The organism is Planococcus sp. VCh962 (genome assembly GCF_057748275.1).
This window is the reverse complement of the sequence record NZ_JBYLHS010000001.1, coordinates 344,952-571,998: the sequence shown is the minus strand read 5'-3', so window position 1 is coordinate 571,998 and position 227,047 is coordinate 344,952. Positions and strand designations below refer to the sequence as shown.

General features: G+C 44.0%; 244 protein-coding genes, 1 other RNA gene, 2 pseudogenes, 3 riboswitches and 1 other annotated feature. Of the genes and pseudogenes, 47 read left to right on the top strand and 200 right to left on the bottom strand.

Annotated features, from left to right (window positions below):
- Positions 1-338 precede the first annotated feature (338 nt).
- The 13 genes from AC3AQ9_RS02980 to AC3AQ9_RS02920 all read right to left on the bottom strand — a co-directional run bounded on the left by AC3AQ9_RS02980 (position 339) and on the right by AC3AQ9_RS02920 (position 12,135).
- On the bottom strand, positions 339-1,286 hold the full coding sequence (locus AC3AQ9_RS02980; RefSeq protein ID WP_488305963.1) for an LLM class oxidoreductase: 948 nt from the start codon (positions 1,284-1,286) through the stop codon (positions 339-341).
- Between the two features lie 82 nt (positions 1,287-1,368).
- On the bottom strand, positions 1,369-1,722 hold the full coding sequence (locus AC3AQ9_RS02975) for a hypothetical protein (RefSeq protein WP_488305962.1): 354 nt from the start codon (positions 1,720-1,722) through the stop codon (positions 1,369-1,371).
- A 248-nt stretch (positions 1,723-1,970) separates the two neighbouring features.
- The gene (locus AC3AQ9_RS02970) at positions 1,971-2,972 is read right to left on the bottom strand and encodes an LLM class flavin-dependent oxidoreductase (RefSeq protein WP_488305961.1); all 1,002 of its coding nucleotides are present in this window, start codon (positions 2,970-2,972) and stop codon (positions 1,971-1,973) included.
- Positions 2,973-3,394: 422 nt separating this feature from the next.
- Positions 3,395-4,555 carry an NtaA/DmoA family FMN-dependent monooxygenase gene (locus AC3AQ9_RS02965; RefSeq protein ID WP_488305960.1) on the bottom strand — a complete coding sequence of 387 codons (1,161 nt, stop codon included), beginning with the start codon at positions 4,553-4,555 and terminating at the stop codon, positions 3,395-3,397.
- A gap of 43 nt (positions 4,556-4,598) precedes the next feature.
- Positions 4,599-5,639, bottom strand: coding sequence for an LLM class flavin-dependent oxidoreductase (locus AC3AQ9_RS02960; protein WP_488305959.1), 1,041 nt, complete (start codon positions 5,637-5,639; stop codon positions 4,599-4,601).
- 104 nt (positions 5,640-5,743) lie between these two features.
- A complete protein-coding gene (gene mnmA, locus AC3AQ9_RS02955; RefSeq protein ID WP_488305958.1) occupies positions 5,744-6,856 on the bottom strand; it encodes a tRNA 2-thiouridine(34) synthase MnmA in 1,113 nt (370 codons plus the stop codon).
- A 130-nt stretch (positions 6,857-6,986) separates the two neighbouring features.
- The gene (gene ssuE / locus AC3AQ9_RS02950) at positions 6,987-7,532 is read right to left on the bottom strand and encodes an NADPH-dependent FMN reductase (RefSeq protein WP_488305957.1); all 546 of its coding nucleotides are present in this window, start codon (positions 7,530-7,532) and stop codon (positions 6,987-6,989) included.
- 62 nt (positions 7,533-7,594) lie between these two features.
- Positions 7,595-7,813: a DUF896 domain-containing protein gene (locus tag AC3AQ9_RS02945; RefSeq protein ID WP_488305956.1), complete on the bottom strand. Its 219-nt coding sequence runs from the start codon at positions 7,811-7,813 to the stop codon at positions 7,595-7,597.
- 253 nt (positions 7,814-8,066) lie between these two features.
- The gene (locus tag AC3AQ9_RS02940) at positions 8,067-8,345 is read right to left on the bottom strand and encodes an ArsR/SmtB family transcription factor (RefSeq protein WP_488305955.1); all 279 of its coding nucleotides are present in this window, start codon (positions 8,343-8,345) and stop codon (positions 8,067-8,069) included.
- A gap of 483 nt (positions 8,346-8,828) precedes the next feature.
- The gene (locus tag AC3AQ9_RS02935; protein ID WP_488305954.1) at positions 8,829-9,302 is read right to left on the bottom strand and encodes a GNAT family N-acetyltransferase; all 474 of its coding nucleotides are present in this window, start codon (positions 9,300-9,302) and stop codon (positions 8,829-8,831) included.
- A gap of 53 nt (positions 9,303-9,355) precedes the next feature.
- Positions 9,356-9,763, bottom strand: a complete 408-nt coding sequence (locus AC3AQ9_RS02930; protein WP_488306811.1) for a GNAT family N-acetyltransferase — start codon at positions 9,761-9,763, stop codon at positions 9,356-9,358.
- Positions 9,764-10,004: 241 nt separating this feature from the next.
- Positions 10,005-10,754 (bottom strand): class I SAM-dependent methyltransferase, encoded by a 750-nt coding sequence (locus tag AC3AQ9_RS02925; protein ID WP_488305953.1) that lies wholly within the window; start codon positions 10,752-10,754, stop codon positions 10,005-10,007.
- 649 nt (positions 10,755-11,403) lie between these two features.
- On the bottom strand, positions 11,404-12,135 hold the full coding sequence (locus AC3AQ9_RS02920) for a glucose 1-dehydrogenase (protein ID WP_488305952.1): 732 nt from the start codon (positions 12,133-12,135) through the stop codon (positions 11,404-11,406).
- A gap of 162 nt (positions 12,136-12,297) precedes the next feature.
- Between AC3AQ9_RS02920 and AC3AQ9_RS02915 the strand changes: the two genes are divergently transcribed.
- Entirely contained in the window at positions 12,298-12,888 is a 591-nt protein-coding gene (locus AC3AQ9_RS02915; RefSeq protein ID WP_488305951.1) for a TetR/AcrR family transcriptional regulator, read from the top strand.
- Positions 12,889-13,210: 322 nt separating this feature from the next.
- Here AC3AQ9_RS02915 and AC3AQ9_RS02910 read toward each other — a convergent pair whose 3' ends face one another.
- The 5 genes from AC3AQ9_RS02910 to AC3AQ9_RS02890 form a co-directional block, all read right to left on the bottom strand.
- On the bottom strand, positions 13,211-14,293 hold the full coding sequence (locus AC3AQ9_RS02910; RefSeq protein ID WP_488305950.1) for an iron-containing alcohol dehydrogenase family protein: 1,083 nt from the start codon (positions 14,291-14,293) through the stop codon (positions 13,211-13,213).
- A 15-nt stretch (positions 14,294-14,308) separates the two neighbouring features.
- A complete protein-coding gene (locus AC3AQ9_RS02905; protein ID WP_488305949.1) occupies positions 14,309-15,127 on the bottom strand; it encodes a MetQ/NlpA family ABC transporter substrate-binding protein in 819 nt (272 codons plus the stop codon).
- 19 nt (positions 15,128-15,146) lie between these two features.
- Positions 15,147-15,818, bottom strand: a complete 672-nt coding sequence (locus tag AC3AQ9_RS02900; RefSeq protein ID WP_488305948.1) for a methionine ABC transporter permease — start codon at positions 15,816-15,818, stop codon at positions 15,147-15,149.
- Entirely contained in the window at positions 15,808-16,821 is a 1,014-nt protein-coding gene (locus tag AC3AQ9_RS02895) for a methionine ABC transporter ATP-binding protein (RefSeq protein WP_488305947.1), read from the bottom strand. Before AC3AQ9_RS02895 ends, AC3AQ9_RS02900 begins: the two co-directional genes overlap by 11 nt.
- A 67-nt stretch (positions 16,822-16,888) precedes the next feature.
- Positions 16,889-16,997, bottom strand: a riboswitch (SAM riboswitch).
- 102 nt (positions 16,998-17,099) lie between these two features.
- On the bottom strand, positions 17,100-18,110 hold the full coding sequence (locus AC3AQ9_RS02890; protein ID WP_488305946.1) for a tetratricopeptide repeat protein: 1,011 nt from the start codon (positions 18,108-18,110) through the stop codon (positions 17,100-17,102).
- Positions 18,111-18,755: 645 nt separating this feature from the next.
- Between AC3AQ9_RS02890 and AC3AQ9_RS02885 the strand changes: the two genes are divergently transcribed.
- Positions 18,756-19,490: a Bax inhibitor-1/YccA family protein gene (locus tag AC3AQ9_RS02885; protein WP_488305945.1), complete on the top strand. Its 735-nt coding sequence runs from the start codon at positions 18,756-18,758 to the stop codon at positions 19,488-19,490.
- Between the two features lie 249 nt (positions 19,491-19,739).
- Here the strand turns inward: AC3AQ9_RS02885 and AC3AQ9_RS02880 are convergent, their stop codons facing one another.
- The gene (locus AC3AQ9_RS02880) at positions 19,740-20,702 is read right to left on the bottom strand and encodes a PfkB family carbohydrate kinase (RefSeq protein ID WP_488305944.1); all 963 of its coding nucleotides are present in this window, start codon (positions 20,700-20,702) and stop codon (positions 19,740-19,742) included.
- Positions 20,703-20,941: 239 nt separating this feature from the next.
- Positions 20,942-22,396 carry a glycoside hydrolase family 32 protein gene (locus AC3AQ9_RS02875; RefSeq protein ID WP_488305943.1) on the bottom strand — a complete coding sequence of 485 codons (1,455 nt, stop codon included), beginning with the start codon at positions 22,394-22,396 and terminating at the stop codon, positions 20,942-20,944.
- Between the two features lie 496 nt (positions 22,397-22,892).
- A riboswitch (TPP riboswitch) is annotated at positions 22,893-23,000 on the top strand.
- Positions 23,001-23,098: 98 nt separating this feature from the next.
- Between AC3AQ9_RS02875 and AC3AQ9_RS02870 the strand changes: the two genes are divergently transcribed.
- The 4 genes from AC3AQ9_RS02870 to AC3AQ9_RS02855 are packed head-to-tail and all read left to right on the top strand — an operon-like array spanning position 23,099 to position 26,437.
- Positions 23,099-23,698 (top strand): YkoF family thiamine/hydroxymethylpyrimidine-binding protein, encoded by a 600-nt coding sequence (locus AC3AQ9_RS02870; RefSeq protein ID WP_488305942.1) that lies wholly within the window; start codon positions 23,099-23,101, stop codon positions 23,696-23,698.
- Positions 23,691-24,272 (top strand): ECF transporter S component, encoded by a 582-nt coding sequence (locus AC3AQ9_RS02865; protein ID WP_488305941.1) that lies wholly within the window; start codon positions 23,691-23,693, stop codon positions 24,270-24,272. Before AC3AQ9_RS02870 ends, AC3AQ9_RS02865 begins: the two co-directional genes overlap by 8 nt.
- Positions 24,265-25,695, top strand: coding sequence for an ABC transporter ATP-binding protein (locus AC3AQ9_RS02860; RefSeq protein ID WP_488305940.1), 1,431 nt, complete (start codon positions 24,265-24,267; stop codon positions 25,693-25,695). The genes AC3AQ9_RS02865 and AC3AQ9_RS02860 overlap by 8 nt, the downstream gene beginning before the upstream one ends.
- Entirely contained in the window at positions 25,676-26,437 is a 762-nt protein-coding gene (locus AC3AQ9_RS02855) for an energy-coupling factor transporter transmembrane component T family protein (protein WP_488305939.1), read from the top strand. Before AC3AQ9_RS02860 ends, AC3AQ9_RS02855 begins: the two co-directional genes overlap by 20 nt.
- Positions 26,438-26,699: 262 nt before the next feature.
- Here AC3AQ9_RS02855 and AC3AQ9_RS02850 read toward each other — a convergent pair whose 3' ends face one another.
- From AC3AQ9_RS02850 to AC3AQ9_RS02835, 4 genes are all read right to left on the bottom strand, one after another.
- Positions 26,700-27,521 (bottom strand): GNAT family N-acetyltransferase, encoded by an 822-nt coding sequence (locus tag AC3AQ9_RS02850; protein ID WP_488305938.1) that lies wholly within the window; start codon positions 27,519-27,521, stop codon positions 26,700-26,702.
- A gap of 77 nt (positions 27,522-27,598) precedes the next feature.
- Positions 27,599-28,021: a sporulation protein gene (locus AC3AQ9_RS02845; protein ID WP_488305937.1), complete on the bottom strand. Its 423-nt coding sequence runs from the start codon at positions 28,019-28,021 to the stop codon at positions 27,599-27,601.
- Positions 28,022-28,083: 62 nt separating this feature from the next.
- Positions 28,084-29,271 (bottom strand): AI-2E family transporter, encoded by a 1,188-nt coding sequence (locus AC3AQ9_RS02840; RefSeq protein WP_488305936.1) that lies wholly within the window; start codon positions 29,269-29,271, stop codon positions 28,084-28,086.
- Positions 29,272-29,330: 59 nt separating this feature from the next.
- On the bottom strand, positions 29,331-30,275 hold the full coding sequence (locus AC3AQ9_RS02835; RefSeq protein WP_488305935.1) for an LCP family protein: 945 nt from the start codon (positions 30,273-30,275) through the stop codon (positions 29,331-29,333).
- A gap of 148 nt (positions 30,276-30,423) precedes the next feature.
- Here AC3AQ9_RS02835 and msrA (AC3AQ9_RS02830) point away from each other — a divergent pair, with 148 nt between their 5' ends.
- Positions 30,424-30,960 (top strand): peptide-methionine (S)-S-oxide reductase MsrA, encoded by a 537-nt coding sequence (msrA, locus tag AC3AQ9_RS02830; RefSeq protein ID WP_488305934.1) that lies wholly within the window; start codon positions 30,424-30,426, stop codon positions 30,958-30,960.
- Positions 30,961-31,135: 175 nt separating this feature from the next.
- Here msrA (AC3AQ9_RS02830) and AC3AQ9_RS02825 read toward each other — a convergent pair whose 3' ends face one another.
- The 3 genes from AC3AQ9_RS02825 to AC3AQ9_RS02815 are packed head-to-tail and all read right to left on the bottom strand — an operon-like array spanning position 31,136 to position 34,000.
- The gene (locus AC3AQ9_RS02825) at positions 31,136-31,855 is read right to left on the bottom strand and encodes a YjjG family noncanonical pyrimidine nucleotidase (protein WP_488305933.1); all 720 of its coding nucleotides are present in this window, start codon (positions 31,853-31,855) and stop codon (positions 31,136-31,138) included.
- A 17-nt stretch (positions 31,856-31,872) separates the two neighbouring features.
- Positions 31,873-32,826, bottom strand: a complete 954-nt coding sequence (corA, locus tag AC3AQ9_RS02820; protein WP_488305932.1) for a magnesium/cobalt transporter CorA — start codon at positions 32,824-32,826, stop codon at positions 31,873-31,875.
- A gap of 10 nt (positions 32,827-32,836) precedes the next feature.
- A complete protein-coding gene (locus AC3AQ9_RS02815; protein WP_488305931.1) occupies positions 32,837-34,000 on the bottom strand; it encodes an MFS transporter in 1,164 nt (387 codons plus the stop codon).
- An 88-nt stretch (positions 34,001-34,088) separates the two neighbouring features.
- Here AC3AQ9_RS02815 and AC3AQ9_RS02810 point away from each other — a divergent pair, with 88 nt between their 5' ends.
- Positions 34,089-34,322 (top strand): protein YuzH, encoded by a 234-nt coding sequence (locus AC3AQ9_RS02810; protein WP_224077068.1) that lies wholly within the window; start codon positions 34,089-34,091, stop codon positions 34,320-34,322.
- 167 nt (positions 34,323-34,489) lie between these two features.
- Positions 34,490-36,097: an ABC-F family ATP-binding cassette domain-containing protein gene (locus AC3AQ9_RS02805; protein ID WP_488305930.1), complete on the top strand. Its 1,608-nt coding sequence runs from the start codon at positions 34,490-34,492 to the stop codon at positions 36,095-36,097.
- A gap of 211 nt (positions 36,098-36,308) precedes the next feature.
- Here the strand turns inward: AC3AQ9_RS02805 and AC3AQ9_RS02800 are convergent, their stop codons facing one another.
- From AC3AQ9_RS02800 to AC3AQ9_RS02775, 6 genes are all read right to left on the bottom strand, one after another.
- Positions 36,309-36,785 (bottom strand): YkvA family protein, encoded by a 477-nt coding sequence (locus AC3AQ9_RS02800; RefSeq protein WP_488305929.1) that lies wholly within the window; start codon positions 36,783-36,785, stop codon positions 36,309-36,311.
- 149 nt (positions 36,786-36,934) lie between these two features.
- Positions 36,935-37,081 (bottom strand): hypothetical protein, encoded by a 147-nt coding sequence (locus AC3AQ9_RS02795; protein ID WP_488305928.1) that lies wholly within the window; start codon positions 37,079-37,081, stop codon positions 36,935-36,937.
- A 147-nt stretch (positions 37,082-37,228) separates the two neighbouring features.
- On the bottom strand, positions 37,229-38,878 hold the full coding sequence (locus AC3AQ9_RS02790; RefSeq protein ID WP_488305927.1) for a M4 family metallopeptidase: 1,650 nt from the start codon (positions 38,876-38,878) through the stop codon (positions 37,229-37,231).
- Between the two features lie 366 nt (positions 38,879-39,244).
- On the bottom strand, positions 39,245-40,906 hold the full coding sequence (locus AC3AQ9_RS02785; protein WP_488305926.1) for a M4 family metallopeptidase: 1,662 nt from the start codon (positions 40,904-40,906) through the stop codon (positions 39,245-39,247).
- Positions 40,907-41,180: 274 nt separating this feature from the next.
- Positions 41,181-41,381 carry a cold-shock protein gene (locus tag AC3AQ9_RS02780; protein ID WP_488305925.1) on the bottom strand — a complete coding sequence of 67 codons (201 nt, stop codon included), beginning with the start codon at positions 41,379-41,381 and terminating at the stop codon, positions 41,181-41,183.
- Between the two features lie 183 nt (positions 41,382-41,564).
- The gene (locus AC3AQ9_RS02775; protein ID WP_488305924.1) at positions 41,565-41,861 is read right to left on the bottom strand and encodes a DUF1033 family protein; all 297 of its coding nucleotides are present in this window, start codon (positions 41,859-41,861) and stop codon (positions 41,565-41,567) included.
- 209 nt (positions 41,862-42,070) lie between these two features.
- Between AC3AQ9_RS02775 and AC3AQ9_RS02770 the strand changes: the two genes are divergently transcribed.
- Both AC3AQ9_RS02770 and AC3AQ9_RS02765 read left to right on the top strand, forming a co-directional pair.
- Positions 42,071-42,769, top strand: a complete 699-nt coding sequence (locus AC3AQ9_RS02770; RefSeq protein ID WP_488305923.1) for a 5-bromo-4-chloroindolyl phosphate hydrolysis family protein — start codon at positions 42,071-42,073, stop codon at positions 42,767-42,769.
- Positions 42,741-43,916 (top strand): toxic anion resistance protein, encoded by a 1,176-nt coding sequence (locus AC3AQ9_RS02765; protein ID WP_488305922.1) that lies wholly within the window; start codon positions 42,741-42,743, stop codon positions 43,914-43,916. The genes AC3AQ9_RS02770 and AC3AQ9_RS02765 overlap by 29 nt, the downstream gene beginning before the upstream one ends.
- 442 nt (positions 43,917-44,358) lie before the next feature.
- On the opposite strand, the gene AC3AQ9_RS02760 is transcribed toward AC3AQ9_RS02765, so the two are convergent.
- The 9 genes from AC3AQ9_RS02760 to murG form a co-directional block, all read right to left on the bottom strand.
- The gene (locus AC3AQ9_RS02760; RefSeq protein WP_488305921.1) at positions 44,359-46,212 is read right to left on the bottom strand and encodes a vWA domain-containing protein; all 1,854 of its coding nucleotides are present in this window, start codon (positions 46,210-46,212) and stop codon (positions 44,359-44,361) included.
- 9 nt (positions 46,213-46,221) lie between these two features.
- Positions 46,222-47,079 carry an ATP-binding protein gene (locus tag AC3AQ9_RS02755; protein ID WP_488305920.1) on the bottom strand — a complete coding sequence of 286 codons (858 nt, stop codon included), beginning with the start codon at positions 47,077-47,079 and terminating at the stop codon, positions 46,222-46,224.
- 243 nt (positions 47,080-47,322) lie between these two features.
- Positions 47,323-47,529 carry a DUF6501 family protein gene (locus AC3AQ9_RS02750; RefSeq protein ID WP_488305919.1) on the bottom strand — a complete coding sequence of 69 codons (207 nt, stop codon included), beginning with the start codon at positions 47,527-47,529 and terminating at the stop codon, positions 47,323-47,325.
- A gap of 59 nt (positions 47,530-47,588) precedes the next feature.
- A complete protein-coding gene (locus tag AC3AQ9_RS02745; protein ID WP_488305918.1) occupies positions 47,589-48,179 on the bottom strand; it encodes a DedA family protein in 591 nt (196 codons plus the stop codon).
- A gap of 368 nt (positions 48,180-48,547) precedes the next feature.
- Complete coding sequence (gene odhB, locus AC3AQ9_RS02740; protein ID WP_488305917.1) at positions 48,548-49,822, bottom strand: 2-oxoglutarate dehydrogenase complex dihydrolipoyllysine-residue succinyltransferase; 1,275 nt, start codon at positions 49,820-49,822, stop codon at positions 48,548-48,550.
- Positions 49,823-49,917: 95 nt separating this feature from the next.
- Positions 49,918-52,737 carry a 2-oxoglutarate dehydrogenase E1 component gene (locus AC3AQ9_RS02735; protein ID WP_488305916.1) on the bottom strand — a complete coding sequence of 940 codons (2,820 nt, stop codon included), beginning with the start codon at positions 52,735-52,737 and terminating at the stop codon, positions 49,918-49,920.
- Positions 52,738-52,942: 205 nt separating this feature from the next.
- Positions 52,943-54,634, bottom strand: a complete 1,692-nt coding sequence (locus AC3AQ9_RS02730) for a sensor domain-containing diguanylate cyclase (RefSeq protein ID WP_488305915.1) — start codon at positions 54,632-54,634, stop codon at positions 52,943-52,945.
- 15 nt (positions 54,635-54,649) lie between these two features.
- Positions 54,650-55,606: a diaminopimelate epimerase gene (dapF, locus tag AC3AQ9_RS02725; protein ID WP_488305914.1), complete on the bottom strand. Its 957-nt coding sequence runs from the start codon at positions 55,604-55,606 to the stop codon at positions 54,650-54,652.
- 25 nt (positions 55,607-55,631) lie between these two features.
- Positions 55,632-56,714, bottom strand: a complete 1,083-nt coding sequence (murG, locus tag AC3AQ9_RS02720; protein WP_488305913.1) for an undecaprenyldiphospho-muramoylpentapeptide beta-N-acetylglucosaminyltransferase — start codon at positions 56,712-56,714, stop codon at positions 55,632-55,634.
- Between the two features lie 131 nt (positions 56,715-56,845).
- Here murG and AC3AQ9_RS02715 point away from each other — a divergent pair, with 131 nt between their 5' ends.
- Together AC3AQ9_RS02715 and AC3AQ9_RS02710 are read left to right on the top strand one after the other, a co-directional pair.
- Positions 56,846-58,195, top strand: coding sequence for an MATE family efflux transporter (locus tag AC3AQ9_RS02715; RefSeq protein ID WP_488305912.1), 1,350 nt, complete (start codon positions 56,846-56,848; stop codon positions 58,193-58,195).
- 160 nt (positions 58,196-58,355) lie between these two features.
- Positions 58,356-58,550, top strand: coding sequence for a hypothetical protein (locus tag AC3AQ9_RS02710; protein ID WP_488305911.1), 195 nt, complete (start codon positions 58,356-58,358; stop codon positions 58,548-58,550).
- A gap of 166 nt (positions 58,551-58,716) precedes the next feature.
- On the opposite strand, the gene yoyC is transcribed toward AC3AQ9_RS02710, so the two are convergent.
- The 16 genes from yoyC to AC3AQ9_RS02630 all read right to left on the bottom strand — a co-directional run bounded on the left by yoyC (position 58,717) and on the right by AC3AQ9_RS02630 (position 70,686).
- Positions 58,717-58,956 (bottom strand): protein YoyC, encoded by a 240-nt coding sequence (gene yoyC / locus AC3AQ9_RS02705; RefSeq protein WP_488305910.1) that lies wholly within the window; start codon positions 58,954-58,956, stop codon positions 58,717-58,719.
- Complete coding sequence (locus AC3AQ9_RS02700; protein WP_488305909.1) at positions 58,953-59,834, bottom strand: CobW family GTP-binding protein; 882 nt, start codon at positions 59,832-59,834, stop codon at positions 58,953-58,955. Before AC3AQ9_RS02700 ends, yoyC begins: the two co-directional genes overlap by 4 nt.
- Positions 59,835-59,892: 58 nt before the next feature.
- Complete coding sequence (locus AC3AQ9_RS02695) at positions 59,893-61,422, bottom strand: lmo1851 family serine protease (protein ID WP_488305908.1); 1,530 nt, start codon at positions 61,420-61,422, stop codon at positions 59,893-59,895.
- Between the two features lie 222 nt (positions 61,423-61,644).
- A complete protein-coding gene (deoD, locus tag AC3AQ9_RS02690) occupies positions 61,645-62,349 on the bottom strand; it encodes a purine-nucleoside phosphorylase (protein ID WP_488305907.1) in 705 nt (234 codons plus the stop codon).
- A 69-nt stretch (positions 62,350-62,418) separates the two neighbouring features.
- Positions 62,419-62,634, bottom strand: coding sequence for a YozE family protein (locus AC3AQ9_RS02685; RefSeq protein ID WP_488305906.1), 216 nt, complete (start codon positions 62,632-62,634; stop codon positions 62,419-62,421).
- A gap of 158 nt (positions 62,635-62,792) precedes the next feature.
- Positions 62,793-63,218, bottom strand: coding sequence for a peptide-methionine (R)-S-oxide reductase MsrB (gene msrB / locus AC3AQ9_RS02680; RefSeq protein ID WP_488305905.1), 426 nt, complete (start codon positions 63,216-63,218; stop codon positions 62,793-62,795).
- A complete protein-coding gene (msrA, locus tag AC3AQ9_RS02675; protein ID WP_488305904.1) occupies positions 63,215-63,745 on the bottom strand; it encodes a peptide-methionine (S)-S-oxide reductase MsrA in 531 nt (176 codons plus the stop codon). The genes msrB and msrA (AC3AQ9_RS02675) overlap by 4 nt, the downstream gene beginning before the upstream one ends.
- A gap of 15 nt (positions 63,746-63,760) precedes the next feature.
- Entirely contained in the window at positions 63,761-64,336 is a 576-nt protein-coding gene (locus AC3AQ9_RS02670) for a YpmS family protein (RefSeq protein ID WP_488305903.1), read from the bottom strand.
- 12 nt (positions 64,337-64,348) lie between these two features.
- On the bottom strand, positions 64,349-65,146 hold the full coding sequence (locus AC3AQ9_RS02665; protein ID WP_488305902.1) for a GDSL-type esterase/lipase family protein: 798 nt from the start codon (positions 65,144-65,146) through the stop codon (positions 64,349-64,351).
- A 36-nt stretch (positions 65,147-65,182) separates the two neighbouring features.
- A complete protein-coding gene (locus tag AC3AQ9_RS02660) occupies positions 65,183-66,022 on the bottom strand; it encodes a DegV family protein (protein ID WP_488305901.1) in 840 nt (279 codons plus the stop codon).
- Between the two features lie 78 nt (positions 66,023-66,100).
- Positions 66,101-66,886, bottom strand: a complete 786-nt coding sequence (locus AC3AQ9_RS02655; protein WP_488305900.1) for a lysophospholipid acyltransferase family protein — start codon at positions 66,884-66,886, stop codon at positions 66,101-66,103.
- Positions 66,837-67,334 carry a dihydrofolate reductase gene (locus tag AC3AQ9_RS02650; protein WP_488305899.1) on the bottom strand — a complete coding sequence of 166 codons (498 nt, stop codon included), beginning with the start codon at positions 67,332-67,334 and terminating at the stop codon, positions 66,837-66,839. Before AC3AQ9_RS02650 ends, AC3AQ9_RS02655 begins: the two co-directional genes overlap by 50 nt.
- A gap of 12 nt (positions 67,335-67,346) precedes the next feature.
- Positions 67,347-68,291: a thymidylate synthase gene (locus tag AC3AQ9_RS02645; protein WP_488305898.1), complete on the bottom strand. Its 945-nt coding sequence runs from the start codon at positions 68,289-68,291 to the stop codon at positions 67,347-67,349.
- Between the two features lie 235 nt (positions 68,292-68,526).
- Positions 68,527-69,123 carry a YpjP family protein gene (locus tag AC3AQ9_RS02640; protein ID WP_488305897.1) on the bottom strand — a complete coding sequence of 199 codons (597 nt, stop codon included), beginning with the start codon at positions 69,121-69,123 and terminating at the stop codon, positions 68,527-68,529.
- A 349-nt stretch (positions 69,124-69,472) separates the two neighbouring features.
- Positions 69,473-70,252 (bottom strand): class I SAM-dependent methyltransferase, encoded by a 780-nt coding sequence (locus AC3AQ9_RS02635; protein WP_488305896.1) that lies wholly within the window; start codon positions 70,250-70,252, stop codon positions 69,473-69,475.
- The gene (locus AC3AQ9_RS02630) at positions 70,249-70,686 is read right to left on the bottom strand and encodes a BrxA/BrxB family bacilliredoxin (RefSeq protein ID WP_488305895.1); all 438 of its coding nucleotides are present in this window, start codon (positions 70,684-70,686) and stop codon (positions 70,249-70,251) included. Before AC3AQ9_RS02630 ends, AC3AQ9_RS02635 begins: the two co-directional genes overlap by 4 nt.
- A 265-nt stretch (positions 70,687-70,951) precedes the next feature.
- Between AC3AQ9_RS02630 and AC3AQ9_RS02625 the strand changes: the two genes are divergently transcribed.
- Positions 70,952-71,179, top strand: a complete 228-nt coding sequence (locus tag AC3AQ9_RS02625; protein WP_488305894.1) for a hypothetical protein — start codon at positions 70,952-70,954, stop codon at positions 71,177-71,179.
- 228 nt (positions 71,180-71,407) lie between these two features.
- Here the strand turns inward: AC3AQ9_RS02625 and AC3AQ9_RS02620 are convergent, their stop codons facing one another.
- On the bottom strand, positions 71,408-71,617 hold the full coding sequence (locus AC3AQ9_RS02620; RefSeq protein WP_488305893.1) for a hypothetical protein: 210 nt from the start codon (positions 71,615-71,617) through the stop codon (positions 71,408-71,410).
- A gap of 364 nt (positions 71,618-71,981) precedes the next feature.
- Between AC3AQ9_RS02620 and AC3AQ9_RS02615 the strand changes: the two genes are divergently transcribed.
- Positions 71,982-72,218, top strand: a complete 237-nt coding sequence (locus AC3AQ9_RS02615; RefSeq protein ID WP_488305892.1) for a hypothetical protein — start codon at positions 71,982-71,984, stop codon at positions 72,216-72,218.
- Positions 72,219-72,291: 73 nt separating this feature from the next.
- On the opposite strand, the gene AC3AQ9_RS02610 is transcribed toward AC3AQ9_RS02615, so the two are convergent.
- Together AC3AQ9_RS02610 and AC3AQ9_RS02605 are read right to left on the bottom strand one after the other, a co-directional pair.
- The gene (locus AC3AQ9_RS02610; protein WP_488305891.1) at positions 72,292-72,678 is read right to left on the bottom strand and encodes a VOC family protein; all 387 of its coding nucleotides are present in this window, start codon (positions 72,676-72,678) and stop codon (positions 72,292-72,294) included.
- 48 nt (positions 72,679-72,726) lie between these two features.
- Positions 72,727-72,996: a hypothetical protein gene (locus AC3AQ9_RS02605; RefSeq protein ID WP_488305890.1), complete on the bottom strand. Its 270-nt coding sequence runs from the start codon at positions 72,994-72,996 to the stop codon at positions 72,727-72,729.
- A 241-nt stretch (positions 72,997-73,237) separates the two neighbouring features.
- On the opposite strand from AC3AQ9_RS02605, the gene AC3AQ9_RS02600 reads away from it, so the two are divergent.
- Positions 73,238-73,480 (top strand): hypothetical protein, encoded by a 243-nt coding sequence (locus AC3AQ9_RS02600; RefSeq protein WP_488305889.1) that lies wholly within the window; start codon positions 73,238-73,240, stop codon positions 73,478-73,480.
- Between the two features lie 610 nt (positions 73,481-74,090).
- On the opposite strand, the gene AC3AQ9_RS02595 is transcribed toward AC3AQ9_RS02600, so the two are convergent.
- The 4 genes from AC3AQ9_RS02595 to AC3AQ9_RS02580 all read right to left on the bottom strand — a co-directional run bounded on the left by AC3AQ9_RS02595 (position 74,091) and on the right by AC3AQ9_RS02580 (position 78,336).
- Positions 74,091-74,414 carry a hypothetical protein gene (locus AC3AQ9_RS02595; RefSeq protein WP_488305888.1) on the bottom strand — a complete coding sequence of 108 codons (324 nt, stop codon included), beginning with the start codon at positions 74,412-74,414 and terminating at the stop codon, positions 74,091-74,093.
- Between the two features lie 130 nt (positions 74,415-74,544).
- Complete coding sequence (locus AC3AQ9_RS02590; RefSeq protein WP_488305887.1) at positions 74,545-75,675, bottom strand: conserved virulence factor C family protein; 1,131 nt, start codon at positions 75,673-75,675, stop codon at positions 74,545-74,547.
- A gap of 148 nt (positions 75,676-75,823) precedes the next feature.
- Complete coding sequence (locus AC3AQ9_RS02585) at positions 75,824-77,707, bottom strand: ABC-F family ATP-binding cassette domain-containing protein (protein WP_488305886.1); 1,884 nt, start codon at positions 77,705-77,707, stop codon at positions 75,824-75,826.
- A complete protein-coding gene (locus AC3AQ9_RS02580; protein ID WP_488305885.1) occupies positions 77,704-78,336 on the bottom strand; it encodes an HD domain-containing protein in 633 nt (210 codons plus the stop codon). Before AC3AQ9_RS02580 ends, AC3AQ9_RS02585 begins: the two co-directional genes overlap by 4 nt.
- Before the next feature lie 165 nt (positions 78,337-78,501).
- Between AC3AQ9_RS02580 and AC3AQ9_RS02575 the strand changes: the two genes are divergently transcribed.
- A complete protein-coding gene (locus AC3AQ9_RS02575; RefSeq protein ID WP_301854558.1) occupies positions 78,502-78,708 on the top strand; it encodes a cold-shock protein in 207 nt (68 codons plus the stop codon).
- Between the two features lie 73 nt (positions 78,709-78,781).
- Here AC3AQ9_RS02575 and AC3AQ9_RS02570 read toward each other — a convergent pair whose 3' ends face one another.
- Positions 78,782-80,743, bottom strand: a complete 1,962-nt coding sequence (locus AC3AQ9_RS02570; protein WP_488305884.1) for a hypothetical protein — start codon at positions 80,741-80,743, stop codon at positions 78,782-78,784.
- Between the two features lie 18 nt (positions 80,744-80,761).
- The gene (locus tag AC3AQ9_RS02565; protein WP_488305883.1) at positions 80,762-81,985 is read right to left on the bottom strand and encodes an ATP-grasp domain-containing protein; all 1,224 of its coding nucleotides are present in this window, start codon (positions 81,983-81,985) and stop codon (positions 80,762-80,764) included.
- A gap of 142 nt (positions 81,986-82,127) precedes the next feature.
- On the opposite strand from AC3AQ9_RS02565, the gene AC3AQ9_RS02560 reads away from it, so the two are divergent.
- Positions 82,128-82,697 (top strand): N-acetyltransferase, encoded by a 570-nt coding sequence (locus AC3AQ9_RS02560; protein WP_488305882.1) that lies wholly within the window; start codon positions 82,128-82,130, stop codon positions 82,695-82,697.
- A 44-nt stretch (positions 82,698-82,741) separates the two neighbouring features.
- Here AC3AQ9_RS02560 and AC3AQ9_RS02555 read toward each other — a convergent pair whose 3' ends face one another.
- Positions 82,742-82,939 carry a zinc-finger domain-containing protein gene (locus AC3AQ9_RS02555; RefSeq protein ID WP_488305881.1) on the bottom strand — a complete coding sequence of 66 codons (198 nt, stop codon included), beginning with the start codon at positions 82,937-82,939 and terminating at the stop codon, positions 82,742-82,744.
- A gap of 143 nt (positions 82,940-83,082) precedes the next feature.
- Here AC3AQ9_RS02555 and AC3AQ9_RS02550 point away from each other — a divergent pair, with 143 nt between their 5' ends.
- The 4 genes from AC3AQ9_RS02550 (at position 83,083) to AC3AQ9_RS02535 (ending at position 84,942) form a co-directional block, all read left to right on the top strand.
- Positions 83,083-83,766, top strand: a complete 684-nt coding sequence (locus AC3AQ9_RS02550; RefSeq protein WP_488305880.1) for a queuosine precursor transporter — start codon at positions 83,083-83,085, stop codon at positions 83,764-83,766.
- An 8-nt stretch (positions 83,767-83,774) separates the two neighbouring features.
- Entirely contained in the window at positions 83,775-84,164 is a 390-nt protein-coding gene (locus AC3AQ9_RS02545) for a ribonuclease HI family protein (RefSeq protein ID WP_488305879.1), read from the top strand.
- A 234-nt stretch (positions 84,165-84,398) separates the two neighbouring features.
- Positions 84,399-84,608, top strand: a complete 210-nt coding sequence (locus tag AC3AQ9_RS02540) for a hypothetical protein (RefSeq protein WP_488305878.1) — start codon at positions 84,399-84,401, stop codon at positions 84,606-84,608.
- A 16-nt stretch (positions 84,609-84,624) separates the two neighbouring features.
- A complete protein-coding gene (locus AC3AQ9_RS02535; protein WP_488305877.1) occupies positions 84,625-84,942 on the top strand; it encodes a hypothetical protein in 318 nt (105 codons plus the stop codon).
- A gap of 105 nt (positions 84,943-85,047) precedes the next feature.
- On the opposite strand, the gene AC3AQ9_RS02530 is transcribed toward AC3AQ9_RS02535, so the two are convergent.
- Together AC3AQ9_RS02530 and AC3AQ9_RS02525 are read right to left on the bottom strand one after the other, a co-directional pair.
- Positions 85,048-85,563 carry a YcxB family protein gene (locus tag AC3AQ9_RS02530; protein ID WP_488305876.1) on the bottom strand — a complete coding sequence of 172 codons (516 nt, stop codon included), beginning with the start codon at positions 85,561-85,563 and terminating at the stop codon, positions 85,048-85,050.
- Positions 85,564-85,629: 66 nt separating this feature from the next.
- Entirely contained in the window at positions 85,630-85,752 is a 123-nt protein-coding gene (locus AC3AQ9_RS02525; RefSeq protein WP_488305875.1) for a hypothetical protein, read from the bottom strand.
- Between the two features lie 74 nt (positions 85,753-85,826).
- On the opposite strand from AC3AQ9_RS02525, the gene AC3AQ9_RS02520 reads away from it, so the two are divergent.
- Positions 85,827-86,840 carry a PQQ-dependent sugar dehydrogenase gene (locus AC3AQ9_RS02520; protein ID WP_488305874.1) on the top strand — a complete coding sequence of 338 codons (1,014 nt, stop codon included), beginning with the start codon at positions 85,827-85,829 and terminating at the stop codon, positions 86,838-86,840.
- Between the two features lie 226 nt (positions 86,841-87,066).
- Here the strand turns inward: AC3AQ9_RS02520 and AC3AQ9_RS02515 are convergent, their stop codons facing one another.
- Genes AC3AQ9_RS02515 through AC3AQ9_RS02505 form a run of 3 tightly spaced genes read right to left on the bottom strand, consistent with a single transcriptional unit; the run spans position 87,067 to position 88,823 of the window.
- On the bottom strand, positions 87,067-87,564 hold the full coding sequence (locus tag AC3AQ9_RS02515) for a GNAT family N-acetyltransferase (protein WP_488305873.1): 498 nt from the start codon (positions 87,562-87,564) through the stop codon (positions 87,067-87,069).
- Positions 87,565-87,580: 16 nt separating this feature from the next.
- Positions 87,581-88,591 (bottom strand): S66 family peptidase, encoded by a 1,011-nt coding sequence (locus AC3AQ9_RS02510; protein ID WP_488305872.1) that lies wholly within the window; start codon positions 88,589-88,591, stop codon positions 87,581-87,583.
- 25 nt (positions 88,592-88,616) lie between these two features.
- Positions 88,617-88,823, bottom strand: a complete 207-nt coding sequence (locus tag AC3AQ9_RS02505; protein ID WP_488305871.1) for a hypothetical protein — start codon at positions 88,821-88,823, stop codon at positions 88,617-88,619.
- A 188-nt stretch (positions 88,824-89,011) separates the two neighbouring features.
- Between AC3AQ9_RS02505 and AC3AQ9_RS02500 the strand changes: the two genes are divergently transcribed.
- On the top strand, positions 89,012-89,656 hold the full coding sequence (locus tag AC3AQ9_RS02500; protein ID WP_488305870.1) for an SDR family oxidoreductase: 645 nt from the start codon (positions 89,012-89,014) through the stop codon (positions 89,654-89,656).
- 131 nt (positions 89,657-89,787) lie between these two features.
- On the opposite strand, the gene AC3AQ9_RS02495 is transcribed toward AC3AQ9_RS02500, so the two are convergent.
- From AC3AQ9_RS02495 to AC3AQ9_RS02485, 3 genes are all read right to left on the bottom strand, one after another.
- Entirely contained in the window at positions 89,788-90,045 is a 258-nt protein-coding gene (locus tag AC3AQ9_RS02495) for a hypothetical protein (protein WP_488305869.1), read from the bottom strand.
- 73 nt (positions 90,046-90,118) lie between these two features.
- Entirely contained in the window at positions 90,119-90,619 is a 501-nt protein-coding gene (locus tag AC3AQ9_RS02490; RefSeq protein WP_488306810.1) for a cupin domain-containing protein, read from the bottom strand.
- Positions 90,619-91,338 (bottom strand): nucleotidyltransferase domain-containing protein, encoded by a 720-nt coding sequence (locus AC3AQ9_RS02485; RefSeq protein WP_488305868.1) that lies wholly within the window; start codon positions 91,336-91,338, stop codon positions 90,619-90,621. Before AC3AQ9_RS02485 ends, AC3AQ9_RS02490 begins: the two co-directional genes overlap by 1 nt.
- A gap of 108 nt (positions 91,339-91,446) precedes the next feature.
- Between AC3AQ9_RS02485 and AC3AQ9_RS02480 the strand changes: the two genes are divergently transcribed.
- Positions 91,447-92,244 (top strand): TIGR00266 family protein, encoded by a 798-nt coding sequence (locus AC3AQ9_RS02480; RefSeq protein WP_488305867.1) that lies wholly within the window; start codon positions 91,447-91,449, stop codon positions 92,242-92,244.
- 58 nt (positions 92,245-92,302) lie between these two features.
- Here AC3AQ9_RS02480 and AC3AQ9_RS02475 read toward each other — a convergent pair whose 3' ends face one another.
- Together AC3AQ9_RS02475 and AC3AQ9_RS02470 are read right to left on the bottom strand one after the other, a co-directional pair.
- Positions 92,303-92,512 (bottom strand): hypothetical protein, encoded by a 210-nt coding sequence (locus tag AC3AQ9_RS02475; protein WP_488305866.1) that lies wholly within the window; start codon positions 92,510-92,512, stop codon positions 92,303-92,305.
- A gap of 58 nt (positions 92,513-92,570) precedes the next feature.
- Entirely contained in the window at positions 92,571-94,145 is a 1,575-nt protein-coding gene (locus AC3AQ9_RS02470) for an amidohydrolase (RefSeq protein WP_488305865.1), read from the bottom strand.
- A gap of 181 nt (positions 94,146-94,326) precedes the next feature.
- On the opposite strand from AC3AQ9_RS02470, the gene AC3AQ9_RS02465 reads away from it, so the two are divergent.
- Positions 94,327-95,664, top strand: a complete 1,338-nt coding sequence (locus AC3AQ9_RS02465; RefSeq protein WP_488305864.1) for a hemolysin family protein — start codon at positions 94,327-94,329, stop codon at positions 95,662-95,664.
- A gap of 60 nt (positions 95,665-95,724) precedes the next feature.
- Here the strand turns inward: AC3AQ9_RS02465 and AC3AQ9_RS02460 are convergent, their stop codons facing one another.
- The 11 genes from AC3AQ9_RS02460 to AC3AQ9_RS02410 all read right to left on the bottom strand — a co-directional run bounded on the left by AC3AQ9_RS02460 (position 95,725) and on the right by AC3AQ9_RS02410 (position 111,303).
- Positions 95,725-96,657, bottom strand: coding sequence for a sulfurtransferase (locus tag AC3AQ9_RS02460; protein WP_488305863.1), 933 nt, complete (start codon positions 96,655-96,657; stop codon positions 95,725-95,727).
- 3 nt (positions 96,658-96,660) lie between these two features.
- Complete coding sequence (locus AC3AQ9_RS02455) at positions 96,661-100,242, bottom strand: dynamin family protein (protein ID WP_488305862.1); 3,582 nt, start codon at positions 100,240-100,242, stop codon at positions 96,661-96,663.
- Between the two features lie 136 nt (positions 100,243-100,378).
- Positions 100,379-101,137, bottom strand: coding sequence for an SDR family NAD(P)-dependent oxidoreductase (locus AC3AQ9_RS02450; RefSeq protein ID WP_488305861.1), 759 nt, complete (start codon positions 101,135-101,137; stop codon positions 100,379-100,381).
- A 216-nt stretch (positions 101,138-101,353) separates the two neighbouring features.
- Positions 101,354-102,856 carry a carboxypeptidase M32 gene (locus tag AC3AQ9_RS02445; protein ID WP_488305860.1) on the bottom strand — a complete coding sequence of 501 codons (1,503 nt, stop codon included), beginning with the start codon at positions 102,854-102,856 and terminating at the stop codon, positions 101,354-101,356.
- Between the two features lie 54 nt (positions 102,857-102,910).
- Positions 102,911-104,818 carry an ATP-dependent DNA helicase gene (locus AC3AQ9_RS02440; RefSeq protein ID WP_488305859.1) on the bottom strand — a complete coding sequence of 636 codons (1,908 nt, stop codon included), beginning with the start codon at positions 104,816-104,818 and terminating at the stop codon, positions 102,911-102,913.
- Between the two features lie 50 nt (positions 104,819-104,868).
- The gene (locus AC3AQ9_RS02435) at positions 104,869-106,005 is read right to left on the bottom strand and encodes a THUMP domain-containing class I SAM-dependent RNA methyltransferase (protein ID WP_488305858.1); all 1,137 of its coding nucleotides are present in this window, start codon (positions 106,003-106,005) and stop codon (positions 104,869-104,871) included.
- A gap of 521 nt (positions 106,006-106,526) precedes the next feature.
- An RNA gene (gene rnpB, locus AC3AQ9_RS02430) (RNase P RNA component class B) lies at positions 106,527-106,908 on the bottom strand.
- A 49-nt stretch (positions 106,909-106,957) separates the two neighbouring features.
- Positions 106,958-107,251 (bottom strand): cell division regulator GpsB, encoded by a 294-nt coding sequence (gene gpsB, locus AC3AQ9_RS02425; protein ID WP_488305857.1) that lies wholly within the window; start codon positions 107,249-107,251, stop codon positions 106,958-106,960.
- Positions 107,252-107,415: 164 nt separating this feature from the next.
- Positions 107,416-108,663, bottom strand: coding sequence for a ribonuclease H-like domain-containing protein (locus AC3AQ9_RS02420; protein ID WP_488305856.1), 1,248 nt, complete (start codon positions 108,661-108,663; stop codon positions 107,416-107,418).
- 7 nt (positions 108,664-108,670) lie between these two features.
- Positions 108,671-110,941, bottom strand: a complete 2,271-nt coding sequence (locus AC3AQ9_RS02415; protein WP_488305855.1) for a DEAD/DEAH box helicase — start codon at positions 110,939-110,941, stop codon at positions 108,671-108,673.
- Positions 110,938-111,303: a YppE family protein gene (locus AC3AQ9_RS02410; protein ID WP_488305854.1), complete on the bottom strand. Its 366-nt coding sequence runs from the start codon at positions 111,301-111,303 to the stop codon at positions 110,938-110,940. The genes AC3AQ9_RS02415 and AC3AQ9_RS02410 overlap by 4 nt, the downstream gene beginning before the upstream one ends.
- 290 nt (positions 111,304-111,593) lie before the next feature.
- On the opposite strand from AC3AQ9_RS02410, the gene recU reads away from it, so the two are divergent.
- The gene (recU, locus tag AC3AQ9_RS02405) at positions 111,594-112,190 is read left to right on the top strand and encodes a Holliday junction resolvase RecU (protein WP_488305853.1); all 597 of its coding nucleotides are present in this window, start codon (positions 111,594-111,596) and stop codon (positions 112,188-112,190) included.
- A gap of 32 nt (positions 112,191-112,222) precedes the next feature.
- Positions 112,223-114,997, top strand: a complete 2,775-nt coding sequence (locus AC3AQ9_RS02400) for a PBP1A family penicillin-binding protein (RefSeq protein WP_488305852.1) — start codon at positions 112,223-112,225, stop codon at positions 114,995-114,997.
- Positions 114,998-115,124: 127 nt separating this feature from the next.
- On the opposite strand, the gene AC3AQ9_RS02395 is transcribed toward AC3AQ9_RS02400, so the two are convergent.
- From AC3AQ9_RS02395 to AC3AQ9_RS02320, 16 genes are all read right to left on the bottom strand, one after another.
- Entirely contained in the window at positions 115,125-115,448 is a 324-nt protein-coding gene (locus AC3AQ9_RS02395) for a YpoC family protein (RefSeq protein WP_488305851.1), read from the bottom strand.
- Positions 115,423-116,103, bottom strand: coding sequence for an endonuclease III (nth, locus tag AC3AQ9_RS02390; protein WP_488305850.1), 681 nt, complete (start codon positions 116,101-116,103; stop codon positions 115,423-115,425). Before nth ends, AC3AQ9_RS02395 begins: the two co-directional genes overlap by 26 nt.
- Positions 116,104-116,115: 12 nt before the next feature.
- Positions 116,116-116,817: a DnaD domain-containing protein gene (locus tag AC3AQ9_RS02385; protein ID WP_488305849.1), complete on the bottom strand. Its 702-nt coding sequence runs from the start codon at positions 116,815-116,817 to the stop codon at positions 116,116-116,118.
- A gap of 43 nt (positions 116,818-116,860) precedes the next feature.
- Positions 116,861-118,156: an asparagine--tRNA ligase gene (asnS, locus tag AC3AQ9_RS02380; RefSeq protein WP_488305848.1), complete on the bottom strand. Its 1,296-nt coding sequence runs from the start codon at positions 118,154-118,156 to the stop codon at positions 116,861-116,863.
- A gap of 26 nt (positions 118,157-118,182) precedes the next feature.
- Positions 118,183-119,424: a pyridoxal phosphate-dependent aminotransferase gene (locus AC3AQ9_RS02375; protein WP_488306809.1), complete on the bottom strand. Its 1,242-nt coding sequence runs from the start codon at positions 119,422-119,424 to the stop codon at positions 118,183-118,185.
- On the bottom strand, positions 119,387-119,863 hold the full coding sequence (locus tag AC3AQ9_RS02370; protein WP_488305847.1) for a cell wall elongation regulator TseB-like domain-containing protein: 477 nt from the start codon (positions 119,861-119,863) through the stop codon (positions 119,387-119,389). Before AC3AQ9_RS02370 ends, AC3AQ9_RS02375 begins: the two co-directional genes overlap by 38 nt.
- An 8-nt stretch (positions 119,864-119,871) precedes the next feature.
- Positions 119,872-120,042: a YpmA family protein gene (locus tag AC3AQ9_RS02365; protein ID WP_300989443.1), complete on the bottom strand. Its 171-nt coding sequence runs from the start codon at positions 120,040-120,042 to the stop codon at positions 119,872-119,874.
- 91 nt (positions 120,043-120,133) lie between these two features.
- Positions 120,134-122,896 carry an ATP-dependent DNA helicase DinG gene (gene dinG / locus AC3AQ9_RS02360; protein WP_488305846.1) on the bottom strand — a complete coding sequence of 921 codons (2,763 nt, stop codon included), beginning with the start codon at positions 122,894-122,896 and terminating at the stop codon, positions 120,134-120,136.
- Between the two features lie 209 nt (positions 122,897-123,105).
- On the bottom strand, positions 123,106-123,489 hold the full coding sequence (gene panD, locus AC3AQ9_RS02355; protein WP_488305845.1) for an aspartate 1-decarboxylase: 384 nt from the start codon (positions 123,487-123,489) through the stop codon (positions 123,106-123,108).
- Positions 123,490-123,492: 3 nt separating this feature from the next.
- A complete protein-coding gene (panC, locus tag AC3AQ9_RS02350; RefSeq protein WP_488305844.1) occupies positions 123,493-124,329 on the bottom strand; it encodes a pantoate--beta-alanine ligase in 837 nt (278 codons plus the stop codon).
- A gap of 228 nt (positions 124,330-124,557) precedes the next feature.
- The gene (locus AC3AQ9_RS02345) at positions 124,558-125,541 is read right to left on the bottom strand and encodes a biotin--[acetyl-CoA-carboxylase] ligase (protein ID WP_488305843.1); all 984 of its coding nucleotides are present in this window, start codon (positions 125,539-125,541) and stop codon (positions 124,558-124,560) included.
- A complete protein-coding gene (locus AC3AQ9_RS02340; RefSeq protein WP_488305842.1) occupies positions 125,519-126,652 on the bottom strand; it encodes a CCA tRNA nucleotidyltransferase in 1,134 nt (377 codons plus the stop codon). The genes AC3AQ9_RS02345 and AC3AQ9_RS02340 overlap by 23 nt, the downstream gene beginning before the upstream one ends.
- Positions 126,649-127,791: an N-acetyl-alpha-D-glucosaminyl L-malate synthase BshA gene (gene bshA, locus AC3AQ9_RS02335; protein ID WP_488306808.1), complete on the bottom strand. Its 1,143-nt coding sequence runs from the start codon at positions 127,789-127,791 to the stop codon at positions 126,649-126,651. The genes AC3AQ9_RS02340 and bshA overlap by 4 nt, the downstream gene beginning before the upstream one ends.
- Before the next feature lie 10 nt (positions 127,792-127,801).
- Positions 127,802-128,206 carry a methylglyoxal synthase gene (gene mgsA, locus AC3AQ9_RS02330; protein ID WP_488305841.1) on the bottom strand — a complete coding sequence of 135 codons (405 nt, stop codon included), beginning with the start codon at positions 128,204-128,206 and terminating at the stop codon, positions 127,802-127,804.
- Positions 128,207-128,220: 14 nt separating this feature from the next.
- The gene (gene dapB / locus AC3AQ9_RS02325) at positions 128,221-129,021 is read right to left on the bottom strand and encodes a 4-hydroxy-tetrahydrodipicolinate reductase (RefSeq protein ID WP_488305840.1); all 801 of its coding nucleotides are present in this window, start codon (positions 129,019-129,021) and stop codon (positions 128,221-128,223) included.
- Positions 129,018-129,356, bottom strand: a complete 339-nt coding sequence (locus AC3AQ9_RS02320) for a nucleotide pyrophosphohydrolase (protein ID WP_488305839.1) — start codon at positions 129,354-129,356, stop codon at positions 129,018-129,020. The genes dapB and AC3AQ9_RS02320 overlap by 4 nt, the downstream gene beginning before the upstream one ends.
- A 108-nt stretch (positions 129,357-129,464) precedes the next feature.
- Here AC3AQ9_RS02320 and AC3AQ9_RS02315 point away from each other — a divergent pair, with 108 nt between their 5' ends.
- Positions 129,465-130,331, top strand: coding sequence for a YitT family protein (locus AC3AQ9_RS02315; RefSeq protein WP_488305838.1), 867 nt, complete (start codon positions 129,465-129,467; stop codon positions 130,329-130,331).
- A gap of 677 nt (positions 130,332-131,008) precedes the next feature.
- On the opposite strand, the gene AC3AQ9_RS02310 is transcribed toward AC3AQ9_RS02315, so the two are convergent.
- The 36 genes and pseudogenes from AC3AQ9_RS02310 to AC3AQ9_RS02135 form a co-directional block, all read right to left on the bottom strand.
- Positions 131,009-131,683, bottom strand: a complete 675-nt coding sequence (locus tag AC3AQ9_RS02310; protein WP_488305837.1) for a zinc metallopeptidase — start codon at positions 131,681-131,683, stop codon at positions 131,009-131,011.
- Positions 131,684-131,734: 51 nt separating this feature from the next.
- Complete coding sequence (gene lhaT / locus AC3AQ9_RS02305) at positions 131,735-132,346, bottom strand: lipoprotein heptaprenylglyceryl N-acetyltransferase LhaT (protein ID WP_488305836.1); 612 nt, start codon at positions 132,344-132,346, stop codon at positions 131,735-131,737.
- Between the two features lie 56 nt (positions 132,347-132,402).
- Entirely contained in the window at positions 132,403-133,188 is a 786-nt protein-coding gene (locus tag AC3AQ9_RS02300) for a c-type cytochrome (protein ID WP_488305835.1), read from the bottom strand.
- Between the two features lie 40 nt (positions 133,189-133,228).
- Positions 133,229-133,903, bottom strand: a complete 675-nt coding sequence (qcrB, locus tag AC3AQ9_RS02295; RefSeq protein ID WP_036801924.1) for a menaquinol-cytochrome c reductase cytochrome b subunit — start codon at positions 133,901-133,903, stop codon at positions 133,229-133,231.
- 21 nt (positions 133,904-133,924) lie between these two features.
- Complete coding sequence (locus AC3AQ9_RS02290) at positions 133,925-134,428, bottom strand: QcrA and Rieske domain-containing protein (RefSeq protein WP_488305834.1); 504 nt, start codon at positions 134,426-134,428, stop codon at positions 133,925-133,927.
- A 141-nt stretch (positions 134,429-134,569) separates the two neighbouring features.
- The gene (locus AC3AQ9_RS02285) at positions 134,570-135,022 is read right to left on the bottom strand and encodes a DUF2487 family protein (protein WP_488305833.1); all 453 of its coding nucleotides are present in this window, start codon (positions 135,020-135,022) and stop codon (positions 134,570-134,572) included.
- A 5-nt stretch (positions 135,023-135,027) separates the two neighbouring features.
- Positions 135,028-135,591 carry a ReoY family proteolytic degradation factor gene (locus AC3AQ9_RS02280; protein WP_488305832.1) on the bottom strand — a complete coding sequence of 188 codons (564 nt, stop codon included), beginning with the start codon at positions 135,589-135,591 and terminating at the stop codon, positions 135,028-135,030.
- Between the two features lie 14 nt (positions 135,592-135,605).
- The gene (locus tag AC3AQ9_RS02275; protein ID WP_488306807.1) at positions 135,606-136,859 is read right to left on the bottom strand and encodes a tetratricopeptide repeat protein; all 1,254 of its coding nucleotides are present in this window, start codon (positions 136,857-136,859) and stop codon (positions 135,606-135,608) included.
- An 85-nt stretch (positions 136,860-136,944) separates the two neighbouring features.
- Positions 136,945-138,231: a 3-phosphoshikimate 1-carboxyvinyltransferase gene (gene aroA / locus AC3AQ9_RS02270; RefSeq protein WP_488305831.1), complete on the bottom strand. Its 1,287-nt coding sequence runs from the start codon at positions 138,229-138,231 to the stop codon at positions 136,945-136,947.
- Between the two features lie 15 nt (positions 138,232-138,246).
- Positions 138,247-139,335, bottom strand: coding sequence for a prephenate dehydrogenase (locus AC3AQ9_RS02265; protein ID WP_488305830.1), 1,089 nt, complete (start codon positions 139,333-139,335; stop codon positions 138,247-138,249).
- Positions 139,332-139,715, bottom strand: coding sequence for a chorismate mutase (gene aroH / locus AC3AQ9_RS02260; protein ID WP_488305829.1), 384 nt, complete (start codon positions 139,713-139,715; stop codon positions 139,332-139,334). Before aroH ends, AC3AQ9_RS02265 begins: the two co-directional genes overlap by 4 nt.
- On the bottom strand, positions 139,712-140,791 hold the full coding sequence (gene aroB, locus AC3AQ9_RS02255) for a 3-dehydroquinate synthase (RefSeq protein ID WP_488305828.1): 1,080 nt from the start codon (positions 140,789-140,791) through the stop codon (positions 139,712-139,714). The genes aroH and aroB overlap by 4 nt, the downstream gene beginning before the upstream one ends.
- Before the next feature lie 2 nt (positions 140,792-140,793).
- Positions 140,794-141,966, bottom strand: coding sequence for a chorismate synthase (gene aroC / locus AC3AQ9_RS02250; RefSeq protein ID WP_488305827.1), 1,173 nt, complete (start codon positions 141,964-141,966; stop codon positions 140,794-140,796).
- A 451-nt stretch (positions 141,967-142,417) separates the two neighbouring features.
- A complete protein-coding gene (gene ndk / locus AC3AQ9_RS02245) occupies positions 142,418-142,864 on the bottom strand; it encodes a nucleoside-diphosphate kinase (protein WP_488305826.1) in 447 nt (148 codons plus the stop codon).
- A gap of 85 nt (positions 142,865-142,949) precedes the next feature.
- On the bottom strand, positions 142,950-143,924 hold the full coding sequence (hepT, locus tag AC3AQ9_RS02240) for a heptaprenyl diphosphate synthase component II (protein WP_488305825.1): 975 nt from the start codon (positions 143,922-143,924) through the stop codon (positions 142,950-142,952).
- Positions 143,925-143,942: 18 nt separating this feature from the next.
- Positions 143,943-144,647, bottom strand: a complete 705-nt coding sequence (locus AC3AQ9_RS02235; protein WP_488305824.1) for a demethylmenaquinone methyltransferase — start codon at positions 144,645-144,647, stop codon at positions 143,943-143,945.
- Between the two features lie 5 nt (positions 144,648-144,652).
- Positions 144,653-145,432 (bottom strand): heptaprenyl diphosphate synthase component 1, encoded by a 780-nt coding sequence (locus tag AC3AQ9_RS02230; protein WP_488305823.1) that lies wholly within the window; start codon positions 145,430-145,432, stop codon positions 144,653-144,655.
- Positions 145,433-145,509: 77 nt separating this feature from the next.
- A complete protein-coding gene (gene mtrB / locus AC3AQ9_RS02225) occupies positions 145,510-145,731 on the bottom strand; it encodes a trp RNA-binding attenuation protein MtrB (RefSeq protein WP_488305822.1) in 222 nt (73 codons plus the stop codon).
- A gap of 28 nt (positions 145,732-145,759) precedes the next feature.
- Positions 145,760-146,344, bottom strand: a complete 585-nt coding sequence (gene folE / locus AC3AQ9_RS02220; protein ID WP_488305821.1) for a GTP cyclohydrolase I FolE — start codon at positions 146,342-146,344, stop codon at positions 145,760-145,762.
- Positions 146,345-146,578: 234 nt separating this feature from the next.
- Positions 146,579-146,851, bottom strand: a complete 273-nt coding sequence (gene hbs, locus AC3AQ9_RS02215; RefSeq protein WP_036801889.1) for a non-specific DNA-binding protein Hbs — start codon at positions 146,849-146,851, stop codon at positions 146,579-146,581.
- Between the two features lie 174 nt (positions 146,852-147,025).
- Positions 147,026-147,736: a YphF family lipoprotein gene (locus AC3AQ9_RS02210; RefSeq protein ID WP_488306806.1), complete on the bottom strand. Its 711-nt coding sequence runs from the start codon at positions 147,734-147,736 to the stop codon at positions 147,026-147,028.
- A gap of 10 nt (positions 147,737-147,746) precedes the next feature.
- The gene (locus AC3AQ9_RS02205) at positions 147,747-147,950 is read right to left on the bottom strand and encodes a DUF2768 domain-containing protein (protein ID WP_488305820.1); all 204 of its coding nucleotides are present in this window, start codon (positions 147,948-147,950) and stop codon (positions 147,747-147,749) included.
- 87 nt (positions 147,951-148,037) lie between these two features.
- Positions 148,038-149,057, bottom strand: a complete 1,020-nt coding sequence (locus AC3AQ9_RS02200; RefSeq protein WP_488305819.1) for an NAD(P)H-dependent glycerol-3-phosphate dehydrogenase — start codon at positions 149,055-149,057, stop codon at positions 148,038-148,040.
- A gap of 21 nt (positions 149,058-149,078) precedes the next feature.
- Positions 149,079-150,389, bottom strand: coding sequence for a ribosome biogenesis GTPase Der (gene der, locus AC3AQ9_RS02195; RefSeq protein WP_488305818.1), 1,311 nt, complete (start codon positions 150,387-150,389; stop codon positions 149,079-149,081).
- A gap of 93 nt (positions 150,390-150,482) precedes the next feature.
- Positions 150,483-151,537: pseudogene (gene fni / locus AC3AQ9_RS02190) on the bottom strand (type 2 isopentenyl-diphosphate Delta-isomerase).
- A gap of 1 nt (position 151,538) precedes the next feature.
- The gene (gene rpsA, locus AC3AQ9_RS02185; protein ID WP_488305817.1) at positions 151,539-152,684 is read right to left on the bottom strand and encodes a 30S ribosomal protein S1; all 1,146 of its coding nucleotides are present in this window, start codon (positions 152,682-152,684) and stop codon (positions 151,539-151,541) included.
- Between the two features lie 68 nt (positions 152,685-152,752).
- Positions 152,753-153,343 (bottom strand): lysophospholipid acyltransferase family protein, encoded by a 591-nt coding sequence (locus AC3AQ9_RS02180; protein ID WP_488305816.1) that lies wholly within the window; start codon positions 153,341-153,343, stop codon positions 152,753-152,755.
- 1 nt (position 153,344) lies between these two features.
- Positions 153,345-154,019 (bottom strand): (d)CMP kinase, encoded by a 675-nt coding sequence (gene cmk, locus AC3AQ9_RS02175; protein ID WP_488305815.1) that lies wholly within the window; start codon positions 154,017-154,019, stop codon positions 153,345-153,347.
- Positions 154,020-154,339: 320 nt separating this feature from the next.
- Positions 154,340-155,017, bottom strand: coding sequence for a glutamic-type intramembrane protease PrsW (prsW, locus tag AC3AQ9_RS02170; protein ID WP_488305814.1), 678 nt, complete (start codon positions 155,015-155,017; stop codon positions 154,340-154,342).
- 82 nt (positions 155,018-155,099) lie between these two features.
- A complete protein-coding gene (locus AC3AQ9_RS02165; protein WP_488305813.1) occupies positions 155,100-156,068 on the bottom strand; it encodes an asparaginase in 969 nt (322 codons plus the stop codon).
- Between the two features lie 91 nt (positions 156,069-156,159).
- Positions 156,160-157,128: a YpdA family putative bacillithiol disulfide reductase gene (locus tag AC3AQ9_RS02160; protein ID WP_488305812.1), complete on the bottom strand. Its 969-nt coding sequence runs from the start codon at positions 157,126-157,128 to the stop codon at positions 156,160-156,162.
- A gap of 203 nt (positions 157,129-157,331) precedes the next feature.
- Entirely contained in the window at positions 157,332-158,078 is a 747-nt protein-coding gene (locus tag AC3AQ9_RS02155) for a metallophosphoesterase (protein WP_488305811.1), read from the bottom strand.
- 78 nt (positions 158,079-158,156) lie between these two features.
- Positions 158,157-158,786 carry a CBS domain-containing protein gene (locus tag AC3AQ9_RS02150; RefSeq protein ID WP_488306805.1) on the bottom strand — a complete coding sequence of 210 codons (630 nt, stop codon included), beginning with the start codon at positions 158,784-158,786 and terminating at the stop codon, positions 158,157-158,159.
- 67 nt (positions 158,787-158,853) lie between these two features.
- Positions 158,854-159,597, bottom strand: coding sequence for a LysM peptidoglycan-binding domain-containing protein (locus AC3AQ9_RS02145; protein WP_488305810.1), 744 nt, complete (start codon positions 159,595-159,597; stop codon positions 158,854-158,856).
- Between the two features lie 78 nt (positions 159,598-159,675).
- On the bottom strand, positions 159,676-161,103 hold the full coding sequence (locus AC3AQ9_RS02140) for a RecQ family ATP-dependent DNA helicase (RefSeq protein WP_488305809.1): 1,428 nt from the start codon (positions 161,101-161,103) through the stop codon (positions 159,676-159,678).
- Complete coding sequence (locus AC3AQ9_RS02135; protein WP_488305808.1) at positions 161,100-162,125, bottom strand: YpbB family protein; 1,026 nt, start codon at positions 162,123-162,125, stop codon at positions 161,100-161,102. The genes AC3AQ9_RS02140 and AC3AQ9_RS02135 overlap by 4 nt, the downstream gene beginning before the upstream one ends.
- 106 nt (positions 162,126-162,231) lie before the next feature.
- Here AC3AQ9_RS02135 and AC3AQ9_RS02130 point away from each other — a divergent pair, with 106 nt between their 5' ends.
- Positions 162,232-162,483 (top strand): ferredoxin, encoded by a 252-nt coding sequence (locus AC3AQ9_RS02130; protein WP_488305807.1) that lies wholly within the window; start codon positions 162,232-162,234, stop codon positions 162,481-162,483.
- A 63-nt stretch (positions 162,484-162,546) separates the two neighbouring features.
- Here AC3AQ9_RS02130 and AC3AQ9_RS02125 read toward each other — a convergent pair whose 3' ends face one another.
- From AC3AQ9_RS02125 to AC3AQ9_RS02075, 11 genes are all read right to left on the bottom strand, one after another.
- Positions 162,547-163,125, bottom strand: coding sequence for an ECF transporter S component (locus AC3AQ9_RS02125; RefSeq protein WP_488305806.1), 579 nt, complete (start codon positions 163,123-163,125; stop codon positions 162,547-162,549).
- Positions 163,126-163,269: 144 nt separating this feature from the next.
- Positions 163,270-163,405: riboswitch (FMN riboswitch) on the bottom strand.
- A gap of 82 nt (positions 163,406-163,487) precedes the next feature.
- Positions 163,488-164,699 (bottom strand): hypothetical protein, encoded by a 1,212-nt coding sequence (locus AC3AQ9_RS02120; protein WP_488305805.1) that lies wholly within the window; start codon positions 164,697-164,699, stop codon positions 163,488-163,490.
- On the bottom strand, positions 164,689-165,222 hold the full coding sequence (gene sigX, locus AC3AQ9_RS02115) for an RNA polymerase sigma factor SigX (protein WP_488305804.1): 534 nt from the start codon (positions 165,220-165,222) through the stop codon (positions 164,689-164,691). Before sigX ends, AC3AQ9_RS02120 begins: the two co-directional genes overlap by 11 nt.
- Positions 165,223-165,267: 45 nt before the next feature.
- Positions 165,268-167,049, bottom strand: a complete 1,782-nt coding sequence (locus AC3AQ9_RS02110) for an ATP-binding protein (RefSeq protein ID WP_488305803.1) — start codon at positions 167,047-167,049, stop codon at positions 165,268-165,270.
- Positions 167,042-167,758 carry a response regulator transcription factor gene (locus AC3AQ9_RS02105; protein ID WP_488305802.1) on the bottom strand — a complete coding sequence of 239 codons (717 nt, stop codon included), beginning with the start codon at positions 167,756-167,758 and terminating at the stop codon, positions 167,042-167,044. The genes AC3AQ9_RS02110 and AC3AQ9_RS02105 overlap by 8 nt, the downstream gene beginning before the upstream one ends.
- Before the next feature lie 367 nt (positions 167,759-168,125).
- Positions 168,126-169,310: a c-type cytochrome biogenesis protein CcsB gene (gene ccsB, locus AC3AQ9_RS02100; protein WP_488305801.1), complete on the bottom strand. Its 1,185-nt coding sequence runs from the start codon at positions 169,308-169,310 to the stop codon at positions 168,126-168,128.
- Positions 169,307-170,959, bottom strand: coding sequence for a cytochrome c biogenesis protein ResB (resB, locus tag AC3AQ9_RS02095; RefSeq protein WP_488305800.1), 1,653 nt, complete (start codon positions 170,957-170,959; stop codon positions 169,307-169,309). Before resB ends, ccsB begins: the two co-directional genes overlap by 4 nt.
- Before the next feature lie 14 nt (positions 170,960-170,973).
- Positions 170,974-171,528, bottom strand: a complete 555-nt coding sequence (gene resA, locus AC3AQ9_RS02090; protein ID WP_488306804.1) for a thiol-disulfide oxidoreductase ResA — start codon at positions 171,526-171,528, stop codon at positions 170,974-170,976.
- Positions 171,529-171,612: 84 nt separating this feature from the next.
- Positions 171,613-172,344 (bottom strand): pseudouridine synthase, encoded by a 732-nt coding sequence (locus AC3AQ9_RS02085; RefSeq protein ID WP_488305799.1) that lies wholly within the window; start codon positions 172,342-172,344, stop codon positions 171,613-171,615.
- 195 nt (positions 172,345-172,539) lie between these two features.
- Positions 172,540-173,130: an SMC-Scp complex subunit ScpB gene (gene scpB, locus AC3AQ9_RS02080; RefSeq protein ID WP_488305798.1), complete on the bottom strand. Its 591-nt coding sequence runs from the start codon at positions 173,128-173,130 to the stop codon at positions 172,540-172,542.
- Entirely contained in the window at positions 173,108-173,881 is a 774-nt protein-coding gene (locus AC3AQ9_RS02075) for a segregation/condensation protein A (protein WP_488305797.1), read from the bottom strand. The genes scpB and AC3AQ9_RS02075 overlap by 23 nt, the downstream gene beginning before the upstream one ends.
- Before the next feature lie 208 nt (positions 173,882-174,089).
- Here AC3AQ9_RS02075 and AC3AQ9_RS02070 point away from each other — a divergent pair, with 208 nt between their 5' ends.
- Positions 174,090-174,596 (top strand): DUF309 domain-containing protein, encoded by a 507-nt coding sequence (locus tag AC3AQ9_RS02070; RefSeq protein ID WP_488305796.1) that lies wholly within the window; start codon positions 174,090-174,092, stop codon positions 174,594-174,596.
- Positions 174,597-174,750: 154 nt separating this feature from the next.
- Here AC3AQ9_RS02070 and AC3AQ9_RS02065 read toward each other — a convergent pair whose 3' ends face one another.
- The 7 genes from AC3AQ9_RS02065 to AC3AQ9_RS02035 all read right to left on the bottom strand — a co-directional run bounded on the left by AC3AQ9_RS02065 (position 174,751) and on the right by AC3AQ9_RS02035 (position 181,814).
- On the bottom strand, positions 174,751-175,116 hold the full coding sequence (locus tag AC3AQ9_RS02065; RefSeq protein ID WP_488305795.1) for a GNAT family N-acetyltransferase: 366 nt from the start codon (positions 175,114-175,116) through the stop codon (positions 174,751-174,753).
- Positions 175,117-175,295: 179 nt separating this feature from the next.
- Complete coding sequence (lysA, locus tag AC3AQ9_RS02060; RefSeq protein ID WP_488305794.1) at positions 175,296-176,618, bottom strand: diaminopimelate decarboxylase; 1,323 nt, start codon at positions 176,616-176,618, stop codon at positions 175,296-175,298.
- 415 nt (positions 176,619-177,033) lie between these two features.
- Positions 177,034-178,338, bottom strand: coding sequence for a pyrimidine-nucleoside phosphorylase (locus AC3AQ9_RS02055; RefSeq protein WP_488305793.1), 1,305 nt, complete (start codon positions 178,336-178,338; stop codon positions 177,034-177,036).
- Between the two features lie 117 nt (positions 178,339-178,455).
- Positions 178,456-179,646 (bottom strand): phosphopentomutase, encoded by a 1,191-nt coding sequence (deoB, locus tag AC3AQ9_RS02050; RefSeq protein WP_488305792.1) that lies wholly within the window; start codon positions 179,644-179,646, stop codon positions 178,456-178,458.
- A 72-nt stretch (positions 179,647-179,718) separates the two neighbouring features.
- Positions 179,719-180,621 carry a site-specific tyrosine recombinase XerD gene (xerD, locus tag AC3AQ9_RS02045; RefSeq protein WP_488305791.1) on the bottom strand — a complete coding sequence of 301 codons (903 nt, stop codon included), beginning with the start codon at positions 180,619-180,621 and terminating at the stop codon, positions 179,719-179,721.
- A gap of 76 nt (positions 180,622-180,697) precedes the next feature.
- Positions 180,698-181,159 (bottom strand): ferric iron uptake transcriptional regulator, encoded by a 462-nt coding sequence (gene fur, locus AC3AQ9_RS02040; protein WP_488305790.1) that lies wholly within the window; start codon positions 181,157-181,159, stop codon positions 180,698-180,700.
- A 103-nt stretch (positions 181,160-181,262) separates the two neighbouring features.
- Positions 181,263-181,814, bottom strand: coding sequence for an NUDIX hydrolase (locus AC3AQ9_RS02035; RefSeq protein ID WP_300989507.1), 552 nt, complete (start codon positions 181,812-181,814; stop codon positions 181,263-181,265).
- An 80-nt stretch (positions 181,815-181,894) separates the two neighbouring features.
- On the opposite strand from AC3AQ9_RS02035, the gene AC3AQ9_RS02030 reads away from it, so the two are divergent.
- Positions 181,895-182,797: an aldo/keto reductase gene (locus tag AC3AQ9_RS02030; RefSeq protein ID WP_488305789.1), complete on the top strand. Its 903-nt coding sequence runs from the start codon at positions 181,895-181,897 to the stop codon at positions 182,795-182,797.
- A 56-nt stretch (positions 182,798-182,853) separates the two neighbouring features.
- On the opposite strand, the gene AC3AQ9_RS02025 is transcribed toward AC3AQ9_RS02030, so the two are convergent.
- Positions 182,854-183,447, bottom strand: coding sequence for a class I SAM-dependent methyltransferase (locus tag AC3AQ9_RS02025; protein ID WP_488305788.1), 594 nt, complete (start codon positions 183,445-183,447; stop codon positions 182,854-182,856).
- Positions 183,448-183,619: 172 nt separating this feature from the next.
- Here AC3AQ9_RS02025 and AC3AQ9_RS02020 point away from each other — a divergent pair, with 172 nt between their 5' ends.
- Both AC3AQ9_RS02020 and AC3AQ9_RS02015 read left to right on the top strand, forming a co-directional pair.
- Entirely contained in the window at positions 183,620-183,946 is a 327-nt protein-coding gene (locus AC3AQ9_RS02020) for a four-helix bundle copper-binding protein (protein ID WP_488305787.1), read from the top strand.
- A 212-nt stretch (positions 183,947-184,158) separates the two neighbouring features.
- Positions 184,159-184,707 (top strand): TVP38/TMEM64 family protein, encoded by a 549-nt coding sequence (locus AC3AQ9_RS02015; protein WP_488305786.1) that lies wholly within the window; start codon positions 184,159-184,161, stop codon positions 184,705-184,707.
- Here the strand turns inward: AC3AQ9_RS02015 and trxB are convergent.
- Positions 184,696-185,646 (bottom strand): thioredoxin-disulfide reductase, encoded by a 951-nt coding sequence (gene trxB, locus AC3AQ9_RS02010; protein WP_488305785.1) that lies wholly within the window; start codon positions 185,644-185,646, stop codon positions 184,696-184,698. The genes AC3AQ9_RS02015 and trxB overlap by 12 nt on opposite strands.
- A 272-nt stretch (positions 185,647-185,918) precedes the next feature.
- Between trxB and AC3AQ9_RS02005 the strand changes: the two genes are divergently transcribed.
- From AC3AQ9_RS02005 to AC3AQ9_RS01990, 4 genes are all read left to right on the top strand, one after another.
- A complete protein-coding gene (locus tag AC3AQ9_RS02005; protein ID WP_488306845.1) occupies positions 185,919-186,155 on the top strand; it encodes a YbbN family protein in 237 nt (78 codons plus the stop codon).
- On the top strand, positions 186,073-186,441 hold the full coding sequence (locus AC3AQ9_RS02000) for a YcnL family membrane protein (RefSeq protein ID WP_488306803.1): 369 nt from the start codon (positions 186,073-186,075) through the stop codon (positions 186,439-186,441). The genes AC3AQ9_RS02005 and AC3AQ9_RS02000 overlap by 83 nt, the downstream gene beginning before the upstream one ends.
- A gap of 18 nt (positions 186,442-186,459) precedes the next feature.
- The gene (locus tag AC3AQ9_RS01995) at positions 186,460-186,651 is read left to right on the top strand and encodes a hypothetical protein (RefSeq protein ID WP_488305784.1); all 192 of its coding nucleotides are present in this window, start codon (positions 186,460-186,462) and stop codon (positions 186,649-186,651) included.
- A 631-nt stretch (positions 186,652-187,282) separates the two neighbouring features.
- Positions 187,283-187,765: a DUF6640 family protein gene (locus AC3AQ9_RS01990; RefSeq protein ID WP_488305783.1), complete on the top strand. Its 483-nt coding sequence runs from the start codon at positions 187,283-187,285 to the stop codon at positions 187,763-187,765.
- Between the two features lie 55 nt (positions 187,766-187,820).
- Here AC3AQ9_RS01990 and guaC read toward each other — a convergent pair whose 3' ends face one another.
- Positions 187,821-188,804, bottom strand: a complete 984-nt coding sequence (guaC, locus tag AC3AQ9_RS01985; protein ID WP_488305782.1) for a GMP reductase — start codon at positions 188,802-188,804, stop codon at positions 187,821-187,823.
- 222 nt (positions 188,805-189,026) lie between these two features.
- Here guaC and AC3AQ9_RS01980 point away from each other — a divergent pair, with 222 nt between their 5' ends.
- On the top strand, positions 189,027-189,347 hold the full coding sequence (locus AC3AQ9_RS01980) for a DUF3784 domain-containing protein (protein ID WP_488305781.1): 321 nt from the start codon (positions 189,027-189,029) through the stop codon (positions 189,345-189,347).
- A 127-nt stretch (positions 189,348-189,474) separates the two neighbouring features.
- Here AC3AQ9_RS01980 and AC3AQ9_RS01975 read toward each other — a convergent pair whose 3' ends face one another.
- The 15 genes from AC3AQ9_RS01975 to AC3AQ9_RS01905 form a co-directional block, all read right to left on the bottom strand.
- Positions 189,475-190,413, bottom strand: coding sequence for a sugar-binding transcriptional regulator (locus AC3AQ9_RS01975; RefSeq protein WP_488305780.1), 939 nt, complete (start codon positions 190,411-190,413; stop codon positions 189,475-189,477).
- 161 nt (positions 190,414-190,574) lie between these two features.
- Positions 190,575-191,957: a dihydrolipoyl dehydrogenase gene (gene lpdA, locus AC3AQ9_RS01970; RefSeq protein ID WP_488305779.1), complete on the bottom strand. Its 1,383-nt coding sequence runs from the start codon at positions 191,955-191,957 to the stop codon at positions 190,575-190,577.
- A 13-nt stretch (positions 191,958-191,970) separates the two neighbouring features.
- The gene (locus tag AC3AQ9_RS01965; RefSeq protein ID WP_488305778.1) at positions 191,971-193,347 is read right to left on the bottom strand and encodes a dihydrolipoamide acetyltransferase family protein; all 1,377 of its coding nucleotides are present in this window, start codon (positions 193,345-193,347) and stop codon (positions 191,971-191,973) included.
- A 15-nt stretch (positions 193,348-193,362) separates the two neighbouring features.
- Positions 193,363-194,346 (bottom strand): alpha-ketoacid dehydrogenase subunit beta, encoded by a 984-nt coding sequence (locus AC3AQ9_RS01960; protein ID WP_488305777.1) that lies wholly within the window; start codon positions 194,344-194,346, stop codon positions 193,363-193,365.
- Between the two features lie 24 nt (positions 194,347-194,370).
- Positions 194,371-195,354: a thiamine pyrophosphate-dependent dehydrogenase E1 component subunit alpha gene (locus tag AC3AQ9_RS01955; RefSeq protein WP_488305776.1), complete on the bottom strand. Its 984-nt coding sequence runs from the start codon at positions 195,352-195,354 to the stop codon at positions 194,371-194,373.
- Between the two features lie 144 nt (positions 195,355-195,498).
- Positions 195,499-195,846 carry a bh protein gene (locus AC3AQ9_RS01950; RefSeq protein WP_488305775.1) on the bottom strand — a complete coding sequence of 116 codons (348 nt, stop codon included), beginning with the start codon at positions 195,844-195,846 and terminating at the stop codon, positions 195,499-195,501.
- Between the two features lie 80 nt (positions 195,847-195,926).
- Positions 195,927-197,252, bottom strand: a complete 1,326-nt coding sequence (locus AC3AQ9_RS01945) for an NAD(P)H-dependent oxidoreductase (protein ID WP_488305774.1) — start codon at positions 197,250-197,252, stop codon at positions 195,927-195,929.
- Between the two features lie 18 nt (positions 197,253-197,270).
- Complete coding sequence (locus tag AC3AQ9_RS01940; RefSeq protein WP_488305773.1) at positions 197,271-197,636, bottom strand: PTS glucitol/sorbitol transporter subunit IIA; 366 nt, start codon at positions 197,634-197,636, stop codon at positions 197,271-197,273.
- A gap of 30 nt (positions 197,637-197,666) precedes the next feature.
- A complete protein-coding gene (gene srlE / locus AC3AQ9_RS01935) occupies positions 197,667-198,719 on the bottom strand; it encodes a PTS glucitol/sorbitol transporter subunit IIB (protein ID WP_488305772.1) in 1,053 nt (350 codons plus the stop codon).
- Positions 198,720-198,758: 39 nt separating this feature from the next.
- The gene (gene srlA, locus AC3AQ9_RS01930; RefSeq protein ID WP_488306802.1) at positions 198,759-199,286 is read right to left on the bottom strand and encodes a PTS glucitol/sorbitol transporter subunit IIC; all 528 of its coding nucleotides are present in this window, start codon (positions 199,284-199,286) and stop codon (positions 198,759-198,761) included.
- Positions 199,287-199,319: 33 nt separating this feature from the next.
- Positions 199,320-199,706, bottom strand: a complete 387-nt coding sequence (locus AC3AQ9_RS01925) for a transcriptional regulator GutM (RefSeq protein WP_488305771.1) — start codon at positions 199,704-199,706, stop codon at positions 199,320-199,322.
- Between the two features lie 253 nt (positions 199,707-199,959).
- Complete coding sequence (locus AC3AQ9_RS01920; RefSeq protein ID WP_488305770.1) at positions 199,960-200,958, bottom strand: D-cysteine desulfhydrase family protein; 999 nt, start codon at positions 200,956-200,958, stop codon at positions 199,960-199,962.
- A gap of 59 nt (positions 200,959-201,017) precedes the next feature.
- Positions 201,018-201,476: a hypothetical protein gene (locus AC3AQ9_RS01915; RefSeq protein ID WP_488305769.1), complete on the bottom strand. Its 459-nt coding sequence runs from the start codon at positions 201,474-201,476 to the stop codon at positions 201,018-201,020.
- Between the two features lie 167 nt (positions 201,477-201,643).
- Positions 201,644-201,826, bottom strand: coding sequence for a hypothetical protein (locus AC3AQ9_RS01910; RefSeq protein WP_488305768.1), 183 nt, complete (start codon positions 201,824-201,826; stop codon positions 201,644-201,646).
- Between the two features lie 66 nt (positions 201,827-201,892).
- On the bottom strand, positions 201,893-202,402 hold the full coding sequence (locus tag AC3AQ9_RS01905) for a glycine/sarcosine/betaine reductase selenoprotein B family protein (RefSeq protein ID WP_488305767.1): 510 nt from the start codon (positions 202,400-202,402) through the stop codon (positions 201,893-201,895).
- Between the two features lie 246 nt (positions 202,403-202,648).
- Here AC3AQ9_RS01905 and AC3AQ9_RS01900 point away from each other — a divergent pair, with 246 nt between their 5' ends.
- On the top strand, positions 202,649-203,905 hold the full coding sequence (locus AC3AQ9_RS01900; protein ID WP_488305766.1) for an ABC transporter substrate-binding protein: 1,257 nt from the start codon (positions 202,649-202,651) through the stop codon (positions 203,903-203,905).
- A 78-nt stretch (positions 203,906-203,983) separates the two neighbouring features.
- Here the strand turns inward: AC3AQ9_RS01900 and AC3AQ9_RS01895 are convergent.
- From AC3AQ9_RS01895 to proS, 3 genes and pseudogenes are all read right to left on the bottom strand, one after another.
- Positions 203,984-204,133 (bottom strand): annotated as a pseudogene (locus tag AC3AQ9_RS01895) (amidohydrolase family protein); the annotation flags it as partial.
- Between the two features lie 46 nt (positions 204,134-204,179).
- Positions 204,180-205,013, bottom strand: coding sequence for a DUF4037 domain-containing protein (locus AC3AQ9_RS01890; protein ID WP_488305765.1), 834 nt, complete (start codon positions 205,011-205,013; stop codon positions 204,180-204,182).
- A 28-nt stretch (positions 205,014-205,041) separates the two neighbouring features.
- Positions 205,042-206,472 carry a proline--tRNA ligase gene (proS, locus tag AC3AQ9_RS01885; protein WP_488305764.1) on the bottom strand — a complete coding sequence of 477 codons (1,431 nt, stop codon included), beginning with the start codon at positions 206,470-206,472 and terminating at the stop codon, positions 205,042-205,044.
- 57 nt (positions 206,473-206,529) lie between these two features.
- Positions 206,530-206,720, bottom strand: a binding site (T-box leader).
- Between the two features lie 139 nt (positions 206,721-206,859).
- Between proS and AC3AQ9_RS01880 the strand changes: the two genes are divergently transcribed.
- From AC3AQ9_RS01880 to AC3AQ9_RS01870, 3 genes are read left to right on the top strand one after another with little or no spacing between them, the layout of a single operon-like run.
- A complete protein-coding gene (locus AC3AQ9_RS01880; protein WP_488305763.1) occupies positions 206,860-207,648 on the top strand; it encodes a class I SAM-dependent methyltransferase in 789 nt (262 codons plus the stop codon).
- A gap of 21 nt (positions 207,649-207,669) precedes the next feature.
- A complete protein-coding gene (locus tag AC3AQ9_RS01875) occupies positions 207,670-208,317 on the top strand; it encodes an HAD family hydrolase (protein ID WP_488305762.1) in 648 nt (215 codons plus the stop codon).
- On the top strand, positions 208,314-208,931 hold the full coding sequence (locus AC3AQ9_RS01870; protein ID WP_488305761.1) for an NUDIX hydrolase: 618 nt from the start codon (positions 208,314-208,316) through the stop codon (positions 208,929-208,931). Before AC3AQ9_RS01875 ends, AC3AQ9_RS01870 begins: the two co-directional genes overlap by 4 nt.
- An 88-nt stretch (positions 208,932-209,019) precedes the next feature.
- Here the strand turns inward: AC3AQ9_RS01870 and AC3AQ9_RS01865 are convergent, their stop codons facing one another.
- The 3 genes from AC3AQ9_RS01865 to AC3AQ9_RS01855 form a co-directional block, all read right to left on the bottom strand.
- A complete protein-coding gene (locus tag AC3AQ9_RS01865) occupies positions 209,020-209,565 on the bottom strand; it encodes a GNAT family N-acetyltransferase (protein ID WP_488305760.1) in 546 nt (181 codons plus the stop codon).
- Positions 209,566-209,676: 111 nt separating this feature from the next.
- A complete protein-coding gene (locus AC3AQ9_RS01860; protein ID WP_488305759.1) occupies positions 209,677-209,916 on the bottom strand; it encodes a DUF3886 domain-containing protein in 240 nt (79 codons plus the stop codon).
- 13 nt (positions 209,917-209,929) lie between these two features.
- Entirely contained in the window at positions 209,930-211,117 is a 1,188-nt protein-coding gene (locus AC3AQ9_RS01855) for an acetyl-CoA C-acetyltransferase (RefSeq protein ID WP_488306801.1), read from the bottom strand.
- Between the two features lie 77 nt (positions 211,118-211,194).
- Between AC3AQ9_RS01855 and AC3AQ9_RS01850 the strand changes: the two genes are divergently transcribed.
- A complete protein-coding gene (locus AC3AQ9_RS01850; RefSeq protein ID WP_488305758.1) occupies positions 211,195-212,094 on the top strand; it encodes a hydroxymethylglutaryl-CoA lyase in 900 nt (299 codons plus the stop codon).
- A gap of 15 nt (positions 212,095-212,109) precedes the next feature.
- Positions 212,110-213,057, top strand: coding sequence for an alpha/beta hydrolase (locus AC3AQ9_RS01845; protein ID WP_488305757.1), 948 nt, complete (start codon positions 212,110-212,112; stop codon positions 213,055-213,057).
- A 574-nt stretch (positions 213,058-213,631) separates the two neighbouring features.
- Here AC3AQ9_RS01845 and AC3AQ9_RS01840 read toward each other — a convergent pair.
- From AC3AQ9_RS01840 to yneA, 6 genes are all read right to left on the bottom strand, one after another.
- Positions 213,632-213,910: a hypothetical protein gene (locus tag AC3AQ9_RS01840; RefSeq protein WP_488305756.1), complete on the bottom strand. Its 279-nt coding sequence runs from the start codon at positions 213,908-213,910 to the stop codon at positions 213,632-213,634.
- 177 nt (positions 213,911-214,087) lie between these two features.
- A complete protein-coding gene (locus AC3AQ9_RS01835) occupies positions 214,088-214,321 on the bottom strand; it encodes a YneF family protein (protein ID WP_300989539.1) in 234 nt (77 codons plus the stop codon).
- Between the two features lie 132 nt (positions 214,322-214,453).
- Positions 214,454-216,457, bottom strand: coding sequence for a transketolase (gene tkt / locus AC3AQ9_RS01830; protein ID WP_488305755.1), 2,004 nt, complete (start codon positions 216,455-216,457; stop codon positions 214,454-214,456).
- 87 nt (positions 216,458-216,544) lie between these two features.
- Complete coding sequence (locus AC3AQ9_RS01825; protein ID WP_488305754.1) at positions 216,545-216,778, bottom strand: DUF896 domain-containing protein; 234 nt, start codon at positions 216,776-216,778, stop codon at positions 216,545-216,547.
- 57 nt (positions 216,779-216,835) lie between these two features.
- Entirely contained in the window at positions 216,836-217,489 is a 654-nt protein-coding gene (locus AC3AQ9_RS01820) for a YneB family resolvase-like protein (RefSeq protein ID WP_488305753.1), read from the bottom strand.
- Entirely contained in the window at positions 217,486-217,803 is a 318-nt protein-coding gene (gene yneA, locus AC3AQ9_RS01815; protein WP_488305752.1) for a cell division suppressor protein YneA, read from the bottom strand. Before yneA ends, AC3AQ9_RS01820 begins: the two co-directional genes overlap by 4 nt.
- A 166-nt stretch (positions 217,804-217,969) precedes the next feature.
- Here yneA and lexA point away from each other — a divergent pair, with 166 nt between their 5' ends.
- On the top strand, positions 217,970-218,590 hold the full coding sequence (lexA, locus tag AC3AQ9_RS01810; protein WP_488305751.1) for a transcriptional repressor LexA: 621 nt from the start codon (positions 217,970-217,972) through the stop codon (positions 218,588-218,590).
- A gap of 87 nt (positions 218,591-218,677) precedes the next feature.
- Here the strand turns inward: lexA and AC3AQ9_RS01805 are convergent, their stop codons facing one another.
- The 10 genes from AC3AQ9_RS01805 to AC3AQ9_RS01760 form a co-directional block, all read right to left on the bottom strand.
- On the bottom strand, positions 218,678-219,409 hold the full coding sequence (locus AC3AQ9_RS01805; protein WP_488305750.1) for a class I SAM-dependent DNA methyltransferase: 732 nt from the start codon (positions 219,407-219,409) through the stop codon (positions 218,678-218,680).
- 81 nt (positions 219,410-219,490) lie between these two features.
- Positions 219,491-219,685 (bottom strand): hypothetical protein, encoded by a 195-nt coding sequence (locus AC3AQ9_RS01800; protein ID WP_488305749.1) that lies wholly within the window; start codon positions 219,683-219,685, stop codon positions 219,491-219,493.
- Between the two features lie 47 nt (positions 219,686-219,732).
- On the bottom strand, positions 219,733-220,158 hold the full coding sequence (locus AC3AQ9_RS01795; RefSeq protein ID WP_488305748.1) for a hypothetical protein: 426 nt from the start codon (positions 220,156-220,158) through the stop codon (positions 219,733-219,735).
- A gap of 139 nt (positions 220,159-220,297) precedes the next feature.
- A complete protein-coding gene (locus tag AC3AQ9_RS01790; RefSeq protein WP_488305747.1) occupies positions 220,298-220,498 on the bottom strand; it encodes a hypothetical protein in 201 nt (66 codons plus the stop codon).
- Between the two features lie 167 nt (positions 220,499-220,665).
- Positions 220,666-220,890 carry a hypothetical protein gene (locus AC3AQ9_RS01785; protein ID WP_488305746.1) on the bottom strand — a complete coding sequence of 75 codons (225 nt, stop codon included), beginning with the start codon at positions 220,888-220,890 and terminating at the stop codon, positions 220,666-220,668.
- Between the two features lie 174 nt (positions 220,891-221,064).
- Positions 221,065-221,511 carry a DUF6376 family protein gene (locus AC3AQ9_RS01780; protein WP_488305745.1) on the bottom strand — a complete coding sequence of 149 codons (447 nt, stop codon included), beginning with the start codon at positions 221,509-221,511 and terminating at the stop codon, positions 221,065-221,067.
- A 392-nt stretch (positions 221,512-221,903) separates the two neighbouring features.
- On the bottom strand, positions 221,904-222,269 hold the full coding sequence (locus tag AC3AQ9_RS01775; RefSeq protein ID WP_488305744.1) for a YolD-like family protein: 366 nt from the start codon (positions 222,267-222,269) through the stop codon (positions 221,904-221,906).
- A 426-nt stretch (positions 222,270-222,695) separates the two neighbouring features.
- Positions 222,696-224,030: a type I glutamate--ammonia ligase gene (gene glnA / locus AC3AQ9_RS01770; protein WP_488305743.1), complete on the bottom strand. Its 1,335-nt coding sequence runs from the start codon at positions 224,028-224,030 to the stop codon at positions 222,696-222,698.
- A 40-nt stretch (positions 224,031-224,070) separates the two neighbouring features.
- Positions 224,071-224,454 carry a MerR family transcriptional regulator gene (locus AC3AQ9_RS01765; RefSeq protein WP_488306800.1) on the bottom strand — a complete coding sequence of 128 codons (384 nt, stop codon included), beginning with the start codon at positions 224,452-224,454 and terminating at the stop codon, positions 224,071-224,073.
- Positions 224,455-224,575: 121 nt separating this feature from the next.
- On the bottom strand, positions 224,576-225,808 hold the full coding sequence (locus tag AC3AQ9_RS01760; RefSeq protein ID WP_488305742.1) for a methionine gamma-lyase family protein: 1,233 nt from the start codon (positions 225,806-225,808) through the stop codon (positions 224,576-224,578).
- Between the two features lie 108 nt (positions 225,809-225,916).
- Here AC3AQ9_RS01760 and AC3AQ9_RS01755 point away from each other — a divergent pair, with 108 nt between their 5' ends.
- On the top strand, positions 225,917-226,522 hold the full coding sequence (locus AC3AQ9_RS01755) for a trimeric intracellular cation channel family protein (RefSeq protein ID WP_488305741.1): 606 nt from the start codon (positions 225,917-225,919) through the stop codon (positions 226,520-226,522).
- Positions 226,523-226,571: 49 nt separating this feature from the next.
- Here the strand turns inward: AC3AQ9_RS01755 and AC3AQ9_RS01750 are convergent, their stop codons facing one another.
- Complete coding sequence (locus AC3AQ9_RS01750; RefSeq protein ID WP_488305740.1) at positions 226,572-226,871, bottom strand: rhodanese-like domain-containing protein; 300 nt, start codon at positions 226,869-226,871, stop codon at positions 226,572-226,574.
- Positions 226,872-227,047: the final 176 nt, after the last annotated feature.

The window sequence follows — 227,047 nt, the reverse complement described above, 5'->3', positions numbered from 1 at the left end:
ATTAAAATATTTAATCTAATATCACAATTTAAAAAAGGGGGGACTGTATTCTAAAAGTGGGTTAGTAACGTATAAAGAAAAATTACCGGGCGCTCTTGAAAGATCCAAGTTTATAGCAAGAAAAGCGTCTTCATAAAAAAACGGACTTTACATTTTGCTAGATACAACCAACCAAAGAGATGCGAGTATATCATTTACTGCAACCACAAATGAATGAAGTCCAAATTAAAAAACATGAACCCGGTGGAAGGAATACCGGACTCATGTCCAACAAGTAGCTTAAATTCAGAGTCTCATTTTGGGGGAGCAGCACCTGTTTGGTTTCTAGATGTCCCTTTTTAAAATTTATGTGCAGGAAAATGCGGAAGCACATATTCCCCCAATTCCTCCATCACTTCTTCCGCAGGGCGTGTTCCGTGTTTCAACCCAAATATCACATGATTCACGCCCGCATCCTCATAGGCCCGCAGGTAATCGATTAAAAATCGATACCCCGCCCTAAACCCGCCTTGTATCGGTTTAGGTGCTTCGTTTGGATTCTCGGATAAGTCAATAGCCAAAGCCTGGACAAAGGGTTTGAATTCACCGGCCGCTTGTCGCCATTTATTCACCAGTTCGCGCTGGTCATTGACGCCTTGCGAATAAAACAGCCAACCATCTGTATGCTCGGCTAACCACTCAATCGTTTGGCCGGAATACCCGGTTCCCAGAAGGGGAATGTCGGATAAAGTGGGTTTGGGAACAATATCGCCTTGCTCCAAATTCACTCGCTTCGTCTTTATTTTCGGAAACGGCTCTTTCCACACTTTTTTCATGACTTCTATCGACTCTCTGAATAACGCTGCGCTTTCGGCAGGATCCACTTGGAATGCGGGAAATTCAATGGGCCGGTCACCCGTCGCAACTCCCAATAAGAAACGCTCTTTTGATATTTTGTCCAGGGAAGCCGCTGACTTCGCTACGTGAAGCGGGTGACGCAACGTCGTCACAATACTCGCCGTACCCAGTGCGATTCGATCCGTATGTGCCGAAACATACGCCAGCAATATCCAAGGGTCATAAAAAGCACCTACATCGCCAAAGTTCGCATCGTAAAGGGGTGCATCTCTTACGAATAAGGAAGCGAAACCCAGGTTTTCTGCCTTTTTGGCAAGTAGCATCTGCTCTTCCAGATTAAAAACAGGAAAGCTTCCCGTGTACGACTCTAACGGAAAGGTGAGTCCCAGAGTTAAACGGCGGTCCGAAAATGACCGCGCAAAGCCTTTATGCGATTGGAATTTATCCATATATTTATTCTCCTGCCACATCCTCGTAACATAAATATCTTGTCACGAGGAAATTCGATTTCATTAAATCACTCACTCAAACTCATAACAATTCCTTGGCCAACAACCGATAGACATCCAGGCGTTTTTCTTGGGCATGGGGAATACTGACAATCATCGCTTCATCAAATCCATATTGTTGTTGCTCTTTTTGTAAGAGCATCGCAATTTCTTTCGCAGCCCCCACCAAATGGATTTTACGGTTATCTTGAATGATCATGCGATCCATTTCCGTCAATGGATAATCACTTGCTTCCTCAGGTGTCAAAACCGGTGCCATCTTTCCCTTCGTAAACAGTAAACGCCATATATCTTGAGGCTTTGCTTCGAATTCAGCTTCCTCTTTTGTTTCAGCGGTTGTCACCATATAGGAAACATTGATTTCGTACTTATCCATCTAAGTGCTAAATTCTATCCACTCCATTTGAGATGAATGCTTCCCCAGACACAGGGCAAATGATTTGTCGACTGTTATTAGGATGCTATTTATTTTTTAAAAAAGCTCGGCTATCACAATATCCCGGATAAATGTATACACTCCATTAATACTAAATCCATATGTAAGGTATAAATGTCTCCGAATTCGGGTGAAATCGTTGTCCATCATTTAAGCCAATCTTATTCTCCGGTTCTGTACTATCTGAGTTAAAACCAGAGATCAGCGAGCAGCTCCATCGATCGCTTCCTATCTTCCGGATCGTAGGTGTATGTCACAACAATCAGTTCATCCGCTCCACTGTCCTCAGCAAATTCTTCTAATCTCTTCCGTACGGTTTCCGGTGAACCGACCGCTTTAAGACTAAACATCGATTCCATACGTGCCCTTTCCTGTTCTGTCCCTAATTCTTCGGGATCCACAGGTGGCTGCAATAAGAGTTTTTTTCCAGTTTGCATATTCCATAACATTTGCTGTGTCGTGGTCCAAATTCTCTGCGCTTCCTCATCCGTTGGAGCAACAACCACGTTAATGCCAGCCATCACATAAGGTTCTTCAATTTGTGCCGTCGGTGCTGTCGATTTGAATGCCGAGCGATACAGATCAATCTTCTCTCTGTAATTGTCTGGAGTGAAATGTGAGGCAATAGAATAAGGCAAACCCAGTTGACCAGCAATCGAGGCGCCATTCACACTTGAGCCTAAAACCCATATGGGTACATTCGTGCCTGTCCCTACATTAGAAGTTACAAGTACACTATGCGCCAAGCCTTCATCACTGAACCAGCCTATGAGATCATAAATCGAATCAGCAAAAGATTGGGGGTCACTACCAGAACGAGTAAGCAGCTGAGCCGTCTGAGCATCGGTGCCTGGAGCCCGTCCAAGCCCTAAATCAATTCGATTAGGAAACAATTGGGCAACTGTGCCAAAATTTTCAGCTACCTGTAGCGGAGCATGGTTGGGCAGCATAATACCGCCAGAGCCCACACGAATTCTTTCCGTCACCTGCGCGGCCAGGCCAATCAAATTGGAAGTGGCCATGGATGCCGAAACTATCATATTATGGTGCTCTGAAAACCAGAGACGTTTAAACCCAAGCTTATCTACCAGTTGAGCCGCTTCTAAAGCTTGCTCCAATGCTTCCTTTATCGTTTGGCCTTCTGATACACTGACCAGATCAAGCACGTTTAATGGTATATTTTTTTTCATTTTATGCACCTCTATATTTTTTTGTATTGTCTATTCGCTTCCTACTACACATTATTGTAATTTTTCATTAGCCTCGGCTTCTGTTCTTCCAACGATGATTTACTGTGTTGGCATAATCAACAGGTCTTCCGGTGCCCGTCCTGTTAGGGCTACTCTTCGTCTTAGTTCCCCACTGAATTGTTTGGCATAATTAAAATCACCCCCATTTACAAGTACTCCTGCACCTATAATTTCATTATGATTCAATATCAGCTATGGATTTTCCCAATAGCCTCAGCACGAAATTGTCTACTTCAGTGGTAAATCGTATGGGAATTTCTGTATAAGAAGCTGTTCATTCTTATGGCCTTAATCGTTCCACTAATAAAATGAGCAACGAGATATTCTTTTTCCTCACCCGCATGTATTTTGATATTGGAATATTAGTCTTTAAGGAAAACTGCTTTTAATCCCCTATTTTCACTTTCAAAAAATCCACGTTCTGGATTAGAAATTTCTAAATTTCCTCTTAACGTATTAGACTCATATTCTGTACGGAAAATGCCTCTATCCTGTAAAATTGGAACGACTAAATCAACGAAATCTTCTAAAGCTGTTGGATGCTCTTGTTGAACCAACAACATATCCATGGCCCCCGCTTCATACCATTCCTGAATTTGATTGGCGACTTTCTCGGCCGAACCGAAAAATAAAGGTTTTGGTATTCTATACTGAGGGATTAAACTTTCCAATTCCCGGAACTTTTCTTCGGCTTCTTTTTCAGTCCGACCAACAAGCACTTGCTGTGGAACTGCAACAACAAAGTCCTCAGGAGATCGTCCTTCTGCTGCTACTCGTTTTTTAATTTCTGTCGTCATTTCTTTTGAATAATCAAGTGATTGACCAAGGATAAAGGCCCCATCCGTATACTTCGCAGCATTATCCATAAAGTTGGAAGACGATCCTGCCGTGAAGAGTACCGGTCTGCCTTGGATCGAACGACTAAGATTCAATGGACCATCTACTGAGAAATAATTCCCTCGATAGTTTAAAGGATGCATTTTTTGTGGATTAAAATAGATTCCATTTGCTTTATCACGTATAAACGCATCATCTTCATATGAATCCCATAATCCTAAGACAATCTCCATAAATTCTTTTTGCATCGGGTACTGATCTGCTTTTGTTAGATGCCCTCTGCTATAATTAACCATTCCTCCCGGATTGGAGGTAATCGCATTTAGGGAGGCCCGACCTTTGCTGATTTTGTCGAGGGATAATATCTGTCTCGCAGCAGTAAATGGATCTCCATACGACGCAGCAATTGTTGCTGAAAGGCCAATATTCTTAGTAACCATACTGAGCGCTGACATGATGCTGACGCCTTCAAACATGCTCAAATAATGTGGTATGTTTCCCGGCCCAACATGGCTGACATCGATTAAAAACAACGTATCAAATTTTGCTTTTTCTGCAATTTTTGCTTGTTTTACATAGTAATCGATATTTTCACTCGCATCAGCAGGCATGTCAGGGTGTCGCCAACCCATATAGTTATACCCAACACCTTCAATAATCGCGCCCATTTTTAATTTTTTTCTCATTGATTTACCTTCTTTCTATACTTTCTTAAATTATTGCGATCATCTATTTTGTTTTTATATTTAAAAATTCCTCTGCAAGCAAATCATAGGCCTTTAAACGACCTTCTTGTTCCCCATAAAAATCAACAATCATAATTTCATCCACTAATGTCTCTTTTGCCAAATCTCTTAATTTTTGTGCGACTGTCTTTATGCTGCCAATGATAAAACGTTGTTTATTGTGGTTACATGCAGCTAATTCCGCATTGCTATATTTATGGTTCGCTGCTTCTTCAGGCGATACAACAGAACGATCGCTGGAGCCTGTAACCATTCTTGCCCATAGTAATTCCATTGGGCCTGCTAGATATTTTGCTTCTTCCTCTGTTTCTGCTGTAATAACGGGGATCGATAAAATGCTTTTTGGTTCTTTCAAGTATTTAGACGGCTCGAATTTTTCACGATAAGAACGAAGAACTGGGACGGCTAATTCTGGCGATAAATGCGCCGCAAAAACATAACCAAGTCCTTTTTTTATGGCAAACTCTACTGCTCCAAAACTAGAGCCTAACATAAAGATATCTGGCGTTAACGACGAATCCCCTGTTAATTTAATCGACGAGTAAGGATGTCCTTTAGGGAAATCCCGAGAAAAAAATGAAAGAAGGTCATCTAATTGGTCTGGAAAATTATCCTTCATCATAATTTCCCTCGTGCGATGTAATGCCAATGTAGTCATTCCATCTGTACCAGATGCTCTCCCCAGTCCGAGATCCACTCGACCTGGATGTAAAGCCTCTAATAATGTGAAGTTTTCCGCAACTTTAAGAGAACTGTAATTTGGTAGTAAAATTCCTCCTGAACCAACGCGTATATTTCGAGTATTTCCAGCAGAATGTAAAGCTAATAAATCCGGTGATGTACTGACTATGTGTTCCGAATTATGATGTTCTGTAAACCAATACCTTGTATAGCCGAGTTTATCAGCTAATTTAACCACTTCTGTCGAATTTTCAAGGACCTCAGTAGGCGTAATGCCATGATAAACATAGGCGAAGTCTAAAATAGACAATTTTAAATTATCTTGTACTGATACATTTGCCATAAAATAAATCTCCTTAAGTTAACTTTTTTAAAAAATAATGTACTATAAAATGTTCTTCTTTCGATCAAACCCTGTTAACAAATTGAGGAATCCTAGAATCTTCTTTATCCTACAGATAGTACTTGAACACCATTTTTAAATATTTGATCGATTGTTCCCCCACCCAGGCACACATCTCCATCGTAAAATACAACCGCCTGTCCTGGTGTAACAGCTCGGACCGGCTGATCAAACCGGACATCTACCTTGCCGTTTTCTAAAATGGTCACTGATACATTACAATCTTCTTGGCGATAACGGAATTTAGCTGTACAGTCAACTGTTTCTTTTACTTGGTCTGGATTTATCCAGTTAACGTCTGTGGCAATCAATCCATCTGAGTAAAGATGTTCATTATGAAACCCTTGTCCGACATAAAGCACATTCTCTTCTATGTTTTTGCCGACAACAAACCATGGTTCACCCGATCCGCCAATACCAAGCCCTTGACGCTGACCAATCGTATGATACATCAGACCATCATGACGCCCTTTTATTACACCGTCCAGTGTTCTCATTTCCCCTGGCTGTGCAGGTAAATATTCACTTAAGAATTCCTTGAAATTCCGTTCACCAATAAAGCAAATGCCTGTTGAATCCTTTTTCATGGCAGTTGCCAAACCGTGTGCTCTTGCTATTTCCCTAACTTCCGACTTTTGCATATGGCCGAGAGGGAACATGACTTTCGAGAGCACATCCTCAGTCAGCTGGTTGAGAAAGTACGATTGGTCTTTGTCACCATCTGCCCCGCGGAGCATTTCAACCCGTCCATCGACTTCTTTCACTTGAGCATAATGCCCTGTAGCCAAATAATCTGCGCCAAGGGATTGTGCATAATCGAGAAATGCCTTAAATTTAATCTCTTTATTGCACATCACGTCTGGATTTGGCGTCCTGCCAGCTTTGTACTCATCTAAAAAGTACGTGAACACGTTATCCCGATACTGCTTTTCAAAGTTAACCGAATAATAGGGGATATCAAGCTGGTTTGCCACACGGACAACATCGTCAAAATCTTCCGTCGCTGTACAGACACCAAACTCATCTGTATCATCCCAGTTTTTCATGAAGACGCCCACCACATCGTAACCTTGCTCTTTCAGCAACAAGGCAGCAACTGACGAGTCGACTCCTCCGCTCATCCCGACTACAACTCGGATATCTTTATTGTTTTTCATCGTATTGTTCACATCCCTTATGAGATCTATTATCTTGCCATGACTTCCCACGCGATTTTAACAGCCTCTTCATAATTTTTGCTGTATGAATAACTTGGAATTGATACGTATTACTTATAAATGATTTCAGCTAGTAAGTTTGTTGAAATGACGAATTGTTTACTAGCTCAATAAAGTAATGAAGTTGCCTTTTTGTCCGCCGTAAAATAGCTTCATCGATAATTGGAATTTCGCTCTGTTTTTCAATTTGTTTATCTTGAAAATATAGTCCTTTTAGATTGTGAGCTTTTAATGATGCCAAGACCGGCTTTAATGCATAATCCAGTGCCAGTTGATGTGATGGACTCCCGCCAGTCATTAATGGAAGCACTGGTGTATGTTTTAATACATCTTGTGGCAGTAAGTCAATCAACGCTTTTAATACACCTGAATATGCACCTTTATAGACCGGCGATCCAATAATGACACCTTTCGCATCTTGGAGTAGTGCAGAGATTTGTTGAATCTCAGGACTATCGTATTTTCCTTCAAATAGAACTTCCCCTGATACATCCTTAACTGAAATGTGTCTTATTGAAAGTCCTTCCTGCTCGAGCAATGTCCCCAAGTAGTTAAGAACTTTCTCAGACCTTGAATTCTCAGATGGACTTCCTGAAATAATAACAATGTCACTCATAGTTTTAATCCTCTCTTTTGGTAACTGAATTTCCTTTTTCCCATCTTTTTGCAAAGGGTATTTCATTCTTTTGATTTTAAATTACGAACTTTTTCTGGCGTTACATCATTCCCGAGTGAATCTTGAACCTTCAACCCAGAGAATGTATCAATAACCTGTCCGCGAATTTCTCGTAAATAATCTTCACGGAGCACTTGTTGTTCAACTTGTTCAACATTTGTTAAACCTTCAGTGCGCTGCTTCTTTGCCAATTCATTAATGCGCGGTAAGATAGCAATCACTTTTATCCCTCGTTTCTTAATCTTGATTTACGTATAGTTCAAACAATCTTGCGTTCTAAGTAAGTTCGTCCATATTTCTATAAACATCGAAATATAAATTGAAAAATACCTAGGCAGTAAATCTATTTCGATAGTTCTACAGATATGAAAATAGAGAAAGTAACTTCGCTTTTAAATAAAGAATAGGGTTTAACATTTTTATTTCTACAAACGTCGAAATACCAGATAAACTTAACCAGCTAAAAAATATAGACTAAAAAACTTTCTTTTGAATTAAGGTTGGTGCGTATTTCTCTAATATATCCCGATGAACACTATAGTAACGATAAGTGCCTTCTTTTCTTACAGAGACCAACCCGGCATCAATCAATATTTTCAAATGATGGGTTAAGGTGGAGTTGGAATTGATTTCGAGTTCATCGGACATATCCATACAAGCCATATGTCTTTCAGAAGACAATATTTTTACAATTTGTAAACGAGTAGGCTCACCAAGTGCTTTATAAATTTTTACCAGCATTTCGTCGTTCATGTTCGCTCCTCCTTGCCAAGCTTATTTCGATGTCTATGGAAATAAGCGTATAGTTTCATCACATCTTTGTCAACAAAACAAGTTTACATGATTTTTATCCACTATGCTTTAAATTGTCGTTTCATAATTTATCCTGATTTAGAATAAGAGCTAAAGGCAATTCTTCAACAAGCTTCCTTTCGTTTAAGTACTTTCCTTCATTGTGATAAAGCTAAGAGAACTTCTTCAATTTTTGGATCAAATTTCATCGTCGTTATTTCTTTCCCCCTTCGTAGAAGTATACCCTATTGATCAAATAACAATTATAATTTAAACTACCGGTAGTCAAACGTATTATAGAAGTGACCAGTAGGAAGTGAGACTTTAGTTTTCACAGCATTTAAAAAACCAGTAACCTTAAAAAAGGAACTGGTTTTTAGAAATATAAACTCTTTTATAAAAGCTTCCGATGATCTGATCATATGTAAACTAGTGTTGAAAGCACTAATTTTCTTTAGTCATAATAATAAAATCAGAAATAGGATTACCGAATACAGACTTTTTCTTGAAACCAAGTTTCTCATATAACCGTATAGCTCTTGCATTAAAAGTCGCGACAGTTAATCGGATAGGTAAAACATTATTTTTTTCTTGAACATATGAAATTATAAAATTACCAAACTCTAAACCATTACCTTGACCTACCAAATCTGGTTTCATTCCTAATCCAATATCAATGAACTCGCCTTCATAAACCCCGTCTTTGATTCCACTGGGCACTTGAGCAGATTTTCCAATACAACAAAAACCGATCAACTCTTCGTTTTTATCTACAATCGCAGAATATGAACCATCCAGCCCTTCAATTACTTCTTCCGCTGTAAGTTCGTTATTATAAAAATCATAGGGTTTTTCATATTTCCACTCAAGAATACATTCTGCTAAATTTTTAGTCATACTTTTGGCAGATAAGTCCATATATAAAACTTCCTTTCTTTTTTAAAAAAAGAATACTTAGTTCAGCAGAGCAGTTACATTTTTAAAAATTCAAACCTGCTGCCATTAGTAGCCTGTATAAAAGTTTCAACTTCTTTAAAACCAACTTTTTTATAGACTTTTATCGCTCTTTGATTAAAAGGGGCTACCGATAAGGTAATTTCTTTCGGATGATATTTTGATTTAGCGAATTCTAGTCCATCTTTTAAGAATTCTAAACCGTTTCCATTTCCAGTTAAATTTGGTTTCAAGCCTAATCCTATATCAAGGGTATCCTTCGCAAGTAGATTAAAACTATAAAAACCCACAACCTCCTCATTTTTAATGACTACATAATAAGATTCCTTTCGTTTTTCTGAATCAAGAAATTCCTGCAAATCTTCCTGATCCGCATCCATATCGTAAAAAGAATACTCATCGTTATAATGCCAGTTAGTTGCGATTTCTTCTGCCTGTTCTTACGTCATTGCTTGAAACGTGTAATCTATTATTCTTCCCCTCTTCACTCGAATTCTTTAATAATCTGAAATTTACTTATACAAAGTTTACCATAAATACCATTTAGGAATTTTTCACGAGTAAAAAGAAAAATTAAATAAAAACCATTCGTAAAAGTACACTTATATTGAAAAGAAACCATCTTAGAATAGATGGTTTCGCTTGTTTTATATTTTTAGGAAGACATTATTTTTTCGCCACAATCAAAAATCGTTTCGAATTTGTACAAATTCCTTTTTCGGTCCGATTGTTTTCAATAAAAGTATTTAAATGAGAGAAATCCTCTTGTTCTTCCCCAAAGTTCGGAATGATCGGCGTGTGCTGCAGCAAGAAGATTAAATCTTCGGGTCTTTGATAATATTCCATAATGTTGTATTCATAAGTTTGTACACTAGAAAACCCGTATTTTTTTAGTTCATGCACGTATCTTTCTTTAGAAGTGCCATCAACTTCCTCAAAGGATTGTCCTCGTTCAAATGTAGTTTTGATATTCAGTTTATCAGCTTCACTCACTTGCTGGGTTAAGAACGTGCCTCCTGCTTTTAATACGTTGGCCACTTCGCCTGCATTGAATGGCGCATGACGACTCGCTACAATGTCAAAGAACCCTTCAGGAAATGTTAATTTTTCTGAAGACATATGAAAAAATTTCACATTCGGTATACTAGATTTTTCTATGTTTTCTTTTGCTGTTTTAATCATTCCATGCGATAAATCAATGCCAACCGTCAAAAGCATCGAAGAAGCGATCGTTAAGACATTTTCTCCCCCACCTGTCCCAATATCCAAAAGAACATCCGTTTTTTGAGATCTTTTTTTCACTTCATCATAAAAATCCCATTCCGGAACATCACTTAAGACTTGTAATTGGCTGAAGTCCCATCCGTTTAAATTTCCAACATTCTCATAAAATTTTCTGTATTCGGTCTCATTCATTAATAGCTCCACCTTTCAAATGTAAAAATGCTCATCGATTTCGTTCCAAGTCTAGCTTCTCTGCTGAAATAGGCGCACTACCCCCTTTACAGCTGGTACGCGTTTTTTCCAGCCCGAGAACTAATTACTTCGAACATTTGGATAAAACATTCCATTCACCTCATTTGAAAAATAAAGTAAGTATATTCTAAATATAGTAAATTGTATATCTCATTTCTGCTCGCTTATAATAAGCGTTCGTAAAAGTACGCTTTTACGAACCAAAGGGAGAGAAGAGCTGTTTTTCAGCATCCTCTCTCCCTCTTTTTTATTCAAGCTTCTTCTGATAAGTCATCATATGTTAACTAAAACATAACAATAATAACTGAGCAAAAGGTATATTGCCCTCTGCTTAGTTAATATAGATAAAGGAAAAAGACCAAAAAAGCCAGAATAGCCATGCTCCTTGGAAAGCGAGATTCAATGGCACTAAACATCAGGCAAATGCCGTATTATTCCTGTGTTCCGATTTGGCAAAACAGATCAATAGTGTCATTTCACCAGTTGATGGAGGACTCGTAGCAGGTAAATTGCAGAAATAAGAAAAGCTATCCCAACAGGTTATTTTTATGACCTGTTGGGATAGCTCTGTTTAACTTCATCTTGTGTGTTATTGGGCTCCCGATCCTCCGTCAATGACGAACTCGGCTCCAGTTGAATAACTGGATTCATCTGAAGCGAGGTAGACGACCATATTCGTCACTTCTTCGGGTTCGCCTGCACGACGCAGCGGGAAACTTGCTTCGATTTCGGGTGTGAGAAGCCCCTCTGTCATCGGCGTTTTGATATAGCCGGGATGTACCGAGTTGACGCGGATGCCGTATTGTCCAAGTTCCAAAGCAGCTGCTTTTGTCATTCCGCGCACAGCGAATTTGGAAGCCGTGTAAGCAATTTTTTGTGGAGCGCCAATGATGCCAGCCAACGACGAAATATTGACGATTGAGCCCCCACCATTTTTCCGCATGGAAGTTGTTGCATGTTTCATGCCCAGGAAGACCGAAAGTTGGTTGACATCGATGACTTTTTGATAAGAAGCGACATCCACTTTTTCGATTTCTTCGGCCGGCAAGTCGATCCCCGCGTTATTGACCAATACATCCAATGGACCGAATGTGTCTTCAGTGTGCTGGATGACTTCTTTCCAATCCTGTTCGTTGGCTACATCCTGTTTGAAGAAGCTAACGTTTTCGCTGAATTGACTTTCCAGTTGTTTGCCGGCTTCTTCGGAAATATCCGTGAATACCACTTTCGCTCCTTCAGCTGCCAATCTGCGTACGCCTGTTTCTCCCATACCGCGAGCGCCGCCAGTAATCAAAATAACTTTTCCTTCTAATCTTGACATATTAATTCCTCCTCATAATGGTTAAGCTTTCAAAATTCTGAAAGTGTTTTAACTTTGCCCTTATCCCTCAGTCTAATATAATGACAGAAAGGCTCAACCAACAAATCAGCAAGAATTTGTTGGTTTGCGCTAAAGGCCAAGAAAGTGCAGGTGAATGGTTGAATGCAAAGCCGACGTATTAGTGCAAAGTCGAAAATCCGAAAAGCGCTGGTTACTTTGATGCTCCAAAAGCCATTTGAAACAATCACCATATCGGATATCACGCATCAGGCGCGTGTGAATCGCAGTACTTACTATTATCACTATTATAAGAAAGAAGAAATTCTCGAGGAAGTGGTTAAAAGATCAGCTCATGATTTAATTGCTTCGATGAAATCTCCTTACGAGAGCGGTTCTGAATTCCAGATTAACGATTCAGTTTTACCATCCACTCTGACACTGTTTGAACATGTCCATCAATACCGATACTATTATCAAGCACTGCTGACGAATGAAAACAGTTTAAATTTCCAAAACGAATTCATCAAAATTCTTAAAGGATTTTTGGAAAATGCAACTGCAAATCTTTTTAAAGAGAACGATGATTCTTTAATCGATCAAAATATTTACACCAGCTACCAGGCTTATGCCGTGCTCGGGATGATCAAGCACTGGATTAAAGATGAGTTTCAACAGTCCCCCCAATATATGGCGGAGCAACTGACAAAAATCCTTTACATGAGAATGGACAAATTCCACTTTAATTTCACTTGAACATCGCGCCCCCAAAGAAACAACTACAAATCTATAAAGTGATTTTTCCTTATTTGAAGCAGCAGTGCAAATTTTGAATTTACACTGCTGCTTTTTTACACCTATCGCTGAATGATTAAAACCGTTCGTAAAAGTACACATTTACGAACGCTACTAAACTCTCTAGAAAACCACAAAAAAGAACGTTCGTAAAGGTCCTAAAACACTTTACGAACGTTCACAATTTTATATAGACATTTAAGAACAGTATAAACCAGATCTTCGCACTGGCAATTTAAACTAAAAAGTTCAATTTTAAATCTGCTACATTATTAAACCGTGTTTAATATGCGGTGACAATCCCTTCAATTTCCTTCATCACTGCAGCAACTTCATCTGCACGAATCGGTTCTTTCCTCAACACATGGATCGTTTCACCTTCTCGCGTCGACTGTACCGCGATTTCTTCAATCCACCGTCTCGGAATCCCGACTTCTTCCAGTGAAGCGGGCAAGCCGATTGTTTGATAGAATTCTTTTAGCCGCTCCACTTCATCCGTTTTCCCTTCGAGCAGCAATTGCACCAATACGCCATATGCCACTTTGTCGCCATGCAGCGCCTGATGGGATTCAGGTGCGATGGTCATAGCATTGTGAATGGCATGGGCCCCCGCCACACGGCCGTATTTGTCTCCGAAGCCGCCGACCATGCCACCCAGCATAATGATGGTTTCGGCCACTTTAATGAATGCATCTGATAATTTTCTTTGTTTGGCGTCAGCAATGGCCGATTCTGCATTCTGGAACATTTCGTCGGCACATAATTTGGCGGTGTAGTGAGCGATTTTCAAAGCGATTGGCGGGTCTTCAAAACGGCTGATCTGAACATCCGCTTCGTACCATTTCGCAACGGTGTCGCCGATGCCAGCGACGAGCATCGGAACCGGTGCGCCGATTAATACCCTCGGTTCGACCAGCAGCAAATCGACACTTCCCGGAAAGATGGTGTAATGGGTCATCGTCCCTTCATCCGTATAGATGACGCTTAAAGGAGTCCACGGCGCACAGTTCGATGCCAGTGTCGGAATCAGCACCGATTTAATGCTATTTTCATGGGCGACGGCTTTTGCGATGTCGAGCACTTTGCCGCCGCCCGCTCCGATAATGGCATCGGCTCCTAATGCTTTCGCAATTCCGGAAACGCGGTTGATTTCAGTCAGCGAACACTGTCCTTGGTAAATTTCATATGCCACTTCCACTTTGTCGAGTTCCGGAAAGAACGGGCGCAAAGCTTCCCAGGACTTGGTACCAGTCAAAATCAAGACCTTCTTGATATTTCTTGCCAGCAATTTTTCTTCGAGCCCGCTGAGGACATGGGTATTGCAGACATATTCAGCCGGCGCTCCTTTTACGATAATGTCATCCACAACAATCTCCCTTTCTTAGCGGTTTGCCATCCATTCCGGCTTGCCGAATCCTTCAAAATCTGAATCGATCAATGCTTCGAATTCAGGTGATTCCACGATTTCCACCAAGTCTTTTGAAAGCTGGGTGTCTTTGTTTTCCGTTTTAACCGCTACCAAGTTGCGGTACTGGTCCGGCATATTTTCAAGCACCAATGCATCAAGCAGGTTCATGTCAGCGGCCAATGCAAAGTTCCCTGGAACGGCTGCCAAGTCTGAGCTTTCAACAGCACGCGGCAGTCCGCCTGCCTCGATCGGCTGGAACACCAGATTTTTTGTGTTGGTTTGGATGTCTTTTTCAGAAACGGTCAGCTCTTCGGCATCCGGGTCCAACGTGATCAAGTCATGATCCTGCAATACTAGGAACGTCCGGGCAGCATTGACCGGATCATTCGGAATGGCAATGGTCGCTCCGTCTGTAATTTCTTCAATCGAATCGAATTTATTCGAATAAATACCCATTGGAGCTGTCGGCACTGTAATCAGGCCAGTCAAATCCATGCCGTTTTCTTTCGAGAAGTTTTCCAAGTAAATCGAGTGCTGGAACAAGTTGGCGTCCAAGTCGCCGTTGTCCAAAGCGTTATTCGGCTGGATGTAATCGCTGAATTCAACGATTTCCACGGTGTAGCCTTTTTCTTCAAGGGCTGGTTTGAATGCCTGGTTCAGCATATCGCTGTACGGTCCGGCTGTACCGCCCAGTTTGATGGATTTGCTGTCGGCGCTGGATTCTTCCCCGCCGCATGCAGCAAGCAATGTCAATAATACGAGTAGGATAGCTGGCAATAAGAATTTTTTCATGTAAGTTTCTCTCCCTTTTTTATCGTTTGTCTATTGCTTTGGACGTCCAGTCTCCCAGTTGCTGAAGGATTTGGACGAGCACAATTAAAATGACTACGGTGACGATCATGATTGTGTTGTCGTAGCGGTAATAGCCGAAACGGATCGCCAAGTCGCCGATGCCGCCCCCGCCGACCACTCCCGCCATTGCGGAATAGGCGACGAGTGAAATGATGGTGATGGTGATCCCTTGGACAATGCCGGCTTTCGCTTCCGGCAGCAGCACATCTTTGATGATCATCCACGGTGTGGCACCGACAGCCACTGCAGCTTCGATGACGCCTTTATCGATTTCGCGCAGCGACGTTTCGACGATGCGGGCGAAAAACGGAATCGCTGCAACCGACAAGGACACGCTTGCCGCTGCTGGCCCGATGGTGGAATCCACCAATAGTTTCGTCAGTGGAATCAAAGCGACGAGCAAAATGATAAACGGAATCGACCGGATCATATTGACGATGAAGCCTAATACGGATTTGATGAACCGGTTTTGCAAAAACAGCCCTTTGTCTGTGACAAACAAAACAATGCCGAGCGGCAAGCCGATGACAATGGCAATGGCGAGTGACACACCGATCATATATAATGTCTCGCCGAACGCTTTTGAGATGTCCGGCCATAATTCCATCATATGCTGAAAATCAAATCCCATTTAAAATCACCTCCACATTGGCTCCCCGGCCCTCCATATAAGTGATGGCCCGGTGGATATTATCCGGTCTTCCCTGGATTTCCATCAAAAACAGCCCGAGCGGCTTTTCTTGTATGTATTCGATTGAGCCATGCAGGAAATTCCCTTTGACATCAAAATGCTGGACCGTGTCGGTGATGATGCCTTCTCCGGCGACTGCCCCTTTAAACTGCACTTTGATGACGCGGCCGGTGCATGCTGCAAGAATCGGCAGCGGCACATCGAACGATACGACGGATGAGATAAATTCCTTCGTCAGTTCGGCTTTCGGATCGGAGAACAGCTCGTAGACTTCGCCTTCTTCAATGACTCGGCCTTCCTGCATAACCGCCATGCGGTCGCAAATTTCCTTCACCACGTTCATCTCATGCGTGATTAATACGATGGTAATGTTCAGCTCCCGGTTGATCTTTTTCAACAGCCGCAAAATGGAAAGCGTTGTATTCGGGTCAAGGGCGGACGTCGCTTCATCGCATAACAGCACGGAAGGATTATTCGCAAGGGCCCGGGCAATGCCGACACGCTGCTTCTGGCCGCCGCTCAATTGCGCTGGATAAACATCTTTCTTGTCGGTCAGGCCCACCATCTCAAGCAGTTCATCGACGCGTTTCGCGATTGCTTCTTTCGGCAATTTGGCCGCTTTTAACGCAAAGGCGATATTTTCAGCCACCGTTTTTTGGCTGATCAAGTAGAAATGCTGAAAGATCATTCCGATCTTCAACCTTGCCTGCCGCAGCTTTTTACCTTTCAGCTTGGTCAAATCAACGCCATCGACATGGATTTCGCCGCTTGTCGGGCGTTCCAGCAAGTTCATACAGCGCAGCAAGGAGCTTTTCCCGGCCCCAGAGTAACCGACAATCCCGAATACCTCGCCTTCGTTGATGGTCAGCGTGACGTTATCGACGCCGGTAACCGTCCCTTTTTTCGTTTGATAGTCTTTTGAAAGATTCGTGATGCTTATCATGGTGTCCCTCCTTTTTTTGCCAATAAAAAATGCCTCTTTCATTTAGAAAGAGGCACCGAATGGATTTGGCTTATCTCTCAGAATGAAATCATTCTGCAGGAATTAGCACCTTCTCAGATCGCTCTGTAGGTTGCTGGACGTCATCGGGCCTGTCCCTCGGTCTCTCTTGATAATGTTCCATATGCAATTGTTTTTAACATGTTTCTAATAGTATTAAAGATTTTGAAAACTGTCAAACCTTTTTTAAAAATAATCTAATAATAATATCAATTTGAATCTTAAAGAGACATTTCTTCGTCTACCCGGTCGATCACTACGAACGGCGAAGAGCCGTCAAAATAAAACCCTTGTTTCCCGGTCTTTGACACTTGAATCGCAGCTGGAATTTCCATTTCAGCCATGATCCGCTTCACTTCCGAAACTATTAACAAAAACGTTTCTTCCGGAACGCCTGTGATAACATGGGTAAACAGGAAATAGTCTTTCAATGACCACGGAGTCGCCGCTTCGCCGCGCCGCGTTTTCACCAGCAGGTAGCGCAGCACATTGGCATGGATACGAGACAGCTGTTCCGTGATGCCGTTATAAGTCAGCGTAGCACCGAATTTATTGAATTTAAGCGAGATGACATCTTTCATCTGTTGTTCATTACTTTCTTCTTCCGAGCATAGCACCGCACCGAACGGGGTTACGATCCGATAAGCATGGCTCATGAGCATGCCGTCATTATAGCAAAGCTGCGTCGACAACGATGTATTGCTGGAACGATCCACCATATTGCAAGACGGAACCTCTCCTTGGATAGCTGTATGAAGAGCGCTGTTCGTCACATACAGCACGGCTCGGCTGATTTGTTCAGCATTCAGCAAAAATCGATCATCGGTATAATAAGTCTGGCTGCTCAATGCCTGCTGGAGATACATGACCGCTTCGCTATGGATACCTGAACGGTAAGCTAAAAAGCCGAGACGGTATGCCGCAATCGGATTTTGGGGATCGTAAGAAAGAACTTGTTTCAGAACATTTTCCGTATCCTCATAGATGGTTTGATGGCCAGTGTACGAGTGCATGCCGTAGCGCAATAAATAAGACACTAGTTTTTTCTTGATGAAGGTATAATAAGTGCGATAATCTTCATCCTCTAGCACGAGTCTTTCTAATTGGCTGTGCATGGCATCGTATACTTCTATCTTGGAATAACTTAAACTGCCAAGCCTGGTTTCCCCAACGCTCAGCAGTTCTTGCTCCAATTCTTCTAGTTCTTCTAAACTGATCCCCTGAAAGCGCATGGTGTTCCTCCCGAATAAATACTAAACAACTTAATTCTTTATTATATTTCATGCATATTGGACATGATTTTGATTTTAAGGAAAATAAAATAAGATAAAATTTACATTTACACTAAACTTGCATCGTTTTTCATGATACCAATGCTTGAAAAGATACACAATAGGGCAAATGATTATTTTATTGTAAAAGAATTATTAAAGCGTTTTTTTAAAGAGGTATTTGTATCTATGCATTGCCAGTTATTCAAATCTTTATCCTGTTCGAATCATCATTCGCCTGGCCGCTGTTCATTGCCAAACTGCTTCTTCTTACTGTAATTTATTAGGTAAAGGAGAGAAAAATCATTCCAGAGAACGGTTTTACTTTCCTTACAGGTGAAAATACTTTCCTTCCGATCTCGTTTACTTTCCTTCCGATCGAGAATACTTTCCGCACCGCATTATTTTCTCCAAACCATGTCCCGTTTCCACGTAAAAGCAAAAAAATATGCGCTTCATCATGATTCATTGAAACTTTCCGCTCGCCTAAACGTAGTACAAGATGAAGCATTTTCAAAGAATTGAACTTATATTTAACCGATTTTGTCCCTTAGAATGTAGAGGAGATAATTGAAGCTGCTTTAACTAATAAAAGAGGTGAGACAATTGAGAAGTGGAAACCCGAGTTTAAATGATGAGTCGTTCAAAAAATTCGACGGAGCTGTAGCAGGCAAGCAAATGACCATCCAAGGCACTGTAAATAAGACCTTAATCCTAATGCTTTTATTGCTGGCTACGTCCGTCTATTCCTGGAATCAGTTCCTCAGCAATCCAAATAGCGCAATGCCGCTAATCCTGGTGGGAGCCATCGGCGGACTGATTGTAGCTTTAATCACGATTTTTGTACCGAAAGTGTCGCCTTTCACAGCACCTCTCTATGCTTTATTGGAAGGGTTGTTTCTTGGCGCGGTATCTGCGCAGTACGAAGTCCAATACGGCGGCATCGTCTTCCAGGCGGTCCTTCTGACAATCGGTGTGCTGCTGAGTTTACTGCTCGCTTATAAATCCGGGTTCATCAAAGTGACGCAGAATTTCAGATTGGGCGTCGTCGCTGCTACAGGTGCGATTTTCATCGTCTACCTGATTTCATTCATCGGCAGTTTTTTCGGTTTTCAAATTCCTTACCTGCATGATGCATCGCCGATAGGCATTGCAATTTCTGTTGTCATTGTCATTATCGCCGCTCTTAATCTGGTGCTGGACTTTGATTTTATTGAAAATGCATCCGAAAGACGTGTCCCGAAATACTTTGAATGGTACGGCGCTTTCGGTCTGCTGGTGACATTGGTTTGGCTGTATCTTGAAATTCTTCGCTTACTGTCGAAATTGCGCAATCGCTGATCAGGAAAACGTCCTTCGGGGCGTTTTTTTTTTGCCGATTAAAATATCCTCACCGTAGCAGAAATCCCTAAAAATATTCCTCACTCGAATGTCTTCAACTTATCCTTAACTATTAATTGTTCCCGAAGGCAGCTTGTTTTCCAGATAAAAATACAAAAACCGCAATCCGAATCATTGCGGTTTTTCAGGGCGATATTGAATTTAAGTTCACACAATTTTCTTGCACAATCCCATTCCGCTTCCGGCTGTTCATGTTCTTCCATCAATCAATTTATTCACTGCGTGAAAGTCAGGAATGGCAGGAATCGCACCTTTTTTAGTTGTTCCCAAAGCCGCAGCCGCGTTAGCGAATAAAATCATTTTTTCAAGGTCTTCTGCTTGGACTAAATCCCAAGGGGCCTCTTTCTCAATAAATTGATACAGAAAAGCTCCCAAAAACAGGTCTCCTGCTCCCGTGGTATCGATGGCATTTACGTGGAATCCGCTTACGTGTCCGGTCTCTGTGCCGAATCGATAAAAACAGCCTTTTGAACCTAATGTGATTAAGGCAATTTTCAGTCCGAATCTCTCAAACAAAAATTTGGACCCTTCTTCAAGACCCCGAATGTCCGTTATAAATTCCAGCTCTTCATCAGAGATTTTTAGTATATCCGCATACTGCATCCCTTCAATGATTGTTTCTTTTGCATGGCTTAAACTATCCCAAAGTGCCGGCCGCAGGTTAGGATCATAAGAAATCAAAACATCTTTTTCTTGTGCCGCTTTTACCGCCTTCAATGTTGCCGTTTTTGCCGGTTCATGCGTCATCGAAAGAGAACCAAAATGAAAAACCTTTGCATTTTGAACCAGTGCAAGATCGACTTCCTGTTCATCCAGCATGATATCGGCTCCAGGAGAACGGTAAAAATGAAAAGAGCGATCGCCGTCATCCTTTAAATGGACAAACGCCAATGTCGTATTTACATCTTTTGAATAAATTAAGCCTTGTGTATCGATTTTTCCTTTTTTTAGCGTTTCTCCTAAAAAAGAGCCGAATTGGTCATCCCCCACTTTTCCTATAAAGGCGGTCCTCGCATTGAATTTGGCCAACGTTGCGAGAACATTAGCAGGTGCTCCGCCAGGGTTCGTTTCAAACAAGGTATTTCCATTTGCAGATTTTCCGGCTGGTGTAAAATCAATCAAGAGTTCACCAAGAGCGACGACGTCAAACATATTAAACTCCCCCTTTTATGTAAGCTGCCTAAAAGTTTAGTGGAACAAATAATGAAAACTGAAACGAGCTGAACAAGCCCCTTTAGGCAGACACGGCTTCCGCTCTTTCTTCTGGGTCTTATAAAAAATATGGAGCAAAGCCATCGGCCGAAGCAACTTTGGCCAATAGCTCTGCACCTAGTTTGAAAAATGTCGATAATGCAATAGCGTTAATCTTTGCACCTTTATCTTGGAATGATTCAAAGCTCTTTCGGATTCCGCAAATTCCACTTTTCAAGAGTTACATCCACATGCCCATCTGCTGTAAGGAGAACATCTATATCATGTGCTTCGGCAAAAAATCGCGCCGTAAACACTTCTTCCCCTCCATTGACAAATAATTCAATAGAGCTTGTGTCCAGGAAGATATGAAGGTCCTCAAGCTTGTCCAACGAACAGCTTCGGCTTTCAACTTTGCCATCGATGAACCGCTTTCTCTCTAACGTCAACAGCTTCAAGTGTGGTACATACACGATTGACAGATTCTTACGGATCTCTATTTTCACTGTATCGGCAAGATTTTGGTGGAAGTGGATTTTGATTTCACTTACTGTACCGGCCAGTTCTGGCAAAGTCTTTGTTTCATTTTCGATGCTTGTATGGCAATGGAATTTTTTAGGTTCTCGCAACTTTTGGAGTTCTTGCACCGGCTTTTGAATAATCCGGTTATTTCTCAGCTCTATTTCCCGAGGAATCGTCAATGCATGGACCCAGCCTTTTTCAATTGTTGGTTGATGGGGTTCCTGTTCATCTGTTATTCCCATCCATCCCAGCATGATCCTTCTCCCATGGTCATCTTGAAATGTTTGCGGGGCATAGAAATCAAACCCCCGATCAAGTTCAATAAATTCACTGTGCGGAAATTCAGTTGTTCCGACTTTCCATTTCCCGATAAAATATCCTGACTGAAACACATTGTGGAAAAAGGTTTCTTTCGCTTCCAGCCCCTGAGGTGAAACAATCAAGATATCTTTTCCATCAAGTTCAAAAAAATCCGGACACTCCCACATATAGCCGAAGTTCATCAATCCATTTAGACGATTTCCAGCTAAAGTCCCTTTGAGTTCCCATATATTCAAATCTGTTGAAGCGAAAAGCACAACGGCCCCTTCTTGATAAAATGTTTGTGCACCCACAACCATGTACCACATATCGTCTTTTTTCCATACTTTCGGGTCTCTGAAATGGGACGTGTAACCTTCTGGCAACAAAATCACAGGGCCTTTTTTCTCGAAATCAAAACCGTTATGGGAAACGGCAATACATTGATAGGTTTCACGCAATCCATTTTCATGCTCGACGTTTCCAGTGTAAAATAACACCATATCTCCATCAACTTCAACAGCACTTCCTGAAAAGCAACCATCCTTTTCATACCATTCACTTGGAACAAGGGAAGGCTTGTGCTCTTGCCAATAAACGAGATCTTGGGATGTGGAATGGCCCCAACATTTAGGCCCATGTATTGTTCCAAACGGATGCCATTGAAAGAATACATGATAAGCGCCTTTATAACGGATGAGTCCATTTGGGTCATTCAACAAACCCACCGCGGGCATTAAGTGGAATTGCAGCCGGTGCGGATCAGCGTTGTTGTTTTTTTGATAAGTCTCTAATGTATGAGTCAACCTTTCAAACCAGTCTATTGTATTCATGACAAACTCCCATTTTTTAGTGTTTTTTTAATTAGCTTTCCCCTAAGCCACTAAGCGTTGGTACCCACGGAGTTTACATTCCCAGCTTCTATCTTTAAAATCCCCCAAAGCAATCTGGACAAGTAAATGCTGCTATCTTCAGCTTTTGAAATTGTTTTTTTATTTTTTCTTCCTTGTCCATAGGTTTAGATCAGTTAAATTCCTGCCTTCATAAGCCGTTTCCTCATACTGATTCCCCCTTATAATTTATTATTTATCTTTCCTAATAATACGCCAAAATGATGTAAAAGTTTCATGAATATTAAAAAAATAATACATTTTCTTCAGCTTTGTGACTATATAGTTACAATATTTTAGGATTTCTAAATTTTCAGTATAAATTCATAAATAGCCCGGCTGCAAAAACCAAAATCTGAAACTCCTTTACATCCCCCATCCCTTCCGCTACACTAGACCCATCGGGACAAATCCCGGCCACAAACTAACTGCATACCGTTTTCTGCACTGGGGGTGCCCGATTTTCGGCTGAGATGCAAGCGCAAGCTTCGATCCCTTATGACTCGATCCAGGTAATACTGGCGTGAGGAAGTGCGGTGACTTTCCGCAATTGGATCTTTCTTAAATTTAATTGACATGGAATAGTGGCTGCATCTTCACGGATGCAGCTTTTTTTGTGCGAATTTTTAAGGAGGAGAATTTATTATGGAACCATTGCAATGCGGCACGAGCCCGATTGTCGGATTTCGCTTTTCTTTGCATCCGATGACAGGGGATTTTATCCGAGTAATTAAAGGGGCTTTGAACGACACAGATACAGCGAATGTCTGGATGCACACCGATGATGTTTCGACCGTAATCCGCGGCAAGCAAAACCATGTTTTTAATGTGGCGAAAGCGCTCACGCTGCATGCCGCGAAAACCGGTGAGCATGTCGCGCTGTCCGGCACGTTCTCCATCGGCTGTCCGGGAGATACAGCGGGCGATGTGTATTTGGACAAAGACGATGTGCTGCTGAATACCGATGAGACGAAACAATATGTGTCGTCTCAATTCGCGCTGTACCCGATGAACAACCCGGACTATATGGCAGTCATTTACCGTGAAGTGGATCGCGCGAAAGAGCAAGGCGTCTTTAACGAGTCCATGCATTACGCGAGCGGCATCCACGGCGATATCCATGATGTTTTCGCTTTTTACGAAGAAGCATTCACCAATGCCCGCTCGGAACAGCACCGCCACTTGGTGATGACTGTGTCGATGAGCATCAATAGCCCTTCCCATAGAGGTGCCTCCAATGCTTAAATCGTGGAAACTGAAAGAAGTTGTGCTGATGTCACTGTTTGCCATTGTTTTTGGCATTGTCTATTTGCTGTTTGTGCATATCTCGAATATTTGGGCCGGCATCATCGGCCCGCTTGCCTATGAATGGATGTTCGGCATCTGGTTTATCGTTTCCATCATCTGCATGTATATCATCCGCAAACCCGGTGCGGCAGTGCTGTCGGAATCGATGGCTGCTGCGATTGAAGTGCTGCTCGGCAATGCAGTCGGTCCCCGCCTCCTGTTATCCGGCATCATCCAAGGATTAGGTGCGGAAGCGGCTTTTGCGGTGACCGGCTACAAACATTTCAACTTAGCGGTATTGATGCTGGCCGGTGCCGGTTCGGCGGTATTCAGTTTTGTTTACGGCTATTTCATCTCCGGTTATGCAGCACTCGATCCTTCTTTCGTGGCATTGATGTTCACCCTTCGCGTATTGAGCGGCATGATCATTGCCGGTGTCGGAGGCAAGTATTTAACGGATGGCTTGCTTGCGACCGGTTCACTGCGCGGCTACGCCATTGCCCGCGCGAATAAAGGTGATGCGGGTGCATAACCGCGTATTTTCCTTACAAGATGTGAGTTTTCGTTTTCCGGATGATAGAGCGAATACCTTGAACGGCATTTCCTTTCATATTGAACGCGGTGAACGCGTCGTAATTTCCGGCCCGAGCGGCTGCGGAAAAAGCACATTGTTGTATTTGCTGAACCGTTTGTATCCGCTCAATTGTGACGGCATTGCCAGCGGCACTATCCACTTATTCGCCAAAAATGCGGAAGATTACTCACCCGGCGAGATCAACCGCCGGGTGGCCACTGTTTTCCAGGATCCGGATTCGCAGTTCTGCATGCCGACGGTCGAAGAAGAATTGGCGTTTACATTGGAGAATCTGCATGCCCCTTTTGCCGAAATGGATCTGCGCATTGCAGAAGTTTTGCAATTGACCGGCCTTTCCCATCTGCGCCATTCCGTGATTCAGTCGCTGTCCGGCGGCATGAAACAGCGCGTTGCAACCGCTTGTGCATTGATCATGGAACCGGAAGTGCTGCTGCTCGATGAGCCGATTTCCCACCTCGATCCCTATACGGCAAAACAGTTTATCGAATGGCTGGATGAGCTTCAAAAAAACTTCGGTTTGACAATCATAGCTGTCGAACATCGGCTGGATTTATGGGGATCATTTTTCAACCGGGAACTTGCCATGGACATTGGTGGAAAAATCGTTGAGGATAGCGATTTTGTTATGCGGCAGCCGGTTTTATTCCCTGGACGGATTTTTGCAGCCGCTCCGGAAACGGCTTTAACAGCGAACGAGCTCTCGGTGAAGATGAAAGACAAAGAGCTTCTATCGCCCCTATCGTTTAGCACAAAACGGGGCGAAGTGGCGGTCATTGCCGGGCCGAATGGCAGTGGGAAATCGACATTGATGAAAGCTTTATGCGGAATTTACGCTTTATCTGGCGGAACGGTGAAGTCTGATGGGGTCGGCTATGTGCCGCAGTCTCCGGAATACCTGTTTCTCGAGAAAACTGTGGCAGCGGAACTGGCATTTTCCGGCGTTTCATCAGCAAGTGAACTGGAAGAACTGATGGCCCGCTTAAACTTAAAAGAAATTAAAGATGCCCACCCATTCTCAGTCAGCCACGGGCAAAAAAGGCGTATCGCCATCGGTGCCATGCTTGCTGACAAACGGCCGGTCCTCTTAATGGATGAACCGACTTCAGGCCAGGATGCAGCGGCACTATTGGAATTATTCGAGCTGATTACTGAACGTGCCCGTGAAGGGGTGGCGATTTTCATCGTAACGCATGATATGGAGTTTGCAGCTAGCGTTGCTGATTCGGTCCTGCTGATAAAAGATGGACAATTAACCGGAAAATTCAAAGCAGACGAAGTCTGGAACGATGACCAATTGTTGGCTGAACATCGCCTCTTGCCGCCGAAAGGAGTCCAGCGCTATGCGAAATCTTTTGCATGACATGAATCCTTCCGTGAAATTCTTGATTGTTGCGGTTTCGATGCTGGTGATTGCGTTTTTCTTCAATCCTTGGACTCCTCTCTTGTTCTGGGTTGCCGTATTAGTTATGCAAGTACTGATGAGTAAGGTCAATTGGAAAATTTGGGCTCTGTTCATGCTGCCGTTTATGCTTGGCGCATTCGGCTATTTATGGACGGCAATTGTCTTCGGGACAGACACGGGCGGCAGAGTGATTTGGTCATTTGCCTCCCTCGTGGTAACCGCCGAACAACTGGACACCGCTTTATCGCTGGCCTTCCGGGTAATGGCATTTTCAACTTTATCGCTGATGTTTGCCTTCACCACTGATCCGGTTAAATTTATTATGAGCCTGATGCAGCAATTGAAGCTTTCGCCAAAACTGGCTTATGGCATCATGGTTGGCTACCAGTTTTTGCCGGTGATGAAAGAGGAGTTCACGCAGATCCAGCAAGCGCACCGGCTGCGTGGGGCAGACGCGGAAAAGCGTCTATTGCAGCGGATGTTCGGGATGAGCAGGCTGCTCATTCCGATGCTTGCGGGCGCTGTGCGAAAAGCGGAACGCTCAGCGTTCGCCATGGAGGCCCGCGGCTTCACCGGTGAAATGCGGACGGCATATTATAAGCCGGTTAAGGTGAGCCGTTTGGATGTCTGGATGGCCTTGGTGTTTCTGTTGGTGCTGGCTGGCAGCTGCGCTGGCGGCGTCCTGTTGAACCGAATATAAAACTGCTGGCGTCAGGCAAGCAGCCAATGCGGCAGAGCTTCTCGGCAAATCCGGGAGCTCTGTCTTTTTTTATCTAGATTTGACATCTTTAAATGCTTTTTGTTTAAATGCTTTTTGTTTTTTTGCTTTTTTTTTCTTGTTTGCTTTTTTTGATTTTTTAAATTACCCTTATGTAGTTTTCTACATATATTATGGAAAATCTCTTTTACACTTATAAATGAAAACCAAAATAAAAGCATCCGCTTTGTTAGCAGATGCTTGATTAATGGATGGATGGGCTTTTCACGACCGCTTTGTTGTACATCAGTTGGAAGCCATTGCGTTCCATATTTCGGGCGGACGTGGTTTGCGGCTGAGTCGTTACTGTGACATGGCTGCAGCCTTTTGATTTAGCATAGCGCAGCCGCTCTTGAATCAACAGGTTCTGGTATCCCTTGCCCCTGTATGCCTCCACTGTACTGGTTAGAAATAATTCTCCTAGCAAATTGTCTATTGCCAATGTTCCCCCAGCTGCACTTTCACCATTTTCTTTCAACAGAAAGCCTGCATTATTGGAGACTTCCAAAAATGTCCGTGTCGACTCCATCATGGCTTCAGTCACTGTGCTGTCTTTTGAAATGCCTAAAGCAACAGTCCAGGCCCATTCATAAAGATCTTCCCCCGACACTTCTGTGACCGCCACGGTTTCATCTGTTAACCGATTTTCAGCTGGTTGCCATTTTTCAAGTTCCAGCACCCAGACGGCCAAAAAATGGTCGAGTGTATATCGCCGTTCTTGAAGCAGAGCCAGTAACAAGGGATCGCAGAATGGTGTCAGCTCAAACTCGACATGCTCCACTTTCTCTCTCTTTCGAGCAAAATCTTCAATCGTGTTCAAGTCATTTTCCACTAGAACGCCGTCCATGCCGAAGCCGACGCCAAAACAACTGTTGGCTGTGCAGAAAATGTCTCCTTTACCTGGCAAGGGCAGATGTTCCATGGCAGCAGCTGGATTGAATTCTTGCTGTTTCAAGATGTATTCCTTTGTCCCCTTGCTTTTGATGGCTTCTATCCTTCTGGCCAAACTTCTATTGTTCGCTGTCATGCTCATCACGCTCCTAAAAACTTAAAAGGCATTCAAATTGTTGATCAATTTGAATGCCTTTTGTTTTTTACTTCATGCTAGAGGCTGTGCTCTGACCCATAAGAGATTTCGTCTTCATCATGGATGTCTACGCCTTTATCGACATGGACAATCGTCCGTAGAATCAATTTCCCTTTAGGGTTCTGCAAAATCCAGCGTTCATCCGGTACAATTTCAAATTGGTGCATGACGGCTTCTTTTGATTTGACTGAACCGATAAACTCCAATGTCTGTTTGGCGACGATGTTTTCAATTACATCAAAATCGCTGTCTTCGCGATAATCTTCTATTTGTTTTACAACGTTCAGCTCAATGTATTCAATCTCCTGGTCGCTGTTTCCGCCGGTAAAGTAAACCGTGCCGTTCAAGGTTTCACCTTCTTCTAAATGCGGCCTTTCCACGACCGTATTGATTTTTAAAGAACCAATACCGATTGAACTAAGGAATTGTTTGAAATTCATAAAGTGGCACCCTCCAGTATTTGCTAATCCTTCTTTACCACAAGAAAAACTTCTTTAAACCGTTACAGCAATTCGGTGTAATCGTAATGATTGTCCAAATTGACTTCATGTTTATTGTAGCGGCGCTTGAATAATTTGTAGAAATGGGCAACCAGCACTTTGATGATTGCATAAGCCGGAATACCGAAAATGACACCAGCAATACCGAATAGGGATCCTGCTGTAAGCAAAACGAAAATGATGGTGATCGGATGAATGATCATCGTTTTCCCCATAACTTGCGGCGAAATCAAGTTACTTTCAAAAATCTGGACGATGGTCCAGACAATGCCGACCTTCAACAGCATAAATGGCGAGATCACAATCCCGACAATGGCTGCTGGTGCAAAGGCGATTGCCGGTCCGATATACGGAACGATGCTGGTGACGCCAGCCAGGAAACCGAACAGCAATGCGTAATCGAGCTTGATAATCAAGAAGCCGATATACACCATTACACCGATGAAAATCCCTACGATAATTTTGCCTTGTATATATGCGCCAATTTGCCGGTCAGCTTCACGGAAAACTGATTTCGTGTCTTCACGGAATCTCGGAGGCAAAAGCTTCAAGATAAAGGCAGGGAATTTCTCGCCATCTTTCAATAAATAGAACAAGATAAAAGGCACGATGATAATTGATAAAACTACGCCAGTAACTGTGCTGATGAATTCAGTCAGCCTAGACAACAGACTTGTTGCAGTTGTCTGGAATGTTTCGTTAAATGTACTAGGCAGCGTAGTGAGCAGCTCTTCGATATTCAGGCTCGAATTAACATAGTACTCGCCAACATACGAAGTTCTTAAGAATGCATCGACATCTGTCAATAACTGCATAAAATAATCCGGAAACTCCAAAATCAGCCTTTGTGTCTGCTCACGCAAAAACGGCAACACCAGTACGATCAGCAAAGCGGTCAGCCCACTCAATGCTACAAATATGATGACAATTCCCCAAATCCTCGGTATCCGGAAACCTTCCAGCATCCGAAGAACCGGGCGCAGCAAATAATACAGCACCAGCGCCAATATGACCGGCAATAAAATGGTTCTCAAAAATACGAGCAGCGGTTCGAATATGAACGACACTTCCCGGAATATGAAAATAACCAAGCCGATCAGCACCAATGCGATCAAAGTGAATAATAAGTTGGTTCCTCCGAGAAAACGGATAAAGTTTGTCGAGAAAAAAGATTGTTTTTCCGTCTCCATGCCACTCCTACTTTCTATTAATATCGGTATGCCTTAATTTTAGCATATTATCTGACATTTTAATTGAGTGGTTGTGACAAAAATTCTGAAAGGGCTTTTTTGTTTTGTTCCAAATCCAATTCGATAACTGAGCCTGCATGGGAATAGTTTTGGAAGCTATAGCTGTTTTCCACAGGAATGGTCAAGCGCTCCAACTCGCCGCCGCCGCTCATCGCCAATTGGACCGCCAGTTTCACTTGGTCAGAAGTAGAAACGTCGGTTTGGATATAGCCTTGGACCGCTCCGGCGAGTTTCGGATATTTCGGTATTGCCGAAACGCTGATGACTTCATCTTTCAATGCAGCAAGTGCCTGCTGCTGGCGCCGGACACGGCCAAAGTCGCCTTCCTCGTCAGCACGAAAACGCGCATAGCCTAAAAGCTCCTTGCCGTTCAAGTTCTGGACGCCTTGTTCCAATGAGACGCCAATTTTTTCGGACATGTCTTTCTCGACATTTATTTCCACTCCGTTTGGCGCGGCAATATCAACCAATTGCTCAAAATTTGAGAAGTCAATTTGGGCGTAATGATGGATTTCCAATCCGAACATATCACGCAGCGTATCCGCCAGTAAATCCGCACCACCCAAATAATAGGCAGTATTCAATTTATACGATTGATATCCAGGAATATCCGCGTAAATATCACGCATGAATGAAGTCAGCTTCACTTCATCGGTTTCTTTATCGTGCGACAACAGAATCATTGTATCCGATCTGGATTTTTCTTCTCCCCGGGAGTCGACTCCGACGATTAAGATGTTCTGGAATTCTCCATTTTCCGGATCTCCATTAAATTCTACTGGTTGTTGTTCTGTATTTTCGGCTATTTTATATCCGCTTTGAAATTGCAAAAAAGCATAAATTCCTGCAGCCGCAAGCGCGATGAATAGCAGAAGCAAAATACCGCGAAAACGTAAGCGTTTCTTTTTGCGCCGTCTTCTGGTCGGCTGTAATTCTTCTTCCATGTTCTACACATTCCTTTCTAAATGGGGCCTTATATGTGACGATGGTTGGCGTGAAGAAGTTTCTGCTCAATCATTATAAACATTTTTATTGTCGTAAAACAGTGAGGATGGTAAGATTTTTTATTATAGGTGAGAGGAGTCACTCCATATGACAGAAAAAGCGACATTTGCAGGCGGCTGCTTCTGGTGCATGGTCAAGCCGTTCGATCAATTTGACGGCATCGATTGCGTAGTTTCAGGCTATAGCGGAGGCCATGTTGAAAATCCGACTTATGAACAAGTGAAAACTGGAACAACCGGGCATTTGGAAGTGGTGCAAATCACGTTTCAGCCGGATGTTTTCTCCTTTGAACAACTGCTTGAAATTTTCTGGCAGCAAATCGATCCAACGGACAATGATGGCCAGTTCCAGGACCGCGGCTCTCAGTACCGCCCGGCCATTTTCGTACATAACGAAAGACAGCGCCAGCTAGCCGAAGAATCGAAACGTGCATTAGACGCCAGCGGACGCTTTAAAAAGCCTGTCATCACAGAAATTATAGATGCTGCACCTTTTTATCCAGCAGAAGATTATCACCAGGATTTTTATAAGAAGAACCCGGAGCATTATAAAGAAGATCGCGCCGTTTCCGGACGGGACGAATTTCTTGAAGAAATATGGGAGAAAAATGAAGTGACGAACTGAAATAGCTATGTAAAAAATGGCGTGAAACCTAGAAGACGGTTTCACGCCATTTTTTTTGCTAGTTGGGCATAAACAGGGCGCAGTTGGGCATATTTGAGAAAAGTTGGGCATATAGCGGCGCTAGTTGGGCATAAACAGCAAAAGGACAGCCAATCCACGGCTGTCCTCGGTTAAATCATTCTATATTTCCTTTAGTTTTATTGCCATTAATGATTTCTCCAAGCTCCAGCAATTCCTGAATTTCATAGGTTGGGCGGATGCCCGTAGTGTTTTCTTTGCCAAACGGGTTGAACCAGCAAGTGTCGATGCCATAATCCGAACCCCCCTGGATATCTGATGCCAACGAATCGCCGACAATCAGCACACCTTCTTTGCTGGTAAGGCCAAGTTTCTCGAAGGCATAATCAAAAATTCCTTTATGCGGCTTTTGAAAGCCGGTTTCTTCCGAGATGATCAAATGTTCAAATCGGTCGCTGAAAGGTGAATTTTGAATGCGCGATTTCTGCACTTCTCCAAAACCGTTTGTGATGATCGCCAGCCGGCAATCTTCGAGGCTGTTCAGCAATTCTTCCGCACCTGGCATTACATGGGTTTCTTTGCCCAGATTCTCCAAGTACAGCTTTGAAAATGTATCAGCACTGATGTCCAGTTCGTGCTCGAGAAACAACCGCTTAAAGCGCTCGATTCCAAGATCCCGGATGGCTATTCTCCCTTGTTCCAGATCATGCCAGAGCACTTGGCTTATTTTTCGGTAACTGGCATGGGTATCGGAAAAACCTGTCGGCATATTATGCGACATAAAAGTATTATGTAAAGCAGAATGCTCCGATTTCTTAAAATCCAGCAGCGTATCGTCTATATCAAATAAAATCGTTGAATATTTTTTCATGGTCATCATGCCTTTCCTGTTTATTATTCACTGTCGAACCATCCTTTTGAATAGAACCAAGCAAACATTCCCACTCCAAGAAATACCATGACAGTCAGGATGGCGTAATATCCTCCCTTCCACTGAAGTTCTGGCATAAAAGCGAAATTCATGCCATAAATGCCGGCAATGAAGGTCAGCGGCATGAAAATGGTCGTAATTACCGTGAGTGTCTTCATGATATTGTTCATGCGGTAAGAGTTCAGTGAGATGTAGTTATCGCGGATATCGGAAGTCAATTCCCGGTTCGAGTCGATCATATGGCTCAGCTTGATCAAGTGGTCATGGATATCCTGGAAATAAGCCCGTTTATGTTCTTGCAAGATAAAGCGTTTCGATTCCAGGATACGGTAAACCAAGTCCCTGGTAGGAATGACAATTTGGCGCAATTTGAATAAATCCCGGCGCACTGAAAATGTCTTTTCCATAACATTTTTGTCGGCTTTTTTCACCCGGTCGGTGTTTTCGATAACCGCAAGCTGGTCTTCCAGGTCTTCAACCAGCGGGAAAAAGGAATCCACCACTTTATCCATCAATTTATATGTCACTTCCACCGGTTTGAATTGATGGTGCATGCTCGGGTGGCTGAAATAATCCCATGTGATATTCACTTCTTTCAAATCCTGGAAATGGAAAGAAACGATGAAATTATCTGCGATAAAAACGTCGATTTCCTCTGCTTCCAATGACTCCTGGTTTAGGCAGTGAAATACCAGGAAATTCATGTTTTCGTAGTATTCCAGTTTTGGCCGCTGAAGCGAATGGATGCAGTCTTCAATCGCCAGCGGGTGAAAATGGAAATGGCTGCTCAGCAAGCCGATTTCTTCATCTGTCGGATCAATAAAGTCCACCCAATACCATTTCATTTCTTTCAGCGCCTCGAGAGGCGGATTGATGATCATTGTATTTTCTTGGTTGATTGCTTGGATACGGATCATGGTGTTCTCCTTATCTTCTTTTATTCAACAGGAAAGCAAATACTGCAAGCACGGCTAGATATCCTAAAAACAGGATCAAGGTAATCTCATGTGTTCCGTAGCGGTCATAAAGAATGCCGATGGCAAATGGCATGGCGCTTGAAATGACATAGCCCCCTGACTGGATCATTGCGGTCCAGCTATTGACGTCATCAGCCCGGGAGTTTTCATCGAGCGGCATCAATAAGGCAATCGGAAACAAGCCGCCGAGTGTAATGCCAAGGAACACTGCGGCCGGCCAGACCAAAGCTGTCCCCCCTGCCATCAGCAGAATGATTCCGATGGTGCCTGAAATCAATAACACCATGGTCCACAATAGACGGCTTGGAAATTTCTGCAACAACATTGGAATGGACAAATTCCCGAGGAGCTGCACCAAAGACATTACCGTCAAGGCGGCACCTGCTGTTAAGACATCCATGCCTTTGTCGCTGGCAATCGGCGCAAACCATGTGATGAGCGAGAAAAACAGCGCAGACTGGAAAGCGAAAAACAGCAGCATATACCAGGCGCGTCTGTTTTTCCAAGGAGACACGGAAGGCTCCCCTTCCAGGCCCAGCGCTTCATCCGCCGGCTCTTCGATGCGCTGCCAGAGAATCAAGGCCACAATCGCAAGCAAACCCCAGCTTGCCAAAGCCACCGGCCAGTTCAGGATGGTATAAAACACGCCGGTCAGGCCGGATGCCAAAGTGGCGCCTAGCCCCATGCCAAAAGAGTAAACGCCGATCAACGATGCCGTCCGGTTCGGAAAATTGCGTTTGATCATGGCAGACAATAACGGACTGATGATGGCGATTGCCAGTCCGATGAAAAATGCGCTCACGAGCAGCACCGGATATGACGGCACAATGCCTCGGACCAGCGTCAGCGTTCCGATGACAATGATTAAAATGGCAATCGAGCGCTTCATGCCGAACTTCTTATTGAAGCTGACAGCAAACGGCGCAAACAGCCCCATACAAAAAACCGGAACCGAAGTCAGCAGGCTGATCTGGCTATTGGATAATGCCAAGTCGGTCCGGATGGTTTCTAGCAGCGGTCCGATGGATGAAATCGCTGGCCGCAAATTTAATGAAATGAAAAAGATGGCTAGCACCATCAAGCTGAGAGCTGATTTTTTTGATTGAGCAGTCACTGTTCTATTCCTCCTTGGAGATGGATGCAGACAAACTTGTGTTCCCTGGCTTGAGCCATTAAAATGGATGTGAAAGGCGGGCACAAGTATGAAACTCGTAAACTGGAGTTACGCAAAACGATATAATATCAAAGCCATTTTCGACGAATTTCCTCACGTCGTCGTGCTGTTCCGCCAAATTGGCGGCTATTATTTCATCTTTTCAATGAAAGGCTTAACTAAAGAACATATTCCCACACGCAAAGATTACGTACGCATGGAATATCTGCTCAATAAAGACCTCGGTCTGTTAGAAGCGTATAAGGAAAGAAAATACAAATAAGCACATATATCTCCATTTGGGTCAATTGCCAAGCGCATGGAATTGATGATCCCCTCTGATTGAAGTTTCCTTTTATAAGTTTATCCCAGTCTGTAGACGAATGCTATCGATTTTGGCGGCTTTCGTGGTATACTAATCTTATTGTGAAATTTGGGAGGTACGTATAAATGATAGCAGTAAATGATGTAAGCCTTCGCTTTGGCGACCGTAAACTTTTCGAAGATGTGAATATCCAGTTTAACCCGGGAAATTGCTACGGATTGATTGGTGCCAATGGTGCAGGGAAATCAACCTTCATCAAAATTTTATCCGGTGATTTGGAAGCACAAAGCGGCAACGTAACAATGGGATCCGGTGAACGTTTGGCTGTCCTGAAACAGGACCACTTCGAATATGAGGAATACCCTGTTCTTGAAACTGTAATCATGGGACATAAAAAACTGTATGAAATCATGGCAGAAAAAAATGCCATTTACATGAAAGAGGACTTTTCCGATGAAGACGGCATGCGTGCCGCTGAACTGGAAGGCGAATTTGCTGAACTCAACGGTTGGGAAGCGGAATCCGAAGCTGCGATTTTACTTCAAGGCCTTGGCATTTCGGAAGACCTGCACGACAAGAAAATGGCTGAATTATCCGGTTCAGATAAAGTGAAAGTTTTGCTTGCACAAGCCCTATTCGGCAAACCGGACGTTCTTCTTCTGGATGAGCCTACCAACCACTTGGACTTGAATGCCATCAAATGGCTGGAAGAATTCCTGATCAACTTTGAAAACACCGTCATCGTCGTATCGCATGACCGCCACTTTTTAAACAAAGTATGTACGCATATTGCCGACCTTGACTTCGGGAAAATCCAATTGTATGTAGGAAACTACGACTTCTGGTACGAATCTAGCCAATTAGCGACTCGCTTGGCAAGTGACCAAAATGCGAAAAAAGAAGAAAAGATCAAAGAACTTCAAGCGTTTATCGCCCGTTTCTCTGCGAATGCTTCCAAGTCGAAGCAAGCGACGTCACGGAAGAAAATGCTTGATAAAATCGAATTGGACGATATCCGTCCTTCATCCCGAAAATACCCATTCGTCAACTTCACAATCGGCCGTGAAATCGGCAACGATGTGCTGACTGTAAGAGATGTTAGCCAAACCGTTGACGGCAATAAACTATTGAACAACATCAGCTTTAATATGAACAAAGAAGACAAAATCGTCTTGATCGGTGATCCGCTTGCGAAATCGGCGCTTCTCCGCATATTGGCTGAAGAAGACGAGCCGGCTGAAGGTTCAATCCGCTGGGGTGTCACTACTTCACGCGCTTACTTGCCGATCGACAACTCGGCTTACTTCGAAGGCAGTGAACAATCATTGGTGGATTGGCTTCGCCAATATTCTCCTGAAGACGAAAGTGAAACTTTCCTTCGCGGCTTCCTTGGCAGAATGCTGTTCTCCGGCGAAGAAGTGAAGAAGAAACCTTCCGTTCTTTCCGGTGGCGAAAAAGTGCGCTGCATGCTGTCGAAAATGATGCTGTCACACGCCAACGTCCTGCTTTTAGATGAACCGACCAACCACTTGGACTTGGAATCCATCCAAGCTTTGAACAATGGCATGATCGCGTTCAAAGGCGCGATGGTCTTCACTTCACATGACCATCAGTTTATCCAAACGGTTGCCAATCGTGTCATTGAAATTCTTGAAGATGGAACGATTCTCGATAAGCAATTGACTTACGATGAGTTCCTGGAATGGAAAGAAGCACAAGGCATCACTAACTAATAAATTGCATAAATCCCGCATATCCTAATCGGTGTGCGGGATTTTTTTGTTTGCTCCTTGATCTGTTTGATGGCCTGCCTTGTTTGTCCGCAGAATCCAATCTTCTTAATAATTTTTCATGCGAATGATTGTCTGGCCAATTGATCCGAGCTTCTAGTGTTTCTCTCGTTTTCTCACACAAAAAAACCGTGGCAGGAACGCCACGGTTTTTTTATTTCATGAAACGTTTCACTAAACGACCTGCTGGCAACCGGGAAACGAATTTATTGCTGGAATTTGAAATTCCTCGTACCACAGACAATAGTTCGACGTCTCCTGCCCAATGTTCTTCGATGACTTCGATCGGGAACTTGTTCAACAATGTGTTGATGACAAATACTGCAACTACTACGTCATCTAAGAATCCCCCTGGTCCTACAAGGATTTCCGGTAAAAAATCAATTGGCGCAATAAAGTACAAAATCCCGGCTCCGACAGCACTCTTGCTTTTTGTGTCAATGCGGTTGTCGAGCATAAGTTTCGTCAATAAATGGAACAGATCGGGAGCAAAGAGGATATATTGGCCAACTTTGCTTATTGGCCCTGGTTTATTGTCCAGCCACTTTTGTATTTTGCTGCGCAGTTTCTTATAAAAATCCTGTTGTTCTTCTTCGCTCGGAAGCGGTTTTGTTAAATACTCATCGGTCATGGCGATTCCCCCAGTTCATTTTAATAATCTATACCTTTAAGCCTTTTTCATAAAACCCATTTATCTAAAAAATCAACATCACATTGGTTGAGATGTGTTCTTTTCCGGAGTTCCCTTCACCGGTATGAATTTCACTTGCTGACCTTCATTTAGCATGGAAAGTCATCGATATTGGAATGTTCCATATGTGTATAGAACATTTCGTCGTTATCCCCTGGGATATAGCCGAAGTCTTTTTCTTTATCAAATGACACTACATTGCCTGTCAAATCTCCTCCTCCGCTAAAATTACGCATCTAAAAACCTCCTGTGCATTCTTTTTCCAGATGGTGAATTATACCCTTTTGTAGGCGATGTCTAAACAATTGCCGATTTTCGCCTTAAAAAAGAACCGTTCCGGTACGAACGGTTCGCCTAGTTGCTTCTATGGATTATTGCGTCCATCATTTCAATCCAACTGCAGCAAAGGCATCTTTAACGCTTTTCACTTCGTTGCTGTTTGCGCCGTACAGATCGGTGGCTGCTTGGACAGCGGAAGCCTGCAGCTGCCTGAATTTAGTGGTTGGCGTCAAATACTGGGTTAACGTGCGATAAAAGATTTTACCGGTTTTATCATTGCCGATTCCTTTTACGTTGATATTGTAATGTGTTCCGCCATTTGCCAATAAATACGCCGCTTTATTGCTGATGGAAGAATTGATATGAACTCCTCCGAAATCCTCTGTTCCTAAATAACGTTTTGTATAATGGTCGGGCAACCCATTCGCTGTCGGGTCTTTCAATGACCGAAGAGCATCTCCTGCAATGCCTGGAGTAATAATATCCTCGCCTATTGCCCAATCCGGCCGCTTTTGGAATTTATCCTCAACCAGCACTCCAAAAATGTCAGACATTGATTCGTTGATGGCGCCAGAATCATTTGAATAAATCAGCCCGGCTGTCGACTGGGAAACGGCGTGCGTCAGTTCATGCGCTATGACATCGAGCGATCCCGACAAAGGAATGAATTTCGTGCCATCCCCGTCTCCGTACACCATCTGCGTTCCACTCCAAAACGCATTATTGTAATTCTTGCCGTAATGGACTGTCGAAATAAGCGAAGCTCCATTGCCATCAAAGCTATTGCGGTTATGCGCTTTCTTGAAATAGTCAAAGGTCAGGCCAGCATAGACATGGGCATCCACTGCCGCGCCGTCAAATGCTGCGTTGTATTTATCGTCCCGATCCAGCCATAACGTGCCAGGGACATTCGTCAAATTGGCCGCGTTATAAGTGAAAATGCCGTTGCCGCGGGTCCGGTCCACCAAATAAGAACCTGTTGAATTCAGCACGGTGTTCACTTTCTTTTTATCACCGAGCACCCCCGTCCCGACTGATATGGCATCGTTGCCTTGCGGTATGCTTAGCGGCACTGCTTCATGTATTTGATTGTAATATTCAATGACTTGGCCTGTTTGTGCATCAATAAAATAATGAAAGTTTCCAGGTTCTGGCACTAAAAATTCATATTGAGAATGGTAAGCGAGTTTTGCTGTTCCCTCATCCATAAAAACCACCAACTCCGGTTTTTTCTCATTAGTGATTTTGGGAGGCTGTGCAAGGTTTTTTTCTAGGCTGCCAAGAGCAATTGCCGATGCTTTGGCAGCAGTTAAAACTGCGCCGTCCTTTAGCGCTTCTGTTTCAGCTAAATCAGGCACCAATTCACCCGAAACCGACGTCAGCACTCCGTTCGCGTCGATATGCGCGGAAAGAACCGAGCCATAAACCGGGATGCCGTTGAACATTTGCTGAAGCTTTACATTGGTCATGCCAAGTTCATCTTTCAATTCACTGATTTTGTTGAATTCTTGTGACTCGTTTTCCCCAAGGCCGTAAAGATTTTCCTTTTCCGCTAAAAAGGAATATACAATATCCGCTGCTCCTTTTTGTGAAGATAGAGTCAGGCTGCCGGCAATGAAGCTTGGGGTATCACTTTCCGGGCTCAAATAGACTTGTTCAGTTATGCCTTTATCAGGCGCTGCATAAACAGAACCCGAAGCTACAAACAATAAGGCGGCAGATAATCCGATGCTGCACATGCTCTGCTTTTTCATTTTCCTCCGCTCCTTTACGTGCTGTCAGAGATTGGTTGTTATGTCCATCTTAACCATCTGATTATTCAGAATAAATAGGTTTCAGTATGTGTTTTACCCTCCGGCTTACAGGTGTTTGGACCTGTTTTGAACTATGTATGGAAAAAGGGCCCTGTCAGGATAATGAGGTGCCACTAGAGAAAGGGAAAATGGCTTAAAACGACTCACTAATCGATATTCCACTAAACAACTACGCTTGCCGCAGGCGAGGAAGATTAAGGCCCTTTTGCGGAAAGCGTTCGCCCTGATGCGTAAGGAATAGAAAGAAGTTTATGTCTTAAAATGAAAAAAACCGCTCACAAGGAGCGGTTCTTCTCTTTAATCTATTCAGTTCACACCTACAGCATTGAACGCTGCTTTAACGCTTGCCACTTCAGCACTTGTGGAGCCGTATAAATCCGTGGCCGCTTGGATGGTCGAAACACGGTAATGGCTGTAATTGGAACTTGGCGTCAAATATTGAGTCAACGTGCGATAGAAGATTTCCCCTGTTTTGGCGTTGCCGATTCCTGTTACTTGCACGCCGTAATGTGTGCCGCCGTTAGCCAGTAAATAAGCGGCTTTGTTGCTGATCCCGGAGTTGATGTGAACACCGCCATTATCGCTGGTGCCCACGTAGCGTTTGGAATAATGATCGGGATCGCCATTTAAGGTCGGCTCCGCCATCGAACGAAGAGCATCTCCTTTGACTGCCGGAGTATAAATATCTTCCCCGATCAGCCAGTCCGGGTTGTTATTGAAATGGTATTCGACCAAAGTTCCAAAAATATCCGAAATCGATTCATTGATGGCACCGGATTCGTTTTGGTAAATAAGATCGGCAGTTGTATCTGTCACGGCATGCGTCAGTTCATGGGCGATGACATCAAGGCCACCGGAAAGCGGGATGAATGTCGAGCCGTCCCCGTCGCCATAGACCATTTGGGAACCGTTCCAGAACGCATTGTTATAGCTGCGGCCATAATGGACCGTTGAGATCAATTGCGCCCCGTTGCCGTCATAACTGTTCCGGTTATGGGTATTTTTATAATAATCGAAGGTCTGCCCGGCATAGACATGGGCATCCACTGCCGCTCCGTCATAAGCTGCATGATATGCATTGTCTGCATCCAGCCACAGTGTCCCTGGAGTTCTCGTGCGGTTGGCAGCGTCATAAGTGAAAATTCCGTTGCCGCGTGTCCGGTCAACTAAATATGAGCCATTGCTGTTGACCAAGGTGTTCAAGGTTTTGGTATCCCCCAGCACCCCTTTGCCAGCTGCAGTTGAATTAGTTCCTGAAGGAGCGGTTACACCGGCTGCAGGTTTCGCTTCATGGATCTGGTTATAGGCTTGCAGCACTTCTCCACTTTTTGCATCAATAAAGTATTGGTAGTTACCAGGCGATGGCGCTAAAAATTCAAACTGCGTGCTATAAGCGTATTTGGCAGTTCCTTGGTCCATATACACAACCAATTCAGGAGTTTCCTGATGATCGAGCTCTGGTGACTGCCCCAGTTTTGTTTTCAAATCCGCCAGTGCTATAGCCGTTGCTTCTTTGCTTTTCAGCTTGAAACCATTTTTCAGTTCAAACTGTTTTGTCAGTTCGGGGACCAGCCCGCCTGATACGGACGCCAGCACCCCGTTTTCATCTATATGTGCTGAAATTACTGAACCGAATACCGGAACGCCTTTATGCATTTGCTGGAGCTTCAAATTGGTAAAACCCAGTTCGTCTTTCTTTTCGCTGACGACTTTGAATTGTGCTTTCACGTCTTTGCCGATCTGGTAAAGCTCATCTTTTTCGGACAAATAGCGATAAACAATTTCCTGGGCAGATTTTTTAGAAGGCATGGTCAATTTCCCTGCAACAAAGTCGGTTGCTTTGCTTTTCTGGTTTACGTGCACTTTTTCAGAGACGGCATTATTTGGTGTCGCGTAAACGGAAGCGGAAGCAGCGGATAACGCTAATGCTGCAGCTAAACTTAAAGTCAGTAATTTCTTTGATTTCATCGGTTTTCACTCCTTTAATATGCCGTCACTGTCAGACGGTTTATTAAAGGATAACTGTTTCATTATTCTGAAGATATAGGCTTCTATATCTGTTTTTATTTTCCTTAAATTATGTTAATTTACATTCTGTTGAATGAATTTTCTAAAACTTTAAAGGCGACCTCTATCATTTAGACTGTTCGATGATATTTTTTTGCTGCATATTTTTTGGCCGTAATAAAATATCTTGCCACGAAAAAAAAAGACCCGCTCAGCAATGAGCGGGTCTTGGAGATTAAATTTTGTTTACATTTGTAGCCTGAGGTCCGCGGTTGCCTTCCTCTACTTCAAACTCGACTTTTTGTCCTTCATCAAGCGTTTTAAAGCCTTCGCCTTGAATCGCTGAGAAGTGAACGAATACATCATCTCCGCCTTCTACTTCGATAAATCCAAATCCTTTTTCTGAGTTAAACCATTTTACTGTACCTTGTTGCATGTGTAAAAACCTCCTGGGATTAAAAAAATTTTCAATATGGAATTTTTCCATAAAAAAATTCACATATTCAAAAAAGTACCATCACTTGCTGATCACTTTTTTGAATAGGTGAATAGCTTTTTGTGGTGTAATCTTTAGTTCGTAAGTCTATTATAACAATTATAACTGATAAGTCAAATAAATCTAAAAACTTTTTATAGGCGATTTGTTATAAAACCATAAGAGCCCGTGATAAATTTGCATGTCTTCATCACAATCTTCACAGTAAGCCAAATCATCTTCATTCCAAAAAGCGGTCGCTGCTTCGCTTTTCGATTTTTGGCAAGAAAAATTCTGCGACAAAGTTTGCTTCATCTCTTCGAAATAAGCAAGTGCTTCATCATAATTGCTGAATTCCTTACGGGTGACAATGTCTTTTTCCCATCCGTTGAATAGCCACCAAGGCTCTTCAAAACCTGTTATATAAAAAATTTCGTGCATTTGGCTCAACTCCATTTCTTCCTACTATGCATTTTCCCAAAACTGTGTAAATATGTCTAGCAAATTGACTGCCTTTTTTCTGACAGTTCCAATGTTTGTATTGCTTTCTTATTCCCTGTAAAATAAGAAAGAGACAAAGGAATCAACTGAAACTTTTTGTAATCTTTATCGTATATATGTAAAGAGCAGCAGTGAAGGAGGACAGTTTCATGAAGCCTTTTGAAAAATTCATCCAACGGCAGACCATCAGCTTGCCTTTAATGACAGTCATGTTCCCAGTGCTGTATATGGGAGCGGAAATTGGACTGATCGCTTCAGGAGCAGTGGCCGCCGGAACTTATCTTGCCAGCAACTCAACCATCAAACGTGTACAACACTCATCAGACTCCAAAAAACTTGGCATGACCCGGAGTGAATATAGAAATGTGCGTAACCAAATTAAAGAAGCCAAATTAAAGATCAAGCAATTGCAAAAGAATTCTTACCAAGTGCGATCAATTGCTGCTTTTAAGCAATTAATGAATATGGCGAAAGTCGCCAATAAAATTGTTATCCATGTACAGCAAAATCCCCGCAAGTTTTATCTGGCAGAACCGTTTTTTTATTCGCATCTTGAATCTGCAGTGGAATTGACGCAGAAATACGCTTTGCTTGTCGGGCAGCCGATAAAAGACCGGGAATTGAAAGTAGCCCTTCAGGACACGCGTGAAACACTTCATTTGATGAATGATGTTATCGAACGCGACCTTAAGAAAGTGCTGTCAACCGATGTAGAACAACTGCGAATGGAACTGGATTATGCCCGCTTGACTGTTGATCAGCATAATAATCAAAAATTGCTGGAACAACCCTTAACTGACAATGAAGGAGACGTGGAACATGACAGAAAATCGATCGAATCAAAGTGAACTTGACGATCTGCTCGGCAATCCATTTGGCATGGAGCCCGTAAAGCAGGAAGTTAATCTCGCCAAAACCGACGGACAGCCGGTAGCTTTAATGGAACGGTTGACGAAAGATGAGCAGGAAAAAGCGCGTGAACTTGCTAAACAGATTCCAGCAGGTAATTATGAAGCTATTTTAACATATGGAGCAAACGCGCAAAACCAGCTGAGCCAATTTTCACATAAGATGCTGGATCATGTTCAATCCAAGGATATCGGCCCTGTCGGAGATGTTTTAAATGACCTTATGAAAAAATTGCAAGAGCTTAACCCGGAAGAATTGTCGCAAAGCAAACGTTCGGGCCTACGGAAATTATTCGCCAAAGCAAAATATTCCGTTCAGGAAATGATGACAAAATATCAAAAGCTAAGCACTCAAGTGGACCGCATCAGCATTCAGCTGGACCACTCAAAACGCGGACTTCTGGAAGACGTTCAAATGCTTGAGCAATTATACGATCAGAACAAGACCTATTTCCAAGCATTGAATGTCTATATTGCCGCAGCTGAGCTGAAACGTGACGAAATTTTAAATGAAACCATCCCAGCGCTTCGCCGTCGGGCTGAACAGTCGAATGACCAAATGGCCTACCAGGAAGTCAATGATATGGCACAGTTTCTGGACCGTCTCGAAAAACGCTTATACGATTTGCAATTATCGCGCCAAATCACCATCCAAAGCGCACCGCAAATCCGGATGATCCAACAGACCAACCAGACGCTGGCTGAAAAAATTCAATCGTCGATTATGACTTCGATTCCTTTATGGAAAAACCAGATCGCGATCGCTTTGACGTTAAACCGCCAGATGAAAGCGGTTGAAGCCCAGAAGCAAGTAACCGCTACAACAAACGAGCTATTGCTCAAAAACTCCGAGATGCTGAAAGTGAACTCCATTGAAACCGCTAAAGAAAACGAACGCGGTATCGTAGAAATCGAGACACTGAAACAAACTCAGGAAAATTTATTGAATACGATTGAAGAAACTTTGCGCATCCAAGCGGAAGGACGCAAAAACCGCAAAGCCGCTGAACTTGAAATCGGCCGCATGGAAGAAGATTTGAAACAGCGATTGCTGTCAATCCAAGATGACCGTGAAGGCCGCGCATGATTTATTAAACCCCGGAAGCTCAATAGCTTCCGGGGTTTTTTGTGGTTATTTTGCTGGAAGTGGAATGCTTTTTGGCGTTTGGACAGTATTTTTATCCGTGCGGACAGTATTGTACCGGTCCCGGATAGTATTTCCGCTCGAGCGGACAGTATTGCAGCAAACCAGGACAGTAAATTCGTTATACCGGAACATTCAGCTCCCTATCTATCCGAAGGCATTATTGGAAAAGCCCTCCGTGCATGCACGGAGGGCTCCTTGGCTGGTTTTCGCGCTGCGAAAGCCAGCCGCTTTGGCAGCGACGGCCCATGAAATGGGCTGTTGCTGTTTCATAATCGTATTTTTGCAGTTATTGATCATATTTTCTTCGTAACCGGACGTATTTCTGCAGTTGCCGGCCATATTTTTCCGGCTGCTGGTCGTATTTTGAAAACAATCCCGGCGCTTACCCGGACTGGATGACCAAATGCAAGGTCCGTTTCAATAGCCGCAGTGTCTGCTCGACAAAATGCTCCAGCGAGTCGGCACTGACTGATTTATTGCCATACATCATGCGGTAAAATGCAGCTTGTTCATCCGTCGTCGGTTCACTGCTCAAAAACAGGTGCAGCACTTCGATGCCTTGCTTTTTCGCCTCGGAAACCGCGTTTGCCGTGTCGATGACACCATTCTCCGCGTAGTTATAAGCAGAAGGCTCTCCATCGGAAAACACCAGCATAAACCGGTGCTTTTCCGTTCTTCTACTGACCCGGTCCGTCATCCAGCGAATCGCAAAGCCGTCGCGGTTGTCTTCATGCGCTTCCATCGAGACGATTTCCTGTGCGTGGTCCCGGTTGCCGTCTTCCAGTTTATGCATCCATTCGAAATAATTCGGCTGAGATGCATCACTTGCTTCATAAGCATCCTCATAAAACATCACAATATCATGCGGTATGTTCAAACCTCTCAGCACATCATGGAACAGCAGCACCGCTTGCTTGGTCTCATCCAGTTTATCAATCATCGAGGCAGAGCCGTCAATCAACAGGCAGAAGACTGCATCCAATTCTTTTGAAGGCGCGGTTTTACGGTAAAACGGTTTTGGCCGTTCGTCGATTATCAGAGGCAGCAGATTCCGGGACAGTCTTCCGGCATTGAGGTTGTGACGGACGTCCTGCCGGCGCTGAGTCATGCGCTTTTTCAACTCCCGAAGCAATGCCCGCACATACGGAGCTTGTTTTCGGCGCCAGTCCTCTATGTTTGCCCGCTGATCTTGCTGCACTTGTATTCTTTTCTCGGTGTAGACGACTTGGTCATTTGCCGAACCGAATTTGCCGCTGGCTTGTTTAGCTGCTTTTTCCATTTGGCGATCTGTAGCATCGTTGTCTTCCTGATGGTCGCCACGCGAATCGCCTCTTCCAGTTTGCTGGATTTCTCCAGTTCCTTCCTCTTCCCTGCCGCCTTCTGCATAGCTGGAATCACCGCGCTCCAGTTCAAACTCCATCGCCGGCGCTTCGGATATTTCCGTTTCCCGATGCCAGGATTGAAACCATTCTTCAATCGTTTCAATTTCTTCTTCCTGGTCCCGCTGTTCCGATTCAATGCCTTTGTGATAGCGGTAAGGCGGGATAGTTTCGATTGATTCGCCGAATGTATAATAATTAAGGATCATATCTGCTTCAAGCAGAAACTCCAAACGCGGCAGCATGTTTTCCACTACTGCAGCGCACTCACGGGTGGATTTCGCATCATAAACCCTTGACCAGATAAAGAACAGTGGTTCGTATCCTTCGCTGTCTGGAACTTCTTCGCCTCTTAACTGCAGAAAAGCTGCGTTTAAAAAGGCATCCGCCAAAAATCCTTTTTGCTTGTTCTGCTTATAGCGGTCCCTATGATAATCCCGATAAGTGCTTTCACGGACGGCAAATGCCTCTGCCGTTCCCGGACGCTCTTTAGTGATCTTTTCAATCAGCCGGAATTCCTCGGCACATAACAGTAGCTGCTCTTTTAAATTCGGCAGTTCAGTGGATGCCTGTTTAAAGTTTGCCCAATCCTGGATATTGAAGTGACGCCAATATCCAGCACCCAGGAGATAAATATCCGAAAGATAACCGTTTCGTTCAATATGCTGTGGCCGGTGACGCCAAAATACACTGATCGAAACCGACGATTCCGATGGGCGAAACTCGATTAATTGCCTGGTTGTCACTTTCAAATAAGGCGCATCTGCCAAAGCTCCGGTCAGCATTTCCATTTGATGCAGCATCTTCGTATTAATGGTTTCATTATTAAATTGAATAAAGCGATTGACTGAAGCCATTTCCTTCACCTACTTCTTCCAAGTATTGGCCAAGTCCATGAATAAATCCCGTTCACTTTCGTCTTCCAGTTTTTCAGCAATGGCGTATTTTACAGCACGCAATGGGTCCATATACTGAGCTAATGCTGTAGCATCCAGCAAACTGCGGATAGACGCCGCTTCTTCGGACAATAAGCCATTTTCCACTTGTTTCATCAAGTCCGCTGCCAGGTCCAGCATAAATGCTTTTAACGAGGCATCCGCATCCGGGAATTCCCGGTTCCACAACTCCTGAAGTTGCTCACCTGTTAAGTATGGGATCGGATATGCGATAAAACGGTTTTTCAATGCTTCGTTCATCGGGGCTGTCCCGATATAACCTTCGTTGATTGCAGCAATGACACCGAAATCAGGATGTGCTTCAATGACCTCCCCCGTAAACGGGTTGGTCATCATCCGCCGGTGATCCAGCGCACTATGCAGAATTGGCAACGTTTCCGGTTTCGCCATATTGATTTCATCGATATACAGAAAATGCCCTTGCTTCATAGCCGTAACCACTGGCCCTTCCACAAATTCGATGCGGCTCTCGCCTCCGCGCTGGACCAGTGTCTTAAAGCCAAGCAGCGCTTCGGCATCCAAATCCACCGAGCAGTTGATGCTTTGCATCGGTTGGGAAAATGTAGCTGAAATACTTTCAGCCAGCTTCGTTTTCCCTGCTCCAGTTGGCCCTTTCAATAACACCGGCTTCCGCAGTACAACTGCAGAAAGAATATCTTGCCAAAGGTTTTTATCGGGGGCTATATAGCCGCCTTTGCCAATCAATTTCTCATAGTCATCATGTTTGCGTGTTTTTCTGTTTTGGATATCTTGTTCGATCATTGCCATTTAACTTCCCTCTTTCCAAATAAAAAACCGATGAACGGTCATCGGTCTGTTTTGTTATTTAAGATATCGCGTTGCTTTTTGTTTGCTTAATGTTAAAGCTGAACAGCCACTTCCGCTTTTCTTATTGTCCAGCTGCACACCTAGCCCTTCGAGGTCGCTTCGGTCTTGAATCCACAGCTTAAAGCACCATGGCTTTCAAGCCCTCCACCGCTTGTCGGGGGTGAACAGCCACTTCCGCTTTTTTTATTCAAAATAGGTTTTATAGAATCCTCCGACTTTGCCTGTGTTGTCGATGACGAAGATGAATTCTTCTGTTTCGTTTTTCACTTCATATGTTTTTCCTTCAGTCAGTACGTTGGATACAAGGAATTTTTCCGCATTTGTATGTTTGCATGTTACTGTCCGGATTGTTTCTTTCTCTAGCCATTCGTTGTGAATCACAGTCCTCATCCTTTTCTATATGTCTATTCATTTAGTATAAGGAAAAGCGGCGAAAAATTCAATTCTGCTTATTTTTTGGAGCCTTTTGATAAAAGGTAGTACCGCAGAACAACAGCGCCGATAATCAAAATCGTCAGTGCTGTCAAAAATATTTGGAGATTTTGCAGAATGGATTGGTAGGCATATGGAAAAGTCCGGCCAAGATTAAAGTAAATGAACATCCAGACAAATCCTGCGGTGTAGGCGTAGAGCATATATTGCATAAAGGGGTAGCGGTTAGCGCCGACGACATACGGCATCGCCCAGCGAACACCCGGCAGGAAAAAGCTGAAGGAAATCGCCATCCTTCCATGTTTGTCCATGTATAGCGTGAAATTATCGATCGCCCCTTTTAAGCGGGTTCTATCCAATCGGTCCAGCAGGCGTTTGCCAAACACCCGGCCGATCAGATATGCAAACGTATTGCTGGTAATCAGCCCTAAGTAAGCAGAGATAAATGCATAAATAGGATTGAAATAGCTGATTTCCGTCAAGACGCCTGAAAAAGAAGCCGCCACTTCATTGGGCAGCGGCATGCCGAATAGCAGGAGCCAATTGAAAATGAACATGCTGACATATCCATACTTTTGCACCAATTCCATCAAAAAAGTTAAATCCATTAAATCCGCCTGCCTTTAGCTCTTCTGCTTCTATCATGACAAAAAAAAGATGGTCCCGCAACGCAGGACCATCCAAAGTGAAATATTAATATGTTCAGTTATAGCTAAGCTATGTTGGAAGCCTGCGCTTTTCTACTTGGCCAGCTTCTCGGGACATAAGTCCTTTGGCTCTGCGGCAAAAAGCGCCGCTTCACCAAATTGTCTTATGCCTGTTGAAACTGAACGGCTCTTTCCGCTTTTCATTGTCCAGCTCCGGCGGCCAGCCTCTCGAGGTCGCTTCAGTCTTGCTGTTTAAGGCAAAGGGACGCCTTAAACCTCAAGCCCTCCAGCGCTTGTCGAGGCTTACTTGGCCGCCTGCGCTTTTCAAATTAAGATTCAAGCAATAAATCTTCCGGGTTTTCAATCAAATCTTTAACCATTTTCAAGAAGCCTACAGAATCGCTACCATCGATGACGCGGTGGTCGTAAGAAAGAGCCACGTACATCATTGGACGGATTTCGATTGAATCTCCGATGGCTACAGGGCGTTTCTGGATGGTGTGCATTCCAAGAATCCCTACTTGTGTTCCGTTCAAGATTGGAGTTGACATCAATGAACCGAATACGCCGCCGTTAGTGATTGTAAATGAACCGCCAGTCATGTCAGCGATAGAAAGTTTTTTGTCGCGTGCTTTCTTGGCAAGATCAGCGATGCTTGCTTCGATTTCAGCGAAGTTTTTCTTATCTGTATCACGAACGATCGGCACAACTAAGCCTTCTTCAGTTGAAACAGCGATACCCACATCATAGAACTGTTTCAATAAAAGATCCGTGCCGTCAAGTTCAGCGTTCACATATGGATATTTTTTGAGTGCTGCAGTCACTGCTTTAGTGAAGAATGACATAAAGCCTAAGCGTGTTCCATCGTGATCTTGTTGGAATTTGTCTTTCTTGCGGCTTCTCAAAGCCATAACATTTGTCATGTCGATTTCATTGAAAGTAGTCAGCATTGCTGTAGACTGGCGTACTTCCAATAAACGCTTCGCAATTGTCTGGCGGCGGCGTGACATTTTCTCACGGATTACGCGGCCGGATTCTTCATCTGAAGAAGGTGCAGCAGCTTTTGGAGCTTCTGCTTTCTGAGCAGGTGCACTAGCAGCAGCCGGTTTTGAACCATGAGCTTCTACGTCTTGTACGCGTACGCGGCCCATTGGATCAACTGGAGAGATTGCAGCAAGGTCGATGCCTTTTTCACGAGCCAGTTTACGGGCAGCCGGGCTTGCGATTGTACGGTCGGTTGAAGACTGCTCTTCAACTGCCGGTGCTTTTTCTACCGCTTCCATTGTTGTACCAGCTCCAGCTGCTGCCGGTTCTTCTGCTTTAGGGGCAGTTTCTGATGCCGCTGGTGCAGGAGCAGCGCTTTCGCCTGAAGCAGCACCAACAATTGCAATTACTTGCCCAACTTCAACAGTGTCGCCTTCTTGAGCCAGATGCTCTTGTACAACGCCCGCTTCTTCGGAAATAACTTCAACGTTGACTTTGTCTGTTTCCAGTTCAACAATGAATTCCCCTTTTTCAACTGTTTCGCCTGGCTGTTTCAGCCATTGTGCGATCGTTCCTTCTGTAATCGATTCTGCTAGTTCTGGTACTTTGATTTCTGCCACAAAAAATTCCTCCTTAGATTATCTCACTCTATTAGACCGGAAAACTTCTGCCCAAGAGAATTGAATCTCCTCTTGAGCATCAGTTCAGCGGGTCCTTAAGCTTGTGCTAATGCTTCGTCTAAAATGCGTGCTTGTTCAACTTTATGCGATTCTCCGTCGCCTTCTGCAGGGCTGGAACGTTTGATGCGCCCATAATAAGCAACCTCTTTGCCGTTTGCGATGTCTCGCAAGTATGGTTCAGCAAATGTCCAAGAACCCATGTTTTGCGGTTCTTCTTGGACCCATGCAAGTTCTTTGGCGTTCGGATAGCGTTCAACAATCGCCTGAATTTTTTCAGATGGGAAAGGATACAATTGCTCGACACGGACGATATGAATTCCGTCAAAGTCTTTGCCGTCTTTTACCCGCTCTGCCAAATCAATCGCCATTTTACCGCTTGCGAATAAGATGCGTTCTACTTTTTTCACTTTCGTGCCTAAACCTGGCTGTTCCAAAACGGTTTGGAAATGGCCTTCTGTCAAATCTTCAACGTCCGCCCCTACCATTGGATGGCGAAGCAAAGATTTTGGCGTCACGATAATAAGCGGGCGTATCGACTCTTCTTCCAGCATTTTCGCTTGGCGGCGAAGAATATGGAAGTAGTTGGCTGCACTTGAAAGATTTGCGACTGTCCAGTTATTTTCAGCAGCCATCTGCAAATGTCTTTCCAGGCGTGCGCTGGAGTGCTCAGGACCCTGGCCTTCAAAGCCGTGAGGCAAGAGCATGACCAAACCGGATTTCTGACCCCATTTCGAACGGCCAGCTGAAATGAATTGGTCGAACATCATTTGAGCCATATTGGCGAAATCGCCATATTGTGCTTCCCAGATAACGAGCGCCTTGTTGTTTTCAACGTTATAGCCATATTCATATCCTAGAACTGCCGCTTCGGTAAGTGGGCTGTTATAAACGACGAACGAAGCTTTAGCCCCTGAGATATGGTGCAATGGCACCAATTCTTCCCCTGTTTTATCATCATGCAATACAAGGTGGCGATGTGCAAACGTTCCGCGTTGAGCGTCTTGCCCAGTTAAACGGATTGGATTGCCATCTTGCAAAATTGCACCGAATGCCAGAGTTTCCGCATGCGCCCAGTCAATTTTGCCTTTGCCGTTGAACGGATCTTCACGGCGTTTCAAAATGCGCGCTAATTTACTGAAAGCAGAGAAATCACTCGGCCATGTCAGCAATTCTGCGTTCATTTTGGCTAAAACATCTTTGTCAACGCCAGTCGGCACTTCCGGATAACCGTTTAATACTGCTTCTGGGATGACGATGCCATGAGAATCGTCTGATTTATTTTCTTTCACTTTATCATAAGCAGCCTGCATTTCTTTTTGCGTATCTGCATCAAGCGCTTTTACTTCTTCTGCAGTAAGGACCTGCTCAGAAGAAAGCTGCTGCCCATAAAGTTCACGCACAGTTGGATGCTGGTGAATTCCATGATACATCATTGGATTTGTAACCAATGGTTCATCCATCTCATTATGGCCGTATCGGCGGTAACCGATCAAATCGATTAAAATATCCTTGCCGAATTTTTCACGGTATTCGAAAGCGAAACGCGCAACTGCGACCACCGCTTCCGGATCGTCTCCATTGACATGGATGACCGGAACTTCAAATCCTTTTGCCGGATCTGAAGAATAGTGAGTCGATCTTGAATCATATTGTTCCGTTGTAAAACCGATCAGGTTATTGGCAATGATATGGATTGAGCCGCCTGTTTGATAACCACGGATGCGGCTGTAGTTCAATGTTTCGGTTACAACGCCTTGACCTGGGAAAGCTGCATCGCCGTGTACAAGAATGGCATATGCTTTTTTCGAGTCGATTGGCGCGACTCCTGTTTGGCCGGTAACCTCTTGAGCTGCACGGGTTTGACCGGCAACGACCGGGCTGACGATTTCCAAATGGGATGGGTTGTAAGCCAATTTGATGTTTGTCCCTTTAGGGGAAGTATAAGCTGCACCCATATGGTACTTCACATCGCCGAACCAGCCTTTGGTGATTTGCAGAGAATTGTCTTCCGGCAGGAAAGGCTCATCCGGAACATGCGCAAAACCGGCAAACATCATTTCATAAGGTTTGTTCAAAATATGTGTAAGCACATTTAAACGACCGCGATGAGCCATCCCGATCATGATTTTTTCTGTGCCTTTTGCTTCGGACAAGCGTACCAGTTCATCAATCAGGACGACTAAGGTATCGACACCTTCAATAGAAAACCGTTTTTGGCCAACAAAAGTGCGATGCAGGAATTTCTCGAACCCTTCAACGTGAGTCAAAAGATTTAAGAGGTCTTTTTTCTTTTCAGCATCTAGTGAGGGCTTAAACTCTCCGGCTTCAATTTTTGATTGAATCCAGCTGCGTTCCTGAGGCTGAACAACATGAGAAAATTCAAAAGCGACTTTATCGGTATACAAGGATTTCAAATACGAAATCGCTTCTAAACCGTCCGTAACGCCTTTGGGTGCATCCGCAAGCAAGAGCGAGACAGGAACTTCTTTCAAATCCTGGTCAGTCAAGCCATATGTCGAAGGTTCTAAACGTGTTGTGTCTTTTGGCTGATCGTTCAGCGGATAGATATCAGAAGCCAGATGGCCATGGGCACGGATGGCTTCCGCCAGCTGAATTGCAGCCAATACTTTGCCAAACTTGTTCGTCTCTACACCCGCTGCAGCAGTTTCAGAAGGAGCGGCAGCACGCGGAGTCACATCGATTGGCGGACCATATTGTCTGAAAAGGTCTGCGAATTCCGGATCAAGCAGTTCCGGAGATTCTTGATAAAGGTCGTACATTTCCATAATATATCCAAGGTTTGGACCGGTGATGGAATTCCATGGGGATTTTGCATCTGAATAATTGCTAGACATTAAAAAACCTCCAGATATTTGCCGTATGGCAGTCACTTTTGTTATATGTGTATCTCCCTTATTTTATCACGCATCCCACTAGACATAAAGGAGAATGCGCTTCCAGCAAGGTCGAGAACGAATTTCCATTTCAATCTTACTACTTCCAGGAAAAAAAACAATGATTTTCCGTGAAAATATTCACATATTAAAAATTGAAGCGCTTTCATGTAGATTTCTTTTGAAAATCAGCCGTTTTCAAGTCATAGAGCGTTGTTTCCTCATAAAAAAGCATCTGATTTTTTCCTTTTCTTTTTGCTTCATACAAAGCATTATCCGCAAAAGTGACGAGTTGATCCAAATCATCCGCATGTTTCGGATAAAGCGATATCCCCATTGAAGTAGTGGGCGCAAAATGCCAGTCCTGGATATCCCATCCTTTTAGAAGATCTTTTTTGATGCGTTCGATGATTCGGCTGATTTGGTTTTCCGCCAGTTTCGGATCTAGTCCAGTTAAAGCGATCAGAAACTCATCGCCTCCTACACGTGCCACCATATCCTGTTTGCGAATGCTGTTTTGAAGTGACTGGCCGAATTGATAAAGAAATTCATCGCCTATATCGTGGCCATACCGATCATTGATCAATTTAAAATCATCGCCATCCAGATAGATTATCGCAGTCCATTCCCCAGCAGCATCAACTTGCTTTTTCATGCGGGCAAATTCATGTACCATCGAAATCCTGTTGGGCAGCTTAGTTAAACTGTCATGATAAGCCATAAAACGAAGCTGCTCTTCAAGTTCTTTCCGGTCCGTTATATCAAATAAGATGGCAAGAACCTGGTAAATTTTTCTGTTCGTATCTGTCAACGGTATTAGTGTAGCATCTACCCAGAAATCTTCCCCGGTCTTTTTTTGGCTTTTCATCTCGCCGCGCCATATCGAACCACTTAAGATTTGCAATTGTATTTTTTCAAACTGTTCTGCCGAAAGGAGTGTTGCGCCAATCTTTTTTATATCCATCCCAATCAATTCACGGGTTTCATATCCGGAAATCCCTTTAAAGTTATCATTGGCAAACTGTATCATACCGCTTGGCTCCCAGATTGCTACAGAAGCCGCATAATTAAGTGCTGCTTTATAGCTTTCCAGAATGTTTTCGGTCTTTTTCAGCTCATCTTTCAGCTTTGCTACTTTGGTCAGTTCCCTCAAAACAATTTGAAAAGCCCGTGTTAAACCAGCTTCATTGATTGGTGTGTAAATGGCTGAAAACTCACTGCGGCTTCCATCGCTTTTGCGATAAGCCAAAACGGCGGAGTTGATAGGCTGACCGATTTCATAGGCATCGAGGCGCTGTTTCATCTCACCGAACATATTCTTCATCGTTATGGGCAAATCATAAAATGATTTGCCCATCCATTCTTCTTTAGCTACACCGAATACTGCCTCATAAGCGGGATTCATATCCAAAATCGTGTAATCCGAAGTGATCATCAGCATAGGATCGATTGTATTTTGAATCAACGATTGATAAAAAAGATAATCTTCTTCCACTTTTTTAAGGCGTGATACATTTTTGGAAATCGCCAGCACATAAATTTCTCCATTTGCAAAAATCGGCGTCAGCTGATTTTCATTGGCCGCAATCTCTTTGCTGAATAAATTATAGTCGCGATATGTGTGGGCCGATTTCATTTTTATTGCTGTTCTGTATTGTTTTTTTATTTCCTCTGCCAGTTTTGCCGGCAGAACTTCATCCATGGTCCAGCCGACCAGGTCTTTCTGGAAATTTTCTTTGCAGCTTTCGTTAATATATTCATAGATGAATGTATCGCCTGTCTTCTTCAAAAAAAAGACAAGGTCTTCTGAATGTCCATATAACAGGTTTAATTGGTCTGCTGAAAAAGGGCCCGGCATGCGCATCTCTCTTTTCTATTTCGCAAATTGTTCTGTTACCGATGAAGTTTGTTCGATGAATTTTTCATAAAGCTGTTGTTCATTTAATGGTACAGAAGATGCGAGTCGCCCTTCTGACTCGTCTTCTCTCCATTCGAAACGATGAGCCGACAAATATGTCGCATTGCCCGTCAATCGCAAGCTGAAACTGCCGCCTTCTTTTGCGACGGAACATTTAACCATTCCGCCCGGGTTGTAGACATTCACTTCTCCGTAAGGAACGAGGCCTGCCAGGCAGCTGACAAGAGCGGAAGCCGTCATCGCGGTGCCGCAAGCATTCGTGAAGCCGACGCCGCGTTCAAAAGTTTTAACGAAAATGCCGCCTTCCACTTTTGTGACATAGCTGACATTGACGCCATCAGAAAAATACTCATTTGCCCCATTGAAATACTCCGCCCATTTTCGCTGATGGGCTGAATCCGCCTGGTATTCAACCGGTACAATGCCGATTAAGTGCGGATTTGGCACGGCCACAGCTGAAAATAAAATTTCTTCGGATACAAAAGGCAGCGGCTTTAACAGCCATTCAGTTTCCTCGCCATATGTCATTGGCAAATCGGCCAGCTGGAAGGATACAGGCGAAATTTCAACCGCATACATTGCAATCCCGTCCTGTCCAGGCTGTTCTTTTTTTACGTGCAGTGATGCTTTCATCGTTTCTATGACCGCTTCTTCAAGGCCCTCCCGCTCACAGACATAGCGGGCGACGCAACGCAGCCCATTGCCGCACATAGAAGCTTCGGAGCCATCACGGTTGATGACCCGCATTTTGGCGTCAGCCGTTTCAGATGGCAAAACAACCAGCAATCCGTCTGTTTGAGGATCAAGTGATGCAAGCTTAAGCGTCATTTCCTCGTAGTCACTGCGTTCAGCACCATCAAGCATATAAAAAGTGTTCATCGAACCATGAACTTTATAAAGTGAAAATTCCATTTTGCCCACCTCTTGCGTATGAAGTTTATTTTTTCTTCGTATAAGATGTTACCAATTTAGCCATTTCATGAGCTGTCTTCGGCGGTTCAGCCAGTGTCATGTTTTCAACAAGCAGCTCTTCATGGAGATGCAGTTTTTTCATTTCTTCAAAAAATCGTTCCGGTGTCAGTTCTTCTTCTTCCACCACATGGGCAAATCCCTGCTGCTTGAATAATTGCGCATTCAGAATCTGATCGCCTCGGCTTTGCTGTTTGGACAAAGGAATCAGCAGCATCGGTTTTTTAAGAGCCAAAAATTCAAAAATCGAATTCGAGCCGGCACGCGAAACCACAAAATCCGTCATATGCAGCAAATGCGGGAGCTCATCTGTCACGTACTCAAACTGACAATAATTCGGTACATTTTCCAAGCTGTAGTCGACATTGCCTTTTCCGCACAAATGGATGACATTGTATTCCGCTAAAAGCGCAGTCAAATTTGTGCGGATTGCTTCGTTGATTACGGCAGAGCCTTGGCTGCCTCCCATGATCAACAAAACCGGAAGATCTTTGTCGAATTTGCAAAGCTCTTTCCCAATTTCTGCTGAGCCTTCCATCAATTCACTGCGGATCACCGAGCCTGTGCAAGTCGATTTTTCTTTCGGCAAATGCTTTAATGTTTCCGAGAAGACTGTAAAGATATGGTCGGCGAATGGCATAGCGATTTTGTTTGCTAAACCGGGTGTCACGTCTGATTCATGGATGATGACCGGCACTGACATGGCTTTACCAGCCATCGCGACAGGCACTGAAACAAAACCGCCTTTTGAAAATATGGCTGCCGGTTTGGTTTTTTTGATGATGCTAAGCGCTTGGAAAAAACCTGTTCCGACACGGAAAGGATCCGTGAAATTCTTCATTGAAAAATACCGGCGCAATTTCCCGCTTGCTATTGGATGATATGTAACTTCAGGATGTCCATCTCTGATTAATTCACTTTCAATGCCCTCTTTCGAGCCGATGTATTCTACATTAAAATTCATTTTCAACAATTCCGGAATCAATGCCTGGTTCAGCGACACATGTCCTGCTGTCCCTCCGCCGGTTAATAAGATCGTTCTTTTGTTCATTTCTTGGCCTACTCTCTGTTGTCTTAAAATTGCAATTCCTTCTTTTCAGAAGCATTTTATTGCCTAGCGTCTTCTATGCTATACTTGTTTTTATTTGTTTAAATTGCTAATGGAATACTGGAGGATGGAACATGCTTGAAACAAAGACAAAAACAGAAAAATTTCAAATGCTGATTAAAATAGTTTTTCCGATTTTGGTTACGCAAGTTGCGATGTACTTGGTCACATTTTTTGATATTTATATGACGGCCCGATACAGCACAGAAGATCTGGCGGGCGTTTCGATCGGTTCCTCATTTTGGGTCCCGGTCTATATCGGACTTGCGGGAATTCTCATGTCCATCACTCCAATTGTAGCACAATTAATGGGGGCTAAGAAAAAAGAAGAAGTAAAAGATGCGGTACAGCAAGGAATTTATCTGGCTATTATTCTGGCAGTGCTTGTTTTCATCTTTTTCTTTTTTAGCATTGAATTCCTTCTTAGCCTGGTAAGCTTAGAACCGGCTGTAGCGTCAGTAGCAAAAAATTATATTCTTGCCATGAGTTTCGGATTGGTTCCGTTATTTGTTTACAATGCGCTGCGCTGTTATATTGATGCGCTCGGCGCGACGCGTATTTCCATGTTCATCACCTTATTGTCCGCTCCAATCAATGTTTTCTTCAATTATCTGTTGATCTATGGCAATTTCGGTTTTCCGGAACTTGGTGGCGTCGGTGCCGGTTATGGATCGGCCATTACCTATTGGCTTGTGATGCTGATCGCCATCTGGATTATCCACACACGCAAACCGTTTAAGTCTTTCAATATTTTCCGGGGATGGGCAAAGATTTCGGTTTCCCGGCTCCGGGAAATCAGCCTGATCGGCGTGCCGATCGGCATTGCCATTTTTGCGGAAACCAGCATTTTCTCTGCCGTCACGCTGATGATGAGCACTTATGGAACGATCACCATTGCCGCACACCAGATAGCCATCAATTTCACTTCGCTTCTGTACATGCTGCCGCTCAGCATTTCAATGGGGGCAACCATTCTGGTCGGCTTTGAAGTCGGAGCAAAGCGCTTTGCAGATGCCAGACAATACAGCTGGATCAGCGTGGCTGCAGCTGTCGGATTCAGCTTTGTTTCGGCGTTTATACTATTTTTCATGCGCCATCAAATTGCGGGATTGTATTCATCGGACCCCGCAGTCATCCAATTGGCTGTGCAGTTCCTGGTCTTCGCTGCACTGTTTCAATTGTCGGATGCTGTACAGGCCCCTGTGCAAGGAGCATTGCGCGGCTATAAAGATGTCAACATCACGTTTATCATGGCGCTGATTTCATATTGGGTCATCGGTTTGCCGGTCGGCTACCTTCTTTCCAGCTTTACCGGCTTCGAAGCGTTCGGGTATTGGATCGGCTTAATCGCCGGATTGACAGCCGGAGCCATTACCTTATCGTTCCGGCTTACGGTCATACAAAAAAAGATTGCGGCTTATTGAGCCGCAATCCAGACTGTAGACAAAGTATGCTTGAAATGAATAAGGCGGTATAACCCCCAACCGGCCCGGCCACTTCGCTTTCCGTGGGCTCGGCTTCAGCCGCTTCACTCACTTCGTTCGCTCCAGGGTCTTCAGCTCGAGCTGGTCCCACAGGAGTCTCGTGGCCGGACCGGTTGGGGATGTCGCTTTTCAGACAAGTGAGGAGAAGCGGCATCCGCTGTTCATTTCACGCCAGGTTCCGCAGCGAAAACCGGCGAAAGACAAAGATGTGCTCCTGCATCGCTGCGCTAGCTTCGTCGCAAACGAATCGCGCAAAATTACTTTTGCACCATTCGCTTCCTGCGGGACAGCGTAGCGACGAAGTGCCGAAATCCACTCGGGCGCCAATCCCGAGTGGATTTCGGCGCGAGCCCGCGGAAAGCGTCCGGTTGAAGCGCAGGAACCGAGGGGAGAACCTTGTTTTTAATCCTTACTCCCTTGATTGAACGTATCTTCTTTTGTCTGCAAGCTGAGATTGCGGCTCATTGAGCCGCAATCTTTTTATATAGCATTGATAAAGCTGCTTTCTCTTCTTCCGTCATGTCTGCTTGTTCGATGCGTGTTAATGCGATCGCCAATTTTTCCTGCTTTGTTTTCCGGACTCTGGGGTGTGTCAATTCATCATTGAGTTCAATCAGAATTTTCTGCTCGAGCTGTTCTTGGCTGATGATTGTTTCCGCACCGGTTCGGTTCGGCCAAAGTTTTTGGTATGCTTCAATCATGGCAGCTCAATCCCTTCCAGGCTCTCCCCAATAACGACAATTTGAGTCGGCATCTTCAAATATTCCGGCAGCCATTGCGCCATGCCGTATGCATATTGAAAAGCATGCGGATATTTGTCCCCTTCCAGCGGCACATAGCCTTTAATCCGGAAAACCGAATCCGGCAATGCTCTTAGCCATTCCTCGAACTTCTCACGTTTTACGGGTTCTTGGAAATTAAAAACTTTCGTATTCAGATTCAATTTGGATACGGGCGCTTTTTCGACTGCTCCTTTTTGAACTGCTGAGATTTTCTGCAGCGCTGAAAAAGGAACTTTGGATTGCACTGTTTGAATAATTTGGGCAGCCGGGTTTAACCCTTGCACTTCAAATGTCACTTTCGCCTGCTCAGCTTCAGTCAATAAATCCATTTTATTCGCTAATATTAAATCGGCATGGCGGATTTGCTCCAGATACAAGGAGCGGATTTGAGGGGACAATTTATCCCGGTCCAGCCAGCGTTTGCTGTCGGCCACCGTTATAATCCCCTTAAATGCTAAACGCTCAGCAAAAAGAGGAGAAAAAATAGCATCCAATGCTTCGACGGGATGAGCAGCTCCTGTTGTTTCAATCAACAGCACATCAAAGTCTTCTTCTGCCATCAAAGTCTGCAATTGTGCTTCAGACTTTTCAGACCCTGTGCAGCAAATGCAGCCATCCAAAAGCTCTTTCAATGGCACACCGTCTTCTACAGCGTCTGAATCGAAATTCATCTCGCCAAGTTCGTTCATAAATACTGCCGGTTTTAAACCTGCTTCTTTTGTTTGCTGAATGACATGCTTCAATAAGGTGGTTTTGCCGCTTCCTAAAAATCCGCTAAATAAATAAACGTCAATCATCAATTTCCCTCCATTTATGCGCCGTAAGAAAAGGCCCGCAAAGTGCGGACCTTTTTTATTATTCTTTCGGTTCTTTTTCAGCTGATTCTTCAGGAGCTTCAGCCTTGATGCCCGCTTCTTCCATCACGATTTTTTTCGCTTCAAGAAGCTGAGGATCTTCTTTGTCGATTTTTTCGCTCAAAGCTTCCATAACAGCGAAAGTTGTATCGCCCGTCACAATGCCGGTTGCTTCAAGTTCATGGTCTTCCTGGAATTGTTCAACCGCTTCAGTCATTTGCTCTTCATAAACGCCGTCCACTTTGCCAACTTTATAGCCGAGTGCCACAAGCATTTGTTCAGCAACTTTGACCTGCTCGGAAATTGTACCATCTTTCAATTCAAGTGAAGAATCCAAAACCGGCAAGGAAGCATATTCCGGATAAGCCACTTCCACATCCGGCACAATTCCTTTTTCATGAATCCAATTGCCATCAGGTGTGAGCCATTTCGCAGTAGTGAATTTCAAGTTGGAACCGTCAGCCAAATCGTTGGCCGTCTGTACTGTGCCTTTCCCGAACGTTTTTTCGCCAATAAGTTTGATATCGGCTGATTCACTCATTGCAGCCGCTAGAATCTCGGATGCAGAAGCACTCCCGCCATCAATCAAAAGCGTCACTGGCACTTTCACTTTTGTGCTCGGAGAAGACATGTAAATTTCCGGTTCTGTACCTTTGGCTTGAACTTCGAACATTTCTTTTCCTTCTTCAATGAACAAGTTGGAAATATCCAATGCCGTTGTCAGCAAGCCGCCGGGATTTTGCCGAACATCCATTACGATGGCTTTCATGCCTTTTGCTTCCATGTCGCTGATCGCTTTTTGCAATTCATCATACGTGTTTTCAGAAAAGCTGGTTATCTGGATATGCGCCACTCCGTCACCAATCATCTCGGCATATACCGTTTCAATCGGAATCTCATCGCGGACAATCTTCACTTCCAGCGGTTCAGCCATTTCGCCTCGTTTAATGGTCAAGGTCACTTCAGTGCCTTTTTCACCGCGGATAAGCATAACGGCTTCAGAAGCACTGAATCCTTGGATGCTTTCCCCATCGACTTCAAGAATCTTGTCGCCAGGTTTCAATCCCGCTTTTTCAGCTGGAGAGTTTTTTATGGGTGAGACAATATTGATAAAGCCATTTCGCTCTTGCACTTCTGCACCAATGCCTTGGAAACTGGATGAAATGCCTTGCGTAAATTGAGCCGCTTCTTCTTCATTCATATAATCGGAATATGGGTCCCCTAAAGACTCAACCATACCGTTGATGGCACCGTTAATCAGGACACTGCTGTCCACTTCTTCGTAATATTCCTGCTGTACTTGGTCGTATGCAGCATACAGCTTTTCGAATTCTCTTCGTTCTGGGGAATTTACTTGCACTGCCTTGTCATCCCCGAAAGTTAAGGCAAATATGGTCAATCCTGCTGTACATAATATCAAGGTGAAGACAAGCATGATAAAATAGAATGTTTTCATCCGGATAAAATGGGCAGGCGTTTCTTCAACAGGCGGAATTTGTTCGTGATTCTCGCCTGGGCGCTTTTCATCCATTTCTTTCACCACTTTCATAGTAGAGCTTAAAGCTGTATCGATTTTATCAAGCTTTGGAAAAAATTAAAAGAAAAAGACTGTCAAGACAGTCTTTTCGTTTTACCAAGCATTAACTTGGAGAAAGATCTCCGCAACATGAAAGGAGACCATTCTGCCCGTTAAAGTCCACTGGTTCCCGATCAGCCAAGGGCTAAAGAATCCTTTGGCTGACGAAGCTTCACTTTACTCCTGGATAGCCGCTTCTAATGCTACAACGATCATATCGTTAAACGTAGTCTGGCGTTCTTCTGAAGTTGTCACTTCACCAGTCAGCAAGTGGTCGCTCACTGTCAGGATAGACAATGCCTGGCGGCCATATTTGGCAGCCAAAGTATAAAGTGCTGCTGATTCCATTTCAAGTCCTAGAATTCCGTATTGAGCCCATTTTTCGTGCTCTGCATAGTCATTATAGAAAACATCTTCTGTAAAGACATTGCCCACACGCAATTTCAAGCCTTTTTCCATACCTGCATTATACGCTTTCAACAATAAATCAAAATTGGCAGTTGGTGCATAATCGATGCCGCCAAAAATAAGCTCATTCATTTTTGAATCTGTAGAAGCACTTTGTGCAATGATTACATCACGAACTTTGACATCTTTGTGAATAGAACCGCAAGTACCAACGCGGATCAATTTTTGTACATCGTATTCGTTCATCAATTCAGTTATATAGATTGAAATCGAAGGCGCTCCCATTCCTGTTCCTTGAACAGAAATCCGTTTGCCTTTGTATGTACCTGTATAACCGAACATGTTGCGTACTTCGTTATAAAGCACGGCATCCTCAAGGAAATTTTCCGCAATGTATTTTGCACGCAACGGATCCCCGGGAAGTAAAATCGTATCAGCGATATCGCCTTTTTTTGCATTAATATGAACACTCATCATAAAACCTCACTTTAATTTAGTCGTACTTATCATACTGTTTTTTCTTAAGGAGTGCAACGCATTGCATTAAAGCTTTGTATATTCGTCCCACATGGCATCAAAAGTTGAAGCTTTCATGACGGGATGGGCTTTTTCTTCAATATATCTGGAAAGCTTTTCGAAATCTTCCGAGTTTTTCGGAAAACCATGATCCAAAAACATGGCATCCGCAAAACGTGAAAAGTCGTCAGCGTGGAGCTTTCCACGGTATTTTAAAGCAAATTGATAAAATGAACGTCTCATATTTTGCCTCCCTTCTATTGTGCAATAAGAATAGTGCAAGTGCTCAAAGTCCGTGGACGTATTGCGTTCTTTGCTGATAAATACACGCTTGGAGCGACTTTAAAGATAAGTGCCGGAGTCTGGACATAAAAAACCCGGACAGCTGTCCGGGCCTCTAATTATTCAAACAACTGCTTGTATTCGGAATATCCTTCCGCATCGAGCTGATCCTTGGGAACAAAACGCAATGAAGCGGAGTTGATGCAATAACGCATGCCGCCAAGCGAAGCAGGACCATCCGGGAATAGATGTCCTAAATGTGAATCCGCAGTGGCACTGCGCACTTCTGTTCTTCTCATGCCATGGCTTGTATCAAAATTTTCTTTAATTTCACTGCCGTCCAATGGCTTGGCGAATGCCGGCCAGCCGCAATGGGCATCGTATTTATCTTTTGAACTGAATAATGGTTTTCCAGACACAATGTCTACGTAGATGCCCTCTTCAAAAAACTGGTCATATTCCCCTTGGAACGGAGGTTCTGTACCGTTCTCCTGTGTCACGTGGTATTGCATCGGCGTCAATTTAGCTTTTAAATCTTCTTTCATGACTGTCCACCCCAATTTCTTTCGATAAATCCCGCTCTGCCGGAACCGACCGAATACCGGTTATAATGAGCCGGGTTTTTCTTATAATAATCCTGATGGTAATCTTCTGCCAAATAAAACGGCTTGGCTTCCAGTATTTTCGTCGCGATCGGTTTTGAGAACCTGCCCGAGTTCTCCAGGTCTTTCTTCGATTTTTCAGCGGCTAGCCGCTGCTCTTCCGAATGATAGAAAATAGCTGTTTGGTAAGACTGGCCGCGGTCGAAAAATTGGCCGCCCGCATCGGTTGGATCAATCTGGGTCCAAAAAACCTCCAGCAATTTTTCATATGGAAAAATATCGGGCTGAAACGTAATCTGAACCGCTTCATAATGGCCCGTCGTTTCAGAACATACTTGTTCGTAAGTCGGGTTTTGTACGTGCCCGCCGGTATAGCCGCTGACCACCGATTCAATTCCTTCATAGGTATCGAACGGTTTGACCATGCACCAAAAACAGCCGCCTGCAAATGTCGCTTTTTCTGTCTTCATCCCATCACTCCGTTCTTATTGCTGAATTGTAACACGCAACCGAATATCATCTTCTTTTAAATTAAATGAAGTTGCCTGGACCGAAATGCCATCATTCAGTGGAATATCCGTCAGTTTCAGCAGCACTTGTTCTTCTGCCGGCTTTACTTCCATGAATTTAGGAAGATCTACCGAATCCTGTAATAACTTTAACGCAGATTCGGGAGGAATATCCAGCATTCCAACTTCCACTGATTTTTGGACCAGCAATAAATTGCCGTCTTCCTGGACATACGGGTCAAACCGCAGCAGAATCGGCAATGCTACGGAAAACACCTCGAACTCTGTTGACAGGCTGACATCCCCGTTTACCGCCAAAGTCAATGGGATTGGAGAGTCGGCCATTGCCTGCTGGATATACGTATTCGCTATGCCTTCAAAGTCGGCTTTTGTAACATTCAATACAACTGAATTGCCGTCCAATGCCTCTACTGTATCTGCGCTTGCCAGGGAATGGCCTTTTGCTGGAGTGGTAATTAAGATAAAAAATGCCAATAAGGCGAGAAGGTTTAATCCCAGCAGCACAAAAAATGCCAAGCGCCATCTTTTCAAAATAATCACTTCCTATTCCTGAAAACTTAAACCGCATTCTTCCATGCGCTCTAGGATCCTTTCTGTCATCAAGTCATAGCCTTTGCTGTTCGGATGAAAGAAATCGGTATGGTAAACCAAATTGTCATTGCCGATAAACAAATCGCTTACCGGCACATAACAAGACAGCGGATCCGTTTCCGAAATTTCTCTCATCGATTCGTTGTATTCCATTACAATTTTATCGAATTCTTCAACTTCATCCGTAATCAGTGAAAAAGGATTATATATCCCAATCGTGATGATCGGCACTGTGGGATTGATTGACCGGATGGAAGCAAAAATGTTTTCATAGCGGTTTTCATATAATACCAGCTCATCAGCGAAAGCTTCTATATTCAATGAAAACAAATCCCGCTTCACGATCCGCATAATATCGTTGCCGCCGATTGTCATGATGACATAATCCGCTTCTGAAATTGGTCCTGTCAATTGCCCTTTTTGGAACATGGCGAGCAGCTGATCGCTTCTTCGGCCATTTTTCGCTGTATTTTCCACGTAAACGCCCCGTACCCCTGGCCACTCACTCATTTCACTGGCCAGCCTGCCGACGTAGCCTCCCTTATTTTCATCATCGCCCAAACCATTTGTTAAAGAATCGCCGAGCGCGGTAATAATCAGCGCCTGGGGCACAAAGTTAGGCGGCACTCGGTAGTCAGTAAATGCGATTGGCACACGGGGTTCCGCTTCTTCCTTGCCAAAGATGAAAGGTGAACTGCATCCCGCTAATACCAACATCACCAGAACCATAATGTACAGGATGCGTTTCACGTTTATCTCCCCTTTTTAACCAATTAATTGTTCAACTTAATCTGTATAGAACATAAAACCGATAGCCCCAACTCCTGTATGGGTTGATATGACCGGCGTTGTAAAGTCCATTCTGATGTCTGTAAAGCCTGCTTCTTCAAGCTGCTTTTTCAGTGGGTCTGCCATATTCAGTCCGTCGGCATGGGCAATGCCGATGCCTTTGACGAGTTTTCCGGCAGTCCGTTCCTTAAAATCGTCCATTAAATATTGGACAACCTGTTTATAGCTTCGGACTTTTGCTACGGGTGTATACTCTCCGCCGTCCAGCGAAGCAATCGGCTTAATCTTTAAAAACGAGCCAAGCAATGCCCGTCCTTTTCCGATGCGGCCGCCTTTTACTAGATTATCTAACGTATCCACGACCACGTAAAGCTTGCTGTTTTCACGGATTTGATTGACCCTGGCCACGATTTCCTCCATTGTTTTCCCTTGCTCCGCCATATCAGCTGCTTCAAAAACTTGAAAAGCCAGCGCATGCGATATATAACGGGAATCGATGACAGTAACGTCTGTTTCCGTCAATTCTGCTGCTGCACGAGCGGATTCAACGGTGCCGCTCATGCCGCCTGTCATATGGATGGACAGCACCTGATCGCCATTTCGGCCTAACCGGTCATATAGTTCTTTGAAAACACCTGGAGCCGGCTGTGAACTCTTCGGCAGCTCTGGTGTGTTTTTCATTAAATCCAGAAAAGCTTTTGGCTCCAAATCGACGCGGTCGAGATAGGTCTCTCCACCGATTTGAATGCTTAATGGAACCACATGAAGATTATATTTCTCGATGACTTCCGGTTTCAAGTCTGCCGTCGAGTCGGTAACGATATGAATTTTCGACATGAAATCACTCTCCTTCTTCCTACTATTCCTATTATTCAATAGCCTGAAACGTTGTCTTGCCTTGGTAAAAAAACAGACCTACTTGAGATCTGCTTTTTCTAGCGCCATAGACTGGACTTCTATTTCAATTGTTTTCCTGACAACTTCAATTAGCTGCTTAGCATCTGTCTTTTCCACGGTCTCCGCCAGTATCGGTTCAAGCACACGAATCGTCACATGTCCCGGTTGAATTTTATTGTTGTTTTTCTCCATAACATCGGACGTCCCGTGTATGGCAATTGGCACAATCGGCACACCGGCATCTTTGGCGATGCGGACAAAACCCGCTTTGAATTCGCTCAATCCTTGTCCTTTGCTTCGTGTGCCTTCCGGAAAGATCAAGATGGAGTGGCCTTCCTTCAACTTTTGAGCAGTATCGGTTATGGACTGGTAGGCGCTTCTGCGGTCAGTCCGGTCCAGGAACACGCAATTCATATCTTCCATATATACCGGAATCACCGGAAACTTTTTCACTTCTTTTTTTGAAATAAATCCAAATGGTTTCGGTATTTCCGACAGCAGGACAGGAATATCAAAATTCCCTTCATGGTTGGCCACCAACAGCGCTGGTCCGTCAGGCAAATTCTCCAGTCCGCTTGTTTCTACCCGGCTTTTGGTCCGCTTCATAATGCCTTTTGCCCATTTCTGCGGCTCCGTATGGATTAAAGCATCATATTCCTGTTTGCTCAGTTTTTCTTTTTGAGCTTGGAATTTTTTAAGATTTATTGCTGCCATCGGCAAATAGCCGAATAAGAACGAGAAAGTCCGGACTGAATTATACATGGCCGCCTGCCGGATTGTGCCGTTCAAGAACTTGGTAGACAAAAGGAGTTTCACCTGACAGCTGTTCTTCCGATTCAGATACGATGCCCCATTCTGGCCCGTATTCCGGGAAATACGTATCTCCATCAAAATCCTGTTTGATCAATGTAATGTACAAACGGTCCGCAATCGGCAAAATAGTACGGAAAATCTGTTCTCCGCCAATCACCATCACTTCTTCGTGCATTTCTTCAGCGAGGCGAACCGCCTCTTCCAAGGTATGGACAACGTCGACTCCATCAGCTTGATAATCAGCGTTGCGGGTAACCACAATATTGCGGCGTTTCGGCAACGGCCTGCCGATGGATTCAAACGTATTGCGGCCCATGACAATGCCTTTTCCCACGGTATGTTTTTTAAAATAAGCCAAGTCCTCGGGAATATGCCAAGGCAATTGATTGTCTTTACCTATAACCCGGTTCGGATCGTGCGCTACCATCAATGAAATCATTTAAATTCCCCCTTAAACTGCAACAGGCGCTTTGATGCGCGGATGCGGATCATAACCTTCAATTGTAATATCCGACAGCTCCAGATCAAAAATGGACGTAACTTCCTCATTGATCTTCAATGTCGGCAGCTTTTTCGGTTCTCGCGTTAATTGCTCATTCACTTGTTCAATATGATTGGAATACAAATGTGTGTCGCCTGTAGTATGGACAAAATCACCCACACCTAAACCGCATTCACGGGCAATTAAATGGGTCAGCAAAGCATAAGAGGCAATATTGAACGGCACCCCTAAAAAGACATCGGCGCTCCGCTGGTAAAGCTGGCACGATAATTTCCCGTCGGCCACGTAGAACTGGAACATGATATGGCAAGGCGGAAGTGCCATATCATCGATAAATTCAGGATTCCAAGCCGTCACCAGATGGCGGCGGGAATCCGGGTTCTTTTTAATCGACTCTATCACATTTTTCAACTGGTCAATGGTGCCGCCGTCCGTTTTTGCCCACGACCGCCATTGCTTGCCGTAAACGGGGCCGAGATCGCCGTACTTTTCTGCAAATCCTTCTTCGTTCAAGACTTTTTCCTGGAAAATCGCCATCTGCTCGTTGTAAAGTTCTGCAAATGCCGGATCTTTTTGTGAACGTCTGCCGAAATCTGTCATGTCCGGACCTGTATAGTCGGCGCTATCCACCCACTGAGCAAATGCCCATTCATCCCAAATATGGTTGTTTTCAGCGAGCAGGGTTTTAACATTCGTATCGCCTTTAATGAACCAAAGCAATTCCGATACAATCAGGCGGAACGCCGTTTTTTTAGTTGTCATCAATGGAAAGCCTTCGTTTAAGTTGAAGCGCATCTGATGGCCGAACACACTCAACGTACCTGTTCCTGTGCGGTCTTCCTTTTTCGCGCCATTATGTAAAATATGCTGGCATAAGTCTAAATATTGTTTCATTTTATTCGCCTCCATTATTATGTTTATCATAACAAAATCGCACAGAAAAAACCGTTACAAATGTAACGGTTTTGAGAAAGCGCTTCATACATAGTAGCATAAAAGCATTCGGTTAGAAAAAATTTAAACTATAAGTCTTCATAAAAGTTAAGGCCTGCCGGCAAGTTAATATTTGCCGGCAGGCCTTTTAAACGATGTGCTTTTTTGAAATCTCATATCATCCATACTATCAGTTTTAAGATAACCACTTCGGCGGTGTATTCTTGGACCAATAGATGTCTCCAAGCGCTATATGCTGCTGGAAGTTATCGTCCGCTACATGGTAATGGAAATTAAAGAAATAGCCTTCGAGCGGTTTTTTCTCAGTTCTGACATGGAAACGGATTGCGTCTTTCAAAGTTTCAGTATCATAAATGTGGAAAATCTTTTCTGCATGATCACCGGAAGGTTTTTCTGAAATTGCCAGTGTGCGTAATTTTTCATTATCCAATCCTGCTAAATGCATATCGATCGCTTGTTGGATATTCGGCAAGATGGCCGTACGAAATTCATCGCTGATCACCGGACCGATTTTAGAACCGAATTTCATGTAAGCCTGTTCTTCCGCGGATTTATGCACCGTCTCCAAAATTGATGGTTGGGTACTGTAATAAAGTTCGCTTGGGTCAATCCAGTCATAGCTATATTGTTTGTCATTGCCAGCTGATGCTTGCGAGTCATTATGCGCTTTTTCCTCTAGTAAAGTTTCCCATATCAGATGGTTGGGGGAAATCGCTCCCAAAGTCAAAACGGCAACTGCAATCATCAGTGACTTTTGCCACCACTTCTTCATCCATATCACCTTCAATTTTGAACAATTTAGTAACACGCTTTCTAAATTATACGAATTTCGGCTGTAAAGGTTTCATCTTCTTGAGATTCATTGTACAATAATATTAATCATATAGCTCTGTTTTTTTGAAAAAGGAGGATTTATTCATGGATGCATCATTGCTAATCGGTATTGGACTATTATTTTTATTAGGATATTTGACTTCATTGAACTTCACAGACTAAACCCGCCTTTTCTGTTTTCAGGAAAGGAAAAGCTGCAGCGATTAGTTGCAACTTTTTATTTTGCTAAAATATTAAGCATAGAAAAAGGATCCGGCATAACCATTGCCGGATCCTTTTTCTATATTCTATTTTGAACTGCAGTCAATAACGCCGTAATGGAACTTGGTATTCGGCCGCACTCTTCTGTTAAAGCCGAATGCTTCAAAATCCGTGGATCTGAAATGGGCTTTCAAGACGACACTTTTCCGTGCAGTCCGGACCGCTTCAGAAACCCACTCCGGTGTGAGCTGTCCGTTGTCAGCTGATGCCCGAATGGGTTTGAAATTGGAAGCTTCTAAAATTTCTTCCGTAAACATCGGATCCATGTAAACCACATCTACCGAGTTATCTTCCAATGTTTTCAGAAACTCGATTGCATCATTGGAAACGACTTGAATTTGTTTCATCGCGGCTGTTAAATGGGGCATCGCCTCATAAGTCTGCAAGCCTTGCCGAATTACATAGGCAATGGACGGATGGCTCTCACAGCCGATAGCTATCCCGCGCATGCCCACCCGATAAGATGCGACAATCGCGTCAGAAGCCATGCCTAGCGTACAATCAAGAAAAGCGTCTCCCTCTTCAAGGCCAGATACTTCGATAAGCGGATCTTGATCGATTGGCCGCTTGGTCCGGAATGCCGATGAATTCGGATGAAAAAAGAACGGCTCAGTTTTGCCCAAAGGGTAAAACTCGAGACGTTCTTTTGCAGCAACCAGCACATCCGCGCATTCTTCTGCATGGATTTTTTCAATCGAACGCTTTTTCCGCTGCACAAACGGGACGGAAAGATCCTTTGCCGTTTGTTCTGCCAGCCGGTCCGTCCATTCATTCGGCCGATATGCAGTTGTCACTATTGTCTTCACTGCGCTTTTACCTGTTCCAGCACTTGTGTCAAATGGTCACGGATATGTTCCACGTCGTGGTCTTCGATTTGTTCCCGTGGAATAAAGTATGCCAGCTCCCCGTCTTTCAGCACCGCAATCGACGGCGAAGAAGGCGGAATCTCCTCAAAATAATTGCGCATTTGAGCTGTTGCTTCTTTATCCTGGCCGGCAAAAACCGTTATTAAATGATCCGGTTTTGCATCCGTTGCCTGTAAAGCCTCAATTACTGCAGGGCGAGCCAGTCCAGCCGCACAACCACAAACTGAATTGATCACCACTAAACTGGTTCCTTTAGCTTCTGCCATGTGCTCGTTGACTTCTTCAGCAGTCAAAAGCTCTTTGAATCCATTGGAAGTCAGTTCCTGGCGCATCGGTACCACGATGCCTTTCATGTATTCATCATAAGCGTTCATAATTTCCCCTACTTTCATTTTCGCTAAATGCTAACGCTTTTCTTCTTTTTCATTCTAACGTAAATACTGCCAGTTTTCATAATTTGCCGCTTGAAGGGCAAAAGTTATATTAATTGAAGAAGTTGATGGCCGCCGAAAAAAATGAATGAACGTTCACATTTTGAACAAATAATAAAAGTTCCCCCTATTGTAAAAGCTTTTTTGTTATTAGTATAATAGTATTAGTTGTTATTACCTATAAAATGATCCGGAAGGAGGAACGAACATGAATACACTTTTAGATGTCGAAAAAATTCTGGCGGCTAAAAAAGATAATGTAACGGCAAGGCGCTGGATTAAAGATGACTGTATAAAGCAACGGATATTAGACCTGCACACTTCAGTTAATGATTATCATCTGACAATAAACCGGCTGGACCTTGTACAATCTTTAGAGGAAAGTATCGATGATTATCTTTTAAACCCTTCTTTTATCAATGTCCATATACATTGACCAGCTTGTTATGCCGTCAAAATTACATTGCAAATAAAGTTCCTCAAAAAGTGGAACGCGGTATTATTAAGGACGGTTTCCCGCTAACCTTCCTTATTATAAGACGGATATGCGTCCTTTCAGAGGCAAACGATCAGCTGTACTAGCGAAATAAGCATTAAATCTTCAAAAAAGAAGGCCTTTGAAATTCCTCTGAAAAAAGAACGTCCATTTGGACGCCCTTGTTTCTCACTTAAATTCTTTGATGAACTGGTTTACTGCATCATCAATGATTTCTTCATTAATCTCATCAAAAGTATAAAAACCTTTTTGGTTTTCATCAGAAATCAATTCCGTGACGATTACATAAGCTGTATCTCTTTCATGCCAAAATTCTGTAGCAAATAACCCTGCATCGTTTCTGACCATAATTCGTTTGCTGGGATAGTGCTTGGTCACCGTTCTCCCTCCTTCCTGTCAGTCTGATTCAACAGTTAGATAAAGCGGCATCTTGAAATAATGTTAGTTTAATAAAAAGTTATCAATAAAAGTTTTCCCTCTTTCCAGCAGATTCAAGCAAGTTCACCACTATGAACCGTTTTGAAATGGTTCAATCGGAACTTTTCAGAAACGGATGGCACAGCCATATATGACTGTTCTTTGATCAACTATTTGTCCTTTTTATGGCAGTTCATTATGCCTAGAACATTCAGGCTTGTCATTTGCCAATTATCATATTACTATATACGCAACGGTGGCCTGAGTAATGATTCATTTCTATAGGTAAGCGTAAATCCATAACTATAGAAAAGGAGCAGTGACCATGGATACAGTTCAAGATGTAGAGAACTATCTTTTAAGCAAAAAAAGCAATTTGACAGCACGGCGTTGGGCCAAAAACAAACGGATTAAACAACGGATTTTGGAAAAGCATTTAATGTGGAACGGAGACCATCTTAAGATAAACCGCATTGATATGCTATTGCCATTAAACGCAAACATTGATCATTACTTGGAAAACCCTTCTTTAATCGATGATCAATTCAAGCCTAGGAACTAAGCCTACGTCTATTTTTTTGCGCCTGGAATAATTCTGTTCTCACTTAAATGCTTCTGAAATTCTCCAGATCCATTCATAATTGAGTAATGGCACAATACGCGCCTTCGGGATATTCGATTACTGCATAGCTCCCTGCCCGGTCAAGTTCCTGCGATTCGTAATGGATTTTGCCTCCTCTTGTTCTGCATGCTTCAAGGCTTTCTTTTAAATCTTTAACTCCGAAATAAACCAGCCAGACAGCGGGCAGCCCAGCATTTTGCCCTTTTGGATGGCAGATGCCCGCCACTGGAGTCCCATCAGCAGTGGTCATGACAAAATCATCATAATTTCCCATGCTTAGCGCACTATGTTCCCATCCCATAACTTGTTTGTAAAAATCACGAACTTGCTCTGTGGCTTCCACCGTTATATCAGCAGAAATGATGGTGCCTGTCATTGGAGTATTTCGTTGTTCTTCCATATTGGCCCCTCGCCTTCCACAAAATTTGATCATATCAATTCAAGTAAGTCAGTTCTTGCGATCGGGGTATTTCCTTGACGCATTCATCGATTCACAAAGCTTTTTATGTGCTTCTGATCCAATTCCATCCGGCAAAAGTACCGGCTCTGCTTCAATTACAATATTTTCTGCCATATATCTGACATCCAATTTCTCGTAAAAATGATGGATATCCAGCACGTAGAATGCGCTTAAGCCATCATCTTCCCGAAAATTCAGGTAGTCCCCTGGAATGGGGCGGTAAAATGAATCTTCCGAAATAGGAATGGTGAATTTCATTTCCCCACCGCCTGGAGGGACTACATGCACCGCAATCTCCATAACTCAACACACGCCTTTCTCTTGTAATTTACATGGATGCTGTAGTAAACAATAGTTAATGTTCATATATTTCATTTACATTTCTTTCCTGTAAAATCCACTTTTCACGAAGAAATGGTGTTATAGTGGGGTTATTGAAATACATGGATTCTTTTTGACTTTTCTTAGTCGCTTTCCATTTCCGGAAAGGAGAATGCAAATGTCATTTGAAAGTATTAGAGAACTTTTAAAAACTATGCGTTTTTACAACAACGTCAATATTGTTCAGTCGTTTCACAGAGGAGAAGAGGCTTGTCTCACCGTAAAATGCGTAAAGAACACACGCACTCTTGAAGTGACTTATATTGACACAAAAAAGGTCGAGTATTACGACTGTTTTGAAGCTGCAGCCACAGCCATCCATCAAGCCATCAGCTTAAATCCACAAACCCAAACCTCCTGAGTTTTCAGGAGGTTTTTTTGGCTATCGAGAAAGCATCGATTGCTTGTTCTTTCATTTCGCTCCAGGGCGGACGCTTTCCGTGGGGTGCGGCCTGAGCCTCCTCACTCGCTGGCGAAAACCGTGTGCTCCTGCATCGCTTCGCTAGCTTCGTCGCAAATGAGGTGGGCCAAATACTTTTGCCCACCTCATTCCCTGTGGGGTCTCAGGACTCGCATCGCTGCGCTGCTCCCACAGGAAATGCATCAGCCAACCATAGTTGGGTGGTGCCTTTGCGACGAAGCGCCTGGCGCTGCAGGAGCACATCTTTACCCTTCGCCGCCTTCCGCTGCATTCAATTCTATTTTGTACTTTTAGAGACTCTTCAAATACGGAGTCAAACAGCGGAGAAAACCGTACTGTCTCTGCATCGTTGCGCTGCTCTTTCAACACTGCGCACTTCGTCGCAAACACTTACTCCCGAACGCGTTGGCCAATGTCTTCACAGCTGGTTAACAAAATATCGGTTAAGGAATGATACCTAATACAAATTTCAGTTTTCTCAACAAGCTGCCAAACCTCCTGAGTTTTCAGGAGGTTTTTTTGGCTTGATTTTCAGTATTTGTCCATTTAATTAATGCGAATGTTTTTGCTCGTATTTCCGGTTGATAAATTCCAGCATTTCCTCAAAAAGCTGCGCCTCATACCAAACATACGGAACGACTTGTGAAACGCCTTCACTTTTGATCTGCAAGTTTGTGGCAGACAGCTGCGCGATTTTCGAGTCGTCAACGTCTTCTTCTTTTTCATGAATTTCATGGCCGGCAAATTCTTTTTTCACTTTTTCATAAAACCAGTTGCGCTTGGTCTCACTTTCAAATTCCCAGGATTCATACTTGCCTTGGCACAGCAGTTCAATTGAATAAATGTCTCCTTCTATTTCTAAATCTTTGTCCATAAAAAACACCCCTATCCACAATTAGCTGAACTATAAATACAGTTTCATGCAGTTTACCTCTTTCGGGACTTTCGAAAACCTTTTAGGCAAAACAAAAAGCCGGCACATTTAATATGTGCCGGCTCTCCTCTTATTCTTCTTTCATGGCTTGCCGCGCTTCGGTCATTTGTTTCCAAACTGAACCTTTCGCGTCTTCCCCTTGCTCAATGCGGGCAATCGCCATTTTGATTTGGAGTTTCACTTCAAACTCCGGATCATTTTCTGCTTCTTTTAATGCTGGCAGCGATGCTTCTGTTCCTGTTTCGTATAAGAACATGGCCGCACGCCAACGGACCAATTTATTTTTATCTTTCAAGGTTTCTATCATGATCGGCTCGAATTCTTCAAAGCCGAGATCACTGATTGTGTCCCCTGCAGTTCTGCGGACAGCCCAGCTTTTATCTCTCATAGCCTGTTCCAAAAGAGGAACAACTGCTTTATCCCGGATATCACCTAGAAAAATGGCTGCTTGCCGGCGGATTGACATCTTCTCATCTTCCAGCGCTTTTGCCAGCAGCGGCAAATCATTCAATTCGCCTTCATTCATTTGTTCAAGCAATTGGAAGCGGGTTTCCCAATCCGGCACATCAAATTCTTCCAATGTTACTTTCCGTCCGCGTTCAATCGGCTCCGGTTCATCGGAATTGTTTTGTTCGACCATCGCATCCAAGCGCTCTAGCGGGTAGGCAGCTGCAAGCTCTTCTACCATGTTTTGGCCGATTTCTTCTTTTTCACCATAGCGGACACCGTAATCCGCCCATTTTCGCTGCAGCAAATAGTTTTCTTCTGTCGGATCCAGTACGGCTTGCATAGCCGCAACAAAATTGGCCGGCATAGCAAAACGTTTTTCAGAGTGGTTATCAAAAACTTTTACTTGCAGAGGAATGCCTTTAAATTGTTGAACATGTACGTATACTTCCCCGTAATGTTCATCAAGTTCGATTTCTTCATTGGCATGGCTGCTGTCTTCTCCAAAGACTCGGCGCACTTCCGCCAGGATCGTTTCCCAATCGAATTTTGCCAGCCTTTCAACTGCTAAAAAATCAGCCACATGATAAACGCCTTTGACTCCGGCAATCGAAAGGATTGCCTGGATTTCTTTTGGAGCGCCTTCCATATTGTCGTTATGGTAATTATGGCTTTTGCCGAACGGCAATTCCTGGTCAATGACGACTTTCATCGTATTCGGGCTTGGTGTTGGTTCAATCGTTACAATTTTCACGCGTAATCCCTCCATTTGTTAGTATACGCTGCTTGACCGCCATGCATTTTCCAGCTGTTACGGGAAATGCCTTGATTGCGTCAAGCCGATATATTGTTTTCACTTTCACTTGCGGAACAAGCAGCTGAGTTGATCACCTATTGCTTTATTACGATTCCGCAATTTCCTGAAGATATGTCCAGCGTTCGATTAAGGTATCGTATTGTTCCGTCAACGCATCGATGTCTGCTGTCAGCTGGTTCAATTTTTCAAAATCGGAACCCGCTTTAGCCATTTCCGCTTCACTTTCTTCGATTCGGGATTCAACTTGCGAGATATCATCCAAAATGGTTTTGTATTCCTGCTGTTCCTTGAAAGTCATTTTCTTTTTCGATTTTTCCACTTTTGCCGGTTTCGGGGTTTCCTGGACCGGAGCAGCTTTAAGTTCTTCAGCAGGCAAGGTTTTCTCTTTGATGAAATCGCTATACAAGCCTTGGTACTCCAGTATTTCCCCAGTGCCGGTCGTCCATAGCTTTCGGGCAATCCGGTCCAGGAAAAAGCGGTCGTGGGAAATCGTGATGACAACGCCTGGGAAGTTTTCCAAAAAGTCTTCCAGTACGGACAAAGTCTGGATATCCAAATCATTCGTCGGTTCATCCAAAAGCAAAATATTCGGCTGTTCCATCAGTAATTTCAGCAAGTAAAGACGCTTGCGTTCACCGCCGGACAATTTGCCGATCTGTGTGCCGTGCCCGTTCGATGGGAATAAAAATCGTTCCAGCATCTGGGTAGCGGACAATCGAACCCCTTTAGCCGCTTCATAATCGCTCGAGATTTCCTGGATATACTCAATCATCCGCTGAGCTTCGTTCATTTCTGGCAGATGCTGCGTGAAATGAGCGATTTTGACGGTGCTGCCATATTCCAATTTCCCTTCGGTCGGTTCATAGTCTCCGGCTATCAATTTCATCAGTGTCGATTTCCCGGCGCCGTTCGGCCCCACAATCCCAATGCGGTCGCCGCCTTGCAATAGGAAATTGAAATTGCGGAAAATGACGTTATCGCCGAATGCCATCCCCAAGTTTTCGCCTTCAATGATTTTCTTGCCGAGGCGCTGGCTTTGCATGGATAATTCCAACGACGTATTGTCGTTTTCCGTCTGTACATTTTCTTTAATTTCTTCAAAGCGCTGGATTCGGGCTTTTTGTTTTGTCGACCGGGCTTTCGCACCACGGCGGATCCACTTCAATTCTGAACGGAAGCGGTTTTCCAGCTTTTGCTGGGACGATGCAGCCATTTCATCGCGGATGGCTTTGTTCTCCAAATAATCCCCGTAATTGCCTTTATGCGTATACATCGTCTGGTCTGCCAGTTCAAAAATATGAGTTGATACCGCGTCCAGGAAATACCGGTCATGCGTTACGAACAGCATGGCGCTGTCCATGCGGAGCAATGTCTCCTGCAGCCATTCGGTAGAAGCTGCGTCCAAATGGTTGGTCGGCTCATCGAGCAAAATCAAATCTGCAGGCTCAATCAATGCCTTCGCCAACGCTACACGTTTTCGCTGGCCCCCTGAAAGCTCACTGATCAATTGGTCGAACATATCGATACCCAGTTTCGTCAAAGCCGTTTTGGCAAGTGCGTTGATATCCCAAGCATTTTCACGTTCCATGCCTTCCTGGATTTTCATCAGCTCATCCTGCAGTTCCGTAGAGCTGGAATCGACCATCATATTCTTCAAAGCTTGTTCATACGAACGGTTTAATGCCAGTATCGGCGAGTCGCCGGAAAACACTGTTTCCAGCACCGTCAGCGATTCATCAAATTCCGGCTCTTGTTTCAAATAAGTAATTTCATATTTTTTCGGGTGGTCCATATTGACGGAATCCGCTTCTATTTCTTCCGCCAATATGGACATCAATGTGGATTTCCCAGTGCCGTTAACGCCGATCAATCCTGCCCGTTCTCCAGGATACAATGAAAACTCCACGTCTTTAAAAAGGGTTTTAGCTCCTACAGTTTTCGTTAAGTTTGTTACGTTTAAATGACTCATTTATTCCCATCCGTTTCTTTTATAAGTTGCTTTAAAAAGGATAGCATAAATTGATGGCGTTCTTCAGCAATTTGCTTCCCTGTCTCGGTGTTCATATGGTCTTTCAACAGCAATAATTTCTCATAGAAATGAGTCACGCTGCTTGTAGGCTTCGACCGGTACTCATCTTCTGTCATTTCGCTCCTTGGCTGTTCTTCCCAATCGTACAATTTCCGGCCTTTAGCGCCGCCATAAGCAAACGTGCGCGCAATGCCGATGGCGCCGATGGCATCAAGGCGGTCAGCATCTTGTACAATGCGTGCCTCGATAGAAGCGGGCGCAGCGCCATTGCCTCCTTTAAATGACACGGACTGGATAATTCCTTTGATCTGGCTGGTCTGCTCTTTACTTAGTTTCAAGCTTTCCAGAATATCCGTCTCCAAATCTTCATCCGCTTTTTTGTATTTCGGGTCTGATACGTCATGCAACAGCACTGCCAGTTCGACAACGAATGCGTCCGCTTTTTCTTTCGCTAAAATCGCATCAGCATTTTGCCGCACCCGCTCAATATGCTGCCAGTCATGGCTTGCATCGAATGTTTCATAGATCTCTTTTACTGCTGCTTCGCATTGCTGTATGGTTTCATTCATAAATTCTTCGGCTCCTTTTTTCCATTATAACCTGTAACGCTGGTTGAATGTCCGATTTGTCCCGTGATATTGACGATTTGAAGTCCTTCGGGTATAGTATAAGCCAACCATTAAAAGGCTTTTTAATGGTTCCATGACAATACTCAATATATAGGGGGAACGTGCATGCACCAAGGTAAAGTAAAATGGTTTAACACGGAAAAAGGCTATGGGTTTATTGAGTATAACGATGGTGATGATGTTTTCGTCCACTTTACAGGAATCCAAGGTGACGGGTTCCGGACCTTGCAAGAAGGAAAAACCGTCTCTTTCGAAATTATTGATGGAAATCGTGGCCCGCAAGCTGCGAATGTAATTGAAATCGAAAGTTAATAAACAAGCTTCCATATAAATAAGGAGACCCGGGAATGATCCCGGGCCTCCTTTTTTGTTTCAGCTCATTCAGTTAAATCCAAGTGTAGGTCTTGCCCCAGCTTTCACGGGCCAAGCGTTCGATTTCTTCCACATCTGCATCTTCCACCATATAGGTATCGCCTTGTTCATAAGGATTATAATGGAACGCATACATGCGTGCAGTGAACTGATGGAATGGCAAAGACGACTCGCCTTCAAGCTCACCATGGCCTTGCACACTTGTTTCAATGCCTTGGCCCCAATTTTGGCCGCTGTCATTGTTTGGATTGTAGAAGTAAACACGATATTCGCCTTGTTCATCCTGATCGATCCGCTGAATCGATACAGCGTGAAGCCCGAGCAGCTTACCGTGTACATTGGTAATGTATATCCCTACAGGATTCGGGTAAATCAATTCATAGCCTTCGTTGTACTCTGGATGATGAGTTGCATAGAATAAACGGACAAAGGCTTGATAATCCGTTACATAGCCTGTCAGCGGGTCGATTATATTTATGAAGCCTCTCGGGATCCATTCACCGTAGAATTCCGGATTGACCCATTTATGGCCGTCTTCCCCCCGCAATAAAGTCTTCATCATCATTTCATTGTAGATTTTATCAAGATGCGGTACCAGTGCTACTGAAACCGGATCCAATTCCTGATGGATTTCCGCGGCAACGCCGCCTTCAATCGTATTAGAGTGGATCGCTTCGCCTTCAAACGTCATATCAATATCATTTTCGCGGACTGCCCGGGCAATATACTCCAATAGCTGGCCGATGCCATGTTGCGCCCAAAGGCTGATAGCTCGAGCGGATTGGCAAGTCGGGTTCAGCCCTTGGCCAATTCCAAGCGGCTGGCCAAGTACGCTGATTACGCCTCCCACCAGGACGCCATTGGCGGTGATTCCGCCTTTGCGGTGTTCTCTTCTCAAAAGAGCTTTTTTAACGTCCGGATGGACATCAATTTCAAACAGCCTGCGCAATGCCGGCAACAATGGATCTTGCGTCAATACTCCTCGGTCAAGCATTCTTGACAAGCCATATATCACTTTGCTGGTTTCCGGATGGACCGCAATTTGGATCATATCCCGGACCAGCTCAGCATTGGCATTGAAACTGGCTGTCCCTATTTCCGATAAACTCAAGGCTTCCGGAATCAGGTCCGAATACTTGCGGTTCAGATAGCGGATAAAAATGGCATTCGCCGGAGCCACTAGGCCGGTCGAATTCATTGATTCCGCGAAAGCCCGGCTCTCTGAACGCAGCGTTTCCTCGTCGACTTCCATCAAATGCTTGCGGTATTCCCGCAGATTCGGAAACTTCTCAGTCAAGGGGGTTGGAGAGGTGATGGCTTTTTTATACGCCATTAAATTCTCTTTTGTGCTTTCTTCGATATTCTCATCGATCATTTGTGTGGCTGTTTCAATCATATGAATGATGCGGTCCACCATAATCGGCCGCTGAACTGTCAGCCGGCCGATTTCTTCCACCAGCTTGTTTGCCACTGCTTTGTACGATAAGCGCCCTCCCAAAAAACGGAATAAACGTTCTGCCCGTTCCGTATGTTCACCGGACTCCACTCGGGCTGCTTCCGTTTCTGCCGGGAAAAGAAAATCAAGGTTTAAAGCAAGCACTTCATTCAAAAAGGCGGCTGCTTCTTCTGTCGAAACTTCCGGATGCTGGTAATTCCCTTCCGAAATTGCCAGCATCCGCAGTTCGCTGAGCATTTCCACAACCGAATTGACGCCTCGGATTTTCAGCGAACCGCCGACAAAAGGCGGTTCCAGATTATCCGCTTCTGCCCATGGCCCTCCGTGGAATACTCCGGCTTTATCAAAATCAGCGGCATAGTCATACAGCATTTCCAGGCCTTCGTCTGTTGCAGCCAATTCTGTGGCTAATTGAAAAACGGCGGTCTGATACATGCTTTTTGCAAACGGCTTTGCTTCTTCCAAAGAGCGCAATGCCTGTTCAAATTTATCTTTCACAGAAGTCAATTCTGTTGCCATATTAATTCCCCCAGGTAATTAAAGATAAAAATCGAATTTCTCGTATTTCTTCAATAGATCTTTCATCCGCTCACTGTCTTCCCCAAAGAAGAATAATGTGCCGTAATGGTTCCCGAAACCGACACGTTCCGCTACTTTAGAAGTTACCGGAATGAATAAATCATGTTTTTCAAAATATGGGTTGTTTTTCATTTCATCCGGAACATTGAGCTTTTCAATCAGCCGGACACGCGGATAGACCATCAAACTTCCTGCATAGCCTTTAGCGGAAGTGACTTCTTCCGGGAAGAATGCTTCCAGTTCTTCAGCGGTAGTATCCGGGTCGCTGCAAAGAATTTGGGCCTGGAAAGCGTTAAAGCCATAGGCTCTTTCGATCAAGTCGAAAATATGCCCTCCCGGTACCCGGGCCGCTACTTCCCCGAAGTTCAATGTGCCATCATGTGAAATGAAATATTCCGGATGGATGACGCCGTATTTGATTTCGAATGAATCAACCAGCTTTTGGATTTCATTCAAAATTTGCGGCCGGTAAGCTTCCAGTGCAGGGGAAGCCGGTACAAAATTGGAATGCCCCAGCTTCACATATTCGGTAATGTTAAGGAACTTCACTTGCCCATCGTGGATAAAAGCTTCGCACGAAAATTCCTGGCCGTCCAAATGGCTTTCCATTAAATAAGGAAATTCCTCTTCTATTTTTTCGATATCTGCGGCATCCCGGATAACCATGTGGCCAACGGTTCCCGCTTTATTAAGCGGCTTGATATGGATGGGATCGTTTAAATCGCCTTCTATTTTAATCAGTGCATCGTTTACGCGCTTTAAAAAGCGATGGATATCATCTTTGGAGTAAGCTTCTTCAAACACGCCTACTTTAATGCCCGACATTTGGGCTTTCCGCTTCATCAACCCTTTGTCACGGAGTAACAGTGAACGGTTGAAAACTCGAGGGTCATCAAAAAAACGGGCATTTAGTGCTCCTGCCCATTCTACAGTTTCTTCATAAATTGGCACTGCCAGTTTTGTATCCATGTCATTCAAAATTCGATACAGTTCTTCTGATCCTTCATTGAGCCGGTCAAAGTCCCAGCCGACGAAATTGATGTCATTTTCTTTTGCAAACCCTTCAAAGTCTGGCGGTCCCACTACTACGTAAGGCCGGTCAAGCTTATCGATAGCTTCGATTGCCGGCAAGCTCCAACCCAAAATCGCTGTCAGTTTTCCTTCATTATTCGTCGCAGACATTGAATCTCTCCCTTTCCCTCTGGCAATTGCATAAGTATACGTTCTATATTGCCCATTGAAAGAATTTTCAAACCTGTCGAAAAATTGGTTTAATTGTCTTTCCTATGGGAACTTAAATAAAAAAAGAGAGGAGAAGAATGCCGTGGAGCCATGGTTTCTAAAATTAAGAGAATATTTCCCTGCCAAAGAGATGAAGTCAGAAGAGCATATGAAAACCTTATTTGAAAAAAAGCCAAATGCCTATAAATTGGATGAAGGTCCAAACCACACGCTGGTTTATTTTGAGAAACCAGATTTTTTATTTATCGATTACATTTTAGTTAACAGCACATCCCGAGGAAGCGGCCTGGGAAGCAAAGTAATCGAGAAGGTTAAAAAGAAAAACAAACCGATTGTCCTTGAAGTGGATCCAGTGACCCCTGAAGATCCCGAATCAGCCAAACGCGTGCGTTTTTATCAAAAGCAAAATTTCAAAAAAGCACCATTGATAGAGTATGTCCGGAAACATCCGATCACCGGTGAAAAAAGTGTCATGGATATTTTTTATTGGACACCTGCAGATACTTCTGAAGAATGGGTTCTGGAAAAGATGATGGAAGCTTATGAGGAAGTCCACGCGTTTGATAACGAGGAATTTTACGGAATCGAACCGCAGCCTGCCACACAGGTTTTGCAACTTGCAGAAGACCAGCGCCAACGAAAAGCAGAATAGAAAAGCCTGCACCGAAAATTTCCGGTGCAGGCTTTTCTATTTATTCATTTATGATTTGTTCCTACTTTATTTAACTCGGTTCCAAGGAATTGAAGCTGCGACCCAACTGAGCAATTGCTGATGCAAAAACGGTGAGCAGCTGTTTTCCCCTGCTCTTTGCGAATTTGTTTTTTAACAAAGCATCCATCGCAATACGTTTCCATCATTTCATCAATTTCATTGATAATTGAAAGTTTGTTCAAACTGTCACCCCTTTGAATTGCCATTCGTTTATTTTACTACTGATTTGTCTTTTAACGCAACAATAGTTATACTATCTAAGGACAATTTCATCTATTCAGCGGTTCGTAAACTCCCGCTTTATCAAAACTAAGGAGGAATAAGCTTGTTTAACGAGTATTTGGGCCTTGGCTTCGCCGTGGTCAATTTTATATTGCTGCTCATCATGTACAAATTTTTCGGCAAAACCGGATTGTTTGCCTGGGTAGCCCTTTCTACGATTTTAGCCAATATCCAAGTTACGAAGACCATTGAAATTATCGGATTGACGGCTACACTCGGAAACAGTCTGTATGCTTCGACTTTTCTCGCTACCGATATCTTAAATGAGAAATACGGTAAAAAAGAGGCGAAAAAAGCGGTTTGGCTCGGATTTTCTGCGCTTTTGATTATGATCGTGGTAATGCAATTCGGCATGAAGTTCATACCGGCGGAAAGCGACTTTGCCAATGAGTCATTGCACACGATTTTCGGGTTGATCCCGCAAGTTGCAGTTGCCAGTATGCTGGCTTACGTCACCAGCCAGCATGTGGCTGTCTATATATTCGCGGCTATCCGTAAAGTCTTTCCAAAAGACAGCCAGTTCTGGATCCGTAACAATGGTTCGACATTGATCAGCCAGTTGCTGGATACCTTTATCTTCACCAGCATCGCTTTTTACGGCGTTTATCCGATGGACATCTGGCTGCAAATTTTCATCTCGACTTATGTGCTGAAATTCATTGTCTCAGTTCTTGATACCCCGTTTGGCTATATAGCAAAAGCTTTGAAACCAATTGATGAAAAGTAGGTGGAGAGATGCTTGAAGTATTTGTAGACGCTGCAACTGCTGGATCTCCAAAAGTCAGTGCGGTTGGCGTATTTATCAAAGGAGAAGGCCACTCCATCAAGTGGAGTGAATATGTCGGAGAAATGGATAACCATACCGCAGAATTCACGGCACTGGTCAAAGGACTGGAGCTTGCGCGGGATTTGTCTACCCAAATGGTCTCCATCAAATCAGATTCCCAAGTGGCGGTTGAAGCTTTTGACAGAGGATTCACCAAGAATCAGAAGTTCAAACCGCTGCTGGAAGAAGCCCTCCGCCTATCCGAAGGATTCGACTATTGTTTCATCAAATGGATTCCGGATTCTCAGAACCGGGCGGCGGATGATCTCGCTCGCACCAAATTGCGTGCCCATAAATAAACGCTGTTGCCTTTTTTAAGAGCAGTTCAGTCTGCAGACAAGCTTGTATAAATGCAAGTTGTCTGCAGTTTTTTTATTTTTAGCGATGCTTTTTTATTCTTTTCAGTATAAATAGCACCAACTTTATTTTGCAAGTTTTTTCTTTACTCCACTCTTTTCTGAATTTCAAGCTCTCTGCAGACTGGGCTTGGAAAGTCTGGTAAACTAGAGACAGCTTAATGTTGGAGGTATATCATGAAATCAAAACTAGGAACAGCGCTCGATATTTTCATTCTTTTGGTGGGACCTTGGATTTTATATACGCGTGTGCTCGAAATCATGGAGAATGGTGCTTCAATTTATCCAGTCATTTCAATCATTATCATTACGCTTGCTGTGTTATTCTCGGTTTACAATTTGTATTTGGCGATTTCATCACGTCAGCAAGGCAATACGAAAAAATAGTTGAAAAGGTGATTTTTTGAAATCGGTTTTGTTTTATTTGGTTCCCTTGATTGTTTATGCAATGGTTAACAATTTGGTTGATCGCTTGTATTGGCCATATTTCGTGGTATTGCTTTTGGCATTTTTGGCCTTCCAGTTGGCGCGCTTGCGCTATCCAAAAGACGCCGTTCCGCCAATTGCAAAAATTACTCAAGGCATCTTTTACATACTGACGGTTGCGTTCATTTTCCGGGACCAATACTTAAACCCGCTATTAATCAATGTGCTGCTTGGCGTCACGCTGATTATTGTCATAGCTGAAATCATTCAATATCGAAAAAAGCCGTCTGCATGACGGCTTTTTTTATGGTCTGAAGGATGCTCAAATGCTGCGGTTGCAATGGGCAAGGCTCACTTGGATCCCCAGCTTTCCGAAATCCTTTGTTCGAATGGCAACTGCCTATAGATTGCCCAACCTTTCCTGAATCCACTCCCTTGTTTCATTGCTGTTTTTCAAAGCTCTTTTCGGTATGATATAAGCGCTCATCGCGCTATTATACAGATACAAGCGCTCTTCATCTTCTTGAAAGCTTAGAATGGCTGACCATGAAGCTTTCTTTTCTTCGGTGGTTGAAGTCTGGATGATCCCTTCATCTGATAATGTCATTGTATACTCTCCAACTATGCCTCCCGCTTTTCCTTCTCGAAGCATTTTTTTCACATTCCGCATGACGCTGCCATAAAACAATTTCTTTGAAAATATAATCCAGACTATGCTTAAAATCAGAAACGGTATCAATAAAAATAAAAAAGGAGTATCGCCGATTGCCGAAAAGATATAAGCCGCTAAGATGTATAGCACGGGAATCAGAATTTGCTGTAGCCTGAGCGAACGCGTAGCCGTTTTGGAATGCTTCACATGGTATAGGTTGAACTTTAAATAATCTTCTTCTGTTAAATTAAATCTAATTTGCATAGTGCGCTCCTTTTGAAACGATTGTTTAGAGACAACAGGTTGTCTTCTTTTCCAGTTCTTCAGGCATTAATTCGTGAAATACCAGACCAATACCAGGATAATGGCAACGATGACCCATGTAGCAATCCGGATTCTATTTCTTTTTTTACGGATCTCCGCCTCTTCTTTTACGTCTTTCATTAAGGACATTTCTTTCACTCCCTGCTGTTTTGATACCTTTTGCCGGCAAATTCCATTATGATGAAAAAAAGGAGGTTTTATTTGTGAAGAAGTTTTTATTCCCTTTACTTTCCCTCATTGTTCTGACAGGCTGCAATGACGCCCCGGCCAATCCCAAAGAAGCAACAGTTGCGACTGAAGCGATAGCTAGCGGCCTCGACACTCCTTGGTCCATCAATAAAATCAATGATGAATTCTATATTTCAGAACGTCCCGGCACAGTCGCCCATATTGCTTCGGACGGAAAAGTGACGCACCAGCCGGTAGAGTTCTCAGACACTTTATCTTCAGCGGCCGAAGCAGGATTTTTAGGTTTTGTTTTGGCGCATGATTTTGAGGATACCAAACAAGCGTATGGCTATTATGTCTATGAACGCGATGGCCGCTCTTTCAATAAAATCGCACGCTTCCAGCAGGAAGGCAGCGCTTGGCGGGAAACTGACGTATTGCTGGAAGGCATTCCAACAGGCAATGTCCACCATGGCGGGCGGCTCGAGCTGGATAAAGACGGTGTCTTATTCGCGACAATCGGAGATGCTTCGGAGCCTGAATTGGCACAGGATTTAGCATCCGTTAACGGGAAGATTCTGCGGATGAATGAATTTGATGAATTTGAAATTTATTCACACGGCCATCGCAACCCGCAGGGAATTGCCTGGGCAGATAACACCATGTACGCATCTGAACATGGCCAGTCCGCGAATGATGAAATAAACATTATTGAAGAAGGCAATAATTACGGCTGGCCGACGATAGAAGGCAATGCATCCAAAGAAGGGATGGAATCGCCATTCTTTACAACTGGAGCTAATGAAACCTGGGCACCAAGCGGCATTGCCATTCAAGATGGACTGCTTTATGTAGCGGCTCTCCGCGGCACTGCTGTAAAAGTCATTGACCTCGAAACAGGTGACGTAGCCGATTCTTACGAAGGCTTTGGCCGTGTCCGCGATGTTTTCTCAGATGGTGAAGATATTTATTTTGTCACCAACAACACTGACGGCCGTGGAACCCCTACCGAAATGGACGATCAATTATACCGTTTGAGTAAAGAATAGAAAGACGCCGAAATCGGCGTCTTTTTTTGATTGTCGAGCAACACTTCTGTTTTTCTTTCATGTCATACCAGGGTAAACGCTTTTCGCAGGCACGGCTCTAACTGTTAAGCCAGCTTCGAGACATGAAATGCGTTGCCTTGCTGCGCTGCTTCGTCGCGAAGCTACTTGCCCTCACAGTTTTATTGCGGAATATCGGTTACGCACAATGAATATATTGCGTCTTTTTCTATAGAAATTTAACCATCAAATCTTCGTCGACATAGCCATTTCCCGTTTTCATCGATCGGACTTCGGTCCCGTACGTTTCAAAGCCATAACGCTTATATAATTGGATTGCATTTCGATTGCTGCTGGCGACCGTCAGATACAATTGCTCAATGCCGCCATATTCTTTTGCATGATCGACCAGCTCATCCATTAACCGGCTGGCAATGCCTTTGCCTCTTGCTTCCGGGGTCACATAGACAGCTAAAACATAAGCCCGGTGCTGCAGTTTTTTGCCTGTCTCCCTTAATAGCGTCATGTTGCCAACCAGCTTTCCGTTTAAAAACGCTCCAAACGTTACGGCCGATTCAGCAGCCAAATTGTCTGCTGTTGCTTGCAGCGGTTTTTGCAGGGCATCTTCAAGAGTAGAGCTGAAGGCATCCGGAGCCTTTGTTAAAGCTTCAATTCGAAGTTCCCTATAAATAGCAGCATCTTTCGCAGTTAATTCACGAATATCCATTTTCAACTCTTCCTCTTCACTTGAATTCCATTTGGACTTTTCCTTTGCCATTTTCAACATCAATTGTTGCAAATGCTCCGTTCACAAAAGTGATTTGAGGCGGGATATGGCCTAGGTCAATATCATAGGCAATGGGAACTCCTAGTTCATCAGACAAATCCTCATACATTTTCTCCACTTTATACCCGCCGATTTCCTGGTTCGCCGGACTTCTGCCAAAAACAATGCCGGAAATATGGTTAAACCATCCTGCATATTTCATTTGAGTCAATGACCGTTTTAAATCTGCTACGTTCATTTCACAGTTTTCTAAATACCATAAAACCGGTTCGCCTGGAATATGGCGTTCACGGAAACCGTCTACATCTCCATAAGGTGTTCCGATTAAATGGCGGATCACATCAATGCAGCCGCCTAGAAGACGCCCTTTGAATTGTTCTGATTCTCCTGAAACAGTCTTCCATTCCGTGTCTTCTGTCAGATTAAAAATGACTGGAGTCGGATGATCATGATCCCATTCTTTTTGATATTTCTCGGATGCTACTTGTGCGATGGATTCGCCTTGTTTTGTTTGAAGGACATCGAGCCATTTGGCTGTTGTATCATCTGATTCAGGGCCGCGAAGATCAACAAAATTGACTCCGTGTGCTGTCGCATATCCTGTGTTCAACGTAACAGCAAGCAATAGCATGCTGATATCCGAGTAACCTAAAATCCATTTCAATTCAATTTTTGAGAAATCGAGGAATTCCAGAACTTCCACGAGCAATTCCCCGCCCCAGGGCGGCATAACCAAATCAACCGATGGGTCGCTAAGCATTTTCATCAATTCTTCTGCACGGACTTCCGCCGGCGCGGATTTAGCTTCCTGCTGCATCCACGGCGTGTCCCCTACCTGCAGTTTAAAGCCTCGCTCTTCTAAGCGCTCAATTGATTTTTTCAGTACCTCATGCATATCAGGCGCAACTCCGGAAGAAGGTGCGGTTACTCCAATCGTTTCAATTTTGCGGTCTGGATATCTGATCATCGTCATTCTCCTTTAATATTTGGCGTTATGTAAATGATACGAGTGCCAGAATTATTCCGCAAAGAATAACTCCACCCAACAAAAATAGAAACATTTGAGTTATAAAGTCCCAAACGGCATTTGGTTTACGTTCTGAAGTATTGTTTTCCAATTGAACTAATCCAAAGGAAAGTCCTGAAGAATCAGCTCTTCCAGAGTATTCTGGTGTCTTTTTTTGGTTGCGCGATTGCATCTAATTCCTCCTAACATCTGGTGAAACAGCAAAATTCAATATTAGTTACATTATACTAGAGTGCTTATATATATAAAGAAAAATTTTCGAAAAATTGAAATACGCTTTATTTTTCATTTCTTCTGCCGCTTAAATTCGTGTTGTCAGGGTATTTATCTGTAGTAGAAAAATGTGAAGGAGATGTGCATATGAAAGTTTTAGTGGTGGGTGCCAACGGACAAGTCGGCCGTCATTTTGTCCAGCTGCTAGCGGATTCAAAAGAACATATCCCAAAAGCAATGATCCGCCATGAAGAACAAATCAGCTATTTCAACAGCCTCGGTGTAGAAACTGTACTGACGAGCCTGGAAGGAAGTGTTGAAGAAATCGCCGCCGCTATGGAAGGCTGCGATGCAGTTGTCTTTACAGCTGGAAGCGGAGGCGCAACCGGAGCAGACAAAACTTTATTGGTCGATTTGGATGGTGCAGCCAAAACAATCAAAGCGGCTGAGCAAACCGGCACCGAACGTTTCCTTATGGTAAGCGCCATCCATGCCGACCGCCGTGAAATGTGGGGCAAAGATATTGCACCGTATTATGTAGCGAAGCACCATGCCGATAATATCCTTCGGGCTAGTGGATTGGTTTATACGATTGTCCGTCCGGGCAGACTCACGAATGATCCCGGGACTGGCCGGATCTGGGCGACTGAAAACCTGGATTCCGGTCCAATTCCAAGAGAAGATGTAGCCAAAGTGCTGTTGCATTGCTTAGAAAATGAGCATGTCTACAATAAGACATTTGAAGTTATTGCAGGCGACGACGAAATCGAAGAAGCGCTTGACCGTTTATAGGGGCAAATGATGAAGATACTTTACTGCCCAACAAAATAATCTTTACGTCCAACTAAATGGCTTTGCAAATTTATTGATTGATTATTAAACGAAAAATAGGAACTCCGAAGAAACGGAGTTCCTATTTCCATTTAACTTTTCGCCTGTTGTTGCACGTTTAAGTTCTTGACTCCTAACACGGCCTGAAATACAAACGCGATAGAGCACAATATGAGGGCCACATAACCGAGAGTATTGATCGGCTGCAGCAAAAGCGTACGCACAACAATCAGCAGCAGCATAGTCGCCAGCGCAAAATTTACAACATATGGTTTATCGTAAAACTTCTTTAAAGAATACCCCGCAAATACAGCAGCGGCCACGATCAGCAAAGATAAAATAGTCCCCATGAATTTTCCTCATCCTTTATTTGTGCATTTTTTCTAGTTTAGCATTCTTTTACAAGATCCGAAACAGGCTTGATCACTCCGGAAGCTTATCATAAGCCATTTTTTTGATGACTTGCTCATGCTGGGGATACTGAGCCAGCAGTTCCTGTTGGCTGAACAGTTCGAAATCAGCAAAGTCGAAACCCGGTGCCACCATGCAGCCGACCAGAGAAAAAGCATTTTCTTGTTCTACTGAAGAGCCGAATATACTGCCGCTTGGCACCAGAACTTGCGGTTTTTCGCCATTTTTGATATCCAGTCCCAGCTTTTCCACACGGTAGTCGCCGCTTTTATCGATGATATGGACAGACAGCGCACTGCCGGCATGGAAATACCAGAGCTCGTCAGACTTCAAGCGATGCAGATGCGAAATATCATGGGAGCGCAACAGAAAATAAATGCTTGTATAAAGCGGCCGTTCTGCCGGATGCGTCCCCGGAAAAATTAGTTGTTCCGACTCGAAGGATCTTTTGTAGAAGCCGCCTTCCGGATGTGGCTCCATCTTTAATTGGTTAATCATGTATTCTGCATCCATCATCGATCCCTGCTTTCTTTTCCAATTGTAAATCCATCAAAAAGCCTGCCTCCGTATGTATGCAATACCGTTTCTGCCAATTGAATGACTGCTTCTTTTTCGGCGGTCCGGTAATAACTTTCAAACGCTTCGATAAAACGTGCTGCAAATTCATAATCGTATCTTTTCAAGGCCCGCACCAGCCATTTTGACGTTCCGGTCCACTGCCGATTAATTCTCAGCACGAACTCACTCAGCTGTTCTGCTAATGCATTGGCTATAAACAGTTCTTCCGCACGGTTGCTGCACCCGATAAAGTCTTCCAAAACATCTGTCAAAAAATAGCGTTTTTGTTCCACTTCCTTACTGCCCCATTCTGCCGGGCCATTTTGCAGCAGCTGCCGGACTTCCTCCTTAATAGACTCTATGACTCCCATATCTTTCAATATAACTCCTTCTACCACCATATTAGGCAAAGAAGGATGTCCTCTTTGACAGTCGCTATCAAAATAAGCTTGATAAGAAGTCAAATTATGAACAAAAACTTCAACGGGCCAGCCATTTTCCATCAACGACTCTCTATAAGAAGACATAATATTATTATCAAATACCACTAAATCTAAATCCGAGGTCTTGGTTGCTTCGCCTCTGACTACACTGCCTGCAAGCAATGCCGCCTTGCAATCCGGAAATAATCTGTCGATCAGCTGTTTCGCTGTTGCAAACGCATGATTGTCCATTTCCTGCATCATTCCCTTTCATTATATTTTCATTCATTTTTTGAAACTTTCTTAACTCTCACTCCGTATTCATTATATAGCAAAATTAAAACGCCAAGGAGGAGCAAAATGAATAACCACGAAATCGATTTTAAAATACACGGGGATGATCTGCAATTTGTTGAAGTGGAATTGGATCCGAATGAAACCGTCATTGCCGAAGCAGGCGCTTTGATGATGATGGAAGACGGCATTGTGATGGAGACCATTTTTGGTGATGGCTCCAAAGCCGGCGGATCGGGCATCATGGGCAAATTGATCGGAGCCGGTAAACGGGTCATTACAGGGGAAAGCTTGTTCATGACGACTTTCACCAACCAAGGAACCGGCAAACGCCACGTATCCTTTGCTTCGCCGTATCCCGGCAAAATCATTCCAATGGACTTGAGCACGCTTGGGGGGAAAGTCATTTGCCAGAAAGACGCCTTTTTGGCGGCCGCTAAAGGCGTCTCCATCGGCATAGAATTCCAGCGCAAACTCGGGACCGGCTTTTTCGGAGGCGAAGGATTCATCATGCAAAAGCTGGAAGGCGACGGATTGGCTTTTGTCCATGCCGGTGGAACGCTTTACCGCAAAAACCTGCAAAAAGGAGAAGTGCTGCGTGTCGATACCGGCTGTCTCGTTGCCATGACTGCCGACGTCGAATATAATATCGAAATGGTCTCCGGCGTCAAAACGGCCTTATTCGGCGGAGAAGGATTGTTTTTTGCAACACTTCGAGGCCCTGGCAGCGTCTGGGTGCAGTCATTGCCGTTCAGCCGGCTCGCTAGCCGCGTCTTTGCAGCGGCTCCCCAGAACCCTGCCGGACGGTCCCAAGGCGAAGGCAGTGTGGCGGGTGGATTATTCGATTTGCTTGGCGGAAAATAAGCATAAATAGACAAATTAAGACCCGGAGCCATTTTAATGCTTCGGGTCTTTTGAGTTTTCACTTTTTGCGTTTTTGCATTTCTTCAACCGCTCCAGTGAATTTATCAAAATCGAATTCCAAGCTGTTCGGTTTATAGAAAAACAAGATCGATTCTTTTTCGCCTTGAGCGAGCATGTGGTCCACTACTGCTTTTGGGCTCTTCATATTAATGCCTGCCTGATCAGCATCTGCAAGCTTGTCTAAAATCCCATTCGGTATTCCCGGCATTTCGTCAACTCCCTTTGTCGTTGAGACGGAGGCATTTATGCCAGCCAATCCTTTTATTTTACTTTTGTTTTTTCTGATACATGATTTCCCCGGCAACAACCGTCATTTCTGCTTGAGCTTCCAAAATCTGTTCTGGCGGCCCTTCGAATAAATCACGGTCAAATACAGAAAAGTCAGCGTCAAAGCCTTCAGCAATCCGTCCTCGCTCATGCTCTTTGTAAATGGCCGCTGCGCTTCCACTCGTATAGAGCTGGATCGCTTCGAAACGGCTCAATTTTTCCTGCGGCATATAACCTTCATGCGTTTCATATGGCTTTCTCCGGGTAACGGCCGCATAAATGCCAAGAAGTGGATTTACTTCTTCAATCGGTGCATCTGATCCCCCCGCACAAATCAGCCCTTTATCGAGCAAACTCTTCCACGCATAGGCCCATTTAATTCGTTCTTCACCGAGCCGTTCAATGACCCAAGGGAAATCAGAAGTGGTGAAACTCGGCTGCAAATCCAAAGCCACATCTATTTTTTGCATCCGATCAACGAGATCTTCACGAACGACCATGGCATGTATTAAGCGGTCGCGTTTGCCTTTCGGTACGGGATGCGCTTCGATGGCATCCAGCGCCTTTTCCATTCCCAAATCGCCAATTACATGGACAGCAACGGCTTCGCCGTGCCGGCGCGCCATTGCGACCAGCTCTTGTAATTCCTGATCTGAATGAATGGCAACTCCGCTCGTTGACGGGTCGTCGTTATAAGGTTTGCTGAGCAGCGCCGTTTTTCCGCCGATAGAGCCATCGGCAAAAATTTTCATGGCGCCTGGGTCAATAAACGGTTCATGGTATTCGGCGCTTTCCATCATTTTTTCAAAGACGCTGTGGGCGCGCAATAAATGAGCACGGAATTTGATGTCTCCGCCGATGACGTTCTTGAAAGCCTGCAGCGGCCTTGTATAATCGCCATAATAGCCCATATCTTCCGTATGCGCACCAGTCAGGCCAAGCGCCAGTAAATCTTCTACTGAAGTTTTCAAGGCGTTTGTCAAATAGTTGATGCTGACTTCCGGAATTTGGCTGGATACCAAGTCTTGTGCAGCATCCAGTAAATATCCGGTCGGTTCCCCGTCATTATCACGGACGATAACACCGCCTTCAGGGTCAGGTGTATCTTTTGTAATGCCTGCAAGTTCCAAAGCGCTTGAATTGGCCAGTACCGCATGGCGGCATACGCGTTTCAGCATCATTGGCGAGCGGCTTATTTCATCCAGTTCCGTACGGTGAAAAATTTTCCGGTCCGGGAAATTATTTTCGTTCCATCCTTCCCCGATAAACCAATCACTTTCTGAAAGATTGGCTGTAGAACGGATCAATTGATTTTTCATTTCTTCAGATGAATCGATTTTGGACAAGTCTACACGCAACAATTTCTCTCCGTGCCCGATCATGTGCATATGGCTATCTACGAATCCCGGATAAAGCACTTTGCCTGCAAGATTCACTTCCTTATCTGCCAAGCCCTTCAGTTCTTCGTATGTACCTGTTTTTTCTATTTTATCGCCGGATACTAAAACCGCTTCGGCCGTTTCGCCTTCCGTTGCCATTGTGTAGATTACTCCCCCATGCCATAAGGTTTTCATGTTGTCACTCCTTTTCTAAATATAATGATAAATCCATTTTCCAGCTTATACAACTACTATCCATTTCCAAGCAGCAAAAATGCGTTCCGAAACTTCCTGACACGAAATAACGACTTTTTATGATATAATTAAGATACATTTTTTGAAAGCAGAGGTGAACCCTCCAAGCCGGAGGGACCAATTGGACAGTATACTCATATTGAATTTGTTTTTGGTAGTTTTGTTAATTGCTTTAACCGCTTTGTTTGTCGGATCTGAATTTTCGATTGTTCGTGTGCGGACTTCCCGCATTGACCAATTAATTTCTGAAGGCAATAAAGGCGCGATGAAGACGAAAAAGATTGCGGATAATCTCGATTACTATTTATCGGCGTGCCAGCTTGGCATCACTGTAACAGCACTCGGTCTTGGATGGCTCGGGGAACCTACTGTTGAGCGCCTGCTCCATCCGGTTTTTGAGAATTTCGGCATTGGAGACCCAACTGCCTCTATCCTTTCGTTTACCATCGCATTTGTAGCCGTCACTTATTTCCATGTGGTGCTGGGTGAATTGGCGCCAAAAACGCTGGCCATTCAGTATGCTGAAAAAATGGCTTTGTTCTTTTCAGGTCCACTGATTCTTTTCGGTAAAATCATGAATCCCTTTATCTGGACGATGAACGGTTCCGCCCGCCTGCTCTTGCGTGCATTCGGCATAGAACCGGCAGATCATGAACAAGCCCATTCCGAGGAAGAACTGAAAATTATCATGACCCAAAGTTATCAAAGCGGCGAAATCAATCAAACCGAACTAGCGTATATGCAGAACATCTTTTCTTTTGATGAACGCAGTGCAAAAGATATCATGATTCCCCGAACCCAGATGGAATCCATTTCACTTGAAATGAGCCATGATGATCTGATGGAAATTGTGCGCGAGCATGAATATACCCGTTATCCGGTTACAGAAAACGGTGATAAAGACAATATTTTGGGCTTTATCAATGTAAAAGAAATGCTGACAAATTATACTATTACCGAAGACATGAAACAAAGTGTAGTTGTCCATGACATACCTTTTGTTATGGAAGCTGCTCCAATACAGGATGTTTTAAGGACGATGCAAAAAGAGCGGGTCCATATGGCAATCGTCATCGATGAATACGGCGGAACTTCTGGTGTAATTACGATGGAAGACATTCTGGAAGAAATCGTCGGCGAAATCCGTGATGAATTTGATGAAGATGAACGTGATGAAATCAAAGCATTGGACATCAACAACTACTTGGTGAACGGCAGAGTCCTTTTGTCAGACCTTGAAGAACGTTTTGGCATAACTTTTGATGACAGTGAAGATATTGATACGATCGGCGGCTGGGTCCAATTGAAGAATATTGATATCCACGAAGGCGAAAAAGTTGAATTGCCGAATCACACGATCACTGTAAAAGAAATGGAAAACCACCAGATCATTACGGTATTATTAAGCCGCAAAGAAACGATTGATTCTGATAAAGAACCCGTCGAAATAAACGAATAAGCTTCTCTACAAAAGAACACCACCTGCCCATAATCCGAGCAGGTGGTGTTTTGCTGTCCGTTATTCTTTTTTATCAATCAAAGATTTTTCATATTCGAATTTCTTCATCAGCATTTCGCCCGAAAACCCTTCTTCAATCAAGCGGGCCAAAATGTCTTTTGAATCGTCATCTGTCGGGTCCGGCTGATCTTCCCGATCAATCTCCACGACATTGTCTTCATTCCGGATCCAATCGGAAAAGCTGCCGGTATACAGGCGGAGTGATTCATGCCCTTGTTCAGCAAGTGCAGCATACAGCCCGGCAGCTGAAACTCCGCTGCCGCAGTAAATGACTGCAGGCTCGTTTTTTTGCAACACCGATGAAAAATCGGCATCATCGATAAATTGCTTATGTTTCACCAGCTGCTCCAAATCAAAATTGCGGGCTCCTGGAATTCTGCCCGCTACAGGATCAATGGGCTCTTCAATTCCCGCATAGCGCTTAGCAGAGCGGGCATCTATCAATACCCCTAGTTCGTCGCCATTGATGACTTTTTTTACATAGTCCTGATCAGCATAAATGGAGTCGTTAAAGGATAACTCAATATTGCTCTGCGGAAAGCTTGGCGTTTCGCTTGAAACTTCAATACCTTGTTTTTTTAAGGCTTCAAATCCAAGTTTACTGATATATGCCTTTTCAAATCCGGCATACTTTAGCAGCCACCAGGCACGGGCGGCATATGCTGTGCCGCCTTGGTCATAAATGACGACTGCATCTTCATATGTCAATCCGTTTCTGTGGATCAACTCAGCCACTTGTTCTTTTGAAGGCATAGGATGCCGCCCTGCATCAGAAGCCATATCAGACAGATTTTCATTCAAATCCCAGAAAACCGCGCCTTTTACGTGTTCATTAGCATATGACTGCCTTCCACTTTCTGGATTAAGAAGCTCAAATCTTGCATCAATCCATCTGTAATTTTCGGTGTCCGTCGTTTTAATAAAAACTGTCATTGCTTACACCCTTTCAGCTAACAAATTAGAAAACAGTTCTTTCCACTTATCCAATATTTCTTGCTGTTGCAGCAACGTGCGCTCTGACTCGATTTGATCGATCGCTTGCCTTAAAATGTGCTGGCGCAAGCCTTCCGCTTCCTGGTCGATCCAAGCGTCTGCCCATTCCCCGAGCTTCACTTTTTCTCTCTCTAGATATTTTAACGCATCGGGTTCCATTAAAGCTTGCAATGCGTCACGAAGTTTTTCTTTTTCGTTTTTCTCGAAAAAGCTTCGATTGTTTTTATAATACGTTTTTACAGCTGAATAATCTTTATTGGCAAATGGCCGCCCCACTTCGACAGCCGCCGCTTCTTCCACTTCATATGGCGTGAATGAAAAATCAGGGTTCATGTCTTTTAGTTTCGCGGTATCATCTTTGAACCGGGCCGCAATTTTCTTTTCGATAAACTGGGCCAAACGGAAGTTGGTGACTCGCAGTTCTTGCTGGAAATCAAATGCGGTCATTTCCGTCATTTCCTGCAAGGCCGTATCCAATGCTTGCTGAGCTGATTTACCGGAGAACACAGAAGGATTGAAAGCTTCTTTGAAAAAGTCATTGAATCGGTAGAAAACCCGCTGATTAACGTAATACAGAAGTTCACTCAACTCCTGCAGCGCTTCTTGAGATAAGATGCGTGCCGGCGATGCACTGAACAAGATCCGCAATTGCTGTTCAAGCCGCTTCAGCTCTTCAAGGCGCTCATCTTTGCGCAGAAGATTTTTTTCCGTTTGGGCAATCAATCCCTGGAAACGGTCAATTGCTTTTTGTTCTTCTTCGGCCAATGATTGGACAGCCATCCCTTTTAACTCATCTTTCAGGAAATGCTGGAACGCCGTTTCGAATTCCGGCATGCCGGACACTTCACGGTCCCGCAAAGCCATTAAACTCGAAACCCCATAAAGGCGTGGGAAACGAATGCCAAAACGAAGCAATTCATCCTGGACATATTGAATGACTTCATTTTTTTCCTGTTCATTATTTGCCAAGTCTATCGCGTTGACGACAAAAAACATCTTATCCATTTCAAACGCATCTTTGACACGTCCCAATTGAATCAGGAATTCACGGTCTGCACGTGCAAATGCATGGTTATAATACGTGATGAACAAAATCGCATCCGCGTTCCGGATGTACTCAAATGCCACATTGGTATGGCGCGCATTGATGGAATCCGCTCCCGGAGTATCTACAAGCGTCACACCGCTGCGCGTCAGATCACAATCGTAATAAAAATCGATTTCATCGACAAAACAGCTTCGCTCTTCTTTTGCGACATATAAACCGAACTCTTCCCGGTCCGTTCGGATGGTTTTGCCCAGCTCTCCTTTAAAGTAAGGGTAGCCTTTGCGGAATGCTGTAATAAACGATTTATGGACTTGCTGCTCTGTCGCTTCATTAACCGGTAAATTAGCTGATTTATCGAAAGCCTCTTCCAAAGAGCTGACAGCTATGCCGAGAGCCTGGAAGGAATTCTGCACATCTTCTGTCATTTGCGACACTGTTTTCAGCCGGACATCAGCTGTTTCGTGAGGATGGTCTTTTGAAACCGGCCGGATGCGGTTGATGGTTGCCGTTGTCGGATTCGGTGATACCGGAAGCACCGTTTCTCCCATTAAGGCGTTGGAGAAAGACGATTTCCCAGCGCTGAAAGCTCCGAACAAGGCAATCGTAAATTCCTGATTTTGAAGCCTTCCTGCTTTCCGCTTCAAGTACTCCGCTGTTTCGGCAAACCCTTTGATTGATCCGATGATTTGCGCTGTGCGGCTGGCCCGTCCAATGACTGTCCCTTCGTCATAAACTGCAAGAGAACGGCTTTCGGATTGTGCCGCTTCTTCAGTTGATTGCACGGTTTCCGGTTCCAACATGGAAGGATCAAATTTGACCATTTCCTCAATTTTAACTTGGAAACTTTCTTGCCAATCCTGGACTTTTTCTTCTGCCGCTTGCTTTTGTTTTGGAAGCATCGCAGAAAATGCTCTTTTCACTTTATCGATGCTTTCTTCCATTTCTTCTAATGTCTTGATGGCCAGCACTTTTTGGTTTAATTGCTCGGCTTTCATATCGATTTCCGTACTTACATCATCTGGCAATCCATTAAATTTTTCTTCCTGGGCATTTTTCCAAGTTTCTGTTTCACGGATAAACCATCGCTGTACGGCAGTCGAAATGCTGCTTGCAAAATTCAGCACAGCATCTCCCGTGATGGAAGCACCGCGTGGCACCTGCTCTTCAACTAATGAAAACGGCACGTCAAAAACCAATTCATCTATAGCCAGCGATGCTGTGTCCGTTAAATTTCCTGCATCTTTTAATGAGGCTTTCATCAATTTCTTTAGATGAGAAGTGATTTGTGATGCAACGACAGATGACAATCTGTCTTGAACTTCCACTTTCCGCAATTGCCGTTCTTCCTGTGTTTTCTTGGCACTGAACAGCAATCCGACTTTGAAATTCGGCTGCACCGACTCTAAATAATTGGTCAAGGCATGGCGCAATTCATAAGGCATGATATTCGAGTTTTCCAATAGCTGTTTACGGCTTTTCTCAAAATTTGTTTTCCAGTCTTCAAAATCCATGACTGATAACCGGCGTGACACCGATTCACTTTCTCTTTTCAAATCTTCCCGCATCATCCACTCTTCTTCAGTAAGTACTGAGGAAAAAGCCTGCAGCCGTTCATTTTTTTCATCTTCCAGGAATTTGAGATGCTCGTCTTTCAGCTGCTGTAGGGCAGATTCAGCCGCTGTCCCCACATGGCCTTGCCAACCTTCCATAACAGACGATACCAATTCTTTAACTTGTTCAAAATCATTTCCAGGGTGTGCAAAATCTTTTAATGAAGTGAAAAAGATTCCTTTCGGTACAACTCCCCATGCTGCAAACGAATCATAGACCGACTGGGTAAACTCTGAAAAAGGCAATTCGCTGTCCTGGTGCTTGTCGATCTGGTTGACAATCAAATACAAATCCGTATATTTTTGCAGCTCTTTGGTGAAATTAAAGTTCAGCTCGGATTGCACATGGTTATAATCCATGACATAAAACACCATATCTGCAACGTGAAGAGCCGATTCTGTAGACATCCGATGGGCATCATCCGTCGAGTCAACTCCCGGTGTATCCATCACCGTTATGCCTTCAGGCAGGACAGAATCTTCATGGCCGATATCGATCTGTGTGACTTCTCCGCTTTTGCAGAAAGCTTTAACTGCTTCAAAATCATAGTTCTCAGGGAAATACACCGGTTTTTGATTTTTCAGATTGACGATGGCGAAATCGCCATCGGCTTTATGGACATTGACGATATTGGCACTGGTAGGAATCGGGCTCGAAGGCAAAAGCGTCTCTCCGGTCAGCGCATTGATCATCGAAGATTTCCCCGAAGAGAAATGGCCGGCGAATCCGATGATGAAATTATTCTTTAAAATCTTTTTTGCAAATAATTCGGCTTTCGCCGCGCGTTCTGTGTCTTCATTCTCCTCGAATATATGATACAGTCTTGCCGTCTCGATTAAACTCTCTTTATGCTTTAGCGCTGTCATGTTGCAAAACTCCTTCATCGAATACTGCTACTATCATATCATTTTTTACACTTGAACGAAAAAAATCCTTTTCGTTTAAGAAAAGGATTTTAATGGCGATTCCTTAATGTTAATTCATAGAATGGATTGGCGGATCTTAAGAGAAACCATGGATGGTCATGCCGCCGTCCACAAATAAGGTTTGGCCGGTTATGTAACTTGCCGCTTCTGAAGCTAGGAACACCACGGGCGTTGCTACTTCGGGCAATTCTCCAACCCGTTTCATCGGTGTCACTGCAAGAATGGAATCCAAATAATTCTGGTCGCTCAATAACTTTTCCGTTAAAGGCGTTTTGAAATACCAAGGCCCGATCGCATTGACCCGGATATTCTTCGGTCCCCATTCCATTGCCATTACTTTGGTCATTTGTATGATTGCCGCTTTTGACGCCGCATAAACTACACCCGTTTTCAATGCTCGCTCTCCGCCTACAGAACTGATGTTGACAATTGATCCTCCGCTATCCATTTTCTTGGCCACTTCCTGAGAAAACATAAATACGCTGTGGGCATTGGTATCCATGATTTTATGCCATTCGGCGTCACTTGCGTCCGCTAGTGAGGAGCGGATATTCATGCCTGCATTATTGACGAGGACATCAATAGCTCCGAATTGTTCAATTGTTTTTTCTACGGCGTTTTGAATTTGTTCCCTGATGGTTATATCTGCAACGCAATAAGCCGTCCGCCCGTTGCCTATTTCTTTCTGTACTGCTTCGAGATCTGACTCTGTGCGGGCAACGAGCATTACATTTGCACCCGCTTCCGCAACAGCTAATGCAATCGCCTTTCCGATCCCTTTTCCAGCACCCGTGACGATAGCGGTTTTGCCTTCTAAACTAAATGACTTTAACATTGAAAATCCCCTCCTCACTTCATTATAATCAAAATTGTTAATAAATTGGCGTAAATTTGTTTAATGGTCATGCATTCGCCTCGTTGTGAACCAGTTGAGCATAATTGACGCTGAGTTGGGCATATATTGAGTGAAGTTGGGCATAAAGCAATCCCACTTGGGCATAAGACAAAAAAACGGCTTAAAAAGCAGATCGCTTTTCAAGCCGTTCGATTGTTATTTCAACTGGTAGATTTCTGAGTATTTTTGCTCCAGATAGCTGGCTAAATGCTCTGCATTCAAGCCTTCTCCGGTTGCATCCTGCAGAATTTCGAGTGGTTTCTTGACAGCACCGTGTTTGTGGATGTTTTCAGTGAGCCATTCACGGATCGGTGTTACCTCACCGTTTTCCAGCAACTCATCATAATTCGGCAAATCCTTCAGCATAGCGTTTTTGAATTGCGCCGCATAGATATAGCCAAGTGCATAAGAAGGGAAATAACCGAAGCTTGCGCCTGCCCAGTGAACGTCCTGCAATACGCCTTCAGCATCATTCGACGGGCGAATCCCCAAATACTCTTCGTATTTATCATTCCATAAACGCGGAAGGTCTTTTACTTCCACATCTCCATTAAACAGCCCTTTTTCCAGTTCATAACGGATCATGATATGGAGCGCATAGGTCAGTTCATCCGCTTCAATGCGGATCAGCGACGGCTTCGACTCATTGATGGCGCGCCAATAATCGGCAACTTCAATACCCTTGAACTGTTCTGGTGCATAGTCTTTTAATAACTTGAAATTGTTAATCCAGAACTTATCATGACGTCCGACAAAATTCTCAAAGAACAACGATTGGGATTCATGGATGCCCATTGATGCGCCTGTCTCAACTGGCAACCCAGACAATTCTTCTCCCAAATTCTGTTCGTATAAAGCATGTCCGCATTCATGAATAGTGCCAAATACCGCGGTACGGAAATCTTTTTCATCGTATTTCGTCGTCACACGGATATCTTTTCGGTTGATATTGGTCATGAACGGGTGAACCGTTTCATCGAGACGGCCGGCTTCAAAATCATAGCCTAATTGTCCGAGGATTTCATAACTGAAATCGCGCTGTGCTTTTTTCGGAAAATGGCCGAATAGAAAACCGGTTTCAGGTTTGTGTTCTGAATCGGCAATTTTTTGGACAAGCGCGATGATGCGTTCACGCAGTTTCCCGAAAACTTCATCCAGGATTTCTGTCGTCATGCCCGGCTCGTATTGATCAAGCAGCGTATTATAGGCACTGCCGTTTTTCTCGCCCCAATAACCGATCATTTTTTTCGTCGCCGCAACCAACTTTTCAAGGTATGGCTCGAACATCGAAAAGTCCCCAGCAGCTTTTGCATCTTCCCAAACAGATTCCGCTTTGGACTGCAACACAACAAATTCCTTGTATTCTTCAGGCGGGATCTTTTTGCTTAAATCATACTCTTTTCGTGCTTCTTCCACAGAACGGCTCATTACGGGAACCAGCCCGTCTTTTTCCGCTTCCAATGCAGTAAGCAGTTCGCCGAAATTATCCGAAGTCGCCAGCGCGAATAGTTCAGAGGACAAGGTTCCAATTGTCTCGGAACGCAAATCGATGCCTTTTTTCGGTGCACCGGTGCGTAAATCCCAATACAATAATGCAAGGGCTTCCTGATAAGCACGCATTTTTCCAGTATGTTCCACAAATTGTTGTTCAAGCGTCATAATATCACTCCAATCCAGACTTTAAGCCCATTGTAACATAAGTCTTAAGAAGGATTAAAAGTTTTCTGCAGGAACCGGCAAAACTTGATTCCACAAATGTTCAACGACCAATTCCTCTTCATTCAACAATAAGTGAATCTCTCCATAATCGTTCGAAGTCCGGATCAAGCGCCCGATGCCTTGCTGGATGCGCAGCTGCATAAACGGCAAATCAATTTCTTCAAGCGGATTGTTGCTGAATTTGCGTTTCGCTTCGAAAACAGGATCCTGTGGCGGGAACGGCAAGTCGACAATGATGACTTTCGTCAGTGCTTCACCAGGCAAGTCCAGGCCTTCCCATAAGTGATATGAGCACAACACTTGGAATTTGCCTTCCTGGAATTCTTTCACGACTGTCGATAATTCCCGGTCCCCTTCAAATTCAATCGCATATTGGTGGTCAAGAGGCAATGAACGTTTAAAATTATCCATATCCATTTTTGATTTGAACAATACGAGCGTCTGGTCACCTGTTGAAAATAAGTCATAGACACGGCCGAATTTATCGGACTGCAGCAAAGGGTGTTTGAATATTTTCATCACGTCTTCATAGTCGAATGGAGACGGCACTGTAAACGATTGGAAGTCATCAATTCCTAAGCTGTCAGCAATATAGGTAAAGTCTTTTTGGATGGACAATGTAGCAGAAGAAAAGATAATCGGCACTTTGCCGTCAAAGAATTTTTCATCCAGAATATCAGTGACGAGACGCGGCATAATGACCAATGTCTCGATCTCATCTTTCACTTCAAGCCAGTTGATGGCATCGCCTTCTTCAATAAACAGCTTCATCGAAAACGTATAAAGCTCGAAATACTCTTCAGCCAGCTTTAAATCGTATTCCGGGATGGTATACAGTTCCCCTTCGAACACAAATTCCTCCAGCAAATCATTAATTTTCTCGACAAGCTCACGGCCAAGCCCCAACAATTCTGCGGTCTTGCGGATCCCTTTGCGGTCTTCATGGCTCGCAATGGTATTTTTGCGCAGCTCGCGGAAAAAGTCGTTATGCAAATCGATCGTCTGTTCAATCAATCTCAAAGTTTTTTCTCTTACCCCATCAACCATGACGCGTTCTGTGACATTCAACAGCGTCATTTCCTGCACTTCGTAAGTCAATGCCCGTTGAGCCGCGAATTCCAGCAAATGCCCTTCATCAAGAACCACCAAAGAATAATCAGGCAATAGCGGCGTCTGCCCCTCACGTGTGCGTGTTTCTTTTGTCCAGATGTGCTCCATCAGGAAATCGTGAGAACAGATCACTAAGTCTGTCGCTTGGCGGTAATGGTTGCGGTGGATAGTCTGGCCGCATTTATTGCGCAGTTCGCAAGCCTGGCAATTTTGGATAGGATGATAATTGACTTGCTGCCATTCTTCGTCAGTCACATCGGGGTAACTGGAGCGTTCGCCGTAAGGATAGGTATTTTGCATCGAATAAGTTTTGTTGACGAACTCAGGCAAGCTGAATTCGATATCGTCCAGGAAGTCAGCGTCGCTGCGCTTTTGGGCTCCTTCTAAACGCTGAAGGCAAAGGTATTGATCGCGTGATTTTGCCAGGCGGACATCCAGTTTCAAATCGAATAATTCGTTCAACCGGTCGATGTCTCCGCCTTTTTTTACAAGCTGTTCAATTAGCGTTTCATCCGCGCAGGATATCAATGCCGGTTTGCCGGTATAGCGGGCATAGGCAATCGCAGGCAGCAAATAAGCCAAGGTTTTTCCAGTCCCGACTCCGGCTTCAGCGAAAAGTACCGATTTTTCTTTTAATGCCTGTTCAATCTGGAAGGCCATAAATATTTGTTCATCGCGTAAATCAAATCCTTTTTCCGGCAGCTCGTCGTAAAACACGTCACCGATCCAATCGTTTAGCGATTCAAAAAACGTTTTATCTTTGCTTAATGGAAATGGTATAGGCTGTCTCATAAGTTCTCCTCACAGAGAAACGGAAGGGCTCCGGCCCTTCCGTTCTCGAGTCATTTATTTTTTGGCCGTTCTCCCCAGAATTGGAACAAATCTGTGCGAATGAAACCATTGAATAATTTTCGTTTTTTCGTTGCGGGCTGGCCGTAATGCGTCTCGAATTTTTCCATCGAAGAAAGGATATAAATGGACCAAGTCGGATGTTTTGAAAAGATTCGTCCCATATCGCTGATCATCTGTTCAATCACTTCCACTTCACCAATCCGTTCGCCGTATGGCGGGTTGCCGACGACAACTCCATTTTCTTCATGCGTCACAAAGTCTTTGACTTGGCGCTGCTGGAATTGGATGATATCGGCAAATCCGGCTTCACGGGCATTTTCTTCCGCTACTTTGATCATGCGGTGGTCAATATCGGTACCCAGGATGTTCAGCGGTTGGTCGTAATTCGCCAATTCCTCTGCTTCAGCCCGTACATCGTCCCAAATCTGCTGTTTCATCCATGGCCATTGTTCGCTGTCAAAATCGCGGTTATAGCCTGGTGCAATATTTTGTCCGATCATCGCCGCTTCAATGACAATCGTCCCGGATCCGCAGAAAGGATCAACGAACGGACGGTCCGGCGTCCATCTGGAGAGCTTCACTAATGCTGCTGCCAAAGTTTCTTTCAACGGCGCTTCCCCTTGGTCAACACGGTAGCCGCGCTTATGCAAGCCGGCGCCGCTTGTGTCGATCGACAATTGCACTTTATCTTTTAAAATGGAAACTTCAATTTTGAAACGCGCTCCTGATTCGTCCAGGAAGGAGTTCCGTTGATAGGCTTTTTTCAGACGTTCCACAATCGCTTTTTTCACAATCGATTGGCAATCCGGTACGCTGTAAAGCTTCGATTTAACTGATTTTCCCTGAACCGGGAAATTCGCGTCGACCGGAAGGAATTTCTCCCATTCAATCTCTTTGGTGCGTTCAAACAATTCATCAAATGTATAGGCATTAAATTCACCGGCAATGATTTTCACCCGGTCTGCCGTGCGCAGCCATAGGTTCGCTTTTGCGATATCCCGCTCGTCCCCTTCAAAAAAGACCTTGCCATTTTCTGTTTGTGTCTGGTACCCTAATTCTTTTACTTCATCCGCCACAATCGATTCAAGCCCCATAGCGGCAGTTGCTAACAGTTTAAACTTACTCATAACTACTTCCTTTCCTGTTGCAGGTTGTGTCTAATTTTTGTTTACATAATTATTATAATAAAGGATTATTCCTTTTCATACATCACTTCGGCCACTTTGGGCATGGCTCCCGCAAGAAGCCAGGAAGACCACCTGTCTTCTTGCTTCGCCTAGCCCATGGACGCGCCTTCGCTAGAGAGGTTTTCTAGAAAAGAGATAATCACTCAGATTGCTTTCTAATGATTGCTTACTTAGATATGGAGCAGAACAGCGGAGACAGCCGAGACCCTAGCGACTGAGGAGGCTTGGCGCTCGCCCGCAGCTTTAAAACATATGCTCCTGCGCAAGCTCGTCGCGAAGCCACCGGCCGAAATGATTCGGCCGATGGCTTCACAGCTGTTTTGCGGAATATCATCAGATTTAGACAAATAGACCAACATATATTTTTTATCCTTTTTAGGAAAGTTAAGTATATTTTCTGTAATAAGTAGAAAAGCCCCCCTAAAGGAGAGCCTTTGATCACAATTTAAAGCCAAGAGAAATTCTATAAGCCATGTTTTGTTTCCACGTACTCAAACGGCTTGCACCTCGTACTAGTGGATGGCAACCATCTATCTGCATGCCTAAAGCTTGCCTCTTCATCGGTTCATTTCCTTCAGAAAAGTGCCCCTACCATAATTTGGGTTTCTCACTCGCGGGGTTTACCTCGTTCCACCTGCATAATTTCTTATACAGCTCCGTCACTGTGGCACTTTCAGGGTATTTCGGCCATATCCGAAGACTTAGGCGTTCTACCCGCCGTCAACTGCAAAAGCAGCTGCCTTAGCTTATTGTTTCGCTAAGCGCGATCACTACGGCCATCGCAGGTCCGTGTGAGCATGGACTTTCCTCTCCGGTAAAATACCGGAGCGATTGCCTGAATTTCCAATGGCTTTACAAGTATACGTTATTTCATTGAATAATTCAATGAAATTTACTTGTTGTTCAATTTGTTTCCAAAAACATGATTTTCAAGATGAGACAACCGGCGCAAGATATCAAAATTAGTTGTCCCTGGAACTGGAGTCGCCTGTTTTCTTGGCATTTCTTCCAGCTCGGCACGCAAGCGCTTGTTTTCATTTTGAAGCTGTTCAATTTTTTTTGAAAAAATCTCGTAGTCTTGAATAATTTCATCTAAAAAATGGTCTACTTCGTCTTGATTGTAGCCACGCATTCCAGTTTTAAAATCTTTTTCTAAAATATCTTTCGCTGTAAATTTATTGTCCATTTTTATCGTCCTTCCATAAGATGAAACTGCAACTAGTGAAAATTTCCCACTCACATTTTGGTCGCTGACCCATTCGAACTTGTTCGGGCAGCTCTTACTGCCCTTAATACGGGATTAAAAAACCTGCCTTACGCTAAGTATAGCATAAGGCAGGTTTTTCGTGTTTAGTTCTGGGCAACTTCAGGACGTTTTTTTCGCTTTTTACCTTCAAGGCGCAACAGCCTTTTATCGATGTCCTGGATAAGGGAATTTCGGACTTTTGTATGCTGGCTTGCTTCTTTTGCAAGTCCAGCCATGATAACTGCCTGATTCAAATCGCCAAGTTGATGTTCATATAATTTAGAGGCGTGGATCCATGCCTCTACTTCAACAGCACCACGCAAATGAGGAGCCGCTTCTTTAAACAGCCGCACCGCTTCCTCGTGCTGGCCGCTGCGTTTTTTCTGAATTGCCAACATGAACCGGGCAAGCGCCGCTGAACTGCCTCGCTCTTGGGTGACATGTTCAAGGTAGGCAGCACTTTGTTCAAACTGCTTTAAATCGGCGTACCATTTGCCAATATTGGTATAAGCTCCGCTCGTCTCAGATTCCAGATCTTGCATCAGCAAATCCGAGGACAGTACGTACAAAGAGACAAGCGACAAAATATCCAATTCATTGTGATATAAGACTTTTGCCAAGCCATCTGGAAAACCGCTTTTCACAGCATCCAGATAAATCGGCGGAATCAAGTATCCCGGCACGTCCCCTTGCCGTATGAATCCGAGTTTTTCTTCTTCGATCGTACTCAGTTTCATCCGAGCTAATTCATTTTTCCAAATCCGTTTCGTACCGTGGAACAGATCTATTTGCTTCGGAGTTGGCAGCTTTGGCAATACTTGGCGGTGCATCGTCCATCTCGAAGTTAGCTGCGGCCAGTCAAAGCTTTTGCCGTTATATGAAAAAATGATCGGTTCCCCGTCCCGCCATAAGCCGGTCTCATAAAGAAATGCCGCTTCATGTGAAGGGTCGGGCATAATATACTGAGTCATTTCAAAACGATCTTCTTTTTGGGTCAGCAAGCCAATCAGGAAAATATAAGCTCCGGTGCCGCTGAGGCCTGTCGTTTCCGTGTCAAAAAAGACTATCGGGTCTCCTTGCTTCAGCTTGAATGGGTGTTCAAATGGCGTCTGTTCCCAGGCGGCCAAAACCCGGTTCAGTTCATCCAATTGCACTTTGCCGTGCTTTTGGTTGAGAGGATAGTTAATTTTTTTCTCATAGACAAAACCGAATTTGTTTTCTTTCAGTTCCAATCCGATTTTACGCCACTCCTTTTCGTAAAGCGGGCGTTCAATCGCTTTTGCTGCTTGTTTTTTGGCTGGCTGCTTTTTCAGCATCCCTTTCATCTGCAAAAGCTTATTTTCAAAAGACATAGGCTGCTCACCTCTCTTTGCGAAGCTCATTCAGCAACTTAATCACATGGCTTTTCATGCTGATGGCTGCATCCTGCGCTCCGATGCATGATGGACACCCGTCGTGGCATGGACATTCTGATACATGCTGCTGTGCTTTATCCAACAATGGCTGCCATAAATCATAGATCCGTTCACTGATGCCGATGCCGCCAGGATAAGAATCATGGATGAAAAATGATGGCAGATCGTTATGGGTTGATTTGACTTGCGGCACGACATGCACATCCCGGCGGTCGCATTGCACAAAAATCGGGATGAATGACTCAATGGCATACGCAGCTCCTGTCATGGTATCCGACAACTCCGAATCACTAAAGCCTTCAGGTTTTGCAAAGCTCAGCCACGTGGACGATGTATGCAATTCCTCCGCTGGCAATGAAATCGGTCCAGAGCCGATATTGTCATGGGTATCAAAACGGATTTTCTTAAATATAGTCGGCATGGCGAGGACGGCAATGTCGCCGTATTGAACATCCGCGTCATGCAATTTTTTGGTTTTGTCTTCGCTCATCACTTTCAGCTCGACTGCCAGATTGGCATCTGTAAAATAATCGACATCCACTTCACGGACATAGGCTTTCTTCTCTTCCCAGTCCAGGATCTCCACTTGGAACTGAGTGCCTTGGTGCAGATAAATCGCTTCTTCATGCAATAAAGTCATGGCACTGAAACGGTCCATCTCTCCGATGACTCTTGTATCCGCTGGAACGGACTGGTCAATGATGACGACGTTTTCCTGTGAAGCTGAACGCAAAGAAATATCATGTGCCGGAAAGCGGTCACTCATCCAATGCCAGCGATCAGAAGTCCGGACCAGCACGCCTTGCTCCTGCAAATACTCCAGCAACTCCTGTACTTCAAACTCGCCGTATTGATCATCTGTTCTGAAAGGCAATTCAAATGATGCACATTTTAAATGATCCATTAGAATAATGATATTTTCCGGATGGATTCGTGCTTCTTCCGGAGACTGATCGAGCAAGTATTCCGGATGGTTAATGATGTATTGGTCCAATGCTGTGGACTGTGCTACATAAACGACCAGCGATTCATCCTGCCGTCTTCCCGCCCTTCCCGCTTGCTGCCAGGCACTCGCGATGTTTCCAGGATAACCGGTCATGATGCAAGCCTGTAATTGGCCGATGTCGACACCCAGTTCGAGCGCATTGGTGGAAACGACACATTTAATGGTCCCATCACGCAGCCCTTTTTCAATAGCGCGGCGCTCAGTTGGCAAATAGCCTCCCCGATAGCCCTTGATTGATTCATCCTGCAGCTTCGTTTTCGTTATGGCTTGCAGATAAGTGACAAGCATTTCAACACGCACTCGGCTTTTGGCAAAAACAATCGTCTGGATGCCCTGCTTCACCAAATGCGTCGCCAAATCGCGGACTTCCAGAATTGCACTTCTCCGTACTCCGAATGTCGGGTGGATAATCGGCGGATTGTAAAAAACAATATGCTTTTTGCCGGAAGGCGCCCCGTTTTGATCAATTAAAACATGTTCCGTATTGGTCAGGTTCTCGGCAAGTTCTTTTGGATTGGCAATCGTCGCCGAGGTGCAGATAAATATCGGATTGCTGCCATAAAACTCACAAATTCGCTTTAATCGGCGTATTACATGGGCTACATGGGTGCCGAATACCCCTTTGTAAGTATGGAGCTCATCAATCACTATATAATGAAGATTTTCAAAAAGGGACACCCATTTTGTGTGATGGGGCAATATTGCTGAGTGCAGCATGTCTGGATTGGTCATGACAATCTGTCCTGCTTTTCTTACTTTCGTCCGTATAGCCGGGGAAGTATCCCCATCGTAGGTATAAGATAAAATATCCTGCTCGGTTTTTTCAATGAGATCATGCAGGTCGCTTTTCTGATCCTGAGCCAATGCTTTTGTCGGAAATAAATACAAGGCCCGGGCTCCGGGATCATTGAGGATTTTATGAAGCACCGGCAAATGGTAGCAATAAGATTTTCCGGATGCAGTCGGCGTGACGGCTGTAAACGATTTTCCGTCAACTGCCAAATCAAAAGCCTGGCGCTGATGCGTATATAATTGCTCAATGCCTTTTTTGCGGAGTGCCGCTTTCAAGCTTTCATGCATGGCTGGAGGAAAATCTGCGTATGCCGCCGGCTTTTCTTTAACGGTGTGCCAATGCTCGATTCTTTCCATCATATCCGGTTCGGTTTTCCACTCATTCAACAGTTCAGGCAATTTTTTTCTTCTGATCATGTTTCTTCGCTCTTTTCATCGATTGCCAGCATAAAGGTTTGCAAGGTGTATTGCGCGGCTTGAATTGTCTGGATAAAACGCTTTTTGCTGGTCTCTTTATAGAAGCTCTGCACAAAAAACTGTGCCATTCCTTCAGCGGCGTTATCGATTTGTGGTTTATGGACATATTTGGGGCGTTCTTGCTGAATATATAAAAGAGATTCCCGTTGCCATTCATTTATCTTCTCGTGCCAATAATCTGCGTATGGTTTTACATCTTTATAAAAGTCCGGAACCGCATCCCGCTCACGCATATCGTAAAACCGGTCCAGACATTTTCCGCATTCCTCATATAATGCGGAAGAGAGTTCTCTAACTGTCATATTGCGTCCCTCCATTGCCATTAGTTTATCATATTAGCGAAAACGGTACGAACATTATTCCACTTTCTCAGGGCGGCAGCTCAAGGCCAGAAAATTTCAGCTTGCGCCACTAGCCTCGTAGAAAGTAGTTTTCTCACTTAATATAACCTTCTTTTTCATCGAACAGACATTCTTTTCATTTGGAATAAACCTTCGAATCCGATATTATAAGACTAGCAAATTTGAAACCTTTAGACTTATTCATCGTCTAAATGCGTGTGATATGATAAAGTAAGCGAGGTGTATCACAAATGGCAATTAATTATCCAAATGGCAAAAAGTTTGTTCCTTCAAAAGAAAAACCCGTGAAAAAGAAGAAAAAAGATTTTTCCTTCAGTAATCGGGGTAAAACACTTGAGGATGAATTGAACGAAACGAATGATTATTATCTGCAATTGGGTCTTGCAGTCATCCACAAAAAACCGGTCCCTGTCCAAATTGTTAAAGTTGAGTACCCTTCAAGAAGCGCCGCTGTCATCCGCGAAGCTTATTTCAGAACTCCTTCGACTACTGACTATAACGGAGTCTGGAATGGCAGATATGTTGACTTTGAAGCAAAAGAAACGGAGAATAAAACGTCTTTTCCGTTGAAAAACATACACGAACACCAAATTCATCACATGTCTCAAGTGGTGAAGCATCAAGGATTGGCGTTTCTGATTCTCCGTTTTTCTTCTCTTCAGCGATATTTCATCATGCGTTTTGAAGCACTTGAAATTTTTTGGAACCGGATGCTTACAGGAGGCCGGAAATCGATAGCATTAGAAGAAATTGAGGCAACAGCAGTCGAAATCATGCCAGGAGCTTTTCCGCGCATTGATTATTTGCCCGCCCTGCATAATCTTTAAAAGAAAGTTAATACGAAAGTGAGGAACCGATTGTGAGCGAAAAACCCCTTTCGCGCGAACAGCGCAGAAAAGCAATCGAACAACAGAAGAAAACAGGTAATAAGAAAAACAAAAAACCATCAGGCGGCGGCTTGATCAAGCGCATCTTTTTGACGCTTTTGTTGATAGGAGTTTTTGGTTTACTTTGCGGCATCGGCTTGTTTGCATTTTATGCGAGCAGCGCGCCCGAACTCGACGAAGAATTATTGCGTGACCCTATAAGCCCTACTTTTATTGCAGCTGATGGGAAAACTGAAATTCCTTATATAACGTCCGAAAACCGGACCTATGTCGAATATGAAGATATTCCTAAAATGATGGAAGATGCTATTCTGGCTACAGAAGATAACCGTTTTTATGATCACTCGGGTATTGACGTAATCCGTCTTGGCGGTGCCGTTATTGCGAACATCACAGGAGGATTTGGATCTCAGGGTGCAAGTACAATCACCCAGCAAGTCATCAAAAACTCATTCTTGTCGAATGACAAAACCTTGAAGCGGAAAGCTCAGGAAGCTTACCTCGCTTTCAAGCTTGAAAAAGCTTATTCAAAAGAAGAAATCTTTGAGATGTATTTCAATAAAATTCTGATGTCTGGAAACATCTACGGGTTTGGCACTGCTTCTGAGCACTTTTATGGAAAACCGCTTAGTGAACTTAAGTTGCATGAAGCTGCTTTATTAGCAGGTATGCCGCAAAGCCCGAATGGCTATAACCCGTTCAAGAATCCAGAACGCGCTGAAAAAAGACGCAATGTGGTCTTAAGCCTGATGGAACAGCATGGAAAAATTACCACTGCTGAAAAAGAAGAAGCCCAGGCGGCATCCGTAACAGATTCACTTGTGCCGGAAGACCAGCGTAAAGTAGCAGCAGATAATGGCGAGTATTTGGCATTTATGGAAATGGTCGAAGATGAACTTGAGTCGCTTGAAGGCGATTATTCGCTGGATGAAGGCTTGACCATCTATACGACGCTTGATCCTGCCGTACAAAAAACAGTAAATGCAACAATGGCATCTGATTTATTCTTCGATGACAAAGTAGAGTCAGCATTGACGGTCGTCGATACAAAAACCGGCGGCATCCGTGCAGTCGGGGCTGCCAGAGACTACAGCGGTGATGTCCGCAGGAACTATGCGACAGCGAGAGACCGTGGAGTCGGTTCTACTATCAAGCCACTAACCGTTTATGGTCCGGCAATTGAATATCTGGATTGGTCTACAGGCGAGACAATTGTAGATGAACCTTATTCGTATGAAAGTGGCCAGCAAATCCGGAACGTCGATGGAGATTTCCTTGGACCGATGACAATCCGGGAAGCTTTGTACCGTTCACGTAATATTCCCGCAGTCAAAACACTTCAAGAAGTTGGACCTGAAAATGCGGCTGAATTCACTAAGAAAATCGGCCTTAATCTTAAGAATGTATATGAATCCAATGCTTTAAGTGCAGAAAATATTTCAACGGTCGATATGGCCGGCGCTTTTGCAGCATTCGGCAATGGCGGTGTATTCACAAAGCCGCATACTATCACTAAAATCGTTTTCCGTGATGGCACTACAGAACAGGTAGTCAAACCCGACTCTGTCCCTGCTATGAAAGACAGCACTGCTTATATGGTCACCGACATGCTGAGAGATGTTGTCGATACCGATCTTCGCGGGGCAACGGGCAAGGAAGCAGCCATCAGCGGTTTGGATCTTGCAGGTAAAACGGGTACATCCAATTATTCAGCTGAAAAATTAGCGGAATATGGTCTGGATTCATCTTCAGCACCGGACATCTGGTTTGCCGGCTATACGCCTGAATATTCGATTTCCGTCTGGAGCGGATATCCGTCCAGAAAAATCGGCATTGATACGGCTTCTGATGAACGCTTAATTTCACAGCGTGTATTCAAAAACGTAATGTCCGAAATCTCATCAGGATCGGGCAAGTTTGAAAAACCTGATTCTGTCGTAGAACTTGAAGTTGAAGAAGGCAGCACCCCTCTTAAACTGGCAAGCGCTTATACTCCTTATAGCTTAAGAAGCACGGAACTGTTCGTGCGTGGTACCGAACCGAACCAAGTATCACAGAAATATGTTAAGGTAGAGCTTGATACTCCATCCGGCTTGCGTGCAAGCGTTGATGGCAATACAGCTCATCTCACATGGAATTATGATGATACTGAGGGCGTCGCTTTTAAAGTGACAGTCGAAGTAGATGGCAACCGCACTACTTTGGACACAACAAGCGATATGAGCTATTCATTTAACGGACTCGAAGAAGGAAAAACCTATACCTTCCGAGTAACTGCTGTCAGCGATAACGATGCAAGCGACCCGGCATCCGTTCGAGTTTCCGTAGCTGCTGCTCCTGAAGAGCCGGAAGAAGAACCGGCTGAGGAACCAGCTGAGGAACCTGTTGAACCGGAAGAGCCGGCTGAAGAACCGGTTGAAGAACCGGAAGAGCCAGCTGAAGAACCGGTTGAACCGGAAGAGCCGGCCGAAGAGCCTGTCGAAGAACCGGAAGAGCCAGCTGAAGGCGAAGGCAATGGCAATGACAACGGCAATAGTAATGGTAATGACAACGGCGGCCAAAATGGCGAAGACAAGGAAAATGGCAACAGTAATAGTGGCAATGGGAATGGCAATAATGGCAATGGCAACGATGCCAATGAGGGTGCAGGAAATAGTGAAGGTGGGGCAAATCCAGCTTCCGTTCCGAATGAAACTCCTCCTGCTGAAACTCCTCCTGCCGAAGGAAATAGCCAGCCCCAGCCATAATAAAAAAACGCTTCTGCGATATCGCAGAAGCGTTTTTTTCGTATTAAGGAACATCCTCATTAAAGATAGCCAAAGAATAAAAGAAAAAGCCGCAAGCATTGCTCGACGGCTAAAAGGTGCTTCAAAATTAATTTTCTAAGTTCCTTAACTGAACACGCTTAGAAGCGATTAACTTTTTCATTTCAGTGAATAGTTCATCCAATTGGCGGAACGCTGCAAAATTAGATGGGCGCTGCTCAATAAACTTCAGCCGTTCCTGCCCATTCAACGGGATAATTTTATAATCGCAATGCCGCAATAAATTCTTATATAATATGATTCCATTTTCCATAGCATTAAGGGCATCGTTATTTCGTAGCCTATGGCTATTTTCAATAACTTCTTTCAGCTTGGTCCACTGGTTGAAAAAGGGATCAATATTTTCTTTAATTAACTTCTGTGACAATTTCATGCTTGACCAGCCCTTTTTTCTCCCGCTTTTGCCCTTCTCTGCATCGTTCAAACAAAGGGCAGATATGGCAACCAGGGTTTTGGGCTTTGCAGTGGTAACGGCCAAAAAATATGATTTGATGATGGGTTTTCGACCAGTCTTCTGCAGGCGTTTTTTTCATGATGGTTTCTTCCACTTGCAGCGGATTGTCTTTCCAGCGGTTCAATCCCAGCCTTTTGGCTACACGCTCGACATGTGTATCAACAGCTAAAGCAGGAATCCCGAATGCCACTGATACCACGACGTTAGCCGTTTTGCGCCCGACTCCCGGCAAGGTCATCAGCAAATCACGGTCTGCCGGTACTGTGCTATTGTATTCATCTATTAAGATTCTGCTGAGTGCTTGGATGTTTTTCGCCTTGTTCCGGAATAGGCCGATTGACCGAATATCTTGCTGCAATTCTTCCAGCGGCACGGAAACATAGTCTTCTGGCGTATGATATTTTTGAAAAAGTGTAGCTGTAACTTTATTGACCAGTTTGTCGGTGCATTGTGCCGACAGTAAAGTGGCAATCAGCAAATCGAATGGATTGCGGTGTATCAATTCACAATGGGCGTCAGGAAACATATTATCCATTTCTTCCAAGCATAGCTGCCATTCTTTTTTCGACATCATAAAGTTCACCTTCTAATTCCGGTCCTCCAGCCAATTGTAGAATTGCACTTTTTTTGCATTGTTTGCTGCAGGCTGAAGCTGGATATTTTTTTCTCTGAATGAAGTCGCATGCCGCGAAACTTCGTTCGTTGTTTTAATATTTTTCTTTTTCCATTCAAATAAAATACGGTCTACATAGCGCAGGCTGATTTTTTGGGAAATCACGGCTTCTTTTAAAGCCATTCGGATAATGGCTGGTGTATGCCCGTCTTGATCCATCCACATCGAAATCGTTTCAATTTCCATGGGGGATAAAAAGCGGCCAAACTCCTGTTCAAAAAGTTGGAAGATTTCACCTTCCAATGCTTTCTGGGAATTCTCTTTTTCTGCATGCTGCTCTTTGTAGACACAGTCCAATAATCTGTCCCACAGGGGCTGCAGGGAAATTTGTTCTGTTAAAATGTCTTTATCTTTTTCCTGCTCTATCGCCAAATAGCCTTGCTGCATCAATTTCTGCAGCATCGTCGTAACGCTTTTTTGTGTCGTCATCATGCGGGCGCCGATTTCATCCGGTGTCGGAAAGGGATTCCCCGCTTGTTGGAATGCATGTACATGCATAATAAGCATAGCTTCTTCATCAGTTATCTTCAACTCTTTATAAAAGCGAAAAAAGAGCTGGGAAATGCTAACATTTCCCTGCTCGATCCAAGTGTGCAATCGATTCGGTTGTTTCATATCCCAACCACCTTTCTATTGTTAATTCTCAAAATCATTATTCTTATGGATATAAACGGTTCAATAAACGAGGGAAAGGAATTGATTCTCGGACATGTTCTGCTCCACTGATCCAAGCAACTGTACGCTCCAGGCCAAGCCCGAAACCAGAATGCGGCACAGCTCCGTATTTGCTCAACTCCAAATACCAGGCATATGCATTCTCATCCAGATTATGTTCCCGGATGCGCTGTTTCATCAAGTCATAATCGTGTATACGCTCTGATCCTCCGATGATTTCCCCGTATCCTTCAGGTGCGATCAAGTCTGCGCACAGAACGACGTCATCACGGTCTGGATGCGGCTGCATGTAGAACGGTTTGATGCCAATCGGATAATTGATGATGAATACCGGCATATCGTAGTTTTCAGCAATTGCTGTTTCGTGAGGCGCACCGAAGTCTTCGCCCCATTTAATATCGTCAAAACCGTTATCATTCAACCATTTGATGGCATCATCATATGTAATGCGCGGGAATGGTGCTTTGATTTTTTCAAGTTTCGAAGTATCGCGTCCCAGTCTTTCCAATTCCAATTGACAATTTTTCAATACGGATTGAACAAGATGTGCGACGTATTGTTCTTGCACTTCCAGGCTTTCCGCATGTTCCATGAACGCCATTTCCGGTTCGATCATCCAGAATTCAATCAAGTGGCGGCGTGTCTTCGATTTTTCCGCACGGAATGTCGGACCGAATGAAAACACTTTGCCAAGAGCCATTGCTGCCGCTTCCATGTACAACTGACCCGATTGGGACAAATAAGCGTCTTCATCAAAGTATTTTGTCGCGAAAAGTTCAGAAGTGCCTTCTGGAGCTGATCCTGTGAGAATTGGCGGATCTACTTTCACAAAGCCATTGTCATTGTAAAATTCATACGTAGCCCGGATGATTTCGTTGCGGATTTTCATGATGGCGTGCTGTTTGCGTGAGCGCAGCCATAAATGGCGGTTGTCCATCAAAAATTCCGTACCGTGTTCTTTCGGCGTGATCGGGAAATCTTTCGCTTCATGGATTATTTCGATGCCTGTTACAGCTAGCTCATAGCCGAAAGAAGAACGCTCGTCTTCTTTGACTTCGCCCGTTACATACAATGAAGTTTCCTGTGTCAACGATTTTGCAGTGGCAAATAATTCATCGCCCACTTCCGCTTTCACCACAACAGCTTGTACAAATCCTGAGCCGTCACGCAATTGCAGGAAAGCGATTTTCCCGCTTGAACGCTTGTTGGATACCCAAGCGCCTAATTTAACTGTTTGTCCGTTGTATTTTGCCATTTCAGCAATTGTAATCTTTTTCATCATAGCCTCCAGATATTATAATTCAATCAGTCTTTCCATTTTGAAGATACAAATTGATGGATTCGATCCACCGCTTCCGTCAATGATTCAAGAGATGTCGCATACGATAAGCGGATTGTATCATGTGCACCAAAACCGGAACCCGGAATTACTGCCACGTTCGCTTCCGTCAATAACCCCGTCACAAAATCATCCACTGAAGCGTAGCCAGTTTTATGGGCCGCTTCAGAGACATCCGGCAACAAGTAAAAAGCCCCTTGTGGACGGATGACTTTAAATCCTGGAATTGCCTCGAGTTTAGGGAAAATCGCTTCCAAACGGCTTTCAAATGCCTGACGCATTTCCTCTACTGTGTCCTGAGGGCCATTATATGCTTCAATCGCCGCGTATTGAGAAGTGGTCGTTGGATTGGAAGTCGAATGGCTCGCAAGGTCCGTCATTGCTTTGATAAGCGACGAATCACCTGCTGCGTAGCCAATGCGCCATCCCGTCATCGAATGGGATTTAGAGACCCCATTTATAACAATCGTGCGTTTTTTTGCGTCTTCCGACAATTCCGCTATAGATGTATGCGTTGTTTTACCGTATATCAATTTTTCGTATATCTCATCTGAAACGATTAAAATATCAAATTCGCGGCATACTTTTGCCAGTTCTGCCAGTTCTTCTTTTGTATAAATCATGCCAGTCGGGTTGCTTGGAGAATTGATGATGACTGCTTTTGTACGGTCCGTGATGGCTTCTCTCAACTGATCAGCGGAAATTTTATAGGCTTGGCCGGCTGTAGCTTCTATGTATACAGGAACGCCTTGTGCCAGCTTGACCTGTTCCGGATAGCTGACCCAGTAAGGAATCGGAATGATGACTTCGTCGCCTTCGTTAAGCAAAACCTGGAACAAAGTATACAGGACATGTTTCGCACCGATGCCAACCATAATTTCTTTTGGCTCATATGATAAATTTTGATCGCGCTGCAATTTATTGATGATGGCTTCTTTCAGAGCTGGAAGACCGCCTGCAGGCGTATATTTCGTTTTGCCTTCTTTCATCGACTGGTAAGCCGCCTGTAAAATGTTCTCCGGTGTATTGTAATCCGGTTCCCCAGCGCCAAGGCCGATAATATCGACACCTTGCGCTTTTAATTCGTTCGCTTTGGCTGTAATGGCCAAAGTTGTTGATGGTGTTAAAGTTTGTACGCGATCTGCTAAATTAATCAATGCTTCCACCCTTTCACAAATTGAGGATTTGTTTCCATGTAGTGCCGTCATTAGCCAAAATATAGACATAATTCAGCTGATCTTGTCTGTTGATGTAAGCGACTTCCCATACCGGCCCTTTGCTATCCATGCCAAGCCGGGTATGAAGAATTTCTTTTACTTCTTTTTCAGCAAGCGCCTTTTCGCGGGCTTGTTTGGCAGTTACCGCTTTTTCAAGGGAAATCGTCTTCATCTCCCCTTTGCCGGTCGGCACAAATACTGCTTTTAAGGCCCCTTTTGAGTCTGCTCCAATGACTGTTACTGAAGTATGCTTGTTAGAGTACACGTATGCTTGCTGAACATCCACAAGCAAATTGTCATTTTCCACTCGTTCGATTGCTTGCTTTTCCACTTCTGAATACGGTTTATTACCTGCTACAATAACGACAATCATTAATGTCACAGCCAGAAAAGAAAGAAAACCTAATATAAATGTAACCCATTGTTTCATTTAATCACCTAAGTCTTATAAATTGTAAAGACCGCTTTTTCCGGATCTTCTTTATCAAGCGCTAAGCCGAACATCAGGTTATTATGCTTTAAAGTGCGGTTTAAGGCGTCTACCACTTTATATAAGTCCGCATTATATTTCACATTAACAGTGGATAACACTTCAATTTTTGATTCCATGCCAGCGACCTTCCTTTCGTTTGCGTCCCGTTTTCACGGTCAGGATGATGCATCCTACAGAAAAACATTCCGAAGGATGCCCTCTTCATTATCATTGCTTATTATACCAATCTTCAATATCCGTTACCATCTTTTCTAGAGACACTTTCGATACTTTCACTTTTGGCAAAGCGTTCAAGAATTCAATGCCATATGATTTCGTTTCGATTCTTCTGTCCAGGACAATGAACATGCCTTGGTCATTTTTTGAACGAATCAGCCTGCCGAAACCTTGGCGCAACCGTAAAACAGCTTCCGGTAAAGCGTAATGCAAAAACGGATTGAAGCCTTCTTTGGAAATGATTTCAGATCTGGCTTTAAAAATGGGCTCATCAGGAGAAGTAAACGGCAAGCGCACGACGACAACAGCCCGCAGCGCATCGCCAGGTACATCGACACCTTCCCAAAAGCTGTTCGTCCCAAACAGAACTGATTTTTGGAAACGCTGGAACGATTTCAATAGCCTCATTCTGCTGCCGGAAGAAATCCCTTGTGCGAAAAGCATGTATTCATCCAACAAACCGGTATCCTGTATCAAATCCACTGTTTTCCTGAGCATGTCCTGCGATGTGAAAAGCACAAAGCAGCGCCCTTCTGTGACAAGTACGGTCTGAATGACCGCATCCGCAACCGATTCAATATAATCGCTTTGGGAGACTTGCTGGATATCCGGCATATCTTCAACGATAAAAACGCGTGCTCCTTGGTAAAATTCCTTCGGAGGTTCAAACTTCGTAATTGGAACATTCTCTGGTATGCCAAGCTGATTTACGATAAAACGTTCATTGGACGGAACACTCATCGTACCCGACAGCCAGATAACCGCTTTTCTCCCCCTTACAGGAGCAATGACTTTTTGAACAATTGAGGTCACTTCAAATGGCTGCTTATAAAGTGACAAACTTGTCGGCAAGCTCCTTAAGTCGCCTTCTATCCAGCTGACTTCATCTTCGAGCGGGAAAACGAAAATTTCACTGAACTCCACCGCTTTAACCATCAATTCTTCAGTCCAATAGCGCCAGTCCGTAATAACCAACTTGTCTTGGATCGATGTTTCCGTCAAGCGTTCCGCTTTTTGTAAAATCAGCTGTGACGTATCGATCCATTCATTCAGATAACGCAGCATTTCCATAAACCGCGTCTTGTCATAAGGCATTTCGCTTAAAAGGCTGGCACATTTCTTGTGCCGGCTGCCTCTGAACTTCGCCAAAAATTCAGCGGTCAGCATCGTCGATATTTCATCGAATATCGAGACGAATTTAATGAACATCGATTCCAGCTGAAGCAATTCCGGAATTGACGAAAATCCGGTTTTTTCAGCAGTTTTATATAATTTAGCAAATAATTGTTGATCATCATACGTGCCAAGCTGCCCAAAAATATATTTCCATTGTGTGTAAACAAAGGTTTTTTCATGCTGTGAAACAGCAGCTTGCACAACTTGGTGGGCTTCATCCCAGATAAAAGCATCAATATTCGCTAAAATGGCTGGATTCGTCAATCGCTGATTTAATAAAAACGAATGGTTGGTGACGATTACATGGGCATGCTTCGATTGGTCCAATGCAAACTCATAAAAATCGTACGCCTTTTCATCCCTTGTTAACCTTCGGAGATGAGATCGCCGGATTTTGTCCAGCACAAACTGTCCGCCGCTTGATGCGTTCAGTTCATTTAAATCACCGGTTTCAGTTGAAGTCAGCCAAATCAGCACTTGCATAATGGTGAATGTCTCATCGTACGATTCATCTTCGCCATGCAAAAGCTCAGTGAATCTCGACAAATCAATATAATGGCTTAACCCTTTGACCAGCGCAATCCTCACTGGAGAGCCGACTAGCTGCTCGACAATTTTCCCTTCTTTTTGGACCAGTTGATCCTGCAGATGAGTGGTATACGTACTGATCAGCACCTGCTTGCCTGTTTCAATAGCATGGTTGACCGCCGGCAATAAATAAGCGATTGTCTTCCCCATTCCAGTGGAAGCTTCGATCACTCGTTCTTCTCCGCCTTTCAAGGCTTTCTGGATCGACGACATCATGTCAAACTGGCTTTGTCTCCGTTCAAAATAAGGAAACGCTGTTTCAAGGCGCTGTTCCCAATCAAACACAGCAGCATAGCCGTTGGATAAATCACCATTTTCCATTTTCCGCCGTTTCAGCGGCAGACCATTAAAGCGGTCAAAATCATCCATCTGAGCATTCCGTTTTTGCTGTGTCAATTCAAAAAACAGACGGGACAAATCCGACTTCAATTGAAATGATCGTTTATGCAATTGAGTAAGTGTATCGTAGGGCAACTTTCTCATATCTTCTATTGCCTTCAAAAATAAATGCGCCGTCGCCAATGCGTCATCATCTGCACGGTGGGCGCTTTTAAGCGGGATTCCCAGTTCCGATGCAATATCCTGCAATTTATAACTGAATGCAGTCGGATACATCAGACGGGCCATCTCTACTGTATCCATCGTCAATCCATGCCATTTCGGCAAGCCGCTGCCGGCAAACTCAGCCTGCAAAAACGGCAGGTCGAAATGAGTATTATGCGCCACAAAAATGGCATCCTGCAATTTTTCAAAAATCAAGGAAGCGTGCGCTTCAAAAGGCAATGCCGTCGCTACATCCTGGTCGCTGATATTCGTCAAGTCCTGGATAAAGGCAGGTATTTTTCGGCCAGGATTGATAAATTCGCTGTATGTATCAATAATTTTATTATTTTCGATCGTTACCATCGCTATTTGAATAATCCGGTCACCTTTAGCAGGAGAATGGCCTGTAGTTTCAATATCGACAACAACATATTTTTGGGTGTTCATCACAAGCCCTCTTTCTCAGGTGGTTCTCTCATAAAAATTGTAACATATCCATGTACTTTCCGTCTTTCAGTCGAAGCACAAATCTCTTTCATTGTACGGGCAGTTGTCATAAAAAAGAAGCAAAACCCTTCGTTATCCAGCTCCTTCAGTATCGAGGCATCCTGTCATTTGCGGATATAAAAAAGCCCCCAAATATGGAGGCACACTCATTACATAATAGTCGCTTCAGGTTCGTAGTGGATAATTTCACGGACTTTGTTGTTCTCATCCATGATGGCCACTGTCGGTTTGTGGTCGCGGGCGTTTTCATCCATTACATAGCCATAAGTCAATATAATGACGATATCCCCTTTTTGCACAAGTCGTGCTGCTGCGCCATTAACACAAATCACACCGCTGCCGCGTTCCCCGGCGATGATATAAGTTTCAAAACGAGCGCCGTTGTTGTTGTTGACTACATGGACCTTCTCGTTCGGCAGCATGCCAACTTGGTCCAATAAATCTTGGTCGATTGTAATGCTGCCGACATAGTTCAAGTCAGCCTGTGTTACTGTGGCACGGTGGATTTTAGAGTTGAGCATCATTCGTAACATGTCTTAGTTCCCCTTTATGCTGAAGATTAAGTTATCAATTAAACGCGCTTTTTCAAATTGCACAGCAATCGCCAGAATCGCTTCTTCTTCGATGTCATTTGTCAATGTTGGATAAGCCAGCAGCTCGATATAATCAATTGTTCCAGAAATGCGGCCATCCAGATAATTCCGGACTACTGCCACCGGGTCTCTTCCATCGATAGCCGCCTGTCTTCCCAGCTGCAGCGCTTGTTGGAGATGTGGTGCTTCTTGGCGCTCCGCTTCGCTCAAATAGACATTTCGTGAGCTTTTTGCCAGCCCATCCGCTTCCCGAATCGTTTCACCGCGCCGGATGACGAGCGGAAAATTATAATCTTCCACTAATGATTCGATAATCGCCAACTGCTGTGCATCTTTCTGGCCAAAATAAGCGTGGTCTGCTTGGGTTAAATGGAATAGTTTTGTTACCACTTTTAGCACGCCATCGAAATGTCCCGGTCGCTTCGCTCCACATAACACATCAGCTAATGCACCGGCTGAGATGCTGATTTGCGACTTTCGTGGATACATTTCCTCAACTGACGGTGCAAAAATAACATCAGTGCCAGCTTCTTCCGCCAATTGCCGGTCGCGTTCCAAATCCCTTGGATAGCGGTCAAAATCCTCATTGGGGCCGAACTGAGCCGGATTGACAAAAATGCTCATGACCACACGGTCGTTTTCCACTTTCGCTTTATCGACCAGAGAAAGATGGCCTTCATGCAAAAAGCCCATCGTTGGCACTAGCCCGATCGTTTCCCCTGCCTCTTTGGTTTTTTTGACCCAGGATTTCAGTTCTTGGATCGTTTCAATCGTTTGCAAAATTCTTTCTCTCCTCCCGGGAAGAAAACCATATAAAAAGCCTTCCGTCAAAAATAGACAGAAGGACAGAAAATTCGAATTCGGTTTCCTCCGTCCCTGTCATATAGTAGATCAAGGCAGACATTTAACTTATGAAGTTATCAGATAAATAAAGGTGCTTTGGTGCAGTTCGCAATCGATACTGCCCTTTAAATTACTATAGCAGAACTCTAAAAAAAACAAAATACTTTAACTTGTCATTTCAATATCCGCAGAATAAATGCCGTGGAGCTTGCCGTCGGCAGTGCGCAATTGCAGCACACCATCATCTGTTATGCTTTCCGCAATCCCTTCAAGCGTTTCTTTCGCCATCCGGGCACGCACCGGCCGGCCTATTGTCGACGAATAACTTTCCCACAGCAACTTCAAAATGCCAAATCCTTCTTCAATGTACAAATCCGTATATTGCTCAAGAAATTGAAGCAATGAAGAAACCAATTCTTTACGGTCCACTTCTTTGCCGCTTGCCATTTTCAGCGAAGTGGCGATGTCCCGCACTTCCGGATCAAAATCATCCGTCATTTGATTGACATTCAAACCGATTCCAATAATCAAAGCTTGTATCCCATCAGCATCCGACTGCAGCTCAGTTAAAATACCGGTGCATTTTTTGCCGTTCAACAAAATATCATTCGGCCATTTGATCTCCGGCTTCAAGCCAGTGACTTGTTCGATTGCCCGGACCACTGCAACTGCAGCTACGAGCGTAAACTGAGGCGCTTTTTGCGGCACTACGTCCGGGCGAAGGATGACACTCATCCAAATGCCTTTATTTGCGGCTGAATGCCATCTGCGCGCCATCCTTCCCCGTCCGGCAGTTTGTTCTTCTGTCAGAACTACTGTGCCATCCGAAGCATCTTCCTGAGCGAGCTGATGTGCCACGATTTGAGTGGAAGGGCAGGATTCGATGTAATGGATATTCCGGCCCAAACGTTTCGTTTTTAACATTGCTTGTATAGCGGTGGGTTCTAATGTATCTGGAAGGCTGGCCAAAATATAGCCTTTCTTTTTCACAGAAACGATTTGATATCCCTGTTCTTCGAGCTCTTTTATATGTTTCCAGACAGCGGTTCGCGAAATTCCGAACTCATCTGCCAGCTGCTGGCCGGAAAGGGCAACTCCTTGCGCTTCAATTAGCCGCTGCGCCAATTTACGCGTCACTGTGATATTCATTCATAAACCAATCCTTTATGATTTCTTTGTCATTTTTCAGCTTGCCGTAAACGATGCACCGCTCCATTTTTTCAATCCATTGCCGTATCCAAGGACCTGATTTTTTGCCGCTCCATTCCATCAAATCTATGCCATTTGCTACAATATCCGACTTTGACTGAATAGGCAGAGCCGCTTTTCCGGCGGCAATATCAGCTTCCAGTCCCGCAATAGCTGCAGCAATTGCCAGCTGCTGCCCGCTAAAGTGATAGTAGGTCCAGATGTCCCATTGCTCTATGCGGGCGGCTTTCAGCGATTGTTCAATGAGTCTTCGCTCCTCATTCGAGAATTTGTAGACGCGAATGTCCTTGAAATCCCGGTTTTGCCGGTACAGCATATAAGCCCAGCCGCTTGCAGCGGTATCGACCGGCTCATAATATGACCAATCCGTTTCAAAATATTGCCCCGCAGGCAAGTATTGCGTCAAACCGGATTCCTTCAAATAACTCATGCTGCGGGCAGTATGGCCTTGAATCATAATTTTGTCGAGTTCATTTTTCAAGCGCTCCACTGCCACGGATTGGATTCCCTGCGCTTGCTTGCGGATTGATGCCAATGTATGCGAATCGATCTTAAAATCCAGCTGCCCCGAAAAGCGGACAGCCCGGAGCATCCGCAAGGCATCTTCCTGAAAGCGTTCCTCCGGATTTCCAACCGCACGGATCAGGCGTTTTTCAATATCCGTTTTTCCTTTAAACGGATCGATGATGTGGCGTTCTTTATCCAATGCCATCGCATTAATGGTGAAATCACGCCTTTTCAAATCTTCTTCCAGCGACTGTACGAATTCTACTGAATCCGGTCTGCGGTTGTCAGAATACATGCCTTCCGTTCGATACGTCGTCACTTCTATCCCTACCCCGTCCAGTAGCACAAGCACAGTGCCATGCTCAATCCCCGTGTCAATGGTCCGCGAAAAGAGGGTTTTCACCTCTTGGGGAGCAGCATTCGTTGCGACATCAATGTCCTGAGGTGTTTTGCCGAGCAGCAAATCACGCACCGCACCGCCTACTATATAAGCTTCAAATCCACCTTTTTCAAGAGTTTGAACCACTTTTAAAGCAGTCTTCATAGGCTTGCACCCCTATCCAACAGACGTTCATAGACCGCTTCATATTGCTCCAGGATTTTTGAAGAATTAAAGCGCTGTTTAACAGTTTCCAGCGAGCCCTGTTTGAGCAATTCGCGTTCTCTTTCATTCGTCAAAATTCCAATGGCGAAAGAAGCCGCTTTTTCAACGTCCCCTAGTTCTACCAAATAGCCATTTTTTCCCGGTTCAATAATTTCTGGGATTCCTCCGATATTCGTGCCGATGCATGGAACTCCACAAGCCATTGCTTCCAATAAAACAAGGCCAAAAGCTTCTTTTTCAGACAGCAGCAATTTGATGTCACTTATATTATAGAGTTCCGATAAATTATCACGCTTTCCAAGAAACAAGACCTGTTTATCGAGTTGCAACTCTTTGACTTGCTGAACGATGCGGCCCATTTCAGGCCCGTCACCGACAAGCAGCAATTTGGATGCAACCTGATTTTGCACCCGCTTAAACGTATCGATGACGTCGGTTACCCGTTTAACATTCCGGAAATTCGACACATGGACCAGCACTTTTTCCTCATTGCTGATGCCTAGGTCTTGTTTCAAATTTCCGGAATTTGCAACTTTATATTCGCGTTCGTCGACAAAGTTATAAACAGTTTCTATTTGTTTGTCGGGCTTGATTAAATCATAGGTCTGATCCCGCAGCGAATCTGATACAGCCGTCACTACATCGGATTTTTCAATGCCGTACTTAATCGCTTCTTTTAATGAAGAATCCGATCCGAGCACAGTGATATCCGTTCCATGCAGCGTAGTCACAATGCCGATGTCGGACCCAGCCATGTCCCGCCCGAGAATAGCGCATACCGCATGCGGAATGGCATAATGCACATGCATCAGGTCCAATTGTTCATTTTTGATCACTTCTGCTATTTTCGTCGCCAGTGCAATGTCATAAGGCGCATACTGAAATACCGAATAACTGTTGACATCCACTTGGTGGCTGAAAATATTCGGATACAACCGGTTCAAGCGAAAAGGCGTACTGGAGGTGATGAAATGAACTTCATGTCCTTTTTCAGCCAGCATCTTCCCTAATTCAGTTGCAATGACACCCGAACCACCAACTGTCGGATAACAGGTGATGCCTATCTTCATTTTACGCAAAACTGTCACCTTACTCTCTCTCTTTGCTTATCAAGCGCCAATCAATAAAGCCTTCTTTAAGTCCTTGCAAAAGCACTTCAGCTGTCCCCATATTCGTAGCCAGCGGCACTCCATAGACATCGCATAAGCGTATCAAAGCCGATACATCCGGTTCATGAGGCTGTGCCGTTAAAGGATCCCGGAAGAAAATGACCATATCCATCTCATTTTGGGCAATCATTGCCCCGATTTGCTGATCCCCACCAAGCGGCCCCGAACGAAATCGGATAACATCCAACCCGGTGCCTTCAATAATGCGCTTCCCAGTAGTGCCGGTAGCATAAAGGGAATGTTCGGATAAAATCGGCTGATAGGCTGTTACAAATTGAATTAAATCATCTTTTTTACGATCATGTGCAATTAATGCGATTTTCATACAAACAACCTCCTTTAGCTGATAATATGTTCTAGTCCATAAATCAATTCTTCTGTTTCCATAACGGTTTTAATCGACAGCACTATTCCGGACATGAATGAACCGCGGTTAAACGAATCATGGCGGAGCGTTAACAGCTGGCCTTCCCCTCCAAGCAATACCTGCTGATGGGCTACAAGGCCCGGCAACCGGACACTGTGAATGCGCATGCCGTCATAATCGGCTCCTCTTGCTCCCGGCAGCGTTTCCTTTTCCCGGATATGCCCTTGTACATGGACAGGACGGTGCTCGGAGATCAAATGTGCTGTTTTCATGGCAGTACCGGAAGGAGCATCTAATTTTTGGTCATGATGCATCTCGATGATTTCTATATCCGGCAAATATTTGGCTGCCTGCTCGGCAAATTTCATCATCAAGACAGCACCAACTGCAAAGTTCGGAGCAATAATGCAGCCAACTTTTGTATCTTTTGATAACTGTGTTAGTTCCTCAAGCTCTTCATCCGAAAATCCAGTGGTACCTACAACCGGGCGTATTTTCAAGTCCAACGCCCCTTTGGTATGTTGGTATACCGATTCGGGCGATGTTAAATCAACTAAAACATCCGGTCGTGACTCTGCATGTAATTTCTCTAGATCCGTAAACACTGGAACTGTGTAATTTTCAGGGAATAAGCCGGTTTCAGCTAAAGTAGCACCGATATCTTTATAGTCCAGTACGGAAACCAATTCCATCTCCTGGTTCTTCATGACAGTATGTACGGCCTCCTGGCCCATTTTCCCTCTTGCTCCTGCAATCGCCACTCGAATTGTCATTTTCCATCTTCCTTTCGTGTCCAACGATTTTTATCTCTTGTATTGAATTTTTCCATGACTCGGTCATGGGCGTGCGCCAAGTCGATGTCCATTGAATTTGCCATGCATATTAAGACAAACAGCAAATCGCCCATTTCCGCTTCTATCGTATTAGCTTCTTCTGTTGCCTTCTTTTTCTTTGGTCCATATTCATGCATCACTTCACGGGACAATTCCCCTAATTCTTCTGTCAGCCGGGCCATCAATTCCATTGGGCTAAAATAGCCTTCTTCAAATTGTCCGATATACTCGTCAACATCTTTTTGAAGCTGCTTCATTGTTTTCTCTCCGCTCATATCATCACACTCCTCATTTCATCGTAAAGAAAACGGAGGATGTTGTCAAAATCAATATTATAGCTGATAATACAGAAGTTGAGTTTACGGATAGGAGATGAACATCTTATGAAAGAATTGCAGTTGAAAAACATCTTATTCATATTGTTTGGATCGGCCATTTACAGTTTCGGCTTTGTCCACTTCAATATTCAGAATGAGCTTGGAGAAGGCGGATTCGCAGGCATTACGTTAATATTATTTTTCCTGTTTGAATGGGATCCCGCATTAATGAACTTATTATTAAATATTCCATTATTCTTTATCGGCTGGAAGCTGCTCGGCAAAAAGGTTTTTCTTTACACAATCATCGGAACTCTCGCTGTCTCTTTATTTCTGAAAATATTTTTAATTTATGAAATTCAAATCAATTTGCACGAGGACCTCTTTTTAGCCACTCTTTTTGCCGGGGTGTTCGTCGGCGTTGGCCTTGGCATTATTTTCCGTTATGGCGGAACTACCGGAGGCGTTGATATCATTGCTCGCCTGGTTCAGAAATACAGCGGCTGGAGCATGGGAAAGACGATGTTTTTATTTGATGCTTGCGTCATAGCGCTCTCCCGTTTAACATTCCTGGATAACCGCACGATGATGTACACGCTCGTTGCAGTGTTCGTTGGAGCCAGAGTCATCGACTTTGTCCAAGAAGGAGCTTACTCAGGACGCGGAGCCATGATCATCTCGAATTCACAAGAAGAAATTGCAAGCCGCATTGCGAAGGAAATGGACCGGGGAATCACTATTCTCCGCGGCTATGGCCATTTTACAAAAGAAGAACGTGAAGTTCTCTATTGTGTAGTAGCAAAAAACGAAATTGTAAGGCTTAAGAACATCATCAATAGCGTAGACCCCCACGCTTTTGTGTCCTTGATGGAAGTCCATGACGTAATGGGCGAAGGTTTCACACTAGACGACCAAAAACAACCGATTGGGTAATGTGAAAAGCGGAAGCGCCTGTCCAGTCCCGACAGGCTTAAGGCAGACCACCGAAACGGCGTGTTTTTGCCGTACAGGTGGGCTGACTTAAGACCCCGAGGGACTAGGCGCTGCAGCTAGACAACAAGAAAAGCGGAAGCGGCCGTATAGGTTCGACCGACATAAGACGAGCCAGCGAAACGGCGTGTTTTTGCCGTACAGTCTTGAAAAGTAGAAGTGCCTGTTCAGCTCTGACAGGCATAAGACAGACCAGCGAAGTGGCGCATTTTGCCACACAGCTGGGATGGCTTATGCCCCGAAGAGCTAGGCACTGAACTAGACACTGGGCTGACTTAAGACCCCGAGAGACTAGGCGCTGCAGCTGGACAACAAGAAAAGCGGAAGCGGCCGTATAGGTTCGACCGGCATAAGACGAGCCGGCGAAGCGGCGCTCTTTGCCGCACAGCCGGATTGGCTTATGTCCCGAGAACCTGGCCGCTGCAGCTAGACAACAAGAAAAGCAAAGGCGACCATCTAGCCCCGGCAAGCGCTGGAGGGCTTACAGCGAATGGCGCTCTTTGCCATTTGCAGTAGGATCGAAGCTACCTCAAAGGGCTGGTCGCCTGAACTGGACAATAGAAAATAGAAGCTAGGTAATCAAAAAACCGTTCCAGAAATCCGGAACGGTTTTTTGTTTCTTAAGATCTGTCCATATTTGTATAAATCAACAGCAAACGGGCAAGTTCCATAACTGCTACAGCCGTTGCTGCAACATATGTCATTGCTGCTGCGCTCAATACTTTTTTCGCATGGCGCTCTTCTTCATTACGGATGATATTATTCGCCAGCAATTGGTCCATTGCCCGGCTTGAAGCGTTAAACTCCACCGGCAACGTAACGAGCTGGAAGACTACCCCTGCCGCGAGCAAAATAATACCAATCAATAGGGCACCGCTCCATGCTGAAAATAACCCGATCATGATGAAGACCCATGACATATTGGATGAAATATTAACGACAGGCACTAAGCGATGGCGTAAACGGAGGAAAGAATAGTCCTCGGCGTCCTGAATCGCATGCCCTACTTCGTGCGCAGCTACGGCCGTTCCAGCCACTGATGCTTCATGATAGTTATGGCTGCTTAAAGCCACTGTTTTTGTCAATGGATTATAATGGTCACTCAGCATACCACGGCTCTCCACTACCTTTATATCATTCAATCCATTGTTATCAAGAATGATACGCGCTACTTGCGCTCCGGTGATGCCTGATGTCGAGCGGACTTTTGAATATTTGCCGTATGTTCTCTTTAACTTAAATTGAGCCCACATAGGAATAATCAGCAAAAGGATGAAATAGACAATAAAACTCATCTGGTTAACACACCTCCCATTCTGCTTATACCTACATTTTACTAGCATTGGTCAGCTATGGTCAACTGAAACGCTGTGCGGCTTATTGAGATATACGACGAAATATGACAAAGCTATGCACGCGATTGACAGCCAAAAAGTGAAATAACCAATCTGTGCGGTGTAGGCATCCAAGCTGCCATAAATCGGCATTTGCCCGAAGACATAGTCGATCACATCATTATGCAAGGTCCAGACTGCTGTAACAGCGGCTGCCAGCCAGCCAAAGCGGTAATGGTCAATATAAAGAACAGCTTGCAGCGCCATTGCAAAGTGAGAGCCAACGAGCATCCACCCCAGCCAGCCGATTGATCCGGTTTCTACAAGAGTCAGCAAGTTCATGACGACGGCCCAGAGCCCATATTTTATCAACGTCACAAATGCTAAAGCTTCAAAAATCGGGCTTCTTTTACCTATGAGCCATAAGCCTAAAACGATGGTGAAAAAGAGGCTGGCTGTCGGGCTGTCCGGAACAAAAATCAAGAATTTCGGTTCCGTTATTTTTAATTGCCAGCCATACCATATGTATCCATAAATCGTACCACCCAGGTTGATAAGAAAAAGCAGCCAAAGGAATGGCTGAAACATCAGCCAGGCGGAAATTTTCTGCGCAAAAGAAATCATTAAATTCTTCCCTTCAGATAGCAAAAAAGAGCCGGTTTCCCGGCTCTTTTCAACTTTTATTCTTCTCCGCCTAGACCAGCGATAAATTCAGACATGATCTTAAGATCTTCTTCTGAACCTTCCCATGATGGCGGCATTTTTTGTTGTCCATCTTCTTCAATACCATTCACAGCGATTTCTGCAATTTCTTCAGCAGTCAGCCCTGTGTTAGTAAGAGCTGGACCAACGGCACCTTCTAAATTATCGCCGTGACAGCTGATACAAGCGGCACCTGAGTAAATTTCATACCCTGGATCTGCTGTATCGATTGCCACTTCTTCCACGATTTGCCCTTGTGCTTCAGCAGCTTCCCAGTCATGGTTCACTACTGATTCCCATGTAAGGAAAATGATTGCCGCAACTGCAAGAAGCATGAAGCCTGTTGGAAGCGGACGTTTTGATGGGCGGCGTTCCGGACCTGGATCCAAGAACGGAGCTAGTGCCAATGCACCAAAAGCAAGCCCTGGCATGATAATTGCACCTACGATGTTGAATGGACCGGATGCAAATTGATATTTAAGCAATTGATATAAGAATAAGAAATACCAGTCTGGCAGTGGAATATAGCCTGTATCTGTCGGATCTGCCTTACCTTCTAGTGGTGAAGGATGGGCGACAGTCAATAGCAAGTAACCAATCAAGAAGACCGCACCAATCATCCATTCTTTCAAAAGGAAGTTTGGCCAGAAAGCTTCTGTCTTGCCAGGATATTCGGAGTAATCTTTAGGGATATTCGGTTTACGATGCTGCAAACCTGGTACACGTGAATCCCCAACGAATTTCATCCCTTTTCCGCGATGCATAGTGTCCCCTCCTTAAATAAATCCTTGTGGCCGCAATTTTTTATAGCGGACCTGAAATACCTTGTCTTCTGATCATAATGAAATGCGCTGCAAGCAACCCAAGCAAAGCAGCAGGTAAGAAGAATACGTGAATCGCGAAGAATCGTGTCAAAGTCTGTGCACCAAGGATTGTTGAATCCCCAGCAAGAAGAATTTTGATTGATTCACCGATAACCGGTACAGAAGCGGCAATTTCAATACCAACTTTTGTCGCAAACAATGCTTTCATATCCCATGGAAGCAAATAACCTGTAAAACTTAAACCAAGAATTACACCGAATAACATAACTCCGACGATCCAGTTTAATTCACGAGGTTTTTTATAAGAACCTGTAAAGAATACTCGCAATGTATGAAGGAAAATCATAACAACTACAAGAGAAGCTCCCCAGTGGTGCATCCCACGCACTATTTCTCCAAAAGCGACTTCATTTTGAAGATAATAAACCGATTCCCATGCATTTTCAATATCTGGTACATAATACATTGTTAAGAACATACCGGATAAAATTTGGATTACTGTGATGAAGAACGTCAATCCTCCAAAACAATAAACGAATGCTGAAAAGTGGTGTGCGGGGTTTACGTGTTCCGGTACTTCATGGTCAGCAATATCGCGCCAGATCGGCGTGATATCTAAACGCTCATCAACCCAATCATATAACTTGTTTAGCACTGGTGTCGTACCCCCTAACTATTAAACTAATGTGTTTGCTTGTATTGCTCCGATTGCCAAGTAGCCATCTCTTTCTTCCACTTGATATTCATCGAGTGGTCCAAGCGGTGGTGTACCTGGTACGTTTTGGCCGTTCTTTTCGTAACGTCCGGCGTGGCATGGGCAGAAGAATTGCGTCGGGTGTTCCGGGTCAGCCGCCCAGTTCACTGTGCATCCCAAGTGTTTGCAGACTGGTGAAAGGGCAACAATTTTATCCCCTTCTTTGTAAACCCAAGCTGAACTAGTTACTTCAGATGTATACCAAGCATCCACCTGCTCGTAGGCGAAGTCGACGCGTACAGGCTCTTCAGTTAAATCTGCTACTGCTTGGTCGGTCAAAATGAAATCTCCAGAACCATGTTCTTGGAGAATCGGGTCAACCGCAAAACGTACCATTGGCATTAACATTCCTGCTGCCATAAATCCGCCAACACCTGTTAAAGTGTAGCCCAAAAATTGACGTCGTGATACACGATTATTACTCATCCTTTTCCCCCCTCTAACATTCAAGGTCAGTCCAATGGACATACTCAATTCAAATATAATTACTAGGACAACCTAATGATATATCAATCAAATGTTAAGGTCAATATCGCAGTGAAGCGATTGTGACAGATTGTGAACATTTCATGAAGGCTGTGACCACTCGCTGATAAATAGCGGCAACACTTGCCGCAACTGGTCTTCCATGACTGATTGCTTGAACGATTGATCCATACTTTCAATAGGAATTGCAGGCAGCCAAAGAACATTTTTAAATTCCTGAAGGGTCCGCCATTGGGCATCAGTTGTTATATAAAAGATATGTTTAAACGCTGTATTTTCCATTTCTTTAGTTAATTCTTCAGCCAATCTTGAACGATCGGCACCTTTTGAATAGGATACAGGCGGAAACAATAAGATGCGCCCTTTAAACTGCTTTTCCAATAAATTAGCCAGCGACTGAAGATAATCAGAAGCACTCGCACTCGTTTTAAACCCAGACGGACTCAAATCTAATTGAACCAATGGAACCACCGCGGTATCCACGTACTCTTTTTGCTGCAGGTATTGATCCATTTCTTTTCCTAAAAAATGCATATCGCTTATTCACTCTCCGTTTTCTTTAAAGCCTTGATGGATTGAAGCAATGCGGAAAGTTCGAAGAATTTCTCACGGTCATTCGCATCGAGGGCTTCATCTATTTGTTTCAAAATTGTATCCTCTTGAAAAACGGTCATGCTTTCTTCCAGCACTTTTTCAGCAAGCAGCCGGTCTTCATCGGTAATACTTGCATGCTTCGGCATGTATGGGTTTTCTTCCAGCACCGATAAATACAATGCCGAAGGTGGATGGTTCGGGAAATTCAGCTGCACAAACAAATCCTCATCCGGGTTGAGCCGCAAATCATGGAACGACTTTTCCGCATCCGCCGTCATCAGATTCCCTTTATAAAAACGGAAAGGGATTTCCTTCGATTCAGTTGAGGACATGACCATTGCGCGTGGACAGTAATGTGCTTCTTCGACAAAATGCGTTTTTTCTAGCAGGTCTTCATTGCTTAACATATAGTTGAGAATCCAAATGCATTCCCGTCTTTTCATTTTGTGGGTCTGCAAAAACCAGCGGACAAACTGCTTTTTTTCTCCTACTGAAATATAAGCGGTCATGAAAACTCCTCCTTTCAATCAAACGACTGTTGCCAATCAAACCATTCGGGATTTTCCGGTTCCAACACCTGAAGTTCTTTAATGATTTCGAGGGCTTTGTCTCTTTTCCCTTCCTCAATCAAAAACCGTGCATATTTCTCCAAAAAATTAGAGTCATCGCGAAAAGCGGGATACGCTTTTTCGAAATAGACAGCTGCTTTTTCAAATTGTTCAGTCCGCTCATATGATTCAGCTATCATTGGGTAAAGCCCTGCCCAGTCATCTTCATTGGCCACAACGCTTTCAGCCAGCTCCAATACATCTTCATCCATTTCTTCTGCATGGAAATAAGAAACAAGTGTATAAATCGCTTCCATATATTCCGGATCTAACGCAATCGCCTGCCTTAAATGATCGACGCCTTCTTCAGCCTTGCCAAGTTTCAATGCCATTTTCCCTGCAAACAAATAAAGCTCTTTACCAAATTCGTCTCTGGCAATTCCTTCGAGAATTGCAGTATAGGCGGCATCATAGTCTTCTGCCATATTGAAACTCTGTGCACGGAGTATATACGCAGAGAAATAATCGGGATCAATTTCAATCAATTTACCTAACCGGTGCCCAGCCAATTCATATTGACGTGTCTGGAATGCTGCAAAAGCGGCGCCATACAAGACATCCGGCTGAATCTGGTCTTTCAATACTTCTTCGTAATAAGGCAATGCTTCTTCATAAGCCGCACCTGCACTGTAAACTTCCGCCAATCTTTCGGAAAGGTTGACTCCCTCTATTGTTATTTGCTCCGCCTTTAAATCCTGGTAAATTTTTGCGGATTCCAGATAGCGTCCCGAATCCAACAGCAGCTCCGCTTTTGCCTGAAGCAGCAGCGGTTCGTCCGGTAGCAGCTCAATTGCTTCATTCAAGCGGCTTTCAGCAGCTTCGAGAAGCCCTTGCAGCTGAAATAGATCCGCCAGTGTGACAAGTGCCTGAGGGTATAATTCGTCGTCTTTCGGAATCTCCATCAAGGTATTAAGCGCTTCATCCTCCCGGTCCACTTCAATCAGCAAATTGGCCCGGTCAACTTTTAATTGAGATTCTCCCGGAAATACATACTGAAGATGTTCGAGGACTTTAATCGCTTCTTCAACATAGCCGATTTCAGCTAACCATTCGGATAAATCGTATTGCTCCTCCGGATCACCGTTCAACATATAAGGTTCCAGTAAAGCGTTTACGGAATCAGGATCCCCTTGCTCAACTGCTTTTTGAATATCTTCAATGCTTGTCATGCTATCACCTATTCTTTCAGTTTCATACTTCCATCCTACACGAAAGTGTGTTCGAATCATAACAAAAAACCCCCCAAATGGAGAGTTAATTGATCAACGAATTCATCTGTTCGACAAAATTTGGAAACGATACAGAAATGCAGTCCGGGTCGTCAATATGCACTTCTCCTTCTGCTGCCAAAGCCGCAACTGCAGCCATCATTCCGAGGCGATGGTCTCCATATGTTTTCATATCAGCACCATTCAAAGCTGTCGGTCCATTGATGATCATTCCATCATCAGTGGCTTTAATATCAGCGCCCATTTTTGACAATTCCGCAACAACTGCAGCGATTCTGTCTGTTTCTTTTACACGCAATTCTTCCGCATCTTTGATGATAGTTGTACCATGTGCCTGAGTGGCAATAAGCGCAATAAGCGGAATCTCGTCGATGAGTCTTGGAATCAGTTCTCCTCCAATTTCGATGCCTTTCAGTTTAGAAGAACGGATGGTCAAATCGGCTGAAGGCTCCCCTTCAACAGCTCTCTCAGTCCAGTCCACATCTGCTCCCATTTGTTTGATAACATCAAGGATTCCGGTTCGCGTCGGATTGCTGCCCACATTGGTGAGCATTACTTCGCTTTGTTCTGTAATCAAAGCGGCACCAATCATGAAGGCGGCAGAAGAAATATCGCCCGGCACTTCGACATGGGCAGCCTTTAGCTTTTGGCCGCCTTCCAATTCAATGGCACCATCATTTCTTCTTGTCAATTTGGCACCGAAATGTTCCAGCATGATTTCCGTATGGTCGCGTGTTGGAACAGGTTCCATGATAATCGTTTTGCCTTCTGCTTTCAATGCTGCCAGTAAAATCGCCGATTTCACCTGCGCACTGGCAACCGGCAATGTGTAAGTGATTGCCTGCAGTTTAGTTCCTTGAATGGCCAGAGGCGTAAATTGGCCGTCTTGACGCCCACGGATATCCGCCCCCATTTCACGCAACGGATTAATAATCCGTTTCATCGGACGCTTCGCAATGGATTCATCGCCTGCCATGACAGAATGGAAAGAAGTTCCCGCGAGCAGTCCAAGCATAAGCCGGGTCGTAGTGCCGGAATTTCCTGTATCCAACACTTCAGATGGCTCTTGCCAAGATTCTTCACCACCGCTATTGATGGTGACCGATTTTCCGGTCAACTCGATATCCACACCCAATTTCCGGAAACAGCTAATGGTGCTCAAACAGTCATCGCCAAGCAAAAACCCTTCCACTGTCGTTGTCCCACTTGCCATAGAACCAAACATAATCGCCCGATGTGAAATTGATTTATCTCCCGGCACTTGTATGGTTCCTTTTAATGAAGGGTTTGAATAAGATAAAGTTAAAGTCATTAAACTGCCATCCTTTCAGGAAATATACGTATCGTACGCTGTTCTTTTATTAATGCATTCTTTTGCCCGTTCACGGTCTTCAGGAGTCTGGAAACTGATGACCAAAATCCCGAAGACATCTTCTCGGGTCTCCAGTATCCGTAAATTGACAATGCTGATTTGTTCTTCTGCCAAATAACCGGTCAGTTCGGAAATGCTTCCTGGAACGTCGGGGATATCGATGTACAAGTCATAAACGCTATACAAGGCCCCATGTCCTGCAATCGGCAGTTCATCCCGCACCGACTTAGCCCGTTGAAAATATTGTTGAATCGGTTCCGGCTCATTTCTGGCCAGCAAGTCTCGGAGCTGTTCCATTTCCTCCATCCAATTGGTCAATTGCTGGACAATCATCCCATTGTTCTGAGTCGTTATATCTCGCCACATTTCCGGATTTGATGAAGCGATTCGGGTAATATCCCGAAAGCCTCCTGCTGCAAGCTGCTTTGCAAAGGGATATTCTTCCTCTTTGGCCAATTGGTGCACAAGTGATGCCGCTATCAGATGGGGAAAGTGGCTGACGATTGCCGTCATATAATCATGCTCATCTGCTTTCAGCACTTCGATTTTCGCTTTTGTCACCGACAAAAGCTCTTTTAGAAATGAGATGCTTTCTTCGCTGGTGCCTTCCAATGGTGTCAGGATATAAAAGGCGTTTTCAAACAACACCTCTTTTGCAGCTTCGACACCGCTTTTATGGGAACCTACCATCGGATGTCCGCCAATGAATGTATGGTCCAATTTTTTAGCGGCTTCCATGATCTGATTTTTGGTGCTCCCCGTATCCGTTAAAATGACGCCAGCTTTCAAATCCCAAAACTTGCTTTGTTCCATTAACTTGATCGTTGTGCCTACCGGTGTCGCAAAAACGATGACATCCGCTTCAGCGGCTGCTCTTTCAAGAGACGGCGGTGAGCTATGTATAATACCCATTTTAAAAGCTTTTCTGGCTGTATGCGGGTCAGCATCATAACCGGCCACATGCACGCCGGCATGCCGCTGCAGCGCTTTTGCCAATGACCCGCCGATCAAGCCAAGCCCGATGATCAGCACTTGGGGGTTCATAGCATTTTCGCCTCGTTGTTTTTAACTAGATCCGGACGCAGTTTCACAGCATCATTCAAATACACGTGCTGGATCTCCTGCTGAGCCAAATTTGTATTGACGTGCATCATGACGCGGATACATAGCGGCAAACTGCCTGGCACGTCCATTTCATGTGTACACATGACAGGAACGTAAGTCCAGTTTTCAAGTGTTCTTACCGCTTTTGCCGGAAAAGCCGAAGCGATATCGGTCGTTGTTGAAATGATAACAGAAGCCACATCATCCGGTTCTATCCCATTTTCTTTTGCCATTTCCAAAACCAGGCGGCTCGTTTCCCGCAAAATATCTTCCTGCCGATCGGCTGCCACAGTGATGGCTCCTCTAACTCCTCGGATCATAATAACACCCCTCTTATTTTTAAGCGTAGTTGTTCATAAGCGGCTTGTGCCCGTTCTTCATCAATCGTTTCGACATACGGCTGACCAGTTTGTTGAAGCAATACGAAGTTCAGCGACCCTTTTGAAGATTTTTTATCCTTCTTCATATAACCGATGACTTCATCAAAAGAAATCTCCTGGATTCTCTCAAGCGGATACCCATTAGCTTGGCACCAGGCCAAAAACTCTTCCAAACGCGGATGTCCGGATAACAGCAATGCATAAGCCATGCCTAAAGCGACTGCTTCGCCATGAGTGATTTTGCCGTATCCGACATAAGCTTCTATCGCATGAGCTAAAGTGTGTCCAAAGTTCAAATACTTCCGGACGCCGCCTTCAAATTCATCTTCTTCAACAATTGCTGCTTTTACTGCTATTCCCCGTTCCAAATGAAGCATCCAGTCTTCATCCCTCAACTCACCGAACGAATGAATGTGCAGCAATTCAGACAGCCACTCTTCATTGGAAATAAAAGCATGCTTGATCACTTCCGCCATACCTGACCGTATTTCATGCTGAGGCAATGTTTTCAGAAACTGGATATTATACAGCACTGCTGCAGGCTGATAAAACGTTCCAATCATATTTTTCCCCAATATATGGTTGATGGCAGTTTTGCCGCCAACCGCACTGTCATGGGCCAGTATTGTGGTCGGGACTTGGATATACGGAATGCCTCTCATAAATGTCGATGCCACAAATCCGGCAACGTCTCCTGTTGCGCCTCCGCCGAACGCCAGAAGAAGCGACTTTCTGGAACAGCCCTCTTTCAATAAAAAGCTTTGGCAATCCATAAACGTTTCAATGGATTTCGCTTGCTCACCGGAAGGAACTGTATAGACACTCACTTCATTGGGCTGCAAAAACGGCAAAAGCGAATCAAGATGGAGCGAAGCGACTTTTTCATCCGCTATGACCACAATGCGATCAGCTGAATTTAATAGCTCGCGGTAGGAGCTCGAGAACAATTCAAATACATCATCAAGTCCGATATGGACATTATATGGTTGATCTGCTTCGACTCGAAGTGATTTCATGTTTAGAACTCCTTTGTGTAGTTTAAGTAGTTCTGCAGATTTTCTTTCAGGCGAGGCATTTGATCCGCATCAAATTGCTCTAGCAGTGCATTGGCCACTTCCCACGCCACTACATGCTCTGCGACTATGGATGCCGCTGGAACCGCACAGCTGTCCGAACGTTCGATGCTTGCCTGGAAAGGTTCTTTCGTTTCAATATCGACACTTTGAAGCGGTTTATAAAGTGTCGGAATTGGTTTCATAACACCACGTACAACAATCGGCATTCCGGTGGTCATTCCGCCTTCAAAGCCGCCAAGGTTATTTGTTTGGCGCGTATAGCCCACACCTTCAGTCCATTGGATTTCGTCATGCACTTCGCTGCCTGGTCTTCTTGCCATTTCAAAGCCAATTCCAAACTCCACGCCTTTAAACGCATTGATGCTCATGACGGCAGCAGCAATTTTCGCATCCAATTTGCGGTCATAATGGACATAGCTGCCGATTCCTGCTGGCATGCCTTCCACTATTACTTCGACCGTTCCTCCGATGGAGTCGCCATTCTTTTTCGCTTCGTCGATCAAATCCGTCATTTGTTTGGTTACGGCAGGATCTGCACAGTATACTGCATCGTTCTCAACGATTTCCCGAATTTCAGCTGCCGTTTTACCTTGGTAGCTTTCCGGATTCACTTTAATTCCGCCAATTTCGGTTACATGGGCTACGATTTCCACACCCATCTGGGACAGCAATTGCTTAGCAACTGCCCCTACCGCGACTCGTACAGTCGTTTCCCGCGCAGAAGAACGCTCAAGCACATTGCGAAGGTCCCGGTGTCCATATTTCATGCCGCCATTCAAATCGGCATGCCCTGGGCGCGGACGCGTAATCTGGCGTTTCACTTCATCAGTATCTTCAATCGGCTCAATGCCCATAATATTCGTCCAATGTTTCCAGTCGTCATTTTTGACCACTAGAGCTACCGGCGAGCCAAGTGTTTTGCCGTGGCGTACGCCTGATACTATTTCAACTGTATCTTTCTCAATCTGCATTCTCCGGCCGCGTCCATGTCCGCCTTGCCGTCTTTTTAATTCCTTGTTGATCATTTCTGCAGTCAGCGGCAATTGTGCCGGCAACCCCTCAATGATGGCGGTCAATTGTGGACCGTGTGATTCTCCTGCTGTTAAATAACGCATGACACTTTCTCCCTTCAACGCACTAAAGTATTTATGTATCACTATAACATATAGTATTTCATCAATTCTATCTTAAATTCAGATAAAGTGAAACTTCAATCTATTGGGAATTTTAACCTTCACTATTCTTTCAACTAACGTTAAACTATTTTGAAACAATTATCGTGAAATAAAAAAACTGCCCAAATGATAATGGACAGTTAAGAAGATGAAATAAATATAGTTAGTTGATTGAAGATATTCCGCAAAACTGCCAGACTTGCCGTGAGCGGGCGTCCACCTGTCTCTGCATCGCTGCGCTAGCTTCGAGACATGAAAAAGAGTTGAAGGGATTTCTTCAAGCTCTTCAACCTAAGCAAAATATCTTTCAAACTCATACCAAAATTATGTAAGACACATACTATTAACAAAGCCAAAATAAAAAAGCAGCTAAGCTGCTTTTTCACCTGGATTAGTTTACCCAGTTGTTCATTGTTTTTTCGTATGATACCAATTCTTCTTCTTTGAAGAACAAGCCGATTTCGCGCTCAGCGCTTTCAGCTGAATCCGAACCGTGGATCATGTTTTTGCCGACAGTAACTGCGAAGTCGCCGCGGATTGTTCCTGGAGCTGCATCTTTAGGGTTAGTAGCACCCATCATTTGACGTGCAGTCAAGATAACGTTTTCGCCTTCCCAAACCATTGCGAATACAGGGCCAGAAGTGATGAATTCAACCAATTCGCCGAAGAAAGGGCGTTCTTTATGTTCGCCGTAATGCTGTTCAGCCAATTCAGTTGGAATCTGCATCAATTTAGCGCCTACCAAGTGGTAACCTTTTTTCTCAAAACGTGCTACGATTTCACCGATAACATTGCGTTGTACGCCATCCGGCTTAACCATCAAGAAAGTTTTTTCCATTATGAACACTCCTCTATTTAAAGCTCGGGCTTTTTGCCCACCTTAAAAAATACTATCAGTTTGGAGCTATTTGTCAACCGCCTGGTTAAAACTTTCTCTTTCCAATGAAAAAGGCAATTTTTCGCATGGTTTTATTGGCGGAGCTTTTTGGCAGGTAATCGAGTTCCTGCAACGCCTTTTTCAGATATCGTTCACTGATGGCTTTCGATTCAGCAATTCCCGGGCTGTTGCGGATGGTTTTAACGACTAATAGCCGTTCTTTGTCAGTCAACTCTCTTTGAAGGCTGTTTTTTAATAGGCTGTATACTTCCGGATCGCGGCGGGCACATAAAACCGGCAAAGTGATATTCCCTTGAATAAAATCGCTTCCAGCCGGCTTTCCAAGCTCTTCATCTGTTGAAGTAAAGTCCAAAATATCATCGATAATCTGAAACGACATGCCAATAAAATAACCGAATCTTCGCAGGTGAGCGGCCGTTTTTTCATCAGTCCCTGAGACTAAGGCTCCCAATTCACAGCTTGACGAAATAAGCAAAGCCGTTTTGCGTTTAATGCGCCGCAAATAATCTCTTAAATTCTGATCAAGTTTATATTTATCTTCTATCTGAATGATTTCGCCTCGGCAAACTTCAATCATCGTCTTGGACAAGATGTGATGGAGTCTCGGGGAATCGATATCTGTGATATACTCCAATGCCCGTGCCAATATAAAATCTCCGGTATACATGGCGACGCTGTTATTCCATTCCGCTTTTACTGTCGGTTTGCCTCTTCGGATATCCGAGTCATCTATGACATCGTCATGGACAAGCGAAGCCATATGGATCAGCTCTAAAGGGACGGCGACTTGTTTCATCACATCAATATTGTAATTGCCGAATTTGCCTGCAAGCAAAACAAAAACAGGTCGGATCCGTTTCCCTCCGGCCTGCAATAAGTGAAGAGAAGCTTCGTTTAATAGGTGAGATTCGGAATCCACTGCCTGTTCTAATTCTTTTTCAATCATATCTAGTTCCGGTTTAAGGTCGGAATAGAGCAATTTCAACTTCACCTTTTCCACTTAAAAAACCTTCTCCCGCTATTTTACTTTTTTAATACCTAAGTGCAATGCAGCCGCACCGCCAGTATAAGGTTTGTATTTCACTTTTTCAAAACCGACTTGGGTGAACAGTTTAGCCAACTGTTTCATCCCCGGAAAACTTTTAGCCGATTCTTGCAGCCAGGAATATTCCTTGTAGCTTTTTGCGAATAACTTGCCGAATACCGGCATGATGAATCGGAAATAAAACCGGAAAAACGGCTTGAACAATAAATTGTTCGGCTGTGACGTTTCAAGGCATGCAATCATTCCACCCGGCTTTAGAACACGGTGCATTTCTGAAAGCACCTGCTGATAATCCGGAACATTGCGAAGACCAAACCCGATTGTCGCAAAATCAAATGAATTGTCCGGAAACGGCAATGACATCGCATTTCCTTGGACCAACTTTACTTGGGGCATGTGTTTGGTTTTCTCGATTCCAACATTCAACATATTCTGGCTGAAATCCAATCCGACCACTTTGCCTGTCTCGCCTGTCGCTTCAGCTAATGCAATTGTCCAATCCGCAGTGCCACAACATACATCAATTGCAGCTGCCCCTTTAGGCACCTGCATTTTGTCCATCGTGTCTTTGCGCCATTTACTATGCTGCTGAAAACTGATGACAGAATTCATCTGGTCGTAATTGTCGGATATTTTTTCAAAAACTTCATGTACACGCTGTTCTTTCGTTTTTTGCATATCAGTCATCCTTCTCGGGTTAGCTGCTCAGCTCTATGCTGGTGCGGGGTTATTTGATGGAGCATAAAGCTCTTGAGTTCATAGTTGAAATTAAAGGAATTGATTGTGAGTGAAATATCTTCATGCAAGATATCCAGCTTCTCCAGGAGCCAACGCTCTGTATGTAAAGGGTGCTGAAGAGTCTGGTTCAACAATCGAAGAATCCGTGTCTGGCTGTTAGTTTGCAGACATTCCAGCTCTTCCGCATATCGGATATAGCTGAGCATTAACGTCGCCAGCGGTGCATATTTCTCGAATCCGTAAAATTTATAAAAAGTCGTCAACAATTCCGTTTCAATCTCTTGGACTGAGCCGTCGATTTCTTCAACTGAACGGACTAATCCATCATAAAACGAGGCTTTGTTTTCACTCACTTTAATGATGGCCGTAGCCAGACGCTGAATCATTGTTATATTGTTTAAATTCGCCAGCATCTGATAATAAATGCCGCTGTAAAAATCTCCAGCCAATACAGTTAACTGCTGTTTTTTCGTTGATACAACCAAATTTTCTTTCACTTGATCATGGGCATGAAGAGCAGCATAAACAATTGAAACTGTTTTTGCTGAAGCCTCTATTTCACCTGACCAATGATTTTCGTCAAAAAAAGGCAACAACAAAAAAAACAAACGTGCCCGTTCAACTGATGGACCTTCCGTAAAATTCTCGAGCGTCCGCTGCCTCATAGCTTTTAAGACGTCGAGTTCCATAGAAGTGATTTTTGAATGTATTAGTTGTTCATTCATACTGCTTGCTCCATTCATGATTTAGCCATATTACCCTAGTATATCATAAGCAAAGGCTCGCCTTCATCCAATAATGCCTATTTTTTCGCTTCACTTTCTACCAGGCCATGGGCTGTTTGAATTTCCGCTTTGCCGCGAATTTTCATCGCTGACGTGTGTTCGGTGAATTGGGCAATCATGACTTCACCTGTATCCAATTTTTCGGTATGGTGAAATTTTGTGTCATTACCGCGAGTTAAACCGATGACGTTTACGCCGTCTTCTAATGCGCGAATTACAATGTATTCTGTTTGAGCCATTTCTTCACCCGTTTCTTTAAAAGTTCAATTAGTTCATATTGATATAAGTAATGACTTCTGATCGTTTAATATCATCTTTTTCGAGCAGGCCTCTTGCTACAGCTGTCACTGTTTTAGCGCCTGGCTTTTTGATGCCTCTCATTGTCATGCACATATGTTCCGCTTCAACCATCACGTATACGCCATGAGGGTTTAGGGTTTCCATCAAAGAGTCAGCAAGGGTCGAAGTGATCCGCTCCTGCAGCTGAGGCCGTTTTGCCACTGTTTCTACGGCACGGGCCAATTTGCTTAATCCGGTTACAACACCATCCCGAGGGATATAGGCAATATGGGCTTTACCAAAAAACGGCACGAGGTGATGCTCACAAGTCGAATAAAAAGGAATGTCTTTTACAAGAACCAATTCCTCATGCCCTTCGTGGAAAACCGTACTGAAATATTCTTTTGGATCTTCTTTCAAGCCGGAAAATACTTCAGCATACATCTTGGCCACACGCTTCGGTGTATCCAGCAATCCTTCTCTGCTTGGGTCTTCTCCTACCGCTTCAAGAATCATGGTAACCGCTTTTTCTATTTTATCTAAATCTACTTTTTTCGAATCTATATCTATCACGTTGTTTCCTCCTGTAAAAGACAAATCGGATTTTTCTAGCTTTAACGGTCCGTAAGATTCCCACCGGGAGAAGTTACTTTTTTATGACTGCAGCAACCGTTTAGGTTTCCCTTGTTTTTTCTCACATGAATCGTAGCATATAGCCACGTTATACGCAAAACTGTTAGCTCAAAAAAAGAATGGCTTTTACGTGAACAAGTCACGAAAAAGCCATTCTATGTACTGCACTGAAAATTATTTCACTGCGTCTTTAAGCGCTTTACCTGGCTTAAATGCAGGAACCTTGCTTGCAGCGATTTCGATTTCAGCACCAGTTTGCGGGTTACGTCCTTTGCGCGCTGCGCGTTCGCGTACTTCAAAGTTACCAAATCCGATTAATTGTACTTTGTCACCTTGAGTTAGAGCGTTTTGAATCGCCTCAAATGCAGCGTCAACTGCTTTTGCAGCGTCTTTACGAGAAAGTTCAGCTGCTTCAGCAACAGAGTTCACTAATTCTGTCTTGTTCATGCTATTCACCTCCTCTCAAAGGGGATACAATACTTCAATCCTGTAAAAAGAGTATCATATCGAAAATCGCATAGCAACAACTAATAGGGCGGTTTGGCAATAAAAAAAGCAAATAATGGAGTAATTTACCTAAATATTTACAATTTCCGTCAAAACCGCACTATTACTGCGATTTTACTCAACTTTAAAGACAGGTTCATTTTTTTCATTCACGGTATAAGGAAGTGAATAAGCTGGAACAACAGGGCTGTCTTCGTATAATAAAAATCTGATATCTTGACCAGGTTCCACTGTTCCTTCATACTCCTGAAGCGCTGTATATAAATCCATCGAGTAGTCTACAAACACATCACCTTTGCCATTCACGACAAGCGGAAGGTTTCTGCCACTATACGGACTGACTGCGGTTTGCTCTTCGCGGAATCCCATTGCTTCATAATTCAGTTTATAGACATTATCTGCAATAATTTCAGAAATTGGGGCTTGGCCGCCATTAGCACTTTTTCGTACGTTTATGGTGCGGATTGCTTCAGTGAGGCGTAAATCCACCAATTTCACCGTTGGATTCTCTTCAACATCCATCAGTACATATTGGTAAACTCCACCCGATTCGTATGCATTCGGTGGAATTTCAGCTAAATACGTCGGAGAAATTTTTGAAAAATCAATCGGGTATTTAATGTATTGATCTACATCCATATCTCTGGTTTTGATCGGCAACAGCCCACCGCTTGCCCCACGGAACTGATTAACAGCATTTTGGACCGAAATAATTTGCTCTTCGTAAGGAATCTGATTTTCTGCCCGTTCGCTTTCCGGATACATACATCCTGCTAATAACATCAAGCTGAGCATCATTGTGATTGCTAATAATCCTTTTTTCATTTTCATCACCTCAAGCGCCGCCTGTTGGCCCGCTAAATATTATGAATACCATGATAAAGAACCCGAGGATCAATAGAATATATGCCGCTAATGCAAAAAGGAATTTCAAGATTCCATTATTTAATTTGTATCTGCTTAAATAAATCATCCCCATCGAGATGATCAAAAAAGCTATACCCGCAAAGGAGACCCACATCTTGTCTAAAGAACTCATAACTGACCGCCTTTCGTTCTGTTTCACCCCGTATTATATCATAAAGAAAGAAGAGGCCGCGGAGCTCAACCTCTTCTTTTGTGACAATTAAAGTAAGTTAATAAGGTCTTCCATTTCGTTTTTCTTCATGCGCCCCATGAGGATATCAACCGCTTCGGTGGTTGATACACCTTCAAATAACACAGAGTATAAGGCAGCTGTGATTGGCATGGGAACATCGTATTTTTGAGACAATTGATAAGCGGCTTTAGTTGTACGGATGCCTTCAACCACCATTCCCATTTCTTCGAGCACTTCATCAATCGTTTTCCCTTTTCCTAGCATATTGCCGGCACGCCAGTTGCGTGAATGGACGCTGGTACATGTGACAATCAAATCTCCGACCCCTGAGAGCCCTGAGAAGGTCAATGGCGTGGCTCCCATCTTGACACCCAGCCGGGCGATTTCAGCGAGTCCTCGCGTCATCAGAGCAGCTTTGGCATTATCGCCATAGCCAAGGCCGTCCGTTATGCCGACAGCTAGCGCAATAATGTTTTTCAACGCTCCGCCTATTTCGACCCCGATGACATCTGTGTTCGTATAGACCCTAAAATAATGATTCATAAACAAATCCTGGACCCGCTCCGCAGATGCCGTATTTTCACATGCCGCCGTCACGGTTGTCGGATGTTCAATTACCACTTCTTCCGCATGGCTTGGACCTGATAAAACTACTACATCTTCCACCCATTCCTCCGGTATTTCTTCCCGGATCATTTCACTGATCCGCTTCAGGGAGTCAGGCTCAATGCCTTTTGAAACGTGGACGAATAGCACTTTTTTCGTTAAGTTCTCTTTGATTTGTGCACAGACTTCCCTAATTGCTTTTGTCGGCACTGCTAATACAAATATATCTGAATGGCTGACGGTTTGCGGCAAGTCGTTTGTGGCTTTGAGGTTTTCCGGCAATTGGATTCCTTTTAGGTACCGATTGTTAGTATGGCTGTTGATTTCTTCAGCTTGTTCTAAACGATGGGTCCAAAGCAATAGGTCATGGCCATTTTGAGTTAATACATAACTCAAAGCAGTTCCCCAGCTGCCAGCTCCAAAAACAGATACTTTTTCCATTTTCAATCCCACCTTTTCCAATTATGTCCGGGCACGAGTGATCAGCCGGAGCGGTGTTCCTTCAAAGTCGAAGCTATCGCGAATCCGATTTTGTAAAAATCGTTCATAACTGAAATGCATAAGCTCAGGTTCATTGACAAACACCACAAAAGTTGGGGGCTGGATGGCCACTTGCGTCGCATAGTAAAGGCGCAATCTGCGGCCTTTATCCGTCGGAGCAGGGTTCATGGCCACTGCATCTTCAATAACCTCATTCAAAATACTCGACTGGATCCGTCTTGAATGGTTGTCGTTCACTCGGTTAACGATATCAAGAATATTGTGGACGCGTTTCCCGCTTACTGCTGACACAAACATGATCGGTGCATAATCCAGGAAAAGGAAATGCTCACGAATCTTCCGAGTCATGATATTCATCGTTTTTTCATCTTTTTCAACAGCGTCCCATTTGTTAACAACAATGATGACACCTTTTCCAGCTTCGTGTGCATACCCGGCAATTTTCTTATCTTGTTCCTGAATGCCTTCTTCCGCGTTCAGGACAACCAATACGACATCTGAGCGTTCAATTGCCCGCAGTGCACGGAGCACACTGTACTTTTCAGTGGTTTCGTAGACTTTCCCTTTTTTGCGCATTCCTGCTGTATCAATAATCACATAAGGCTGTCCGTCGTATTCGTATTCTGTATCGATTGCATCCCGGGTCGTTCCAGCAAGATCGCTGACAATTACACGTTCTTCCCCTAAAAATGCATTGACCAATGATGATTTGCCGACATTTGGACGGCCGATCAAAGAGAATTTGATCACGTTATCCGGATATTCTTCTTCGTCGTCTTGCGGGAAGTTTTTCGCAACTTCATCCAGAAGATCCCCTAAACCTAGTCCGTGGGAACCGGAAATCGGGAAAGGTTCTCCCATTCCTAATGTGTAAAAATCGTAAACCATATGGCGCATATCAGGGTTGTCGATTTTATTGACCGCTAAAATGACCGGCTTTTTGGTCCGATATAAAATTTTAGCCACTTGCTCGTCCTGCGCCGTGACACCGTCACGCCCGTTGACGAGAAAGATAATGACATCCGCTTCGTCCATTGCGATTTCTGCTTGCTGGCGGATTTGTTCTAAAAACGGCTCGTCTCTTAAATCGATGCCGCCTGTATCGATGATATTGAATTCATGTGTCAGCCAATCTGCCGAACTATAGATGCGGTCCCGTGTTACTCCTGGAATATCTTCCACAATGGAAACACGCTCTCCTACCACGCGATTAAAAATCGTGGACTTACCAACGTTCGGCCGGCCAACGATTGCTACTACCGGTTTTGACATAATTATTTCATCCTTCCACTTCTAATATCCCTATTATACACGAAAAAGGTGATGGCATCTTGTAAATGTCCATCACCTTAAAAGGTGTAATATTCAGTTTTCCTTCCGATTGGCAAAAGCCGCCAGGTCATGGCCCCTCAGCAATAGATAATGATACAGCTCCCCAGAAATAATAAGCGGGCAATTTTCTAAATCGGCGATGCTTTCCGCCCCCAGCGCCGTCATCATCATCCGCAAGTCTTCGTTCAAGGTTTCAATATCGGCAATCAACTGCTTTTCACCATGTTCTATCGCTGTTTTTAAAAACGAACCTGCTAAGCCCGCTGCATTTGCCCCAAGTGCGAAAGCCTTGATCATGTCCTGTGCATCTTTAATGCCGCCCGACGCAAGTACAGCTCTAGAGAAAGCTTTTTTCACTTCGACAACCGCAGCTGCTGTCGGAATACCCCATTCTTGAAAATAAGCCAGTTTACGTGCTCGCCGTTCATTTTCAATTGCTGCAAAGTTAGTGCCCCCATAACCGCTGACATCGATTGCAGCAATTTTAGTTGAAGCCAGCTTGGCAGCTGTTTCACGGGAAATTCCAAAGCCTGTTTCTTTTACGATAACTGGTACTTTCACATTTTCCGCAATTTGCTCGATTCGTTCTAAAGCACCTTTAAAATCACGGTCTCCTTCAGGCATCGTCAATTCCTGAATAACATTTAAATGAATTTGGAGAGCATTGGCTTCTATCATCTCAATTGCTTCTTCAGCTTGTTTAAGGCTTGCTTCACTGCCCAAGTTGCCAATAATGAAACCCGCCGGATTTACTTTCCGTACAATCTCATAAGACGCCCGTTCTTCAGCGTCTCTAAGCGCCGCCATTTGAGAACCGACTGCCATCGCAATTCCTGTCTCTTTTGCAGCGCTCGCCAGGAGTGCATTCAGTTTTTCGGTCTGCTTGCCGCCTCCGCCCGTCATGGCATTAATAAAACAGGTGATTTCAATTTCAAATCACCTGTCTCGGTATGAATGCGAATATCCTCTACACCTAGGTTTGGCAAAGCTTGATGGACGAAACGAATATCGTCAAAAAACGAACCCGCACCTTGGCCTGTTGATAATGCAAATTGAATATGGTCCATCTTCCGATCAGCTCTTGACATGTTATTCGGATTTAAATCCTTTTAATTTATCGCCAATGACATCGCTGATTGAAAAACCGCTGGATTCTTCCGGCATTTCGTAATTGGAATAATCCTGTTCTTTCTCTTTTTCCTGAAGTTCTTTAATGCTGAGTGACAGGCGTTTATCAGCTTTATTTACTTCCAGTACTTTAACTTGGACTTCTTGGCCTTCCGATAAAACTTCGTTTGGTGTCGCAATATGCTTATGTGCGATTTGTGAAATATGAACAAGTCCTTCAACGCCCGGCAATACTTCGACAAAAGCACCGTAGCTAACAATACGTTTTACTTTCCCAGTGTGAACAGAACCTTTTGGCGCTTTTTCTTCAATAGCATCCCACGGTCCAGGAAGCGTATCTTTGATCGACAAGGAAATCCGCTCCGAATCCCGGTCTACGGAAAGGACTTTTACTGTTACTTCTTGTCCTTCGGTTACAACATCGGACACTTTCTCGACATGCTCATGTGACAATTGGGAAATGTGAACGAGTCCGTCCACTCCGCCAATATCCACAAAAGCACCAAAAGAAGCAATGCGCTGGACTTTCCCTTTAAGCACATCACCTTGATGAATGTGTTCCATAACTTCCACTTTTTGTGATTCTTTTTCCATTTCTACAACTGCCCGATGAGAAAGAATTAAGCGATTGTTTTCTTTTTCCATCTCGACAATTTTAAAGGTCATGACTTTGCCTTTGTAGTCTTCGAAGGATTCAACGAAATAATCTTCTACTAATGAAGCGGGTACGAATCCACGAACACCCAAATCGACCACAAGTCCGCCTTTTACGACATCTTTCACTTCAGATTCGATAATTTCGCCCGACTCAAACTTTTTCTCCAACTCGTCCCATGCCTGCTCGGCATCAACTTTCCGTTTGGATAGAACATAGTTTTCGTCTTCTACTTTAGTGATGATTAAGTCTAGCTCATCACCGACCTGAACTGAATCTGATGCTTTCTCGATGTGGAGGCTTGATAACTCACTGATCGGGATAACCCCATCAAAAGGCGCCCCTTCAATCGTTACGGTTACTGCTTTTTCTTCTATATTAGTAACAATACCTTTTACGCGATCTCCTGTTTGGAAGTCACGGTTTTCCATCATGTTCATTTCCTCAGACATAAGTAGCCCTCCTTCACAAACTATCCACCTTCTATTTTATTCGAATTCTCTAATAAAAACAAAAATAATCACTTATTTTTGCTATATTCATCCAGAATCTGTTGAATGCGGCTCATGATCATTTCGGTCACTTCGTCTGCAGACGCTTTTCTTTCCCGGAAAGGCTCCATTGCAATGGGTTCGCCGTATACCACTTTTACTTTACGGAACGTTTTATAAGGCCCGATAATAGCACAAGGTACTACATCGGCATTGCCGCGAAGTGCAAAAAATCCGGCTCCGCTCAAGCCTTTTTTTAAAACACCGTCCGTTGACCGTGTTCCTTCAGGAAACAAGCCGACGACCTCGCCACTTTTCAGCACTTTTAAGGCTGTTCTCAATGCTTCCCGGTCACTCATTCCACGCTTCACAGGAAACGCATTGACTTTTGGTAAAATCGGTCCAAGAATCGGCAATTTGAACAATTCTTCCTTTGCCATGAAATGCACGGTTCTTGGAGCGGTCATCCCTACTACAGGCGGGTCAAGTGCATGGATATGGTTGGAACAGAGCAGGACGCCTCCTTCTTTAGGAAAATTCTCTATGCCGATTACTTCAAAACGGTAAAGAGGTGTTAATGTTGTTTTTACAAGGGATTTTCCAATTGCATACAAGTTCACATTAACTCAACCTTTCTTCTGCCAGTCTTAATATTTCTGCTGCAGCTTCTCGAATCGTCAAAGAAGTTGTATCGAGGTATATCGCATCTTCCGCTTGACGGAGTGGAGAAACTTCACGTTCGCTGTCCATTTTATCCCGTTTTGCTATTTCCGCCTGCAAATCATCAATCGGCGTATGGATATTGCGCTTTTTGTTCTCTTCAAACCGGCGGCGTGCCCGTTCTTCTACACTTGCTGACATGAACACTTTCAGTTTTGCAGCTGGAAGGACATCGGTTCCGATATCGCGGCCATCCATGACTACGCCACGCCCTTCGGCAAGCTGCTGCTGCAATTTGACCATTTGCGTACGCACGGATTCATGAGCTGCCATTTCAGAAACTGATTTTGTTACCAGCTGTGACCGGATATCCTCTGTCACATCTTTGTTATCGAGAAAAACTAACTGGCCATTATCAGAAGGCTGCAGATCTATTTCTGTATCCGCCAATAATTTTCCTGCCTCTTCATTGCTGGAAAGATCTATCCCTTCATTCAATGCTTTAAGAGTTATTGCACGGTACATCGCACCCGTGTCGATATAAATGTATCCCAATTGTTCTGCAACAATTTTTGCTATTGTACTTTTCCCGGCAGCCGCAGGGCCATCGAGAGCGATTTGTATTGATTTCGTCAAAAAAGTCACCTCATCATATGTATTCAACATATTTTAACATAGAAAAGCGGAGCCGCCTATTCAGTCCCGACAGGCAAGAGATGGACCAAACAATTTTGGTCCATCTCTTTGCGACGAAGCACGAAGTGCTGCAGGAGCAGTGGGTTTTTAGACGATTTGGCGGAGCGGCAGGTTTTCAGCCGCATAGCCGAAGCGGCTTACGACCCGAGGGGCTAGGCGGTGAAGCTGGACAACACAAGAAATGCGGAAATGGCCGTTCAAGCTCTACAGGAGCCACTTTAAAATTTGGACACAAAAAAAGCCTTGGGCTACAAGACTTTTTACATGATCGAAGTATTGTCATGGTAATGTGTCAAAGACAATTGATGCGCTTGTTTTACCTTCCTTAAACTAAACCACCATAGAAACAGCATAAATGGAATTACACTGTAAGACCATTTTGTATTTGTGTATAAGATCGAATTATAAGCCAGATGGAGGACCAATGAGCTGAACAATGCCAGAGCCAGAAATTTCGGGCCGTTAGAGTTTTTGGTGAATTTCGCTTTGCCCAGGTAATAGCCCATTACCACACCAAATAACGCGTGGCTGGAAACAGGTAGAAACGCTCTGATAAAAGCAGTTTCTAAGCCGAACTCGAGCAAATATAGAATATTTTCAACTGTGGCAAACCCTAATGACACACTTGCCCCATAAAGAATGCCATCATACGGGTCCTCAAAATCGATATGCCGGTATACGGCAATGATTAAGACGAGCCATTTGAAAAATTCCTCAACAATACTTGGAAACAGCACTTTTTGGCTGAAAGTATGGTTAAAGACTCCTTCATATTCGAAAACGTACTGAATAAATAAAATAGGGAAAGTCAGAACTGCCCCGTATATAAAACTTTGAAACAAAAGCTTAGAAGGTTCGTCAGCAAATTGGTCACGCAAATAAAAGTAACTGAACAACGCCAGACTTGGAGCAATCGCAACTGTCAGTAATATTATCATATGCCTGCTCCTTTGCTTAAAGTCCTTTTATTATAACACGGCATAATGGTAAATTTTATCAATTTTTAAAATTCGTAGAGGCTTACCGATTAAAGGTATTGTTGTTCGCTTCTTTAGCAGTGGATAAGACAACCGCCAGTTTGATCCGCGCTTTTTTGCTGTCATAATCACTGCCGAGCAAAACGCCTTTCAGCATTAGATCATGGGCACTGCCTGGGTAACTATAGCTTGGATATGCTTTGCCTTCTTCCGCACTAGTGGTCAAAACAATAGTTATGCCTTTTTGAATTGCCCGCTCGATTGCTTCCACCATATGCGGCGACACTTGCCCTCTTCCAGCAGCTTCTAACACGATTCCCGCTGTTTCGCCCTGGGCAAGCAAATCAATCATATGGCCATCTTGCCCTGAATAGCATTTAATGATTTCCACTCTCGGCAAACTGTCCGCCACTTCGAGGACTTCATGGAATATCGGTTTTTGATAGACACTGACCACATCATTATCGATGATTCCTAAATAACCGTGACCGAAAGAGTCAAATCCCTGGAGGTTGCTGGTATGGACTTTTTTAACATATTTCGCTGTATAAATCCGTTCATTGAAAACCACCACCGTGCCGATACCTCTCAAGTTTTCATCAACCGAAACATAAATGGAGTTCCGCAAATTCGAATAAACATCTGTTCCCACTTCATCGGGTGAGCGCTGGGATCCTGTAACTACAATGGTACGGTTGTCGTCGATTGTCAAATCCAAAAAATAAGCGGTTTCTTCCAATGTGTCAGTTCCGTGGGTTACCACAATCCCATCCACCGTTTCATCTTCCATTTCCGCATTGATGGCTTGCCGCAGTTTCAGCATCTTGTCGAAACCGATATGCATACTCGGCAATTGGAAAATATCAATGACCTTTACTTCTATTTCTTCAGGCAATTGGCATAACGCCGCCAATTCTCTGCCTGAAATGGCGCCGGATTTCAACAGTCCTTTCGAAACTTCCTTGCTCGCTATGGTTCCGCCTGTCGTAATCAAAGAAACTTTTTTCTTCATAAAAATACAACACCCTTTCTCCACCCTATTTTACACCATTGCCCTGTACAGCAAATAACTTTTTCCATGTGGAAACAAGAAAAAAGCGCACTTAGCGTACGCTTTCCTTTTCCGCAATCGCTGCGGCTATTTGTTCCCCGTGGAAACGGCCATTTTCAATAAAGATTGAGTTGGCATTATTGCCCGCTGCAATCACTCCCGCAATATACAAATCATCTGTACCTGTTTCCATTGTCACTTCATCGAAAACAGGACATCCTGTCTCTTCATCAATGGCAATGCCGATTTTTTTCAAGAATTCGTGGTCCGGGTGATAACCGATCATCGCAAATACAAAATCATTCGGAATCGTCTCTTTTGTATCATTGACAGTCAGTTCCACATCCCGCTCTGTAATTTTATCTACGATTGAATCAAACAGCATCGTAATTTCACCTTTTCTTACCAAGCTGTCAAACTCCGGCAAAATCCAAGGCTTGATGCTCTTGGAATAGCTTGTGCCGTGATAGGAAACCGTAACGCGGCTGCCAGCTTTATGCAATTCAAGCGCTGCATCTACTGCCGAATTCTTGCCGCCGATAACCAGGACATCTTGATCAAAATACGGATGGCCTTCCTTGAAATAATGCATGACTTTCGGCAAATCGGCGCCTTCTACTTCCAATTTGTTCGGATTGTCATAATAACCGGTTGCCGCGATGACATATTTTGCGCAATAAGTATTTTTGGACGTCCGGACAGTAAATACCGCATTTTTTTCAACAGCCAAAACAGTTTCAAAAGAGCGTACTTCAATTCCGCTTCTTTTCACCACTTCCCGGTAATAGACCAGCGCCTGGTTGCGTTTGGCTTTCCGGTCTTCTGTTATAAAAGGTATATCTCCTATCGACAATTTTTCACTGGAACTGAAAAACGTCTGATGGGTCGGATAATTATAAATTGCATTGACAATATTCCCTTTTTCGATAACAATCGGCCGAAGGCCAATCCGCTTGATGGCAATGGCTGTTGCCAAGCCGCATGGCCCTCCTCCGATAATCAGCGCATCTACATTTTCCATACGTGTAACCTCTCCTACAATCAGAATCTATCCTTTAAGGATAGAAGATTCTTTTCACTGCTGACAATCAAAAGCACTCAGCTATTTATTTTACTTAGAAGATAAGCAAAGTTTCTGTGTCTTTATTTAAGATTTATCGGCCGGAAAAGTTCGATTGCTTCAATTAACGGTCCGTGAAAAGGCACCTGATCGCAGTTCCCCTCTTATTTCGGCTTTATCTCAAAGACATGATACTCCGCTTCCGCGCCTAAACGAAGCGGCAATTTGGTAGTGCCATATCCGTTGCTGACCAATTCCGCCTTTCCGTTCTTTTCAGTTAATCTGCCTTTTTCTGCGATTCCAAATTTGCCTAGACGTATCTGGCCGCCGTGGGTATGGCCGGCAAGCAAAAATTCCGCCGAATAGTTCTCTCTTACATATTTGAATACGGAAGGTGTATGAGATACGAAAATAACAGTGTCTTCTGATAAAACATCGGCAAAAGCATTGGAAATGGAATTCTTGCCATAACTGAAATAATCAGTCCCCACCAGCTTCAAATGAGGTTGGCCAAGCAGCGATACCGATTCATCATCCAACACTTTCACATTGTATTCAGCAAACAAGTGGCGCAATTCCGCCTCGCCAGCGCTTCGATCATGATTTCCCCAGACAAAGTAAGTCTCCCCGAATCTGCTCAGCACTTTCAAGTTTTCTTCAACACGGTTTAAAGGCACGCCTTTTTCTGTTAAATCGCCTCCGATAATGACCAAATCAACGGAATTCTCCAATAAATTGCTATTTAACTTTCTTCTATGAATATCCGAGATAAACATCATCTTGAACGGTTCAAATTGATGCGTGGCCTGAAGTTGAACACTTTCACTTTTCAAGTTCTGCCGAAAAGCGTTGCGCAACATAAAAAGAAGCAGCGCCAGAATTGCCAGACTGCTTTTATAAATCCAGTTCATATTAAATAATTCCCCTCAATCAAAATAAAGAAGCAAAAGCAAAGAGCTGCTTGTGCCTCTTTAGAAGTAATTTCAAATTTAGTCTTCCGAGATATCCAAAACCCGGAATCCCGATTTTTCCAATTCTTTTAAAAAGCGGTCGACATTGTCTTTTTTCTTGATTTTCAAAACGATGCGCCGTACCACTTTATCCGTTTCATCAAATGTCACAAGCGAGACCACAGATTCTTTGTACTTCTCTATTATATCACCAAGTCGCCCAATTCGCCCTTCTGATTCAACCGAAGTAAAGGTGATGCGCACTCCTTCTTGCTGCATGCCAAAAGCGCTCTGCAATTGATTCATTACATCAAAACGTGTTACGATCCCCAGGAATTCATCATCCTCCACAACTGCAATGATTGGAAAATCATTCAATTCGACAATTGCTTTTTCAAAGACATCCTCGATTTGCAGGAAAACTTCTTGGTTTACAACGACATCTCTTACTTTGGCTGTGCTGATGAATTCATCCTTAGTTTTGCCGGAATAGAAAAATGCCCGGTAAGCGTGGAACCAAGTGAAGATTCCTTTATATTTCTTGCCTTCAATAACTGGCAGTGCATCTATCGAATGGCGTTCCAGCAAGTCAAGGCCAGTCTGGATTGAATCGTCCATTTTAACAGTAATACATTTTTCTCTTTTTACCATCACACTTTTCACAAACATCCAGTTCACCTTACCTCTTCTTCAGCTTTGTCGTCTTATTTCGGCAACACCTGTTGTCTTCCCTCTTTTAAGGCAAAATTAACGTACTGCCTACAGTTATTTCATTCGAAGTTAAACCGTTTGCTTGCTTTATTTTTTCAACACCCGCATTGGCCCCTGCTGCCCCGTAATTATTGACGGCAATCCGGTATAGAGTTTCACCTGATTGGACCACATGCGTTTTCTGTGATGATTTTGCTTTTTCTTCGGCTTCTTTCTCTCGTTGGGCAGCTTCTTGCTGTCTTTTTGCTTCCGCTTCTGCTTTAGCTCGGGCCTCCGCTTTGGCTTTGGCTTCAGCTTTGGCTTGGGCCTCAGCTTTCGCCTTAGCTTCTGCTTCGGCTTTTTCCTGTTCTTTGGCAGCAGCAGCTTCTTTTTCGGCTTGCTCTTTATCGGCAGCAGCTTTCTGCGCGTCTGCTTCGTTAGCTTCCTTTTCTGCTAGGGCTTCTGGCTCTTCATGTTTTTCTTCTTCTCCTTCAACTGGGACAAGTGGAGTGTCAGAAGCCGGTGGAGTTGTTTCCAAGCTGACTTGATCATTTAATGCACTAGTGGTTAACGTGTCATTAGGCTCATATAGGAACGCTACGTAGATAAGAAGTGTCACAGGGATTAAAATGAAAATGAAAAATAACGCAGGCAACAGCACATTTTTTGTTTTTTCCGGTTTCTTTTTAACCGCTTTACGCTGAGCCCTTCTTGAAGGAGCGGCACTGCTTTGAACTGGAATTTCCTGACGGCCTTTTTCAATGGCTTCACGATAATTTTGTTTACCCATAATCCACTACCCCTATCTTCTCTAATAACTCTATTATGCCGAAAATTTCCCTTTTTGTAAATGAGATTACCGAAATTGTCATAAAGGCAATAGTGCATTTAGCCGATTTTCCCATTTCTCCAGCACCATTTTTTTCGGCTTTGCTTTACGCTTGTCGAATACTGAGTAATCGATGCCATCATTTACACAGCAATTATCTGGCTTCAGGAGCAATTGCTGATCAAAACAGCCAATAATATACTGTCTAATGCATCCAGACAGATTAACCAGTTTTCTCATTTTATCCACCCGCCTTATTTTTTCCAGCTGGAGAACTTCCATTTGCCGCAGTGTTTCGTCGACCGTTAATTGGCTGAGCCAGTATTCCACGACCCGTAATGCGGTTTCCCTGACAATGCCTGATGCAACCAGCTGCTCTGCATTGGCTCTATTTGCCGCGACTTCCTGGATTTCATGCCTGGTCGGCAATTCGTCCATCACGAGGCTTAACATTAGTCCCTCGTCTCCTTCGGCGTAAAGCAGTGTAGCCAATGCAGGTTGTCCGTCGCGGCCTGCCCGTCCAACTTCCTGCACATACCCCTCCACAGAAGTTGGCAGTTGGAAATGGATAACATGGCGGATATTTGGGATATGAACACCCATGCCGAATGCATTTGTTGAACAAACCCAATCCAATTCTCCATTTTGAAATTGCTGTTGGACAAAGACCCGATCCTGGTGCTCCATGCCGCCGTGGTAATAGGAAGCTGGCAGCCCGATATCCATCAAGATCGCCGCGAGTTCTTGTGATTTTTTGCGTGTTCCGGCATAAATAATTCCCGGCCCTTCACATTGCTGCACAAAAGAAGTCAGCCATTCCAATTTTTCCTGAGACTTTTCGAATTTTTTTATGTCATATACAATGTTCTTACGATCCATGGGATGCGTATAAATAAAGGGATTATCGATTTCCAGATAAGTTTTGATTTCGCTGGTCACTTTTTCTGTTGCAGTCGCGGTCAACGCCAAGACTTGCGGATGCCCCAAATCCGGCAAAATTTCCGCAATCCGCAGATAATCGGGACGAAAATCAAAGCCCCATTGCGAAATGCAATGAGCTTCATCGGCTACCAGCAAAGAAACATTAATTTTTTGCAGCTGCTTTTTGACAAAAGGCTGCACCAGCATTTCTGGAGAGATAAAAATAAAGCGGTAGTTGCCCAGTGTATTCCAGATTTTTTCTCTTTCCCGGGGTTTTAAAAATGAATTAATTGCCACTACGGATTTTTCACCCATTTTTTTCAATTGGGAGACCTGATCCTGCATTAATGACAAAAGCGGAGAGACGACCAGCACACTTCCAGGCAAGACGTGGGCTGGCAGCTGGTAACACATCGACTTTCCCATCCCTGTAGGCAAAAGAGCAATGACATCGTTTCCTTTTAAAATTTCTTCGATGACTTCCCGCTGGCCGGGGCGGAATGAAGTAAAACCATAAGTTTTATAAAGCAATTCATCCAGATTCATGGCCGATCCTCCTTCAAAGCTAATGCCAGACGGATCTGAAAATAACTGGCATCCGGCAATTCTTCTTTAATATCTCTCAATCGCTTCGTCTTTCTTTTTTTGCTCACTGCAACCACTTTCTCATACAGGGAGGACGATAAAAAAGGCGTGTAATTAAAATAAGGGTCGTTCATAGCCAGTTCAACAAAATGGTCTTCGATGGTGCTGGTCTTCAATTGGCGAATTGCAGCAATCTCCTCAAGCGAAAGACCATTTTCAAACAGTTTTAAAGTTCTTGTTGTTGATTCTGTCAACGATGACCTTTGAACAATATTCTCTGCCAGCCCAAAAAGCAGAGGGAAATTCTCCGATTCAATTACATCAATCCAGGCATGCAGCGCTTCAACAGCCGCCAATTGGGCATCCAGTATATGCAGGCCGTGCGCGGAAGCAATTTGCTCCCATGTCAACCCACTCCATCCCAGACCGGTTAAACGCTGCATAACAATCATTTTTTGATGGTCTTTTATACGGGCTTTCTGGAGGCTTTCAAATATTTCAGCTTTAAAAGCCCGCACTGTTGACGGCTCCCGGTAATTGATTTGTTTCAAATATCTCTTGACCCATGACTGAAGGTCTTCTGCATTATGTATTGGATCAAACCGGTTGATCTGTTGGCTTGTATAAGACAGGGTTTGAACAACTAATGATAGACGGTTTAAGAAAACCGTTTCATTGCCCCTGTATTTCCATCCGTTGAGCCTGGATGCCGGAATGTCCATAGCGAGTGCTTTTTCGGTCAAATCAATCACTTGGTCGTTCGGATTCAATAGCTGCTTACGGAAAAGGCGCTGAATCACTTCATCATACAAATGTTTTTCCAGCTTCGGCATTACCGCAAAATATGGATAGAGGCCATAATAACCGATGTCTTGGATGGTCTGGCCGGATTTTTTCCCTTTGATCAAGTGAAATGGAGAAGAAATTGTCCGCTCCAGATTCACAGCTTTCATGATGGTTATTACAAGCTCCTCAAATAACAAGAGTGGACCCCCTAGCGTTTTTTGGTTGAAAAACAAGACAAACACCTTTAGAATGAATACGGTAGTATAACTGAACTTGTTCGGAGATAAAGGAGAGGAAAATATTATGGCTAAGTATACCATTGTCGATAAGGATACTTGTATCGCTTGCGGTGCTTGCGGTGCTGCAGCACCCGATATTTACGATTATGACGACGAAGGAATTGCTTTTGTTATTTTAGATAATAACATGGGCACTGAGCAAGTTCCAGATGAACTGGAAGAAGACATGGAAGATGCATTCGAAGGATGCCCGACCGATTCCATCAAAGTGGCAGATGCTCCTTTTGACGGAAATCCTCTTAAATATGAAGACTAAGTCTGGAAATTAAAACAGGCGTTCACGAAAGCAAAGATGCTTTCGTGAACGCCTGTTTTTCATTTATTGATAATAAAGCCGCTGCTTCTCAATCCATGCATGCATGCTGCTGAACATCAACAACACCACTGCTGTGAGAATCAGGCCTTTGATCAAGTTAAAAGGTAAGATCCCGAGAACAATTGTGCCAAAAAGAGCACTTCCAGTTTCAGCTGGCATGTTCAAGAAATACGAGTACATTGGCAAAAATACTAAATAGTTTAACAAGCTCATGCCGATTGCCATCGATAATGTTCCAGCGACCAAACCGAACACCATGCCTTTTTTAGTTGCCATTCTGCGGTAAATCACATAGACAGGCATGATAAACAAAATGCTGGTCACAAAATTCGCCATATGGCCGACAGGCACTCCAGTGGGGCTTCCTGCAAAAAGCCAGTCCAGCGCGTTTTTAAAAAACGCTACTAAGATCCCTGCAACAGGACCCATGGTAATGGCAGCTATCAAAGCAGGCACATCACTAAAATCAACCTTCAAAAATGCGGGTAACGCCGGCAATGGGAAGTTGAAAAGCATTAAAATAAATGAAATACTGCTCAACATTCCGATTACAATCATGGATTGTAACTTCTTATTCTTCATATTCCTCTCTCCTTGTAGTGATTCACCAGAAGAAAGGCTTGGACAATGCGGCCCCATAATAAAACCCTTAAGCAAAATTACTTAAGGGAGAAAAGGCACACTTAATAAGCGTTGCACCGAAAAATCGGCGACACACGTCCGCACCTTCACCTTCTCCCATCCAGACTATACTGTCGGCTTTGGAATCTCACCAAATCCTGCTTTTTACGGCTCGCGGGCTTATGAATGTTACCATTCAATTACCGCCGGTAGGGACTTGCACCCTGCCCCGAAGATGAATCGATATTTTGTTATACCCTAATATTAGTGGAAAAAAGACACCTTGTAAACATAATTGTTTGGCAAAGTGTCTTTTTTAGCAATTATTTAATTAGCCATGGAGTTTTGTTTGCTGATACCGGCATTTTTAACGGTTGGGTAAAATCATACCCCAGCCACTCTGATTGCACCACATTAACCAATTGTACAGTTTTTCCATACGCTTTGGCAGTCATGGACAGACTTTCAATCATCCTTTTTGCATCTATTTCTTCCATCGCCTCTAAATCAAAAGGTTCCTGGAACTCAATCTGAATCACATCATCCATTTCCGTTACCGTAAAATTTAAACCTTCCGGCAATGTACTTTTTTGAAAATCATTGGGAGATGCTTTCATTGATTCGAATGCTTCAGTAGCCGTTTCAAGCGGCATACCGTATCCAGGGACCAGGTAAGTGTTACCTGCTGCAGTTGTATAAGCAAAAAAGGCGACATTATTGACATCAGTGACAACGGGCTCCATTGGACCGATTTGATTGAACTCAGCGGGGCTGCCATCTTCATTTAAAACAGCGACTTGGCCAGCATCCCTGAAAGTTTCTTGCAGCGTTGCTACATATACTCCAATACTGGCAGAAGCAAGATCGTATTGATGGTCGCTCGGCAAGATATGCTCAGCCCCTTCCATCCCCATTGTGATGGTCCCTAAATAAGGATGGTATTCATCAAACCCCAGGGCTTGTTCGTCTATTTGGCTGGCATAGTAATTATAAAGTTCAACTGTATTCGGTTTTTCCATTCCCAAATCTTCAACGATTTGTTCATTGGGAATTAAAAAGGAAAGAGGGATGACATATGCGTTTTCAGTCAAGCCGATTGTGAATAAAGTATGACCCGCTAAATCTTCATCGTAAACCGAAATGCGGGATGCTTCATCTCCTTCTTCATTCGCAATGATGTTCGTATTTGCTGAATCCGCTTCCTCAGTCGTTCCTTCCTGCTGCTGCTGCATGCTTTTGTCTTCTGCCACTTCTGCAGAAGAGCCCGTAGACTCGTCAGCACCACTTTCCGTGCTCATTTCATTTTGTGCGGTATTTATGCCACCCTGGCTCAAAATGGAGGCCACCAGAATACCTATTGTAATAAAAGCAAGAGCTGCCACCAATAAAGGAAGCCATTGCTTGTGCCGTCTGCGTGCAGGAGCTTTTTGGGCCAAACGGTCATAGACTTCTTCTTTTGGCCGTTCATCGCGGATTGTGGGGAAATCCCGTAACAAACTTTCGATGTGGTCATCATCCCAGTTGTTATTCGGCATTCGCCTCTCCCCCTTCCTTAGAAGATAATTTTTCACGCAAAGATTTTATTGCGCGATGCTGGGTGGTTTTTACTTTTCCTTCTGTCCACCCTAGAACTTCTGCGGTTTCAGCTATCGACAAATCCTGGAAATAGCGCATAATAATCACCATCTTCTGATCGCCTGTGCATAAATCCAGCGTTTTATAAAGCAATACTTTATCTTCATTCAACGAGGCCACTTCTTCCGGAATGCGGTCAGCCGATGTTAATTGCTGCGTTTCCCAATCGAAATGGTCTGCTGAATGCTTTTTTCGAACCGCCGTTTTACGGAAATGGTCAATCGCTACATTTTTGGCGATAGAAAAAAGCCAGGTTTTTTCTGAACTTTTTCCTTCAAACCGGTCATAAGCTTTAAAAACACGAATATAAACTTCGTGCATTAAGTCTTCAGACAAATGCCGGTTTTTCACCAGATAAATGAGGAATTGAAACACGTCTTGATGATATTCATCGTACAAGCGATGGAAAACGGAGTCGTCCATACACTCCCCCCATTCTTAGAATTAGTCGTCTCTAATTACAAAAAGTTACATCTTTTTTAGAGGCAGCAAGAAGATGAAAGAAGTGCCTTCGCCAACTTTGCTCTCGGCATAAATTTTACCACCGTGTGCATTGATGATGTTGCTGGCTATCGCAAGCCCTAAACCTGTTCCGCCTTTCCCTAATGTTCTGGCTTTGTCAGCTTTATAAAAGCGTTCAAACACATATTGCAGATCTTCTTCCGGAATCCCGACTCCTGTATCATTGACGGAAACCTTGGCGTACCCTTGTTCTTGTTCGACCTTGACGATCACTTGTCCTCCTGAAGGCGTATGCCGCAGAGCATTATCGATCAAATTGGTCATAACCTGTTCAATGCGGTCTTCATCGACTTCAGCTGCTGCCCAATCATCCAGATCGGTAACAAAAGAAAGCCGAATGCCTGTTTCTTTGGCTGCCTGAGAAAATTTCAATGTCATTCTTTCAATTACTTCATTGAATTGTACCAGTTCTTTGTATAGCCGCATATAGCCTGATTCCATGCGGGCAAGATTCAATAGATCCGTGACAAGCCTGCCCATACGCTGAGATTCCTCGTAAATGATTTTGGTCATCTCGCGCCGTTCCTCTTCCGTCGCCCCGACATCATCAAGAAGCGCCTCGCTATAGCCCTGGAGCATGGCAATCGGTGTACGCAGCTCATGGGAAACATTCGCAATAAAGTCTTCCCGCAGCTTTTCCAGTCGATGCTGCTCTGTCATATTGTGGAGCACCGCTACCGCTCCGCGTATGGAATCTCCACTGTAAAGCGGACTAAAAGAAATCGCATAATATGCGCCTTCCATTTCCAATTCCTCTTCGATTTCTTCTTCATAATCCAATACGTGTTCGAGCATATGAATCATTTCCGAAGGCAGTGGTTCCCCTTTTTCCACGCCTCTTTTCATAAGCCATTGCTGCAGAAGTTTTTCAGCGGGAGGGTTGCTTAAGAGAATGGTCCCGTCACGATTAAATGTGATAACTGCATCTGCCATAGATGTTAAGATGCTCGACAGCTGCTCTTTTTCTTGGTTGATTACTTCCACGTGGTGTTTCAGCTGACGGCCCATCTGATTAAATGCCGTTGCCAGCTGGCCGATTTCATCGCTGGAAGCCGCACGCACTTTTGTATCAAAATTCCCTTTCGCCAGCTCAAATGCCCCTTCACGCATTTTGCGAAGCGGAGAAGTGATGCGCGTCGACAGGAAGAACGCAAAGAAGGTAGTTAAGATAAATGCAATAAATGCCGATAAAAATACGATATTCGTGGTCCGCTCAGCTGTGCGATCCATGACTTCAAGCGATTGGTAGATAAACACGGTACCATGTTCCTGTTCAATCGTCTGAAGCGGACTGGCAAGAACAATATACGACTCCATCCGTTCTTCTTCTGTTAAAGATGGAAGAAGCATTTCTTTCATGACCGTTTCGTCCGTTTCAAAAACTTTTTGGAAATCTGGTTCGTTCAAAATAGCTTCGCGCACCTGTTCCCCATTAATGCCATTATGAATATAGTAAGTGCTTTCATGAGGGGCTTCCGCAATTACTGCATTTGTTTCCGGTCCTAGAATGTCATCGATTACATTCAACGAAATATTGACCTCGGCATGGTCATTAAAAATCCGTGCAATAGTGGCCGCTTCTTTTGTCAAGGTCTCCTCCACCGCTTCACTGTGGTAGTTGCCGAGAAATTCCAGCAACAGGACTGTCACAATAAAAAGGACAAAGGAAACGAGAAGCAGTATTGTGATCCACAGCTTCCCGACTACACTATTCCATATTCTATTCATTTCCTACCTCGAATTTATAGCCAACGCCCCAAACGGTGACGATCATTTTCGCAGCGGATTCCGACACACGATTCAATTTTTCTCTCAATCGTTTCACATGGGTATCTACTGTCCGTAAATCACCAAAGAAATCGTAATGCCAAACTTCTTTCAGTAAATGTTCCCGATCAAAAACCTTATCCGGTGATTTGGCCAGGAAGTAAAGCAGTTCATATTCTTTAGGTGTTAAATTCACTTCCACATTATCCGCCGTCACACGGTGAGCATCATGATCAATGGTTAAATGAGGGAACACTACCAAATCTTTAGATACGGATGAATTGGTGACTGGTGAATACGCTGAAGAACGGCGCAGAATCGCTTTGACACGCAGCACGACTTCCCGAGGGCTGAATGGCTTAACGATATAATCATCCGCACCAGATTCAAAACCCTGAACCCGGTTAGCTTCTTCACCTTTAGCCGTCAGCATAATGATCGGAGTCATTTTCTTTTCGCGCAGCTCCGTGCTGACTTCGATGCCATCTTTTTCCGGCATCATTAAATCCAATAAGATGCAGTGGTAATCTTTCTCCATGGCCATATCTAAGGCTTGGGCACCATTTTCCGCTTCTTCCACGATATATCCTTCCCGTTCCAAATACATTTTCAGTAAGCGGCGTATTCTTTCTTCATCATCAACAACTAATACGGTAATTTCTTCCGACATAGTAACCCCTCCAACTTTTGTCTCTTATCTTTCATTGTACCGTCAACATATATAAAAATAAATAAAAAGCCTTTTCCACTAGTGGAAAAGGCTCATTTTGTTTGTCCAGATAAAGGCGTTTGCTCTGTCCAGCTGCAGCGCCTAGCCCCTCGAGGTCGCTTCGGCCTTGAATCCATGGCTGAAAAACGCCATGGCTTTCAAGTCCTCCAGCGCTTGTCGGGGCTAGTCAGGCGCTTCCGCTTTTCTTGTCCAGCTGCAGCGCCTAGCCCCTCGAGGTCGCTTCGGCCTTGAATCCATGGCTGAAAACGCCATGGCTTTCAAGTCCTCCAGCGCTTGTCGGGGCTTGTCAGGCGCTTCCGCTTTTCTGTTAAGCGTACGAATGCAATCCAGCGATGATTAGATTGACTGCTACCAAGTTGAACATGATGATGGCGAAGCCTACGACTCCAAGCCATGCTGATTTTTCCCCATGCCATCCTTTTCCAAGACGCAAGTGAAGATATGCGGCGTAGAATAACCAAGTAATCAAAGCCCATACTTCTTTAGGGTCCCAGCCCCAGAAACGGGACCAGGCAATTTGGGCCCATATCATGGCGAAAACCAAAGCTCCCAGAGAAAATAGCGGGAACCCGATAATCACAGCCCGGTAGCCAATTTCATCCATCAATTGCAGATTAACGTTCTTTACAAACGGTTTGAAGATGGCCGAGATTCTTTTTCTGGCAATCAGCCGGATAAGCCAGTACAGTACGGTCCCAACCAAAAACGACCAAAAGACTGTGGTCAATTTGCTGGCATTCACTACTGCGGGTGTTTCAACTAACGGAGTCATTGTGCCTTCTGTCAGTTCAACGTATTGATTCATACCGATGATCGCAGGCATATTATACGTAATTTCAGACTCCACACCTTTTTCATCTACATAAGAAAATGCTGATTCATAACCTGTCACTGAGAAGTACGTGCTCGCGACAACAAATCCTAAAACGATAACCAGTGAATACATGATCGCTTCCAGGAAGAAGCGCTGTTTTGTATTTTTCTTTGTATCGACTACTTTTAATAAATACACTAGACCTGCTGCTGCACTGATGGCTAAAACTCCTTCAGCGATTACGACAGTAATAACATGGATAGCCAGCCAGTTTGTTTGAAGCGCCGGAATCAGCGGGCTGACTTCACTCGGGAACATGCTGGCAAATGCAATGATCAATAATGCAACCGGCAATACGATCATACCGATGACCGGCGTTTTGTAGAGCGCATAAATGACAATAAAGCCACCTACCAACGTCATGCCAAACGCCGTAGTAAATTCAAACATATTGCTGATTGGAGGATGCCCAGTTGCACCCCATCTCGTGAAGAAATAACCTAATTGTGCAAGAAAACCGAGGATTGTAATGCCGAACGCCACTTTCCCCCAACGATTTTCAGATGCGAATGATCTTTCTTTATTACCTTTTACAGCTCCACCGAATACGAATGAAGCAATCAAATAAGCGATGAATGCAACATACAGTAGATTGGAGCTAATGTCGGCTAAGTTCATGACAATTCCTCACCTTCCTTTTTCTGCTGTTTCTCAATTTCCTCCTGCTGGTCACGATAAGCAGGAAGCGACGCATATTCTTTAACTTGATCAAGATCTTTCTTCAAACCAAACCAGTTTTTGTTGGTATGGCCAGCCAGAAGAATCTCGCCATCCGCTTTTTGCTGAATCCAGAAACGGCGGTGGTTAAAGTACATCCCTTGCGCCACACCAATCATGAAGATAAGTCCGCCTAAGCCTAAAATCGGCAATGTACGGTCTTTACGAATGGTTAAACCGGAAACATCGCGTGTTTCTGCGCTTTGGAAGGCCAGTTTGTATTGGTTTTCACCAAAAGGTTCAACTGTATTTTGAATGGTGATAAAGCTCGTTTCCCCTTGTGGTGTTTCAGGCGTTTTCATTTCCACTAAAAATCCGGGATTGTTTGGAAGCGGTGATGCCGTTTGTGGTTCACCGTTTTCAAAACCGGAAAAATCAGGATAATAACCGAGCAACTTCACAGTCGACCCATTTTCCAGTTTATATTGATCTTCCGGATTGATTAAATCAATCGTCAATTCCCCGAAAGTTTCTTTTGTTTCTTTATTCGACAAAGCGAATGTCATTGTTTTTAACTCGTTTAGTTTAAAGTCCATTTGGTAAACAGCATAACCATCAAATTTCAGCGGCTGGTTGACCCGGATCGGGTATTCACCGACTTCTTCCAGATCATTTACTCCAGGAAGACTGTCTTCCGGTTTCTTATACAGAACGACATCCGTCTGATAGTTTTTGGCGACTGTCCCGACCCGGTCAATAGCTTCTTTAAAAACAGCATCTTCTTCCGAATTATAGGTCTCTAATTCAAAGTTCTTGCTTTCAAGTGTATACCCAGGAGCTTCGGGAATCGCCCGGGTTTCGCCTTCACGAATCCATAAGGTTTCATCCACATAAAATCCTGGCATCATGCGAAGCATTACACCGAAAAGGAAAATGATTAGCCCGATATGATTGACATAAGGGCCCCATCTTGAAAATCGGCCTTTTTCAGCCAATAAGCCGTTTTTATCACGCCTTACATTGTATTTCAGCTGCTTTAACTTAGTTTCAGCTTTATCCAAAGTATCTTCAGCGCCCGGGCCTTCACCATAGATGCGCTGTTTGTCCATAAAGCTTGCGTGGCGCAAAACCCGCTGGTTTTTCAACGAGCGATACAATGGTACAAAACGGTCCAGGCTGGCAATGATCAGTGAAATAGCCAGCATGCCGACTAAGATAATAAACCAGAACGAACTATATAAATCGTGGAATCCTAAGAAATGATACACACGGCCGATGCTGCCATAAACTTCTGAATAATACGCTTTGATTGTTTCAGCAGTTCTGACTGGCACGGATACATACTGTTCTTGGGGCAATATCGTGCCGATTGCAGCAGCGATTAATATAACGACAATAAGGCCGACACCGACTTTTACGCCGGAAAAAAAGTTCCATATTTTATCTACAATCGTTTTATTATACGTTTGCGACCTTCTCGCGGTTCCTTCATAACGCATGTCCACCAGCTTGCTGTTTTTCTCTTTTTCGGTCAAGGACCGCCCGCAGGATTCACACAAAACCGTTCCGGGCGGATTAATATGGCCGCATTTGCATTGCATTTTCTCCATCCGAAAAAAACTCCTTATTCAGGTTTGATTTCTTCCATAAACCCTTTAATGTCTTGCTCCGTCATTTCACCGGTAATAACCCGCTCAATTTTCCCTTCCGGGTTTACCAAAACCGTTGTCGGCAACGGTATGATATTATAAGCAGTCATGACACTTTTCGTTTTGTCGATGACAACCGGGAAAGACAATTTGTATTGATCCACGAAATTTTGCACTTCGAATTCAGACTGTGCAATATTGACAGCCAAAATTTGTACACCCTGGTCTTTATAGTCCTCGTACTGACGGTCCATGGCCGGCATTTCTTTCACGCACGGTTTACACCAAGTTCCCCAGAAATTCAAAAATACGCCTTGCCCTTTATAATCAGACAATTTATGGGCATTTCCTTCAAGGTCCACCAAAGCGAAATCAGGAGCTTTGTCCCCGACTTCCAGTACGGTCACATCTTCTGCAGTGGCATTATTATAAAGTGTATAACCAATAGCAGCGATCAGTACCAGCAAAATAGCTGAACGCATGATCAGCCTGTTCTGCTTTTTTTTGTTTTTCTTTTCGTTCAATTTTATTCCTCCTCCGAGGTTCGAATGCAAATCCAATTATAACAAAGTTTCTTTGGCCTACAGTACGGAGTTTTGAAGGGTTTGTGAACGTTAATGGCGCTTGCCGGTTTCAGCCATGACGCGCAATAATTTCACTTCATGAGCAGTCAATTCTCTTGATTCTCCTGCATTCAAACCCTTTAACGTTAAGAAAGCGAACTGTTCGCGGCTTAGTTTCTGGACCGGGAATCCAATGGCATCGAACATTCTGCGGACTTGGCGGTTTCGTCCTTCATGAATGGTGATTTGAACTATCGCCTTGCCAGTTTTCTTATCAGCGGAAAGCAGTTTCACTTTCGCAGGCGCCGTCATGCCATCTTCCAATTTAATGCCGCGCTCAAGTTTTTGCAGGTCTTCCCTTTCCGGAATTCCTTTTAAGCGGGCTACATAAGTTTTATCGATTTCAAACTTCGGATGAGTCAACGAATTGGCAAATTCGCCGTCATTTGTCATAATCAGCAAACCTGACGTATCATAATCCAATCGGCCCACAGGATAAATGCGCTTATCTATGTCATCAAAGAAATCCGTAACCACTTTACGGTTCTTGTCGTCACTTACAGCAGAAATCACTCCACGCGGTTTATACAATAAGTAATAGACTTTCTGTTCTTTTTCAAGTTGCACACCTTCGACTTCGATTGTGTCATTCTGTGAAACCTTCGTGCCCAATTCTTTTACAACTTTTCCGTTGACCCGTACTTTCCCATCCAATATTAACTGCTCCGACTTCCGTCTAGAAGCAACACCTGCATGAGCAAGCATTTTTTGTAATCTCTCCATAAGTTCACCTCATTGATTTTTTTAGACATACAAAAGCAGAAGCAGGATTACCTGTAATACATACTTTCTTCCGTTCGTCTCACTCGGAATTATGTCACATTTCGTCGAAAAGAGAAAGTACATAGCTCATTCTAAAGCCATTTAAATAGCAAAAGGAGACCAGGATTCGATCCTGGTCTCCTCTGTTTTATTTGATCAATCTTTGGCTTCTGTTTTAAAAGCTTCTTGAAACTTAGTCATAAACAAATCAGTTTCCTCTTCTTCGTTCGGCACATCTTCTTCCGGCAAAGGAGGCAATTCACTTAAATCTTTGAGCCCGAAATAATTCAAGAACTCTGTTGTTGTGCCATATAAAATTGCACGGCCGGTACCTTCCGCACGGCCCATTTCTTGAATTAACCCTTTTGCAGCGAGAGTATGTAACGGTTTTTCACTTTTGACGCCGCGCAAGTCCTCCACTTCCAAGCGGGTCAAAGGCTGTTTATAGGCAACTATGGCCAGCACTTCCAAAGAAGCTTGTGACAAAGCTTGAGTAGTCGGATTTTCAACCAATTTTTGAATTGTTTCAGCGACCTCTGGTTTAGTCACCAATTGATAAACGCCAGCCAATTCTTTTAGCATAATGCCGCTTTCCGCCTCTTCGTATCTTTGTGTCAAATCTTTGACACTTGTCAGGATGTCCCCTGCTTCTGCTTCTGTCAAGAATTGCAATTGCTTCATTGTTAATCCATCATCGCCGGCAACGAATAACAAAGCTTCCATTTTACTCGAAAGAGTCGTCTTCATATTCCCACGTCTCCTTTTTCAGTTCCACCATTAAATCGGTAAAATTCTTTTCTTGTTCCACTTGGATCACTTGCCGTTTCATCAATTCAAGAACCGACAAAAACGATACCACCAATACTGTTTTATCGTTAGACGGAAATAAATCCGTGAACGTCGTGCGTCCTTTCGCAATTTTCAAACGATTGACAATCGACGTCATTTGATCTTTAATAGAGACTTCCTGGCGTGCAATCCTTGCAGATAAAGGAGCCTTCAACTGTTTGCGCCGAAGCATCTTTTGGAACGCACCGAGCATATCGTATGCATTAACTTCCAAGTCGATGTTTTCAGTTGCAGACGAATTCTGCAGCTCTGACAAATCCATCGGCGCTTTTGTGTAAATTGCGGAGCGGTTGGATTCCAAATCTTGTAGCTTGATGGCAGCTTCTTTGTATTTCCTGTACTCCACCAAACGGGATACAAGCTCTTCACGTGGATCCTGCTCTTCGTACTCATATTCAATATCATCCAGATTGCCTTCATGCACAGGAAGCAGCATTTTGCTTTTTATAGCAAGGAGGGTGGCAGCCATAACCAAGTATTCACTTGCTTCATTCAGCTCAAGCACTTGCAGAGCACGGATGTGTTCCATATACTGTGTGGTAATCTGAGAAACCGGAATATCATAAATATCAATTTCCAAACGATGTATTAAATGCAATAATAAATCAAGAGGACCTTCAAAAGCCTCTACTTTCACTTCATAAGACATGATTTTCCACCTGACTTTAAATTTTACTTATTCTTACTCAAGAGCTAGAACACGGGTTTTATTAAATCATAGTTATTTCCCAGCCCAGTAAGGAGCTGCTCCGCTGGCTCCTACTGGCCTTAAAAGCCCGATTGGTTCAGCTAGCATTCCGCGGGAAAGGCGTCCGCTGAATGCAGTTTCACTTTATTATAGTAGAAAGGGGATTAAAATGCACCCACTCCATCACCCGCTTTTTATCCAATTTATTATACATTTCAATGAAGAAAAAGATTATTTCGAGTGTCATGAAGTAGGAGAAGAATATTGGAAGTCAATCGCACCGAAAGATAAACTGCATCCGCTGACCGGATGGATCCAGTTAGCCGTTGGCATGTACCACTGGAGAAGGAGCAATTATCCCGGCGCGTTGCGGTCATTTATCCGTTCAAAGGTCAAACTTGCGGATGGCGGTATTTGGGTTGAAGGATTTGACCGGGAAAAGCTGATTGAGTTTGTTTCCGGAGCAATTGAAGATGTGACAAACCGTAAGCCGTTCAGCCCCTTCCAACTGCCTGTCACTTCCAGTGACTTAATCAGAAAGGTCAACAGCTATCAAGAAGCCAATCCAATAGCCCAACAAGATCCCTATTTTATTATGCACAAGCACCGCCTGCGGGATCGGTCTTCGATTATTAACCTGAGGGAGCAGCGGAAAAGAAGAAATCTTGAACTTTAATTGCAGTAGAAAAGCATGGGATATTCCATGCTTTTTTATTTTCCTTTTAATCGTCAAAACAAAAAAGCCATTTCTAGTTTAAATCAATAAAAAAGGAAGCGCTGATTAAAAGCACTTCCTTTTCTTATTCTAAAATGTATGCCTATAAAGGCTATTATAACTCGGCCTTTTTTTCCAACTCCGGACATTTTAAAAGAAACGATTCTGTTTCTGCTGAGGAACGCATTTCTTTCTCTTGCATAATCTGGCGAATCTTATCAATCATGGCATGGCCGATGCCTTCGCCTCGATGTGATGGATTCACTGAAATATGATGGATAATGAAATAATCTTCTTTGACTTCTACGCCAAGCAATCCGACAAAGTCTTCTCCCTTTTTCCAAAGGTAAAGCTGCCAATCAGGATTTTCTTCATATATGTGCATCGTTTGCTGTAATTTTTTTAATTCCCGCTCTTTCGGCATGAATGACAGCAGCCCCATAGCAATTTTTTCAAATGATTTCTTGTATCTGAATAACATATTCAATCCCTCATTTTCGTCTTAAACGGCTTCATTCATCCTACTATAAACCTGCAAATAACTCAAGTTTGTTCAGAGTCCCCCACCGATGACGTTGTCGGCAAAATAGAACCAATATACGATTCCCCACCCAATAGACAAAACCAATAGGATGATCAACAGTAAAATATTGGTCTTTTTCATTTGCTTTTCACCTGTTTTTTATAAGTCATGTCATTCATGATCAAATCTTCATTCGTTTCACGTTTCACCACTAGCTGATGGTCCCCGTTTTCAACAAAAACAACAGCCGGCCGTGCAATGCGATTATAATTGCTTGCCATTGAGTAGCCATAGGCACCGGTACAGAAAACACTCAGAACGTCACCTGGTTCTGCTGTCGGCAACTCTGCCTGCTCAATTAGCTTGTCTCCTGATTCACAGCATTTCCCAGCTATAGTATAGTGCTCAGTAGCAGCTTCATTGGCTTTATTAGCGATCATCGAACTGTATTTAGCTCCGTAAAGCGCCGGGCGGATGTTATCCGACATGCCGCCATCCACTGCGGCATACTTGCGGATTCCGGGAACTTCTTTCATCGAGCCGATGGTGTATAAAGTTGTTCCGGCATCACCGACAAGCGAACGGCCCGGTTCGATCCAGATTTCCGGAATGGCAAAATCAGCTGCAGCCGCAGTCTGTTTGACCACTTGAATCATTTCTTTCACGTAGACTGACGGTTCAAGCGGTTCATCTTCTGCTGTATAGCGGATGCCGAAACCTCCTCCTAAATTTAGCACAGGGCACTGATAACCATATTCGTTTTTCCATTCAGCCATTTTACCAACCAGTTTTTCTGCTGCCAAACGGAAAGCCGCAGTATCAAAGATTTGTGAACCGATATGGCAATGCAGCCCTAGAACATTCAAAAATTCATGCTGGAAGGTTTCCTGGAATGCTCGATCTGTCTGGCCATTATTCAAATCAAAACCAAATTTCGAATCTTCCTGGCCCGTAGTAATGTAATCATGCGTATGCGCTTCGATTCCTGGAGTGACACGAAGCAAAATATTCATCGGCTTTTTCAATTGTTCCGAAATGCCCTTTAACAAGTGGATTTCATAGAAATTATCGACTACGATACAGCCGATTTCTTCCTCAAATGCCATCCGGAGTTCTGCCTCGCTTTTATTGTTGCCATGGAAGTGGATTTTTTCTTTTGGAAAACCGGATTTGATCGCTGTGTAAAGTTCACCAGAGGAAACCACATCAAGCGATAAATTTTCTTCCGCTGCAACCTGATAAATGGCGATGCTGGAAAAAGCCTTGCTGGCATATGCCACCTGATAACCAATGCCTTCATCCTCAAAAGTTTTTTGGAACGCCTTTGCACGATCACGGAATAACTGAATATCGTATACGTATAGCGGAGTCCCATATTCTTTGGCAAGTTTTACCGAATCCGTTCCGCCGATTGTCAAATGCCCCTGTTCATTAATTGCTTGTGTCCCGTATAAATGCATATTGTCCCTCCTGTATTAAGCGAATGGAAACACCGACTATATAAGTTGAATCAACATTTTCATCTCCCGATATTCCGCATAACAGCTGCGCTTGCCGCGGGCGAGCGCCAAGCCTCCTCAGTCGCTTCGCGCCTTGCGGGGTCTCGGCTGTCTCGCTATCCCGCTGGCGTCTCCGCCGTTTTGCTTCATATCTAAGTAAGCAATAATAAAGAGCTATATCAATGATCATCTCTTTTGTAAAAAGCCTATCCAGCGCCGGCGCGTCCAGGGGCGAGACGAAGCCATGAGACGAGTGTACTTCTCGGCTCATGGCGGGAGTTCTGCCCAAAGCGACCGAAGCGGTGTTTGAAAGTTAGTTTCTTTAATTCGACTTAGATATGAAAAAACTTGCTGAGAATAAACTCAGCAAGACTTTTTAATCGGTAATCAGCGCAGAAATCAGCTGTACTTTATCAACCGGTTCGCTTGAATATTCTATACTATTATATATCATCTTCATGCATTCTGCGAGTTCTTCCGTATTCGAATAAATCGTTGCGATCGTTTCGCCTTTTTGGACGCGGTCGCCGACTTTCTTATGCAATACAATGCCGACAGCCAAATCGATTTCCGATTCTTTTGTCGCTCTGCCCGCTCCAAGCACCATCGCAGCCGTGCCGATTTCATCCGCTTCCATGAACGAAATATAACCTTCCTGCTCAGAAGGTACTTCCGTGACGAACTTCGCCTGAGGCAATAAATTAACATCGTCCACAACTGCAGGATTGCCGCCTTGAGCCGAGATAAATTCCTTCATCACTTCAAGCGCTTTGCCATTAGCGATCACTTCTTCCAGCATCGTGCGCGCTTCTTCCAAAGTTTCCGCCTTACCGCCCACTACAACCATTTGGCTGCCCAGCACGAGGCATAGCTCGGTCAAATCTTCAGGCCCTTTGCCTTGCAGCGTTTCTATGGCTTCTTTCACTTCCAGCGCATTGCCGATAGCAAACCCAAGCGGCTGGCTCATATCTGAAATAATAGCCATCGTTTTGCGCCCAGTAGCGTTTCCGATTCCCACCATTGCATGAGCTAACTCTCTTGCATCTTCTTCTGTCTTCATAAATGCGCCTTCGCCTATCTTGACATCCAGCACAATGGCATCTGCCCCAGCTGCGATTTTCTTGCTCATAATCGAACTCGCAATCAGCGGAATGCTGTTTACGGTTGCAGTGACATCACGAAGCGCATACAATTTCTTGTCTGCAGGAGTCAAATTGCCGCTTTGGCCAACAACTGCCAATTTGATATCATTCACTTGTTTAATGAAATCTTCCGATGAAATCTCAACATGGAAACCTTCAATCGCTTCCAGTTTATCAATCGTTCCACCTGTATGACCCAGTCCGCGTCCGCTCATCTTCGCAACCGGCACCCCACAAGCTGCAACAAGCGGTCCGAGCACCAATGTAGTGGTATCGCCGACTCCGCCAGTCGAATGCTTGTCAACTTTGATGCCTTCGATTGCAGACAAGTCGATTTGGTCTCCCGAATTCGCCATCGCGATCGTCAAATCAGCGCGTTCGCGTTCTGTCATATTCTGAAAGTAAATTGCCATCAAAAATGCACTCATTTGATAATCGGCAATATCTCCTTTTGTATATCCTGTAACAATAAACTGAATTTCTTCTGTAGAAAGCTCAAAGCCGTCTCTTTTTTTCTCAATCAAGTCGACCATTCTCATGAATGATTACCGCCTTTTCAATTTAATATACATATCTAGAAACTTCGTTTAATGGGATTTCCATCTTACATAAGTGCCAGTATTTCTAATCGCACTCTTACGGACGATTGAAAAACCTTATTGACCGTTCAAGCGAGACAGAATGCTTTTTCCGTATTTAGGCAACGGAGCAGAAAAATTATCAGCAATCGTAGCGCCGATATCTGCGAACGTTTCACCAAGTTCTATCTCCCGGCCCCCATTGAAACGTGGAGAAAAGGCAAGAAGCGGCACATACTCACGAGTATGATCAGTTCCCGGGAATGTTGGGTCATTGCCGTGATCTGCAGTAATAATCAATAAATCCTCATCTGACAGCTTTTCAAGAACTTCCGGCAAACGGCGGTCAAATGCTTCCAGTGCTTCTGCATATCCTTTTGGATCTCTTCTATGGCCGTATAAGGCATCAAAATCAACCAAGTTCAAGAAACTTAATCCGTTGAAATCTTCTCCTGCCACTTGAACCAATTTGTCCATTCCATCCATATTGTCTTTTGTGCGAAGCGCTTTTGTAACCCCTTCGCCGTTATAGATATCATTGATCTTGCCGATTGCGATTACGTCTTTGCCGATATCTTTCAATTCGTTCATGACTGTCCGCTCGAATGGTTTCAACGCGTAATCGTGGCGGTTTGATGTACGTTTAAAAGCTCCTTTTTCGCCAAGGAAAGGACGTGCAATTATGCGGCCCACAAGAAACTCCGGCTCAAGCGTAAGTTCACGTGCGATTTCGCAGATCTTATAAAGTTCTTCCAATGGAATAACTTCTTCGTGAGCTGCAATTTGAAGTACAGGATCCGCTGATGTATAGACAATAATAGCACCGGTCTCCATGTGTTCTTCACCAAGCTCATCTAGAATCTCAGTGCCGCTCGCCGGTTTGTTGCCAATCACTTTGCGGCCTGTTTTTTCTTCAAGTTGCTGGATCAGTTTTGCAGGGAACCCTTCCGGATAAACTTTGAAAGGTGTATCGATGTTCAACCCCATGATTTCCCAGTGTCCGGTCATCGTATCTTTTCCAACTGATGCTTCCTGCAATTTTCCGTAATATGCTGCCGGCTTGTCAACTGGCGTAAGCCCTTTCACCGGAACGATGTTGGCAAGTCCGAGTTTTTCCATATTCGGCATCTGAAGTCCGCCTACTGCTTCTGCGATATGGCCAAGTGTATCTGAACCAACATCTCCAAAAGCTTCAGCATCCGGAGCTTCCCCAATGCCGACTGAATCCAATACTATTAAATGAACGCGTTTAAACGGTTTAGTTGTCATTTGATTTCCTCCTTATTTACCCTCCTATATTAACATAAAATTATAGAATGTCAGAAGTCTGACCTATATTTTTTATGCACGTGGATGGAATTGTGAATAGACGTCTTTCAAACGGGTTTTACTGACATGCGTATAAATTTGAGTCGTGGAAATATCGGCATGGCCAAGCATTTCCTGAACCGCACGCAGGTCCGCCCCGTTCTCAATCAAGTGGGTAGCAAAAGAATGGCGCAAAGTATGCGGCGTCAATTCTTTTTGAATGCCCGCTTTTTGGGCATGCTGTTTTAACAGTTTCCAGAAACCTTGGCGGGTCAAGCGCTTCCCGCGCTGATTGATGAACAATGAATCGGTTTTCGCTTCCGGTTTCATCAAGTCGTTCCGGGCATTTTCCAAATAAACTTTGCAGGCGGACAAAGCGGATTTTCCAAGCGGGATGATCCGTTCTTTGCCTCCTTTGCCATAACATCTGACAAAGCCCATCGTTAGATTGACGTCTTCAATATCCAAATTGATGCATTCACTCACCCGCATGCCACTCGCATATAACAATTCCAGCATCGCACGGTCGCGCAAGCCATTCGCTTTATTCGCCACTGGGGCTTCCATTAATGCATCCACTTCCTCGATTGAAAGGATGTTCGGCAGTTTTTTCTCCATTTGCGGCATTTCCAAATGAACTGTCGGATCATTATCTACTACCCGTTCCCGAATTAAGAACTGATGAAACGACCGGATTGAAGAGATGTGGCGTGCCACAGTCCTCGATGTTTTTGTGGTTTCTTTCAAATGCCGCAGATGGTTTAAAATATGTACCCGTTCTACTTTTCTCAAAGAATCCAATTGTTCCACTTCTTTCAAATACTGCAAATAGCTTTTTAAATCCCGTTCATATGACACCAATGTATTGGAAGCGAGCTGTCTTTCCACCCGCAGGAAATGTAAATAATCATCTAAGGCATCTTTTGCATATTTCATCATTTAACCTCCAATGTTTTGAGAATTAGAAAAGGAAGGGCGACCTTAAGTTGGCCATCCTTCCTTTTCTCACCAATCATTCCGTTGGATCTTGTGAGCTGCGGTCCTGGCAACGCCAGCAAATGCCATGAAAAGTAAGACGGTGGTCTTTTATTTGGAAGTTCCATCGTTTTTCAACAACCGATTCCACATCTTCAAGCAAATCTTCCTGTATTTCGTCTACTGCTCCGCACTCTATGCATACTAAGTGATGATGGAAATGAGCTGCGCCTTCCTGGCGCAAATCATAGCGTGATACTCCATCACCAAAATTAATTTTATCAACAATCTTCAATTCAGTTAACAGTTCTAATGTCCGATACACTGTGGCCAATCCGATTTCCGGTGCAATGTCTTTCACCAACAGGTAAACATCTTCAGCACTTAAATGGTCTTCTTCATGGTCTAACAAGATTCGGACAGTCGCTTCACGCTGTGGCGTCAATTTGTAACTGGCAGCATGCAATTGTTTTTTTATACGGTCAATCCTAGTTTCCATGCGACGCCCTCCCCCAAACTGCCTTTATTATAGCAAAAGACTGTTCTCATTTACAAGGAATATAACCATTCTTTATTTAGAATAATTATAAACTGGAAGGCGTTCAATTCTCAATTGATAAACGCTGCTTGGCCCATAATACGGCAAATGCGGTTTTTGCATCATAAATGCGGTTTTCTTTCATCAATTGTTCCGCTTCTTCTACGGTCACTTCCATCAATTCAACAAATTCATCTTCATCCAGCACCGCCCCGGATGTGGATTTCTTCAGTCCTTCTGCTGCATATAAATGAATGACTTCATCCGCAAATCCCGGAGAAGTTGAAAACGACTGGATCAGCACTAATTTATCAGCTGTATAGCCGGTTTCCTCTTCCAACTCCCGCATAGCGGTATATTCAGGCGCTTCCCCTTTTTCTATCTTGCCTGCCGGGATTTCAATGATTGTCCGTTCCAGTGCTTTTCGGTATTGTTCCACCATGATGATTTTATTATCTTCTGTAATTGCCACTAAAGCGACCGCTCCAGGATGTTCAACGAGTTCACGTTTTGACGTATGGCCATTCGGAAGGCTGACTTCATCAACTTTCAAATTGATGATTTTGCCTTCGTAGATCCGGTTGGAACTGATTGTCTTTTCTTCAAACTTTTTCATTAGTATCCTCTTTTCGTTTGTGATTTCTCTACCGCAAAGTATACCATAAGAGAAACGACATTCTAAAATGAGGTGGAAAGATGAAGAAAAACAATTTGGGACAAAGTGAATTGAAATTGAGCGAAATCGGCTTTGGCTGCATGTCTTTGCCGCTGGATTTGCAGCAAGCAGCCGCCATCATTGATGAAGCAGTAGCAAGCGGCATCAATTATTTTGATACAGCGGATCTTTACAATAAAGGCAAAAATGAAGAGCTGGTCGGTGAGCTTCTCAAAAAACATCGCCAAGACGTCATCATCGCCACAAAAGTCGGCAATCAGTGGAGCACAGATTCAGATGAAGTGAAATGGAATGCGACAAAGCCCTATATCACTGAACAAGTCCACAATAGCTTGAAACGCCTTCAGACGGATTACATCGATCTGTATCAATTGCATGGCGGTATGATCACTGACAATACCGAAGAAACGATTGAAGCATTCAAATCGCTGAAAAAAGAAGGGCTCATCCGGGCGTATGGCATTTCTTCCATCCGGCCGAACGTCATCCGCCGTTTTTTGAAAAACAGTGATATCGTTTCCATCATGATGCAATACAGCCTGCTTGATCGCCGTCCTGAAGAATACTTGGAAGAAATCCATGCAGCGGACTGTTCTGTCGTGACACGCGGCAGTCTGGCAAAAGGGCTGCTGACAAATGAGGGATTAAAGCGCGCCAAAAATTCAGGAGGTTATTTAACATACGGTGAAGCAGAACTGGCAAGTACCTTGCAGCAATTACAGGAAGTCCATTCCAACCTCCATGCTTTATCGTTGCACAGCGCGCTGCAAAGCCCGGCTGTTGCTTCAGTTGTGGCCGGTGCGAGTTCTGCTGGTCAAATCCAAGAAACCCTCAAAGCGTATGAAACGGCTGTTTCACCGGAACAAATTAAGCAGGCTAGACAGCTGACAAAATTGGACCATTACAAAGAACACCGGGAATAAAAGAAAAACAGGCTGGCAAGTTACAACTTTGTTGGCCTGTTTTTCTTTTGGTTTGTTTATTTATCATTTACACATTCAATGGCCAGCAAAAACCCTCGATAATAAGAATCCACTTTCGTAATGGACAAAGGGGATTGGTTAATCAAGCCGAGCGTATCACGGTTTAAATGGCAGCCGTCGAATGTCTTTCTCCACAACGGCGTCACGACATCCTGTGCTTTCCCCAGAATTGGCTGAGGCATTCTGACATGCTCCAGAAAAAGGACAGCTGCCCCCGGTTTACTGACTCTCCGTATTTCCTGGAGCGCTTTTTCCGGCTCCGGAATGGTGCAGAACACGAGTGTAGCCACTACGGAATCAAAAAGATTGTCTTCAAACGGCAGGCTCTCTGCTTTTGCTGTGTGAATTTCGATCGGGACGGTTGATTTTGCAATTTGAGGCGTTGACTGTCTGCTCATCTGCGGATTCGGTTCAATGGCATCCACGCGCATCACATTCCTGTAAAAAGGAAAATTGGCTCCAGTACCTGAGCCGATTTCCAGTACACGGCCATGAGCTTTTCCGGTTATTGCTGTCCTTAACTGGCTGATACGGATTTTCTCCAGCGGTTTCATCGCACTATCATAAACAGTTGGAAACCAATTCGCCACATTGTTGTCCTCCTTTTTCTGATTCTATCTCATCACTTTCTTCTTTTATACCCGCTGCTTCTGTCTTTTAATATCGCCTCTATCATTATCGATTTGCTATACTTCTGTTTAAATGGTAAATGAAAGGGAAGAGTATCATTGAAGCTTATTACTAAAATGGAGGTAATTCGTGATGCCACACCAACAACATGCCGAACTGATTCAGACTTTGCACGATTGTGCAGCAGCTTGTAACCATTGTTTTTATGCTTGCCTGCAAGAAGATGATGTAAAAATGATGGCGGAATGCATCCGTCTCGACCGCGAATGTGCTGATTTATGCGCTTTGCTCGAACAAGCTATTATGAGGAATTCTCCTTTTGTTTCCGAACTGGCAACTATTTGCGCTACTGTGTGTGAAGCTTGCGGAAATGAATGCCAAAAACATGATGCAGAACATTGTCAAAGATGTGCAGAAGCATGTTTCAAATGTGCGCAAGCGTGCCGCAGTGTGATGTAAACAGAATAAAGATAAAAGGTCTTCCGAAATCTTTCGGGAGACCTTTCTTCTGTTATGGCTGCCTGTATTTTATAATAAGGAATATGAGAATGTCTGTTTCCGCTATATAGCTGGGAAGTGTATACGGAACAATAGGTTTTTATGATGTATAAGGTACATAATAAAAGGCATTTCATCATTGCCTTAATTGCTGGATCAGGAGGATTAAAGTTATGGACATGTTGTCCAGTGTATTAGAAGTTTTGGCATTGCTTGCCTTAAATTTGTTAATTGGCGTAATTGGCTTTGTACCGAGTTTTTTAGTGACCGGGCTCAACATCAGTTCTTTGGGATTAACGGGAGGCATAACTATCTCACTCATCGGTGAAATATTCGGGGCGATTCTCGGCTTTTATTTATACCGCTTCGGATTTTCTAAAATTCAGCCTTCCTGGAAAAAATCCCGCTTTTGGCACTTTATGCACAGCCGTTCGGCAGGAACCGTTTTCTTTGGAATATTGCTGTTTCGGCTGATTCCATTCATCCCATCCGGCTTGGTGACAGCAGGGGCTTCTTTAATACCGATCAGCGGCTCCATGTTTTTTATCGCCAGCAGCCTTGGGAAAATCCCGGCTGTTCTCGTCGAAGTGGCGGCAGTATACGGTTTCACGCAAATTGTACCGATTGGTTATCAATACGCTGCTGCATTATTTGTCTTAGCCATGTCAGGGATTATATGGATGAGAAAAAAGAAGAAAAAGGTCGCCCATTCAAGGCAATGACTGGCTCCAATCCACGATTTCCTGGCCTTCCAGAAAACGTTCAATATCCAAAGCAGCCATGCAACCGGTTCCGGCAGCTGTTACCGCTTGCCGGTATTTGCTGTCCTGGACATCCCCACACGCCATAACTCCCTCAATATTGGTTTCAGTCGTCCCTGGCCTCACTTGAATATAACCAAGTGGATCTGTTGCGATTTGCCCTTTTAGAAATGCGGAATTCGGCAGATGGCCAATCGCTACAAATATCCCATCTGCCTCAATAAGCTCTTCATCTCCGGTTTCGTTATTCCTCACTTTCAACCCCGCCACTTTATCACTTTTAGTAACGATCCTCAGCGGAACACGGTCCAGAGCCCAGGATACTTTCGGGTTTTGCTGTGCCCGGTCCTGCATAATTTTAGAAGCTCGCAGTTCGTTCCGACGATGGACAATCACCACTTCTGATGCAAATCTGGTCAGAAAACTTGCTTCTTCCATAGCCGAATCCCCTCCACCGACAACAATGATTTTCTTTCCTCGGAAGAAAAAACCATCGCATGTGGCACAAGTGCTGACACCCTTTCCAAGGTTTTCGGTTTCCCCTGGAATATCCAGCATTTTTGATGCTGCTCCAGTAGAAATGATGAGTGCTTCTGTCGAAAGTTCCTCTCCTTTTTGCAGCGTTATTTTGAATGGCCTCTTTTTTAAATTGACGTCCGTGACCCATCCTCTTTTAAATTGCGCTCCAAAGCGCTCTGCTTGTTTCCGCATATTATCCATCAGTTCCGGCCCTAGGATGCCATCAGAATGCCCCGGATAATTTTCCACTTCTGTTGTCAGGATCAATTGTCCGCCCGGTTCAGCTCCTTCGATGACCAACGGCTTCATATTTGCCCTAGCCAAATAAATAGCGGCTGTCAACCCTGCTGGCCCCGTACCTAAAATAACCACTCTTTCCATTCCTTCCACCTCCATTTATCTAAGAACCTGCTTAGAAATCTAAGCTGTCGCTCCTGCTTATGCCTATTGCTTTCTAAATTCCCGTTCCTTTGCCTAATAAACAGCAGAATAGCTTAAGACGAGCCTAAGAGGGTAAAATAGATTAAATAACTATTATGGAGGTGCAGAAGTTGAAAGAACTGGCTTCTTTACAAGAAACTGAAAAATTTATTACACAACCTGGCTTGAACTTCCTATACGTCTTAACGCCTTCTTGAAGTGTCTGCCACGCATTGCTTCCTCAGGTTGAGGACGTTCTAAAAGATTATCCGTTGATCCGGGTGAGAAAAGCGGATGCAGCACGCATTACGGATCTGGCCGGCTTTTTGTCTATTTTCACTTCACCGGTTTTAATCCTTTTTGCAGACGGAAAGGAAATGCAAAGAGATGCCCGATTTGTGTATGTTGAAGAATTCAGGGAGAAAATCAGAAAAATATATGAAGGTTATTATTCCCAACAAAAAGAATAAATCAGAAAGACAATCGAACCATTTATCTGAATGTGTTCGATTGTCTTTTTGTTTCAAAGATTTAGTTCTCAGCATGCCACACTTTGTTGGAATAACTGTAAAAAACCTTTTGGCAGGGTTTCTTCCGGTTGTCGAGAAAGTTCCGACGGCATTGGTTTTTCTCGTGTTTTGCTACCCTTTATATGCTTTGTACGAAAAATTCAACGCCCTCACCATGTTCAACAAAGGAAATCTGCATGTAAGAAAAAACTGCTTTAAAAGCGTGGACCTTCCACGCTTTTTCTAAATTACAAGCTACAGGATATTGGATGATTTCACTGATACCATGATAGACGTTGGGACAAGTTCGGTTTCACTCGAGACCCTTGATGAAGCTCCAATGGCTTATAAATCACTTGATGAAATCATGGGCCAAATCGGTGCCACTGTCGAAGTTACCAACATCATCAAACCTGTCTATAATTTCAAGGCAAGTGACAAGTTTATTCGAAAATAAGCTAAGGCCATGACAATGGCCTCAGACTGTAGACAAAGTATGCTTGAAATGAATTAAACGGTATCAACCCCAACTGGTCCGGCCAATTCGCTTTCCGTGGGCACGACCTCAGCCGCTTCACTTGCTCCTGTGATTACTAGTCGCAAATTGAAAAAAACATTCACTGCGTTCGCTCCAGGGTCTTCGGCCCATGTCGCGTTGCTTTACGGAATCCCTTACATCCAGGATGCCGCTTTTTACTTCACGCCAGGATCCGCAGCGGAAACCGGCGAAAGGCAAAGATGTGCTCCTGCATCGCTGCGCTAGCTTCGTCGCAAACGGATCGCGCAAAATTACTTTTGCGCGATCCGCTTCCTGCGGGGCAGCGTAGCGACGAAGTGCCGAAATGCACTCGGGCGTCCGTCCCGAGTTAGTTCGGCGCGAGCCCGCGGAAAGCGTCCGGTTGAAGCGCAGGAACCGAGGGGAGAAGCTTTTTTTGATAGTTACTCAATTGATTGAATGTATCTTCTTTTGTCTACAAGCTCAGGCCATGGCAATGCCTTTTTTTATTCCTCTTTTATAATATGGACGCCTATATTTTTATTGAATGGGTATTACATAGAAAAAAGACATCCATATGAGGAGGCATTATATGAACGAAGGCTCTGCTCAGCATCATACATCCAGCTCGGTTGGCCAGAAACGGTCAGTTCCAGCGGGAAAAATCCTGCTTGGTACAGTCGCTGGGCTGACAGCGATCGGGGGCTTTTTGGCCGATTGGAATAAAACGCATATGTTCAATCCAAACTGGCCACCGCATGCTAAATTCCATGATGCTTGGACCATTTCAGCCGGTTCTCTCCTCGGTGGTGCTGGCCTTTACTATTTAATGAGAAAAGGCAGTAACCCGCAGGAAGACCTTCAAATCGGCACGATATTGCCGGTTATCTTCTGGGCTTCCCAAGGACTCAGCTTTGCTTTTCCTGGAGCGAAGGGGCTGGAATCAGAATTTCCGGATCTTGTTCCCCGTGTAAAAGGCGTATGGATCAATGAAATATTCGCCTCGGCTGGCATGCTGGCTGTAGCTGGTGCCGGCTATGCACTCGAGCGCGGGAGACTTTCTAAAATATATTAAAAAAACAGGAAAGGGCAGCAAAATCCGCCTTTTCCTGTTTCTCTTTTTTTTGCTATCAATAAACTTTGTCACCATTGAAAATCGAGTTTTTCACGATAACATAATCCACATTACGGATTGCCGAGAGTTTGTTTCCTCCTGCATATGAAATCGAAGATTGAAGATCCTGTTCCATTTCAATGAGCGTATCTTTTAATGAGCCTCTGTATTCCACATACATTTTTTTGCCTTCAACGTTTTTCTTTTCACCTTTTTGAAACTCCGATGCGGATCCGAAATACTCTTTAAATAGCTTGCCGTCTTGTTCCACTGTTTGTCCCGGAGATTCTTCGTGGCCGGCAAAAAGTGATCCGATCATGACCATAGAAGCGCCAAAACGCACCGATTTCGCTATATCTCCATGTGTACGGATTCCGCCATCTGCAATAATGGGCTTGCTTGCCGCTTTTGCACACCAGCGAAGTGCTGCCAATTGCCAGCCGCCCGTACCGAATCCCGTTTTGATTTTCGTGATGCAGACTTTTCCTGGGCCAATGCCCACTTTCGTGGCATCTGCACCTGCATGCTCCAGCTCTCTTACCGCTTCAGGTGTACCCACGTTGCCAGCGATTACAAAGCTTCCCGGCAACTGTTTTTTGATAAACTGAATCATATTAATGACGCCATTCGAATGGCCGTGAGCCACATCGATGGTAATGTATTCCGGAGTCACTCCTTCGTCCACCAATTGCTGGACAAACGTGTACTCTTCTTCTTTTACGCCCACACTAATAGAAGCATAAAGCCCACATGCCTGCATGTCTTTGACAAATGCCAACCGTTTTTCGGGCTCAAAGCGATGCATAATATAGAAGTAATTATTTTCTGCCAAGAATAACGCAATATTTTCATCCACAATTGTCTGCATGTTAGCAGGCACTACCGGCAACTTGAATGTCCGGCCGCCAAATTGCACCGAGGTATCACATTCCGAACGGCTGTTAACCACTGCTTTTGCGGGAACCAGTTGAATATCTTCGTAATCAAACACATTATCCATTTAAAACACCCCTAAATACGAATATTTTATATCTCCAAAACATATAATGTTCGTCCATATGATAATGTACTTTATTTTCTGTTCCATGTCAAAGGCCAATTTTTCTTCTCTATTACTAGTGGTCTTTTATAAAAAGTCTTTTTTGCCTTAAAACCAAAATAGATTAAGAGCGTATCTACAATAAAACAGCTTTGTAAATAAACTCGGGAGGATGAATCGTAAATGGCAGCAGCTATTATAAACTTGGTTATTTTAATGCCTTTCTTGCTTTTTGCATTTGCCCTGTCTAAAGGCAAAGGAGCATTTCTGATTGCCGGCTATAATACATTGCCTGACCATGAAAGAGCTCAATATGATGAAACAGCCGTATGCAAATTCATGGGGGAAATTATGTATGGAGTTTGTTTCAGCATTTTATTGTGGCCACTAAGCGACCTATTGGCAATGCGTTTTTTATTTGTCATTGGTATGGTTTTGTTTATCTTTTTGATTACTTTCTCATTAATTTACGTCAACACAGGCAATAGATTTAAAAACGATTGACAAGGAGCACATTATCAATTAATAGATAAACTTCATCTCAACCATATAATAAGCTTTGAAATAACAAAAAGCTATCGAGCAGCGCAATTTATCGCCTGCATCGATAGCTTTTGTAAAACTCCATCGGCTACGTAATCAAATCGGCAGTCTTATCATCAATCACCAGGACATCAAAGTAACCGCCTTTTAATGCCGCTTTGATGCTTTCCACTTTGTGGGTGCCTTCCACGATGCCGATCACTTCCGGTATCTGTTTATACTCGTTGATGTCGAGCCCGATGACCAAATCATTCAACGGATGCTTAATCTCGATGCCGGCTTGATCGTAAAAGCGTGAACCGATATCCCCGACAGCTCCCGCTTCTTTTAAGGAAGCCAAATCCTCTTCTTTCAAGTATTGCATAGTGGTCATTGTCGATCCTTCAAAAGGGTTGCCGATGCCGACGACAGCCATATCAACATTACGCCCTTCTTCAAGTACCATTGCAATATCTTCTGACTGAATCAGACGCTTTTTCAATTCAGCCGATTCGACCATCGCAGGGGCATATAGATAAGAGCAATTGGAGTTCATCTTCTGTGCCAGCTGATAAGCCAGCAAATTAGAATGGATTTCCACCAGTTTCCTGCCCATCCCACCGACCAACGGAATAATTTTCAGATTTTGATGCTGCTCATAAGGATATTCCTGGACAAACTTTGCCAGCGTACTGCCCCAGGATATACCCAGTGACTTTTTCCCGTTGATGTTTTTGGATATGTAGAAAGAGGCGGCTTTTCCCAAGGAATGCTTGACCATTTCTGAATCTCTGCCCATCGCTGGTACAACAATAGCTTCTTTCAGCTGATACTTTTTTTCAAGCCGGTGTTCCAGCTCGACTGTATGCGCATTTTCATCTTTAATGTAAATCTCGACTATTCCATTTTCCCGGGCTTTGTTTAGCAATTTAGATATCACAGGCCGGGATACGCCAATTTTCTTTGCGATTTCCGCCTGTGTCTGCCCTTCAAAATAGTAGAGCCTCGATACTTTAACGATTTGTCTGCGCTCTTCCCAATTCATCATCAATGCACCTTCTCATTTTAATCAAACTTGAAAAGCGAATGGTTTTCCCCGGTGAACCGCTTTCATTTTTCAGCAAATCTCACCTGCTGCATTGGCCATTAGCGGCCTTTTATCGCCCATTGCCTACTTCTATTATAGGACGTAAAGGCCACTTCTGGCAATTAATGGTGAACACCTCTTCCAAGCCAGGAAGCTGCTGCTTCGTAAATGCTCTCAGAAACGGTAGGATGGGCATGAATCATTGAAGCAAGTTCATCCACCGTTCCTTCCAGGTGAATAAAAGCGGATGGTTCTGCAATCATTTCCGTCACATGCGGGCCAACCATCAAAACTCCCAGAATTTCTCCGTACTTGGTGCCCGCTATCAATTTGGTAAAACCTTCTTTCTCATCCTGAGCCAATGCTCTGCCGTTGCCTACATGGTCCACTTTCACCACTTTATAGTCAATGCCCTGCCGCTTCGCTTCTTCTTCCGTCATGCCGACACTGGCAATTTCCGGGCTGGTATAGACACAGCGAGGAACGACTGTATAATCGATTGTTTGTTTTTCGCCTGCTGCGTTCGAAGCGGCAATCAACCCTTCCGCACTGGCCACATGGGCGAGCTGCCAGCCGCCAATCACATCTCCGATTGCATAGATGGACGGAGTGCTTGTTGCCATCCGGTCATCCACTTTGACAAAACGGCCGTCCATATCCAAATTCAGCTCAGCAAAAGCGGAAGTGTTCGGTGCTCTGCCAACGGACATTAAAATTACTTCTGTCTCCAGCGCTTCCTTTTTGCCGTTTTCAGTTTCCACACGCACGAGCTGCTGGTTTTCCTGCTGCTCGATGCTGACCACTTTTATGCTGGTCAGAATGGAAATCCCTTTCTTTTTCAAGGACTTGGCAAGAGCTTTAGAAGCTTCGGGCTCTTCACTCGGAACGATTCTGCCACTCATTTCCACGATGCTGACGGGCACATCCAAACTGGCAAAGATGCATGCCAGTTCTACTCCAATGATGCCACCGCCTACGATGACCATAGAATCTGGAATCTTCTCAATATCAAAAATGGTATCGCTTGTGAAATAAGCCGCCTCTTCAATACCGGGAATCGGCGGAACGATGGGCCTTGAACCGGTTGCCAGAATGATGTTTTCAGCTCTGATGATTTCTTCTTTTTCAGCAAGCTGAATAGAAATCGTCTGATCGGCGCGAACTTCACCCAAACCATTGTATACTTCAATCTTTCCTTGTTTTAACAAGTAAGAAATTCCATTCCTCAATTGTTGGATCACGGCGTCTTTCCGAGCAAGCATTTTAGAAAGCGAAAAAGTCACTGGGCCAGTTTCAATGCCCCAGCTTTTGGCTTTTTCAATGTTTTCAATCACTTCCGCATGCCGGAGCAAAGTCTTAGACGGAATGCATCCGCGGTTCAAACACGTGCCTCCCAGTTCACGGGCCTCGATCAATGCCACCTTTTTTCCAAGCTTGGCTGCCCGGATGGCTGCTACATAGCCTGCCGGACCTCCTCCAAGTACTACAACTTCATAAATTTCCAATGAAATCTACTCCTTAAACCAGTAATTTAAAAGGATGTTCAAGCACTTCTTTCAATTCGGTCAAAAAGGCTGCCGCTGGTGCGCCGTCTATAACGCGGTGATCAAATGACAGACTCAGCACCATCATCGGACGAAGCTCGATGGCACCTTTAACGCCTACTGGCTTTTCGTTGATTCGCCCAACTCCCAGAATGGCTGATTCCGGCTGATTGATGACCGGTGTAAAAGCATCAATGGCATACATGCCCAGATTGCTGATGGTGAATGTGCCTCCCGACATTTCATCCGGCTTCAGTTTGCTGTCACGCGCCGCTTTGCCGAGGCGTTTGCATTCGGCAGTCAATTCGGAAAGCCCTTTTTGATCCACATTTTTAACTACTGGCACCATTAAACCATTGTCAACGGCTACTGCTAAGCCCAGGTTAATTTCTTCACGGTAGACGATTTCATTGCCTTCTAATGACACATTTATATTGGGATGCAGCTTGAGTGAAGAAGCAGCAGCTTTTAAAATGATTTCGGTATAGGACACCCGGAATCCGGTTTGCTGTTCAATCGGTTCCAGCAATTGCTTGCGCATGCCGATTGCTTCTGTCATGTCCACTTCAGTGGTCAAGGTGACATGAGGTGCCGTCGATTTGCTTTGCTGCATGCGCTGAGCGACAACTTTTCGTATGCCTTCCATCTTCACGCGTTTGCCGCTGGCTGCAGCCGGTACTGATGCACGCTGTTTCGCCCCTTCGACATCTGCACGGTAAATTTTCCCTTGTGAGCCTGTACCTGTTATGCCCTGCAGCTCCACCCCTTCAGCTTCCGCTACTTTTTTAGCCAGAGGCGTCGCTTTCGGCGCCGCATGCGAAGAAGCAAAAGCCGTTACATCCCCTTGGTGAATTCGCCCTTTTGGCCCTGATCCCGGAACTTCTGCGAGAACAATGTTTTCTTCTCTTGCTACTCTGCGCGCAGCAGGAGTTGCCCGCGGCTTTTCTGTAAGCGGAGCTTTTTCCACTGCTTCGCTTGTTTCATTCGGCACACTGGTTTCACTGATGCCTTGTTGTTCTAAATCGCTGACTTCCGGCTGCCGGGAATCGCTTAAGTCTTCTTCCTCTTCAGCAGCACCGGATTCACCAGGAGGAGAGTCCGGAACTTTCTCCCCCGCTTCGCCGATATATCCCACAACATGGTTGATTGGAACTTCATCGTCTTCCTCGAAATACTTTTTCAGCAGGATGCCTTCTTCATAGGACTCCACTTCAATGTTGATCTTGTCCGTCATGATTTCAAAAAGCGGCTCTCCCACTTCCACTGAGTCGCCCTCGTTCTTGAACCATTGCAGCAAGGTCCCGACCTGCATCGTACTGCTCAATTTGGGCATGAATATTTCTTTGGCCATCGGTTGTTCCTCCTCCTACTGGCGGTTTAAAATTTCTTTTACTGCTGAGACAATATCATCTACTCCCGGAACAGCCGCTTTTTCAAGATCTGGATTGTAAGGAATCGGAACGGCCTTTCCGCCCAGCCGTTTGATCGGTGCATCCAAATAGTCAAATGCTTCGCTTTCCGCAATCGTGCTGGCAATTTCCCCGCCGAACCCGCCGCGCTTAACCGCTTCATGGACCACTATCAGCCGGCTTGTTTTCTTGACCGATTGAATAATCGTTTCTGTATCCAAAGGAACCAGGGTCCGCGGATCGATCACTTCCACACTGATGCCTTCTTTTTCAAGCTCCGCAGCCGCTTCTAATGCTTTATGGACCATAATAGCTGTGGCGACAATCGTTACATCCGTGCCTTCGCGTTTAATGTCCGCTTTGCCTAATGGAATGGAATACTGTTCTTCAGGAACTTCCGACTTGGTCTTATAGCACAATTTGTGCTCGTAAAAAATGACAGGATTATCATCATCGATCGCAGCTTTTAACAGCCCTTTTGCGTCATACGCAGTCGAGGGCTGGACGACTTTTAAACCCGGGACATGTGCCATCCAAGCTTCCAGGCTTTGGGAATGCTGTGCTGCTGCTCCTGTGCCAGAGCCCGCCGGTGTGCGCAGCACCATCGGCACTTTCCCTTTGCCTCCATACATATAACGGATTTTTGCTGCCTGGTTGACCATATTGTCCATCGCAATGGTGATGAAATCCGAAAATTGCAATTCCAGTATTGGGCGCATACCTGTCAAAGCCGCCCCTACAGCCGTACCGGAAATGGCAGCTTCAGAAATGGGTGTGTTGCGGATCCGTTCTGGCCCGAATTCTTCAATCATGCCGCGTGTCACTCCAAAAGCTCCTCCATAAACACCGATATCTTCTCCAAGAATGAAAACATCATCGTTCTGTCGCATTTCCTGGCTCATTGCTTCTCTGACCGCTTCTAGATAAGTTAGCTCTCTCATTGCTTTACTCCCCTTTGCTCCGTCTTAAGCGTAAATGTCTTCCATTAAATCATCGAGTGTTGGCATCGGACTGTCTTTTGCAAATTCAACAGACTCTTCAATTTCCTTTTTCGCATCGGCTTTGATTTTGTCCGCTTCTTCTTCTGTCAGCAATCCTTGCTGGATCAGCACATCGCGCAGGCGTGCAATCGGATCTTTCGCGCGCCATTCTTGTTCTTCTTCACGTGTGCGGTATTTTTTCGCATCACTTTTCGAATGCCCTTTCCAGCGATACGTTTTGGCTTCGACAATTGTAGGCCCTTCTCCGTTCCGTGCACGGTCAACAGCTTGGCCGACTCCATTCATCACATCAAATACATCATTGCCATCCACAACTTTACCCGGGATGCCGTATGCTTCTGCGCGTGTGGCAATGTCTTCAACGTTCATCATTTCTTTAGCTGGCCCTGACATGCCGTATTGGTTATTTTCACAAATAAAGACAACAGGCAGCTTCCAAATAGATGCTAAGTTGACGGCTTCATGGAAACTGCCTTCATTCGAAGCGCCGTCTCCGAAAAAGCATAATACGACATAGTTTTCTTTTTTCATCTGGGAAGTTAAAGCAGCACCTGTGGCGATTGAAAAGCCGCCTCCAACGATTCCGTTAGCCCCTAAGTTTCCTTGTTCTACATCAGCTATGTGCATCGAACCGCCTTTTCCTTTGCAGTAACCCGTTGTGCGGCCAAATAATTCAGCCATCATCCGATTCACTTCTGCCCCTTTAGCGATACAGTGACCGTGGCCGCGATGCGTACTCGTGATTTTGTCCCGATCTTCCAAAACTGCGATTGAGCCTACTGCAGAGGCTTCCTGCCCAACTGCCAAGTGAGTGGTTCCGTGAATCATTCCTTTAGCAAAAAACTCATCTACTTTTTCTTCAAAAAAACGGATTTGCCACATTTGCTTCAATAACCCTGCCAGATCTGTTTCTTTCATACGCGGTGGCAAATTTAGTGTTTGAGTCATAGTAAATCCTCCTCTGTATTTTACATTTGTTCACATACGTAACATATGTAAATATCATAAGACTTTTCTGTCAATTCGTCAAGAAATTAAAAGGGACAGGCTCCTCTACTAAGTGGAGAAGACTGACCCTTGTACAGGAAACTATTATTTTATACTTTTTTTAGTTTTATAGGTTTTAATCACTTTCCTGGATGAATTCACATCTTTTAGCACCCGGTATGGTTTTTTGATGGCACGTACAGGAAGAGAAAATAACAGATGGCTTAAATCTTCGCGGTATTCTTTAGTCATCCGGGTGGGTTTAGTAGCAATGCGCTCATAAATCTCTTTATAGAATTCTTTTTTGAGATCTACTTTCAATTCCTTCGTTCGGTTGCATTGCAGGCATCTGATGCTTTTGATATCACTGTTGATATACGTTATTTCATGATTCACTTCTTCCTTGCAGTGAATACAGTATAATCCTGCTTCCATTTTCTTCACTTTCATCATAGAACACCTTCTCGTTTAGTTAATTTACGTTCTATCCGATATTAGAATGTTCTTTTAATCACCGAAGCAAATGGTGAAAGTCATGCTTTAACCGGTTCTACTTTTTCTGTCTTTGCTGCAAATGTATCATCTTGCATGCGGCGCAATCGCCAAATCGTGGATTCTTTCGTTTGGACGACATCGTCATATGTGATAATTTCGCCTTTTTTAATGGAACGCTTCAATTGTACATTCCGGTCAACCAGGCCCATTGGCAAAGCGTTCTTTGCTTTCGCTTCAGCCGCAGACAGAATACTGCCGTAGACAGTAAAGCCGCCGATGCTGTCCAGGAACTGGCCTTCTTCCAAATCTGTTTTAGCTACGGTTACCGTCTCCGCTTGGAGCCCTTTCCAAGGAGCGATTGTGGCTTCATTATAAAAATACGCTCGGGCGATTGAGATCGGCGTTTCCAAACTGGTTAGATGATATGGGCGGTAAAGCACGTAATTTGGTCCTTCTCCCATGCTCAAGTACTGCATTTCATGATTGACTTCTTCTTTTTCTGAAGCGACGATCGCAAAAACGCCTGGTGCTATGCCGTTGATATATTCAACAATCTTTTTATTGCTGACTTGGCCGCCATCTTCCTTCAATTTGAAAATTTCCGGCAATCCTTTAACATCACTGACAAAACCATTCATTCCCGGTTTATCCGGCAGAAAACCTGTGGCATTCGCTACTGCGGTCATTTCTACCATCGTCTTGGTTCCATCTTGGAAAGAAGCGAGCATTTTTGGGCTGGCTCCTTTTCTTGCTGCTTCTTCTGCTGCTGTGTCTGGATTTGCCGCTAGATTAAGCGGGTTGTTTTTCCCTTTGCCAAGAGCCACAACTTCGAATCCAAGTGCATCAGCAAAATCATATAATTCCATAATTGCACCTGGCTCGTCTCCGGCCGTCCCGGTATAGACAACTCCGCTGGCATCTGCCATTTTCTTCAGCAACGGACCGATTGTAACGTCCGCCTCAACATTCAGCATGACGATATGCTTTTTATTCAAAATGGCATCCCAAGCGATTTTCGCTCCGATGTCCGGAACGCCTGTCGCATCTACGACTACATCCACTTCTGAAAGCGAAGTTACCAGCTGCGCATCCGTGGTCGCTACAACTTTGCCTGCTTTTACAGCCTCAACCGCTTCTTCTTCATTATTCGTTTCCACGATATCCGAACTCGATACGCCGGATCTCGCATAGGCATTTTTCACATTATCGATCTGTATATCGGCAGTTACGACTACGCGCATACCGGACATATTTTCAATCTGTGAAACCATGCCTCTTCCCATTTGCCCAGCACCGACTAGTCCAACTTTGATCATCATCCCACTTTTCTCGAGTTCTTCTAGTTTTCTATTTATACCTAGCATTATCCCGTCTCCTCTTTGTTAGGCTTTAAAAATACGGATGGCAGCACCCAGTGCCAATTCAGGCAAGGGCTTACTTTCAACGCACATCGTTCCTGGAAGGTCGGCCGAAACATCGCCCGTGAATGAGATGGTGCAATGGCCGATGTCTTGTAAAGTGTCGTTCACTTTATTGCCGACAAATAAAATATTATAACGCTCGCCGTTGATTTCCAGGATATCTCCACTTTCAACTTTCCCAAGAAGGTCCGCTTTTTCATGTATCACAGCGAAAGACCGGAGTTCTTCCGGTACTGTATTATTAAAAATCACCATCATATTTTCTTCTGCAAAGATCTCTACTTCTTCACCGATTTCTGTAATTTTAGCTTCATATTTTTTTATCATAAGGTCTTCCACCTAACTGCCCCCTTTTGTTTAACTATATAAACCGAAACTGAATAAATACGCGATTACAACTGCTAACGGACCTGTAATCATCCGGGATATCAATACTGCCGGAACCCCGACTTCAATTGTTTCCGGCTCTGCTTCTCCGAGCGTCAAACCGACTGGCACAAAATCAGCCCCTACTTGAGGGTTGATCGCAAACAATGCCGGTAATGCCAGTGCCGGCGGAATATTGCCGCGTCCGATTTCCACACCGACCAACACTCCGACGACCTGGGCAATTACTGCACCTGGCCCGAGCAGCGGCGACAGAATCGGCAAAGCACATATCACCGAAAGAATCAACAAACCGAAAATATTGCCGGCAAGCGGCGACACGAAATTCGCAATGAGATCTCCAATTCCGGTATAAGTGATGATCCCGATCAGCATACTGACAAATGCCATGAACGGCAGGATGTTCTTCAGGACTTGATCAATGGTTTCACGGCCAGCCTGGTACAGAATACCGACTACTTTACCTGCTCCACGGCCAACCCTTTCAATAATGTTCATCTTTTTCGGCTGCTGGTACGTTTCTGCCGCTTTCCGTTTTGCTTCTTCTTTCAATTCCTGCGGCGTCTTACGGACTGCCGGTGCTTCTACTTCATCCACTGCATTTTTCACTTCGTCCTGATCTTCGTAAGGTGCCGCTACTGCCCTGATGTCTGAAAGGGTCACACCTGAGACAAAATTTTGTTCGTTGATGAATTTCATCAATGGCCCGGATGGTGAAGTCGGGTTAACATTAATCGTCAAAATATTCATTTTCGGATAAACGCCGCAGCGTGCTGTTCCACCACAGTCGATAATGACACAAGCCATCGTTTCTTTTGCATAAGATCCTTTAAAACCGTCAACAGCTTCGGCGCCAGTCAAACGTGCAATTTCTTCTGCAATCGGATGAATTCCGCCCCCTGTCACCGATACGATATATCGCTGTTCTTCATTTGGCCGAATCGTAAGTGGACCGCCCCAGCCTCCCCGGCCTTTTGTGACGGAAACCGCCTTAAAATTCAATGGTGTTTGAGTACCTGTCATTGTGCTTGCCTCCTTTTCAACTAAGCGCATCTCTAAAATTTACACTTGCATTCCTTTTGCCTTCATCATGCGGACTGTAATGATTTCCGTTACAATGCCGCGAATCAAAATAACAATTATACCTACCAAAAAGTAACGGATCGCCAATGGCCCGAGCGACATCCCTAATGTTGTAATCCCTGCAGAAATTCCGAGATATACAAATAATTCAGCAGGGTTCGCATGCGGGAACAGGCCGGTAATCGGATGAACAAAAGAAACAGCTGAATCGTAAAAAGCCGGTTTTTGTTTTTCTGGAAGAAACTTCCCGAAAGTATAGGCCATCGGGTTTGTTAAAAAGAAAACGGCCAATACCGGAAACAGCGTATAGCGCAAAATAATATTTTTTGTGCTTCTTTGTGCCAACCTATTAATTCGTTCTTCACCGATAATCCGAATCAGCGCGTTAATGGCTGTGATTAAGACGATTAATAGTGGAATTATTCCTGTTACAAGACCTACAAAAGTATCAGCGCCTGCTTGGAACATTCCAATAAAGCCTTCAGCAAGCTTAACTAAAAAGTTCATGATTCTATCAAAAATATTCATCTTCCATCCTCCTTAGACTGCTGGATTAATCTTTTTTTCCATTTGCGCTTCAATTTTTCCGATTGCCATTTTAAATGCTAAGTCAATTGGTTCATTGTTCAGGCTGTTTTTCAATTCATCCAAAGTCAGACCGTTGAATTTATTGAAGCCCTCAAACCGGCTAAATACTGTCACCCCTTTCATCAGCTGGCTTTCTACTACAATTCCTTCGTTATCCGTAACCAGTATTGCAATAACCCCGATCCCCAATTTCTGCTTTTGAACTCCGACCCCTAAATATCCAGCAGGCCTATTGCTCATTTTCTTAATAGTCGTTTGATAATTTTTCATCTGGACTCTTGTCAGCATAATTTGAAGCAGCCAGACCCCAGCAAATACGACTATAAACCACCCCCACAAATGAACCCCTCCGTTCCGTTTACATATGTTCCATGCTGTAACACATGTTATTAGCTACATTATAAAAGCGCTTTCAGCATAAATCAATAGTTATTAATCGAATATTAAAATTATTTACAATATAACAATTTCTTAGTTCAGGGATATGTTTTGTAACTTTTAAACATGCAGCCAAGCGGATTCATCATATCGATTTTTGGAATAACCATAAAAAAATGCTGCTTTATAAGGATAAGCAGCGTTTTCAAAGTATTTAATTAAAGAGATTTGTGAATTCTTTGCCCTGGGGAAATAAGCCGTATAAGCCGCCGGTATGAATAAAGAGAATATTATTCAAATGCTTCATATGCCCTTTCTTTATTTCTTCAACAAGCCCATAAAATCCTTTGCCGGTATACACCGGGTCCAATACAATGCCTTCAAGCCGAGCCAGATTTTTTATGAATCCTCTTTCTTCGGCCCTACCGATGGCATAACCCAGCCCTGCATACCCGTCAATAATATGAATATCCTCAGAGTTGATCTCAACAGAACCTTCCAAGTATTTTTTTGCGCCTTCTATTATTTCCAATACTGCTTGGCGGAAATATTCGGCGTCATTGCTGACATTGAAACCGATAATCTCATGTGGCGTCTGAAGGAGGCTTTTGCCCAATAGCAAACCGGCATATGTTCCACCCGAACCGACTGCCATTGCCACTGCATCAAACTGTATGCCCAGCTCTTTTTCCTGCTGGATAATCTCTTCCATTGCAGTATAATAGCCAAATGCTCCTATTCCATTGGAGGCGCCTTCTGGAATGACATAAGCATGCTTGCCTTTTTGAAGAAGGTCTTCCTTCAATCCCAGCATAATCTCAGTCCGGTGATCTTTGTATTGCTCCGGAGTGACCCAGTGGATATCCGCCCCGAAAAGCAGGTCCAGCAATAAATTGCCTTCTGGCGCTGCAGGCTGCTCTCCCCTCAGCACCAGCACCGTTTCCAAACCCAGTTTAGCCGCTGCAGCGGCAGTCGTCCGGCAATGGTTCGACTGGATGCCGCCACAAGTGATCAATGTGTCTGCTCCCTCGGAAATCGCTTCGTGCAGGCAGTATTCCAGTTTTCTGATTTTATTGCCAGCCACTTCAGTGCCGGTTTGGTCATCGCGCTTTATATAGATAGCTGGCCCGTTCAGTTGTTCAGACAGCCGCTGGAGCTTTTCAATTCTGGTAGGAAGATTTGTCAGGTTCAAGCGTTTTGGAATGTTTTCCAACGATTACCACCTCTTTCTTCAAATTTATGCAAAGAGTCTCAGGGAACCTTGTAGCCTGGTCAATCAAGCAAGTTCTTTAAGGTCTCCTCGACTTCTTCTCCTAAATCATTGTTGGCTAGGTCAAATAAAGTGCCGAACTTTTTAAAATATGCTCCATGATAATGCCAAAGTGTGATGGCAGCTGCATAAGTATCATTGTCATCCCCCGGATCATTGTAATCTACAGCAATTTGAGACCTGTATTCTGTAACCAGGCAGCAGTCGGCAGTCAAGCTCTCCAATGCGTCGCCCTTGATGTCTCTTGCAATCCAAATGGAAAAGTTGCGCTTTTTCTGCTCTTCAAACTGTTCCGCATATTGAATTTGCAATTTCTTTACCAGTTTTTCCGCTAAGCTTTCCATCATCACAATTTTGTTTTTTAATTGTTCGTCTATATCTTCAGCATTAATGGAAATGTACTTCTGTGAATCATTGGATTTTTCGATATCATAAAGCCATCTTCTGATTTTTTCACGCACATTCCCTTCTTCCTCTCCTCATGAATAATATGGAAGTTTAACCAGGACAATTCCGGATGAATATAAAAAGGAAGGAGCGATCTGATTTAGACTTTTGCATCCTTCCTTAATTCGTTTATTATTTTCTAGCTCCTGGCACGTTTTGATTTGCATCAGAACATTTTGTTTTAATCTTTATATTCCATCCGTGTTCCAGCTGGTTTAGTAGAAAGCTCTAGCAATTGCTTAACCACTTTTTTCCGGGTTTCAAAATCAAAAGGTTCCCCGCACGGCCGGCCCAATTTGAATGGAACGTGAAGAGTCCGGGGAACTCCGGCTTTTTCCGTAACTTCCGGCAATAAGGTAATCATTGCAGTAGCCACTCCTGATGCTTCTAAAGCCCGGGCGTACAGCCCGAGTACATTATGGCAAGTGCCTCAGCCAGGCACCAGCAAAGCCACATCAATGTTTTTGTTTTTGAACAGCTCCACTACTTTCGGGATCGATTCCGTTTCGACCAGTTCGGTTTCCATAATGCCGCCATACAATCCGATATGGATGTCTGATACAGAACCGATATCTCCTGACTGTTCGAGCTCTTTCAGCTGCTGGATCGGAAAAACAATTGTCGTGTCTTTTTTAGCGTATTTCGTATCGTAGTACATATGAGTTACCGTCAACGCTTCTTCCTGGGCTTGTCCGGGAACAATCCGGATGGTGTGGTCTCCGGGCTGAATATCAAGATTAAACGGAATGTCTGTTTTCAAATGGACACCCGCTGTCGATAATAAAGCGACTTTGCATTCGTCCAGTGGTTTTGCCAACACCGTTTCCGGAAGACCCGACTGTTTGCTGACATGCTTTAAAGTGAAATTGTTATAAGCTTTCGGGAAATTTTCCAAAAATGCCACGGCCAGTTTGGATTTGATTTTTGTGCGGCTTTTCATTCTCTATAGCTCCCCCATTCCTCAGTATCGTTTTGACAGTGCCTGAATCAACATGGTTAACTTCCAAAGAAATGAGTGACAGATACTTTTAGTTGTTTAGTTATTCGACTGCCTCATCATAAATCCCTTTTATTTACCAAGCGCAATGCGGTTTATTAACAAAATTTGCGGAATTCGTTTTTAAGAAAGGATTTGAAATAAATTTATGGAATGGTAATGAGGGGAATCTTATAAGGGGGGAAACAAATGACAAAAAACTATTTAAAGATTTTAGCGCTATTCGGATTAATTTTATTGCTCACCGCATGTGCCAGTGAAAGTGCCAACACTTCAGAAAGCAGTGGAGAGAAAACGAAAATCAATTTTATGCATTGGCGCGGTGAAGATAAAGCGGCACTGGACGATATCATCACGCAATTTGAAAAAGAAAATCCGAACATTGATGTCGAAATGAACATTTATCCAGGTCCCGAATACACAGCTACTGCCCAGCGTATGCTGCAAGAGGGTTCGACTGGGGATGTTTTCACTTCATTTCCTGGAGCGCAGTTCCAGTCGCTTCTTGGAGCAGGTCTTTTTGAAGATTTAAGTGATGAACAATTCGTCTCGAATTTTGATGAACGCTTGATTGAAATCGGGCAATCTGAAGGCAAACAGTATGCACTCCCTTTTCAGCTCGTTTTCAATATGCCGGTCTACAATAAAGGGATTTTTGAAGAACTTGGCTTGGAAGTTCCAAAAAGCTGGGAAGAATTCCAGCAGGTTTGTGACACGCTTCTTAAAAATGGCATTACTCCTATTGCCTATCCAGGTGCAGATGTCGCCCAAGGCCAGTTCATGAATACAATGGTCATGAATAACGCGCCGAATGAGCAAGTATTTCAGAAATTAATGGCAGGCGAGGAGTCTTTGACAAATGATTGGTGGGTAAAAACACTCGAAGACATTAAGCTTCTTGTTGATAAAGGCTATATTTCCCCCAACGCATTAGGCACCAATCAAGACGGTGCAATGGCCATGGTGGCAAATGGCGAAGCAGCGATGCTTGCCAGCGGCTCTTTCCATATGGCCTCGCTGGTTGCGTTGAATCCGGATTTGGAACTCGACTTGATTGCACCGATAACGGTTGATGAATCGAAAGCCAAATACGAAGGCATCCATACAGCGACATTCATGCTGGCCATCAACAGCAAATCAGAGAAAAAAGAACAAGCCAAAGCGTTTATCGAATACTTGGCGCGCCCAGAAATCGCTTCACAATATGCCAATGCCACAGGCCAGCATCTGACAGTGAAGGATGTTACGTATGAATCCGATGAACTGAAAAATACCGCATACTGGATAAATGAAAAGAAAACATTATTCCAACCGCGCTATTCGATCACCAATGCGCATATAGAAGATGCGGTAACCGGATCGATTGAAAATGTCATCGGCGGTACAGATCCACTGCAAGCCGCAAAAGAAGCACAGCAGATAGTCGATGAGAACATTCAAAAATAACTATTGCTCCAAATGAAAAGACAGAAGGCGATAAAAGCCTCCTGTCTTTTCATTTACATGTGGAAAATGATTCTGATATCAGTTAGAGAAATCCTTTTCTCCTCTCGACCATGTTTCTTCCACTTTAATAATCTGGATATCAAAGTCCTCGACTTTTTTAGGATGATCCGAAAGCAAGACGAAATCCGCCCAATATCCTTTTTCGATTTTCCCTTTTTTGTCTTTCTGGAACTCAAGTTTCCCTGCATTTACGACTACTTCCTTCGGGAACTGTTTAACTGTTTTTCGGTCTTGCCCAGACGGCTTTTTTTATGGCATCAGTCATGTCCAGATCTGGACAACAGGTTTGTGCCAATCGAAATGTTTCTGAAACCAATTGCTCTAATTCCTTAATGCCTCCCCTTGGATCTCCAAGCAACACTGATGCAAAACGTTCCGAGCTGTTTTCCGGTTTAATCCCCATATTGTCCAGTGAGAATTTCTGCCATTTATACGCCGGGTGATGAACGTATTGCCGATTTAATGCAAATAGAATTCCCATCAATTTAACTTCAACAGCCACGATGACTTGATAGAGCATCAACCAGTCCTTTCGGGCAACCAGCGCTTCGCGGTTCTGCCAGCGCGTGCCCAGCTCCATATTTTCTTTGATCATTGCCTTGGCAAGACCTTCAGGATAGCTCTCTATTTTTTTCTTCAGTTCGGATATCGCCTTTTCTCCTCCAAGCGGAATGCCATCAGCGATGGAGGCTAATAATACTTGTTTATCATAATCTGTATCGCAATTTAAAGTAACGTCTTCACTGCACTGAAAGGCGGTACTTAACAGGAAACTGCTGATCTCCAGTTTGACGTTCTGGACTATATAGGTTTCCGACCATTCTTCGTCTTCCCAAGGGTAAAAATCAAGAATTTTACCATTTAATTTTTCAATCGGTTCTTTTCGGTCTTCATCAGTCGGGCTTTGCTTCCAAAAGATGAACAGTTCAATATCCGAAAATTCATCGGCCAGATTGCGTGCGACAGACCCCCCCAGCAGGACAGACTCGATTTTAGCATTGTGCATGTACACGCCAGCTATTTCTTTTGCCCGTTCTTTTAAATCCATTCTTTTGCTCCTTTTAGCCGGCTGCTAGTTAATAAGCTTTTGCCCAGATGACCATCTGTTCTGCTTTTTCGCCACAGCAGACACAAGTGTCTGAAATACGTTGCTGTTCGAAAGGAATGCAGCGTGATGTCGCTTGTGTCTCTTCTTTTATTTGGTCTTCACAGGACTGCTTTCCACACCACATCGCTTCGATAAAGCCGCCTTCTGCTGACAGCGTATCTTTAAACTCCTCCATAGTAGCAGCTGTATTTGTTTTTGTTAAACGGTGCTGCAGCGCTTTCTCGTATAGATTCTTTTGAATCTCCTGCAGAAGCCGAGGGATTTCGGTCTCTAAACTCTGTTGTTCAACTGCTATCTTCTCCCCTGTATCTCTTCTGACAAGCACCACTTTGTTTTCTTCAATGTCTTTAGGTCCAATCTCTAAACGGATCGGGATGCCTTTCATTTCAGATTCGTTGAACTTCCAACCGGGCTTTTTATCACTGGCGTCAATTCCGACTCGCACTTTGGATTTCAAAGCAAGCTGCAATTCGTATGCAGCATCGAGCACTCCTTCTTTATGCTGGGCGATTGGCACAATCAGCACTTGTGTCGGCGCCACTTCAGGCGGCAAAACCAGCCCTTTGTCATCACCATGCACCATAATCATCGCACCGATGATGCGTGTAGTAAATCCCCAGGACGTCTGGTGGACTGGCTGCAATTTTCCTTCCCGGTCTAAAAATTCAATGCCGAATGATTTTGCGAAGCCGGTGCCGAGATTATGAGAAGTTCCGGACTGCAGGGCCTTGCCGTCATGCATCAAACTTTCGATCGTGTAGGTATATTTCGCACCGGCGAATTTTTCCTTCTCTGTTTTCCGGCCTTTTATAACAGGGATTGCCAGCACCCGCTCACAGATATCTGCATAGACATCCAGCATTTTCACTGTTTCTTCGTGGGCATCCTGGTCTGTTTCGTGGCATGTATGGCCTTCTTGCCATAAAAACTCAAGAGTCCGCAAAAACGGACGAGTGGTTTTTTCCCAGCGGACGACATTGGCCCACTGGTTGTAAAGCTTCGGCAAGTCCCGGTAGGAATGGATGATGTTTTTATAATGTTCGGCAAACAGCACTTCAGAAGTCGGCCGTATACACAAACGTTCCGCCAGTTCCTCATCGCCGCCGTGCGTCACCCACGCCACTTCAGGCGCAAAGCCTTCAATATGGTCTTTTTCTTTTTGCAGCAGGCTTTCAGGAATCAATAACGGCATATAGACATTATCGTGCCCGGTCTCTTTAATCTCCGCATCCAGTGCGTTTTTGATGTTCTCCCAAATTGCATACCCGTACGGGCGGATAATCATCGATCCCCGCACACTCGAATAATCGACCAGCTCCGCTTTTAATACCACATCCGTATACCATTGCGCAAAATCCACGTCCATGTTTGTGATTTTTTCTACCATATTCTTCGCCATATCCATTCTCCTTCTTAAATGATTTATTGAAAATAAAACAAAAAAGCCCCACTAAAAATAAGGGACCCAGAAGGCGGTACCACCCTAATTTAAAGCAGAGCTTTACTCTCAAACATGATAACGGTATGGACCGCTGTATTTTTCAATACAGTTATGAAAGGCAGGTTCGATAGTTTTCTTTGGGCTCCTCTCAGCCAACGGCTCCCTCTCTGAAAAAGAAAAATCTATCTACTGATCCTCAAAGTTTCTACTATTGCTATTTATTATTTTAATTAGATTAATTGAAATAGAAAATTTAGTCAATAAGAATTAGTATAGAAGTACGCTGCTAAATATTTCAATTAACACGGGCTTTTCAAAAATCTACTTCGAAAAGGGGAATAGCGGGTGGAAGAAATAATCGAGCAATACAAAGATGCCTCCAATTTGGATGCACGGATCAATATCCATAAACGATTCAGCACAAACAAGACAGATTGGTTCCTTTGGCTTTTCAGGCAGTTCGAAATCGGCCAAAACAGCAGAATCCTTGAACTTGGATGCGGCAACGGCAGTTTTTGGGAGAAAAATGCACAGTCAATTCCGCTTGGCTGGAATATTACCCTTTCCGATTTTTCCGAAGGAATGCTGGAAGATACCCGGAATAATTTGCAGCATATTCCTTCTATTCAATTTGAACAGATGGATATTCAATCTATTCCATATGAAAGAGAAACATTTGACGTCGTCATTGCCAATCATATGCTTTATCACGTGCCGAATCGTCAACTGGCCTTCCAGGAAGTACGCAGGATTTTGAAACCGGGCGGCGTTTTTTATTCAGCGACCATTGGAGAAAAGCATTTAGCAGAGTTCAACAGCTTACTAAAAGAGTTTGATTCCGCTGCCGACTTTTCTTCGATTTTCAACCATGCCGAAGAATTCGGGTTAGAAAATGGCAGCACCCAGTTAAGGCATTTTTTCTCTGAAGTACAGTTAGTTCTTTTTCCAGACAGCCTCAACATCACCGATTCCCAGTCAATAGTCGATTATCTGCTTTCCAGCAACAGCGAAATAAGGAATTGGCTTATAGGAGAAAAGTTAACCGCGTTCATCCGATTTCTAGAACAGAAAAAGCGAGAAAATAAAAGATTTATCGAAATCACCAAAAATACCGGGTTATTTATTTCAAAATAAGTTCCAATAAGGAAGGTGATCATGTTGAAAGCGATTCTTTTTGATTTTGATGGCACTTTAGCCAATACACTGCCGGTTTGTGATGAGGCATTCCAGCATGTGTTCCGAAAATATGACCAGCGGGAACTTTCTTCGGCTGAAGTCCGGGCGATGTTCGGCCCTTCAGAAACGGGAATCATCCGCAAAAATCTTAAGCATATCAATAAAGAAGAAGCCATTGAACAATATTACGCCCAATACTCGGAACACCATGCAGAATTGATTGAACAAAATACGGATATCCATGACTTGCTGTACCATTTAAAAGAACAAGGACTCAAAGTGGGAATTGTCACTGGCAAAGCAAAAAGAAGCTTGGATATTTCTTTGAAAGCCCTCGGCTGGGAGCATCTTTTTGATGCCATGATCACCGGTGATGATGTGGTGAATCCAAAACCGGATCCGGAAGGCATTTGCAAGATTTTATCTTTGTTGAATGTCAAAACCGATGAAGCTATCTTCATTGGAGACAGTGATGCGGATATTTTAGCCGGGATGAGGGCAGGCGTCGTGACGGTAGGGGTCCAGTGGCTACCGGACTACCAGACTTTGGAATTCGCCGCAGCTCCTGCTTTTCTTTTTAAGACGGTCAGCGATTTCAAGAAAGCAATGGAAGGAGGATTCAAATGAGTACAAAATGGCTCGAATGGGCACAACGGATTCAATCGCTGTCCCAAGCGGGATTGGCCTTTTCAAAAAACGTCTACGATTTGGAACGCTTCCAAGAACTGCGGGAGATCAGTACAGAAATTATCAAAGAGCATACCGATCTGGAAATGCAGAAGATCAAAGACTTGTTCGCAAATGATACCGGCTACCAGACACCTAAACTGGACATTCGCGGAGCTGTCTTTAAAGAGGAGAAAATTTTAATGGTCCATGAAAACATCGATGATCACTGGTCTTTGCCAGATGGTTTCTGTGACATCGGCCTTTCCCCTGCCGAAAATATTGTCAAGGAAATCAAAGAGGAATCCGGATTTGACGCAGTGCCGGTAAAACTGCTGGCAGTGCTTGACATGAACAAACATCCGCACCCGCCTCAGCCTTATCATTATTATAAGATTTTTATCCAATGTGACATCGTTGGTGGCATGGCTGAAAAAGGAATAGAAACGAAAGGCGTGGGTTTCTTTGAAGAAACAAATCTGCCCAGCCTTTCAGAAAATAGAAATACAAAGTCACAAATCGCAATGTTATTTGACTTTTATAGAAATCCCAATAAAAAGACCGTATTTGATTGAATTGAATTTCCAGGGAAAAAGGAAGAAAAGGCAGCTGCTAGATTGCCTTTTCTTCCTTCCTTCCTTCCTTAAATCCTAAGGAGAGTTATTACTCGCGGAATCTTCCCATTACAATTGTATTATGGAAATCTCCATCGGAAAGGAGTTTATCTTTTTTCAGTACACCTTCAACTTCAAAGCCCATTTCTTTATACAGAACAATGGCCTTCGTATTTTCCTCCAGTACAAACAAGACCATTTTATGAATGCCATTAGAATCAGCCCATATAATGGATTGTTCAAGCAAATTTCTCCCGATGCCATACCCCCAATAATTCTTCAACACGCCTACTCCAAATTCTACTTTATGTAACAATCTCTTTAAGTCACTCCCTAGACATCTAGCGAAACCAACAATCTGTTCATCTCTTTCAGCTATAAGAAACAAATTTCTCGGATGTTCAGCGTCCGCTTTGATCAATTGTTCAAATCCTTCAGCATCGATAAATGCTTCCCCTTTTTCCCGGTCCAGGTTTTCTGTTTCCCCATCAATTTGCATTCTGACTTCAGACAGTTGTTGAGCATCCCTTTCATTTGCTGAGCGAATGATATAACTTATTTCCTTCACCTTATAATCCTGCTTACTTAAAATCATTGTTCCTCTCCCTTTGTTCGAAACAAGGAAAACCATCTTCGCCATCCCTTTCCAGGTTTGATGAAGATGGTTATTTTATCTCTTAGCAATATTATAGAATTTTATCTCTTTCTAAAACTTATTCCCTTTATCCCCGTGCCGTTCAAGCAATTCCGCAAACGACAGGTTCTTTTCCCGCTGTTGGCGTTCAAACACTTTCTGCGCTTCTTTTTCTTCCTCGCGCTGCTGCTCTTCTTTCAACAGCTCTTTTTTCGTCGCTTGCAGCTTTGCCAGAATATCTTCCGGCAAGATACTGGTGGTTTCTTCTTTTTTCTTAGGTGTATTTTTCTTTGCTGTATTTTTCTTAGCCATTCCGCTTCTCTCCTTATGGGCGTTTTACAATTGTTGCTACGCCTTGGCCTCCACCGATGCACAATGTGGCAAGCCCCGTCTTTGCATCACGCTTCTGCATTTCATGAAGAAGTGAAACGAATACACGGGCACCACTGGCGCCGATTGGATGGCCAAGTGCAATCGCACCGCCGTTAACATTTAAAATATCATGGTTAAAATGGAGTTCTTTATCCACTGCAATTGACTGGGCAGCAAAAGCTTCATTTGCTTCGATCAATTCAATATCTTCAAGAGAAACCGCTGCTTTTTTCAAGGCATTTTTTACCGCTTGGACTGGACCGATACCCATTACGGATGGGTCAACTCCAGCGCTGCCGTTTGCAGCGATTGTTGCAAGCGGCGTAAGCCCGAGTTCATCCGCCTTCGCTTTTGACATGACCACGACTGCAGCTGCCCCGTCATTGATGCCGGAAGCATTGCCCGCAGTCACGCTGCCATCTTTTTTGAACGCTGGACGTAATTTGCCTAACTTTTCAGCAGTGGAATCACGTTTCACGTATTCATCTGTCTTGAAAATAACCGGCTCGCCTTTGCGTTGTGGAATTTCCACTGGCACAATTTCATCATCAAATTTTCCGGCATCGATCGCTGCTGCTGCACGGGCCTGTGAACGGGCTGAAAACTCATCTTGTTCTTCCCGGGTAATTCCATAGCGGTCACATAGATTTTCAGCAGTAATGCCCATATGATAATCATTGAATGCACATGTCAAGCCGTCCACCAGCATGCTGTCGACCACTTTCTGATCGCCCATGCGGAATCCGCTGCGTGCATTTTGCATTAAATACGGAGCCTGGCTCATGTTTTCCATGCCGCCGGCAACTACGATTTCTGCATCCCCAGCATAAATTGCCTGATAAGCCAAATGCACGGCTTTTAATCCTGAACCACAGACTTTATTGATCGACATCGCCGGAACAGTCTCCGGAAGGCCAGCCTGCATTGCCGCTTGGCGTGCCGGATTCTGTCCAAGTCCTGCCTGCAGCACATTGCCCATGATCACTTCTGATACTTGGTCTGGTGCGATTCCGGCTTTTTCAACCGCTTCTTTGATGACGATTGCCCCTAATTTTGTGGCCGGCACATCTTTTAACGCACCTTGAAACGAACCGATCGCTGTACGAACAGCACTGACAATAACGACTTCTTGTGACACAATGATTTCCCCCTTGTTTGGTTGTTTACCGTTTGCTCTTTTCTCCCTACACTGGCTAAAATGGAGTCAGGAGGGATACTATGTTCATTTTACCAAATAATGCAACGATTATCGAGGTAGGGCCACGGGACGGACTTCAAAATGAAGGAAATATTGTATTGACTGAACACAAATTGCAGTTTATAGAAGGCTTGCAAAAAGCAGGCATTCAGGAAATGGAACTGACTTCATTTGTGTCACCGAAATGGGTTCCCCAAATGGGTGATGCCAAAGACATTATGGCTAATGTTGAAAAAACAGGCAGGCAGTTCGTCTTGACACCGAATGAAAAAGGCATCAAGGCGGCGCTGGAATCAGGAGCCCAGGCTGTCGCAGTATTCGTCGGGGTGTCGAATACATTCAACAAGAAAAATATCAATAAAACAACGGATGAAAGCATGGAAGCATTAAAGCCGCTTATCCTAAAATTAAAGCAGGACGGCATCTTTGTCCGCGCCTGCATTTCAACAGCTTTCTATTGCCCCTTTGAAGGCGCCATTAAACCGGAAGATACATTGGCACTTTGCCGCCGATTTGTTGATTGGGGCGTGGATGAATTAAGCGTTGCCGACACGATTGGCATGGCTACGCCAGCTGAAAGCTATGAATTGTTCCGTCAATTAAAAGAAGCATTTCCGGATGTGCTGATGACTGCCCATTTCCACGATACACGAAAAATGGCGCTGGCAAATATTTTTGCTGCCTTGCAGGCCGGTGTCGACCGCTTTGATTCATCTGCCGGCGGACTTGGAGGCTGCCCATTCGCTCCTGGTGCTACAGGTAACGTGGCGACAGAAGATGTCGTCAATATGCTGCACCGCATGGACATTGAGACGGGCATAGACTTGGATTTATTATGCGAAGCTGTCCGAAAAATAGAACCCCATGTGTCAAATCCGGTTCAAACCGGGATGTACCGGCTTTATCAAAATCGGGCATAAGAAAGGTAGTTTGCCATGAACAAACGATTGCTGCAAGTTTCAGCCATTGTTTCAACTGGTTTAACTTTAACAGCTGCTGCCATTGGCTTTATCGTCAGCAACCGCTTGATGTACATGAAGAAAAAAGACGAAAATCTCATTTTAGAGCGTGAAACTTCCGCAAAACGCTATGATGAAGTATGGTATGCCCAGGTGAAAAAAAGCGAAAGATGGATCGAGTCTGAAAACGGCTATCCCATCAAAGCCATTTTTCTGGAGCCCCATGATACAAATCGATATGTTATCATTTGCCATGGTGTAACAGAGACTAAAGTAAATTCTTTTAAGTACGCTCGAATGTTTGAGCGGCTCGGATTCAATTCGGTCGTATATGATCATCGCCGGCACGGAGAAAGCGGCGGCAAAACCACCAGTTTCGGCCATTATGAAAAACTCGATTTAAAAGCTGTGGTAGAAGCATTAAAACTGCACGTTGGACCTGATTTATTTTTCGGCATCCACGGCGAGTCGATGGGCGGGGCTACGACGCTTTTATACGCCGGCATGGAAGACACGGCATCATTTTATGTGATTGACTGCACCTACTCCGATATCTCTAAACAAATCCTTCATGTCATGAATACCACTAAGCCAATACGCTTACCATTAGCGGTAAAGCTGGCGGCTATTTTCATGAAATTGCGCGATGGTTATTCCATCTCTACCGTCTCACCCATTGAAGCGGTAGTAAACATCAAAAGTCCGATCCTTTTCATCCATAGCTTGAAAGATGAATTTGTGCTGCCAGAAATGTCTCAGGAAATGTATGATGTAAAATCGGGACCAAAAGCAATCAAGTTTTTTGCTGAAGGAGCGCACGCCCAGTCGTACAATGAAAACTCAGAAGAATATGAACAGACAGTTGCTGCGTTTCTACGGGAAAATGGATTGATGACTTCAGAAATGCAAAAAAGCACTTATTAAGAGTGCTTTTTCTGGCTGTCGAGAAACAAGTATCTTCTTCTGTAATTGCGCTCCAGGGCGGACGCTTTCCGTGGGGTGTGGCCTGAGCCTCCTCGCTCGCTGCCGCTCCCTGCGGGGTCTCAGGACTCACACTACTCCCACAGGAGTCGCCGCCTTCCGCTGCATTCAGCTCTCTTTTGCCATCTTTAGAGATTCTCTGAAATAGGGAGCTCATTCGGAAAGCTCTCTAATAATTGGACCGGCTCTCCGGATATGGAGCCAACCAGCGGAGAAAACATACTGCTCCTGCGCAATCTCGTCGCAAAGACTTGGCCACGCGGGCGTCGGCCAATGTCTTGCCTGCGGGGCAGCGTAGCGACGAGACAGCCGAGACCCTGCAACGCCTTTTCATGTTTCGAAGCTAGCGCAGCGATGCAACGCTTTTTCATGTCTCGAAGCTAGCGCAGCGATACAGAGAGAGAGACAGGAGCGGATCTGTGGGGTGAAATATCGGTTAAGGGATGATCGCTAATACAATTTTCAATTTTCTTAACAAGCTAAAAAAGCACTCATTAAGAGTGCTTTTTCCATTGCCTTATTTCTTTTTTTTCAAAACCAGCTTTAGTCCGGCTTCCCCTTCTGCTCCGATGAAAAATTCAACCATCGGTCCCGTTCTCGCCACTCCTCTGACATGCAATTCTATTGTATCTAGGCTATAGTCCGATAATCCTTTTACCATTTCATTGATCTGCTCCATCGAAACCGGCAAAACTTTTCCGACTCCTGCCATTTGCGTATTGAAACTTTCTTTTTCTCGCGATTCTTCTTTTTCAATCACTGGCATGTAGAAAACGAACTCTTCTTGTTCAGGCATAATATTCCCTCCCATTTTTTAAGTTCTTTTCTTCTCCTATCCCTGTTTTGCAGCTATTTGAAACGTAAGGAGAAAGAGCTTTCTCACTAAACTTACTGCGTTGGTGGAGAAAACCTAAAGAATAGAATTCGCCGGCTATTTCAAGGAACGAAAAAAAGCACTCCATGAGAGTGCTTTTTATTTTTTAGCAGGTTTATTAGAAGCTTTATTCATTTGAGCCATCATTTGATTGATTTTTTTCTGAGACGGTTTTTGTCCCATTTGCATCATCATAATACGTAGCATTTCTTCATTAATCGGTGGATTGTCTTTCAAATACTTCATCATATATTGACGAGCGATGAAAAAGCCAAGCGCAACACCTGCGATCAACGCCACGATAACGATTACGATCCAGATCCAAGTAGCCATTCATGTTACCTCCTTCGCGTTGCATAAATAAGTAGTGCACCACATTGGATTATACTATAAAATCCGGCCCATGACCATAAGATCAAAATAATAAAAGCGGAAGCATTGTTCCGCTTCCGCTTTTATGTCATTTTATTGTTCGTTGATTAAGTTCTTGACTTTCGCCACTACATTTTCTGGTGTGAAGCCGAATTCTTTCATGATGCGCTCGCCTGGCGCGCTGGCACCAAAGCGGTCAATTGAAAGGATATCGCCTTCATCGCCTGTATAGCGTTCCCAGCCGAATGAAGAGCCCATTTCGATTGCCAAACGTTTTTTGACCGTTTTCGGAATAACCGATTGCTTGTATTCTTTGTCTTGTTTTTCAAATCGATCCCAAGATGGCATAGATACAACAGAAACCGAAATTCCTTCTTCTGCCAATTGTTTCTGTGCTGCTACCGCAAGGCTCACTTCAGAACCGGTTGCCAATAGCAATGCTTGTGGGTTTTCTGCTGGCGAAACCACATAAGCACCTTTTTCAACACCGTTTGCTGCCAAGTCGTTCGTGTGCTCAAGCACAGGCAGGTTTTGGCGTGAAAGAACCAATAGCGTTGGCGCAGTTTTCGCAGTCAAAGCCAGTTTCCAAGCCGCTTTTGTTTCATTCGCATCCGCAGGGCGGACAACGCTCAAATTCGGCATTGCGCGAAGCGAAGCCAAATGCTCAACAGGTTCGTGAGTAGGGCCATCTTCTCCAACCGCTACACTGTCGTGAGTGAATACAAATGTTACCGGAAGGCCCATCAAAGCCGCAAGGCGGATTGCTGGACGTACATAGTCACTGAATACGAAGAATGTGCCGCCAAATACATGAAGGCCACCGTGTAGTGCCATACCGTTTAAGGCAGTCCCCATTGCGAATTCACGCACACCAAACCAGATATTGCGTCCAGTTGGATTTTCAGCATCAAAGTCGCCTCCGCCTTTGATGTTTGTTTTGTTCGATCCGGCAAGGTCCGCACTACCACCAAAGAATGAAGGTACAGCTTTCGCGATAGCATTTACCATATCGCCTGAAGAAGCACGGGTAGCTTGCTTTTTGCCTACTTCATAAGTTGGGAAGTCGGCATCGAAGTTCTCAGGAAGTTCTCCTTTGATTGCTCTTTGAAGCTGTGCAGCCAGTTCAGGATGCTGTGCTTCATACTCAGCATACAGTTCGTTCCAAGCCGTTTCAGCGTTGCCGCCTAATTCTTCTGTTGCTTGTTTGAACGTTTCGTATACTTCGTCCGGCACGTGGAAATCCTGGTCGAATGTCCACTCGTAATATTCTTTCGCCAATTTCATTTCATCTTCGCCCAGTGGTGCACCGTGCGCATCCGCTTTACCGGATTTATTCGGAGCTCCGTAACCGATGACGGTTTTTACTTCGATAATTGTCGGTTTGTCAGATGATTGTTTAGCTTGAGCGATTTTCTCAGACAAATCGTCCAATTCATTGCCGTTTTCAACGCGCAAATAGTTCCAGCCGTAAGACTCAAAGCGTTTCTTAATATCTTCAGAGAAGCTCATGTGAAGATCGCCGTCTAATGAGATGTCATTGCTGTCATAAAGTACTACCAATTTATTTAACTTCAAATGGCCAGCCAGTGAAATAGCTTCACCTGCAACGCCTTCCATCAAGTCGCCATCTCCGCATAAAGCGAATGTGTGATGGTCTACAACATTCAAGTTTTCTTTGTTGTATGTAGCCGCTAAATGGCGTTCTGCCATTGCCATTCCAACCGCCATACCAATTCCTTGGCCAAGAGGACCTGTGGTTGCTTCCACGCCTTCTGTGTGGCCGTATTCAGGGTGTCCTGGAGTTTTCGAATCCCATTGGCGGAAGTTTTTGATTTCATCCAATGTAAGGCCGTAACCGCTCAAATGAAGCAAGCTATATAAAAGCATTGAACCGTGTCCAGCCGACAAGACAAAACGGTCACGGTTGAACCATTTAGGGTTTTTCGGATTATGGTGCATATGTTTCGTCCATAATGTATAAGCCATAGGAGCAGCTCCCATAGGCAATCCAGGATGCCCGGAATTAGCTTTCTCGATAGCATCAATGGAAAGTGTGCGAATCGTAGTCACTGCAAGTTGATCTGCATGGTTTGACATAAAAAAACATCCTCTCTAGAACAAAATTTCATCCCTTACTAGTGTAGTCAACAATAGAAAAGAATACAACGAAAAAGAGAATAAGTATTAATTTAAATACTTATTCTCCCGGATATTCTTGATTTTTTCTGGAGTTACATCGTCGCCATTCGGATCGATCACTTTTACGTTTTCAATGGTTCCGCGCATCGTTTTCCGGAATGTCTGCAAATACTCTTGACGAAGTAAAGATTGTTCTTTTGCTTCTTCTATAGACAAGCCCGCTTTTTTAGATTTTCGTGATAATTCATTAATTCGATTTAATTTATCTGGTGATAACATCAAACCCCACCTTTCTTCTTACATATCGTACAAAAGAAGATGGTTTTCTGCAATATATTAGCCCTGTTTCATTTGTTCGAATTCTTTATAACGGCGATGGACAGTCGCTTTGCTTGCCTGGTAGCCAAATCCTTGCAGCGTAACGGCGATTTCATGGAAGGTCAGTCCGTTTTCCTTTAAGCTGACGATTTGGTCAATCGGCAAATCAAGGCGCTCCCTTCCTTCCGGATTGCCTTTCCCTTTTAGATTCTTTTCGGGTTTATAGCCGTTTTCAACAGCACGTTTCATGCCTCGTTTAATTTTGGCGTTATGTATTTTTCGCTGGTATTCCTCTACGATCGCTAAAATTTCCAGCACCATATCATCCATATCATTCAAGGCAATCGGTCCTTGGTCAGATAAAGTGTAGACTTCCACGCCGTATTTTTTCATGACATGCAAAAGCGCGATGCGGGCATGCCCTCGTCCAAGACGCGTTTCATCCTGGATAAAAACAGCATCTACTTTTTCCGTCTTGATGCAGTTAAGCATTTCCAACAAGCCTTCTCGGTCCATTTCATAGCCGCTATGCTGATCAGAAAATATTTGGTCCACAATATAGCCTTGTTCAAATGCAAATTTTAGCAGCTCTTCTTCCTGTCTCTCGAGCGAAGTTTCCTGTGTATCTTTCGTGGTGCTGACGCGGCAATAAATTAACGCAGTTTTTTTCATTCTGCATCACCTGCCAGCTTGATGGTTTCATCTGGGGTGTATTTGAGTTGGTCACTCGGAATCTTAAGTGATTGGCCGGCAACGATTTTGGCAGTAGTCAATCCGTTTTCCTTCATAATTTCATCGATCCATTGCTGATGGGGAGTGTCTCCACTGAATGATTCAGCCAAAGTCCACAGAGTATCGCCTTCTTCAATTTGGACGTGGCTTACTTGTGTTTTTTCATTGTTATGGGTGATTACCGAAAAAATGGAGAATATAAGAATAAGCGTAAATAATGCTGTAAAATAAGAGTTTTTTCGAATGATTGTCATGTGAACCGCCTCCTAAGAATATGTGTTCGGAATGTATGTTCTTATATTAATGCGAACAAGTGTTTTTGTCAACAAATAAATTCGAACCTATGTTTGCATTTCATATCCCAAGTTGGTATACTATGGGTAGAAAAACATACTGAACAACTAAAAAGAGGTGAAACTGTTGAAAAAAGTATCGAAACGCCAAGAAGATATTTTGACTTTTATAAAAGATGAAGTTCGTGCTAAAGGTTATCCGCCTTCCGTTCGTGAAATCGGAGAAGCAGTTGGCCTGGCCTCCAGTTCGACTGTCCACGGCCATCTGGCCCGGTTGGAAAGCAAAGGACTGATCCGCCGTGACCCGACTAAACCGAGAGCCATTGAAATCATTAGCACAGAAGATGCGCTAATTGAAAGAAATCCAGTGTTGCATGTTCCGTTGATCGGGAAAGTTACTGCAGGGCTGCCGATTACCGCCATCGAAAATGTGGAAGAGTACTTCCCGCTGCCTCAGACATACGGTACCGAGGATGACCATATTTTCATGCTTGAAATCATGGGTGAAAGTATGATTGAAGCTGGTATTTTAAACGGTGACTACGTTGTAGTTAAACAGCAGCAGACAGCTAACAACGGAGATATTGTCGTTGCGATGACTGCAGATGATGAAGCAACAGTGAAACGCTTTTTCAAAGAAGATAATTACTTCCGCTTGCAGCCTGAAAATTCTTCGATGGATCCGATTATCGTCGATCAAGTTTCTATTCTGGGCAAAGTGGTTGGCGTCTATCGCCAAATCCTATAAAAAAAACGCTGAGAATTTCTTCTCAGCGTTTTTTTATTTTGAGTTCGTCGTAAATTCCATTGCTTGTTTTTCCAATTAATATGCAAGTTATTTAACACAAGAAAATGCCAGCATAACCGGAATTCTTTTGCGCCTCCGGTACTCTGCTTCACTGCTGAAATTTTCCCGTTTAGGTTCCCCTTCACGCAAGGACTCAATCTTAAAGCCTGCCTCCGCTAAGGCATTAAAATATTGTTCGGTGGTTCGATGATGTTTTACGACGATTTTATCCATCCATGGCTCTTTACGTTCGCCGGAATTAAAATAATCATCCACAATCCAATTCCCTCTTTTTTCGCCTTCTTTTTTGCTGATAAAAGAAGAAGTTGTCAAAGGATGCTGAACGCTGAAGACAAATTTGCCGTTATCTTTTAACGCCTGATGCACTTTTTTAAACAGCTCTTGGATATCGGCAACATAGTGAATGGCAAAGCGGGACATAACTATATCAAATTCATTGTGGGGAAACGCATAAGTTTCCATCGTTTCTTGCAGAATGACGCTTTTGGTGCCTTTCAGTTCATTTTTTGCCAGCCAAGCCATCTGATCCGAACCTTCTACACCCGTGTAATGATCCGCTCCAGCCAATAACAGCTCTTTACCGAAGCTGCCTTCTCCGCATCCAAGATCCAGTAGATTCCTGCCTTTCACCTTTCCCAGCAATTCTATGACGATTGGCCTTTCAATGGCATTATTCGGACTTTCTTCCCGGTTTCTTCTTGCCAGAAATTGATTTAAAAAATCTTTCTGATCATACGCACTGGCTCCTTTGAATTCCATTCATGCCCATCCCCTTGTCGGAAAAATCTCTTATTTTAAGTATAAAAAAAGCATGCGCTGCTTGAGCGATGCTTGTTTTTATCAAGATTGGTTGACCACGATATACTTGACAAGATTAATCGTGATGCGATAAATTTTACCGCTGGCTTCATCTGTTACGTCATAAGTTCCGTTTGAAGGGATTTTCCCTAAAGCAGCCTCTTTATCCGTGGCCTGTACAGAAAGGACTATCGTATTCCCTTGGTCAAAATAGAATTCCACTTGAAATGTTTTCATTCACTGACCTCCTCTGTAAGCTCCCTTTAGTTTACCACAACTCAATATTATTGTTGACCGTATATTTGTTTATAAGCGATGACTTTCAATGCCAGCATCTCTTCTTCCGTCAAATCCTGTTCCAGTTTTTGAATGGCTTCCTGATGAGACATCGTTCCGTTTTGGACACCACTCTGGATATTTTTTAATTCTGTAACTCCTACTTTTTGGATCAATACCCGTGTTGCCTGTCCGGTTGAGTTGAATGGCAAGGAACTTTCGTCAGCCGCTTTTGCTTCTTCGATATAGCCAGCAAGTTCAGGATCATTTTCTACATACGATTGGATTTCTTCCAATTGTCCGCTGTTGTTCAGTTGTTCAGTTGCTTCTTCCACCATTTTCTCTGAAGCCATATTGGTACCGAAATAATACACACCAATTGCCCCAAGAAACAGCACGATGAGCAATACAATTAAAATTTTCAATATCTTCATCCAATGCTCCTCCAATATTCATACTTCTAATTAAGACGCCTGTTATTCTATTATGTTACAGATCCCGAAAAAAACAATACCCCGAACCCGGACTCTTTTATTGGAAAGGATCCGGCTTCAGGGTGTTGTTAAAACTCATTTAACTTTTGTTCTTCAGTTTCCGCTGTTCTGCTATCCACCAATCAATATGGTTTAGATCAAAAATAATCATATCGCCATAAGACTGGCTATGCGGAATCTTTCGCTGGGTTATGAATTCTTGTACCTTGTCTTCAGTCATCGGATAATCCGCTGCCTCCAGGTATTTCAGCAAGCTCTTTATCCCTTGAATCTTTGTCATTTAATCACCCCCACAAAATCCTCCTGGCGGCAACCGCCATAGAAAATTCAGTACGGATTATTAAAGAGGGAAAGACTTATATATACATACCCTTATTTCAAAAAAGTAATCTCCCCTGTTTCAGAAGCTGTTCAGCCGAATTTAATTATTTCTTTTAAGCGCTTTTCTTAACCGCCTCTTCTTGAAGTAGTAACCGGCTCCGTGTAATCTTTTATTTTCACCAATTTAACGTCCGCTTTGTTAAAAATATTCAGTTCACCAAATACATCTTCATATTGGACGATGCTTTCAGACAGAGCCATAGCAGTCACGTTTTCTCTTGACTCCGCTTCTACCGTTCTTTCCACTGTAAGTCCTTTTTCCAAAAAATACTGGATGACGAATTTCTTCACGCTTTCACCTCCTCCTTTAAATTTTCTTCAGCAGGAAGGCATATCCCTTTTGAATTTTATTTAAAGATAGCAATTACATAAAATCAGTTAAAAAGTCCCTGCCTTCTTTTTTTCCATATAAAAACCGTCAGCATTTAAATGCTGACGGTCATTGATCAATAATATTTCTCTATTTTAATTTCCTAACTGTTTTATCTGTTCCACAATGCCGGTGATTTCTTGAAGGGATTTGAATGCTTCCGTGTTTTCCAATACTTCGGAATCGAGTTTGCCATTCTCTATATTATCCAAGTATAAATCGATTCCTTCAATCGCCCGATTGTTTTGATTGACCACTTGTTGATGAAGATCCGCACCAAGTTCGGGTGCCTCAAGTTGATTGAATTCTTCAATCGTTGCTTTCATTTCCTCCAACCGTGCTTCAAGTTCACGGGCCGCTTGTTCGTCGTTGACTGCTTGTTTTGCCAAATCAGGAACTTCCTGAGCAAAAGCACTGGCTTCATTGGCGTACTCTGTTGCTTCGGTTGCGTAATTCAATGTATCGGTGACTCCATCTAGAGCAGAACAGCCGCTCAGCAAAATACCACTGGCCAACAATATCGCTAGGTATTTTTTCTTCATCTATTTTCCTCCATATATGCTGTAATGGTGGTATCAGTATAGCACGGCCGAAAAAATCCTCCTAAGAATATGACCACCTTCAATAACAGATTCAGGTTAATTAAAAAACCGCCGGAGCCTCAGAGCCTCAACGGTTTTCTTGTTAATATACCTTCAGATGTTGTGCGCGTTCCCGCAAGGAGAATCCAATGCCTATTAAGCCCTAGCGTTTGTTCGATCTCTGGATTTTTTTATTTATGCGTACCTGTAAAGAAGAAATGGACCATATTGAAAACCAGGAATTGGCCATCCTTATCTTCACTCGTTTTCCTCATAAAAAACCCGGTTTATACCAAAGAAGCATATTACCAAAAATAATCCCTCTGCCAAATGAAAGCAGAGGGATTTATTATTTAGTCAACTAGCATTACCTTGACAATATTATCGACTGGCAATTGTTTCATTCCAAATGGTTCATCAAAGACAATTGTTCTCGTCTGAGGATCCATTTCCACTATTCTCCCGACATGGAAATGAAGGTTATGGTCTTTCCACAATTGCATCCGGACTGGGCATTTTCGTATTAGCGCACTTTCCAATTTTTCCTCGATTAACTGTTTTGCCTTTTCATCTAATTTTGGTCTCTTTTCCTGTTTATCTTCTGCATACCAATCGCTTAAGAATTTCATATGCTCTGACAACCTCATTCCCTGCCACTTAAAATTTCTTTTTTCTACATGATTCCCTACTTGCTTCAGCTCTCTATTGAGTAGTACCATAACCTTCATCCTCCTTTCATAACTCTTTATTAATAATATTATACAGAACATTCGTTCTTATTTCAAGAATAATAAGAAATTTTTGACCTGTTTGCATAATAACCGCTTTCGATTAACTGTTTTTAAATTTATTTGTCAAATTATGCTTCCCTCTAATGCGTACCGTCTTATGAAGTTTTAGTTCCAATGGCGAGAGTTAATGCAACAGTTCATGTGGCCTGTAGTTCGATACCGCGAGTTTTATATAAGATTAAAATCTCTGGATTTCGCCGGATTGCAGAGAACCGCCTTGCCGGCTCTCAGGCTCTTTTGAATGATTTTAATGTTTCTAAATCATTATATGCTTTAACTTCAACTGGTATAGCAAACCTCAGTACAGAACAAAAAACCGCTGAAACCTTTAGGTTCCAGCGGTTTTGTCTTTTCTTAATACATTTTCAAATACTGTTCGCGTTCCCATGGATGTACGGCAATACGGAACATATCCCATTCGATTTCTTTTGCTTCAACGAAGTTGTTGAGGATGTGTTCGCCAAGTGCATCTTTCATTACATCATCGCTTTGTAGCTCTTGAAGAGCCGCATACAATGTTGGTGGAAGGTCTTGGATACCTACTGCTTCGCGTTCTTTTCTATTCATCGCGTAGATGTTGCGGTCAACCGGTTTTGGCGGCGTCATTTTCTTTTTGATGCCGTCAAGGCCAGCAGCTAACAATACTGCCATCGCTAAGTAAGGGTTCGCTGACGGGTCAACCGAACGCACTTCCACACGAGTTGACAATCCGCGTGATGCTGGGATACGGATCAACGGGCTGCGGTTTTGTCCTGACCAAGCTACGTAGCAAGGTGCTTCGTATCCTGGAACAAGGCGTTTGTAGGAGTTGACTGTCGGATTAGTGACAGCTGTGAAACCTTGAGCGTGTTCAAGAATTCCAGCTAGGAACTGATAAGCCGTATCGCTCAGCTTCAATTCACCGTCTTCATCCAAAAAGGCATTTTCATTGCCTTTGAACAGGGACACGTTCATATGCATACCTGAACCACTTACACCAAATAGCGGTTTTGGCATGAATGTCGCATGAAGTCCGTGTTTACGCGCAATGGTCTTAACGACCAACTTAAATGTCTGGATATCATCGCAAGCTTTGATGGCATCCGCATATTTAAAGTCGATTTCGTGTTGCCCTGGAGCCACTTCATGGTGGGAAGCTTCGATTTCAAAGCCCATTTCTTCCAATTCCAATACGATGTCGCGGCGGCAGTTTTCACCAAGGTCCATTGGAGCCAAGTCGAAATATCCGCCGTTGTCGTTTAGTTCAAGCGATGGTTCACCGCGCTCATCCAATTTGAACAAGAAAAATTCAGGTTCTGGCCCAAGGTTGAAATGTGTGAATCCTAGCTCTTCCATTTCTTTAAGCACGCGTTTTAAGTTATTGCGTGGATCTCCTTCAAATGGAGTGCCGTCCGCACGGTATATGTCGCAGATCAAGCGGGCAACTTTTCCTTTCCCAGTGATCCAAGGGAATACAACCCAAGTATCCAAATCCGGGAATAAGTACATATCCGATTCTTCAATGCGTACGAATCCGTCGATGGAAGAACCATCGAACATCATTTTATTGTCGAGCGCTTTATCTAATTGGGACGTCGGAATTTCAACGTTTTTGATGATTCCGAGGATGTCGGTGAATTGCAGCCGGATAAAGTTTACTTCTTCTTCTTTCACTAATCGCTTAATGTCTTCTTTAGTATACTTGCCCATGTTCTCTTCACTCTCCTATGAATGTTGTATGTAACCCGTTTCAATGAAAGAAACGGGATAAATCCGTTTGGCGGTTTCCGCCTCTGTCATACGCTTTTAAACTCATGAATTCTTCCCGCATAATCCGCCGCAGTTCAGCGTCACTGATTGTTTGCGGCTTGGCCGGCTCAGTTTGAGGCTGCACTTTCATCGCGAAAATTTTCTTGATCCCAGCAATATTGAGGCCCTGGTCCAAGTAGTCTTTGATCTCCAGTAAGGTGTCCACATCATTTAATGAAAACATCCGTTTGTTTCCTTCTGTACGGGCAGGGCTTATTAATTCGTGCTCTTCATAGTAGCGGATTTGGCGCGCTGTTAGTTCCGTCAGCTGCATGACAATGCTGATTGGAAGAAGCGGCATCGTCCGGCGAACCCGATTCGTCATTTTTTTCACCCTTTTCACTAATTACTACTCCTTTACTATAACTCATGTTAGTTTATTTGTCAAATCTACGTTACGTTTCCTAACATGAAAAATTTCCGCATCCTTGGATGCGGAAATCCATTTAAAGTAAACTTATTTTTTTCAGCGTCTCTACAGAATTCAAAACGGCAATTTTCACATGTTCATACGTTAATCCACCTTGGACAAAAGCTGTATACGGTGGCCGGATCGGCCCATCTGCTGTCAATTCAATACTGGAGCCTTGGACAAAGGTGCCCGCTGCCATGATGACATCGTCTTCATAACCTGGCATATAGGCGGGTTCGGGCTTGAATTGCGCATTGACCGGTGAGCTGGCTTGTATGGTCTGGCAGAAAGCAATCATCTGTTCAGCTGTTTTGAATGATACAGACTGGATTAAATCCGTCCGTTTGTCTGCGTAATGCGGAGTCGTTTCCATGCCGGCAGTTTCAAGCAAAGCCGAGGTGAAGATGGCTCCTTTCAACGCTTGTGAAACGATATGTGGTGCCATGAAAAAGCCTTGGTACATGTCCGGCAGCGCATTTAATGACGCTCCGGCCTCTCCTCCTATACCCGGAGAAGTCATGCGGTAACCGCATTTTTCAACTAAATCGCTTCTTCCTGCAATATAACCGCCAATTTTCGCCATGCCGCCGCCTGGATTTTTGATCAGCGATCCGGCGATCAAGTCGGCTCCCGCTTCAATCGGTTCACGTTCTTCAACAAATTCACCATAGCAATTATCAACAAAAATGATGGCATCGGACTTTATCTTGCGAATCCGGCTTACCATTTCTTCAATTTCCTCGATCGTGAACGACGGGCGTGTATCGTATCCGCGGGAACGCTGGATTGCAACAACTTTCGTTTTTCCATGAACCGTTTCCTCGATAGTCTGCCAGTCGATTTGATGTGCTGCCGTTAAAGGAACGTGCCGGTAGCTGATACCGAAGTCTTTCAGCGAGCCGGTGTCTTTTTCACCTCCTGATACGATGGAGTCCAACGTATCATAGGGTTTCCCGGTAATATACAACAACTCATCTCCCGGACGCAAAATACCGAATAATGAAATCGTGATGGCGTGTGTTCCGGAGATGATTTGCGGTCGGACAAGTGCCGCTTCTGCTTTAAAGACGTCTGCATACACCCGCTCCAGGGTGTCGCGTCCTTCATCGTCATAGCCATAGCCCGTCGATGGATTAAAATGGTGGTCGCTGACTTTCTGCCGATGAAATGCATCCAGAACTTTCCGTTGGTTGAAAAATGCAATGTCATCCGCTATCTGCAATTCGGTTTTTATCTTTTCTTCTATTTGTCTAATTGTTGTTTGCATCAAATTCTCCATTCTAATTTACTCACCTACTTATTATGCAAGTAAACTTGAAAATGCGTCAAATTCTGCTACAATTCAATGAGTTGAAAAGATTGGGAGGAAGCTGAAATGGCTTGGGAAGTATTGAGTGCTATAGGGACAATCGCTTTTGCGTTGTCTGGTGCAATTATAGCCATGGAAGAAGAATATGATATTTTCGGAGTTTATCTGCTCGGAGTTGTGACGGCTTTTGGAGGAGGAGCAATCCGTAATTTATTGATCGGTGTTCCGGTCTCTGCCCTATGGGAACAAGAAATGATGTTTCAATTGGCACTCGCATCTATTACAATTGCGTTTTTATTTCCCAATAAACTTCTTGGTCCCTGGACCCGCTGGGGTAATTTTTTTGATGCTATTGGTTTATCGGCTTTTGCCATCCAAGGCGCGCTATATGCTGTAGACTTGGCAATGCCAGTATATGCAGTCGTAGTGGCTGCAGTATTAACCGGTTCCGGCGGCGGCATGGTCCGTGATCTTCTTGCCGGTCGAAAACCGCTCGTCTTAAGGTCCGAAATTTATGCAGTGTGGGCAGCGATTGCCGGCATGCTTATCAGTTTCAATTTGATCCGGTCAGACTTGATGCTGTATATCCTCTTTATTTGCATTACCACATTGCGCGTCCTTTCTTATCTATTCAAATGGAGATTGCCGACACGCCATATACATTCTGCTTAATAAAACACTAAAGGCCGCCCAGCTGTATTAGCTGGGCGGCCTTTTTGGTTCAAGCGATGGTTTCGCCATCCCAATTCATCATTCCACCTTCGACATTCACCGTTTCAATGCCGTTCGCTTCCAAAAAGTCGCAAGCCATGGCACTGCGGCCACCGGCTTTGCAAATTACATGAACAGGTTCACTGGTCTCAAGTTCTGAGATGCGCTCCGGCAATTGGCCAAGTGGTATATGCTTGGCTCCTGGCACCATGCCATATGCCACTTCTTCATTTTCACGGACATCGATCAATTGAATTTCTTGTCCGGCTTCAACTATTTCAAGCAAATCATCGGTTGTAATGGATTTCATTTATTTTGCCTCCTGCTTTAAATGGCTTTCATTGAAAATGTTATACGGCACAAGCCTTGCTGTCAAATAAAGAGAAGCTTCAATCGAAGGTGTTCTTCATTCCCCGCTGCCGAAAAGCAGATGGAAGGCTAGGTACGCCTCGCTCTATGGCAGGACCGGCATCCGTTAATCCTGAA

Excerpts from the sequence above, each read along its gene's own strand:
- deoB (WP_488305792.1), bottom strand. The coding sequence starts at position 179,646 with ATGACAACTAAACCGTTTAAACGCGTTCATTTAATAGTATTGGATTCA.
- AC3AQ9_RS02460 (WP_488305863.1), bottom strand. The coding sequence starts at position 96,657 with ATGACAGTTTTTATTAAAACGACGGACACCGAAAATTACAGATGGATT.
- AC3AQ9_RS02730 (WP_488305915.1), bottom strand. The coding sequence starts at position 54,634 with ATGCCGGGCCCTTTTTCAGCAGACCAATTAAACCTGTTATATGGACAT.
- AC3AQ9_RS01820 (WP_488305753.1), bottom strand. The coding sequence starts at position 217,489 with ATGAAAAAAACTGCGTTAATTTATTGCCGCGTCAGCACCACGAAAGAT.
- AC3AQ9_RS02610 (WP_488305891.1), bottom strand. The coding sequence starts at position 72,678 with ATGGAAGAACAACGAAATACTCCAATGACAGGCACCATCATTTCTGCT.
- der (WP_488305818.1), bottom strand. The coding sequence starts at position 150,389 with ATGTCAAAACCGGTAGTAGCAATCGTTGGCCGGCCGAACGTTGGTAAG.
- AC3AQ9_RS02395 (WP_488305851.1), bottom strand. The coding sequence starts at position 115,448 with ATGAAATTGTCACAGAAGTTAATTAAAGAAAATATTGATCCCTTTTTC.
- AC3AQ9_RS02825 (WP_488305933.1), bottom strand. The coding sequence starts at position 31,855 with ATGACCATGAAAAAATATTCAACGATTTTATTTGATATAGACGATACG.
- AC3AQ9_RS02895 (WP_488305947.1), bottom strand. The coding sequence starts at position 16,821 with ATGATAAGCATCACGAATCTTTCAAAAGACTATCAAACGAAAAAAGGG.
- AC3AQ9_RS02075 (WP_488305797.1), bottom strand. The coding sequence starts at position 173,881 with ATGTCTTATGAAGTGAAAGTAGAGGCTTTTGAAGGTCCTCTTGATTTA.
- AC3AQ9_RS01835 (WP_300989539.1), bottom strand. The coding sequence starts at position 214,321 with ATGGCTACTTGGATCTGGATCGTAATCGTTATCGTGGCGTTGATCGCA.
- AC3AQ9_RS02055 (WP_488305793.1), bottom strand. The coding sequence starts at position 178,338 with ATGAGAATGGTCGACTTGATTGAGAAAAAAAGAGACGGCTTTGAGCTT.
- guaC (WP_488305782.1), bottom strand. The coding sequence starts at position 188,804 with ATGGATAATGTGTTTGATTACGAAGATATTCAACTGGTTCCCGCAAAA.
- AC3AQ9_RS02935 (WP_488305954.1), bottom strand. The coding sequence starts at position 9,302 with ATGGACTTATCTGCCAAAAGTATGACTAAAAATTTAGCAGAATGTATT.
- AC3AQ9_RS02545 (WP_488305879.1), top strand. The coding sequence starts at position 83,775 with ATGCTTGAAGTATTTGTAGACGCTGCAACTGCTGGATCTCCAAAAGTC.
- AC3AQ9_RS01775 (WP_488305744.1), bottom strand. The coding sequence starts at position 222,269 with ATGGTACTACTCAATAGAGAGCTGAAGCAAGTAGGGAATCATGTAGAA.
- AC3AQ9_RS02875 (WP_488305943.1), bottom strand. The coding sequence starts at position 22,396 with ATGAATACAATAGACTGGTTTGAAAGGTTGACTCATACATTAGAGACT.
- AC3AQ9_RS02205 (WP_488305820.1), bottom strand. The coding sequence starts at position 147,950 with ATGAGTTCTTTAGACAAGATGTGGGTCTCCTTTGCGGGTATAGCTTTT.
- AC3AQ9_RS02515 (WP_488305873.1), bottom strand. The coding sequence starts at position 87,564 with ATGGATATTCGTGAATTAACTGCGAAAGATGCTGCTATTTATAGGGAA.
- AC3AQ9_RS02880 (WP_488305944.1), bottom strand. The coding sequence starts at position 20,702 with ATGTTTGACGTCGTCGCTCTTGGTGAACTCTTGATTGATTTTACACCA.
- aroA (WP_488305831.1), bottom strand. The coding sequence starts at position 138,231 with ATGACTTTAACTTTATCTTATTCAAACCCTTCATTAAAAGGAACCATA.
- AC3AQ9_RS02455 (WP_488305862.1), bottom strand. The coding sequence starts at position 100,242 with ATGACAGCGCTAAAGCATAAAGAGAGTTTAATCGAGACGGCAAGACTG.
- rpsA (WP_488305817.1), bottom strand. The coding sequence starts at position 152,684 with ATGTCTGAGGAAATGAACATGATGGAAAACCGTGACTTCCAAACAGGA.
- AC3AQ9_RS02120 (WP_488305805.1), bottom strand. The coding sequence starts at position 164,699 with ATGCCGAATAACAACTGGGATGATGACCACATCGAAAGTTTGTTACGG.
- AC3AQ9_RS02410 (WP_488305854.1), bottom strand. The coding sequence starts at position 111,303 with ATGACAGTTAGAGAACTCTCTTCCGCATTATATGAGGAATGCGGAAAA.
- AC3AQ9_RS02660 (WP_488305901.1), bottom strand. The coding sequence starts at position 66,022 with ATGTCGAAAATTCATATCGTTACCGACTCGACGGCAGACTTGAAACCG.
- mtrB (WP_488305822.1), bottom strand. The coding sequence starts at position 145,731 with ATGGCTCAAACAGAATACATTGTAATTCGCGCATTAGAAGACGGCGTA.
- AC3AQ9_RS02640 (WP_488305897.1), bottom strand. The coding sequence starts at position 69,123 with ATGAAGAAGTGGTGGCAAAAGTCACTGATGATTGCAGTTGCCGTTTTG.
- AC3AQ9_RS02155 (WP_488305811.1), bottom strand. The coding sequence starts at position 158,078 with ATGAACTGGATTTATAAAAGCAGTCTGGCAATTCTGGCGCTGCTTCTT.
- AC3AQ9_RS02000 (WP_488306803.1), top strand. The coding sequence starts at position 186,073 with ATGCCCGATTTGTGTATGTTGAAGAATTCAGGGAGAAAATCAGAAAAA.
- AC3AQ9_RS02375 (WP_488306809.1), bottom strand. The coding sequence starts at position 119,424 with ATGACGGCACTACATGGAAACAAATCCTCAATTTGTGAAAGGGTGGAA.
- aroH (WP_488305829.1), bottom strand. The coding sequence starts at position 139,715 with ATGATCCGAGGAGTTAGAGGAGCCATCACTGTGGCAGCCGATCGGCAG.
- mgsA (WP_488305841.1), bottom strand. The coding sequence starts at position 128,206 with ATGAAAATCGCATTAATTGCACATGATCGTAAAAAAGATGATTTAATT.
- AC3AQ9_RS01850 (WP_488305758.1), top strand. The coding sequence starts at position 211,195 with ATGTTCATTTTACCAAATAATGCAACGATTATCGAGGTAGGGCCACGG.
- AC3AQ9_RS02855 (WP_488305939.1), top strand. The coding sequence starts at position 25,676 with ATGCGAAATCTTTTGCATGACATGAATCCTTCCGTGAAATTCTTGATT.
- AC3AQ9_RS02525 (WP_488305875.1), bottom strand. The coding sequence starts at position 85,752 with ATGTCCTTAATGAAAGACGTAAAAGAAGAGGCGGAGATCCGTAAAAAA.
- AC3AQ9_RS01765 (WP_488306800.1), bottom strand. The coding sequence starts at position 224,454 with ATGACGAATCGGGTTCGCCGGACGATGCCGCTTCTTCCAATCAGCATT.
- AC3AQ9_RS02445 (WP_488305860.1), bottom strand. The coding sequence starts at position 102,856 with ATGACGCTTGAACAACAATTTGTGGAACATACTGGAAAAATGCGTGCT.
- AC3AQ9_RS02070 (WP_488305796.1), top strand. The coding sequence starts at position 174,090 with ATGCACCCACTCCATCACCCGCTTTTTATCCAATTTATTATACATTTC.
- aroC (WP_488305827.1), bottom strand. The coding sequence starts at position 141,966 with ATGCGTTATTTAACAGCAGGAGAATCACACGGTCCACAATTGACCGCC.
- mnmA (WP_488305958.1), bottom strand. The coding sequence starts at position 6,856 with ATGAAAAACAATAAAGATATCCGAGTTGTAGTCGGGATGAGCGGAGGA.
- AC3AQ9_RS02105 (WP_488305802.1), bottom strand. The coding sequence starts at position 167,758 with ATGTCGGAAGAAATTACCGTATTAGTTGTTGATGATGAAGAAAGAATA.
- aroB (WP_488305828.1), bottom strand. The coding sequence starts at position 140,791 with ATGAAATCACTTCGAGTCGAAGCAGATCAACCATATAATGTCCATATC.
- AC3AQ9_RS01960 (WP_488305777.1), bottom strand. The coding sequence starts at position 194,346 with ATGAGAGAGCTAACTTATCTAGAAGCGGTCAGAGAAGCAATGAGCCAG.
- AC3AQ9_RS02685 (WP_488305906.1), bottom strand. The coding sequence starts at position 62,634 with ATGAGACGTTCATTTTATCAATTTGCTTTAAAATACCGTGGAAAGCTC.
- AC3AQ9_RS02970 (WP_488305961.1), bottom strand. The coding sequence starts at position 2,972 with ATGAAAAAAAATATACCATTAAACGTGCTTGATCTGGTCAGTGTATCA.
- AC3AQ9_RS02235 (WP_488305824.1), bottom strand. The coding sequence starts at position 144,647 with ATGCAAAAAACGAAAGAACAGCGTGTACATGAAGTTTTTGAAAAAATA.
- AC3AQ9_RS01800 (WP_488305749.1), bottom strand. The coding sequence starts at position 219,685 with ATGAAAACATTTCAAGTGGAATTCTATTTTGACCAAGGGAATACGATA.
- AC3AQ9_RS02700 (WP_488305909.1), bottom strand. The coding sequence starts at position 59,834 with ATGATTGACGTTTATTTATTTAGCGGATTTTTAGGAAGCGGCAAAACC.
- AC3AQ9_RS01940 (WP_488305773.1), bottom strand. The coding sequence starts at position 197,636 with ATGATAAAAAAATATGAAGCTAAAATTACAGAAATCGGTGAAGAAGTA.
- AC3AQ9_RS02285 (WP_488305833.1), bottom strand. The coding sequence starts at position 135,022 with ATGCATTTTTTAGGAAAAGAAATGGATCAATACCTGCAGCAAAAAGAG.
- AC3AQ9_RS02150 (WP_488306805.1), bottom strand. The coding sequence starts at position 158,786 with ATGTTTGTGAAAAGTGTGATGGTAAAAAGAGAAAAATGTATTACTGTT.
- AC3AQ9_RS02745 (WP_488305918.1), bottom strand. The coding sequence starts at position 48,179 with ATGGATTTAACTTTTTTGATGGAATTGGTGCAAAAGTATGGATATGTC.
- AC3AQ9_RS02840 (WP_488305936.1), bottom strand. The coding sequence starts at position 29,271 with ATGGAGACGGAAAAACAATCTTTTTTCTCGACAAACTTTATCCGTTTT.
- scpB (WP_488305798.1), bottom strand. The coding sequence starts at position 173,130 with ATGAAGACGACTCTTTCGAGTAAAATGGAAGCTTTGTTATTCGTTGCC.
- AC3AQ9_RS02585 (WP_488305886.1), bottom strand. The coding sequence starts at position 77,707 with ATGAGTCATTTAAACGTAACAAACTTAACGAAAACTGTAGGAGCTAAA.
- AC3AQ9_RS02300 (WP_488305835.1), bottom strand. The coding sequence starts at position 133,188 with ATGCATCGCGGAAAAGGGATGAAATTCGTTGGGGATTCACGTGTACCA.
- AC3AQ9_RS02490 (WP_488306810.1), bottom strand. The coding sequence starts at position 90,619 with ATGGATGCAGAATACATGATTAACCAATTAAAGATGGAGCCACATCCG.
- AC3AQ9_RS01875 (WP_488305762.1), top strand. The coding sequence starts at position 207,670 with ATGTTGAAAGCGATTCTTTTTGATTTTGATGGCACTTTAGCCAATACA.
- AC3AQ9_RS02200 (WP_488305819.1), bottom strand. The coding sequence starts at position 149,057 with ATGGAAAAAGTATCTGTTTTTGGAGCTGGCAGCTGGGGAACTGCTTTG.
- AC3AQ9_RS02810 (WP_224077068.1), top strand. The coding sequence starts at position 34,089 with ATGAAACTCGTAAACTGGAGTTACGCAAAACGATATAATATCAAAGCC.
- AC3AQ9_RS02755 (WP_488305920.1), bottom strand. The coding sequence starts at position 47,079 with ATGGCAATGATCGAACAAGATATCCAAAACAGAAAAACACGCAAACAT.
- AC3AQ9_RS02280 (WP_488305832.1), bottom strand. The coding sequence starts at position 135,591 with ATGACCGCTTATATTTCAGTAGGAGAAAAAAAGCAGTTTGTCCGCTGG.
- AC3AQ9_RS01750 (WP_488305740.1), bottom strand. The coding sequence starts at position 226,871 with ATGAAATCCATTACAACCGATGATTTGCTTGAAATAGTTGAAGCCGGA.
- AC3AQ9_RS02630 (WP_488305895.1), bottom strand. The coding sequence starts at position 70,686 with ATGAACGCTTATGATGAATACATGAAAGGCATCGTGGTACCGATGCGC.
- AC3AQ9_RS01760 (WP_488305742.1), bottom strand. The coding sequence starts at position 225,808 with ATGCAAACAACAATTAGACAAATAGAAGAAAAGATAAAAACCGAATTG.
- AC3AQ9_RS02835 (WP_488305935.1), bottom strand. The coding sequence starts at position 30,275 with ATGGAAGAAGAATTACAGCCGACCAGAAGACGGCGCAAAAAGAAACGC.
- AC3AQ9_RS02805 (WP_488305930.1), top strand. The coding sequence starts at position 34,490 with ATGATAGCAGTAAATGATGTAAGCCTTCGCTTTGGCGACCGTAAACTT.
- AC3AQ9_RS02645 (WP_488305898.1), bottom strand. The coding sequence starts at position 68,291 with ATGAAACAATATTTAGACTTATGCCAGCATATTTTACATAATGGCGCG.
- yoyC (WP_488305910.1), bottom strand. The coding sequence starts at position 58,956 with ATGATTGAAGCATACCAAAAACTTTGGCCGAACCGAACCGGTGCGGAA.
- AC3AQ9_RS01840 (WP_488305756.1), bottom strand. The coding sequence starts at position 213,910 with ATGCCTGAACAAGAAGAGTTCGTTTTCTACATGCCAGTGATTGAAAAA.
- AC3AQ9_RS02790 (WP_488305927.1), bottom strand. The coding sequence starts at position 38,878 with ATGAAAAAGCAGAGCATGTGCAGCATCGGATTATCTGCCGCCTTATTG.
- AC3AQ9_RS02580 (WP_488305885.1), bottom strand. The coding sequence starts at position 78,336 with ATGAATGAAACCATACAGCAATGCGAAGCAGCAGTAAAAGAGATCTAT.
- AC3AQ9_RS02420 (WP_488305856.1), bottom strand. The coding sequence starts at position 108,663 with ATGTCTTTTGAAAATAAGCTTTTGCAGATGAAAGGGATGCTGAAAAAG.
- hbs (WP_036801889.1), bottom strand. The coding sequence starts at position 146,851 with ATGAACAAGACAGAATTAGTGAACTCTGTTGCTGAAGCAGCTGAACTT.
- AC3AQ9_RS01755 (WP_488305741.1), top strand. The coding sequence starts at position 225,917 with ATGGCTTGGGAAGTATTGAGTGCTATAGGGACAATCGCTTTTGCGTTG.
- AC3AQ9_RS01910 (WP_488305768.1), bottom strand. The coding sequence starts at position 201,826 with ATGATTACCTTATTGCCGGAAGTTACGGAAAAAGCCGGAGTTCCCCGG.
- AC3AQ9_RS02900 (WP_488305948.1), bottom strand. The coding sequence starts at position 15,818 with ATGGGATTTGATTTTCAGCATATGATGGAATTATGGCCGGACATCTCA.
- AC3AQ9_RS02795 (WP_488305928.1), bottom strand. The coding sequence starts at position 37,081 with ATGCGTAATTTTAGCGGAGGAGGAGATTTGACAGGCAATGTAGTGTCA.
- lhaT (WP_488305836.1), bottom strand. The coding sequence starts at position 132,346 with ATGATTTCTTTTGCGCAGAAAATTTCCGCCTGGCTGATGTTTCAGCCA.
- proS (WP_488305764.1), bottom strand. The coding sequence starts at position 206,472 with ATGGCGAAGAATATGGTAGAAAAAATCACAAACATGGACGTGGATTTT.
- AC3AQ9_RS02890 (WP_488305946.1), bottom strand. The coding sequence starts at position 18,110 with ATGCGCTTTCAGGGGATCAGTTTAGAAGAACTAGAAGAATTGGAGCAA.
- AC3AQ9_RS02315 (WP_488305838.1), top strand. The coding sequence starts at position 129,465 with ATGAAAGAATTGCAGTTGAAAAACATCTTATTCATATTGTTTGGATCG.
- AC3AQ9_RS02870 (WP_488305942.1), top strand. The coding sequence starts at position 23,099 with ATGGAACCATTGCAATGCGGCACGAGCCCGATTGTCGGATTTCGCTTT.
- AC3AQ9_RS02140 (WP_488305809.1), bottom strand. The coding sequence starts at position 161,103 with ATGAATCTGGATGAATTGCTTTATAAAACTTATGGTTTTACTTCATTC.
- AC3AQ9_RS02600 (WP_488305889.1), top strand. The coding sequence starts at position 73,238 with ATGTCATTTGAAAGTATTAGAGAACTTTTAAAAACTATGCGTTTTTAC.
- tkt (WP_488305755.1), bottom strand. The coding sequence starts at position 216,457 with ATGTCAAACCATGCAGATCAACTTGCAGTGACTACGATTCGCACACTT.
- AC3AQ9_RS01805 (WP_488305750.1), bottom strand. The coding sequence starts at position 219,409 with ATGGAATTCAAAGGAGCCAGTGCGTATGATCAGAAAGATTTTTTAAAT.
- AC3AQ9_RS02500 (WP_488305870.1), top strand. The coding sequence starts at position 89,012 with ATGAAAGTTTTAGTGGTGGGTGCCAACGGACAAGTCGGCCGTCATTTT.
- AC3AQ9_RS01825 (WP_488305754.1), bottom strand. The coding sequence starts at position 216,778 with ATGTTATCACCAGATAAATTAAATCGAATTAATGAATTATCACGAAAA.
- corA (WP_488305932.1), bottom strand. The coding sequence starts at position 32,826 with ATGATCCGTATCCAAGCAATCAACCAAGAAAATACAATGATCATCAAT.
- AC3AQ9_RS01950 (WP_488305775.1), bottom strand. The coding sequence starts at position 195,846 with ATGATGAAAGTGAAGAAAATGGAAGCAGGATTATACTGTATTCACTGC.
- AC3AQ9_RS02495 (WP_488305869.1), bottom strand. The coding sequence starts at position 90,045 with ATGGGGACTATTTTATCTTTGCTGATCGTGGCCGCTGCTGTATTTGCG.
- AC3AQ9_RS02750 (WP_488305919.1), bottom strand. The coding sequence starts at position 47,529 with ATGAGGACTGTGATTCACAACGAATGGCTAGAGAAAGAAACAATCCGG.
- AC3AQ9_RS02435 (WP_488305858.1), bottom strand. The coding sequence starts at position 106,005 with ATGAGTAAGTTTAAACTGTTAGCAACTGCCGCTATGGGGCTTGAATCG.
- AC3AQ9_RS02615 (WP_488305892.1), top strand. The coding sequence starts at position 71,982 with ATGGATACAGTTCAAGATGTAGAGAACTATCTTTTAAGCAAAAAAAGC.
- panD (WP_488305845.1), bottom strand. The coding sequence starts at position 123,489 with ATGTTACGAATGATGCTCAACTCTAAAATCCACCGTGCCACAGTAACA.
- AC3AQ9_RS02370 (WP_488305847.1), bottom strand. The coding sequence starts at position 119,863 with ATGAAACAATGGGTTACATTTATATTAGGTTTTCTTTCTTTTCTGGCT.
- dapB (WP_488305840.1), bottom strand. The coding sequence starts at position 129,021 with ATGACAATTCGAGTGGCGATTGCAGGAGCAAGAGGGAAAATGGGCCAG.
- AC3AQ9_RS02650 (WP_488305899.1), bottom strand. The coding sequence starts at position 67,334 with ATGATTTCATTGATGGTAGCGCACGATCCGAACCGGGTTATAGGTAAA.
- AC3AQ9_RS02980 (WP_488305963.1), bottom strand. The coding sequence starts at position 1,286 with ATGGATAAATTCCAATCGCATAAAGGCTTTGCGCGGTCATTTTCGGAC.
- AC3AQ9_RS02345 (WP_488305843.1), bottom strand. The coding sequence starts at position 125,541 with ATGAATATCACAGTGACGCGTAAATTGGCGCAGCGGCTAATTGAAGCG.
- msrA (WP_488305904.1), bottom strand. The coding sequence starts at position 63,745 with ATGAAGACAGAAAAAGCGACATTTGCAGGCGGCTGTTTTTGGTGCATG.
- AC3AQ9_RS01780 (WP_488305745.1), bottom strand. The coding sequence starts at position 221,511 with ATGAAGAAAAAATACCTAGCGATATTGTTGGCCAGTGGTATTTTGCTG.
- AC3AQ9_RS02475 (WP_488305866.1), bottom strand. The coding sequence starts at position 92,512 with ATGCCGGGAATACCGAATGGGATTTTAGACAAGCTTGCAGATGCTGAT.
- AC3AQ9_RS02265 (WP_488305830.1), bottom strand. The coding sequence starts at position 139,335 with ATGAACCCCCAAGTGCTGATCATCGGGCTTGGCTTGATCGGCGGGTCA.
- AC3AQ9_RS02480 (WP_488305867.1), top strand. The coding sequence starts at position 91,447 with ATGAATAACCACGAAATCGATTTTAAAATACACGGGGATGATCTGCAA.
- AC3AQ9_RS02845 (WP_488305937.1), bottom strand. The coding sequence starts at position 28,021 with ATGAATTTCAAACAATTCCTTAGTTCAATCGGTATTGGTTCTTTAAAA.
- ccsB (WP_488305801.1), bottom strand. The coding sequence starts at position 169,310 with ATGAACTTAGCCGACATTAGCTCCAATCTACTGTATGTTGCATTCATC.
- AC3AQ9_RS02130 (WP_488305807.1), top strand. The coding sequence starts at position 162,232 with ATGGCTAAGTATACCATTGTCGATAAGGATACTTGTATCGCTTGCGGT.
- AC3AQ9_RS02565 (WP_488305883.1), bottom strand. The coding sequence starts at position 81,985 with ATGTCTGCGACGAATAATGAAGGAAAACTGACAGCGATTTTGGGTTGG.
- AC3AQ9_RS02715 (WP_488305912.1), top strand. The coding sequence starts at position 56,846 with ATGCTTGAAACAAAGACAAAAACAGAAAAATTTCAAATGCTGATTAAA.
- resB (WP_488305800.1), bottom strand. The coding sequence starts at position 170,959 with ATGGAGAAAATGCAATGCAAATGCGGCCATATTAATCCGCCCGGAACG.
- AC3AQ9_RS02125 (WP_488305806.1), bottom strand. The coding sequence starts at position 163,125 with ATGAAGAATAAGAAGTTACAATCCATGATTGTAATCGGAATGTTGAGC.
- AC3AQ9_RS02775 (WP_488305924.1), bottom strand. The coding sequence starts at position 41,861 with ATGCACGAAATTTTTTATATAACAGGTTTTGAAGAGCCTTGGTGGCTA.
- gpsB (WP_488305857.1), bottom strand. The coding sequence starts at position 107,251 with ATGGACAATAAATTTACAGCGAAAGATATTTTAGAAAAAGATTTTAAA.
- AC3AQ9_RS02530 (WP_488305876.1), bottom strand. The coding sequence starts at position 85,563 with ATGCAAATTAGATTTAATTTAACAGAAGAAGATTATTTAAAGTTCAAC.
- AC3AQ9_RS01980 (WP_488305781.1), top strand. The coding sequence starts at position 189,027 with ATGGCAGCAGCTATTATAAACTTGGTTATTTTAATGCCTTTCTTGCTT.
- AC3AQ9_RS02960 (WP_488305959.1), bottom strand. The coding sequence starts at position 5,639 with ATGGCAAATGTATCAGTACAAGATAATTTAAAATTGTCTATTTTAGAC.
- AC3AQ9_RS02110 (WP_488305803.1), bottom strand. The coding sequence starts at position 167,049 with ATGAATAGAATATGGAATAGTGTAGTCGGGAAGCTGTGGATCACAATA.
- dinG (WP_488305846.1), bottom strand. The coding sequence starts at position 122,896 with ATGAACACCCAAAAATATGTTGTTGTCGATATTGAAACTACAGGCCAT.
- AC3AQ9_RS01975 (WP_488305780.1), bottom strand. The coding sequence starts at position 190,413 with ATGATGAATTGGGAAGAGCGCAGACAAATCGTTAAAGTATCGAGGCTC.
- recU (WP_488305853.1), top strand. The coding sequence starts at position 111,594 with ATGGCAATTAATTATCCAAATGGCAAAAAGTTTGTTCCTTCAAAAGAA.
- AC3AQ9_RS01945 (WP_488305774.1), bottom strand. The coding sequence starts at position 197,252 with ATGCTAGGTATAAATAGAAAACTAGAAGAACTCGAGAAAAGTGGGATG.
- AC3AQ9_RS02320 (WP_488305839.1), bottom strand. The coding sequence starts at position 129,356 with ATGAGCGGAGAGAAAACAATGAAGCAGCTTCAAAAAGATGTTGACGAG.
- AC3AQ9_RS01845 (WP_488305757.1), top strand. The coding sequence starts at position 212,110 with ATGAACAAACGATTGCTGCAAGTTTCAGCCATTGTTTCAACTGGTTTA.
- AC3AQ9_RS02760 (WP_488305921.1), bottom strand. The coding sequence starts at position 46,212 with ATGGCTTCAGTCAATCGCTTTATTCAATTTAATAATGAAACCATTAAT.
- AC3AQ9_RS01990 (WP_488305783.1), top strand. The coding sequence starts at position 187,283 with ATGAACGAAGGCTCTGCTCAGCATCATACATCCAGCTCGGTTGGCCAG.
- AC3AQ9_RS02275 (WP_488306807.1), bottom strand. The coding sequence starts at position 136,859 with ATGACAAGCATTGAAGATATTCAAAAAGCAGTTGAGCAAGGGGATCCT.
- AC3AQ9_RS02540 (WP_488305878.1), top strand. The coding sequence starts at position 84,399 with ATGAAATCAAAACTAGGAACAGCGCTCGATATTTTCATTCTTTTGGTG.
- AC3AQ9_RS02085 (WP_488305799.1), bottom strand. The coding sequence starts at position 172,344 with ATGGAGAGATTACAAAAAATGCTTGCTCATGCAGGTGTTGCTTCTAGA.
- AC3AQ9_RS02925 (WP_488305953.1), bottom strand. The coding sequence starts at position 10,754 with ATGAATGAGACCGAATACAGAAAATTTTATGAGAATGTTGGAAATTTA.
- srlE (WP_488305772.1), bottom strand. The coding sequence starts at position 198,719 with ATGACAGGTACTCAAACACCATTGAATTTTAAGGCGGTTTCCGTCACA.
- dapF (WP_488305914.1), bottom strand. The coding sequence starts at position 55,606 with ATGGAATTTTCACTTTATAAAGTTCATGGTTCGATGAACACTTTTTAT.
- xerD (WP_488305791.1), bottom strand. The coding sequence starts at position 180,621 with ATGAAATATGCAAAAGATGCCTTAGATGATTATTTACATTTCCTGCGG.
- yneA (WP_488305752.1), bottom strand. The coding sequence starts at position 217,803 with ATGACAATCATTCGAAAAAACTCTTATTTTACAGCATTATTTACGCTT.
- murG (WP_488305913.1), bottom strand. The coding sequence starts at position 56,714 with ATGAACAAAAGAACGATCTTATTAACCGGCGGAGGGACAGCAGGACAT.
- AC3AQ9_RS02210 (WP_488306806.1), bottom strand. The coding sequence starts at position 147,736 with ATGAAAAAAGGATTATTAGCAATCACAATGATGCTCAGCTTGATGTTA.
- AC3AQ9_RS02020 (WP_488305787.1), top strand. The coding sequence starts at position 183,620 with ATGCCACACCAACAACATGCCGAACTGATTCAGACTTTGCACGATTGT.
- AC3AQ9_RS01865 (WP_488305760.1), bottom strand. The coding sequence starts at position 209,565 with ATGATTTTAAGTAAGCAGGATTATAAGGTGAAGGAAATAAGTTATATC.
- srlA (WP_488306802.1), bottom strand. The coding sequence starts at position 199,286 with ATGAACTTTTTAGTTAAGCTTGCTGAAGGCTTTATTGGAATGTTCCAA.
- AC3AQ9_RS02450 (WP_488305861.1), bottom strand. The coding sequence starts at position 101,137 with ATGTTAAAGTCATTTAGTTTAGAAGGCAAAACCGCTATCGTCACGGGT.
- AC3AQ9_RS02695 (WP_488305908.1), bottom strand. The coding sequence starts at position 61,422 with ATGGATGAAAAGCGCCCAGGCGAGAATCACGAACAAATTCCGCCTGTT.
- ssuE (WP_488305957.1), bottom strand. The coding sequence starts at position 7,532 with ATGAGTGACATTGTTATTATTTCAGGAAGTCCATCTGAGAATTCAAGG.
- AC3AQ9_RS01900 (WP_488305766.1), top strand. The coding sequence starts at position 202,649 with ATGACAAAAAACTATTTAAAGATTTTAGCGCTATTCGGATTAATTTTA.
- AC3AQ9_RS02470 (WP_488305865.1), bottom strand. The coding sequence starts at position 94,145 with ATGAAAACCTTATGGCATGGGGGAGTAATCTACACAATGGCAACGGAA.
- AC3AQ9_RS02940 (WP_488305955.1), bottom strand. The coding sequence starts at position 8,345 with ATGAACGACGAAATGCTGGTAAAAATTTATAAAGCACTTGGTGAGCCT.
- AC3AQ9_RS02510 (WP_488305872.1), bottom strand. The coding sequence starts at position 88,591 with ATGATCAGATATCCAGACCGCAAAATTGAAACGATTGGAGTAACCGCA.
- AC3AQ9_RS02865 (WP_488305941.1), top strand. The coding sequence starts at position 23,691 with ATGCTTAAATCGTGGAAACTGAAAGAAGTTGTGCTGATGTCACTGTTT.
- AC3AQ9_RS02290 (WP_488305834.1), bottom strand. The coding sequence starts at position 134,428 with ATGAGTAATAATCGTGTATCACGACGTCAATTTTTGGGCTACACTTTA.
- AC3AQ9_RS02505 (WP_488305871.1), bottom strand. The coding sequence starts at position 88,823 with ATGCAATCGCGCAACCAAAAAAAGACACCAGAATACTCTGGAAGAGCT.
- AC3AQ9_RS02160 (WP_488305812.1), bottom strand. The coding sequence starts at position 157,128 with ATGGAAAATGTAGATGCGCTGATTATCGGAGGAGGGCCATGCGGCTTG.
- AC3AQ9_RS01790 (WP_488305747.1), bottom strand. The coding sequence starts at position 220,498 with ATGACAAAGATTCAAGGGATAAAGAGCTTGCTGAAATACCTGGAGGCA.
- AC3AQ9_RS02385 (WP_488305849.1), bottom strand. The coding sequence starts at position 116,817 with ATGAAACAACCGAATCGATTGCACACTTGGATCGAGCAGGGAAATGTT.
- AC3AQ9_RS01905 (WP_488305767.1), bottom strand. The coding sequence starts at position 202,402 with ATGAAAAGCCGCACAAAAATCAAATCCAAACTGGCCGTGGCATTTTTG.
- AC3AQ9_RS02340 (WP_488305842.1), bottom strand. The coding sequence starts at position 126,652 with ATGAAGACTGCTTTAAAAGTGGTTCAAACTCTTGAAAAAGGTGGATTT.
- AC3AQ9_RS02605 (WP_488305890.1), bottom strand. The coding sequence starts at position 72,996 with ATGAAATTCACCATTCCTATTTCGGAAGATTCATTTTACCGCCCCATT.
- AC3AQ9_RS02310 (WP_488305837.1), bottom strand. The coding sequence starts at position 131,683 with ATGAGTTTTATTGTCTATTTCATCCTTTTGCTGATTATTCCTATGTGG.
- AC3AQ9_RS02595 (WP_488305888.1), bottom strand. The coding sequence starts at position 74,414 with ATGGACAAAGATTTAGAAATAGAAGGAGACATTTATTCAATTGAACTG.
- AC3AQ9_RS02765 (WP_488305922.1), top strand. The coding sequence starts at position 42,741 with ATGACAGAAAATCGATCGAATCAAAGTGAACTTGACGATCTGCTCGGC.
- AC3AQ9_RS02015 (WP_488305786.1), top strand. The coding sequence starts at position 184,159 with ATGGACATGTTGTCCAGTGTATTAGAAGTTTTGGCATTGCTTGCCTTA.
- AC3AQ9_RS02365 (WP_300989443.1), bottom strand. The coding sequence starts at position 120,042 with ATGGAATCAAAAATTGAAGTGTTATCCACTGTTAATGTGAAATATAAT.
- AC3AQ9_RS02770 (WP_488305923.1), top strand. The coding sequence starts at position 42,071 with ATGAAGCCTTTTGAAAAATTCATCCAACGGCAGACCATCAGCTTGCCT.
- AC3AQ9_RS02065 (WP_488305795.1), bottom strand. The coding sequence starts at position 175,116 with ATGTTATTCAGATACAAGAAATCATTTGAAAAAATTGCTATGGGGCTG.
- AC3AQ9_RS02440 (WP_488305859.1), bottom strand. The coding sequence starts at position 104,818 with ATGAGACAGCCTATACCATTTCCATTAAGCAAAGATAAAACGTTTTTT.
- glnA (WP_488305743.1), bottom strand. The coding sequence starts at position 224,030 with ATGGGCAAGTATACTAAAGAAGACATTAAGCGATTAGTGAAAGAAGAA.
- deoD (WP_488305907.1), bottom strand. The coding sequence starts at position 62,349 with ATGAGTGTTCATATTAATGCAAAAAAAGGCGATATCGCTGATACGATT.
- AC3AQ9_RS02915 (WP_488305951.1), top strand. The coding sequence starts at position 12,298 with ATGCAAAGCCGACGTATTAGTGCAAAGTCGAAAATCCGAAAAGCGCTG.
- AC3AQ9_RS02905 (WP_488305949.1), bottom strand. The coding sequence starts at position 15,127 with ATGAAAAAATTCTTATTGCCAGCTATCCTACTCGTATTATTGACATTG.
- AC3AQ9_RS01955 (WP_488305776.1), bottom strand. The coding sequence starts at position 195,354 with ATGACTCAAACACTAAATTTGCCACCGCGTATGAAAGAAACAGATCTG.
- asnS (WP_488305848.1), bottom strand. The coding sequence starts at position 118,156 with ATGAAAAAGATTACAATTGCTGAAATGGCAAAATACAACGGACAAACA.
- AC3AQ9_RS02485 (WP_488305868.1), bottom strand. The coding sequence starts at position 91,338 with ATGGACAATCATGCGTTTGCAACAGCGAAACAGCTGATCGACAGATTA.
- AC3AQ9_RS02625 (WP_488305894.1), top strand. The coding sequence starts at position 70,952 with ATGAATACACTTTTAGATGTCGAAAAAATTCTGGCGGCTAAAAAAGAT.
- lysA (WP_488305794.1), bottom strand. The coding sequence starts at position 176,618 with ATGCATTTATACGGGACACAAGCAATTAATGAACAGGGGCATTTGACA.
- fur (WP_488305790.1), bottom strand. The coding sequence starts at position 181,159 with ATGGAAACTAGGATTGACCGTATAAAAAAACAATTGCATGCTGCCAGT.
- AC3AQ9_RS02800 (WP_488305929.1), bottom strand. The coding sequence starts at position 36,785 with ATGACCGATGAGTATTTAACAAAACCGCTTCCGAGCGAAGAAGAACAA.
- AC3AQ9_RS02575 (WP_301854558.1), top strand. The coding sequence starts at position 78,502 with ATGCACCAAGGTAAAGTAAAATGGTTTAACACGGAAAAAGGCTATGGG.
- AC3AQ9_RS02780 (WP_488305925.1), bottom strand. The coding sequence starts at position 41,381 with ATGCAACAAGGTACAGTAAAATGGTTTAACTCAGAAAAAGGATTTGGA.
- AC3AQ9_RS02850 (WP_488305938.1), bottom strand. The coding sequence starts at position 27,521 with ATGACAGCGAACAATAGAAGTTTGGCCAGAAGGATAGAAGCCATCAAA.
- msrA (WP_488305934.1), top strand. The coding sequence starts at position 30,424 with ATGACAGAAAAAGCGACATTTGCAGGCGGCTGCTTCTGGTGCATGGTC.
- AC3AQ9_RS02975 (WP_488305962.1), bottom strand. The coding sequence starts at position 1,722 with ATGGATAAGTACGAAATCAATGTTTCCTATATGGTGACAACCGCTGAA.
- AC3AQ9_RS02785 (WP_488305926.1), bottom strand. The coding sequence starts at position 40,906 with ATGAAATCAAAGAAATTACTGACTTTAAGTTTAGCTGCAGCATTAGCG.
- AC3AQ9_RS02230 (WP_488305823.1), bottom strand. The coding sequence starts at position 145,432 with ATGAATGAACAACTAATACATTCAAAAATCACTTCTATGGAACTCGAC.
- trxB (WP_488305785.1), bottom strand. The coding sequence starts at position 185,646 with ATGGAAAGAGTGGTTATTTTAGGTACGGGGCCAGCAGGGTTGACAGCC.
- AC3AQ9_RS01795 (WP_488305748.1), bottom strand. The coding sequence starts at position 220,158 with ATGAAGATATTGAAAATTTTAATTGTATTGCTCATCGTGCTGTTTCTT.
- AC3AQ9_RS02920 (WP_488305952.1), bottom strand. The coding sequence starts at position 12,135 with ATGTCAAGATTAGAAGGAAAAGTTATTTTGATTACTGGCGGCGCTCGC.
- AC3AQ9_RS01965 (WP_488305778.1), bottom strand. The coding sequence starts at position 193,347 with ATGGCCAAAGAAATATTCATGCCCAAATTGAGCAGTACGATGCAGGTC.
- AC3AQ9_RS02165 (WP_488305813.1), bottom strand. The coding sequence starts at position 156,068 with ATGAAGAAAAAAGTTTCTTTGATTACGACAGGCGGAACCATAGCGAGC.
- ndk (WP_488305826.1), bottom strand. The coding sequence starts at position 142,864 with ATGGAAAAAACTTTCTTGATGGTTAAGCCGGATGGCGTACAACGCAAT.
- AC3AQ9_RS01890 (WP_488305765.1), bottom strand. The coding sequence starts at position 205,013 with ATGGATTTAAAAGAACGGGCAAAAGAAATAGCTGGCGTGTACATGCAC.
- AC3AQ9_RS02145 (WP_488305810.1), bottom strand. The coding sequence starts at position 159,597 with ATGGGTAAACAAAATTATCGTGAAGCCATTGAAAAAGGCCGTCAGGAA.
- AC3AQ9_RS02415 (WP_488305855.1), bottom strand. The coding sequence starts at position 110,941 with ATGATCAGAAGAAAAAAATTGCCTGAACTGTTGAATGAGTGGAAAACC.
- msrB (WP_488305905.1), bottom strand. The coding sequence starts at position 63,218 with ATGAAAGAAGATTTAAAAGCTAAATTGACGCCGATGCAATACCACGTG.
- AC3AQ9_RS02735 (WP_488305916.1), bottom strand. The coding sequence starts at position 52,737 with ATGTCTAGCAATTATTCAGATGCAAAATCCCCATGGAATTCCATCACC.
- nth (WP_488305850.1), bottom strand. The coding sequence starts at position 116,103 with ATGATGTCGAAAAAAGAATGGCAGCTATGCTTGGAAGAAATGGATAAT.
- AC3AQ9_RS02570 (WP_488305884.1), bottom strand. The coding sequence starts at position 80,743 with ATGGCAACAGAATTGACTTCTGTGAAAGATAAATTTGAACAGGCATTG.
- prsW (WP_488305814.1), bottom strand. The coding sequence starts at position 155,017 with ATGATAATATTACTGACAGTTGCGATTGCTCCAAGTCTGGCGTTGTTC.
- AC3AQ9_RS02035 (WP_300989507.1), bottom strand. The coding sequence starts at position 181,814 with ATGAAAAAGTTTGAAGAAAAGACAATCAGTTCCAACCGGATCTACGAA.
- AC3AQ9_RS02965 (WP_488305960.1), bottom strand. The coding sequence starts at position 4,555 with ATGAGAAAAAAATTAAAAATGGGCGCGATTATTGAAGGTGTTGGGTAT.
- AC3AQ9_RS01870 (WP_488305761.1), top strand. The coding sequence starts at position 208,314 with ATGAGTACAAAATGGCTCGAATGGGCACAACGGATTCAATCGCTGTCC.
- AC3AQ9_RS01860 (WP_488305759.1), bottom strand. The coding sequence starts at position 209,916 with ATGGCTAAGAAAAATACAGCAAAGAAAAATACACCTAAGAAAAAAGAA.
- AC3AQ9_RS02030 (WP_488305789.1), top strand. The coding sequence starts at position 181,895 with ATGAAGAAAAACAATTTGGGACAAAGTGAATTGAAATTGAGCGAAATC.
- sigX (WP_488305804.1), bottom strand. The coding sequence starts at position 165,222 with ATGGACGACTCCGTTTTCCATCGCTTGTACGATGAATATCATCAAGAC.